At 31.1% G+C, this 230,686-nt stretch carries 201 protein-coding genes, 4 tRNA genes, 2 other RNA genes, 2 pseudogenes and 3 riboswitches (1 of these 212 cut by a window edge); of the genes and pseudogenes, 31 read left to right on the plus strand and 178 right to left on the minus strand.

From position 1 onward, the window contains the following. From fliY to ACZ5N4_RS21710, 18 genes are all read right to left on the minus strand, one after another. Positions 1-1,035: the 5' portion of a flagellar motor switch phosphatase FliY gene (gene fliY / locus ACZ5N4_RS21625; RefSeq protein WP_464204557.1), read on the minus strand. 156 nt of this gene lie to the left of the window's left edge; only the first 1,035 of its 1,191 coding nucleotides appear in the window; its start codon is at positions 1,033-1,035; the stop codon falls past the left edge of the window. Continuing rightward, positions 1,028-2,023: a flagellar motor switch protein FliM gene (gene fliM, locus ACZ5N4_RS21630; protein WP_464204558.1), complete on the minus strand. Its 996-nt coding sequence runs from the start codon at positions 2,021-2,023 to the stop codon at positions 1,028-1,030. Before fliM ends, fliY begins: the two co-directional genes overlap by 8 nt. 34 nt (positions 2,024-2,057) lie before the next feature. Next, positions 2,058-2,456 (minus strand): chemotaxis protein CheW, encoded by a 399-nt coding sequence (locus tag ACZ5N4_RS21635; protein WP_178906379.1) that lies wholly within the window; start codon positions 2,454-2,456, stop codon positions 2,058-2,060. Positions 2,457-2,777: 321 nt separating this feature from the next. After that, on the minus strand, positions 2,778-3,137 hold the full coding sequence (locus tag ACZ5N4_RS21640) for a response regulator (protein WP_464204559.1): 360 nt from the start codon (positions 3,135-3,137) through the stop codon (positions 2,778-2,780). Positions 3,138-3,172: 35 nt separating this feature from the next. Beyond that, the gene (locus tag ACZ5N4_RS21645; RefSeq protein ID WP_464204560.1) at positions 3,173-3,772 is read right to left on the minus strand and encodes a chemotaxis protein CheC; all 600 of its coding nucleotides are present in this window, start codon (positions 3,770-3,772) and stop codon (positions 3,173-3,175) included. 13 nt (positions 3,773-3,785) lie between these two features. Continuing rightward, complete coding sequence (locus ACZ5N4_RS21650) at positions 3,786-5,846, minus strand: chemotaxis protein CheW (RefSeq protein ID WP_464204561.1); 2,061 nt, start codon at positions 5,844-5,846, stop codon at positions 3,786-3,788. Between the two features lie 15 nt (positions 5,847-5,861). Then, complete coding sequence (locus tag ACZ5N4_RS21655) at positions 5,862-6,629, minus strand: CheR family methyltransferase (RefSeq protein ID WP_464204562.1); 768 nt, start codon at positions 6,627-6,629, stop codon at positions 5,862-5,864. Positions 6,630-6,634: 5 nt separating this feature from the next. Beyond that, positions 6,635-7,705 (minus strand): protein-glutamate methylesterase/protein-glutamine glutaminase, encoded by a 1,071-nt coding sequence (locus ACZ5N4_RS21660; protein WP_464204563.1) that lies wholly within the window; start codon positions 7,703-7,705, stop codon positions 6,635-6,637. A 130-nt stretch (positions 7,706-7,835) separates the two neighbouring features. After that, positions 7,836-8,324 (minus strand): chemotaxis protein CheD, encoded by a 489-nt coding sequence (locus ACZ5N4_RS21665; RefSeq protein WP_464204564.1) that lies wholly within the window; start codon positions 8,322-8,324, stop codon positions 7,836-7,838. Between the two features lie 22 nt (positions 8,325-8,346). Continuing rightward, positions 8,347-8,793: a chemotaxis protein CheW gene (locus tag ACZ5N4_RS21670; RefSeq protein WP_464204565.1), complete on the minus strand. Its 447-nt coding sequence runs from the start codon at positions 8,791-8,793 to the stop codon at positions 8,347-8,349. A gap of 36 nt (positions 8,794-8,829) precedes the next feature. Next, a complete protein-coding gene (locus tag ACZ5N4_RS21675; RefSeq protein ID WP_464204566.1) occupies positions 8,830-10,857 on the minus strand; it encodes a DUF342 domain-containing protein in 2,028 nt (675 codons plus the stop codon). A gap of 311 nt (positions 10,858-11,168) precedes the next feature. After that, entirely contained in the window at positions 11,169-13,082 is a 1,914-nt protein-coding gene (locus ACZ5N4_RS21680; RefSeq protein ID WP_464204567.1) for a glucose PTS transporter subunit IIA, read from the minus strand. Positions 13,083-13,107: 25 nt separating this feature from the next. After that, the gene (locus tag ACZ5N4_RS21685) at positions 13,108-13,932 is read right to left on the minus strand and encodes a PRD domain-containing protein (protein WP_464204568.1); all 825 of its coding nucleotides are present in this window, start codon (positions 13,930-13,932) and stop codon (positions 13,108-13,110) included. Positions 13,933-13,955: 23 nt separating this feature from the next. Next, positions 13,956-14,777 (minus strand): aminotransferase class IV, encoded by an 822-nt coding sequence (locus ACZ5N4_RS21690; RefSeq protein WP_464204570.1) that lies wholly within the window; start codon positions 14,775-14,777, stop codon positions 13,956-13,958. Positions 14,778-14,810: 33 nt separating this feature from the next. Further along, positions 14,811-15,452 (minus strand): HAD-IB family hydrolase, encoded by a 642-nt coding sequence (locus ACZ5N4_RS21695; RefSeq protein ID WP_464204571.1) that lies wholly within the window; start codon positions 15,450-15,452, stop codon positions 14,811-14,813. A gap of 166 nt (positions 15,453-15,618) precedes the next feature. Then, positions 15,619-15,978, minus strand: a complete 360-nt coding sequence (locus ACZ5N4_RS21700) for a DUF1292 domain-containing protein (protein WP_464204572.1) — start codon at positions 15,976-15,978, stop codon at positions 15,619-15,621. Between the two features lie 224 nt (positions 15,979-16,202). After that, positions 16,203-19,706, minus strand: a complete 3,504-nt coding sequence (nifJ, locus tag ACZ5N4_RS21705; protein ID WP_464204573.1) for a pyruvate:ferredoxin (flavodoxin) oxidoreductase — start codon at positions 19,704-19,706, stop codon at positions 16,203-16,205. A 784-nt stretch (positions 19,707-20,490) separates the two neighbouring features. Beyond that, positions 20,491-21,540 (minus strand): undecaprenyldiphospho-muramoylpentapeptide beta-N-acetylglucosaminyltransferase, encoded by a 1,050-nt coding sequence (locus tag ACZ5N4_RS21710; protein WP_464211026.1) that lies wholly within the window; start codon positions 21,538-21,540, stop codon positions 20,491-20,493. A 355-nt stretch (positions 21,541-21,895) separates the two neighbouring features. Between ACZ5N4_RS21710 and ACZ5N4_RS21715 the strand changes: the two genes are divergently transcribed. Next, the gene (locus tag ACZ5N4_RS21715; RefSeq protein WP_464204574.1) at positions 21,896-22,075 is read left to right on the plus strand and encodes a small, acid-soluble spore protein, alpha/beta type; all 180 of its coding nucleotides are present in this window, start codon (positions 21,896-21,898) and stop codon (positions 22,073-22,075) included. Positions 22,076-22,096: 21 nt separating this feature from the next. Here the strand turns inward: ACZ5N4_RS21715 and ACZ5N4_RS21720 are convergent, their stop codons facing one another. Next, positions 22,097-24,163 (minus strand): sensor histidine kinase, encoded by a 2,067-nt coding sequence (locus ACZ5N4_RS21720; RefSeq protein ID WP_464204576.1) that lies wholly within the window; start codon positions 24,161-24,163, stop codon positions 22,097-22,099. 232 nt (positions 24,164-24,395) lie between these two features. Further along, positions 24,396-26,159, minus strand: coding sequence for a single-stranded-DNA-specific exonuclease RecJ (gene recJ / locus ACZ5N4_RS21725; RefSeq protein ID WP_464211027.1), 1,764 nt, complete (start codon positions 26,157-26,159; stop codon positions 24,396-24,398). Between the two features lie 231 nt (positions 26,160-26,390). Here recJ and ACZ5N4_RS21730 point away from each other — a divergent pair, with 231 nt between their 5' ends. Further along, complete coding sequence (locus tag ACZ5N4_RS21730) at positions 26,391-27,146, plus strand: SagB/ThcOx family dehydrogenase (RefSeq protein ID WP_464204577.1); 756 nt, start codon at positions 26,391-26,393, stop codon at positions 27,144-27,146. A 7-nt stretch (positions 27,147-27,153) separates the two neighbouring features. Here the strand turns inward: ACZ5N4_RS21730 and ACZ5N4_RS21735 are convergent, their stop codons facing one another. The 12 genes from ACZ5N4_RS21735 to ACZ5N4_RS21790 form a co-directional block, all read right to left on the minus strand. Next, positions 27,154-27,369 carry a heavy-metal-associated domain-containing protein gene (locus tag ACZ5N4_RS21735; protein WP_464204579.1) on the minus strand — a complete coding sequence of 72 codons (216 nt, stop codon included), beginning with the start codon at positions 27,367-27,369 and terminating at the stop codon, positions 27,154-27,156. A 141-nt stretch (positions 27,370-27,510) separates the two neighbouring features. Continuing rightward, entirely contained in the window at positions 27,511-28,737 is a 1,227-nt protein-coding gene (locus ACZ5N4_RS21740) for a M16 family metallopeptidase (RefSeq protein ID WP_464204580.1), read from the minus strand. Between the two features lie 527 nt (positions 28,738-29,264). Beyond that, positions 29,265-31,106, minus strand: a complete 1,842-nt coding sequence (locus ACZ5N4_RS21745) for an APC family permease (protein ID WP_464204581.1) — start codon at positions 31,104-31,106, stop codon at positions 29,265-29,267. Positions 31,107-31,494: 388 nt separating this feature from the next. Then, complete coding sequence (locus ACZ5N4_RS21750) at positions 31,495-32,064, minus strand: DJ-1 family glyoxalase III (protein ID WP_464204582.1); 570 nt, start codon at positions 32,062-32,064, stop codon at positions 31,495-31,497. Between the two features lie 94 nt (positions 32,065-32,158). Further along, positions 32,159-33,649 carry a glycerol kinase GlpK gene (gene glpK, locus ACZ5N4_RS21755; protein WP_464204583.1) on the minus strand — a complete coding sequence of 497 codons (1,491 nt, stop codon included), beginning with the start codon at positions 33,647-33,649 and terminating at the stop codon, positions 32,159-32,161. A gap of 231 nt (positions 33,650-33,880) precedes the next feature. Continuing rightward, positions 33,881-34,441 (minus strand): glycerol-3-phosphate responsive antiterminator, encoded by a 561-nt coding sequence (locus tag ACZ5N4_RS21760; RefSeq protein ID WP_464211028.1) that lies wholly within the window; start codon positions 34,439-34,441, stop codon positions 33,881-33,883. 122 nt (positions 34,442-34,563) lie between these two features. Continuing rightward, the gene (locus ACZ5N4_RS21765; protein WP_464204585.1) at positions 34,564-35,265 is read right to left on the minus strand and encodes an MIP/aquaporin family protein; all 702 of its coding nucleotides are present in this window, start codon (positions 35,263-35,265) and stop codon (positions 34,564-34,566) included. A 283-nt stretch (positions 35,266-35,548) separates the two neighbouring features. Continuing rightward, the gene (locus ACZ5N4_RS21770) at positions 35,549-38,431 is read right to left on the minus strand and encodes a DNA topoisomerase IV subunit A (protein WP_464204586.1); all 2,883 of its coding nucleotides are present in this window, start codon (positions 38,429-38,431) and stop codon (positions 35,549-35,551) included. A 17-nt stretch (positions 38,432-38,448) separates the two neighbouring features. Next, positions 38,449-40,404, minus strand: a complete 1,956-nt coding sequence (locus ACZ5N4_RS21775; RefSeq protein WP_464204587.1) for a DNA gyrase/topoisomerase IV subunit B — start codon at positions 40,402-40,404, stop codon at positions 38,449-38,451. Positions 40,405-40,657: 253 nt separating this feature from the next. Then, the gene (mnmH, locus tag ACZ5N4_RS21780; RefSeq protein WP_464204588.1) at positions 40,658-41,692 is read right to left on the minus strand and encodes a tRNA 2-selenouridine(34) synthase MnmH; all 1,035 of its coding nucleotides are present in this window, start codon (positions 41,690-41,692) and stop codon (positions 40,658-40,660) included. A 636-nt stretch (positions 41,693-42,328) separates the two neighbouring features. Beyond that, positions 42,329-43,678, minus strand: coding sequence for an APC family permease (locus ACZ5N4_RS21785; protein ID WP_464204590.1), 1,350 nt, complete (start codon positions 43,676-43,678; stop codon positions 42,329-42,331). A 152-nt stretch (positions 43,679-43,830) separates the two neighbouring features. Next, positions 43,831-45,192 (minus strand): sigma-54-dependent transcriptional regulator, encoded by a 1,362-nt coding sequence (locus ACZ5N4_RS21790; RefSeq protein ID WP_464204591.1) that lies wholly within the window; start codon positions 45,190-45,192, stop codon positions 43,831-43,833. A gap of 256 nt (positions 45,193-45,448) precedes the next feature. Here ACZ5N4_RS21790 and ACZ5N4_RS21795 point away from each other — a divergent pair, with 256 nt between their 5' ends. Continuing rightward, a complete protein-coding gene (locus ACZ5N4_RS21795; protein ID WP_464204592.1) occupies positions 45,449-45,769 on the plus strand; it encodes a DUF1540 domain-containing protein in 321 nt (106 codons plus the stop codon). A gap of 53 nt (positions 45,770-45,822) precedes the next feature. Here ACZ5N4_RS21795 and ACZ5N4_RS21800 read toward each other — a convergent pair whose 3' ends face one another. From ACZ5N4_RS21800 to ACZ5N4_RS21850, 11 genes are all read right to left on the minus strand, one after another. Further along, positions 45,823-46,371: an NADH peroxidase gene (locus ACZ5N4_RS21800; protein WP_178908145.1), complete on the minus strand. Its 549-nt coding sequence runs from the start codon at positions 46,369-46,371 to the stop codon at positions 45,823-45,825. A gap of 218 nt (positions 46,372-46,589) precedes the next feature. Further along, on the minus strand, positions 46,590-48,584 hold the full coding sequence (locus ACZ5N4_RS21805) for a methyl-accepting chemotaxis protein (protein ID WP_464204593.1): 1,995 nt from the start codon (positions 48,582-48,584) through the stop codon (positions 46,590-46,592). A 179-nt stretch (positions 48,585-48,763) separates the two neighbouring features. Continuing rightward, positions 48,764-50,197, minus strand: coding sequence for a sensor histidine kinase (locus ACZ5N4_RS21810; RefSeq protein WP_464204594.1), 1,434 nt, complete (start codon positions 50,195-50,197; stop codon positions 48,764-48,766). Between the two features lie 57 nt (positions 50,198-50,254). Then, positions 50,255-50,950, minus strand: coding sequence for a response regulator transcription factor (locus ACZ5N4_RS21815; RefSeq protein ID WP_464204595.1), 696 nt, complete (start codon positions 50,948-50,950; stop codon positions 50,255-50,257). A gap of 149 nt (positions 50,951-51,099) precedes the next feature. After that, the gene (locus ACZ5N4_RS21820; protein ID WP_464204596.1) at positions 51,100-51,333 is read right to left on the minus strand and encodes an SHOCT domain-containing protein; all 234 of its coding nucleotides are present in this window, start codon (positions 51,331-51,333) and stop codon (positions 51,100-51,102) included. Between the two features lie 135 nt (positions 51,334-51,468). Continuing rightward, positions 51,469-52,515, minus strand: a complete 1,047-nt coding sequence (locus ACZ5N4_RS21825; RefSeq protein WP_464204597.1) for a C40 family peptidase — start codon at positions 52,513-52,515, stop codon at positions 51,469-51,471. 250 nt (positions 52,516-52,765) lie between these two features. Next, positions 52,766-52,936 (minus strand): hypothetical protein, encoded by a 171-nt coding sequence (locus ACZ5N4_RS21830; RefSeq protein WP_464204599.1) that lies wholly within the window; start codon positions 52,934-52,936, stop codon positions 52,766-52,768. A gap of 325 nt (positions 52,937-53,261) precedes the next feature. Continuing rightward, positions 53,262-54,716, minus strand: a complete 1,455-nt coding sequence (locus tag ACZ5N4_RS21835) for a PH domain-containing protein (RefSeq protein ID WP_464204600.1) — start codon at positions 54,714-54,716, stop codon at positions 53,262-53,264. Continuing rightward, entirely contained in the window at positions 54,706-55,200 is a 495-nt protein-coding gene (locus ACZ5N4_RS21840) for a PH domain-containing protein (protein ID WP_464204601.1), read from the minus strand. The genes ACZ5N4_RS21835 and ACZ5N4_RS21840 overlap by 11 nt, the downstream gene beginning before the upstream one ends. Before the next feature lie 263 nt (positions 55,201-55,463). Next, the gene (gene rlmD / locus ACZ5N4_RS21845) at positions 55,464-56,816 is read right to left on the minus strand and encodes a 23S rRNA (uracil(1939)-C(5))-methyltransferase RlmD (RefSeq protein ID WP_464204602.1); all 1,353 of its coding nucleotides are present in this window, start codon (positions 56,814-56,816) and stop codon (positions 55,464-55,466) included. 24 nt (positions 56,817-56,840) lie between these two features. After that, complete coding sequence (locus tag ACZ5N4_RS21850) at positions 56,841-57,569, minus strand: hypothetical protein (RefSeq protein ID WP_464204603.1); 729 nt, start codon at positions 57,567-57,569, stop codon at positions 56,841-56,843. A 371-nt stretch (positions 57,570-57,940) separates the two neighbouring features. Between ACZ5N4_RS21850 and ACZ5N4_RS21855 the strand changes: the two genes are divergently transcribed. Both ACZ5N4_RS21855 and ACZ5N4_RS21860 read left to right on the plus strand, forming a co-directional pair. Next, a complete protein-coding gene (locus ACZ5N4_RS21855; protein ID WP_464204604.1) occupies positions 57,941-59,800 on the plus strand; it encodes an LTA synthase family protein in 1,860 nt (619 codons plus the stop codon). Between the two features lie 124 nt (positions 59,801-59,924). After that, a complete protein-coding gene (locus tag ACZ5N4_RS21860) occupies positions 59,925-60,446 on the plus strand; it encodes a TDE2712 family protein (RefSeq protein WP_464204605.1) in 522 nt (173 codons plus the stop codon). Between the two features lie 34 nt (positions 60,447-60,480). On the opposite strand, the gene ACZ5N4_RS21865 is transcribed toward ACZ5N4_RS21860, so the two are convergent. The 5 genes from ACZ5N4_RS21865 to ribD all read right to left on the minus strand — a co-directional run bounded on the left by ACZ5N4_RS21865 (position 60,481) and on the right by ribD (position 64,440). Further along, positions 60,481-60,621, minus strand: coding sequence for a hypothetical protein (locus tag ACZ5N4_RS21865; RefSeq protein WP_464204606.1), 141 nt, complete (start codon positions 60,619-60,621; stop codon positions 60,481-60,483). A 62-nt stretch (positions 60,622-60,683) separates the two neighbouring features. Further along, complete coding sequence (gene ribH, locus ACZ5N4_RS21870; RefSeq protein ID WP_178908129.1) at positions 60,684-61,148, minus strand: 6,7-dimethyl-8-ribityllumazine synthase; 465 nt, start codon at positions 61,146-61,148, stop codon at positions 60,684-60,686. Positions 61,149-61,287: 139 nt separating this feature from the next. Next, positions 61,288-62,487 (minus strand): bifunctional 3,4-dihydroxy-2-butanone-4-phosphate synthase/GTP cyclohydrolase II, encoded by a 1,200-nt coding sequence (locus ACZ5N4_RS21875; protein WP_464204607.1) that lies wholly within the window; start codon positions 62,485-62,487, stop codon positions 61,288-61,290. A gap of 165 nt (positions 62,488-62,652) precedes the next feature. Then, entirely contained in the window at positions 62,653-63,306 is a 654-nt protein-coding gene (locus ACZ5N4_RS21880) for a riboflavin synthase (RefSeq protein ID WP_464204608.1), read from the minus strand. 15 nt (positions 63,307-63,321) lie between these two features. After that, the gene (ribD, locus tag ACZ5N4_RS21885; protein ID WP_464204609.1) at positions 63,322-64,440 is read right to left on the minus strand and encodes a bifunctional diaminohydroxyphosphoribosylaminopyrimidine deaminase/5-amino-6-(5-phosphoribosylamino)uracil reductase RibD; all 1,119 of its coding nucleotides are present in this window, start codon (positions 64,438-64,440) and stop codon (positions 63,322-63,324) included. Between the two features lie 317 nt (positions 64,441-64,757). Beyond that, a riboswitch (FMN riboswitch) is annotated at positions 64,758-64,876 on the minus strand. Between the two features lie 224 nt (positions 64,877-65,100). On the opposite strand from ribD, the gene ACZ5N4_RS21890 reads away from it, so the two are divergent. The 3 genes from ACZ5N4_RS21890 to ACZ5N4_RS21900 all read left to right on the plus strand — a co-directional run bounded on the left by ACZ5N4_RS21890 (position 65,101) and on the right by ACZ5N4_RS21900 (position 66,707). Then, the gene (locus ACZ5N4_RS21890; RefSeq protein ID WP_464204610.1) at positions 65,101-65,733 is read left to right on the plus strand and encodes a 5-methyltetrahydrofolate--homocysteine methyltransferase; all 633 of its coding nucleotides are present in this window, start codon (positions 65,101-65,103) and stop codon (positions 65,731-65,733) included. 93 nt (positions 65,734-65,826) lie between these two features. Next, positions 65,827-66,105, plus strand: coding sequence for a LysO family transporter (locus ACZ5N4_RS21895; protein WP_464204612.1), 279 nt, complete (start codon positions 65,827-65,829; stop codon positions 66,103-66,105). After that, positions 66,105-66,707: a LysO family transporter gene (locus ACZ5N4_RS21900; RefSeq protein WP_464204613.1), complete on the plus strand. Its 603-nt coding sequence runs from the start codon at positions 66,105-66,107 to the stop codon at positions 66,705-66,707. Before ACZ5N4_RS21895 ends, ACZ5N4_RS21900 begins: the two co-directional genes overlap by 1 nt. A 123-nt stretch (positions 66,708-66,830) precedes the next feature. Here the strand turns inward: ACZ5N4_RS21900 and ACZ5N4_RS21905 are convergent, their stop codons facing one another. Beyond that, positions 66,831-67,148, minus strand: coding sequence for a hypothetical protein (locus tag ACZ5N4_RS21905; protein ID WP_464204614.1), 318 nt, complete (start codon positions 67,146-67,148; stop codon positions 66,831-66,833). Positions 67,149-67,317: 169 nt separating this feature from the next. Between ACZ5N4_RS21905 and ACZ5N4_RS21910 the strand changes: the two genes are divergently transcribed. Further along, entirely contained in the window at positions 67,318-68,214 is an 897-nt protein-coding gene (locus ACZ5N4_RS21910) for an MBL fold metallo-hydrolase (RefSeq protein ID WP_464204615.1), read from the plus strand. A gap of 75 nt (positions 68,215-68,289) precedes the next feature. Here the strand turns inward: ACZ5N4_RS21910 and ACZ5N4_RS21915 are convergent, their stop codons facing one another. The 11 genes from ACZ5N4_RS21915 to purE form a co-directional block, all read right to left on the minus strand. Further along, positions 68,290-69,702: an amino acid permease gene (locus ACZ5N4_RS21915; protein ID WP_464204616.1), complete on the minus strand. Its 1,413-nt coding sequence runs from the start codon at positions 69,700-69,702 to the stop codon at positions 68,290-68,292. Positions 69,703-70,350: 648 nt separating this feature from the next. Beyond that, positions 70,351-71,760 carry an amino acid permease gene (locus ACZ5N4_RS21920; RefSeq protein ID WP_464204617.1) on the minus strand — a complete coding sequence of 470 codons (1,410 nt, stop codon included), beginning with the start codon at positions 71,758-71,760 and terminating at the stop codon, positions 70,351-70,353. A 428-nt stretch (positions 71,761-72,188) separates the two neighbouring features. Then, positions 72,189-73,241, minus strand: coding sequence for a hypothetical protein (locus tag ACZ5N4_RS21925; protein ID WP_464204618.1), 1,053 nt, complete (start codon positions 73,239-73,241; stop codon positions 72,189-72,191). Positions 73,242-73,252: 11 nt separating this feature from the next. Next, complete coding sequence (locus ACZ5N4_RS21930; RefSeq protein WP_464204619.1) at positions 73,253-74,266, minus strand: phosphodiester glycosidase family protein; 1,014 nt, start codon at positions 74,264-74,266, stop codon at positions 73,253-73,255. Between the two features lie 269 nt (positions 74,267-74,535). After that, positions 74,536-75,780: a phosphoribosylamine--glycine ligase gene (gene purD / locus ACZ5N4_RS21935; RefSeq protein ID WP_464204620.1), complete on the minus strand. Its 1,245-nt coding sequence runs from the start codon at positions 75,778-75,780 to the stop codon at positions 74,536-74,538. Between the two features lie 21 nt (positions 75,781-75,801). Beyond that, a complete protein-coding gene (gene purH, locus ACZ5N4_RS21940) occupies positions 75,802-77,301 on the minus strand; it encodes a bifunctional phosphoribosylaminoimidazolecarboxamide formyltransferase/IMP cyclohydrolase (RefSeq protein ID WP_464204621.1) in 1,500 nt (499 codons plus the stop codon). Between the two features lie 15 nt (positions 77,302-77,316). Then, positions 77,317-77,928, minus strand: coding sequence for a phosphoribosylglycinamide formyltransferase (gene purN / locus ACZ5N4_RS21945; protein WP_464204622.1), 612 nt, complete (start codon positions 77,926-77,928; stop codon positions 77,317-77,319). Further along, positions 77,916-78,911, minus strand: a complete 996-nt coding sequence (gene purM, locus ACZ5N4_RS21950; RefSeq protein ID WP_464204623.1) for a phosphoribosylformylglycinamidine cyclo-ligase — start codon at positions 78,909-78,911, stop codon at positions 77,916-77,918. The genes purN and purM overlap by 13 nt, the downstream gene beginning before the upstream one ends. 18 nt (positions 78,912-78,929) lie before the next feature. Next, on the minus strand, positions 78,930-80,369 hold the full coding sequence (purF, locus tag ACZ5N4_RS21955; protein ID WP_464204624.1) for an amidophosphoribosyltransferase: 1,440 nt from the start codon (positions 80,367-80,369) through the stop codon (positions 78,930-78,932). A gap of 49 nt (positions 80,370-80,418) precedes the next feature. Further along, the gene (gene purC / locus ACZ5N4_RS21960) at positions 80,419-81,126 is read right to left on the minus strand and encodes a phosphoribosylaminoimidazolesuccinocarboxamide synthase (protein ID WP_211142296.1); all 708 of its coding nucleotides are present in this window, start codon (positions 81,124-81,126) and stop codon (positions 80,419-80,421) included. A 1-nt stretch (position 81,127) separates the two neighbouring features. After that, positions 81,128-81,607, minus strand: a complete 480-nt coding sequence (purE, locus tag ACZ5N4_RS21965; RefSeq protein ID WP_464204625.1) for a 5-(carboxyamino)imidazole ribonucleotide mutase — start codon at positions 81,605-81,607, stop codon at positions 81,128-81,130. Positions 81,608-81,729: 122 nt separating this feature from the next. Then, positions 81,730-81,833, minus strand: a riboswitch (purine riboswitch). Between the two features lie 274 nt (positions 81,834-82,107). Between purE and ACZ5N4_RS21970 the strand changes: the two genes are divergently transcribed. Together ACZ5N4_RS21970 and ACZ5N4_RS21975 are read left to right on the plus strand one after the other, a co-directional pair. Further along, positions 82,108-82,422 (plus strand): hypothetical protein, encoded by a 315-nt coding sequence (locus tag ACZ5N4_RS21970; RefSeq protein WP_464204626.1) that lies wholly within the window; start codon positions 82,108-82,110, stop codon positions 82,420-82,422. 15 nt (positions 82,423-82,437) lie between these two features. Continuing rightward, complete coding sequence (locus tag ACZ5N4_RS21975) at positions 82,438-83,019, plus strand: SGNH/GDSL hydrolase family protein (RefSeq protein WP_464204627.1); 582 nt, start codon at positions 82,438-82,440, stop codon at positions 83,017-83,019. Between the two features lie 10 nt (positions 83,020-83,029). On the opposite strand, the gene ACZ5N4_RS21980 is transcribed toward ACZ5N4_RS21975, so the two are convergent. The 5 genes from ACZ5N4_RS21980 to ACZ5N4_RS22000 form a co-directional block, all read right to left on the minus strand. Continuing rightward, positions 83,030-83,275 (minus strand): hypothetical protein, encoded by a 246-nt coding sequence (locus ACZ5N4_RS21980; RefSeq protein WP_178908109.1) that lies wholly within the window; start codon positions 83,273-83,275, stop codon positions 83,030-83,032. A gap of 143 nt (positions 83,276-83,418) precedes the next feature. Then, positions 83,419-84,012 (minus strand): YdcF family protein, encoded by a 594-nt coding sequence (locus ACZ5N4_RS21985; RefSeq protein ID WP_464204628.1) that lies wholly within the window; start codon positions 84,010-84,012, stop codon positions 83,419-83,421. Between the two features lie 127 nt (positions 84,013-84,139). Further along, positions 84,140-85,576 (minus strand): NCS2 family permease, encoded by a 1,437-nt coding sequence (locus ACZ5N4_RS21990; RefSeq protein WP_464204629.1) that lies wholly within the window; start codon positions 85,574-85,576, stop codon positions 84,140-84,142. A gap of 80 nt (positions 85,577-85,656) precedes the next feature. Then, a riboswitch (purine riboswitch) is annotated at positions 85,657-85,757 on the minus strand. Between the two features lie 1,075 nt (positions 85,758-86,832). Then, the gene (locus tag ACZ5N4_RS21995; protein ID WP_464204630.1) at positions 86,833-88,599 is read right to left on the minus strand and encodes a TaqI-like C-terminal specificity domain-containing protein; all 1,767 of its coding nucleotides are present in this window, start codon (positions 88,597-88,599) and stop codon (positions 86,833-86,835) included. Positions 88,600-88,639: 40 nt separating this feature from the next. Further along, a complete protein-coding gene (locus ACZ5N4_RS22000; RefSeq protein WP_464204631.1) occupies positions 88,640-89,791 on the minus strand; it encodes a metallophosphoesterase in 1,152 nt (383 codons plus the stop codon). 114 nt (positions 89,792-89,905) lie between these two features. Here ACZ5N4_RS22000 and ACZ5N4_RS22005 point away from each other — a divergent pair, with 114 nt between their 5' ends. Then, positions 89,906-90,043 carry a hypothetical protein gene (locus tag ACZ5N4_RS22005; protein WP_211142306.1) on the plus strand — a complete coding sequence of 46 codons (138 nt, stop codon included), beginning with the start codon at positions 89,906-89,908 and terminating at the stop codon, positions 90,041-90,043. A gap of 117 nt (positions 90,044-90,160) precedes the next feature. Here ACZ5N4_RS22005 and ACZ5N4_RS22010 read toward each other — a convergent pair whose 3' ends face one another. Both ACZ5N4_RS22010 and ACZ5N4_RS22015 read right to left on the minus strand, forming a co-directional pair. Beyond that, positions 90,161-91,546 carry an MATE family efflux transporter gene (locus ACZ5N4_RS22010; protein ID WP_464204632.1) on the minus strand — a complete coding sequence of 462 codons (1,386 nt, stop codon included), beginning with the start codon at positions 91,544-91,546 and terminating at the stop codon, positions 90,161-90,163. Between the two features lie 116 nt (positions 91,547-91,662). Next, on the minus strand, positions 91,663-92,100 hold the full coding sequence (locus ACZ5N4_RS22015) for a MarR family winged helix-turn-helix transcriptional regulator (protein ID WP_464204633.1): 438 nt from the start codon (positions 92,098-92,100) through the stop codon (positions 91,663-91,665). A gap of 213 nt (positions 92,101-92,313) precedes the next feature. Here ACZ5N4_RS22015 and ACZ5N4_RS22020 point away from each other — a divergent pair, with 213 nt between their 5' ends. Then, positions 92,314-93,543: a S1C family serine protease gene (locus ACZ5N4_RS22020; RefSeq protein ID WP_464204634.1), complete on the plus strand. Its 1,230-nt coding sequence runs from the start codon at positions 92,314-92,316 to the stop codon at positions 93,541-93,543. 188 nt (positions 93,544-93,731) lie between these two features. Here ACZ5N4_RS22020 and ACZ5N4_RS22025 read toward each other — a convergent pair whose 3' ends face one another. From ACZ5N4_RS22025 to ACZ5N4_RS22075, 11 genes are all read right to left on the minus strand, one after another. Continuing rightward, the gene (locus tag ACZ5N4_RS22025; protein WP_464204635.1) at positions 93,732-96,044 is read right to left on the minus strand and encodes an Eco57I restriction-modification methylase domain-containing protein; all 2,313 of its coding nucleotides are present in this window, start codon (positions 96,042-96,044) and stop codon (positions 93,732-93,734) included. Between the two features lie 225 nt (positions 96,045-96,269). Continuing rightward, the gene (lgt, locus tag ACZ5N4_RS22030) at positions 96,270-97,040 is read right to left on the minus strand and encodes a prolipoprotein diacylglyceryl transferase (RefSeq protein WP_464204636.1); all 771 of its coding nucleotides are present in this window, start codon (positions 97,038-97,040) and stop codon (positions 96,270-96,272) included. 117 nt (positions 97,041-97,157) lie between these two features. Beyond that, positions 97,158-98,084 carry a sulfite exporter TauE/SafE family protein gene (locus tag ACZ5N4_RS22035; protein ID WP_464204637.1) on the minus strand — a complete coding sequence of 309 codons (927 nt, stop codon included), beginning with the start codon at positions 98,082-98,084 and terminating at the stop codon, positions 97,158-97,160. Between the two features lie 168 nt (positions 98,085-98,252). After that, an RNA gene (rnpB, locus tag ACZ5N4_RS22040) (RNase P RNA component class A) lies at positions 98,253-98,599 on the minus strand. 55 nt (positions 98,600-98,654) lie between these two features. After that, positions 98,655-99,371: a zinc ribbon domain-containing protein gene (locus tag ACZ5N4_RS22045; RefSeq protein WP_464204638.1), complete on the minus strand. Its 717-nt coding sequence runs from the start codon at positions 99,369-99,371 to the stop codon at positions 98,655-98,657. 87 nt (positions 99,372-99,458) lie between these two features. After that, the gene (locus ACZ5N4_RS22050) at positions 99,459-100,274 is read right to left on the minus strand and encodes a Nif3-like dinuclear metal center hexameric protein (protein ID WP_464204639.1); all 816 of its coding nucleotides are present in this window, start codon (positions 100,272-100,274) and stop codon (positions 99,459-99,461) included. Further along, a complete protein-coding gene (locus ACZ5N4_RS22055) occupies positions 100,265-100,954 on the minus strand; it encodes a tRNA (adenine(22)-N(1))-methyltransferase (protein WP_464204640.1) in 690 nt (229 codons plus the stop codon). Before ACZ5N4_RS22055 ends, ACZ5N4_RS22050 begins: the two co-directional genes overlap by 10 nt. Before the next feature lie 20 nt (positions 100,955-100,974). Then, the gene (locus tag ACZ5N4_RS22060; protein WP_464204641.1) at positions 100,975-101,862 is read right to left on the minus strand and encodes a PH domain-containing protein; all 888 of its coding nucleotides are present in this window, start codon (positions 101,860-101,862) and stop codon (positions 100,975-100,977) included. Positions 101,863-102,110: 248 nt separating this feature from the next. Beyond that, positions 102,111-103,196, minus strand: a complete 1,086-nt coding sequence (rpoD, locus tag ACZ5N4_RS22065; protein WP_178906063.1) for an RNA polymerase sigma factor RpoD — start codon at positions 103,194-103,196, stop codon at positions 102,111-102,113. Next, a complete protein-coding gene (gene dnaG, locus ACZ5N4_RS22070) occupies positions 103,196-104,965 on the minus strand; it encodes a DNA primase (RefSeq protein WP_464204643.1) in 1,770 nt (589 codons plus the stop codon). The genes rpoD and dnaG overlap by 1 nt, the downstream gene beginning before the upstream one ends. A gap of 469 nt (positions 104,966-105,434) precedes the next feature. Then, positions 105,435-106,463, minus strand: coding sequence for a deoxyguanosinetriphosphate triphosphohydrolase (locus ACZ5N4_RS22075; RefSeq protein WP_464204644.1), 1,029 nt, complete (start codon positions 106,461-106,463; stop codon positions 105,435-105,437). A 123-nt stretch (positions 106,464-106,586) separates the two neighbouring features. Here ACZ5N4_RS22075 and ACZ5N4_RS22080 point away from each other — a divergent pair, with 123 nt between their 5' ends. After that, on the plus strand, positions 106,587-107,654 hold the full coding sequence (locus tag ACZ5N4_RS22080; RefSeq protein ID WP_464204645.1) for a CotS family spore coat protein: 1,068 nt from the start codon (positions 106,587-106,589) through the stop codon (positions 107,652-107,654). Between the two features lie 128 nt (positions 107,655-107,782). On the opposite strand, the gene ppdK is transcribed toward ACZ5N4_RS22080, so the two are convergent. The 26 genes and pseudogenes from ppdK to gpr form a co-directional block, all read right to left on the minus strand. After that, positions 107,783-110,416: a pyruvate, phosphate dikinase gene (gene ppdK, locus ACZ5N4_RS22085; protein WP_464204646.1), complete on the minus strand. Its 2,634-nt coding sequence runs from the start codon at positions 110,414-110,416 to the stop codon at positions 107,783-107,785. 73 nt (positions 110,417-110,489) lie between these two features. Next, a complete protein-coding gene (locus ACZ5N4_RS22090) occupies positions 110,490-111,131 on the minus strand; it encodes a helix-turn-helix transcriptional regulator (RefSeq protein WP_464204647.1) in 642 nt (213 codons plus the stop codon). A gap of 464 nt (positions 111,132-111,595) precedes the next feature. Further along, a complete protein-coding gene (locus ACZ5N4_RS22095; RefSeq protein ID WP_464204648.1) occupies positions 111,596-112,255 on the minus strand; it encodes a DUF4342 domain-containing protein in 660 nt (219 codons plus the stop codon). Between the two features lie 34 nt (positions 112,256-112,289). Further along, positions 112,290-113,063, minus strand: coding sequence for a DNA repair protein RecO (recO, locus tag ACZ5N4_RS22100; protein ID WP_464204649.1), 774 nt, complete (start codon positions 113,061-113,063; stop codon positions 112,290-112,292). 66 nt (positions 113,064-113,129) lie between these two features. Continuing rightward, complete coding sequence (gene era / locus ACZ5N4_RS22105) at positions 113,130-114,011, minus strand: GTPase Era (RefSeq protein ID WP_464204650.1); 882 nt, start codon at positions 114,009-114,011, stop codon at positions 113,130-113,132. 11 nt (positions 114,012-114,022) lie between these two features. Beyond that, the gene (locus tag ACZ5N4_RS22110; protein WP_464204651.1) at positions 114,023-114,421 is read right to left on the minus strand and encodes a cytidine deaminase; all 399 of its coding nucleotides are present in this window, start codon (positions 114,419-114,421) and stop codon (positions 114,023-114,025) included. A 149-nt stretch (positions 114,422-114,570) separates the two neighbouring features. Beyond that, entirely contained in the window at positions 114,571-115,269 is a 699-nt protein-coding gene (locus ACZ5N4_RS22115) for a diacylglycerol kinase (RefSeq protein WP_464204652.1), read from the minus strand. Positions 115,270-115,324: 55 nt separating this feature from the next. Continuing rightward, positions 115,325-115,825, minus strand: coding sequence for an rRNA maturation RNase YbeY (gene ybeY / locus ACZ5N4_RS22120; protein ID WP_464204653.1), 501 nt, complete (start codon positions 115,823-115,825; stop codon positions 115,325-115,327). A 15-nt stretch (positions 115,826-115,840) separates the two neighbouring features. Next, on the minus strand, positions 115,841-117,922 hold the full coding sequence (locus ACZ5N4_RS22125; RefSeq protein ID WP_464204654.1) for an HD family phosphohydrolase: 2,082 nt from the start codon (positions 117,920-117,922) through the stop codon (positions 115,841-115,843). A gap of 31 nt (positions 117,923-117,953) precedes the next feature. Further along, positions 117,954-119,138 carry a sporulation protein YqfD gene (gene yqfD, locus ACZ5N4_RS22130; protein ID WP_464204656.1) on the minus strand — a complete coding sequence of 395 codons (1,185 nt, stop codon included), beginning with the start codon at positions 119,136-119,138 and terminating at the stop codon, positions 117,954-117,956. Further along, a complete protein-coding gene (gene yqfC / locus ACZ5N4_RS22135; RefSeq protein WP_178906050.1) occupies positions 119,131-119,415 on the minus strand; it encodes a sporulation protein YqfC in 285 nt (94 codons plus the stop codon). Before yqfC ends, yqfD begins: the two co-directional genes overlap by 8 nt. Before the next feature lie 91 nt (positions 119,416-119,506). Further along, positions 119,507-119,952 (minus strand): annotated as a pseudogene (locus ACZ5N4_RS22140) (GatB/YqeY domain-containing protein). A 27-nt stretch (positions 119,953-119,979) separates the two neighbouring features. Further along, positions 119,980-120,156 carry a 30S ribosomal protein S21 gene (gene rpsU / locus ACZ5N4_RS22145; RefSeq protein WP_066618478.1) on the minus strand — a complete coding sequence of 59 codons (177 nt, stop codon included), beginning with the start codon at positions 120,154-120,156 and terminating at the stop codon, positions 119,980-119,982. 271 nt (positions 120,157-120,427) lie between these two features. After that, complete coding sequence (locus tag ACZ5N4_RS22150; RefSeq protein ID WP_464204657.1) at positions 120,428-120,772, minus strand: histidine triad nucleotide-binding protein; 345 nt, start codon at positions 120,770-120,772, stop codon at positions 120,428-120,430. A 114-nt stretch (positions 120,773-120,886) separates the two neighbouring features. Beyond that, positions 120,887-122,188, minus strand: a complete 1,302-nt coding sequence (gene mtaB, locus ACZ5N4_RS22155; protein WP_464204658.1) for a tRNA (N(6)-L-threonylcarbamoyladenosine(37)-C(2))-methylthiotransferase MtaB — start codon at positions 122,186-122,188, stop codon at positions 120,887-120,889. A 77-nt stretch (positions 122,189-122,265) separates the two neighbouring features. Beyond that, positions 122,266-123,024: a 16S rRNA (uracil(1498)-N(3))-methyltransferase gene (locus tag ACZ5N4_RS22160; RefSeq protein ID WP_464204659.1), complete on the minus strand. Its 759-nt coding sequence runs from the start codon at positions 123,022-123,024 to the stop codon at positions 122,266-122,268. 21 nt (positions 123,025-123,045) lie between these two features. After that, positions 123,046-123,981, minus strand: coding sequence for a 50S ribosomal protein L11 methyltransferase (prmA, locus tag ACZ5N4_RS22165; protein WP_464204660.1), 936 nt, complete (start codon positions 123,979-123,981; stop codon positions 123,046-123,048). A gap of 202 nt (positions 123,982-124,183) precedes the next feature. Then, positions 124,184-125,314 carry a molecular chaperone DnaJ gene (gene dnaJ / locus ACZ5N4_RS22170; RefSeq protein ID WP_464204661.1) on the minus strand — a complete coding sequence of 377 codons (1,131 nt, stop codon included), beginning with the start codon at positions 125,312-125,314 and terminating at the stop codon, positions 124,184-124,186. 297 nt (positions 125,315-125,611) lie between these two features. Beyond that, positions 125,612-127,468 carry a molecular chaperone DnaK gene (gene dnaK / locus ACZ5N4_RS22175; RefSeq protein ID WP_464204662.1) on the minus strand — a complete coding sequence of 619 codons (1,857 nt, stop codon included), beginning with the start codon at positions 127,466-127,468 and terminating at the stop codon, positions 125,612-125,614. A 123-nt stretch (positions 127,469-127,591) separates the two neighbouring features. Continuing rightward, positions 127,592-128,206, minus strand: coding sequence for a nucleotide exchange factor GrpE (gene grpE / locus ACZ5N4_RS22180; protein ID WP_464204663.1), 615 nt, complete (start codon positions 128,204-128,206; stop codon positions 127,592-127,594). 45 nt (positions 128,207-128,251) lie between these two features. Next, on the minus strand, positions 128,252-129,289 hold the full coding sequence (gene hrcA, locus ACZ5N4_RS22185) for a heat-inducible transcriptional repressor HrcA (RefSeq protein WP_464204664.1): 1,038 nt from the start codon (positions 129,287-129,289) through the stop codon (positions 128,252-128,254). A gap of 255 nt (positions 129,290-129,544) precedes the next feature. Next, positions 129,545-130,675 carry a radical SAM family heme chaperone HemW gene (gene hemW / locus ACZ5N4_RS22190; RefSeq protein WP_464204665.1) on the minus strand — a complete coding sequence of 377 codons (1,131 nt, stop codon included), beginning with the start codon at positions 130,673-130,675 and terminating at the stop codon, positions 129,545-129,547. Between the two features lie 19 nt (positions 130,676-130,694). Continuing rightward, the gene (lepA, locus tag ACZ5N4_RS22195; RefSeq protein WP_211141152.1) at positions 130,695-132,503 is read right to left on the minus strand and encodes a translation elongation factor 4; all 1,809 of its coding nucleotides are present in this window, start codon (positions 132,501-132,503) and stop codon (positions 130,695-130,697) included. A gap of 130 nt (positions 132,504-132,633) precedes the next feature. Beyond that, complete coding sequence (locus ACZ5N4_RS22200; RefSeq protein WP_464204666.1) at positions 132,634-132,984, minus strand: hypothetical protein; 351 nt, start codon at positions 132,982-132,984, stop codon at positions 132,634-132,636. Between the two features lie 105 nt (positions 132,985-133,089). Further along, positions 133,090-134,172 (minus strand): stage II sporulation protein P, encoded by a 1,083-nt coding sequence (locus ACZ5N4_RS22205; protein ID WP_464204667.1) that lies wholly within the window; start codon positions 134,170-134,172, stop codon positions 133,090-133,092. Between the two features lie 271 nt (positions 134,173-134,443). Then, a complete protein-coding gene (gene gpr, locus ACZ5N4_RS22210; RefSeq protein ID WP_464204668.1) occupies positions 134,444-135,418 on the minus strand; it encodes a GPR endopeptidase in 975 nt (324 codons plus the stop codon). 392 nt (positions 135,419-135,810) lie between these two features. Between gpr and rpsT the strand changes: the two genes are divergently transcribed. Beyond that, the gene (gene rpsT, locus ACZ5N4_RS22215; protein ID WP_464204670.1) at positions 135,811-136,077 is read left to right on the plus strand and encodes a 30S ribosomal protein S20; all 267 of its coding nucleotides are present in this window, start codon (positions 135,811-135,813) and stop codon (positions 136,075-136,077) included. A 62-nt stretch (positions 136,078-136,139) separates the two neighbouring features. On the opposite strand, the gene holA is transcribed toward rpsT, so the two are convergent. The 3 genes from holA to ACZ5N4_RS22230 are packed head-to-tail and all read right to left on the minus strand — an operon-like array spanning position 136,140 to position 141,623. Next, a complete protein-coding gene (gene holA / locus ACZ5N4_RS22220) occupies positions 136,140-137,183 on the minus strand; it encodes a DNA polymerase III subunit delta (RefSeq protein WP_464204672.1) in 1,044 nt (347 codons plus the stop codon). A gap of 17 nt (positions 137,184-137,200) precedes the next feature. Continuing rightward, positions 137,201-138,982, minus strand: coding sequence for a ComEC/Rec2 family competence protein (locus ACZ5N4_RS22225; RefSeq protein WP_464204673.1), 1,782 nt, complete (start codon positions 138,980-138,982; stop codon positions 137,201-137,203). A gap of 43 nt (positions 138,983-139,025) precedes the next feature. Further along, complete coding sequence (locus tag ACZ5N4_RS22230) at positions 139,026-141,623, minus strand: cation-translocating P-type ATPase (protein ID WP_464204674.1); 2,598 nt, start codon at positions 141,621-141,623, stop codon at positions 139,026-139,028. Positions 141,624-142,277: 654 nt separating this feature from the next. Here ACZ5N4_RS22230 and ACZ5N4_RS22235 point away from each other — a divergent pair. The 6 genes from ACZ5N4_RS22235 (at position 142,278) to ACZ5N4_RS22260 (ending at position 148,326) form a co-directional block, all read left to right on the plus strand. Beyond that, positions 142,278-143,201, plus strand: a complete 924-nt coding sequence (locus ACZ5N4_RS22235; protein WP_464204675.1) for an ABC transporter permease — start codon at positions 142,278-142,280, stop codon at positions 143,199-143,201. Between the two features lie 12 nt (positions 143,202-143,213). Next, positions 143,214-144,176: an ABC transporter permease gene (locus ACZ5N4_RS22240; protein ID WP_464204676.1), complete on the plus strand. Its 963-nt coding sequence runs from the start codon at positions 143,214-143,216 to the stop codon at positions 144,174-144,176. Between the two features lie 15 nt (positions 144,177-144,191). Beyond that, a complete protein-coding gene (locus ACZ5N4_RS22245; protein WP_464204677.1) occupies positions 144,192-145,202 on the plus strand; it encodes an ABC transporter ATP-binding protein in 1,011 nt (336 codons plus the stop codon). After that, positions 145,202-146,179, plus strand: a complete 978-nt coding sequence (locus ACZ5N4_RS22250) for an ABC transporter ATP-binding protein (protein WP_464204678.1) — start codon at positions 145,202-145,204, stop codon at positions 146,177-146,179. The genes ACZ5N4_RS22245 and ACZ5N4_RS22250 overlap by 1 nt, the downstream gene beginning before the upstream one ends. A 95-nt stretch (positions 146,180-146,274) precedes the next feature. Next, the gene (locus tag ACZ5N4_RS22255) at positions 146,275-147,927 is read left to right on the plus strand and encodes a peptide ABC transporter substrate-binding protein (RefSeq protein ID WP_464204679.1); all 1,653 of its coding nucleotides are present in this window, start codon (positions 146,275-146,277) and stop codon (positions 147,925-147,927) included. A gap of 207 nt (positions 147,928-148,134) precedes the next feature. Continuing rightward, complete coding sequence (locus tag ACZ5N4_RS22260; protein WP_464204680.1) at positions 148,135-148,326, plus strand: hypothetical protein; 192 nt, start codon at positions 148,135-148,137, stop codon at positions 148,324-148,326. A 107-nt stretch (positions 148,327-148,433) separates the two neighbouring features. Here ACZ5N4_RS22260 and ACZ5N4_RS22265 read toward each other — a convergent pair whose 3' ends face one another. The 9 genes from ACZ5N4_RS22265 to ACZ5N4_RS22305 all read right to left on the minus strand — a co-directional run bounded on the left by ACZ5N4_RS22265 (position 148,434) and on the right by ACZ5N4_RS22305 (position 157,527). Next, positions 148,434-149,792 (minus strand): peptide MFS transporter, encoded by a 1,359-nt coding sequence (locus ACZ5N4_RS22265; RefSeq protein WP_464211030.1) that lies wholly within the window; start codon positions 149,790-149,792, stop codon positions 148,434-148,436. 600 nt (positions 149,793-150,392) lie between these two features. After that, positions 150,393-151,742 carry a peptide MFS transporter gene (locus ACZ5N4_RS22270; RefSeq protein ID WP_464204681.1) on the minus strand — a complete coding sequence of 450 codons (1,350 nt, stop codon included), beginning with the start codon at positions 151,740-151,742 and terminating at the stop codon, positions 150,393-150,395. Between the two features lie 419 nt (positions 151,743-152,161). Continuing rightward, positions 152,162-153,229, minus strand: coding sequence for a M24 family metallopeptidase (locus ACZ5N4_RS22275; RefSeq protein WP_464204682.1), 1,068 nt, complete (start codon positions 153,227-153,229; stop codon positions 152,162-152,164). A gap of 290 nt (positions 153,230-153,519) precedes the next feature. Then, a tRNA-OTHER gene (locus ACZ5N4_RS22280) sits at positions 153,520-153,596 on the minus strand. A gap of 391 nt (positions 153,597-153,987) precedes the next feature. Next, a complete protein-coding gene (locus ACZ5N4_RS22285) occupies positions 153,988-155,004 on the minus strand; it encodes a hypothetical protein (protein ID WP_464204683.1) in 1,017 nt (338 codons plus the stop codon). Positions 155,005-155,108: 104 nt separating this feature from the next. Next, on the minus strand, positions 155,109-155,297 hold the full coding sequence (locus ACZ5N4_RS22290) for a hypothetical protein (protein ID WP_464204684.1): 189 nt from the start codon (positions 155,295-155,297) through the stop codon (positions 155,109-155,111). A gap of 183 nt (positions 155,298-155,480) precedes the next feature. Beyond that, positions 155,481-155,987 carry a hypothetical protein gene (locus ACZ5N4_RS22295; RefSeq protein ID WP_464204685.1) on the minus strand — a complete coding sequence of 169 codons (507 nt, stop codon included), beginning with the start codon at positions 155,985-155,987 and terminating at the stop codon, positions 155,481-155,483. 937 nt (positions 155,988-156,924) lie between these two features. Then, complete coding sequence (locus tag ACZ5N4_RS22300) at positions 156,925-157,185, minus strand: hypothetical protein (protein ID WP_464204686.1); 261 nt, start codon at positions 157,183-157,185, stop codon at positions 156,925-156,927. Positions 157,186-157,323: 138 nt separating this feature from the next. Next, a complete protein-coding gene (locus ACZ5N4_RS22305) occupies positions 157,324-157,527 on the minus strand; it encodes a hypothetical protein (protein WP_464204687.1) in 204 nt (67 codons plus the stop codon). An 848-nt stretch (positions 157,528-158,375) separates the two neighbouring features. Between ACZ5N4_RS22305 and ACZ5N4_RS22310 the strand changes: the two genes are divergently transcribed. The 4 genes and pseudogenes from ACZ5N4_RS22310 to ACZ5N4_RS22325 all read left to right on the plus strand — a co-directional run. Then, a complete protein-coding gene (locus tag ACZ5N4_RS22310; RefSeq protein WP_464204688.1) occupies positions 158,376-159,509 on the plus strand; it encodes an amidase domain-containing protein in 1,134 nt (377 codons plus the stop codon). A gap of 251 nt (positions 159,510-159,760) precedes the next feature. Then, positions 159,761-160,249, plus strand: a complete 489-nt coding sequence (locus ACZ5N4_RS22315) for a DUF4829 domain-containing protein (protein ID WP_464204689.1) — start codon at positions 159,761-159,763, stop codon at positions 160,247-160,249. 672 nt (positions 160,250-160,921) lie between these two features. Further along, on the plus strand, positions 160,922-161,434 hold the full coding sequence (locus tag ACZ5N4_RS22320; RefSeq protein WP_464204690.1) for a tyrosine-type recombinase/integrase: 513 nt from the start codon (positions 160,922-160,924) through the stop codon (positions 161,432-161,434). A gap of 95 nt (positions 161,435-161,529) precedes the next feature. Continuing rightward, positions 161,530-161,991: pseudogene (locus ACZ5N4_RS22325) on the plus strand (site-specific integrase); the annotation flags it as partial. 218 nt (positions 161,992-162,209) lie between these two features. On the opposite strand, the gene ACZ5N4_RS22330 reads toward ACZ5N4_RS22325, so the two are convergent. From ACZ5N4_RS22330 to ACZ5N4_RS22350, 5 genes are all read right to left on the minus strand, one after another. Then, positions 162,210-162,306 (minus strand) — tRNA-Sec (locus ACZ5N4_RS22330). Between the two features lie 134 nt (positions 162,307-162,440). Next, on the minus strand, positions 162,441-164,348 hold the full coding sequence (selB, locus tag ACZ5N4_RS22335) for a selenocysteine-specific translation elongation factor (protein ID WP_464204691.1): 1,908 nt from the start codon (positions 164,346-164,348) through the stop codon (positions 162,441-162,443). Between the two features lie 27 nt (positions 164,349-164,375). Then, positions 164,376-165,761 carry an L-seryl-tRNA(Sec) selenium transferase gene (gene selA, locus ACZ5N4_RS22340; RefSeq protein WP_464204692.1) on the minus strand — a complete coding sequence of 462 codons (1,386 nt, stop codon included), beginning with the start codon at positions 165,759-165,761 and terminating at the stop codon, positions 164,376-164,378. 19 nt (positions 165,762-165,780) lie between these two features. Further along, the gene (gene selD, locus ACZ5N4_RS22345; RefSeq protein ID WP_464204693.1) at positions 165,781-166,815 is read right to left on the minus strand and encodes a selenide, water dikinase SelD; all 1,035 of its coding nucleotides are present in this window, start codon (positions 166,813-166,815) and stop codon (positions 165,781-165,783) included. 158 nt (positions 166,816-166,973) lie between these two features. Continuing rightward, entirely contained in the window at positions 166,974-167,573 is a 600-nt protein-coding gene (locus ACZ5N4_RS22350; RefSeq protein ID WP_464204694.1) for a helix-hairpin-helix domain-containing protein, read from the minus strand. Between the two features lie 124 nt (positions 167,574-167,697). Between ACZ5N4_RS22350 and ACZ5N4_RS22355 the strand changes: the two genes are divergently transcribed. After that, the gene (locus tag ACZ5N4_RS22355; protein WP_464204695.1) at positions 167,698-168,921 is read left to right on the plus strand and encodes a serine hydrolase; all 1,224 of its coding nucleotides are present in this window, start codon (positions 167,698-167,700) and stop codon (positions 168,919-168,921) included. 39 nt (positions 168,922-168,960) lie between these two features. Here ACZ5N4_RS22355 and ACZ5N4_RS22360 read toward each other — a convergent pair whose 3' ends face one another. The 16 genes from ACZ5N4_RS22360 to rodA form a co-directional block, all read right to left on the minus strand. Further along, positions 168,961-169,863: an RluA family pseudouridine synthase gene (locus tag ACZ5N4_RS22360; protein ID WP_464204696.1), complete on the minus strand. Its 903-nt coding sequence runs from the start codon at positions 169,861-169,863 to the stop codon at positions 168,961-168,963. Positions 169,864-170,063: 200 nt separating this feature from the next. Beyond that, entirely contained in the window at positions 170,064-170,444 is a 381-nt protein-coding gene (locus ACZ5N4_RS22365; RefSeq protein WP_464204697.1) for a RidA family protein, read from the minus strand. A 124-nt stretch (positions 170,445-170,568) separates the two neighbouring features. Beyond that, positions 170,569-171,135 carry a bis(5'-nucleosyl)-tetraphosphatase (symmetrical) YqeK gene (yqeK, locus tag ACZ5N4_RS22370; protein WP_464204698.1) on the minus strand — a complete coding sequence of 189 codons (567 nt, stop codon included), beginning with the start codon at positions 171,133-171,135 and terminating at the stop codon, positions 170,569-170,571. A 46-nt stretch (positions 171,136-171,181) separates the two neighbouring features. Beyond that, entirely contained in the window at positions 171,182-171,790 is a 609-nt protein-coding gene (gene nadD, locus ACZ5N4_RS22375) for a nicotinate-nucleotide adenylyltransferase (RefSeq protein ID WP_464204699.1), read from the minus strand. Between the two features lie 15 nt (positions 171,791-171,805). Beyond that, positions 171,806-172,096 carry a ribosome assembly RNA-binding protein YhbY gene (gene yhbY, locus ACZ5N4_RS22380; RefSeq protein WP_464204700.1) on the minus strand — a complete coding sequence of 97 codons (291 nt, stop codon included), beginning with the start codon at positions 172,094-172,096 and terminating at the stop codon, positions 171,806-171,808. Positions 172,097-172,253: 157 nt separating this feature from the next. Further along, positions 172,254-173,531 (minus strand): GTPase ObgE, encoded by a 1,278-nt coding sequence (obgE, locus tag ACZ5N4_RS22385; protein WP_464204701.1) that lies wholly within the window; start codon positions 173,529-173,531, stop codon positions 172,254-172,256. Between the two features lie 376 nt (positions 173,532-173,907). Continuing rightward, entirely contained in the window at positions 173,908-174,210 is a 303-nt protein-coding gene (gene rpmA, locus ACZ5N4_RS22390; RefSeq protein WP_178906014.1) for a 50S ribosomal protein L27, read from the minus strand. 3 nt (positions 174,211-174,213) lie between these two features. After that, positions 174,214-174,540 (minus strand): ribosomal-processing cysteine protease Prp, encoded by a 327-nt coding sequence (locus tag ACZ5N4_RS22395; protein ID WP_464204702.1) that lies wholly within the window; start codon positions 174,538-174,540, stop codon positions 174,214-174,216. A gap of 2 nt (positions 174,541-174,542) precedes the next feature. Next, complete coding sequence (gene rplU, locus ACZ5N4_RS22400; RefSeq protein WP_464204703.1) at positions 174,543-174,857, minus strand: 50S ribosomal protein L21; 315 nt, start codon at positions 174,855-174,857, stop codon at positions 174,543-174,545. Positions 174,858-175,002: 145 nt separating this feature from the next. Further along, entirely contained in the window at positions 175,003-176,442 is a 1,440-nt protein-coding gene (locus ACZ5N4_RS22405) for an Rne/Rng family ribonuclease (protein WP_464211032.1), read from the minus strand. 125 nt (positions 176,443-176,567) lie between these two features. Next, positions 176,568-177,281, minus strand: a complete 714-nt coding sequence (locus tag ACZ5N4_RS22410) for a TIGR03936 family radical SAM-associated protein (protein ID WP_464204704.1) — start codon at positions 177,279-177,281, stop codon at positions 176,568-176,570. After that, complete coding sequence (locus tag ACZ5N4_RS22415) at positions 177,250-179,106, minus strand: TIGR03960 family B12-binding radical SAM protein (RefSeq protein WP_464204705.1); 1,857 nt, start codon at positions 179,104-179,106, stop codon at positions 177,250-177,252. The genes ACZ5N4_RS22410 and ACZ5N4_RS22415 overlap by 32 nt, the downstream gene beginning before the upstream one ends. 73 nt (positions 179,107-179,179) lie before the next feature. Continuing rightward, complete coding sequence (locus ACZ5N4_RS22420) at positions 179,180-180,034, minus strand: M50 family metallopeptidase (protein ID WP_464204706.1); 855 nt, start codon at positions 180,032-180,034, stop codon at positions 179,180-179,182. Between the two features lie 17 nt (positions 180,035-180,051). Next, positions 180,052-180,840, minus strand: coding sequence for a M23 family metallopeptidase (locus ACZ5N4_RS22425; RefSeq protein ID WP_464204707.1), 789 nt, complete (start codon positions 180,838-180,840; stop codon positions 180,052-180,054). Positions 180,841-181,177: 337 nt separating this feature from the next. Further along, the gene (gene mgsA, locus ACZ5N4_RS22430; protein WP_464204708.1) at positions 181,178-181,558 is read right to left on the minus strand and encodes a methylglyoxal synthase; all 381 of its coding nucleotides are present in this window, start codon (positions 181,556-181,558) and stop codon (positions 181,178-181,180) included. A 13-nt stretch (positions 181,559-181,571) separates the two neighbouring features. Further along, positions 181,572-182,690 (minus strand): rod shape-determining protein RodA, encoded by a 1,119-nt coding sequence (gene rodA / locus ACZ5N4_RS22435; RefSeq protein WP_464204709.1) that lies wholly within the window; start codon positions 182,688-182,690, stop codon positions 181,572-181,574. A 670-nt stretch (positions 182,691-183,360) separates the two neighbouring features. On the opposite strand from rodA, the gene ACZ5N4_RS22440 reads away from it, so the two are divergent. Both ACZ5N4_RS22440 and ACZ5N4_RS22445 read left to right on the plus strand, forming a co-directional pair. Beyond that, complete coding sequence (locus tag ACZ5N4_RS22440) at positions 183,361-183,573, plus strand: hypothetical protein (RefSeq protein ID WP_464204710.1); 213 nt, start codon at positions 183,361-183,363, stop codon at positions 183,571-183,573. 934 nt (positions 183,574-184,507) lie between these two features. Continuing rightward, positions 184,508-184,933, plus strand: coding sequence for an SH3 domain-containing protein (locus tag ACZ5N4_RS22445; protein ID WP_464204711.1), 426 nt, complete (start codon positions 184,508-184,510; stop codon positions 184,931-184,933). A 587-nt stretch (positions 184,934-185,520) separates the two neighbouring features. On the opposite strand, the gene minE is transcribed toward ACZ5N4_RS22445, so the two are convergent. The 14 genes from minE to ACZ5N4_RS22515 form a co-directional block, all read right to left on the minus strand. After that, positions 185,521-185,790, minus strand: a complete 270-nt coding sequence (gene minE / locus ACZ5N4_RS22450; protein ID WP_464204712.1) for a cell division topological specificity factor MinE — start codon at positions 185,788-185,790, stop codon at positions 185,521-185,523. Between the two features lie 12 nt (positions 185,791-185,802). Next, the gene (gene minD / locus ACZ5N4_RS22455; protein ID WP_464204713.1) at positions 185,803-186,600 is read right to left on the minus strand and encodes a septum site-determining protein MinD; all 798 of its coding nucleotides are present in this window, start codon (positions 186,598-186,600) and stop codon (positions 185,803-185,805) included. Positions 186,601-186,614: 14 nt separating this feature from the next. Further along, the gene (gene minC, locus ACZ5N4_RS22460; protein ID WP_464204714.1) at positions 186,615-187,247 is read right to left on the minus strand and encodes a septum site-determining protein MinC; all 633 of its coding nucleotides are present in this window, start codon (positions 187,245-187,247) and stop codon (positions 186,615-186,617) included. Between the two features lie 176 nt (positions 187,248-187,423). Next, positions 187,424-190,126, minus strand: coding sequence for a penicillin-binding transpeptidase domain-containing protein (locus ACZ5N4_RS22465; RefSeq protein WP_464204715.1), 2,703 nt, complete (start codon positions 190,124-190,126; stop codon positions 187,424-187,426). A 15-nt stretch (positions 190,127-190,141) separates the two neighbouring features. Beyond that, on the minus strand, positions 190,142-190,633 hold the full coding sequence (gene mreD / locus ACZ5N4_RS22470) for a rod shape-determining protein MreD (protein ID WP_464204716.1): 492 nt from the start codon (positions 190,631-190,633) through the stop codon (positions 190,142-190,144). Positions 190,634-190,644: 11 nt separating this feature from the next. Then, on the minus strand, positions 190,645-191,514 hold the full coding sequence (gene mreC / locus ACZ5N4_RS22475; RefSeq protein WP_464204717.1) for a rod shape-determining protein MreC: 870 nt from the start codon (positions 191,512-191,514) through the stop codon (positions 190,645-190,647). A 9-nt stretch (positions 191,515-191,523) separates the two neighbouring features. Then, positions 191,524-192,534: a rod shape-determining protein gene (locus ACZ5N4_RS22480; RefSeq protein ID WP_464204718.1), complete on the minus strand. Its 1,011-nt coding sequence runs from the start codon at positions 192,532-192,534 to the stop codon at positions 191,524-191,526. A 20-nt stretch (positions 192,535-192,554) separates the two neighbouring features. Continuing rightward, positions 192,555-193,241: a RadC family protein gene (gene radC / locus ACZ5N4_RS22485; protein WP_464204719.1), complete on the minus strand. Its 687-nt coding sequence runs from the start codon at positions 193,239-193,241 to the stop codon at positions 192,555-192,557. Between the two features lie 14 nt (positions 193,242-193,255). Then, positions 193,256-193,831 carry a Maf-like protein gene (locus ACZ5N4_RS22490; RefSeq protein ID WP_464204720.1) on the minus strand — a complete coding sequence of 192 codons (576 nt, stop codon included), beginning with the start codon at positions 193,829-193,831 and terminating at the stop codon, positions 193,256-193,258. A gap of 82 nt (positions 193,832-193,913) precedes the next feature. Next, complete coding sequence (locus ACZ5N4_RS22495) at positions 193,914-194,174, minus strand: DUF4321 domain-containing protein (protein WP_178905996.1); 261 nt, start codon at positions 194,172-194,174, stop codon at positions 193,914-193,916. 217 nt (positions 194,175-194,391) lie between these two features. Then, a complete protein-coding gene (locus tag ACZ5N4_RS22500; protein WP_464204721.1) occupies positions 194,392-195,111 on the minus strand; it encodes an SPOR domain-containing protein in 720 nt (239 codons plus the stop codon). Positions 195,112-195,209: 98 nt separating this feature from the next. Further along, positions 195,210-195,716 carry a GNAT family N-acetyltransferase gene (locus ACZ5N4_RS22505; RefSeq protein WP_464204722.1) on the minus strand — a complete coding sequence of 169 codons (507 nt, stop codon included), beginning with the start codon at positions 195,714-195,716 and terminating at the stop codon, positions 195,210-195,212. Positions 195,717-195,867: 151 nt separating this feature from the next. After that, positions 195,868-196,305 (minus strand): ACT domain-containing protein, encoded by a 438-nt coding sequence (locus ACZ5N4_RS22510; RefSeq protein ID WP_308039928.1) that lies wholly within the window; start codon positions 196,303-196,305, stop codon positions 195,868-195,870. Between the two features lie 507 nt (positions 196,306-196,812). After that, positions 196,813-197,280, minus strand: a complete 468-nt coding sequence (locus ACZ5N4_RS22515) for a chemotaxis protein CheX (RefSeq protein ID WP_464204723.1) — start codon at positions 197,278-197,280, stop codon at positions 196,813-196,815. Positions 197,281-197,686: 406 nt separating this feature from the next. Here ACZ5N4_RS22515 and ACZ5N4_RS22520 point away from each other — a divergent pair, with 406 nt between their 5' ends. Beyond that, positions 197,687-199,051, plus strand: coding sequence for a sigma-54 interaction domain-containing protein (locus ACZ5N4_RS22520; RefSeq protein ID WP_464211033.1), 1,365 nt, complete (start codon positions 197,687-197,689; stop codon positions 199,049-199,051). Positions 199,052-199,185: 134 nt separating this feature from the next. Here ACZ5N4_RS22520 and ACZ5N4_RS22525 read toward each other — a convergent pair whose 3' ends face one another. From ACZ5N4_RS22525 to fdhF, 10 genes are all read right to left on the minus strand, one after another. Next, complete coding sequence (locus tag ACZ5N4_RS22525) at positions 199,186-199,710, minus strand: 4Fe-4S dicluster domain-containing protein (protein ID WP_464204724.1); 525 nt, start codon at positions 199,708-199,710, stop codon at positions 199,186-199,188. A gap of 3 nt (positions 199,711-199,713) precedes the next feature. Continuing rightward, positions 199,714-201,099: a [FeFe] hydrogenase, group A gene (locus ACZ5N4_RS22530; RefSeq protein ID WP_464204725.1), complete on the minus strand. Its 1,386-nt coding sequence runs from the start codon at positions 201,097-201,099 to the stop codon at positions 199,714-199,716. A 35-nt stretch (positions 201,100-201,134) separates the two neighbouring features. Continuing rightward, on the minus strand, positions 201,135-201,689 hold the full coding sequence (locus tag ACZ5N4_RS22535; protein WP_464204726.1) for a 4Fe-4S dicluster domain-containing protein: 555 nt from the start codon (positions 201,687-201,689) through the stop codon (positions 201,135-201,137). Positions 201,690-201,742: 53 nt separating this feature from the next. Continuing rightward, positions 201,743-202,501: a 2Fe-2S iron-sulfur cluster-binding protein gene (locus ACZ5N4_RS22540; protein ID WP_464204727.1), complete on the minus strand. Its 759-nt coding sequence runs from the start codon at positions 202,499-202,501 to the stop codon at positions 201,743-201,745. Between the two features lie 11 nt (positions 202,502-202,512). Further along, on the minus strand, positions 202,513-204,318 hold the full coding sequence (locus ACZ5N4_RS22545) for an NADH-ubiquinone oxidoreductase-F iron-sulfur binding region domain-containing protein (RefSeq protein WP_464204728.1): 1,806 nt from the start codon (positions 204,316-204,318) through the stop codon (positions 202,513-202,515). Positions 204,319-204,320: 2 nt separating this feature from the next. Further along, positions 204,321-204,809, minus strand: a complete 489-nt coding sequence (gene nuoE, locus ACZ5N4_RS22550) for an NADH-quinone oxidoreductase subunit NuoE (RefSeq protein WP_464204729.1) — start codon at positions 204,807-204,809, stop codon at positions 204,321-204,323. 147 nt (positions 204,810-204,956) lie between these two features. Beyond that, entirely contained in the window at positions 204,957-205,736 is a 780-nt protein-coding gene (gene fdhD / locus ACZ5N4_RS22555; protein ID WP_464204730.1) for a formate dehydrogenase accessory sulfurtransferase FdhD, read from the minus strand. Beyond that, on the minus strand, positions 205,729-206,268 hold the full coding sequence (gene mobB, locus ACZ5N4_RS22560) for a molybdopterin-guanine dinucleotide biosynthesis protein B (protein ID WP_464204731.1): 540 nt from the start codon (positions 206,266-206,268) through the stop codon (positions 205,729-205,731). Before mobB ends, fdhD begins: the two co-directional genes overlap by 8 nt. Then, positions 206,246-207,451 (minus strand): molybdopterin molybdotransferase MoeA, encoded by a 1,206-nt coding sequence (locus tag ACZ5N4_RS22565; protein ID WP_464204732.1) that lies wholly within the window; start codon positions 207,449-207,451, stop codon positions 206,246-206,248. The genes mobB and ACZ5N4_RS22565 overlap by 23 nt, the downstream gene beginning before the upstream one ends. Before the next feature lie 74 nt (positions 207,452-207,525). Further along, on the minus strand, positions 207,526-209,676 hold the full coding sequence (gene fdhF, locus ACZ5N4_RS22570; RefSeq protein WP_464204733.1) for a formate dehydrogenase subunit alpha: 2,151 nt from the start codon (positions 209,674-209,676) through the stop codon (positions 207,526-207,528). Between the two features lie 808 nt (positions 209,677-210,484). Here fdhF and ACZ5N4_RS22575 point away from each other — a divergent pair. Then, positions 210,485-210,826, plus strand: a complete 342-nt coding sequence (locus tag ACZ5N4_RS22575; protein ID WP_464204734.1) for a hypothetical protein — start codon at positions 210,485-210,487, stop codon at positions 210,824-210,826. Positions 210,827-210,917: 91 nt separating this feature from the next. Here the strand turns inward: ACZ5N4_RS22575 and ssrS are convergent. From ssrS to ACZ5N4_RS22625, 10 genes are all read right to left on the minus strand, one after another. Then, positions 210,918-211,112, minus strand: a non-coding RNA gene (gene ssrS / locus ACZ5N4_RS22580) — 6S RNA. 11 nt (positions 211,113-211,123) lie between these two features. Further along, positions 211,124-211,206: transfer RNA gene (locus ACZ5N4_RS22585), tRNA-Leu, on the minus strand. 56 nt (positions 211,207-211,262) lie between these two features. After that, positions 211,263-211,871 (minus strand): lytic transglycosylase domain-containing protein, encoded by a 609-nt coding sequence (locus tag ACZ5N4_RS22590; RefSeq protein ID WP_464204735.1) that lies wholly within the window; start codon positions 211,869-211,871, stop codon positions 211,263-211,265. 22 nt (positions 211,872-211,893) lie between these two features. Continuing rightward, the gene (gene coaE / locus ACZ5N4_RS22595; RefSeq protein ID WP_464204736.1) at positions 211,894-212,517 is read right to left on the minus strand and encodes a dephospho-CoA kinase; all 624 of its coding nucleotides are present in this window, start codon (positions 212,515-212,517) and stop codon (positions 211,894-211,896) included. 31 nt (positions 212,518-212,548) lie between these two features. Next, a complete protein-coding gene (polA, locus tag ACZ5N4_RS22600) occupies positions 212,549-215,215 on the minus strand; it encodes a DNA polymerase I (RefSeq protein ID WP_464204737.1) in 2,667 nt (888 codons plus the stop codon). 32 nt (positions 215,216-215,247) lie between these two features. After that, positions 215,248-216,393 carry a chorismate synthase gene (gene aroC, locus ACZ5N4_RS22605; RefSeq protein ID WP_464204738.1) on the minus strand — a complete coding sequence of 382 codons (1,146 nt, stop codon included), beginning with the start codon at positions 216,391-216,393 and terminating at the stop codon, positions 215,248-215,250. A gap of 296 nt (positions 216,394-216,689) precedes the next feature. Further along, complete coding sequence (glsA, locus tag ACZ5N4_RS22610; protein WP_464204739.1) at positions 216,690-217,607, minus strand: glutaminase A; 918 nt, start codon at positions 217,605-217,607, stop codon at positions 216,690-216,692. Positions 217,608-218,011: 404 nt separating this feature from the next. Beyond that, positions 218,012-218,146, minus strand: a complete 135-nt coding sequence (locus ACZ5N4_RS22615; protein ID WP_464204740.1) for a hypothetical protein — start codon at positions 218,144-218,146, stop codon at positions 218,012-218,014. Between the two features lie 205 nt (positions 218,147-218,351). Then, positions 218,352-219,353 carry a GGGtGRT protein gene (locus ACZ5N4_RS22620; protein ID WP_211141095.1) on the minus strand — a complete coding sequence of 334 codons (1,002 nt, stop codon included), beginning with the start codon at positions 219,351-219,353 and terminating at the stop codon, positions 218,352-218,354. A 20-nt stretch (positions 219,354-219,373) separates the two neighbouring features. Continuing rightward, on the minus strand, positions 219,374-220,066 hold the full coding sequence (locus ACZ5N4_RS22625) for an iron-sulfur cluster assembly scaffold protein (protein WP_464204741.1): 693 nt from the start codon (positions 220,064-220,066) through the stop codon (positions 219,374-219,376). A gap of 360 nt (positions 220,067-220,426) precedes the next feature. On the opposite strand from ACZ5N4_RS22625, the gene ACZ5N4_RS22630 reads away from it, so the two are divergent. Next, positions 220,427-220,513, plus strand: a tRNA-Leu gene (locus ACZ5N4_RS22630). Between the two features lie 1,656 nt (positions 220,514-222,169). Here the strand turns inward: ACZ5N4_RS22630 and cas6 are convergent. From cas6 to ACZ5N4_RS22665, 7 genes are all read right to left on the minus strand, one after another. Then, the gene (gene cas6 / locus ACZ5N4_RS22635; RefSeq protein WP_464204742.1) at positions 222,170-222,946 is read right to left on the minus strand and encodes a CRISPR-associated endoribonuclease Cas6; all 777 of its coding nucleotides are present in this window, start codon (positions 222,944-222,946) and stop codon (positions 222,170-222,172) included. A 1-nt stretch (position 222,947) separates the two neighbouring features. Next, positions 222,948-224,162, minus strand: a complete 1,215-nt coding sequence (locus tag ACZ5N4_RS22640) for a hypothetical protein (RefSeq protein WP_464204743.1) — start codon at positions 224,160-224,162, stop codon at positions 222,948-222,950. Next, positions 224,149-225,090, minus strand: a complete 942-nt coding sequence (locus ACZ5N4_RS22645) for a hypothetical protein (RefSeq protein WP_464204744.1) — start codon at positions 225,088-225,090, stop codon at positions 224,149-224,151. Before ACZ5N4_RS22645 ends, ACZ5N4_RS22640 begins: the two co-directional genes overlap by 14 nt. Before the next feature lie 4 nt (positions 225,091-225,094). Further along, a complete protein-coding gene (gene csm3 / locus ACZ5N4_RS22650) occupies positions 225,095-225,799 on the minus strand; it encodes a type III-A CRISPR-associated RAMP protein Csm3 (RefSeq protein WP_464204745.1) in 705 nt (234 codons plus the stop codon). Continuing rightward, a complete protein-coding gene (csm2, locus tag ACZ5N4_RS22655; RefSeq protein WP_464204746.1) occupies positions 225,799-226,362 on the minus strand; it encodes a type III-A CRISPR-associated protein Csm2 in 564 nt (187 codons plus the stop codon). The genes csm3 and csm2 overlap by 1 nt, the downstream gene beginning before the upstream one ends. Then, positions 226,355-228,916: a type III-A CRISPR-associated protein Cas10/Csm1 gene (gene cas10 / locus ACZ5N4_RS22660; RefSeq protein ID WP_464204747.1), complete on the minus strand. Its 2,562-nt coding sequence runs from the start codon at positions 228,914-228,916 to the stop codon at positions 226,355-226,357. The genes csm2 and cas10 overlap by 8 nt, the downstream gene beginning before the upstream one ends. Positions 228,917-229,320: 404 nt before the next feature. Continuing rightward, the gene (locus ACZ5N4_RS22665; protein WP_464204748.1) at positions 229,321-229,503 is read right to left on the minus strand and encodes a hypothetical protein; all 183 of its coding nucleotides are present in this window, start codon (positions 229,501-229,503) and stop codon (positions 229,321-229,323) included. Positions 229,504-230,686: the final 1,183 nt, after the last annotated feature.

The following is a 230,686-nucleotide window of genomic DNA, read 5'->3' on the forward strand; positions in this document are numbered from 1 at the left end:
GAGAGACCCTGTTCCAAGATTTAATATATCCTTTATATTCTTTTTTGTACGTCCAAGAACAACAGATATTTCTAGAGGTACATCTAATATTAAATCTATATTTTTAGGCATACCTGCATTTGCTGGCGCCTGTGCTAGAGGCTGGAATGTTGCTTTATGTACTTCCACAGCTGGTTGCTTAGGTACATCTGCAGGTTTTTCAGATATATCATAAGACCCACCATACGCCGCTTGTGGTTCAGGCTGCATATACTGTATCTCAGGCTCAGAATGCTGCGGTTTAGATTGTACACTTTGTGGCTGATTCACATTTTGTGGTTCAGATTGCTGTACAGTAGTTTGTGCCTCAGATTCTTCCTGTCCCATCATTATTGAAACTATCTTTTTAGCCGTAGCTACTGGCAACAGCTGCATTATATGGCTATCTACAAGATCACCTATAGTTAGAGAAAATGATACTTTTACGATTACTTCATCTTCTGAAATATTCTGCGATAAAGGAGAGGTTAAATCATTCCAAATTGTTGATAATGGCGGTGATATATTTACCTCTCTCATGAACATAGTTGCCATAGATGTAGCTGCTGATCCTATCATCTGATTCATTGCTTCTGATACTGCACTCAACTCTATCTCTGAAAGATCTGATATACCATCAGAAATTATTCCATCTCCACCCATCATTAGATTGGCAATGACAGCAGCATCATTTAACTTCATTACAAGAAGATTTTCTCCAACTATACCACTAGTGTATTTAACCTCTAAAGCAATATTAGGAACTTCAAATCCATCCTTTAAATCCTTTAATCTTGTTAAAGTTACTACTGGTGTAGTTATATTTACCTGTTGACCTATAATTGTAGAAAGTGCAGTGGAGGCTGATCCCATAGATATATTTCCTATCTCTCCAAGCAAATCCTTTTCCACATCCGATAGTTCAGGCATTGACTGCTCTTCTGATGGGCTGGATTGCGTATCTCCTCCATTTAAAAGTGCATCTATTTCTTCTTGTGAAAGAAACCCATTACCCATAATTTTCCACATCCTTATCTATAATATCTAGTATCTGAACACCCATATTTTTGCCCAATATTCCTGGCTTTCCGTAGTAATATGGTTCATCTTCCACCACTAATTTAATAGGACTGCTAGTTTTTTCATTAAGCGTTACTACATCACCTACACCAAGCCTTAAAAATTCATTTACAGTAATTTGTGCCCTTCCAAGAACAGCAGTTAGTTTTATATTTACTATATTAAGTCTTTCTCTTAATTTATCTCTTGATTCTTGCAATACATCTTCATCATTTTCCTGGAACCAGTATTGAACAACTAATTTATCAAGCACTTTTTCAATGCTTAAATATGGTATACAAATGTTTATAAAAGTACTACTTTTGCCCATTTCAACTGAGAAGGTAATTAATGCTACCGGCTCATTTGGTGCTAAAGTTTGGTTAAGAGCAGGATTTGTTTCAAGACCTTCTATCTCTGGATGAACTTCTAATACATCCTCCCAGGCAAGTCTTAGATTAGATATGAGCCCTGCATTTACAACTTTTATAATGTTTTTATCAATGTCTGTGAATTCCCTATTTTTGAACTTTCCAATTCCATTTCCTCCAAGTAGTACATCTATTACTTGAAAAACAAATTGAGGATTTGTTTCAAACAATACAGATCCATTTAAAGGAGGCATTTTAAATACCGTCAATATAGTTGGATTTGGTACTGAATGAATAAATTCTTCATAGGTTATTTGCTGTACAGACTCTATCTTGACTTTTACATTATTTCTAACTTGGGCAGTTAAATAGTTTGAAATTATTCTAGCGTAGTTGTCATGAATAAGTTCTAAAGTCCTTATATGATCCTTGGAAAACTTTTGAGGACTTCTAAAATCATATGGTTTTACTTTTTGCTTATCTTCTTCCTTGGGCATTTCATCTGGAGAAAGCTCTCCAGCTGATAAGGCAGCTAAAAGGGCATCAATCTCACTCTGTGACAATACGTCTGCCATAGTTTCCCCTCATTTCTAAATGTTAGTGCAAATTCTAATTGGAAAGAAGTTTATCTATATCTATTAGTGTTACTATTCTATCCTTAAAATTTATAACCCCTTCAATATATGCTTTCTTTCCATCATTAACTTTTTCTATTAATTCTTCTTCAACATCTAAAACTTCATCTACTTGATCTACTGTTATACCAACTAATTCATCTTCCATTTCAAGTATAATAATATTATTTTGCTTTTCATCTTGTTTTGGAGTACCTAGCAAAAGGTTTATATCTAAAAGTGAAATTACATTTCCTCTTAAATTTATAAGACCTTTTATATGGGCTGGTGCCTTTGGAACTTTTGTTATTTCCATAGCATCATTTATACTCTGAACTTTTCCAGTTTCCACTGCAAACTGTTCTTCATTTAGTTTAAATATAACAACCTGCATGGTTGCACCTCCAACTATTTTCGTAAGAATTTTTGATATCTTTAGCAAAATTTCATAAAAGTTTAATATTTATTTTTTTTACATTAAAAAACATATTAAACTTTTATTCAGAGGACAGAGGACAATTGACAGAGGACAGTGAAGGAGGATTTTTCTCCGCTGTACTACGAAAAATCTTTAATTAGCGATGTTTTGCATTAGCCAAACAAGCCTGAAAAAATAAATTAGTTTTCTGACGTAAGGAAGAAAACTCACCTTCACTGTCAATTGTCCTCTGTCAACTGTCCTCTAATAAAAATTTTGCCCCGCAAAATTTTTATTTTATCCTGTAATCTTTTTTATTGCTTCTAATACTCTGTCTGGTTGGAATGGTTTTACTATGAAATCTTTAGCTCCAGCTTTTATTGCATCCATAACCATTGTCTGTTGTCCCATAGCTGAACACATTATTATTTTTGCAGCTGGGTCAAAAGCTTTTATTTCCTTTACCGCCTCTATACCATCCATATCTGGCATAGTTATGTCCATAGTTACAACATCTGGTTTTTCCTTTTTATATAATTCTACAGCTTTTAGTCCATTATTTGCTTCTCCAACTACTTGGAAACCATTCTTTTCTAATATATCCTTTATCATCATTCTCATAAAAGCAGCATCGTCAACAATTAATATTTTTGCCATTTTATTCCCTCCAAATTTATTTACTCCTAATGTTATTAAAATACACCTAGTGTGCTTAATATTTTTTCTAGCGAACCAGGCATTGGTACATAATAAAAATGTCCTTTAATTTGTTCATTATCTTGTACAAACATAGTTTCTATGTCAAGTACATAGTCATCAAATTGTCCTGATTCAATAAATGTTGTAGAAAGTATAGCTCCAAGCATATCATATGTTACTGCTGGAACAGAAGGTGTTATAGATAGTCCAGTAAACTTTGCAATTGCGTTCATGTATGAACTTGAAACTATATTTCCTATTTCTTGTACAACGGAGTTACCCATTTCACTTAGGTACTCTTCTTTTTGGCCTGTTAAGGTTTCAACCAACTTCAAGGCAGTTTCTTTGTCAAAGACAAATAATATATTTCCAGGAGTGTCTCCTAGTACTCTCACAATAACGCCTACAACTATTTCATCTCCTCCTATACTGGAGAAAATGTCATCAAAAGGTACTATATTTATTGCAGGCACTGTCATATCTATCTTATTGTTTACTAACTGTGATAGAGATGTAGCTGCATTACCTGTGCCTATATTTCCTACTTCTCTTAACGCATCAAGCTGCATCGGAGTAAGATCCTGATAGGTCATTATTTTTACCTCCTTATATTAGAGCAGCAACATCTAATATTAATGTTACAAGCCCATCTCCCAATATTGTTGCTCCTATATATTCTTTTAACCCTTGTAATGTCTTTCCAAGTGGTTTTATAACAATTTCTTTTTGTCCAAATAATCCATCAACCATAAGTCCTACAGTCTTTTCTCCAACTTTAACTATAACTATATAATTTTTCTGAGCAGAGGATTTTTCGAGATCCAATCTTTTATGAAGTCTTATTAAAGGTATTACATTTCCATTATGAATTATAACTTCTTTATTATTAGTTCTCTTTACTAAATCATCACTATAATCAATAACTCTGTCAATGTATCCTAAGGATATAGCCATAGTTTCTTCTCCTACTTTTACAAGTAGTGCTTGAATAATTTGAAGCGTTAATGGAAGCCTTATTATAAAAGTTGATCCCTTATCTTTTTCGCTTATTACATCTACAGTTCCGCCAAGAGCTGATATTTTTGTCTTTACAACATCCATTCCAACTCCCCTACCGGAGATATCTGTTACCTGCTCATTCGTACTAAATCCCTGCATAAATATCAGATTTCTTATGTCGTTATCGGACATACCATCTGTACTTATTCCTAATCTTTCTGCTTTTGCTCTTACTTTCTCTACTGGTATTCCAGCTCCATCATCTTCAACCTTAATTACAGCTTTTGTACCTTCTTGGTAAGCTATTAATTTTATTTTTCCTATAGAGTCCTTTCCCTTTGACATTCTCTCTTCTTTTGACTCTATTCCATGGTCTGCAGCATTTCTTATTAAATGAATAAGAGGTTCTCCTATTTCATCTATTACAGTTCTATCAAGTTCTGTATCTGCACCTTGAATTATAAGCTCCATTTCTTTCCCAAGCTCTACGGATAAATCCCTTATCATTCTTGGGAATCTATTAAATACTGTATCCAATGGAAGCATTCTTATTTTCATAACTAAATCTTGAAGATCAGAAGTAGTTCTTGCAACCTGTTCTAAAGTTTCATTTAGTTCATTAAGTCTATAGCTGCTACTTATCTGTTCTAATCTTGTTCTATGGATAACTAGTTCAGATACCATGTTCATAAACTTATCTAATCTATCTAAATCCACTCTTACAGATTGATGTGTTTTTTTATGTACTTCTTTTTGAGCAGTCTTTGTATTATTAGTTTTTGGCTTTGCTGTCTCCACAGCTGGTTTTGGCTCTATAATCTCAGCTTCCTTTGCCACAGCCTTAATTTTTATATCTTCTACTTTTAACTGATCTTCTACAAGCTTCTTCGCTTTTTCTGCCTTTACATCTACATTATCGACTATAACTTTTTCTACTTCAGATATATTCATTAAAATGTCATATATTTCTTCTTTTTTCTTCGTTGAAAGAAATACTAAATCTATTTCAAAATCAAAGTTTTCATTTTCTATATCTTCTGCACCAGGAATAGATTTTATTATTTCACCACATTCTTCAAGGCTCTTAAATATTAAAAATGCTCTTGCAGATTTTAATATGGTATCTTTACTTAATAGTATTTTTATTTGATATGAGTTATACCCTCTATCTTCTGCCTGCTTGACTATATTTATATCATATTCATTTAATTCTATAGGAGAATCTAAATTAGAATCTTCTTCATTTTGTTCTTCTTGAAGAATCTCTTTAGTTTCTACATCTTCTATTTTCCCCTCTGTTATAGATTCAAGCTCTTTTATTATTTCCTCAATTTGAATCTGTTCATTAACTCCATCAGATATATTGTTTACCATTTGTTCAAGAGTGTCAAGGCATTTAAATAGCACGGTAACAACCTTTTGAGTAACTTTTAGATGTCCTTCTCTAAACTCTGATAAAACATCTTCCATTTTATGAGTTAGCTCTGCCATCTCATTGAATCCCATTGTAGCTGCCATTCCTTTGATAGTGTGAGCTACTCTAAATATTTCGTTTAACTTATCTATATCATTTGGTTCCTGTTCCAGTTGAAGCAATGAATCATTTAATGTTTGTAGGTTGTCCATAGATTCTTCTAAAAACATAGATAAATACTGTGATGTATCCATTTATATATTCCCTCCTTATAGTTTCCTGTATATAAATGTAGAAGCTTTTTCAAATCCATAGTCCCTGTAATTATATATGCTTTCGGTAGCTCCCACAAATAGTAATCCACCTTTTTTTAATGACTGACTGAATTTTTTATATATTACATCTTTTACATCCTGATTAAAATATATTACCACATTTCTACATACAATTAAATCAAAATCTTTTTCATAACTTTCAAGTATTAGGTCATGTTTTTTAAAAGTTACCATGCTTTTTATTTTAGGACTTATACTATATTTGTCGTCCATTATAGTAAAATATTTACTTATATAATCCTTCTTTACATTTTTAATTTCAGAGGCAACATATTCGCCTTTTTTTGCTCTTTCAAGTATAGTGCTGTCTAAATCTGTAGCAATTATTTTATGCCTTACATTTGGTGAAAGATCGTCTAAATACATTGCTATGGAGTAAGGTTCTGCACCGATAGAACATGCTGCACTCCATATTTTAAGTGAGCTGCTGCTTTTTAAAAGTTCCCCTTTAAGTTTGTTTTTTAGTTCTTCAAATATTTCAGGATTTCTAAAGAATTCAGAAACATTTATAGTTATAAAGTCTAAAAATTTCTGTCTTTGAACTGGATCCTTTTTTAAAAGTACAATATATTCATCTACAGTTCGTACCCCTACTCTTGACATTAAGCTATTTATTCTTCTGTGGAGCTGATTTGATTTGTATGCGGATAAGTTAATATTAAACTCTTTGAGTACCCACTGCTCAAATTGCACCATATCCATAAGATTTACCCCCTATTTAGCTGACACTGTTTTATTATTTCGTTTGCTACACTATCTATTGGCAATACTATATCAACCATACCTGTCTCATAAGCTGCTTTAGGCATACCGTATATGGTGCATGTAGACTTGTCTTCTGCTATAGTAATACCTCCGCTTTTTTTAATCTCTACTGTTCCCTGCGCTCCATCTTTACCCATACCTGTAAGCACTGCACTTATAACACGTGGTCCATATAACTTTGCTGCTGATACAAATAATTTATCTACCGCTGGACGCACCCCCCATAAAGTGGGCTCACTATTTAGATGAATTCTTGAATCTGAGCCTACTTCCATATGGAAGCCTCCTTGTGCAATATATACTGTATCTTTTTCTATAGCCATGCCATCTGCTGCCTCTACTACCTTTATTCTGCTGTTTGAATTTAATCTTTCAGCAAAAGCCTTTGTAAATCCCACCGGCATATGCTGCACCACAAAAACTGGTACACCTAATCTTTCGGGCATAGCTGTTATAACTGCATATAATGCTTTTGGCCCCCCTGTTGATGCACCTATTACTACCGCTTCTATTTTATCAGAACCTAATCTTTTAATACTTTTAGTTTCAACTTTTGGTCCTTCAGGCATAACAACTTTAGGTACAACTTTGTGCTGATGCAAAGATACCTTTTTCTCATTAGCTAACCTTATTTTTTGAACTAAGTCAGCTTTAACCTTATTTATATCTAGTGATATAGCTCCTGATGGCTTTGGCAGAAGATCAAAAGCCCCTGCTTCTAAGCACTCCATAGTTAGTTCTGGGCCTCTTTGCGAAATACTGCTTAAGACTATTACAGGTATATTTACATTTAGTTTCTTCATTTCCTTAAGAGCAGTAATTCCATCCATTTTAGGCATTTCTACATCTAAGGTTATTATATCCGGCATAATTTTAGGCAGTTTTGTTAGCAAATCTTCTCCATTTCTTGCTGTGTATACTACTTCCATATCTGTTTCTTCATTTATCATATCAGAAATAATTTTTCTCATTAAGGCTGAATCATCTACTACTAAAACTTTTATTTTTCCCAAACTATTATCACTCCATCTTTTAGAATTGACAATTGACAATGAATTATAATTTTTTAATTAATTGTTTTGACTCTGGCAAAGCATCGAAAATTGTCCATTGTCCTTTGTCCTTTGTCCATTGTCAATTGATTTAAAGTTCTTTGATTCCCATTCCTACAGTTTTAATCTGAACTAAACCATCTGTGGTGTCAAAAATCATAGTTCTCCCCTTATTGCCTCCAACATCTTCAGCAATTATAGGTATAGAATGTTTATTTAAAGTATTTTTGACTGCTATTCCATTTCTGTTTCCTATATCCATAATCATACTTTTATCAGAAAAATTGAACATGGATGCGCCTCCTGCTATTTTAGCTTTTAAATTTCTTTTGGAGGCTCCTAATTTTTCTAGCTCTTCTATTAATAATGGAATCGCTAAGTCCGCAAATTTAAGCGGATTTGTTACATTATTAAATTGAGTACTGTCTGGCAGCATTATATGTGCCAGGCCGCCTAAAGCTCTTGTTCTGTCGTATAACACTATGCCTATGCAAGAACCTAATCCCACAGTTATAATTTTGTCTGGAGAAGAGCCAGTATTCATATCTGCTATTCCCACTTTTATTTCTCGTTTTTCCATAGTATGCACCCTTTACTCCACGCTATATAAGCTTTTTTTCTTCTTCAGTAAGTATAGTGCCAAGATTTAAGAATATAATTATCTTGCCATCTATTTTGATTAACCCTTTTATATATCTCTGTGATATTCCTGCTACTATATCTGGTGCTGCCTCTATATTTTTGTCGCTTACATCCCTTACTTCTGATACTATATCAACTATTATACCTATCTTATTCCCATCTTGTTTGGCAACAATTATTTTTGCATCATTTTTAATTTCATCTTTTTCTAATCCAAATCTTTTTGTAAGAGATAGTACAGGTAAAATGTTTCCCTCATAATTAATTACGCCTTGTACAAAATCCGGTGAATCTGGAAGGGTCGTTGGCTCCTCATATCCTAAGATTCTTTCAACTTCCATGATATCCGTTGCATAATGTTCTCCATTTATACTAAATATTAATACTTTAACGTCCTTATTCTCCATTATAATTCCTCCTCCTTAACTCTATAACACCGTACTCTATAGGTTAAGCTTATCTACAACTATATCTCCTGAATCATCTAAGTAAGCATGTACATTTTTGCTCGGCATATCTAATATAAACTCCCTTGCTCCAACCATAAATATTGTGTTCTGATAAGCTACATCTACCCATATATGACCTTCTTTTTCCACTTCTATTCTTGTAGATACCCCTGCAGTGCTGCCGACAACTTTGCATTTGATTTCATCCTTAGCCTTTAACCGTCCTCCTCTTGCTACACTTTTATCCTGTATAAAATATATATTGCCATTTGCTGTTATATCCGATATGTATTCCCCTTTTCCAAGTATAACTACATCACCAGAGCTTTGTATAATAGAATCCTGGCTGTAAGCTATCTTAACACTCACTGGAAGAGCCAAGGTATCCTTCAATGATTGAAGTTTGTCTTTTATACAGCTAATTATCTCATCCAACTCTACATAATGTTTTATGTTAATTGGTCCCATCCCTAAGAGTTTAGACTTTACAAGAACAACTAATTTCTCTTCAGCATAATCTTCTTTCTGCATATTTAAACTAGCGATTACACAGAAGCATATCTTAGGCAACATTTTAAATTTATTTTCAATGAGAATTTTTATTATTTCCCCATCTTTTCTATCTTTCCCTAAGAGATTATATTTCTTTATTTCCTCTACTGCCAATACTAAATTGCTCAATAGTTCCCTAAGTTGTTCAAGATTGTTCAAAGTTTTTAGTTTTTCTACATCATCTCCTCCTCCGTATATTTTCCCAGCAATTACATTCCCTTTTATAATGATATCTCCTCTTGCTCTTATTACCGCTCTTTCTACATCTTTTGCAATGTCCACAAGGTTGCCGCTTTCAATCTCCATACCTTCTTTTACACTTCCATATACTATTACATCGCCAATAAACCTTATATTCCCCGTCTTTAAATCTACGTCTCCCTTAATATCATGAACTGGGTAAACGTAAAAAACATTACTTTTTACACAAGGCTTTCCGTCTATATCTGCTACTACTACATCTCCATCTTTTATTGCAGCGCCATTCCCAACCTTTATTTTTATTTTCTTACCTATTTTAGATTTCATTATTTTTCCTGTAACGTCACGGCCATCCTGTCCATCATTTCCCGGATGCCTTATTGCAAGTATATCCCCTTTATGTACTGCTTCTACAGCTCCTATGCTTTTAAAGTCAACATTGCCGACTTTATCTTCCTGCAATTCTTTATATGCTTCCTCAAGTTTAAATTTTATCTCTATAAAGTCATCTTCTCCGTCAGTTACCGGTTGTCCTTTTGCAATTAATATCTTTTCTCTACAACCTTCAACAGATTTTTTCAAGTTTTCTTCTATTATACCATAAACTACATTATTATTTGCTAATTCTTGCTTAACTTCTGCCTCATTAAATTTAGGGGGATGAATTTCAGATTCCAATTCTGCCTCTAATGTTAACCTTTTACTTTTATTCTTATCTTTAAGCTTATATATGTTTTGTGGTGTGTAAATTATCCTAGCATAAGCTTCCATTTTATTATTAACTAAAGAGATGTTTAACTCTCTTGTAGCCTTGGTTTCCTCAAAAATAACTGCTATATTACTTTCTTCAAATACAGATTTCTGTCCATTTATCTCCGCACCATCAACAATAACCTTTATATTTTTGTCTCTTACCATAATGCATGCAGGCTCTCCACCATCTTTAGGATTTGTAACTACTATTTTCCCTTGTACTATACTTACAGTTCCCTCATTTTCATTTATCTCTACATACTCTTCGGCTTTCTCACTATTTTGTGAATCCTGCTCTATTATTTCTAATTCTTCTAAATCATAATTTTCTTCATCTTTTTTTCTTTCAATTACCATCTCATCTTCTAACTCTATTTGTATAGTTACTCTTTTTCTAAATAGTGATTTTTTCTGCTCCACAATTTCATATTTTAAGCTTTCTTTGGATATGCCAAGCTCCCCACTGGCAGTTTCAATACATTTTTCCAATGAAGATTCCGTGTACAACTTTTTCACAATTAGCCCCCCCATAGTTTTTAATGTAGATATTATTAACACTTGATTAATATAGGTACATTAAAATAAATAACAAGTGAAATATGCTATCCTACCGGCTTGTTATTTATTTTCATGTGCCTTGCATATGACAAGTTATATTTGAACCCTGAAAATTGTTTAACTATTATATTATTATCGTTAGCTTTTTCTTCCTCTTTACAGCACAATTTTCCGGCTCATTGGTAATTAGTGGATTTCAGATTTATTATAACATGTATAACTATTATTGTGAACTTACAGATAAAAAAATAGACACTTGCTCCAAGTGCCTATTTTTTTACTATAGCTTTAGCTACCTTATTGCAGACCTCTGCATATCCAAAACTTACATCTATGTCAGATATTTTATCCATACTCGTTATGATTATTGGTGAAACCAAAGTTTTTACTTTGCCTTCAATTAATTCTTTATCGAAAGATATCATTAAATCACCTTTTTTAATTTTATCTCCTTGCTTTATGTACGCAGTGAAGCCTTCACCGTTTAATTTTACAGTGTCCACTCCAATATGAACTAAGATCTCAATATCATCTTCAGTTTTTATTGCCACTGCATGCTTTGTAGGAAATAGAACTCTTACAGTTCCATCAACAGGAGCATACACTCTGTTATCTTGAGGTTTAACTGCAAATCCATCTCCAAGTATTTTTTCTGAAAACACAACATCTGGCACTTCTTCTAGTTTTATTATTTCTCCTTTTATAGGATTTGTAATTATAAGTTCCAAGTTAGTATTATATGTATCCTCAGTATATTCTTCTATGGATTTTATGTTCATTAATAATTCACTAATATCCTTTTGATGATATCCACCATTTGAAATTATTGCCTTAATATCATCTTTAATGCTCTCAGCTTCCGTTCCATATATTATCTGCAGATTGTCTCCTACATCAAATATGCCGGATGCGCCAGTTGCCTTTAACAATGCTTTATCTATGATTTTAGGATTTTTCAAAGTAAGCCTTAATCTTGTGATACAAGAATCAAGCATATCTATATTATCTGCCCCACCTACAGCCTGCAGTATTAAAGCAGCTTTATTTGAAAAAGCTTCATTAATTTGTGGAAGCTTTATTTCTTCTTCATCTTCTCTGCCTGGAGTCTTAACGTTTCTGGCTTTAATTACAGTATAAAACACAATAAAATATAACAAGAAATATGCTAATCCTACTGGCAATAAGAGTAATGGATGCTGTGCGAAATTAAATCCAATCATATAATCGATGGCTGATGCAGAAAATGTGTATCCTAATCTTATATGCAGAATACTAGTAACAATACCTGATGAAAAAGCAGCAATTACATGAAATGCAAATAGAACAGGGGCTACAAAAATGAAGGAAAATTCTATAGGCTCCGTTATCCCTGTTAAAAAGGATACAAAAGCTGCTGATAACATTATTCCCGCAACTTTTTTTCTATTTTCAGGCTTTGCAGCTGCTATCATAGCAAAAGCAGCACCTGGAAGACCAAACATAAGTATTGGAAACTCTGATGCCATAAATATGCCAGCTGTAGGGTCTCCATGAAAATATCTAGCTGCATCTCCAAAATATTTTACACCATCTGGCCCTATATATGATCCAAATTGGTATAAAAATACTGGATAGTATATATGATGTAATCCTACAGGGATCAATAGCCTTTTTCCTGATGCATAAAATGCTGGTCCTAAATAAGAGGAGGATGCCCACCTTGCAAACACATCTATACCATGTTGTATAGGCGGCCATACAATTATTCCTAATATCGAAAAAATAAGAACTGCAATAGAGGTAATTATAGGAACAAATCTTTTTCCTCCAAAAAAACCCAGCACTTGTGGAAGCCTAATATTATGATATCTATTGTACAAAACTGCAGCAATAATACCTACTATGATACCTCCAAATACACCCATGTTTACATGTGCAATATTTACAACTCCTTCAAGAATTAGCTGACCAACTACGGCAGCTAGTGCTGCAACACCTTCTCCACCTGAAAATCCAATAGCTACACCAACTGCAAATATCATCGGAAGGTTGCTGAATATAACGTCTCCAGCTTTCGCTATATAGGGTATGTTAAGTAAGTCTGGCTGACCAAACCTTAACAGAAGTCCTGCAGCAGGTAGCACCGACACTGGAAGCATAAGCGATTTACCTATCTTTTGAAGTACAGCAAATAGCTTTTTCATATACTTTTCTCCTTAGTATTTTTTATCATTCTGAAAGTCTCTTTAAATGCAGCGCTATGTATCCTATTTCATCTTCTGTTATTTTTACTGAAAATAAATCTTCTATTTTTAGGGCCACTTTAACGGCAACACTATATTCTCTGTACATCTCTCTTTTTATTATATCAAGCAAGTCATTTTTTATAGGTTTATTCTTCTCAGCTCTTTCTATCATGAAGTTTATATGGGTTACTGTTCTTACATAACCTAAAGAATTTTTTTCTAGCCTTCTTCCTGTAAGCTTCTCCATCAAATCTAATACCTGACCTAATTTTTTAGTATAGGCTAAAGATTCTGACACATCCTTTTGTGTAAGAGCAGCCCTTATATGCAGGCATATAAATCCAGCTTCATCTTCTGGAAGATTTGTATTACATCTTTTATTTATAAATAATACAGCTCTAAGAGCTAATTTATATTCTGTAGGATATAATATGCTTAATTCGTTTTTAAAAGGATTTTCTATATTTAATCCCTTTTGTATCCTTTTTAACGCAAAACTTATATGATCTGGCAAAGATACATGTATTGCTTCATTTAGCTTAGTGTTAAGTTCTCTCTCTAGAAAATGTATTATTTCTTCAGAAAGACCAACAATACTGCTATCTATACTTTGAAGCACTTTTTGATAATTTGCTCCTATAGCCGCTGTCTTCTTTATGAAGACATTTTCCACTCTGTCTTCTGGAATGTCTTTGCCTTTTGGAAAATCAAATCCTATGCCTTTTCCAACTAATATAACTTCATCCCTATCCTTTTGCGCTATAACAACATTGTTATTCAATATTTTTTTTATTTTAAAGGACTCCATTCACTTCACTCCAACAAAAATTATTAATCGAAACTTTTAGTGTCTTCTTGCACTACTTCATTATATTTTTTCATAATTTCTAAAATAGCTTTGTTATTTACTGAATCATACTCTATATTATCAATTCTGCTTATTGGTAAAACCTTAGGTGATGTACCAGAAATAAACAATCCATCTAAGTCCTTTACGTCTTCATAATGGACATTCTTCTCTAAAACCTCAAGTCCTATTTCACTACATAGTTCCATTATAACAGCTCTTGTTATACCTGGAAGCACATCTACTAGCGGTGCAGTTACCACACTATTTCCTTTAATCATAAATATATTTGATTTACTGCCCTCAGTTATATACCCCTTTTTATTTACAAGTATGGCTTCATATGCATTTTTTTCTTTTATTTCTTTATCAACAGCAGCTCTAAAATTCACATTTATAATTTTAGCATTTGGATTTTCTCTTTCTCCATGATATAGTATTGTATTTACACCATTTTTATAGTCTTCATCACTAGGATAATGATGTTTTACAAAGTAAGCAAAAAATGAGTTGACACTATCAAACTTAAATACAATTTTTACATTACCTATACTTGTATTATTTGATTCTATTAGTTCACATATTTTATTCTTTATTTCGTCCTTTGAAAGCCAGATTTGTAAATTAGTTATATTACAGGAATTCTCAAGCCTGTTTAAATGTCTGTGTAGAAATAAAGGTTTTCCATCTATTATTCTTATAACTTCATATAGTGACTTTCCACCTGCTAAAAGGTTATCATCAAATTGCTCACAAACTTTTATTTCATTATTATATATATAATATTTATTTACGCATTCACTCACACGATCACGCCCTTTTTACTTTAATTTTCACATCTATTTCCAATTAAGTATTTTTATCTTATCATGATTTTTCTTATAATTTATAAGGTAGGGATTGCCTACCAAATTAAATAAAGGTAGATCTGCCAAAGAGTCTGAGAACATATATGAATTTTTAAAGTCCACTTCTATATTCTCTTCCTTCAGTACTTCCATAAGTCTTCTTACTTTTTCTTCACCTTTACAGTTTTCTCCTGCCATTTTTCTGCTATACTTACCGCCTACACTTGTAAATCGAGTGCCAATTATTTTATCTACTTCTTTTATTTTATATAATTCATTTAAATAAAATTCTGCTGAAGCAGATATGAGATATACTTTATAACCTTCTGCTTTTAACTTTCTCATAGTATCAATGGCATCACTATATATTATTTTACTTAATCTTTTTTCGTAAAATTCTTCTACTAACTCTTGCATTTTTTCTTCTTTTATTCCATCTATAAAAGCTATGAAGTTTTCCTTAGCAATTTTTGAGTCCAACACCCTTACTGCATATAAAAACGCTGATATAACAGCTCTTGGTGCATGAATTATAAGCCTTGGGCTCTTTTTTATCATAAATGCATAAAACTCCATAAGGGTTTCTCTTTTAGTTAAAGTATAATCTACATCGAATATTGCTAGCTTTTCCAACTTGACACCTCTTTCAATATAAGTTAAGAATTAAGAGTCAAGAGTTATAATTGATCTTTCTTACTTGATTAGAACACTCTTAACTCTTCACCCTTAACTCTTAACTGAAATAAATCATTACGTCATAAAGAAAGCCGATGCATTCCTGCAACGGCTTTCAATTTTTTTATTCTTCTTCAGCCATTAACTGTTCATAATAAGCTGATACTTCTTCGAACTCTTCATCCTCTGGAATTACAAGTTCACCTTCTTCACCTTCTCCTACCACTTTGAATAGGAATATTGATCCGTTTTCTGGATGTTGAACTATAGCATATTCATTTTCTTTATATTCAAATCCGTCGATTACTTCGCATGGAACAACGTTTCCGTCTTCATCCTCTAAATCAACTATTAGAGTTTCATGTTCGCCACAACCGCAGCCGCAATCTTCATGATCATGTTCGTGATTATGTTCGCCACATCCACAACCTTTATTTTCTTCTCCGCAGCCACAGCCACACTCATGTAAATTTTCTTTATCCATAGGATATTACCTCCTTTTACTGTTATGTTCTAATTTTAACCTTAATTCCATAATTTTAAAAGCCTTTTTTAAAATTTAAGTAAATATTTTTCAAAGTTAAGAATTACATGGTCGAAAGTTAACTTACAAACTAGTTCGTAGAAAAATCCTACTTCACTGTAAACTGTCAATTCTCAACTCTTAACTAAAAAAGATGAAGTGCCAAGCACTTCACCTTTTTTATATTATTGAGCTGCTAATTTCTTGTATCCTTCAAGTCTTTCCATAGCATCTCTTTGAGTCTTTTCAAATAATGCATCTGCTGCTTCTGGGAATTGTTTAGCAAGTGAAGCATATCTTACTTCGCCCATTAAGAATTCTCTGAAGTCTGCAGTTGGCTCTTTTGAATCTAAGACGAATGGATTCTTTCCTTCTTCTTTTAATGCTGGGTTGTATCTGTACATTGCCCAATATCCGCACTCAACAGCTCTCTTACCTTCTTGTTGGCTCTTACCCATACCATTTCTTAATCCATGGTTAATACATGGTGAGTAGCCAATGATTAATGATGGTCCTGGATATGCTTCAGCTTCAGCTATAGCTTTTAATGTTTGGTTCTTGTCAGCACCCATAGAAACTTGTGCTACATAAACATAACCATAGCTCATAGCCATCATTCCAAGGTCTTTCTTCTTAGTGTTTTTACCACTAGCTGCGAATTTAGCTATAGCAGCTGTTGGAGTTGCTTTTGAAGATTGTCCACCAGTATTTGAGTAAACTTCTGTATCAAATACAAATACATTTACGTCTTCTCCTGATGCAAGAACGTGGTCTAATCCGCCGTATCCGATGTCATAAGCCCATCCGTCTCCACCGAAGATCCAGTTTGATCTCTTAACTAAAAAGTCTTTGTTTTCATATATTTCTTTTAATGTAGGACAGTCACAATTTGCAGCTTCGATTGCAGCTACTACTCTGTCAGCTCTTTCTCTTGATCCTTCTCCAGCATTCATGTTATCTAACCAATCTTGAAGAGCTGCTTTTACTTCACCCTCTGGAGCATTAGCTATAGCTTCTGTTACAGTCATAGCTAATTTTTCTCTTAACTGTTTAACACCAAGATACATTCCAATACCAAACTCAGCATTATCTTCGAATAATGAGTTAGCCCATGATGGTCCGTGTCCTCTGTGATTAACAGTATATGGAGTAGCTGGCGCAGATGCTCCCCAGATTGATGAACATCCAGTAGCATTAGCTATCATCATTCTATCTCCAAATAATTGAGTTACAAGTTTAGCATATGAAGTTTCCATACAACCAGCACATGCTCCTGAGAATTCAAGTAAAGGCTTTTCAAATTGGCTTCCTTTTACATTGAATTTGCTCATTGGGTTTGCTTTAGGTGATACTGCCATAACATAATCCCATGTAGGAGCCTTTTCTAATTGAGTATCAAGTGGCTTCATAACTAAAGCTTTTTCTTTAGCTGGACAGATGTCAGCACAGTTTCCACAACCTGAACAATCAAGTGGTGATACAGCTATATGGAATTTAAGTCCTTTAGCTCCATTAGCATCTTTTGATTGTAATGTAGCTGGTGCTTTAGCTGCTTCCTCTTCAGTTAAAAGTATTGGTCTTATTGCAGCATGTGGACATACGAATGAACATTGGTTACATTGTATACACTTGTCCATTTGCCATTCTGGAACATTTATAGCTATTCCTCTCTTTTCATAAGCTGCAGTTCCGTGTGGGAATGTACCATCTTCCATTCCTATGAATGCACTTACAGGAAGTTTGTCTCCTTCTTGTCTGTTCATTGGGTTAACAATCTTGCTTATGAATTCTGGAACTTCAGTAGTTGCAGCAGCTTCTTCTACAGCACTAGCCCAATTAGCTGGAACTTCTATTCTAACTATTGATTCAACACCTTTGTCGATAGCAGCATTGTTCATATCAACAACTTTTTGTCCCTTCTTACCATAGGAAGTTACAACTGCATCTTTTAAGTATTTTATAGCATCTTCAACTGGTATAACATTAGCAATCTTGAAGAATGCTGATTGCATTATCATGTTAATTCTTCCGCCAAGGCCTATTTCTTGAGCTATTTTAACAGCATTTAATGTATAGAATTCAATGTTGTTTTCAGCTATAAATTTCTTATAGGAAGCTGGTAAGTTTGCTTCTACTTCTTCTGGAGTCCAGATAGTATTTAATAAGAATTTACCGCCCTTCTTTAATCCTTCTAATACGTTATATTTATAAACGTATGATTGATTATGACAAGCTATGAAATCAGCTTTATTTATTAAATATGGGGATTTGATTGGTGTCTTACCAAATCTTAAGTGAGAAACTGTTATACCACCAGATTTCTTTGAGTCATATGCAAAGTATCCTTGTGCATACATGTCTGTGTGGTCTCCTATGATCTTTATAGCACTCTTGTTTGCTCCAACAGTACCGTCTGATCCAAGACCCCAGAACTTACAAGCTTTAGTTCCTGCTGGTGTTGTATCTATATCTTCTCCAACTGGTAATGAAGTATTAGTTACATCATCAACTATAGATATTGTAAATCCATCTTTTGGCGCATCAGCTTTTAAGTTTTCAAATACTGGAAGAATGTGTGATGGAACAGTGTCTTTTGAGCCTAATCCATATCTTCCTCCAACTATAACTGGCTGCCATTCTTTTCCGTAGAATGCATTCTTAACATCTAGATATAATGGTTCACCAATTGATCCTGGTTCCTTAGTTCTGTCAAGAACAGCAATCTTCTTAACAGTCTTTGGTATATATTTAAAGAAATGCTCTAATGAGAATGGTCTATATAAATGAACATTTAATAAACCAACTTTTTCTCCTTTAGCCATTAAGTAGTCAATTGTTTCTTCTATAGCATCACATACTGAACCCATAGCTATTATTATTCTTTCAGCATCTTTTGCTCCGTAATAGTTGAATAGGTGATATTCTCTTCCAGTTAACTTAGTTATTTCTTGCATATAGCCTTCTACAATTTCTGGAATCGCTTCATAATACTTGTTTGAAACTTCTCTTTCTTGGAAGTATATATCTGGGTTTTGAGCTGTACCACGAGTTACTGGATGATCTGGGTTTAATGCACTTCTTCTAAATGCTTTTACAGCATCCATGTCAACTAAACCTTTTAACTCATCATACTCTAAAACTTCGATTTTTTGTACTTCGTGTGAAGTTCTGAATCCATCGAAGAAGTTCATAAAAGGAACTTTTGATTTTATTGCTGCTAGGTGAGCTACTGCTGATAAATCCATAACTTGTTGTACTGAACTTTCTGCAAGTAATGCAAATCCAGTTTGTCTTGCAGCCATAACGTCTTGGTGATCACCAAAGATGCTAAGTGAGTTTGCAGCAAGAGCTCTTGCTGATACGTGGAATACTCCTGGTAAAAGTTCTCCAGCAATTTTGTACATGTTAGGTATCATCAGTAAAAGACCCTGTGATGCAGTATATGTAGTAGTTAAGGCACCTGCTTGTAATGAACCGTGAACAGCACCAGCTGCTCCTCCTTCAGACTGCATTTCCATAACCTTTACAGTTTGTCCAAAAATATTTTTTCTTCCTTGAGCTACCCATTCATCAACATGTTCAGCCATTGGTGATGATGGAGTTATAGGGAATATAGCTGCTACGTCAGTAAATGCGTAGGAAATGTGAGCTGCAGCTGTATTTCCATCCATAGTCTTCATTTTTCTCATAGAAAATTTCCCTTCCTTCTCGATTATATTTCTATAAATTTAAGATTAAGCAGTCGCTACTACTTAATCATATATAGACATGTTAAATCAATTTAATAATATTATCTTTTCCAAACTGGTCATACCACTATACCATAAATAGCCTGTCCAATTCACTTTAAACACAAAACTTTAAAATTAAATGAACCTATAATTGATTATAAAATCAAACTGCAAATCAATTTTCTAAATTTATAGTAAATAATAGTAACTAGTTAACAGTAAGTCCTTTCTTTTTAAATTTACACCAATTCTTTTTATTTTGCAAGTAATTTTCCGAGTTATTTAAACTTGCTTACTTGTTTAGCACAAAACAAACCTTAAAATGTTTTGATTTACTCTCTTTTATGTCATATATTCAAAATAATTTTTTAACAATTTTAAGTTTAATTTAAAATATTAAGAAAATTCACCTAATTACTTTGATATTTTTTACAAAAATTATAGTATATTAATTCAGAGTAAGGGACTATCTCAAAACCAGCACGCTGTGTAAGTGATCATCTCAAAATCAGAGATTTTGGATGTCTGCTTAAGATTTGGAATATCTACTTAAGATTTTGGATGTTTGAGCAAAATTTGGGATACCTACTTAAGTAATAATTATATTTAATTATCTATAAAAGCTATATTCTACATTTGCTTCTCATATTCCTTCTATTTTTTAAACATTAATACTTTTTTAACAATAATTTAAAAGCCATATAGGGCTAGAAGTCCAAAATTAACTTTCGGACTTCTAACCCTATATAGCATGCTCTTGAATGAGCCTGATTATATTATCTACTCCATTTTTTATAGAGCTTGAACTCATTTTATTTATAAATTTATCTTTATTTTTATAAAGCTCTTCTAACTTTTCTAAAAGTATTCTCTCATTTAAATTATCTTCCTGAATTACTAAACTATATCCACTTCTTTCAAAGGAAGCTGCATTTAAAATTTGGTCTCCTCTGCTTGACTTCTTTGATAGTGGTATTAAAAGATTTGGCTTCCTTAGAGCAAGTAGTTCAAATATGGCATTAGCTCCAGCTCTAGAAATAACTATATCTGCTGCATTCATTACATGCGGCAGTTCTTCGCTTATGTATTCAAATTGTTTATAGGCTTTTCTACTCTCTAAACTTTTGTCTATGTTTCCTTTTCCACATATGTGTACGATATTATAACTTTCAATAAGTTTATCTATAACTTTTCTTATAGTATCATTAATAAATTTTGAACCAAGGCTTCCTCCTATTATAAGCAATACTGGTTTTTTATCTTCAAAGCCGCATATTTGTCTTCCTAATATTCTACTGCCTTTTAATAATTCTTCTCTTATTGGCGTACCAGTAAGTACTCCTTTGTTATCTTTTATATTTTTTACTGATTCAGGAAATGTAACACAAACTCTTGTGCAATATGGGGCTGATAACCTGTTTGCAAGCCCAGGCGTTAAATCTGATTCATGGGCAATAACAGGAATCTTGCTCAAATGAGCAGCAATAACTACAGGCACAGCTACAAATCCGCCCTTAGAGAATACTATATTGGGCTTTTCCTTTTTCAAGATAACTATTGCTTGCAATATTCCCTTAAGTACTTTAAATGGGTCTGTAAAGTTTTTTATATCAAAATATCTTCTTAGTTTTCCGCTAGATATTGCATGGTATTTTATATTTTCATCTTCAATTATCTTTCTTTCTATACCATCTTTTGTTCCAATGTATTCTATTTCGTATCCTAGTTCTTTTAGCTTCGGTACTAGCGCAAGATTTGGGGTAACATGTCCTGCTGAACCTCCACCAGTCATTATTATTTTTTTCAAGTAAGTTTCCTCCCAATCTTTTAAGTGGTTTAAAAGCTCAAATTAAAGACAAAATTCAGCTTAAAATAATTTTCACCTTATCCTCACATTATATAATACTATATTTTTTTACTATAAACAATTAAGAGTTCTAAGCTTTTAATTCTATATTTTTATTAAACAATATTAAGGCATAATCAAAGAAATAATAGACCAGTATTCTCGCATATTTGATCTCTTATTTCTTTTCATATGCCTAAAATAAATTTTATATTTTTAAGCAAACTATTAAATATTAGAGTAATATATCAAAATATTTTAATCTTGTTAAAATATAAACGTAATGTAAGAGGTGATAAAAATGTCTGACAAAAAAATATCACAAGCTAGGGAAGGATTAAATAAAGCTAAAATAGAAGCAGCTTTAGAACTGCATGGCAAAGGAGAATATAAATACAGGGGAAATCTAAGCTCTAAAGAAAATGGTTCACTAGTTAAAAAGATGGTAGAAGAATATGAAAGGAATTTGATAGGAAAGTAAGTATAGGGTTAAAACCCTATACTAATTTATATCTGAGAACTCTATATTTATTCTATCGTCTAAATTTTCGGTGAGAATGGCGTAATTATTTAGATGGTTGGTTTTAACACTTATTTTTTTAAATTTCACTATAAATTCTGTTCCTTTTCCCGGTTCACTTACTACTTTTATTTCTCCTCCCATAAGCTCCACAAATTTTTTCACAAGGGCAAGTCCTATTCCTGTTCCTTCAGCCCTTCTTGATAATGAGCTGTTTACCTGTGCAAATCTGTCAAATATTAAATCTATCTTATCTACTGGTATACCAACTCCAAAATCCCTTACACTTAAACAGAAGTTATCTTCTTCCATGTTTAGTGAAACAATAATTTGTTTGCCTTCTGGTGTAAATTTAACTGCATTTGATAATAAATTTAACAATATTTTCTCATATTTATCCTTATCAAGCCTCACATTACATTCTTCTTCATTGGTATCAAATATTAATTCTATACCTTTGCTTGTAGCATATGAATTAGTAGAGTTCACTACTGTTTCACTTACATATACTATATCAAAGTCAGTATTGTTTAAAGTTAAAAATCCAGCCTCAGCTTTTGATATATCAAGTATGTTGTTAATTAATTTTAATAATCTACTGCAATTTTGATTAATTCTTGCAAGAGTTTTATCTATATTTGGAGTTATTTCATTACTATATACGTCATTAGCAAGTTGTAGAGAGGAATACATTATTGTTAAAGGAGTTCTTAATTCATGAGAAATAATAGTAAAAAATTCATCTTTCAGCTTTGTCAATTTTTCAAGTTCAATGTTTCTATTTACTTCTTCTGTTATATCTGACCCATGGATATGTATTCTTGTAGTATTGTCCTTGTTTTTACAGGGTATAAATTTAATTTTGTAGAACCGCTCTTCACCTTTAGTTGATTTTACTCTGTAGGGACTTATAGTATAAGGCCTAAATTTTTCTCCTACATTTACTAATATTTTATATAAGTCGTTATTTATGTATTTAAGGATACTATCCTCTTCGATTTTAGATACTAAATTAGTATCACCATAGGTCATAATCTCATCATATTTTTTATTGTTAAGCCTGTATGTTATATTAGGATAATCTACCACTGCTATGGGAACTTCTACAGTATTGACCACATCTTTTACAAAATCAGCTTGCTCCTCTGCATTTATCTGATGAAGTTTGGTTTCTGTCACATCTTTAATTGTCAATATAGTATAAATCAATTCTTCATTTTTATTTGTAATTGGAGCACTACTTACCTCTAAATACTTTATTTCCGAAGTCTTCTTTTCTCTAAGTCTAAACACCAGGTTCTTTGCTGGTTTTTTATTTTTAATATAATAATAATATAACTCTGTAATATCTCGGCTCTCATTCTCAAGTATTGTAGTTTCATATTTTTCAAAGAATCTTTTTGTATTTACCAGTTCTATAGCACTTAAATTTAAAATGTTAAAAACCGCTTTATTGCATAGACTTAACTTTTCATTTAAATCCAAAACCATTATACCTTCCGATATATTGTTTATAACATCTTTCAGATGCATAAGATGTTCTTTTTCTCTACTTCTTAGTATTTCTATAATATCACATTTCGTTTTTAACTCTGTTGATAACTCTAGGAACTTTTCTCTTTCATTCTTAATTTTTAGTTCTCTTAAATACTCATCTGTTATATCTCTTAAATTTACAATAGATCCTATAACTTCATTATCTTTAAATATAGGAAAACTAGACATGGAAATGTACAAATCTCTTTCTTCAATTTTATATTTTAATGTTAAATTCTTAACTTCTTCTCCATTCTTTAAAGATTTATATAACGGAAAGCTACTTAACTCCAGTTTGGTTTCATTTTCTAAAAACACTTCATAATTATAAAAAAAGTTATATGCATTTTTAAAATTCGCAAAACCATTGTTGATTAGTTTATCTTCCCCTTTTTTATTAATATAAAGCACTTCTCCCTCATTGTCGGTTATATATACAAGATATGGTAATGCCTCTATTATATTTTCCGCAAAATTGCTAATCTTAAATAAGTTATCTATAAAATTTTTCATTAACAACCTTCTCCCCCAAATAATAACGTTTATTCTATGGCTATTGCTTCTAGATTTCTTCAAGCAAGTTTTACTTTATTTCAATTTATATTAAATTCTATGCTAAATATGAAAATTCCTTCTAAATTTTATAATTTACTGCAAAGCTGTATGTAATAATTAAGCACTATTGTGTTAAACTTTGTCATACAAAATAATAAGCCCCTTTACCTGGGGCTTATGGGCATATAACCTAGTTTGCCAATCTAAAGTCCTTTACAATTAGCTGTAGATTTGTATTTCCGTTATACTCATTAATTGATGGTGAAAATATTAAATCCATTTTTATATTAGCAGGGTTATTATTTAAAATATCTAGGAGCTTTTCTTCTCCATATGTATCCTCTATAAGTGTTTTAAATTTTTCTGCTCCATCAAAACATATGGCATCAATCTTTTCAAAGCTTCCCTGAGGTCTACAGTAAAGTTTAAGTATATTCTTCTCTTTTCCTATAAAATAGGCTCTGAATATGCTTACATTTTTTTCTGCAAAAATAGGCCCAGAGTTTCCCTTTCCAAAAGGTTCTAGCTTCTCTATATCCTCAATTAATTTAAAAGTTATTTCATTTAAATTCAACTGTTTATCTATTCTTATTTTAGGTGTTGTATCTTCATATGTGAGAATACAGCTATCATTTAAAGCCTGTCTTAACTTATCTATATTTTCTTCTTTTATTGATAATCCAGCCGCTAAAGGATGTCCTCCAAACTTCTCAATTAGATCTTTACATTTTATAAGTTCTTCGAACATATTATATTCCTCGATAGACCTGCCAGAGCCCTTAGGCATTTTTTCACCTTGCGTTAGCACAATAGATGGAACATTATATTTTTCCTTAAGCCTTCCTGCTACTATTCCAGCTATACTTTCATGAACATCTGGCTTATATACAACTAAAACTTTATCATCTTTCATTTTAGAATTTTCTATTATGTCTATAATTTCATTTACACTTTCAACAGTCATGTTCTGTCTTTCTATATTCAAAGCATGAAGCTTTGTTGCAAGCTCTGATGCTCCTTTTTCATCTTTATGTAGTAAAAGTTGCAGCGCTAAATTAGCACTGTCCAATCTTCCTGTAGCATTAATACAAGGTCCTAAAACAAAACCTATATGATAAGAACTTATTCTTTTGCCTTCTAGTGATGTTGCTTTTATTAATGCTTTTATTCCTATATTTTGAGTCTGGTTTATCATTTTCAATCCATTTTTAGCAATTATTCTATTTTCATCAACTAGATCTACAACATCGCATATTGTTCCTATAGCCGCATACTGCATAAAGTCATAAGCTTCTTCTTTATTTATACCCATTTTTTCATAAAGTATCTGAGAAAACTTAAATGCAACTCCTGCTCCACACAGAGACTTGAAGGGATAACTGCAATCCTTTTGTTTTGGATTTATTACAGCATCCGCTTGAGGAACTACAAATTCTCTTTGATTATTTTCAAGTTCTATAAAAGGTATATCATGATGGTCTGTAACTATAACGCTCATACCAAGCTCTTTGGCAAGTTTAATTTGCTCAATAGCTGAAATACCATTATCACAAGTTATTAAAACTTCATATCCCTCTTCTTTTAACTGCTTTAAGCTTTCACTATTTATGCCATATCCTTCAGTAATTCTGTTTGGTATATGATATTTTACGTTGGCTCCACATCTTAATAATGATGAATACAAAATATATGTGCTGATTATTCCATCAGCATCGTAATCTCCGTAAACTACAATTTTTTTGTTATTTTTTAAAGCATTTACCATTATATCTGTGCCTTTGTCCATGTCCTTCATTAGCAGCGGATTATGTAAGTAGCCTATATCAGGATTCATAAATTTTCTTATATCTTCTTCTGTGTTTATATTTCTATTTACTAATATGGAAGCTATGATTTCGCTTACTCCAGTGTTTTGTGATAATTTTTTAATGTCAATTTTACTCCGTCTTAACATCCATTTACTATTTTTCAAACACTTCACCTCTCTCTTTATATATTATACTATAATAATTTTGCGACACAAAATTTTTCAGAGGACAATGAAAGAAGAAAACTCACCTTAATTGTCCTCTGTCCTCTGTCAATTGTCCTCTAAAAAAATTACGTCGTAATTTTTTATTATGTTATAATATTAATATAATTAGAAAAATATTGTAAAACAAAAATAGAAAGGTGGATGGTTTTTATGACTAAAGAAATATCAAAAAATTTTTTAAAGGCTTATTTGTTTAAGGAATTGGATAATATTGAAACAGATCAAGAAAAAGAATTGCCTCAACCTCCTGTTCAAAAAAGTTGTTCACCTTCTTCAACTTTAATTGATCTAGTTTCTGTAGAAAATTTTAATTGTGGTCAAATGAGCGTTTTAGATGTGTTAAAATGTAGGAAAACTAGACGTCTTTTTACAGATGAACAATTATCTTTAGAAGAGCTTTCATTTCTACTTTGGAGTGTTCAAGGTGTAAAAAAGATAGTTAATAAAGGATATGCTACATTAAGAACTGTACCTTCTGCAGGAGCTAGGCACCCCTTTGAGACTTACTTAGCTATTTTAAAGGTAGAAGGTCTTAAAAGTGGCTTATATAGATATTTACCATTGGAGCATAAGCTTTTATTTATAAATTCTATAGATGACCTTGATAAAAAACTTAGTTCTGCTACTTTTAATCAAAGATTTGTAGCTAAATCCGCAGTAACCTTCATATGGACTGCAATACCTTATAGAACGGAATGGCGCTATGATATAGCTGCACCTAAACTTATAGCTCTCGATGCTGGCCATATGTGTGAAAATTTATATATATCAGCAGAATCAATAAGCGCTGGTGTTTGTGCTATAGCTGCTTATGATCAGGATAAAATAGATGAACTTTTAAATATAGACGGGGAAAATGAGTTTACAGTTTATTTAGCCTCAGTTGGAAAAATAGAAAAGGTATAGTGCTTAGCTATACCTTTTCTATTTCAATTACTTTATATCCTGCATCATCTACCGCTTCTTTAATTTCATCATTCTTTAGGTTTGGGTTACTTTCTAAAAATGCTGTTTTAGTTCTTACGTCTACAGCTACTGATTTTACTCCGGGCAATTCCATTAAAGCATTGTGAATTTGCTTTACACAATTCTTACAGCTTATACCTTCAACCGTTAATATTCTTCTCATGTATATCACCCCTTATATCTTTAGATTTAATATATTTTACCCAATTTACCATATTATATAACTATAACTTAATGTATTTAATTATATTTTATCTATTTCTTAACACTTTGTAAAATAATTCTAAATATTTTTAACAAAAATTCAATTCCCAGGAATCAATATCTGTATAGTTGGCTTATTAAGAACCTTATTAATAACCTTTAATATTTTTTCTTCATTAATACAATGAAACTCTGCTGCCTCATCATATACTTTTTTGGCCTCTCCATACATCAGCTCATAGGTAGTCAACTCTTTGCAAAGCTGAATCGATTTTTCAAGTTTCAGTTGTCTTTTAAGTTTTATGCCTCTGCACAATGAATTTATTTTCTTCTCATTAAAATATCCTGTGCTATTTTTAATCTTATATATACTATCATCAACAATAGATAAAATTTTATCTAAGTTTTTCTCTGAAGTTGCTATATTAATAGCAAAAAACTTTATACCTCTTTCATTTTTAATAAAGCTTCCTACATCATAAGCAAGACCGTTTTTTGTTCTTATCTCGTCGAACAATATACTGCTTGTACCTTCTCCAAAAGCTGCATTAAATACACTTAATGTTTTTATTTCCTCTTCATCTAGATAATCAATATTAAAAAGGTATTGTAATTTAGCACCTTTTATGCTGGGGATTTTCTCAGTAAATGTTCCATATTGATTAAATTCTCTTTCATCCTCTTCAATGCCGCAAAAGCTTTTTTCCCAATCTTTGAAATATTTTTCTACTACAAGAATTACATCTTCAATAGTTAATGAAGAACATACACTTATAACACAATTTTCAGGTGCATAGTATCTATCATAAAAATTTTTCATATCTTCTAAAGTAATAGCTTTTACACTTTCTTCTGTGCCAATTATTAAATCTTTAATTCTCTTTTTATTAAAAGCATTACTTAATAAACTGTCTTCACAATGTTGGTATACATCATCTTTCCATTCCTTAAGCTCTTCTAATATAATATTCATCTCTTCTTTAAATCCCTGCTCTGGAAAGGTAGCATTCAAAATCATATCAGAATAAAGCTCAAAGCCTCTCTCAAAATCCTGTGGAAGTGAGGTTCCATAATAAACTACGTAGGGAAAGTTTGTCATTGCATTTTCAAATCCAAAAATCTCATCACAAAGTTCATTTATCTCTTTTTCAGTTCTGTTCTTTGTCCCCTTTGATAGCATGTGTTCTACAGCATGAGCAGTACCAAGCTTAAACTCTCCTGTTTCTTGTAAGGCCCCTGCATTAAAACCGATACAAAAGGATGTGATATCTGCTGCTCTATATTCATATATTAATTTAATTCCATTTTTTAATGTGTATTTTTCCATAATTACCTCCAAAATTCAATATATATAGATATCCAACTTCGATAATTGACTTAACTAAGGTATTCATAGGGGTACATCTGGCAGCACATTTAATGATTTTATGTTAGCTCTTGGCGAAGTTGCTTTAGAACATCTACAATCTTAAATACTGTTTGAGCGTAGCGAGTTTATTTAAGGTTGTTGAAGTTCTTAGCAGCAAGCCCTAGAGATAACTAAAATTATTAACAGTACAGAAGAGGTACCCCTATGAATGCCGCTAATAAGTCAAGCACTCAAGTTAGATATCTATATATATAATCAAATTTCATATCTAGCTCAATTATACTTTTCTTCCAAAGTAAAATAAAGAGGGCCTTCAGCCCTCTTTATTATATTTATATACCCTTTATCTATACCATATATGCTTAAGCAGACATCTAAAATCTCTGATTTTCAGATGGTCGGTTAAGCAGCGAACTCAAGTCTATGATTTAGAGTGAGTCGCTTACTCAGCGAGTACTCCTGCGAAGCATTGAGCAGGAGTTTCCTTAATCATCCTCAAGTATATATGGTATAGTTACCATAGCAATATTTCTTCTTCTTAAAAGCATTGTTCTAATAACTAATGATGTTTGATTATGAAGTATATTTCCCCACCATGTAGTAGTTATAAACTGAGGCATTACCACAGTTACAGTATCCATAGGTCCTGCTGCATATTCTTCCGATTCAATAAATTTAACCAATGGACTTACAATGTTTCTATATGGCGATTTTTTTACAACTATAGGAATACCTACACCATATTCATCCCATTTTTTCAGAAGTTTTGCGGTAGCTACATCATCAACGGATACATGGAAAAGTATTATATTGTCAGACATAGTTCTCGCATAATTTAATGCTTTCAAGAATGATTTATTTAAAGTATCAATTGGAACTATAACGTATCTTTTTTGTTCTGCAAGATCTACATGCTTTGGTCTTTCACATATATCTAATTTTAATTGTTCTGCAACTTTTTCATAGTGATGTCTTATTTTTAACATTATTGTAACAAATATAGGCATCAATATACAAACAATCCAAGCGCCATGTAAAAACTTAGTTACACCAATTATTATAACAGTTACAAATGTTACTAATGCGCCCATACCATTAATTACAGCTTTATGTCTCCAGCCCTTTTCTTTTGTTCTAAACCATCTTGTTAACATACCAGTCTGAGACAACGTAAAAGATATAAATACTCCAACAGCATATAGAGGCATTAAAAGGTGAGTTTCTCCTCTAAATAATATAACTAAAAGTGACGCCATGAAAGCTAAAACTATAATTCCATTAGAAAAACCTAATCTTTTACCTCTTTTAGTAAACTGTCTTGGTACATATCCATCCTTAGCCATAAGTGCTAAAAGCAGTGGAAGCCCTGCAAAAGCAGTATTCGCAGCCATTATCAATATAATTGCCGTAGTTGCTTGAATTACATAGAACATAAAGCCTGAACCAAAAACCTGCGAAGATATCTGCGCTATTACTGTAAACTCTGTATTAGGTACTGCATGGTATAAAGTTGCCAGATATGATAATCCGCCAAATATAAGCAGTACTATAAGTGCAAGCAGTCCTAAAACTGTTTTTGCATTTTTTTGTGCTGGCTCTTTAAAGCTTGGAATACCATTACTAACTGCTTCAATTCCTGTTAAGGCTGTACACCCTGAAGCAAAAGCCCTAAGGAATAAAAATAGAGTTATATCTCCCGTGGCATTTGGTATTGAATACATTGCATGAGGAGTGTATCCCAATATATATACCTTAACTATTCCTATTACTATCATAGATAAAACAGATATCATAAATAAGTAAGTAGGAATACCAAATATCTTAGAAGATTCTCTTATTCCCCTAAGATTTCCTATAGTTAATAATATTATAAAACCAATTGTTATAGATATCTTATGCGGTAAAAGTGACGGAAATGCCGATGTTATAGCTGCTGTTCCCGCACTAGTACTTACTGCAACAGTTAGAATATAATCTATAGTAAGTGATGCTCCTGCCGTAAGCCCCGGTATAGTTCCAAGGTTGTCCTTTGCAACTATATAAGCTCCACCACCATTAGGATAGTTATCAATTGTTTGTCTGTAAGAAAATACTAATAAAAACATCAAAAACACTATACATAGTGCCGCATAAAACATATATTTGTAGGACATCAATCCTAATATAGGAACGAGTACCCACAATATTTCCTCACCTGCATATGCTACAGATGATATAGCATCACTAGATAAAATAGGTAATCCCCAAAACACATTAAACTTTTCATCTTTAAGCTCGTCTGTTTTAAGAGTTCTACCTATAAGCCATCTTCCTAATTTTAATTCCATTTTTTCCACACCTCAAAAGTAAATTTTTTATAAATTTTATAGGCATGGAATGATTATATATTATCTTACAATTTTATCATAACTTTATATCCATATATTTTTCATGATTTTTAGTTGATATTTCGCATTTTTTAGATATAGGATTTATCTTTCGGTACTTTTTCTTTAAGATTCTTCTTTTAGATTCATAGTAAGCATTTTGAAAATTATCACATTATTCTAAATAAATAGTATAATGAATGATTAATTATACACTTATTCTAATTATACATTCAGTATTACAAACGAACTAAACACCATCAAACTCATAATGAATTACGATGGTGTCTTTTTATATTTTATGAATAAATTTACATTATTTTATTCTTTTTTCAAAGTTATTTTGAATTTATAGGAATTTACTCTCTACAAAATTAACTAGCATAGCTTCTTTCAAATTTTTAACTGTTTCTTCGCTAGCAAGGTTTTCTAATATTTTAAAAGCAAAGTATATAGCTGTAGCTGGCCCCCTGCTTGTGATAATATTTTTATCCTGCACAACTATTTCCTCACAATATAGTTCTGTACCTAATTCATTTTCAAAGCCTGGATAACAGGTAGCTTTCTTATCAGTGAGTATACTTGCTTTTCCCAAAACAATTGGACCTGCACAAATAGCAGCTATTAATTTATTTTCATTATTAAACTTTTTAACAAGATTGATAACTTCTTCACTATCTCTCAGATTGGCAGCGCCAGGCATTCCACCAGGAATAACTAATGCATCGTATTTATCTACATCAGTTTTCTCTAATAGACTATTTGCTTTTACATGAATACTATGAGAGCCCAATACCTCTTCTTCTCCATTTATAGAGCAGGTAATACAATGTACTCCTCCTCTTCTTAGTACATCAACTACCATAAGGGCCTCAACTTCCTCAAACCCCTTTGCAAGTAAAACTATCGCCTTCTTCATTGTTAACCACCTTTCTTCACCAATTGTTATTCTTTTTTATTATAGCATATAAAGAAAAAGTTGAGAGCTGATACTCTCAACTCTCAACTAAAAACTATTTCGCCCATCCCATAGATCTGTTTACTGCTTCATGCCAGCCTTTTAATAATTCAGTTCTTCTTTCATCTTCCATATTTGGTTCGAAGTTCTTAGAAATAGCCCAATTTGTAGCTACATCATCTTTATCTTTCCAATATCCTACTGCGATACCTGCAAGGTATGCTGCTCCTAATGCAGTTGTTTCTATAACCTCTGGTCTATCTACTTGTACACCTAATATATCTGATTGGAACTGCATCAAGAAGTTATTTGCGCAAGCTCCTCCATCTACTTTTAATGCTTTTAATTCTATGCCTGAATCCTCCTGCATAGCTTTTAACACATCATAAGTTTGATATGCTAATGATTCTACTGTAGCTCTTATAAAATGTTCTTTCTTTGTTCCTCTTGTCAAGCCTACGATAGTTCCTCTTGCATATTGATCCCAATATGGAGCTCCAAGTCCAACAAAGGCTGGTACTAAATAAACTCCATTTGTATCCTCTACTGCTGTACAATATTTTTCTGATTCTGGAGCTGATTTTATCATTCTAAGCTCATCTCTAAGCCATTGTATTGAAGCTCCACCTATAAATATACTTCCTTCAAGAGCATATTCTACTTTTCCATCTATGCCGACAGCTATGGTTGTTAAAAGACCATTTTTAGATTCAACAGCTTTTTCTCCTGTATTCATAAGAAGGAAGCAGCCTGTACCATAAGTATTTTTAGCAGTACCTGGTTTAAAACAAGTTTGTCCAAATAATGCTGCTTGTTGATCTCCTGCATCTCCTGCTATTGGAATTGATGCATTAAATAATGCCTTATCAGTCTCACCATACACACAACTTGATGGCTTTACCTCTGGAAGCATTGACTCTGGTATATCAAGTTCTGCTAATAATTCCTTATCCCACTTTAACTCATGTATATTATAAAGCATTGTTCTTGATGCATTTGTGTAATCAGTTACATGTACTTTTCCCTTTGTTAAGTTCCATATAAGCCAAGTATCTATATTACCAAAAACTAAGTTTCCTGCTTCAGCTTCTTTTCTTGCTCCTGGTACATTATCAAGTATCCACTTTACTTTTGTTCCTGAGAAATATGCATCTAAAACTAAGCCTGTTTTTTCCTTAACTATTTTATCAAAACCTTTTGCTCTTAATTCATCACATACGTTAGCTGTTCTTCTGCACTGCCATACTATTGCATTATAAACTGGAAGACCAGTTCTTCTATCCCACACTACAGTTGTTTCTCTTTGATTAGTAATACCTATAGCTTCTATATCAGTTGCTTCTATATTTGCCTTTAATAATGCCTCTGATGCAACACTAAATTGAGTAGCCCATATTTCCATTGGGTCATGTTCAACCCAACCTGCTTCTGGATATATTTGTTTAAATTCTTTTTGAGCCACACTTACAACTAGTCCTTTTTTATTGAATATAATACATCTTGAACTTGTAGTTCCTTGATCCAATGCCATTATATATTTTGCCATAATAATTATCCTCCCTTTAATCAACTAACCAAAATTTAACAAACGTTTACACTTCATTGATAGCTACCACCTCTTATCTCCATTTAAATAATATTGGGATAAGAGGCAGCATTCCTCTGAATTCGTTCAACTAAGAACTAGATATGTTTAAAACTCAATCTGATTTAAGTTTTACTTTACTCTAAACTCTCCCCCGCCAGAGAGCTTCATTGATTAAATTTTAAATGAAGTTTATAATTCCCATAATTTTTTTTCAGTAGTAGATATAGCTAACGCTCCTGCTGCTAATGAATCCATAACATCTTTTTTTTCTTTTATAAGACCACCTGCTATAATAAATGAGTTAACTTCCTTTTCTAAAAAACTTATTATTTTCGTTGCAATACCGGGCATAACTTCTACAGCAGTTGGTTTTGTCTCTCGAATATTTTTTATCCCTGTTTTTAAAGATAATGAATCTATTATAAAAATTCTTTGAATAGTATATAATCCAAGGTGATTTCCACACTTGATGTTCGAAGCTTTAGTGCTTATTATACCATCTGGATTAGCATATTCTTTAATATATTTAACTCCTGCCGAATCTCCTCTTAATCCCTCAATAAGGTCTATGTGTACAAAAACAATTTTCCCCTTTTCCTTAAGTCTTGCACATACTTTAGAAATATTGATGATATCGCCATATAGTATAAATACAATAGCAGCATTACTGTACAAAACCTTCTCTAAATCCTCATCACTGCTTATAGCTGCTATTACTGGATTTTCTACTAAACTTTCTTTTAAATTAATCATAGTCAAGACTCCTTTAAGTTGTTATATTTTTGGTAACATGTTTATTTTACCATTTTTTAGTATTTCATTCAAGGAGAATAGTGCCTCTTTTGTCCATAGCTTTTTAGAGGATTATATTATTAGAATACAGCTACAAATAGAAATGCACCAACTAATGCACCAACTATTGGACCTAAAACCGGAACCCAAGAATATCCCCAGTCAGAATCGCCTTTACCAGCTATAGGTAATATTGCATGCGCTATTCTTGGTGCCAAATCTCTAGCTGGATTTAAAGCATATCCTGTAGGTCCGCCTAATGAAAGACCTAGAACCCAGATTAAGCCAGCGACAAAAATTGGTCCAAGACCATCAACAGCTTTTATATTTCCTAAGCCAAGAATTCCAAATACTAAAGTAGCTGTAGCAAGAAGTTCTGTTAAGAAGTTTGAAGGTAAACTTCTTATAGCTGGGCCTGTACTAAATACCCCAAGCTTAGTGCGCTTATCTTCAGTTTCTGCCCAATGTGGTAAGTAAGTTAACCAAACTAGTGCAGCTCCTACAATTCCGCCTGCCATTTGTGCAACTATATATCCTGGTACCTCAGCACCTGGGAACTTACCAATAGCAGCTAGTGCTATTGTTAGTGCTGGATTGAAATGAGCACTAACTCCACCAAATATTGCTGCAGGAATCCCAACTGCAAATGCCCAAGCAGTAGTAACAACTATCAAGCCTGCGTTATTTCCTTTAGTTTTAGTAAGAGAAACGTTTGCAACAACACTATCTCCTAAATAAACTAACATTGCTGTGCCTAAAAATTCAGCCATTAAATGTGACATGTTATTACCTCCCAAACATAATTTTGTTTTGTAACATCGATTTGTAACCGGTTACACTGAGTTTTGCAAAAACTTAAGTATAGCCACAAGACGTAAAAAAGCCACGTCAAAAAAAGTTATTTAAACCCTTCTAAACGCGGCTCTCTAATCTCTGCCTACTTAATATTTTCTTTGTAGTTTTATTATACAGCAAGATTTTATTAATTACAATTAGTAAATAAAAGTTAAATAATTAACTTAGTTTATAGTCATATTATGACTTTGATGCTTATATAATATTAAGTTATTTCATTTCTATCTTCTTTACATAATCATCCATAACAATCAACATCATAGGCTTTCCTCTTCCAGCTCTGTTTTGTGATTTTATATCACTAACGTTTATTTTTTCTTCGTTATTCTTTAATGATTTTACTATGATATTTTTATTTAAATCTTTTTTATCCTTTAATAATGATGCATATACTACTTCATCATCTTCCTTAAGGCTTATACCTGTAACACCTGATGCTATTTTACCCATATAATTTACACTATCTCCATCAAACCTTATGCACATTGCCTTCTTAGTTATCAAAATTACCTCTTCACTACAATCTTTATTAAATTGAACATTTATTAAAATATCTTTTTCATTTTTAAATTTATACCCAATAGTTGAAAGATATTCCCCTTCAAATTCGCTCAATGGCGTTTTCTTTACCATACCCTTCTTAGTAAAGAAATATATACTTGCTTCTTCTTCAAAGCTTTCTACTGAAATAATGTTAATTATGTTATTTTTATTTATATCGTCCCAAAGTTCAGTTATATTTATTCCGGTTTGCCCTATATTCTGCAGCATTACTGCAGACATCGAATATACAACTCCATCATTTGAAAAAACTAAAATTTTTGATGAAGAATTGGTTAGAGTACTTATTCCTCTGCCGCCTTTTGACTCATCTAGAGCTTTAATTGTTCCCATTTTATCAATACATATATTAAAGCTTTTGTGTGAGAACTCCTCTGTAAATTCTACACTCATTACTTTATCCTTTGAACATAGATTAAAAACTTGAGTACTCATTATATTTCTATCCGCAGCCTCTAATTTAGGCTCTTTTAGAGTAAAGCATAAACCTAACTCTGTTTTGATGTTTATAGATTTCTCTTCTCTATCTTTTTCTACGTATTTAGCATCTATAAGCTCTTCTGTATTTTTTAATTTTAAGGCCATGATTTTAGTGTAGTTTGTATTAAATTTACTTATCTCTGTCTTTTTCATAGCTCCATTACTTGTAAATAACATAAAATCCTTCTGCGCATTTAGGTTATCAATGCTGTGGACTGCTATGATTTTTTCTTCATTAAGATCAAGACCTCGTATTATACTATCCAGTCTTTCGCCTTTTTCTTTCCACTTAAATTCAGGAATATTAATTCCCTTAGTTTGATACATATTTCCTTTATTAGTAAAGAACATTAAAATATCTTTTGTATTTGAATTAATAATATACTTATTAAAGTCTCCTTCTCTATACTCTATATCACTTATCTCAGCATTGGAGCGATTATAAGTTTTGAGAGGCACTCTTTTAATAAAACCTTCATTTGACATTGTTATAACAATGTCCTCTTCTATTATAAGTTCCTCCACATCTATTTTTGCCTCTTCATCATTTTCTACTACGGCAGTTTTTCTTGCACCTGCATACTTTTCCTTTATTTCTAGAAGCTCTTTCTTTATTACTTTAAAAAGCTCTTTTTCGCTTCCTAGTATTTTATTAAGCCTTTTTATTTCTTTTTCCAGCTCTTTATATTCCTTTTCAAAGGCTACAATCTCAAGTCCAGTAAGTCTATAAAGCATAAGCTCTAATATAGCTTCTGTCTGAGTTTCCGTGAATCCAAACTTATCCATAAGATTTTTACTAGCATCTTTTTTTGACTTTGAAGCCCTTATGGTTTCTATAATTTCATCCATTATGCCTATTGCTTTAATGAATCCCTCAACAATGTGAAATCTTTTTGAGGCTATCATAAGTTCTCTTTCTGTTCTTTTTGTAACAACTTCTTTCTGATAGTTTACATAATGATGAAGTATAGATTTTAATCCTAATGTTTGAGGTTTTCCATCAGCTAGTGCAACCATATTAAAAGAAATATTGCACTGCAGGTCAGTTCTCTTAAATAAGTACTTAAGAACCTTATCTACCATATCCTCTTCTACAGACTTTTTAAACTCTATTACTGCTCTAACTCCAGTTCTATCAGATTCATCTCTAATATCCGAAATTGCTTCTAAGGCTTTAGAATGCTTTTTATCTGCAGTCATTTCAGAAATAGTTTGAAGCAGCTTTGCTTTACTTCTTCTATATGGAAACTCGGTAATTACTATTCCTAGTCTGCCATTCTCCAGTCTTTCAATAGAAGTTTTCGCTCTTAATGTAACTCTACCTTCTCCAGTTTCATAGGCAGATATAAGAGAATTCTTTCCTATTATAATACCACCTGTTGGAAGGTCTGGTCCCTTAACATAATTCATGATTTCTTTAGTAGTTATTTCTGGATTGTCGATGTAAGCAATAGATGCATCTATTGTTTCTCCTAAGTTATGTGGTGGTATATTAGTGGCAAGACCTACAGCTATACCAAAAGCTCCATTAACAAGCAGATTTGGATATCTTGCTGGTAATACTTCTGGTTCTTTTTCAGATCCAGAGTAGTTATCCACCATGTTAACTACTCCTTTTTCTATGTCTCTTATCATTTCCATAGCAATAGGCGTAAGTCTTGCCTCTGTGTAACGCATAGCCGCTGCATTGTCTCCATCTTGAGAACCCCAATTCCCTTGGCCATCAATTAAAGGTTCTCTTGTTGTAAAATCTTGAGCTAGTATCACCATAGCGTCATAAACTGATGTATCTCCATGTGGGTGATACTTACCTAATATATCCCCTACAATTCTTGCTGATTTGTAGTATGGTCTATCAGGAAATGCTTTAAGCATATATGAGCCATAGACTATTCTTCTGTGTACAGGCTTTAACCCATCACGTACATCTGGAAGTGCTCTATCTTTTGCTACTTCTACCGCATAGGGTAAATAGTTATCTGGCATAGCTTCTTCAATAGATATTTTAATTATATTTTTATCACTTGGAATCGTTGTATGTTTTTTAGCCATTACCTAACTCCCTCTCCCTAGAATTCCGCATACTTATACATATAATTTTTTCTTGGTGCTACTACGTCTCCCATAAGCAGCGATACCATTTTCTCTGCCTTAGCTGCATCTTCTATTGTAATCTGATGCAGAGTTCTTGTTTCTGGATTTAGTGTAGTTTCCCAAAGCTGCTGAGGGTTCATTTCTCCAAGACCTTTATATCTTTGGAGCAGTGCGCCTTTTCCTACTTCTTTTTTTACTTTTTCTAGCTCATCGTCACTGTAAGCATATTTCACAATTTCTCCACCTTTTCCCTGCTTATATACTTTATACAAAGGTGGCTGCGCTAAATAAAGATGTCCATTAGCTATTATTGATCTCATATACCTATAGATGTATGTCATCCATAACGTTCTAATATGGTACCCGTCCACATCAGCATCTGACATTATTATTATCTTGTCATACTTTAAATCATCTTCTTTATAATTATCTAAAACTCCAGTACCTATAGCTGTATTGAATATCTTAAGCTCCTCACTTCCAAGCACGTTTTCAAGCTTCTGCTTTTCGGTATTCATTATTTTACCTTTAGAAGGCATTATAGTCTGGAATCTTCTGTCTCTAGCCTGCTTTGCAGAGCCTCCTGCAGAATCCCCCTCAACTACAATAAATTCACAAACAGTAGGATCTTTCATAGTACATACCGCTATTTTTCCTGCTAGCGGTGCAGTACCTTTTCCTATTTTCTTTTTTTCCGCTTCATTTATCTTTTTAATCTTTTCACGTCTTGCAGCTGCATCTAGGGCATTATTTATCATAGATGCTGCAGTGTCCTTGTTATCCTCTATCCACTCAGAAAATTTAGTATAAGCTAAATCGTTCATCATGGTATAAGCTTCTGTATTTCCAAGCTTAGTTTTAGTCTGACCTTCAAATATAGGATTACTTATTTTGATTCTGACTATAGCAGTCATTCCTTCTCTTAAGTCATCCCCCTCAAATTCCTTATCTTTCTCCTTTATAAGGTTAAGCTTTTTAGCCCATTCCTTAAAGGCCCTAGTCATGCCAGTTTTAAAACCGCTTTCATGAGTTCCTGATTCCGTAGTTGGAATATTATTCACGTAACTTGCTATATATTCCGTAGTAGAATCAGTGAACTGAACACATACCTCACCATACATGTTTAAACCATTTACTTCTCTTTCTCCATCGAATAAAATAGGTGGGTTATGAAGCGGTGTTTTGCTTTCATTTAGATAATCTATAAAATCCAGTAGTCCTCTTTCAGAATGATACTCTTTTTCCACTACTTCATCTCTTCTATTGTCAACTAATTTTAACGTTATTCCTTTATTCTGAAATGCTAATTCTTGAAGTCTTTCATCTATAACTTCAAACTTAAACTCTGTAACAGAAAAAACATCTTTGTCTGGCATAAAAGTTACTCTTGTACCTGTCTCTTTAGTATTTCCTACAGCTTCTAATGATGTCACAGGAGTTCCTGGCATTTCTCTTTTCACAGTTCTATCATACGCATTCTCAAATCGCTGTTTATAGATACGTCCATTCTGTTTTACTTCTACCTCAAGCCATTTTGATAGTGCATTAACTACAGCAGCTCCAACACCGTGTAATCCTCCAGAAGTCTTATATACATCGTTGTTAAATTTTCCTCCTGTATGAAGTTCAGTAAACACCATTTCAACACCAGACTTTTTCTTAGTAGGGTGCATTCCAGTAGGTATTCCTCTTCCATTATCTACAATAGTTACAGTCTTATCTTTATTTAAAATAACAGCAGCACTATCTCCGAATCCATTTGATATTTCATCTATAGAATTGTCCAAAATTTCCCATATACAATGATGAAGTCCCTTAATTCCCGTAGAACCTATATACATTCCTGGTCTTACTCGAACCGGTTCTAGTTTTTCTAAGGAAGTTAAGGCTGTTACATCATAGACCTGTACTCTTTCCTCTTTTTGTTCCATCTGCTTCCTCCAAATTTTATTTATCCTTATCCGTAGTATTCTTTGTTACCATGCTTACGATTATAACAAAAAACAAAAACAAAAACAAATGTTCTCATTCAAAGTTCAATATCTAACCTTAAAATCTTTCTAGGTTATCAATTATGAATTATACAATAATAAATCCCCTAATTCAAATGAACTAGAGGATCTAGGCATCTGAAAGAAAATAACTATCCAGTATGCTAATTTATTTTCTTTCAGATGCCTTACATTAAAATTCTAAATTAGATTTTGCCCAATCAAATATTATATTACAAGTTTCATCTATGTCTTTATGCTCTAAAGTTAATCGAAAGTCATACTTATTATTTTCATACATAGGATCATAATATTTAATCATTAACTCTCTAATTACATATTCGTAATTTTTCTTACTTACTTCATCAATATACTTATCAATATTTTTTTCACTAATATATTTTCTCAGTTTATTTAATGATTCTATAAGTTCTGAATCATCATTTTGAACATAATCAGCTAGTATATTTTTTACTCTTAAATCTATATTTGCAGTTACTTTTATATGCTCTCCACTTTTCATTGAGTTAAATATATAGTCTGGTATCATGATCTTTCCTATTCTTCGGCTTTCCCCTTCAACAAAAACAAGGTTGCTTTTTCTATTTTTTAATTTGTCATATACTAAACTTTCAAATTGCTTTTGACTATTTTGTTCACCTAACCCTACACTTCCTAAAAGAGAACCTCTATGATTAGCATATCCCTCCAAGTCTAGTATATCATGCCCCTGTTCTTCTAATCTTTTTAGAATATTTGTCTTGCCAACCCCTGTATTTCCATGAATTACAACAAATTTAATATCCCTTACAGTACATGGGAGTTGCTCATTTATATAGGCTCTATAACCCTTATAACCCTTATCTAACTTAAATGCGCGTACACCAAGCGCTTCAACAAAGCCTACCACTGAGCTACTTCTCATGCCACCTCTCGCACAGAAAAATACTAATCCTTTGTAATTCTTATTTAACTCGTTTATTTTATCATAAATGCCTGGCAAATTTTTAGAAGCAGCCTCTACTCCTATTTTCTTTGCCTTTTCAATGCTTTCCCTTACATAAACAGTTCCTATAAGCTCTCTCTGTTCATTTGTAAAAAGTGGAACATTAACTGCTCCTGGAATTGTTGAGTCTGAAAACTCTTTAGGGCTTCTTACATCAACAAGAACATACTTATTTTCTATATCATTTTTTTCAACTTGTGAGTATTCTATAGTTTTTATCATAATCATTACCTCTATCTAATTTAGACTTTAAGATTAATTCACCGTTACTATAAGCTTATTCAACGACTAAAGAACACCTTAATTTTAAAAAGGTGTCCTTCTATAAAATAAACTTATTCATAAAACTTTATCTATAAGAAAATTTTATTCTTCTATATTATATCACAGCAATATCTATTTTCAATCCTTTCATATAGTAATATATAGATATCCAACTTCTATAATTGCCTTAATCAAGGTACTCCTATGGATACCGCTAATAAGTCAAGCACTTAAATTAGATATCTAGCGCAAAAAATTCCAAACTATGATTTCTCTCTGTTATCATAGTTTGGAAATAAAATTATTAGGAGTGTCTTTAAAAATTCAATTATATTTTATTATTTTTAATTCAATCTTATTTTTTAATTGTAGGGAAAAAGTTCATTTAATATTCAATCCGTTTTAATTCAATCAAATTTTAATATCAGGAAAAAATTTCTTATAGCTTATTTTATTCACTTTTATCCGATGACTACACGCTCAATTTTACTAAATTATATTACCAACCTATAAGACTCGAATAACCTTTTCTAAAGAAGAAGTTTGTCCCCCATTTTGCCCCCTATTTTTTTATGTAAGGATATTAATTTATCTTTACACAGCCGCCTTTTTTTCAGTTGAGTCGGTTTTTTTGATATACATATATATAGGTAACCCTACTAATGTAAGTCCGATTCCAAATAATGCATTCATAGTGTCAGTAATAAGAGTACTTATTACAACATATAGTGCTCCAACCACACCTACTATAGGTATCACAGGGTACAATGGAACCTTATATGAATTTTCTGGTATTAAGTGTTTGAAATTTCTTCTTAATCTAAATACACCAGCTATACCAAGTATAAAGAATAACCACATAGCGAATGTAGCTAAATTAGTTAAAGTTTCAAAAGATCCTGATAAAGCATATACAGCCGCAAGCACACTTTGGAAAATAACCGCATTAGCAGGCGTTGATGATTTTTCGCTTAGTTTTCCAAAGAATCCTTTGAATATAAATAAGTTGTCCACAGCCATAGCGTATGGCATTCTACCACCTGTCATTATAAATGCGCTTAGACATCCGGTAATTGAAATTAATATTCCAGCTGCAATAAGCTTTGCACCTATCGGTCCAAATAAAATTACTGAAGCATCAGAAGCTGCTTTTTTAGATGCTGCAACTTGCTCTACTGGCATAGTATTTATTATAGCTAAGTTAACACCTAAGTAAGCTATAGTTATAATAACCATTCCAAGTATTATAGCTTTAGGTAAATCCTTTGCAGGATTCTTCATTTCCTCTGCCATATTAGCTACCGCAATCCATCCTTCATAGGCAAATAAAACTCCTAAAAGTGCAGTACCAAAACCTGCTCCAGTACTTGCTGATGTTACAAATGGAGTAAACTCGTGAACTTTACCCATAGTAAGACCACAAATAATGATTACAGCTATAGGTACGAGTTTTCCTATAGTAAATAAAGATGCAAACTTAGCTCCAAACTTTGTTGATACAATATTTACAATAGTAAGAAATATAATTAGTCCTACAGATACTGCCTTTTGTGCTGTTGGTGACAAGTCGATAAAGGTTGTACATTGTGTAGCAAATACTACCGCTAAAGCAGCACTCATTCCTGGATAATATATAACGGTCTGCATCCATCCAAGTAAAAATGCCCACTTTTCTCCATACAATTCCTTTAAATAAACGAACAATCCACCTGCCTTTGGAATAGCTGAACCTATTTCTGCAATTGTAAGCGCTCCAGCTACAGTAATTACACACCCAACTACCCAAGCAAGTATTCCAAGTCCTGGTGCCCCTGCATTTTTAAATACCGCTGCAGGCTTGAAAAATACCCCACTACCTATTACTATACCAACCACAAGCAGTGTTGCCTGCGTAAGGCTGATTTCTTTTTTTAAGGTAGTTGCTTCTTCTTTTGTTCCTTGCATAGTACATTCCCCCTTTTTTATTTATGCATTATTATATAAAGCAAATTACGTGCCAATATATTTGCATCTCTTAAATGCGATAGATATGTGCATATAATAAAAAAGTTCATAATAAAAGTGAAATTTTCTTCACTTTTATTATGAAAAAAATTTCACCTGATGTTATGTTCTGCAATTTTATTAAATAGCTGTCTTTTACTTATTTGAAGACATTCTGCTGCCTTATTTAAACTTCCATCACACTCTTTCAGCACTTTGCTTATATAATCTTTTTCTGTATACTTTCTAAACTCTCTCAAAGGTATTATCTCTTCTAAATTATCTGTATTTGCTATAGATATCTTTCTTCTCTCCGGCAAATCTTCAAATCTTACAACACCATTTTCTGATAGAACAACTAGCCTTTCAATTATATTTCTAAGTTCTCTTATATTTCCCGGGTAACTATAGGAAAGTAAAAAATCCATTACTCCCTGCTCTACATTATCAATTTTTTTCTTTTGTTCCTTTGCACATTTTTTAAGAAAAAACTCGATAAGCATATTTAAATCTTCTTTTCTTTCTCTTAAAGGAGGCACCTCTAATATTATAGTGTTAATTCTATAAAATAAATCCTCCCTAAAATTGCCTTCTTGAATAGCTTTTTCTATATTTTTATTAGTGGCAGACACAAGCCTTAAATCTACATTTATACTCTTATTACTTCCTATCATTTCAATAGTTCTTGTTTCTAAGACTCTTAAAAGTTTTATCTGAACGCTTACAGGCATTTCTCCAATTTCATCTAAAAATAGTGTTCCTCCATTAGCCTGCTGAAATCTTCCGATTCTTCTCTCAATAGCCCCAGTAAAAGATCCTTTCTCGTGGCCAAAAAGTTCTGATTCTAACAAATTTTCAGATAATGCCTGGCAATTTACAGCAACAAAATGGCCTTCTTGCCTATCACTAGTTTGGTGTATGTACCTGGCTAATACTTCTTTTCCTACTCCAGATTCACCGGTTATCAATATATTTACATTACTTTTGGAGGCTTTACGAATTATATTAAGAATATTTCTGTACTTTTCATTATAAGTCTGCACTATATAACTATTATCATTTTGCTGATCTCTAAAAAAGTCATTATCACTTTTAAGTCTCCAGAACTTTCTTATCTTTTCAATTTCCAATAATAGTTCTTCTGGCTTATTGTTTCTTACAAAGTAACTAAAGGCTCCCTTTTTCATTGCTTGTACAGCATTTTCAATAGAGCCATAATTAGTTACTATTATAACCTCAATATCTGGATACTCTTTTTTTATTCTATCCATTAATTCAATACCATCCATGCCAGGCATTTTTAATCCAGTTATAACTAAGTTGAAATTTTCTTCTTTTAGCTTCTTTACTGCCTCCATGCCAGATAAAGCTTGTTGTGAATTATAACCTTTTTCATCTAGCAATTCTTTCATAATGTTTAAATAATCTACTTCATCATCTACATGCAATATTTTAAAGTTGTCTTCCCAGTTCAAAATATCATCCCCTATATGTCTAATAATTCATCTATTTATTATATTATGTCATATTTTTGAGATAATTGCATTTACTTCTCGCTTACTTTAACACTTTTTTATTTCTATTAAGGCATAGATTATATTGTATGTTTATGTCGATAACTTTACATTCAACTAATGTTAATAACATACTCTACCTGCTGTATATTATGAAAACTTTAGCTAAAACTAATATTGGTTTATTAAAATCATAAAGATTTAAGGAGGTAATTTTATGCCTAAAATAGTTTGTGATGTTACTAAATGTTCTCATAATAAAAGTAACGTCTGCTATGCCAATCGTATAAATGTAGCTGGAGGAAATGCAGAAAACTCTGAACAAACTAATTGTGCTTCTTTTCTAGATAGAAATCATTATAGCACACTAACTAACAACACTAATTATGATAGTGATGAATGTATTGCTATAGTATGCAATGTACATAGCTGTACATATAATCACAACAAATGCTGTTATGCTGACAGTATACAGGTAACTGGGGATGGCGCTAATTTATACGAAGAAACAAATTGTCATACTTTTAAACCAGAATAATGCCTTGCTAATGATAAAAAGGGATGCTTGCTAAAAAAGCATCCCTTTTTTTATTATTGAAAGTATCTTTCTAATAGGCCTTTAAAAGCTCTACCATGTCTAGCTTCATCCTTACACATTTCGTGTACTGTATCATGTATAGCATCTAAGTTTTTTTGTTTTGCTAGAGTTGCTAGCTTCTTCTTGCCCTCACAAGCTCCATACTCAGCTTCAACACGAGCACTTAAATTTGACTTAGTATCAGCCTTAACGACCTCACCTAAGAGCTCAGCAAATCTTGCTGCATGGTCTGCTTCCTCAAAAGCAATTCTTTTGTATGCCTCTGCTACTTCCGGATAGCCTTCTCTATCAGCTTGCCTTGACATTGCTAAATACATTCCAACTTCAGTACATTCTCCTGTAAAATTAGCTCTTAATCCCTCAAGTATTTCTGCATCTGCATCTGAGTCTGAAGCAACTCCTATTCTATGTTCATCTGCCCAATCTAACCCGTCAGTCACTTCCTTGAACTTTTCTGCAGGTGCTTTACATATAGGGCATACTTCTGGTGGTTCATTTCCTTCATGTATGTAACCACAAATTGTACAAACAAATTTTTTCATAACTTCATTCTCCTTTTCATTGTGTATTAGATCTTTGTTATGTATCCTATATTAGTTTATCTATAAACTGCATTATTAATTCCCTTAATTTCACAAAAATATTATTTTTAAAAAATCTTTATTCTTTATATTTTTTAGGTTAAGAACACTAAAAGCTTAGCATGCAATTCTGTTGTCACATACTAAGCTTTTATAGGAAAACTAACTAAAAATTTAGCCTACAGTTTAAATTTACCTATTTCTCTTTCTAACTCTGCCGAAAGACTTTTTAGCTGCTCTGCATATCTTGTAAAATCCTCCATAGTAGCATTAATCTCCTCTGCAGATGCAGATACTTCTTCTGTAGCAGAAGCTGTTTCTTCGGATATAGATGAAATATTTTCAATTTGTCCAACAACTTTTTCCTTCTTATTATTAATATCTGTTGTATGCGTCTTAATTTCATCAACCTTTTCAGTTAAAGTTCCAATAGAATTTATTATTTCCCTAAATATCTTTTGCGTTTTTACAACTGCCTCTTCCTGATCTTTTACAACAACCTCTGTTTCATCCATAGCCCTTACAGCAGTAGTTGATTTTGACTTAATGTCTTCTATTATTTTTTTAATTTCTTCAGTAGAATTTTTAGATTGCTCTGCTAATTTTCTTATTTCATCTGCTACCACCGCAAAGCCTCTACCAGCTTCTCCTGCTCTTGCAGCTTCAATAGATGCATTTAAAGATAGAAGATTTGTTTGTTCAGTTATATCTGAAATTGTACCTGAAATAGCATCAATTTGATCTGTACTGCTGTTCATTTCTTTAACTATGCTGCTAACCTGCAATGCTGCCAGCTTAGTTTTATCAGACTTCTCTCCAAGAACCTCTACCATTTCTAATCCTTGTGATCCAAGTTGTCTTGCACTAGTAGATATTTCTCCCATTTTTTCTGTGGATATCTCTATTTTATCTAATCCCTCAGATAAATTTTGTATATCCTCAGCTCCCTCTTGAGCACTTTGTGCTGTATGTGTAGCTCCTGAAGCTATTTCTTCTATAGCATGTGATACTTGTCCTATTGAAGATGTAGTCTCCTCTGCCATAATTGCAAGATTTGAGGAAGTTTCTAACACAGTCTTTGAGGAAGCTTCTACACTCTTCATTAAGTTTGATATATTATCAATCATAATATTGAAGTCTTTTCCTAAATCCCCAAACTCATCTTTGGATTTAATGTCTACTTCTGCAGTTAAATCCCCATTAGAAGCCAAGTTAAAAGCATGCTTTATTTTATTTAAATTATTTGCAATTCCCTTACTTATAACTGTAGCTATAAATATAGCAATGACAGCTACAATTAGCACCACTATTAATATTGAAGATCTGATGCTATTTAAATCTTTACTAAGCTCACTTTCATTCATAGAAGCTACCATTTTCCATCCAGTTACTGCATTGGTTTTATATGTAGCAAATTTGTTTTCTCCTCCGTAATTGTACTTTGTAAAGCCATCTTTATTATTTTTCACATCATTCCAGAAACCCAGCTTCGTAGGAGTATCTGTACCTATCATCTCTTTTTTAGGATGTGAAATAGTTACACCGTTATTATCAGCTATGAATACATATCCTGTATCACCTATTTTTGATTTAGATAATGTATTGGATAATGTATCTAATGACATATCTATGCCCACTACGCCAACAACTTTACCATCTTTCTCCACAGTTTTCAATAAAGATATTACCAATTTTCCTGTTTGAACATCTTTATAAGGTTTTGTAATAGCTATTTGTCCCTTTTTTTCTAGTGCTAAGGTATACCATAACCTATCTTTATGATTAAAATCCTTTGGTAATTCAAGTTTAGGATAAGCAGTAAACTTTCCCGATTCTGTACCATAAAATGTATTTAATATATCAGGATTACTTTCTTTTACATCACCTAGTAAAAATTCAGCATACTTAAGCCTTTCTTCATTATCACCCTCTACAAAATTAATGTTAGTTGAGAGCATTTTTATTGGTGCTGATATAGCAGTAAAATAATTGTTTAAACCGTTGTCTATTTCCGTTAAAGTCTGCTTACTCGTTACTTCTAGCTTTTTAGATAAAATACTTTTAGATTGGAAGTAAGTTGCTAATCCTAAAATAAGCAGCGGAACTAAACAAATACTGATAAGGTTTATTATTAGTTTTGTACGAATACTTTTAAAGTTGACACTTAATTTCATGATTAATCCTCCTTTTGTAATGTTGTCGAAATATATTTCTGCATAATATTACGTATATTATCGTATATTTTCACCTTCTCAATAGTGGTTTCCCATTGTAAAAATAAATATTTTGCAAGATTTTTTATTAACACTAAATAAACTTCAGTATACTTTTACATAAATATAAGGAGAAGTAATTACCACTCCTCCTTACTAATTTCACAAATTGTCTGTTTAGGAAATTGTACTATAAATGTACTTCCCTCTTCTTCTTTACTTTCCACACTTATTTTTCCGTCATGAGACTCTACTAAACTTTTAGTAATAGTCAGCCCTATTCCAGACCCTCCCGTATTTTTGCTTCGGGATAAATCAGTTCTATAAAACCTCTCAAATATATAAGGTATATCTTTTTCTGGAATACCTATTCCATTATCGTGAACTTTAATGCAAATACCTTCTTTTTCTTTTTTAAGTTCTACTACTACTTTCCCCTGTGATTTTAAATATTTATAACCATTTGATAATAAGTTATGCATTATCTGCTTCAACTTATCTCTATCCATATACACCCATATATTTTTATCAATATTAGATATAATAACATGATTGTTTTTTGAATATAAAGGCTCAAAGTTTAATATAACTTTTTCTACTTCACTTGATAAGTTAAATTTTGTCTTATTTAATTTTGAATCTGCTTGCTCCAATTTTGCTAAATTACGAAGATTATCTACTAAGCTTGTTAATCTTTCTATTTCATCATAAAAGCCCTTAAGTCTTTCTTCTGTTGGTTCCCATATACCATCTAGCAATGCTTCTACATGAGTTTTAAGTGTAGTGAGAGGTGTCCTAATTTCATGTGCCATATCAGAAGTCAATCTTTTTCTAAGCATTTCTTGGTTTTGTAAGGTTTCCGCTAAATAATTTATTGAAGCTGAAAGTTCTTCTATTTCCTTAGTTTTAGTTTTAACTTTTGAACGAATAGTTAAATCCCCTCTTCTCATTTCATTAGCAGTTTTAGTTATCTTAACTAATGGGTTCGTAAGCTGCTTAGCTAAAATAAAACTTACTCCAAGTCCAAATAGTAGAGCTATAAACCCTGAGAGTATAAAGGAATGATTTAATGTCATTTTAAAAGTCAAAGCTCCTTGACTTAGATATGAGGTTCCAAAATATCCAACAACTATTGTACCGATATTTTTTTTATCTTTTACTAAGGAATGTATCTCTTCCTTATATTCTCCTACATTCATACTAGAGTGGTTGCCCATACCATTTTTCATCATAGTTCCCATCATTGATTCCATCATGCTTCTATGCTGAAGGTGAGAATTACCTGAATCAAATACTACATTTCCACTGGAATCCTTTACTTGTATATAAAATTCTTCTAATACTGCATATCGCAATAGTTCATCTTTATTAAAATTCGAAAATCCAGTTTTATCATTGTATAAATCCTGGGCAGTAATTATGATTTTATTTACTTTATCTTTGTGTTCATCTATTAAATAGTTGTTAAACTTTTTTCCAACCATATAATTTGAAATAAAACTTACTATTAATATCGCTCCTATTACTGCAAGAAGAAAGCCTGCAGATAACTTTTTCATCAAGGACATTTTCATTTCAGCCCACTCCTACTCTTTATAAACCTGAAATATATTTAGTTAATACACCTGTTATTAACCTACAAACTTATATCCCATACCGTAAACTGTGATAATATATTTAGGCTCTTTATGATTATCTTCTATCTTTTGCCTTATATTTTTTATATGACTATCAATAGTCCTATCAAAACCCTCATAATCTAATCCAAAAGCTCTTTCCACTAATTGTTCCCTTGAAAATACCTGCCCTGGATTAGTTAATAGCGCTAATAATATCTTAAATTCATTAGTAGTTAAATTTACGTACTGACCGCCTTTTTTCACTTTCATCTTATTTATGTCTATCTCTAAATCTCCATTATTAAAAATTAAGTAATCTGCAAGAGGACTAGAATCTCTATAAGCCCTTCTAATTAGCGCCTTGACTCTTCCTACTAATTCACGAGCACTAAAAGGCTTAGTTAAGTAGTCATCTGCTCCAATAGCTAATCCTTCAATCTTATCATCTTCTTCTGATTTTGCTGTTAACATAATTATAGGGACATCTGACGTTGCTCTTATTCTATTACAGACTTCTTCTCCAGATATTTTTGGAAGCATTAAGTCCAAAACAACTAGATGAATTAATTCATTTTTAAATAATTTTAACGCTTTTTCACCATCTTCAGCAGTTAACACATTAAAGCCTTCCTTTTTTAAATAAGCTTCTACTACTTCAACAATCTTAGGTTCATCATCAACTACTAATATTGTCTTTATATCACTCATTATTAACACCTCTTTATCGTAACATCCCATTTTTAAACTTTATTATATTTTATCATATCTCAAACCATCATTATTAATAAATATAAATCAACCCCCTAGTTCTAAAAACTAGAGGGCATACAGTTAGCTTTTTCTAGAAATTAAGCTTTCTATTTCTTCTGTGTCATAACAGTTCTTCTTTTAATATATTCTTCTTCACTAATTTCTCCACTAGCAAACTTTTCATCAAGTATTTTTAAAGCACCGTTAGATTTTGATGTATAATTTTTTATAAGCTTAACTCCAAATACTATTAAAACTATGAATACTAATATTCTAATGCCCATCATCATAAACATCCATGGGCTAAATCCAAAACCTGAACCTCCAAATCCACAAAACATATTGATTTCCTCCTAAAATATTAATTTTTCAACTATCTCAACCTGTTGTTTGAGTTAATTATAAATTATAACTATGGAGAAAATATGGAGAAACTCATTTTTTAAAATATAGTTATACACTTATAAATCTTTATATTATTTAACCCTACGAGCTGTTATATAGTCGCTTCTATCAACTGGTGAAATCTTAATTACATCTCCAGTACGAGGAGCGTGTATATATGCACCATTACCTACATACATTCCCATGTGAGTAGGATCGCCACCTTTGCCAAAGAAAACTAAATCTCCTGGCTGTAATTGATCTCTTGATACACCTACTCCATCATTTATCTGATCATATGTAGTTCTTCCTACAGAAATTCCAAAGTGTTTATACACATACTGAGTAAAACCTGAACAATCAAACCCGCTTGGTGTAGTTCCACCCCATAAATACGGTGTTCCTAGAAAATTTGAAGCATATGCTACAACATTATCATTGCTTATAGATGATGCTCCTCTAGATAGAGTTACTTTAGGTGCTGCAGCTCTTATATTAGCAACTTGGTTCACAGCTGTACTCACTGATGCTTGTTCAGCTGCTGCATATTGTCTTTGCTGCTGCTTAGCTTGTTCTATTAATTTTTTTTGATCACTTTTATTTTTATTAAGTTCGCTTAGTTTCTTTTCGTTTTCTGTTTTTAACACCAATAGTTTTTTGTTTTCTGTTTTTAGCTTATCCACTTTATCGGTAATATTCTTTTGTTTTATCTTATAATTTGAAATAACCTTATTATCAAAACTTATTATTTTTCCAACCATGTCAGCTCTTGAAATTAAATCTCCAAGTCCGTTAGAACCTAAAATCATACCTAAATATCCACTAGATCCATTTATGTAAAGTGCTCTCATTCTCCTGTTAAACAATTCTTTTTCTTTTTTTATGTCACTTTCAGCTGTTTTCAATTCATTTTCTGAATTCTTAATTTCCTTTTCTTTTGTCAGTATCTGCTTTTTATTATCACTGATTTTATCCATTATACCTTCTATTTGGTTGTCCAAGTTTTCTATATTTCTTTCAAGTTCTTGAACCTTTGAATATGAATTATTGCTATTTGATGCTGGTTGTGCAAAAACTACACTGTTAGCTGTTACCGTAAATGCCAATACCATTAAAAGTTGCTTTAATCTCTTATTCAATGTTATCTCTCCTTAACCTAATGCCTGTTGTTAATTATTAGAGCATATATTTTTTATATTATACAGAAATTATATGTAGATTTTATGAAGATTTTTGGAGAACTTTAACTAATTCAAATTACAATTTCATAGGTAAACTAACTAGAAAATTAACTTAAATGATAAAAGTACAAAGGAGTAAATTTCTCCAAATCTACTCCTTTGTACTTTATAGTTTTAATTTATTAATATAAATTCTTTTTCTAATTCTCTATTCCATTTGATTGAGTTCTTCATCTGATGATTTTTTTTCTTTAGAAGTGAAGCCAAATCTTTGTATATTAGGATAGTCACAACTTCCAGATTCATTAGCTCCTAATTTTAATCTATTTAATGTTTCATTGTCTTTAGATACTAATTCGTCTTTATCTTTGCTTGGCATTTACTTATTCCTCCTTTTAATTAATTCTTACTCGCATTTCATGTTCTATCATAAGTTTGTACAATTACACAATAATTACTATATAAAATTAAAGTAAAAATACACATTTATTACGATAATAAAAATAATATTATATTTTTGTTATAATTATCCTTAAATACTATTCATGCTCCCAATGGCAATGCGTATGTAAACTTAAAAAACACAGGAGAAGCCTAAATAAAAACAACAGGCTTCTCCTTCTTCATAATATTCGCTAGCTAGCTTTACAGAAGTTTTTCCATCATAGTAATGTTAATAAATTTATAATCAAGCATTCCCTGATTTATAAAATTAAATTTTTTTGCAATTGTGTATATATCTCTTCCCTCATATGCCTTATGTGAAGAATATCTCCAAGTTTATTAGAATATATATCTATCTTATAATCACAAACCTTACCCATTTTTTGAAATATTCCTTGATTTTTAGTTATTGATTGAAGGTTATCTTGTCCTATTATTGTTGTTACCTTTGAAAAGGCTCCTGTGCTTGCTATTAAAGATTTCTTTGAAACTCCTAATGATGTATTTTTGTAATTTAGATATCCTGAAATTAAACAATAGCTTAATATAAGTATAACAATTAATAATTTAATATTTTGTGGTGCAATTCTTATAAATATATATGCTGGTATTAATATAATAAACCATATTATAAAATTTTTTAACACAAATCTTATTAAACTACTCTTAGGAGGTTTATTCACTTCTCCTTCAAAAGATATATTAGGTAATAGTTTCTTTATGAATTTGTTTTTAAAATTATCATCTGCTATAGGATATAATAATGCTTTTTCATCTTTCTCATCACCATATCCTATGGTTATAATTTCTACTGTATAAATATTTAAAATTTGTTGTAATATGCTTTGTTTGTATCTCACTCCATATATCTTATCTATATTAAAAGAATATTCCTTCTTACTTAGAATTCCATAGGATATGCTTATTTTTTCTTCATTAGACATTACTGTGAAATTGTATAAACGTATTGATTCAAATACTATTGATAATATTGTTATTAAAATATATATTAATACTACAAATCCTATTAAAATTGCAATACTAATAGCAATTGATTTAACCTTAATAAAATCTATATTCATATTGCTGCTTATAAACTTAGAAAAGGATATATCTAAAAATTTTCCTATATCATCTAATACATTATTTAATAAAAAGAAACCTCCTACTGCCCAGCCAAGCTTAGATTTAGTCAATGCATATTTTAATATTTCACCATTAGTTATAACTTTTTTAACTGTAATATTTACTATGTTACTTTCTGCGGCTTCATTATTTTCACCTGTATCTATTTTTTTTGAACTTAAAATTATATCCTTAAGCTCTTCTATACATTCCTTATCTGCCATTATTTTTAATTCAGATTTTGCAGCCACAGCGCTTCCAGTATCTATCTTCATGGTCAATACATTAAACATTCTATCTAATAAAGTTTGTCCAACATCTATTGTATTTATCTTACTGAAAGGAATTTCTTCCTTTGATTTTGAAATAACACCTTTTTCATATACTAATAAATCATCATCAATATAGAATATTGTCTTTCTCCATTCTAGTATTGATATAACAATTATTGCAACTAATAAAAGTCCAATATAATAAATCCCTCTTTTATTTACTGCTAATAAGATAAATATAAAAATGCTATTTTTAATAAGATTAATTAAATTTTTTATTATATATATCCAGTGGTTTCTATTAATATTATTTATCATAGCCTTCCACCTTTTCTCTTATTTTATCTTTTAAAAACTCACCTATCTCTTCTGCCTTTTTCATATCTATATTAGGTATTTTATGACTTCCTCCTGCTGTATGTATGCTTATATCTGCTAAATTAAAAATTTTATTTATAGGCCCTTGATTTACCTTTATATGTTGAACTCTAACTATAGGAATTATAGTTGTAGTTATAGAGTAAATTCCTTCTGAAAACTCTATCTTGTCCTTAGTTATGGCATATTTCCACTTAGCATATTCTATAGCTGGATATATAAATGTATTTAATAACAATAATCCTATTATCACAATAATTGTTACACTAATGTGTATATCTAATTTTATAAAAAAGTTAGCTTTCAGTTTATAAGTAAAAAACCATTTACCTATCCCTAATAATGCTGATATTATAACCGTTGTTATAAATCTTGCTAACATCCATGACGTTTTTGCTTTTTCATTAAGTTTATTATATTCCATAATGTTCAACTCCCGTAATATAATTTTAGCATGAATATAATTATAACATAAAAAATATAGAATATTATCCAGTGTTGGAAATAACAATATAAATACTAAGGTATTAGGAAACCTCAATTTTACAAAAATGCCTTTAAACCTTTTTTCCAAAACAAATACCCGTATTTCTCTCCTTATTAGGTAAAAAATCCCCCCAAACCTTAGTCTGGGGGGAACGGAAAACACAATTTAATATTTGCTTAAAAGCTTTCTAGCCCTTGATATTACTTACTTAACTTCACCACAGTTTCGATATGCGGTGTATGCGGGAACATATCCATGAGTTTAACCTTATCAACCTTGTATCCAGCATTTTGTAATACCTGAAGGTCTGTCACTAGAGTTTTCGGATTACATGATACATAGATTATATCCGGTGCATTAAATTGTATAACATAATTTAATGCAGTAGGATGAACTCCAGGTCTTGGTGGATCTAAAATTATCACGTCTGGTTTATCTTTAATAGTTTTTATAACTTCTGCTACATCTCCAGCTATAAAGTTACAATTAGACAAACCATTAAGCTTTGCATTCTCATTGGCAGCCTTTACAGCCTCTTCTATAAGTTCAACACCTATAACTTTTGCTGCCTTAGAAGCCACAATTTGCCCTATAGTTCCAGTTCCACAGTATAAATCAAAAACTACCTTAGAAGAAGCATCTCCTAAGAAATCTTTTACGATACTATAAAGACTTTCAGCTCCCTTTGAATTTGTTTGGAAAAAGGATTCTGGGGCTATTTTAAATTTAAGACCTAAAATCTCTTCTATTATATAGTCTCTTCCATATAAAATTTCAACGCTATCAGCTTGAACTACATCAGAAAAACTATCATTTATAGTATGTAATATGCCCTTTACTTCTCCATTATAATTTAAGTTTAGCAGTATATTGGTTAGTTCGTTAAAATCAAAATCTATTTGTGAAGTGGTAACAATATTCACTAAAACTTCACCAGTATTTTTTCCTTTTCTTACTACGAGATTTCTTAAATAACCTTCCCTTTTCATTATTCTATAATAAGGAAGTTTTTTCTCTCTAAAATACTTTACTACAGTATCTAAAAGCACTCTAAAATCTTCATCTACTATCTGACAACCGTGAACATTTACAATTCCAAAGCTTTTTCCTGTTATATGCATGCCTAATGTGAGTTCTCCACCTTTTTCTTCGTCACCAAAGGAGAACTCCATTTTATTTCTATACTCAAATTCCTCTGGACTTTTTTCTATGCCAAGGAATTCAAAGTCTTTAATACCTGTATTGCTTAAAAGCTCCAGTACTTGATTTTTTTTAAATTCTAATTGATTTTCATAAGGAAGAAATTGAGAATTACATCCGCCACAAAGATTAAAATGAGAACAAGCTACTTCTTTTGCATAATCTATATTCTCTAGTACTTCTGTTATCTTAGCTTCCGCATATTCTCTTCTTTTTTTTGAAACTCTAGCCTTTACTTTTTGTCCTGGAAAAGCATTTTTTATATACACCTTAAGTCCATCATAATTTGCTACACCTGTAGCTGGGAATTCCGTTTTTTCTATATAAAATTCATATTCATTGCCTTTTTTCAATTATTACTCTTCCCTTTCTTGTGTCTATATTTTACTGAATTTTTGCCCTAAAGTTTTTCCACACTTCGATTTCTGCATGATAACTGGATACAAAACTAGTATTATTAAAAATATAATTATATATACTCCTTTAAAGTCTGCTACATAGTATCCAAATATTAGCCTTAAAATCACATCAAATAAGTAAACACCAACAAGGGATGTTAATGCCGTTACTGCTGTATCTATTAAAGAGACTTTAAGTGCACTGTTTAAAAATGATTTTCTTTCTTTTGAAGGAGTATCACTATCTTCTGAGACTAAAGCTGTACTTTCTGATTTCTCATCCTTATTTGTTTCTTCATCTTTAGACTCTTCCAGCTCTACTGTATCTTCCTTATTTACTATCTCTTCACTTACTACTTCTTCATTCTTAGGCTCTTCACTTACTACTTCTTCATTCTTAGGATCTTCATTTATTATTTCTTCTTCGTCTACTGTTTCCTTCTTGCTTTCTGTATCCTTACTGCTTGCTATTTGCTCTTTGCTTATTACCTCTTCATCTGCTATTTCATCAACAACTGTTTCTTTAATACTTGATTCTTCATTACTTACTGCTTCGCTATTTTTATCATTGGCATTATCAGCAGTATTATTGTCTTCCTTTTTCTTATTTTCTTCCATATTTTTATTTCTTAACTCTTCTAAGAATTGTCTTTTAGCTTCTTTTTCATCTATAATAAGTCCTTCATGTTTTAATTCATCATCTAACATTTCCAATTCCTCCTAGATTTTTTCTTTATAACAAATATATTATGCTACACTATTTCTATTATGTAAATAGCCCCTTTAAAATCCCCTAATATATTTCCTCAAATAAATAGGATTGAGAAAAAATTTTTATATATAAACTTTATTGCAAAATTAGTTGTTTTTTGATAAATTATACTTTAATTAAGCGTAATTTCAACATTATTATCGTTAAAAATAACCTTAAATTACACTTTTACTTAAAACAGTTAATATTTTTATTATATAATTAAATCATACTCGTAAACAATTTATTAACATATTGTTTTACAATTATACATATATTAGTTTTATAATTTATAATGGTGAATAGTTTATTGTCTGGAGGATTAAAGATGGAAAAACTAAATTCATATATCCGTACATATTTAGATGTATTATTATTTGTACTTTTAGTAGTAACAAAAGTTCTCATTTATGGAAAACAAATGGAAAACGGTTATTTTTCATATTTTTCATTATTTCCATCTGTATTTGCCTCTGTTTTACTCCTTGCAGCAATATCACTACTTTTAAATAGTCAGAGAAGGGTTAGATTTTTATATATATGCAATATAGTTATAACAATCTTTATTATAGCAGATCTCACATATTTTAGATATTTTAAGGATGTAATATCTATACCGGTTTTAATAAATGGACTTCAGTTAGGTGCAGTAAAATCTAGCGTCAGCAATCTTATAAAGTTTTCAGATTTTCTGTACGCTATAGATATAATTTTTATATTTCCGAAAATAAATAAATTTAGATATATAAATAGGATAGAAATATCCCGATCATTAAAATTATCACTTTTTTTCATTCTAATGATTATAGGTTCCGTTATCAATATAAATAGTTTTTATGATTTATCTAAGGAACAACCAAGACTTTTGAGTACAATGTATAATAAGGTTTATATAGTAAAGAATCTTGGTTCAGTTAACTATCATTATTTAGATTTCTACAATTCACTTTATACTAGCATAAGTAGAAGAACTCCTGTTTCAAAGGAAAAAGAAAGTGAAATAAAAACCTTTTTACAAACCAATTCTCAAGATACATCTTCTCTTAAGGGAATTGCAAAGGGTAAAAATCTAATCATGATTCAAGTGGAAGCTCTACAAGGTTTTGTAATAAATAATAAAATAGAAGGACAGTATATAACTCCAAATTTAAATAAATGGGCTAAGAGTAGTGTTTATTTTGATAATTTTTATTATCAAATTGCCGCTGGAGGAACCTCAGATGCTGAATTTATGTCTAATAATTCCCTCTATCCCGCAGCTTCTGGTGCAGCCTATTTTTTATATTGTGGTAATGAGTTTAATTCTATGCCTAAGAATTTTAGAGACTTAGGTTATGACACTGCTGCTTTACATGGGTACAGGGAGAGCTTCTGGAATAGAAATATAATTTATAAGAGATTCGGCTTCAATAATTTTTATAGTGAAAAAAATTATGATATAGATGAAACTATAGGTCTTGGATTGAGTGATAGATCATTTCTTTCTCAATCTGTAGATAAGATCAAAGAGCTTAACAAACCTTACTATTCATTTTTAATAACCTTAAGTAGTCATTTTCCTTATGACGATGTTGATAATTATGGTAACTTTGACGTCGGACCATACGAAGGAACTCTTTTAGGAAATTACTTAAAAAGTATCCATTATACTGATGAGCAGCTTGGCATGTTTTTTGATAAGCTTGATAAGGAAGGGATTTTAAAGGATTCGGTAGTGGTATTGTACGGAGATCATTATGCTATTCCGAAGGATCATATATCTGAGCTTGCTAAATTTTTAAACAAAGATTCATTATCTGATCTTCAGTGGATTAAACTTCAAAAAGTACCTATGATGATTCACTTTCCTGATGAATCTAACAAAGGTGTGAACAGTATTTATGGTGGTCAAATGGATATATACCCAACGATATGCAGCTTATTTGATATTCCAAATAATAATTTAATGGGTAAAGACTTATTTAATTCTAAAGAAGGCAATGTCATTTTTAGAGATGGTTCCTTTATTGACAGCAAGTATTATTATATGGCCCAAACTAATACTTATTTCGATATGATTACTGAAGAAAAAGTAGATGAAAATGAAGACCTTAAAAATAGAAAGGAAAATGCTTTAAATCAATTAGAGTATTCTGATGAAATCTTAAAACATAATTTATTAAAAAAATTTGAAAGTGAAAATCAATAAATTTAAAAGGTTGTTTCAGTAATATGAAATAACCTTTTTTGTATATTTTTTCTTTTGAAAAGGATTTACAAGGATTAATGAAGAATATTTATAAAAGATCGAACTTTTGAAAGGAGTATATTTTATGTTAAAAAGAATAAAATTAAACATGGATTTAATCGAAGCTATGCTTTATTTTTGGCAGGCTACAAATGACAGAGAAAAGGTTTCTGAAAAATATCTTAATGATGTATCGAATATGACTGGTTTAACTCTTATATATGATAATGAGTTTAATGCTGAATCTGTTCGTAAGGTACTCAGTGCTATAACTAACAGAGAGCCACTTTCAGCTAACAATAAAAAAGAGGGAAGATTTTGGAACAATAATATGTGGATGATGGAGGATTTAGAATATACTAATCTAATGATTCAGCCTCTAAAAAAACTTAACTTAGATGATCTTATGGAAAAACTCCAAAATGAAAAATATGAAGAATTAGAAGTTATAATTTCTCCTATGCATTTAGATGAGTATAAAATTGTAGATAATAAATTAGTTATAAATTTCTTTAGAGTAAAACCTGGTGATATAGATGATAATCTATACATCAATGATAAAGAAATAAAAACTTACATAGAAGAAAAACTTAAAGAACTTATATAAAAAGTACTATTAGGACTGCTTAATTTATGCAGTCCTAATAGTACTTGCTTGTTAATCCCCTATATGGTATTTCAACACCCATTATAATAGGATAATAATCCTTTGAATCTTCTTCTTTGTTTTCCTTACTTTCTGTCTTTTCTTCATATAATTCTTCATCTGGTTTATTTTCCATTAAACTCACCTCTGAGTTTATCTTTCCCAAGGTAAAGTCATTATATTAATATGTTTATAAAATTATTTTAGATCCTTAATAAGATTTGACATTTCTATTGCTGTCATTGCCGCATCATATCCCTTATTTCCAGCCTTAGTTCCTGCTCTTTCAATTGCCTGTTCTATACTTTCAGTTGTTAGCACCCCAAAGATCACTGGCATGTCAGAATGTAGTGATACATGTGCTACTCCCTTTGATACTTCGCTGCAAACATAATCAAAATGAGGAGTTGAACCTCTAATTACTGCACCTAAACATATTATTGCATCATACTTTTTCATTGCTGCCATTTTTTGCGCTATCAATGGAATCTCAAATGCTCCTGGCACCCAACTTACTTCTATATTTTCTTCTGGTGCTCCATGTCTCTTTAAACAATCTATAGCTCCACCAAGAAGTTTTGAACCTATAAACTCATTAAACCTTCCAACTACTATTCCAAACTTTAATCCTTCCGCTGTTAACTTTCCTTCGTATACTTTCATCCTTTATTCCTCCTATAACTATTCAGCTTATTTTATATTAGTTTACTGATACTTAATATAGATATCCAACTTCGATAATTGACTTAACCAAGGTACCCCTATGAATACCGCTAATAAGTTAAGCACTCAGATTGGATATCTATAATTTAAGAATATGCCCCATTTTTTCTTTTTTGGTTCTCATGTAATGTTCACACTCTTTTGCGTGTTCAATTTGTATTGGTACCCTATCTACTATTTCAATACCATAGCCGGAAAGTCCAGCTATTTTTTTAGGATTATTAGTCAAAAGTCTAACTTTTTTTATACCTAGATCTTGAAGTATCTGTGCTCCTATTCCATAATCTCTTAAATCTGCTGGAAAACCTAGTGCAATATTTGCTTCCACTGTATCCATACCCTTTTCCTGAAGGGCGTAAGCCTTAAGCTTATTTATAAGTCCTATGCCTCTTCCCTCCTGTCTCATATATAAGAGTACACCTTTCCCCTCTTCCTCTATTTGTGTCATTGCTGCTGCTAATTGATCTCCACAGTCACACCTTAAAGAATGAAATACATCACCTGTTAAACATTCAGAATGTACTCTTACTAGAACTGGCTCATCTCCAAAATTTTCGCCTTTAACAAAAGCCACATGATGTTCTCCTGTCAATGTATTTTCATATCCTACTGCTCTAAATTCACCGAATTTAGTTGGTATGTTTGCTTCTGCTGCTGCCTTTATAAATATCTCATTCTTTCTTCTATAAGCTATTAAATCAGCTATAGTTATAATCTTTAAATTATGCTTTTCAACAAATTCCATAAGCTGAGGAACTCTAGCCATTGTTCCATCTTCATTCATTATTTCGCAAATTACTCCTGCTGGATAAAGTCCAGACATACGAGCTAAGTCCACTGCAGCTTCAGTATGTCCTGCTCTTGTAAGTACTCCACCTTCCTTTGCTTCTAATGGAAATATGTGTCCTGGTCTTTTAAAGTCATCACCATTAGAACTCGATATTAATTTTTGTATAGTCAATGCTCTGTCATAAGCAGAAATACCAGTAGAAGTACCTACCGCATCGACAGATATTGTAAAAGCCGTATAAAATTTATCAGTATTATCCTTAACCATATGATCAATATTAAGTTCTTTAAGTCTTTCTCCTGTCATAGGTGTGCATATAAGCCCTCTTCCATACTTAGCCATAAAATTTACATTTTCATGAGTAGCCTTTTCTGCAGCCATTAGAAGATCCCCTTCATTTTCACGGTTCTCATCATCTACTACAACAATCATTTTTCCTTCTCGTATATCCACTAATGCCTCTTCTATAGTGTTAAATTTGTATCCCATACTATGCATCTCCCTTTCGATAAATTAGGTATATTTAATTATTATATGAAACTCCTTCTCCTACCGTCGAATGAGTACTCACTGAGTAAGCGATTCACTTCAAATCATAGATTTGAGTTCTCTGCTTAAGCGACCATATCAAAATCATAGATTTTGTATGTCTGCTTACATGAATCCATATTCTTTAAGCAAATTTTCTGTAACTCCATTTTGCTTGCTTTCTTCCCTATCTTTCATAAATAAAAGTCTTTCAACATATTTTCCTACTATATCACATTCAATATTTACTTCATCTCCAACTTTTTTTCCATGAAGAGTAGCTTCTTCTTTCGTGTGTGGTATAAGTGAAACTTTAAAAAAATTATCTCCTAAATCAGCAACTGTAAGACTAATACCATCTATAGTTACAGAACCTTTTAAAACTATGTATCTTAAAAGATTAGAATCACTTTCTACTGTAATCCATGTAGCTATATCTTCATTTTTTGTACTTACAATTTTCCCTGTGCCATCTATGTGTCCACTTACTATATGACCTCCAAATCTTGCACCAAGAGCCATAGCTCTTTCAAGATTAACCTTACTTTTTTTACCTAAGTTTCCCAAATTGCTTTTCCTCAAAGTTTCTGCCATAACATCTACGGTAAAACAATTTTCATTAAAACTAGTTACAGTTAAACACACACCATTAACTGCAATACTATCGCCTAATTTCACATCTTCCAGTACTTTTTTTGATTTTATTGTAAGCCTGGCAGATTTCTCTCCACTAAAAATATTAGTTATTTCTCCAATCTCCTCTACTAAACCCGTAAACATTTAATCACCACCATGCTAAGAATATAAGTATCCTTGTAACAACAAGTCACTTCCAAATACTTTATATGTAATATTTTGAACCTTTATTGCTTCATCTATTTTTTCTATTCCCTGTCCCTCAATTGGAGTTTTAGAGCCTTTGCCTCCAACGATTTTTGGGGCTATAAAGCACATGATTTTATCCACTATTTTAGAGCTTACTGCAGCAAAATTTAATTCGCCTCCTCCTTCTAGTAATATGCTATCTATACCTAGCTTACCTAGCTCCTTGATCAGATAATTTAAATCCACTTTATTATTTTTATCCTTAGGAGTAACTATAACTCTTACTCCTTTTTCTTCTAAAATGTCTTTTCTTTCATTATCGAAGTTCTCTGTACAAGCAATTATTACTTCTCTTTCATTCAAAGTTTCTAAGATTTTGGACTCCATAGGTATCCTCAATTTAGAATCTATTATTATAGCTTTAGGACTTTTACCACTGCCCTCTTTTAATCTTGTAGTAAGTAACGGATCATCTGCTATTACTGTACCTATACCTACCATTATCCCCATAACCTTGTTTCTTATCTTATGAACATATTCCCTTGACTCTTCTCCACTTATCCACTTTGATTCTCCTGTATAAGTGGAAATTTTGCCATCAATAGTCATTGCAGTTTTTAAAATTACAAAAGGTATTTTTTTTGTTATGTACTTAATAAACATTTCATTTAATTCCTTTGCTTGGCTCTCTAAAACTCCAGTTATAACTTCAACACCCTTTTCTCTTAAAAAATTAATACCTCTTCCTGCTACTAATGGATTTGGATCTTGCATGGAAATAATCACTCTTTTTATACCTGCTTTTATAATAGCTTCTACACAAGGAGGTGTTTTACCATAGTGACTACAGGGTTCTAAACTTACATAAATGTCAGCACCTACAGCTTTTTCTGCTGCCTCTTCTAGTGCATAAACTTCCGCATGTGGTCCTCCATAAAACTTATGATAACCTTTTCCAACTATTTCTCCATTATTCACAACTACTGCACCTACTAAAGGATTTGGATTTACTGCTCCTTCTCCTTTTTTAGCCAAGCCTAGTGCAATACTCATATAGTATTCATAAGAGTTATTATATCCTCTGTCCATTTTCTCACCTCTTTAATCTATAATTATTAAATATACAATTATCACTTTTGTTATTTTTTACATATTTTATATAAATTTACATCAGAAAAAAGTAAAGATATACACATACCGATATTTCTTTGTCTACATTTTAGTATTCCATAAACTCGGTACATAATGCTTATATTATGTATTTTAAAATTAATAAAGGTCCTGATAACGCAGTATGACTCAAAATCGATTAGCATACTGACTAGTTATTTTTTGAAGATGCCTAAAAAGCCCCTGAAAAAACTTTCAGGGGCTCATATGTCAAATATAAATACTGACAATTAATAATAATCTTTCTTTCATCCAGACTTTACTGTCGGTACTGGAGTTTCACCAGTTCATGCTGATTACTCAGCTCGCGGACTTTACCGCCGGTCGGGAATTACACCCTGCCCTGAAAGCTTAATATATTTAATTTTTAATCACAAATTTAATATATATTATTCTAATAATTTTGTCAATTAATTTTATAAATTTTCTTCTATGTTTAATAAAAATGCATAACTCTATTCTGTTATTTACATTTTATTGTATAATAGTTATAGGATTCAAAGATTGAAAGTTTAATTATTGATCGGTACATAGTACCAATTCGAAAGTAAATTTTTAAATTTTTTAGGGGGAAAATTTATGGAGGTTGTATTAGATTTTAATTTTAAACTAGATAAAAAAATAGTAATTAATACTCTAAAATCTTACTGCGAAGCAATAACTGATGAAGAAATCAGTTCAATATACGAAACTTTGCTGCCTGTTCTGTATGAATCTGTACAGCCAGCTGGAATATTCAACATAGATATAAAAGATAAAGACTTTACTTTTGATGTAATTAATGATTTCAGCCACATTGTATACTGTGTTGTTACCATAGGAGATAAAATTAGCGAAAAGGTAAATGAGTTTTTTTCCTACGCTAAGCTGAAAGAAGGTATGATTCTTGATGCAATGGCTACATCCTATCTTTTTGAAATAAGCTCTCAACTATTTGATCACATATACAAAAAAGTTAAGATACTAGGATTAGGACTTAGCCACAGAATAGCTCCTGGTGATGGAGAAATTCCCCTTTGGTATCAAAAAAATATTTTAGATGCACTGGATTCGAAAAATTTTCTTGGAATATATGTAAATGAAGACTTCATGCTTACATCTCTTCGATCACTAGCATATATTTATGGGGCAGATGAGCATAAACCTCTAAGCGACGTAGACCACGATTGCGGTAGATGCTCAAACAAGGGATTTTGCAGCATGAAAAAATAGTAGCTAAGCATAAACAGGATTCTTGCTTTCAGAGTAAAATTTTTTGTAAGTCATCGGATAAAACAAATTCTAACTACGGAGGTGGAATGGAAAGTGTGGACTATTTTGATTTCTTTACTGATTGGTATTCTTATAGGCTATTTTTTTAACCTAAGTGACAAGCAAAAGAGTTATAACGGACGTATACAGCAAATAGGTGTTATTTTTCTTTTGTTCTGTATGGGAGCATCAGCTGGAGGCAATAAGTCTATTATGGTCAACTTAAAAAATATAGGTAAAATATCTTTGACCTTTGCCTTATTAACTTCTATATGTAGTATAATTTTAGTTTTCTTTGTAACTTCCTATTTTATGAGAGGGGGAGAGGAGTAATGACAGGCTCAATAATTATTGCAGTTATTGCTGGAATGTTGTGTGGATACTTTGTAATGCCTCAAAATATAATAGATAATCTCAATACTTTATCTACTATAGCTCTGAACTTTTTAATATTATCTGTTGGAATTGACGTAGGATCAAATAAAAGTCTAATTAAGAATTTAAAAAAGAGCGGTTTTAAAATTATATTAATTCCTGCTTGTATTATTCTCGGGAGTTTCGCTGGTGGTATTTTGACTGCATTAATTTATAATCTTTCCTTTAAATCTAGCTTATCTATAGCCTCTGGTTTCGGCTGGTATAGTCTTTCAGGAATACTGCTTACAAATCTAGATGGCGCACAGGTAGGAACCACGGCTTTCCTTACAAATGTATTTAGAGAACTTATTGCCGTTGTACTAATACCTGTAGTAGCTGTAAAACTAAACCACTACACAGCTATAGCACCTGCTGGTGCTACTTCAATGGACACAACTTTACCTTTAATAGCAAAAGCTACAACTCCAGAAATTACTGTAATTTCTTTCTTAAATGGAGTTATATTAAGCTCTTTAGTGCCAATATTTATATCATTTTTTTATACATTAAATTGGTAGTATAGGAATGCTATCTAGAAACTTAGCTTGTATATAATGACATCACCAAACTTCAGTACATAAAAAATTAGGCTATTCCATAATTTTTAATTATAGGAACAACCTAACTTATATGTTACTAGCTTAGCTTTGACGTTTTCTGTTTCTAATCTTTTTATATATCATATCAGATGTTATTGCAAGAAGTAAAAAAGCTGAAAGTAATATTTGAAGTTTTTCTCCAGTTGAAGGATTAAAGCGGGCAACTAACTGGATTAAAAGTATAAATGTTCCTGTAAAAATAAGAAAGTTTATTTTAAAGTTAATATACTTTTTATCTATTCCTTCTGCGTCAATCATAAGCTTTTTTCTAATAGCTTTGTTATACTTCATTCCTAACCCCTGCAGGATACCTGTTATTCCAAAAAGTGTTAATAGCGGTCCCCATGCAACACTATCCATATTTAAAAACCTCCAATTTCTATATACTACAGCATAATTGTCTTACAATAGCTTATTAAAGATTATATCATGTATAGAGCCAAATTTCAAAATTTTTTGCAACTTCAAATCTCAGCAAATTTTACCACACTACAAGTGGGATTAACTTAAATTAAGGATGTGATTATATATGACACTAACTAAGATAAAGGGGAATACTTATTACATACACTCAGTTACAAACTCAGGAGTATTTGCATTTAAAAATAAAAACTGTCTAATAATTGATACTGGAAGTAATAATTCAGATGCTAAAAAAATTGAAGAGATACTTATAGAAAATAACCTTCATCCCAAGTATATAATAAATACTCATAATCACCTTGATCATAACGGTGGTAATACGTATTTTCAAAAGAGTTATCCAGGATGTTTAGTATATACCTCATTAAAAGAAAAGTTATTTATGGAGAACCCAGAGATTCAAGCTTCTATATTATTTTCTTCTACACCTATTAAAGGAATAGATAAAAGCAATAAACCTCTCCATGTAGATTTTGTACTTGATTATGGAGTAAATAAAATTAATGATGAAAAATTTGAGATAGTTCCTCTAAAAGGACATTCCATTGAACAAATAGGTATAATAACTCCTGAAAAAGTATGCTTTCTTGGAGATTCTATATTTAGTAGTGAAATACTAGAAAAATATTCTTTTCCCTATCTTTATGATATAGAAGAAAGTATTAATACCTTAAATAGAATTAAAACCATAGATGCAGATTATTTTGTAATAAGTCATGCTAATGAAGTATTAGATAAAGATGAAATTGAAAAATTGGTTGATAAAAACCTGGAAAATATAGAAAACTATAAGAATCAAATTTTAGACTTGTTAGATCAGCCACTAACCCGAGAAGATATACTAGAAAACTTATCGGTTTTAAATGATTTATCTCTTAGTTTTTATCAATACCATCTAAATTTCGGTGGTGTCTCTGCATTTATATCATATTTATTTTCTAAGGGACTTGTTCAACATTCTATAGAAGATGGAAAGCTTTATTACTTCAAAAAACCTGAATAAAACAAAAAAATCTTCCCATGTACTTATATACATGGGAAGCTATAATAACGATTACACTCCTGTAGATACTTATATTTAAGAAGCTTTCTTTTCTTGATTCATTACGCTATGACTTCTTCCATATGCAAAGTATACTACGAAGCCTATAAGAAGCCATATTACAAATACCATTTTTGTGAAATTTGGTAATTTAAAAATTAAGAATACACAGAAAGCCACGGATATAAATGGAGTAACTGGAACTCCTGGGCATTTAAATTCTCTCTTAATATCAGGTCTTTTCTTTCTAAGAACTACAACTGATATTGAAACTATAGCAAATGCACTTAGTGTACCTATGTTTGTCATCTCTGCTAATTTTCCTATTTGTAAGAATCCTGATAAAACCATTGTTAATACACCAATTAATATTGTACTCTTTACAGGTGTACCAAACTTTGGATGAACATCTGAGAATACTTGTGGTAATAATCCATCTCTTGATAATGAAAATAGTATACGAGTTGCTCCGAATGTCATAACAAGTAATACGGATGTAATACCTGCAACTGCTCCAACAGCAACAAGAGCTGAACCCCAGTTTACTCCTATTTGGGCAAGTGCATAAGCAACTGGTGCAGCATTATTTTTATATGACATATAAGGAAGAACTCCTGTTAATATTGCTGAAACTGCAATATATAATACTGTACAAACTAAAAGTGATGCAACTATACCTATTGGTAAGTCTCTTTGAGGATTTTTAACTTCTTCTGCAGCTGTAGCAACAGCATCAAATCCTACGTACGCAAAGAATATAATTGCCGCTCCTGTAAATACACCGTTAACTCCATATGGGAAAAATGGATGCCAGTTAGATGGTTTAACGTGACCTACTGCTACAACTATAAATAGAATAACACAGGCTAACTTAACTATAACAAGTATGTTATTTAACTTAGCACTTTCACTAACACCTTTAACAAGTAAAGCCATTATTACTGCTAGTATAAGTATAGCTGGAAGATTTACTATTCCACCATTTTGTCCTGGAGGATTAGCTAAAGCCGCTGGTACATGAATACCTGCTGCTGCTAAAAGCTCTACAATATATCCTGACCATCCTACTGCAACAGCAGCAACGGCAACAGTATATTCTAGAATTAAATCCCATCCTATAATCCATGCCCAAATTTCACCTAATCCAACATATCCATAGGTGTAGGCACTACCTGCAATTGGAATCATAGCTGCAAGTTCTGCGTAACATAAAGCTGCAAATGTACAAGTGATACCTGAAACAATAAATGAAAGAATAAGTGCTGGCCCTGCATAATCTGCTGCAGCAACTCCTGTAAGCACAAAGATACCTGTTCCTATAATTGCACCTATACCTAACATTGTAAGTTCGAATGCACCAAGTACCTTTTTAAGAGATCCTTTTCCCGAAGCTTGAGCTAACAATTCCTCAATAGGCTTCGTTCTAAAAATTGACTTTGAGTTTGACATTAAAGCCACTCCTTCCCCTTATTATTAATAAAATAAGTGTAAAATATTGAGATATAATGTAATAAAATTGATAAAATAGTGTAAAAATTTAAAAGAATTTGATTGAATTGAATTACTAATATAATAGCATATATTTTTTTAAAACCTTTAAAAGTTAAATTATTTTTTATTTTCCCAATATTCTCGACACTATCGAGTCATAAGTAACTTAAAACCAGTCATATCAACGTATATATAAAACTATTAAAATGCAAGAATACAATTACTTCTTTAAAATTTTTTTTCAATTAGCCAAATGACAAAAAAAATTTAATCACAAATTAACTTTTTCAATTAAGCATTGATATGATTTTAAAGTTTTACATTCTTATATCTAAATAATTTGTATTTTCAAAAAATTATATTCTTTTTTATTATTTTATTTTTCTACAAAGAATACATATATCATATCCATAAGCGTAAGCACTACCTGCAACAGAAATCACAGCAGCAAATTCTGCTTAATACAGTGTTACAAATATACAAGTAATATCAGAAACAATAAAGCGCAAATGTCACCCCTTCATAATTAAAGTATTTTAGTACAAAATAAAAGGATACCTTGCGATTTATTGCAAGGTATCCCTTTATTATTAAAATATTATTTTTTTATTTTGCTTGTTCTTCAAAGTTCATAGTACTATGAGCTTTACCATATGTGAAGTATATTACAAAACCTACAGCAAGCCAGATTAAAAATACCAATTTTGTAAAGTTAGGCAATGAGTATATTAAGTATAGGCAGAATATTATTCCCATTATTGGAACAACTGGAACTGCCGGACAGCTAAATGGTCTTTCAACATCTGGTCTCTTCTTTCTAAGAACCATAACTGAAGCACAAACTACAATGAATGCTGCAAGTGTGCCTATGTTTGTCATTTCTGCAAGTCTTCCTATTTGAACAAATCCTGAAAGTATCATAGTCATAATACCAACAAGTATAGTACTCTTTACAGGTGTTCCAAACTTAGGGTGAACTTCTGCAAATACTTGTGGTAACAATCCATCTCTTGATAGTGAGAATAGTATACGAGTTGCTCCAAAGGTCATAACAAGTAATACGGAAGATATACCTGCAACTGCACCTACCGATACTAGCGCTGAACCCCATTCTATTCCTACAGAAGATAGCGCATAAGCAACTGGAGCTGCATTACCATGGAACTGTGCATAAGGAACGATACCTGTTAATATACCTGATACTACAATATATAAAACTGTACATATTGCTAATGATGCAAGTATACCTATTGGTAAATCTCTTTGAGGGTTTTTAACTTCTTCTGCTGCAGTTGTAACTGCGTCAAATCCAAGGTAAGCAAAGAATATTATAGCTGCACCTTTAAATACACCATTGACACCAAATGGGAAGAATGGATTCCAGTTAGCTGGCTGAACATGTCCAACGCCAACAACTATGAATAGTATAACAACCGCTAATTTAATTACAACAAGTATATTGTTTAGCTTAGCACTTTCACTAACACCTTTCATGAGTAAAAGAGTTATTACAAATAGAACTAATACAGCTGGTAAGTTTACTATACCACCGTTTTGTCCTGGAGCATTAGCAAATGCTGCAGGGATATTTATTCCACCTGCTTTAAGTAATGAAACAATGTATCCTGACCAACCAACGGCAACAGCTGCAACCGCAACTACATATTCTAGAATTAAGTCCCAACCTATAATCCATGCCCAAATCTCACCTAGCCCGACATACCCGAAGGTGTAAGCACTACCTGCAACAGGAATCATAGCAGCAAGTTCAGCGTAACACAATGCAACGAAAGCACAGGTAATACCACAGAATATAAATGATAACATAAGTGCTGGTCCTGCATAATCTGCTGCAGCAACCCCTGTAAGAACGAAAATACCTGTTCCTATGATTGCACCAATACCTAGCATTGTGAGCTCAAATGCTCCTAGAACCTTTTTAAGCCCCTTTCCTTTCGTTTGAGCCAACATGGCCTCAAGTGACTTCGTTCTAAAAATAGACTTGTTACTCGCCATTTTAAAGACACTCCTTTCGAATAAAAAAATATAATAAATATAATGAATTTTTTAACTATTGTAATTATAGCATATATTTTGGACAACTATTTATTTTTCGTAATATTTTGAATATTCTAATTTTAACAATTGTTTATACACCGAACTGCTTAAAAATCAATACTTTAAGGATTGTATTGGTTTTTTTTGCAAAAAATTTTTTAAAATTTTATTAATTTTATATTAACCCTCAATTTTATTTGAACAATTATTGTTAGCAATAATTTAATTTTATTCATTTTATCTAATAATCTTTATTTTCTAAATATTTTAATTATTCTTTAAAGTAATGTTAATTTTTTATTTAATAAGAAAAATAAGGAGTAGCTGCATGTATTTCTGCATTTCTACTCCTATGTTCCTTATTTATATATATGCTACTAAATCATTTAAAATGTACTTCCTAGCAATTTATTATTTTCTATAGATATAACACCCAAATTATATATTTGTACTAATTTTCCCTTATATTCAGTTTCTTTTCCTGTACCAAGCTCTGTGACTACACCTTTTGAAGGATTGTTAACAAATATTCTTCCATCTCTAGCTATATATATGTTACTTTTATCTACTGATTCAGGTAAAGTCATGGTTTTCATATTATCCTTGGATTTTTTCAAGCTAATGATAAATATTTTTTTAACTTTTCCATTCTGGCCGTTTCCAATATAAATTTGATCTTCAGCATCTGTATTTAAAAGATAATGAGTAGCATTTTCTCCTGTAGCAATAGGATTTTTTAAACCTATTCCTCTTATTCTATTATAGGTTGTATCCTCGTAAATTAGCCTATCTTCTTTATTTTGTGCAGCTATTTTACCTAGCTTACAATTAGGATATTTAGTTTCTTCAACCTGAGCCATTACATTTATACGATATAATCTGCTTCTTACTCCTTCTTTTCCAACTTTAACATATGTTACATTTGTAGCACTAGATATAGCCATATCTAATACTTCATATTTATCATCAGTCAAGGATATTTTCATTTGTTTATTATTTTCATCACTTAGAAAGCTTTTTGCATCTTTTTTTGCATTGTAAGATTCAAATTTTAAATGATTTGCATCAAATCCCCCCGTGTACTTCTCTGCTATTAACATTATATCCCTATCTGGAAGCCATTTACATGAAGAAAACTTTGCACCATTTTCAAATTTCAGTTCTTTCTTCTTATTGTTTGATGTATCAACTACATATAATACATCATTATCATAGTAAGAAATGTAATTGCCATTATAAGAAACTCCAACATTTTTAGCGCTTTCTGGAATTTTTACATTAATTTTATTTGGGCCTTTCTTTGAAGTAATATCAACTTTTTTAGCATTAAAATTAGTTTCATCACTTAAATAAAATTTATCAACATATAGGAGACCAATCAATTCTAATGTTATAGGAATTAAACTCCATATAATTAATCTTTTTAGTACCTTCATCATTGCACTCTCCTCTAAGGTTTTACATATATTGCCGTAGCAACAGTTCTTTCGCCATTCCAGTCACATGGATCATTTATAACCTCTCCATCTAAATACATAGTTGACGAGGAACCTCCATCAAGGTTGCTAGCGTTAACTGCACCTTGTTGTATGAGTATGTTTTGCACCTCTTTTAAAGAAGCACCAGGTTTTAACCCTTTTCTACCATCAATAACTAGCATTATTATAGTTCCATCCTGTTTTTGACCTATAGATGTTCTAGGATTTAAACCTTCGTCATCAACAGCCACAGGTTTACTATTTATTACAAGAGTATTTCTAAAAGAAACAGCCTCTACTACACCTTCTTTTCTCAAATCACTTACAGTGTGGTCTCCAACAATTAACTTCCCATCCTTTGTAAATGCAGTTACATTTACTCTCTCATTATCCTTAATATCACTATAAACTACTTTTCCGTCGGATATAACAATCCCTTCAGGGTAAGCTCCTGTACCACTCCACAACTTACCATTATTAGGAGATCGATCAGTAAATCCTCCGCCGTTTACAGCAGCTACAGCATTATTCGCCGCTGCTATTTCGCTAGTTCTCTGGCCTACTTCTCCAATTCCATTTGTATACCCTATCTTCATTCTTGTAGGATCTTTAATCTCAAGTATATATCCATCAAACTTTTTAGTATGAATGTCATATCTTTCTATACCCTTATCCCTTGCATGACTAACTTGAATCGTATTCAAATTTTCCGACTCGCTTCCACTTACTCCCCCAGCTTGATTGCTCTTTATTAGTTTACTTATTTCATCCTTTGATAAAAAAGTAGTAGCAATATATTGATGGCTAAAGGTTGCCATAGCCGTACCTACTATAGTCTTTTTAACATTTTGAAAAGGCCCGTAAAAAACCAGCAATGGTGTTGTAACAGCTGCTACTATAAATTCATAAATTATAAATGTTATAAGTACTTTAGCAGAAAACTTCTTCCTTTTTTTAGCCCTGGTACTTTTTCCTTCTTTTTTCATATTTACCTCCAAATATAATAGGTATTTTTTGCATATAGAAAGTTACACATTAAATATTCTCAAATTAATAAAACATACATAACACATTTTACTATTATCTTAGTTTTTTTTCTACCACATAGTTTTGAACAAGATTTGAATTTTACTATTTCATTATACGTAAAATTACTTAAATTTACAATATTGTGATATTAAACATAAATAATAGAACGTATACCGCTTTCACAGTATACGTTCTACAAACATACTTCTAAATTTAGATTTAAACGCTATAGTTTACCTATATCATTTCTATAATAAATTCCTTCAAAACTTATATTCTTTAAATCTTTATATGCTTTATCTATAGCTTCATCTACAGTATCTCCTAATGCTTCAGTACATAGAACCCTGCCGCCATTAGTTTTTAAAATACCATCTTCATATTTAACCCCAGCTGCAAAAACTCTATTTGCTTTGCTTATACCTGTAATCTCTAGCCCAGTGTTATATTTTCCTGGATATCCCTGAGATGCTGCAACAACACAACAGGATGCCCCATTATTCCAGCATAATTCAAACTGTGATAATTTTTTATTAATAGAAGCATATATAAGCTCTACTAAATCACTATTCATAAGAGGCAAAACAGCTTGAGTTTCAGGATCTCCGAACCTCATATTATATTCAAGTAAATATGGGCCTTTTTTAGTTATCATAATTCCAAAGAATATTATACCTGCAAAGTCTAAACCTTCTTCTTTAAGGCCTTTTAAAGTAGGCTCCATTACATCCTTTTTAAATGCTTCTAATATCTCTTCTGTACAATATGGGTTTGGGCATATAGCTCCCATTCCTCCTGTGTTAGGTCCCTTTCCACCATCATAAATTTGCTTATGATCCTTTGCGGAAACAAAAGGAATTATTGTTTCTCCATCTGTTATGGAAAGAATAGAAGCTTCTGGTCCTTCCAAAAACTCTTCAACAACTAGTTTTTTCCCTGAACCTTTAAAAATATCTTTAACCATAAACTCTATTACAGTATTTTCTGCTTGTTCATAGTCTTCACATATAACTACACCTTTACCAGCTGCTAAGCCATCTGCTTTTATTACTATAGGATACTCGCAAGCCTTGAGAAACTTTAAAGCATCATCCTTATCTTCAAAAACCTCATATGCAGCTGTTTTTACATTATATTTTTTCATAAAAGCTTTAGCATATGCCTTGCTGCCTTCAAGGAGAGCCGCATCAGCCGATGGTCCAAAAATCTTTAAATCTAAAGCTTTAAATTTATCTACAATTCCTTCCATAAGAGGAACTTCAGGTCCTACAATAGTAAGCTCGATATTATTTTCCTTTGCAAAGATTGCAAGTTTATTTATATCCTCTATATTTACATTTTCACATTTTTCTTCTACAGCTGTTCCGCCATTTCCTGGTACACAATAAACTTTCTTTACAGAATTGTTTTGAGCTACCTTCCATGCAATAGCATGCTCACGTCCACCAGAACCAACTATTAGTATATTCATACATTACACCTCTTATCTCTTTTAATGTTTAAAGTGTCTCATGTCAGTGAATACCATAGATATTCCATTTTTGTTACATTCCTCTATGGATTGAGCATCTCTTATGGAACCACCTGGCTGAATTATAGACTTTATACCGTACTTAGCTGCTTCTTGTACTACATCTTCAAACGGGAAGAAAGCATCTGATGCAAGTACTACACCGTCACCAGCTCTATCAAGAGCTTGACAAGCTGCCCATATTCTATTAACCTGTCCGCCACCAATTCCTTTAGCCATTCCATCTCTTACAACAACTATAGCGTTGGATTTTACATATTTGCATACTTTCATCCCGAATAACAAGTCATGCATCTCCTGATCTGTTGGAGCCTTTTCTGTTACTACTTTTGTTTCGCTAACTAATTTATCGTCAGCTGATTGTACAAGTATTCCTCCATCAACTTTAGTAATTTCTGCTTTATTTTCAGGTTTTACATCACATTTAATAACCCTTAAATTCTTCTTAGATCTTAAAACTTCTAAAGCCTCTTCCTCGAAGTCTGGAGCAATCACTATTTCTAGAAAAATTTTAACCATTTCTTCTGCTGTCTTTTTATCAACCTTTTTGTTTATAGCTACAATACCACCAAAAATCGAAGTAGTATCGCACTGATAAGCTTTAATATATGAATCATAAACACTATTTCCAACTGCTACTCCGCATGGTGTATTATGTTTTACTGCACAACAAGTAGTTTCTTCAAACTCGCTTACTACCTTCCAAGCAACATCCATATCTTTTATATTGTTGTAGGAAAGCTCTTTTCCATTTAGCTGTTCAAAATCTTTCATAGAGCCTTTTTCTACAGTAGCTGTATAGTAAGCTGCACTTTGGTGTGGATTCTCTCCATATCTTAAATTCATAGACTTTTTATAGGAAAGAGTTAAATACTCTGGATATTCTTCTTCTAGTAAGAAATTACTTATAGCTCCATCATAAGCTGACATGAGATTAAATACTTTTCCCGCTAGTTTTCTTCTTGTTTTAAAATCTACATCTCCATTTTCTTCTATTTGTCCTATAACATCGCTGTAATCATTGACATCCGTAAGTACAATAACATCTTGAAAATTTTTAGCAGCTGCTCTTATCATCGTAGGACCGCCAATATCTATAAACTCAACTTTTTCTTCAAAGTTTAAGTCTTCTTTAACTTTATCGAAGAAAGGATATAAATTTACTACGACAACATCAATTGGTTTTATACCTTTTCTCTCTATAGTTTCCATATGTTTTACGTTATCTCTTATAGCTAAAATCCCTCCATGAATAAAAGGATGAAGTGTTTTAACTCTTCCATCTAGTATCTCCTCAAAATCAGTTACATCTGAAACCTCTGTAACTTCTATACCATTATCCTTTAAGTATTTAAAGGTTCCACCAGTGGAAAGTATCTCTACACCTTTCTTTATTAAAAAGTTAGCTAACTCTAATACGCCATCTTTATTAAAAACACTTATAAGAGCACGATTTAACATTTTGCATACCTCCAACTATTTTATAATTACTTTTCTTCCATTGACCTTCACTTTTCCATCAAATATAAGTTTTATAGCTTCTGGAAGAGCTTTATGTTCCTGTTCTAATACTCTTTTCTGTAAAAGTTCAGCAGTATCTTCTCCATATACTGGCACAGTTTTTTGTAGTATAATCGGACCAGTATCTGTTCCATTATCTACAAAATGTACAGTGCATCCCGAAACCTTAACTCCATGCTCTACAGCACTCTCATGTACTTTAATACCATACATACCATCACCACAAAATGCAGGTATTAAAGATGGATGAATATTAATTATTTTATTTTCAAATTTTGAAATTAAGTCACCTTTAAGTATAGATAACCATCCTGCACAAACTATAAGATCTACTTTATCACAAAGAAGCTTAAGTATTTCATCAGAAACTTTGCCTTTGTGTATTTTTCTATCAATAACATAGGCTTTTATATCATTTGTCACAGCTCTTTCAAGTGCGTACACTTCTTTTCTATCACTTATAACAGCTTCAATACTACAGTTTGATAAATATCCGCTTTTAATAGCATCTATAATCGATTGAAGGTTTGTTCCCCCACCAGATACAAGGACAGCTATTTTAAACATACTTCTTTTTCCCCTTTTTTAACATATCCTATTTTATACGCCTTCTCGCCCATTTTGCCAAGCTCTTCAATAACATTATTTGAATCTTCTTCTTTAACACATAAAACAAACCCTATTCCCATATTATATGTGTTAAACATGTGATTTTCATCTACACCTTTGCTAATAATATACTTAAATATTTCTGGAACTTCAAAACTATCTCTATTTATAACTGCAGTAAAATCTTTATTAAACATTCTTGGTATATTTTCAAAGAATCCGCCGCCAGTAATATGTGCCATTCCTCTTATTTCGAACTTTTCTATAAGCTTAAATACAGGTTTAACATAGATTTTCGTCGGAGTTAATAACTCTTCACCTATCTTCTTTCCACCAAAATCCTCTTCTAGATTTGTAATAAGCTTTCTTATAAGTGAGTAACCATTGCTATGAGGTCCACTAGAAGCTATCCCTATAAGTACATCATTTTCTTCAATTTTACTGCCATCGATAATATTTTCTTTTTCTACTATTCCAACTGAAAATCCTGCTATATCATATTCTCCTTCAGGATAGAAACCAGGCATTTCCGCGGTTTCGCCTCCAATTAAAGCACATCCAGCTTGAACGCACCCATCAGAAACTCCTTTAACCAAGTCTGCAGCAACCTTTGCATCAAGCTTTCCACAAGCTATATAATCAAGAAAGAATATTGGTTTAGCACCATGACACAAAATATCATTTACACACATAGCTACACAATCTATACCAACCGTATCATATTTTTTTGTTTTAAAAGCTATTTCAAGCTTTGTTCCAACTCCATCAGTTCCTGAAACAAGCACAGGATTTTTATATTGACCAAGCTCAAACATGCCTGCAAAGCTTCCTAAGTTATTTAAAACCCCAGGAATAAATGTTTTTTCTGCATGTTTTTTTATAAGCTTTACTGATTCATAACCCTCTTCTATATTAACTCCTGAATCCTTATAGGTTATCATAGTTCCACCCCTATTCTATTATTCTAAACGTTCTTTTGCCGCTTCCATCGGTGCTGATACAGGATATACACCACTAAAACACCCTAAGCAAAATCCTTTGTTTTCTTCTAAGGATTGTATTAGACCTTCCATACTTATATATCCTAGACTTTCTGCTCCAATTTCCTGCCTTATTTCTTCTACTGTAGAATTTGCTCCTATAAGCTCACTCCTATAAGGAGTATCTATTCCAAAATAGCATGGATATTTTACTATAGGAGAAGAAACTCTAAAATGAACCTCTTTTGCTCCAGCTTTTCTTAAGGTTTCCACTAGTCTTCTACTAGTAGTTCCTCTAACTATAGAATCATCTACAATTACTACTCTCTTACCTTTAACATTTACTTTTAGAGGATTAAGCTTTACAGAAACAGCTCTTTCTCTCATTTCTTGTGAAGGGGTTATAAAAGTTCTTCCAACATACTTATTCTTTATAAATCCAATTCCGTATGGAATACCAGATGCCGCTGCATATCCTACTGCAGCTGCTACACCTGAATCTGGAACACCTATAACTATATCTGCTTCTGCTGGACTTTCTTCAAATAACTTCTTCCCAGTTCTTACTCTTGATTCATACACATTTATACCGTCTATTGTGCTATCTGGTCTTGCAAAATATATATATTCAAAAGCACAGGTTTCACATTTTGTTCTTTCTGCAAAATTTATAGATCTAATTCCTTCTTCGTCTATTATAACAATTTCTCCCGGCTCTACATCTCTTACAAAGTCTGCACCAACAGAATCTAATGCACAGCTTTCTGAAGATAATATATAACTATCGTTTATTTTTCCTATGCATAATGGTCTTATTCCATTTGGATCACGAACACCAATAAGTTTATCTTGAGTTAAAATCACTATAGCATAAGAACCCTTTATAGCCTGAATAGCATCAACTGCTGCTTTTTCTATTCCTTTTTTACCGCCTCTTGCTATAAGATTTAAAATTACTTCGGTGTCTATAGATGTTTGAAAAACACATCCACAGTCCTCTAAAAGTTCTCTTATAATATCTGCATTTACAAGATTTCCATTATGAGCAATAGCAATGGATCCTAATTTATACTTTCCAATTATAGGCTGTGCATTATTAACATTACTAGCTCCTGTAGTTGAATATCTTACATGTCCTATAGCTGATATTCCCTTTAGTTCTTCTAGTACTTTCTGGTTAAAAATATCAGATACTAATCCCATGTTCTTGTGTCCATTTAATTCTTTTCCATCAGATACTACAATACCTGCACTCTCCTGCCCTCTATGCTGTAGAGCATATAAGCCATAGTAGGTAATAGATGATACATCTAGATTTTCCTTAGAAAAAATACCAAATACTCCACATTCATCTTTAAACTTGTCCTCTTCAAAATTTAAGGATAAAGGAGCATTAAAATTTTCTGTTAGGTTGCTCATATAACCTTTTCCCCTTCTCTTTCTAAATTATTATTTAATATGCCACTTATTAATTTCCACTTATTCTATTAAGTATTTCTATATATGCCTCTTTTACATTTCCTAAGTCTCTTCTAAATCTATCTTTATCAAGCTTTTCGTTAGTATTTACATCCCAAAATCTACATGTATCTGGTGAAATCTCATCTGCTAAAAGAATTTCTCCATTATATCTTCCAACTTCAATTTTAAAGTCTATTAATTTTATTCCTTGCTTTAAGAAGAACTCCTTTAAGGTATCATTAACCTTTTCTGCTATTTTATATATAAGTTCTAATTCCTCAAAAGTTGCGAGCCCTATTCCAACAGCATGATAGTCATTTATTAAAGGATCTCCTAAATCATCGTTTTTATAGCTTAATTCAAAAACTGTAGTTTTAAGTTCTGTACCTTCTGCTATGCCATATCTTTTAGCCATACTTCCTGCTGCCACATTTCTAACTATAACTTCTAAAGGAATGATTTCAACTTTCTTACAAAGTTGCTCTCTTTCATTTAATTTTCTTTCAAAGTGACTCTTTACACCATTTTTCTCTAATAACTCAAATAACATTGAAGTTATTGCATTATTTAATGTTCCTTTATCTTCTATCTGCCCTTTCTTTTCTCCGTTAAAAGCAGTAGCATCATCCTTATAGTAAACTATTACTTTATTTGCATCATCTGTAGCATAAATTTTTTTTGCTTTTCCTTCATATAACATTTCTCTTTTTTCCATTTTAAAATTCAACTCCTTCTTCATTTTCTTTAATAAACTTTTCTTTCATGTTCTTTCTATATTCTTTTAATTTATTTTTAATTTCTGGATATTTTAATGATAAAATTTGAACCGCAAGCATACCAGCATTATAGCTATTGTTTATACCTACAGTAGCCACCGGAATAGATTTCGGCATTTGAACTATTGATAAGAGAGAATCCATGCCATTAACCGCAGCATTAATTGGAACCCCTATAACAGGAAGAACGGTGTGGGAAGCTATAACTCCTGGAAGGTGAGCTGCAAGTCCTGCCCCAGCTATTATACATTCACATCCAACCTCTTCAGCTTTTTCTATTGTCTCCATAAGCTTTTCAGGTACTCTGTGAGCTGATAGTATGTAAGCCTTATATTCTATATTAAACTCCTTTAATGCATTAGCTGCACCCTTCATTTTTTCAGTATCAGATTTACTACCAAAAATAATAGCAACTTTCATGAAAAATCCTCCTTATAATTTAAATAAAATAAAAGTTTCGCTAGAATTCCTCGGGGAATCCAGTAGCGAAACTTTACGCTTGCTAAATATTAATCCAAATCACTAAGATTAATAAATATCACTGCAATACTAGATTCACCCATAGAGACAGGAAATTTAAGGTTTCCTCGTAGAGACTCCTGAACCATATTATCAGGATTATACGGATGACTTTTTATTATCTTGTATACTCATGTTAACATAGCATTTTTAAAAAATCAATATGTTTATATTTATTTTTAATTAAATATTCGTCATTAACGAAGATTTATTACAATTTTAGCGCATCATTATTCGTATCATTACGAACTTTATATATTAACCATTTTGCACGAATACATTCTTATAGTATGTAATTCTTTCTTTTAGTTCATTTATATATTTAAAACATAATTGTTTTAGGTAGATTTTAGAATATGTTATAATAATTAATAATTAATTAATGGAAAGGTAATTATAAAATGTTTGAAGTCTTAGTTATCATATTATTATTTGCTATAACTATTTTTATGTCAAAAAATAATTTTAAGTCAAGATCAGATGAATTGAAGGCAAACCTTAAAGAATTTAATTTAGAAATAAAAAATAAATTTTATTCTATGTCAGAGGATAAACAAAAGGAATTTTTATCTTTGCTAAATCCTGAGTGGAAAGCTAATTTCGAGAGCATACTCAGCAACAGCTTCAATTACGCTGCAAACGCTTGGGCATTACAACAACAAATAGCTAAGCAGCAAGAATTATTTATAGAGCTTGATAAGTATGCAAACAAGTAATAGGAGGAATGGTTTATGAAGCTTGTATGTATAGGCGACAGTCTAACTTACGGATATGCAATTTTTAGAAAGGATTGTTGGGTGGAGCTCATCAGAAATAAACTAAATATTGATGTTATCAACAGAGGAGTAAATGGAGATACTACCGCAGGTATGCTTTCAAGATCCTATCAAGATGTTATACAAAGCACCCCTACACATGTAATTATAATGGGAGGATCAAATGACTTTATTGCTAACCGCTCTCTGTACTTGGTTCAAGAAAATATAGAGCAACTAGTAAATGAAGCTACTCTGAATAATATCATTCCAATACTAGGTATTGAGCCTCCTATAGACAAAGTATTAGCACAAAGAAAATGGACCGATGCCGTAGACTACGACAAAATAAATTCTACATTAAGTAACTATAGAAATTGGATTATTAAATTTGCAGAAGAAAATGGTATAAATTATATAGATTTTCACGGCTACTTCTTAGAAATGCTTAAGGACAAAGATCCGAGAGAAATGTATGTCGATGGATTACATCCAACCCCATATGGGCACACAATTATGGCAAACTGTGCTCTGGAATTATTAGAAAAGGTATTATAGGGTTAATCCCCTATAATACCTTTCTTAATTGTTCTGCGTTATATTCTTTAAGTAATTTATTGTTGGCTTCATCTCTAATAATAAGATCTACTTTACCTTCCTTAATTTTAAGTACTTTCCCTTTAGTTTTTGTTCCTATAACATTTACTGGAGTTTTTAACATAAGCTCTTTTACGTCACTAGAATCACAGTATGCACACTTACCTTCATTTGTTATAACCCTTTTACATTCTGAACAATAATAGAGTCTTTCCATACATTTACCTCCTAGCATGTCATTTAAATTAACAACCATTAAAGCTCATCAGCAGAGCTGAAAATCCTGTTTATAATGTCTGCTTATTGCTTTTATCGGTACTTAATATATTCTATATTTTACTCAAATTTCCTTCCAGAAAATTAAAATAATTCAAAATATATTAACTGGAGATAAAACTTTATCGTAGCTGGAACCTCCCTTAAATAGCCTGCTATTTCATGAGATTTGTATTCTGTAACAAAAACCCCTGAATAAGAAGCCTTAATATCACAGTATTTTGCTATTAAAGAAGCTCTTTTTAAATGATATTTATTTGATACCACAACAGCTGTTTTTAGATCTCTTTCTTTCATCATTTCCTTTGAGTTTTGTAGATTCTCCATAGTTGTCATAGACTTATCTTCTTCTATAATATTAGTCTTATTTACTCCTTTGGACATTAAGTATCTTTTCATAGCCTCAGCTTCAGATATATCTTCCCCGCTTCCACGGCCTCCTGAGACAATAATGTACTCCCCATATCCTTCGCTGTATAATTTAGCAGCACGATCTAGCCTATATGCTAGAAAAGGACTTGGTACCGTTCCATATACCTTGCAGCCTAAAACTATTATACAATCTGATTTTTGAGGCTTAGCAATTTGTCCAAAATAAATTACCGTGGACAATGAAATTAAAATAAAAACAACTCCACATATTAATAGAACTTGTAAAAACTTAAGTATCTTATTCATATTGTAACCACCCCCACCCCTAATTAAGCAGTCTATATAAACCATTCTATGGCTTATATACAAAAGTTGTCAATGTTGAAATAAAAAAACTGCCTGCGGTATATCCCCACAGCCAGTTTTTATATAACTATTCCGGTAATAGTACAAATCTAATTATAAATAAAAGTGCTAATATATAAACTATTGGATTAACTTCTTTTCGTTTTCCTGTTACTAATTTTACTATTGGATAAAAAATTATTCCTGCTGCAATACCATTTGCTATACTGTAGCTAAATGGCATAATAGCTATTGTAAAGAATGCAGGAAGTGCTTCTGTAAAGTCTTCGAAGTTTATCTTCGTAACAGCACCCATCATTAGTACTCCAACAATTACAAGTGCCGGTGCCGTAGCTTCTGCTGGAACTACTCCTACTAACCCTCCAAAGAATAATGCTAGTATAAATAGAATTCCTGTTGTAAAAGATGTAAGTCCTGTTCTTCCGCCTTCTGATATACCTGATGTAGATTCTACGTAAGTAACCACTGTACTTGTTCCCATTATAGAACCAAATGTAGTAGCTAAAGCATCTGATAAAAGAGCCTTATTCATGTTCTTAACTCTTCCATCTTTGTCTAGCATTTTTGCTTTTTGCGCTGTTCCAACTAATGTTCCTATAGTATCAAATAAATCTACTAAACTGAAAGTTAATACAACCATAACTAAACTTGTGAAAGCTCCCACCATACCTGCTTCACCAAGCTTTAAGAGTCCTTTAAAATCAAAGGCAAAGAAAGTAGGTGCTAATGATGGTGGTGCACTTATTACTTTTATACCAGCAAGATGAGTTATTCCAAAAGGTATTCCTACAATAGTAGTTAATATTATTCCTATAAGTATAGATCCTTTAACCCCTCTTGACATTAATATTCCTGTTATAACAATTCCTATAAGTGTTACAATTGCGTGAGGATCTGTGAACTTTCCAAATCCAACTAAGGTTGCTGGATTAGCAACTATTATACCTCCACTTTTAAGTCCTATAAGAGCTATAAAAAGTCCTATACCGCCTGAGATAGCAAGTTTCAGATTATGTGGAAGCGCATCTACTATTTTTTCTCTGATTGACGTTACTGTTATTATTATAAAAAGTATTCCTGATACAAATACTGCAGCTAGTGCTTGCTGCCATGTATAACCTAATGTTAAACATACGCTATAAGTGAAGAATGCGTTAAGCCCCATTCCTGGCGCCTGTGCAAATGGCAGATTAGCATAAAGTGCCATTACTAAAGTACCTATTGCAGCCGCTATGCATGTTGCACCAAAAACCGAAGCAACAACGGGGTCATTTATTGCTGAAATTCCAGCTTTAACAGCAGCATCTCCCATAAGTCCCTGTGAGTTCATTCCTGCTTGCATCAATATACTTGGATTAACAAAAATAATATAAGCCATTGTAATAAATGTAGTTATTCCAGCAACTATTTCTGTTTTTACATTAGTATTATTTTCTGATAGTTTAAAAAATGAGTCTAAAAATGATTTTTTTTCGTCTCCTTGTTTAGGCTTTTCCATATACATTGTTTTTCCCTCCAATAAAAAAAGCTCCCAATTCGAATCTTGAGTAAATCCGAATTAGAAACTCTAATAATTAGTATAATAGTTTAAACGGATCCACCCATAGTCAGAGATTTACGGTACTCTGGTAGAGACTCTTGAACCATATTATCAAGATTATACGGACGAATTAACTTATTTCATTTTTATACTTCATATATTAACATCACATAAATATAAAGTCAATATGTTTTATAGTTTTTTAAATCATAATGTTCTTAACTGTATTTATCATACAAATATTTTTCCAGTTAATATTCGTTACAATTCGAACATTCAATAATTGTTTCTAAGTAAATTGTTCAATTTATTAAACCTATTTGAAATTTAATTGAACAAATCCAGGAACGCAGCCACTTCTTACTCCCTGTGAGTATTAGGGCTGGTAGCCATCGGATAAATATTAGCTGTAATATAAATTTGCTACTTTATTTTAAAATAATAAATATAGCAGTATATTTTTTTGCATTTCTCAAAAATACTATGAAAAATTTTCAGAAAATAACAATTTGTCACTTAAAATAATTCATTTTTTCATTTTAAAATCCTACTAATTATTATTACCTTTGTCGATTTATGTTATTTTTTTCATTAACTTTGTATACTTATACATTTATTTTTTTATTCTTTAGTGATAATATTATTTTTTTATTGACTTGTAATAATTTTTTTGCTATTATTTTAATAATAAATAACTTCACTGTCAATTTTTAGTTAATTTTAATCCTAATATAACCTTTTATTAAATTGACTAAAAATATTTCGAAAATTGAATTTTAAAACGTTAAAATTTCTCAATTTTGATATATGAGGAAGCTACATATAAGATATAAATTTGTTTCCTCTAATGATACCCCTTTCACTTCCCCTCCACATGTAAAACATGTGGAATTTTTTTTATCCGATGACTACCCGCTCTAATACTCCCTCTTTAAGAAAAGCGATTCGCATCAAATCGGAGACTTGGGCTCTCTGCTTTTCTTAAAGAGAGAGTAAAGAGCGGCTACATCCCTGGATTCGTTCAAGTAAAAATCAGGTGGGGGTTAAGGCGGAATCGCCCCGGAGTCGTAGACAACCCCCATATGATTTAAGTTTCACTTTATTAACTTAATGTTAAAAAGAGCTGTAGAATATTGTTTTTAATATTCTATAGCTCTTTTTATTTTGCAACAGTGCTTAAAGTTATATATAGAAGCATAAAGCTTCATCAAATATAGATTTTATGCTCTGATTTTATTAATAATTTTTCTCTCATGTGAATCAATCTTATATAAATTAAATATTTCTGTATTTAGTTTTTCCTCAATTTTACAAATATATTCTGAATCATCATCTTTGATTGCACCTAATAAGTTATCAACCATTTTTTCTATATCTTTCTGTTTATCTATATTGCACTTTTTAATTGGCATTTTATCTAAATTATACTTTTTAATTTGAGGAGTAGAGTTTAAATTAGTTACTAAAAAGTTTAAGTAGTACCACTCCGCTAATTTGGAATTTAATATAGCTAAAATATATTTGTATAAATACTTGTTATCTAATTTTATCAATCCATAAAGGGACTGCTCTATTATATATCCTTTAGTGTCCAAAGCAGCTATTATCTTGTTTCCGGTTTTTCTGATGATTATCTTTGATGTTGAAGATAACTTTGACAAATCCTTTGTTCCACCCTTTATATTTTCCGGCAAAAACTCATAATAGTATGTTTTTAATATATTATATCTAGCTATATTTTCTCCTTTTAATATTTCTACCTGGGATTCACTTACCCGCTCTTTAGTTATTTTTTTTGAATCTCCAATGAAACCAGTAAATGTTGAACTTATATCTCCTAAATATTCACTTTCTTTTTCAATCTTATTTTTTATAGACCTGTAATTATTGCTATCTTCATATGAAAACTCGTAATTTATACTTTTTAGGTACTCCTTTTGATTAATACAATAGTTCCTTTTATTAAATACATCTATCCTTATCTTATTGTCTTGACCGTACTTCTTTTCAACTACAAAAACCATTGTATCAGTAGTTATATTAGGAAACTTTATTTCAAAAGTTAAATTTAAAAGATTATAATTACTTAATATCTCTTTTCTTAATGATCTATATTGTAAGTTCTTCGCGAATCTATCTGGTATGATAAATCCGATTACCCCTCCATCTTTAATCAATTGGAATGATCTCTTAATAAAATACTCATATAGGTTAGGTAAATAAAAGTTACCATTATATTTATTTATATAATAGCTCACTAATTTATCTTCTATATCTCCCTTATGCTTTCTACTTAAGGAAACCCAAGGAGGATTTCCAATAATATAATCATACTTATTACTCCAAAACTCGCATATACTGGTTAACTCTTTTACTTCATTAAAATTTAACCCTTTCTTTTTCAAGTTTCCTTCTATATCTATATATTCACACAAAAATGCTTTATCATTTGTTTCTGCTATGCTATCTAAATTGTAATCTTCTTCCCATTTTATTAAGCTATCACAACAAATTATATTAGGCTCAATATAAATGCTGCTCTTAGACTTTGAAGATAAGTTTATTTTAGCTAGTTTAACTGCATCGATATCTATATCTGACCCAAATATACAGTTTTTAATTATATGATAATGAATATTTTTACTACACCAATAATCTTTACCTTTAATTTTTAGTTCATCATTATTTGTATACATTACAAATTCATCGTAATAATACTTTTTATTTAACATAGAGAGATTTTTTAAAAATTTATCCATTAATATATCATATGCCTTGATTAAAAAATAACCGCTGCCGCAAGAAGGGTCTAATATTTTTACAAAAGGATTTTCAATTATATCAATGTTATTCATAGTATTTTCTATAATATAAGTAACAATGAATTCTGGAGTGTAGAATCTTCCATAATCTTTACGAATCTTTAAATCTATGTGCTTTTCGTATTCTTCGCCCATTACAACTGTGTTATCATGTTTGCCATCCATATGCATACCTTCCTGTAATTAAACCTTATTTTTGATATATCTACTGTTCGAAAGTAACTTCAGTTTTAACAATTTCCGAGCTACTTCCTATCCTTATAGGAGGCCCCCAGGTTCCAAATCCTGAGGTTACAATAATATTAAAGTTATTCTCTTTCAGATATCCCCAGTCTATTTTAAAAATCCTCTTTGTAATTAAACCAGTGGGAAAAAATTGCCCTTTATGAGTGTGACCTGAAAATTGAAGATCTACTCCTGCTTTTTCTGCATCTTCAATTTTTACCGGCTGATGATCTAAAACTACTATTGGTAACGATTTATCGCAATCTTTAATTAACTGGGAAATATCACTTCTACTTTTACCACTAAACCTCTGGGCTGAAACATCGTCTCTACCAACAATATAAAAACTATCCTGTATCTTTTCTACATTATCTTTCAAAAGCTTAATATCAGCGTCTTTATATGCTTTTTCTATTTTCTCAATATTTCTGCTCATATACTCATGATTGCCAAGCACTGCATAAACACCATATTCAGATTTTATCTTTTTAAATGATTCTTCCATATGTTCCTCTATAAAAGGATTTATATCATCATCTATAATGTCGCCACAAAATAAAACTATATCAGGATTTAGCTTATTAACTTCCTCTATCATTTTATTCAACCTATTTTTCCCTATTATACTTCCTAAATGAACATCAGATATCGTTATAATATTGAGCTTCTTTAAATTTCCTGCCTTTTTATTTATCGTTATGTCATATCCAACTACCTTCGAATGATTTGCATTATAAGTTCCATATATTAAAATTATAGAAATTATAAAAATTGCTGCTGCATCCAAAATTAATTCTATATCATAAGCTCCTCTATAATAGGTACCTGTACCTATTACCTTAAGTATTAACCTTATTATTATAAGAAAAACTGTCATGATTAAAAAATAAAACAATATTGCAATCCAATAAGAACCAACTAAATTAAATGCTTTATCAATGGATGTAGGTAGAAACCTTCTTCCAATTCTTCCTATGAAGAATGATAAAACTATTAAAGCGAACAAAATCCAATATAAATAAATATTAACAAAAGGCATTAATTCTTTAATGATTCCCCATCCTCTTAATCCAACAAATATATTAGCTGCCGCAAAAATGGACAGAAATAAAATTCCTATTAAATATACCATTTTCATCATCCTCAATTAATAATGCTATAATTATTATATTTTAACATAAATTATGGAAAAGTATAAAAACTTTTTTAAAGGTTAATCTATAAAATATAGGAAGGAGGACTAACTATGACTCATACCGAAAGCAAAAAAGCTACAAAACCACAAAACAAAAAACTTTCAAAACCAGATATAAAATATGAAGAAGAAATGGAAAAAAGACAACCGAAAAGTGCTTTGGATATTGATAGAATCAGTAATTCTTAAAAGAAAAACCCCAGGAATCTCTGGGGTTTTTCATATGTTTAACACTTTATGGCATATATTAAATCACTTCTTATAATAAAGTAAAGCTTAGTTTAAAATAAAATTTCTTCATCTCAATTATTCTATGCATTCTTTAGGTGATTGTGAACTTAATTCTGATGTATCTTCTAACTTTAATTTCTTTACCTCTAACATTAGAAATATTAAAGTCAAAATTGATGATATAAAGTCTGATATCGGACCTGCCATCCACACACCATTTAATTTAAATATTCCTGGGAGAATTAGCAGCATAGGAATTAAAATTATTACCTGCCTTGAAAGAGCTAAGAACATCGATACTTTTGCTTTTCCTATAGCTTGAAAAAAGTTTGAACTAACAATTTGGAAACCTACTACAGGAAACATTATCATAAATATTTTCATTCCATGTACTGTTATCTGTGTTAACGAAACATCTGACTTATTAAACATTTGAACTAAAAATTCTGGAAAAATATGAACTAGCAGTGTACCAACTGTTGAGATTATCGTAGCAGAAATGGCAGCTAATTTTAACGCCTTCTTCACACGTTCATATTTTTTAGCACCGTAATTAAAACCTATTATAGGCTGAGATCCTTGATTAATACCAAAAATAGGCATCAAAATTATTGTAGCTATACTATTTATTATTCCAAAGGCACCTATTGCTAAATCTCCACCATATATTCCTAATTTTTTATTTAAGATAACATTAACCAAACTTGCAGCAATCTGCATTGCAAAGGGCGACATTCCTATAGCAAATATACTTATAACTACTTCTTTTTCTAACTTAAAATTCTTCGCTTTAAGCTTTAATAAACTATTTTTTCCTCTAAAATATGAAATTACCCAAATAGTATTAACAGCCTGTGATATAACGGTTGCAGTAGCAGCTCCTTTTATTCCAAAATTAAATATATATATAAATATAAAGTCTAAAACTATATTTAAAATACATCCAATTAACATAGTTGTCATCGCTTTTTTAGGATTTCCCTCTGAGCGAATTATATTATTCAATCCAAACCCTAAATTTTGAAGAACAGCACCAGCTAATATTATAGTTATAAATTCTTTTGCATAAACAATAGTATTACTACTTGCTCCAAAAGCCCTTAGCATAGGGTCCATAAATATCATACCAAAGAATGTAACTAACAATGAAACTATTATAAGCAAGGTAAAAGCATTTCCTAATATCTTTTCCGCCTCATCTTTTTTGTGTTGTCCTAATTTTATTGATATACGAGAAGCTGCTCCAATCCCTACAAGCATTCCAAAACCCATAATTATAATTCCGATAGGAAATGTAAGGCTTACACCAGAAATTGCCATGGCTCCTACTACTCTTCCTATAAACATTCTATCAATTATAATATATAAAGAATTTACTAGCATTCCAACTATCGCTGGAATAGAAAACTCAAAAAGTAACTTTCCTACACCTTCATATGCCAGTTTTTTTGAACGATCCATATACTACCTCCTTTTCTTTCTCTAAAACTATCTATCTTATTATAGTAGTATTTTTTAAATAATTAGGCTCCTAAACATCCTCTATGATTCCAATTCAATGCTTATTTAAACTTTATTTAATCCAAATTAGTATACATCTTTTTTATCCAACAAAATAGCAGTTGTTTCTCTTCAACTGTAAAGTCCTTACATAATATATCTTCCATTTCTTTCGCAACTTCTAGACTTTTAAACCTAAGCTCTCTTCCTTCCTCTGTAACATAAAGCCTTTTAATTCTTGCGTCTTTTTCATCCTCTTTCCTAAGTACCCATCCCCTAGAAACTAAAGTATCTACTAATCCTGTAAGAGATGGAGGTTTTATTTGAAGTCTTTCCGCAATTTCCTTTTGAGTTAGACCATCCTCTCTCCAGAGTTGAGCCAGCACACTCACCTGTGATACGGTAAAACCATATTTCTCAAGTTTATGATTATGTAGATTTATCATATTTCTATATACTCTTTTCAGCCAATACCCTATTAATTTATCTACTTCACAGGTTGAATTTTCCTTCATTTATTTAGCCTCCTAATTAATTACTCAAATTATTTTACATATATAAATCTCATTTGTCAAGAGTTTTTTCAAGTTAACAATTATTAAACAAAATTGTTATATTCATTTAACATTTTTGTCACTTAGCTGTCACAAATTAAATTTAATATAAATTTATCATCACAAAACAAACTTATATGCTCATATTTTAAATGTCTAAAGGAGGAATATTTTATGGATAATTTAAATAATGAACTTACAAAAATAGAAGATATGAAAACTGAGGAAATCTCTCCAGAGTCTAAAAGCAGCGAATTTTATGATTATAAGACACCTAAAGGTTTTAAAACCAAATATAAACGCAAGGGAAAGATTTTTTCTTATATAGTAGTAGGCTTAATTTGTAGTGTAGTAGGAGGGGCTGCCTCTACTGCCGCTTCATTATACCTTTTACCTAAATCAAACTTTTTTAAGAATACTCCCTTATATCAAAGTGTAGCGCAAAATACTAATGCTCAAAATTTTAACGCTTCTCCTATGTCTACATTTAAAGGTTCTCTTTCAGTCGCAGATATTGCTAAGAAAGTTGGACCTGCAGTAGTTGGTGTATCAGTTAAAAGTTCTTCTCAAAGAAATATGTTTTCTGCTCCTAAGGAAGAGGAAGGCATGGGTTCTGGTATCATCATTAATGAAGATGGATATATTCTAACTAACTATCATGTTATAAACGGTGCCGATGTAGTAAGCGTAATTTTTAATAATAATGAAGAAGTACCTGCAAAAATAATAAACTATGATTCAAGCCTCGATTTAGCTGTAATACAGGTCACAAAGAAGGTAAAAATGCCTGCTGTAGCAGAGCTTGGTAGCTCTAAAGATATGCAAGTTGGAGATCCAGTAGTGGCTATAGGAAACCCATTAGGAAAAGAGTTATTAGGTTCTGTAACAACAGGAGTAATAAGCTCATTAAATAGAGAAATTAGTGTAGGGGATTCAAAACAAACTCTTCTTCAAACAGACGCTGCAATAAACCCTGGAAATAGCGGCGGTGCTCTTGTTAACTCCTTAGGTCAGGTTATAGGAATTAATAGTGCTAAAATTGGCGGAGATGGTGTTGAAGGCATTGGGTTTGCTATACCTATAGATGTAGTTAAGCCGAAGATAGATAGCTTGCTAAAACCAATATTAAAGCTTGGTATTTCAGCTAGAGAAATAACTTCAGATATGGCTAAGCAATATCAAATACCTCAAGGGGTTTATGTAGTTGGAGTCCAAGAATTTAGCGCCGCTGAAAAATCCGGGCTACAAGTTGGAGACACTATTCTAAAATTTGATGGAAGATCTGTTAAATCTGTAGATGATATTAATAAAATTAAATCTGAGCACAAAGCTGGTGATGAAATTAAACTAGATATCTATAGAGATGGAAAAAATTCGACTTTAAAGTTAAAATTAACAGATTAAATTTTAACATCTTAGCAGCTTTGCTAAGGTGTTTTCCTGTTATCTCTAGGCATAATCAAATAAATAATAGACCAGTATTCTCGCCTATTTGCCACGAATACTTCGTCGCCAAAATCCAGGCATAGCCCCACTATGACTGGATTTTACCTCCTTGTCTCGTGACAAATATGCTTCGAATCTTTGGTCTCTTATTTCTTTTCATATGCCTTAAACCAAATTTCGTGAATATATTCTGGCCATGAAGATAACCCGTATTCATGGCTATTATATTTTACTAAATCTTTTTTATTCATAGTAACTTTCCTGTTTCTCATATACTTATTCCATGTATCAGAATAAGTATTCAACATTTCCTTTATTATACATAAATTTCCTTTCTTATAATTAAAATCTTTAATTATTGTAATTATGTCATAAAAATTTTCTATTCTGTTTTCTAAACCCTTTTCTATTTCTTCAACAGATAGATATCTTTTATTTTCTTTTAAAAGTTCCATTGCTTCAGATTTTAAGACATTAAATAACTCATCTATTAACTCATTATAATATGTATAATCATTTTTATCTAATTCAAAATCTTTATTAAATTGAAAAACTCTACTAGAGTCTCCATTTTTCCCACTTAATTTATCTTGTATTAAGATTATATCTTTTTTGGTAAACTTATAGGCCTCATATAAAACCCTATTGCTTTCTGTAATGCTATCTTTAAGTTTTTGCTTAAAATCGAGTTGATGTTCTTTGAATAGATCATAATGATAAATAATTTTATAGTAATCCTTATTTTCAGTTATAAAGTTAAACTTTAAGTTTTTAATTTCATTTTTTATACCTATTATTTTTTTTATAAGTTCTCCATATTTCTTATCATACATTAAATCCAAATTTATAGGTAATCTCTCTGCATCATAGTGCTGTATATATGGATAAGCTTTTGGGTTAGTTATCAAAGCTTCTTTAAAATAAAAATTACATAATTCAGATTGAATTTGCCCAAGTAAATTAAAAACATTATAGTTTTCGTAAGGTATAATCAAATATACTGATTGCTCAGCAAAAGTTCCACATTCATCAATAGCTCCAACTATATTATCTCCGGTTTTTCTTAATAAAATTTTAGGACAATATTTATGCTTTTCTATGCTTTTAGTTCCACCAAATATTTTAACATCATTTGCATTAAAAAACCTGTTTTCATTGCCTATGATATATTTATCTAAGTCTTTTCCTACTACTACTCTATCTCTTTTGTTATCATAAGAATGATTTTCAAAATGATGATTTTTATCTTTAATCATCATCCCTACATGTACACTACTAAAATCTTCTAAGGTTTTTGAATTATCTTTTACTTTTTTGATTAAACCTTGACATTCATATTTTGTAAGTATATTTACTGTAAATTTATTATTTCCATTTATGTCTTTCTGATTAATACTGCTGCTATAAAAGTTATTATCATCAATATAATCTAATTTTATTGGTATACTATAACTCTTTTCACAGCTCCCTTTCTCTACAATATATACAACAGTACCAACAATGGCATCTTCAAATACTTTGTTTGAAAAACCAGTTATATTTATTATTTTAGAATTTCTGAATAAACTCTTCCTTGATTCCTCATAGCTGTTTGTAAGAAAATATCTATCAGGTATTATAAAACTGTGCCTTCCTCCATGCTTTAATACATCTATGACTCTTTCCATAAGCAGATAAAATGTATTTTTCTTATAACCAATGGTTTTGTAATTATTTATAATGTAGTTCCAGTAATCTTTTTCTATTTCGGATTGCAACAATACTATATATGGTGGATTACCAATTATATAATCAAATTTATTGTTCCAGAATTTTCTCAAACCACTAATTGTTCTGTCAATTTCATTTGTAACTAAATATTCTTCTCTACTGTTCTGACACTTGTAGTTTTTATATATAATTGATTTTACTATGTCAACTTCGTTATTTGAATTTATTTTTTCCCATCTTATTAAACTATCTCCTTGAACTATATTCATATCAACTTCTACTTTACTTTGACATCTGCTTAGAAGGTTTCTTTTAGCAAGTTGTACTGCTACCGGGTCTAAATCCATTCCATATAGACAATTTTTTATAATATGATAATCTATATTTTCTTCTCTCCAATATTCCCTTCCCTTAACCGCCTGCATATCGTCACGTGCGGACTCCTTATTCTCCATATGATAGATGTGATTCCCATATTTCTTTTGTAAAACACCTAGACTAGAGATAAACTTCTCTTTCAGTATGTCATAAGATTTAGCTAAAAAATATCCAACTCCACAGGTTGGATCAAGAATTTTTATGAAGGGGTTACTTACTATATCTGCTTCTAAAACTGTATACTTTAATATATAATCTACTATGTAGTCTGGAGTGTAGTAAATCCCTTTAGATTTTCTGGTATTTTTATCTGTTAATTTTTCATATATGGCCCCAATAGATTTTTTATCCTCATTAAAAACCTTAGTCATAAGCCTACTTCCTCCAAAATAGTATAATACATTTAGGCATCTTCAAGAAATAACTAGTCAGCATGCTAGTCTATTTTACGTCATACTGCAACCGCAGAATCCATAGATAGGGTCTCAAGTCTCTTCGGAACCTATCTCCTTGTCTGACACAAAATGCCTGTGGCATCTTTGACTTGTTATTTTCTTTCAGATAACCTACTTCCCAAAGAACACAGATAGAGTTTATTATGACTTTCTATTTTCACTTCTTCTGTAAGCAAATATATAAAATCCTATGCAGAGTATAATTCCTGATAAACTTACTAATTGAGCGACCCTTATAGGGCCAAACATTAAGCTGTCAGTCCTCATTCCTTCTATAAAAAATCTTCCTAGAGAATATAATCCTATATATAAGAAAATTACTGTGCCGGTTTTTAGTTTCTTTCTTAATAGATAAATTAATATTAAGCAAACACAAAAATTCCAAATAGATTCATATAAAAAAGTAGGATGATAGTATACGCCATCTATGTACATTCCCTTTTGTATAAACGCAGGAAACTTTTGTATAAACTCATAAGTTACAGGACCACCATGTGCTTCTCCATTAAAAAAGTTTCCCCATCTTCCTATTGCCTGGCCTAGTATTATTGACGGAGCTGCTATATCTGCCATTTCAAGAAAATCTAAATTTTTACGCTTAGTGTATATATAAGCTGAAGCTAGTGCAAATATTATTCCTCCGTGAATTGCAAGTCCTCCCTGTCTTATATTAAAAATATCTATTAAATTATCTCTGTACTCATTGAACTGAAATATTACATAATATGCTCTAGCACCTATAATAGCAAAAGGAAATGCTATTAAAAATGTATCTATGAGTTTTTCGTAATCATACTCTCTCATCTTGCAGTTAAAGCTTGCCAGCAGTAATGCTGCTGTAATTCCAAGGGCTATAATTATTCCATACCATCTAATTTCAAATCCATTTATTGAAAATGCTACTGGATTCATAAAATTTTCATCCTTTCTATTTCTATTATTACAAAAATTATATTACTATATATAATACTACAAAGATTAAAAGACTTCCAGCTCATAAATTTAAGCTGAAAGTCTTTGAACTGTATATTAAACTATTTCTTCTATGCTTGATTTAAAATCTTTGTTTGCTTTCGCAGATTTAAACATTATAGCTGATGTGTATATTATTACACAAACAACTACCCATTTTAATATATTTAATGGCAGAGATTTTACTATATATGCAGCTATTAAAACACCTATTGAACCTAATATAGCTATAGCCATAGATGCCTTAGTAGAATAAGCACCATTTTTAATAAACTTATAAGAAGCAAAAGGCATTAAAATTGCACAGGAACCCATCATTATCGGGAATGCAACCTTAGGTCCCATTCCTAGTGCAAATACAAGAGCCATACAAGGTGCATATAACCCTATACCCACAGTCATCAATGCTCCAAAAACAAAATTACCTATAATTCCTATTATTAATTTTATTCCTGTAAGACCTACTGCATCTCCTCCAACTGGGAAAAGTTTCAACTGACCTGCAACCATGAGTCCAGCTACCGCAATTAATGCTATTCCCATACAAATTTGAATAGTTCTTTCTTCAAACTTGGATACAATCTCAGCTCCAACAACCGCACCAATTACCGCAGCCACGAGCATACAAATAAGTGTAATAGGGTCAACTTCAATAACTGTCATAAAAATAATAGCCTCAAGAATTGTTGGAATTGTATTAGCTACATTTAACGTTCCTGGCAATTTTACGTCATCAACAATTTTTAAGTTTTTAAAAAATGGAGTTTCGATGGCAAAGCTTCCTATACCTAAAGTATCAAAAAAGTTTGCTAACATACCGATAAGTCCTAACTTTATGAAACTTCCCTTTTCTAAGGTTCCCTCTCTTTTCTTCCTTAGATAATCCTTAGTCAAAATAACCATAAGCCAGATACTACTTGCGATCATAAAACCTAAAATAAATTTCAGCATATGTTTCCTCCTATTTGGGATTATTTTTGACATATAGCTTTAATATTTCGTATTTTTCTACTTTTTCATATTATTTTATAATATTTTTGACAATTTTTCAATATATCTTATACTATTTTATTAAACTTTAAATATCTATACATTACTAATTAAAACCACAACAAAAAACTCAAGGTCAAAGACCTTGAGTTATCTGCGGTATATGCGACCAAACCTATAAGCCGAGTTCTGTATTAGACAATCATCTATCTAGGCCCATTGTTACCAATAGGCTCAAGCGATACTACCCGGAAGCGGAGCGGACCACCCCTTTAATGCTTCCCTATTCGATCTTGCTCCAGATGGGGTTTACATAGCCGCAAAGTCGCCAATGCGCTGGTGAGCTCTTACCTCGCCTTTCCACCCTTACCGAAACAAAGTTTCGGCGGTATATCTCTGTTGCACTTTCCTTCAAGTCACCCTGACTGGGTATTACCCAGCACCCTGTCCTATGGAGCTCGGACTTTCCTCTCCTGTGTTACCACAGCAGCGATTGTCTGGCTTACTCGCAGATATTATAATATCATATACTATCACAAAATGCAAATAGTATTTATATGTAAATTATAACCTATCGTTGTAATATAGTATTCTTCCGCAATGCTCACAATAAACTATCTTTTTACTTTTTTTTATGTCATCCAAAACAACGGAAGACAAATACATTTTGCAGCCAGAGCATACATTGTTTTGTACTTTAGCTGCTCCTGTTCCCATCCTTTTCTTTATATTATTAAAATCAAGCAATAGCTTAGGAGGGATTAACTTTTCTAGATTTTGAATGTTTATTTCTACTTTCTTCATATCTTCTTTAGCTTTATTGATTTTTTTATCTGTATCTTCTTTACAACTGTAGAAGCTGTTTTTTAGTTTTGCAAGTTTTATTCTTGAGTTCTCCTTATCCTTTAGAAGCTTTTCTTGGCTCTTTAGTAAAACTGCTTTCTTATATTCTAAGTCTTTTATTATATTTTTTCTATATTCCATAGAATCTTGTAATGCTTCTAACACGTGATAATTACTTACATTGTTATTGTATAATTTATAATCTTCTCTATTTTGCTCTTCCTTAACACTAGAAAGCTCTATATTTAATTCACTAATCTTGTTGTCTAAACTAGTTAATTCTTTTTCCTTTTTTCTAAAATTTATCTTTTCATCTTCAAATTCTTCTTTAAGCTTTTTCAGTACGTTGATATGTGATCCGTCTTTTAATACTTTGATACTTTCTTTTGCAATCTTCTGATTCTTTTGGATTTCTAAAAGTAAATCTAATGAATTCATTCTGTGATCCTCCTCATAATCTTTAGTATTAATACTGGCATTCTATATTAAAATAAAAAAATAGAAATAGGTATATGAAACCCATTTCTATTTATATTTATACGGACTTCTATTAAATTCAGATATGTATACAAAATTACTGAATCCCATAAATTCCAACTTATCTTTTAACCATTTAGCAAACACCTTCATAGCAGGCCATTCAGTTCCAAAATGCCCAGCATCGATAACAGCAATACCTTCCTCATTTAAATCGCTAACATAATGATAAGTTGTATCTCCTGTGATTATACAATCTGCACCTAATCTTTTAGCAGCGTTAAAATAGTCTTGACCACTGCCATTTATAACAGCAATCTTTTTAATTTTCATTTCATCATTTCCACTATATCTAAGCATAGAAATATTTAAATCTTTCTTGATTTTATCACATAGTTCTAATACTGTTATAGGCTCATCTAAAACAGCAATTCTTCCTATTCCTGTACCATAATCATCATCTTTTCTTTTATCTGAGAGGCTTATGGTATCATATTTTTTAAGACCTAACAATTGCATAACAATATCATTTATGCCACCTTTAATTGAGTCTAAATTAGTATGACTTGAATAAACATTAAGGCCACTTCTTATAATTTCGATTATTTTCTTTCCTAATAATGTGTCTGTGGTTATGTTTAAAGGCTTTCTAAATAATAGTGGATGATGAGTCAATATAAGGTTGCATTTTTTTCCCTTTGCTTCCTCAATTACATCCAATGTACAATCTAAAGCTACAAGTATTGATGTTACCTCTGCACTTCTTTCACCAATCATAAGTCCTACATTATCATAGCTTTCTTTAAATTTTGATGGGGCATGTTCTTCCATTATTTTATCAATATCTTTAACTTTTAAAGACATTTTAACAGCTCCTCAAGTTTTGTTATTTTATTTTTTACTTCGACCTTTCTTCTATTAGATGACTCCGACTCTTCTACTATATTATTTAGTATTTTTATATAGCGATCAATTTTTATCTTAATATATTGCTTTGCAAGTGGGTGTTTTTTTTCTATTAATATCTTCCCTACTTCATAGTAAATGCTATCTATATCTTCAATTTTATTATCATAAGTTACTTTAATGATTTCATAAAGTTTATTATCATCTATACATAACTCTTCATCAATTATTTTATATCCTTTTTTATAAATATATTCCCTTAGCACTTCAGGATTTTGAACAGGTTGAAGCACTGCAAATTCCGCTTTTTTAAACTTATCTACGCCTTCTTCCATAATATCTCTTATTAAGTTTCCACCCATTCCAGCAATAACTATTCCTTGTACCTCTCCTGGCTGAATTGTAGTAAGCCCTCCCCCTAGCCTGCACTGTATTCTATCCTGCATATTTTCAAGTTTAATATTAAACCTTGCTTTTTCTACAGGACCTTTATTTATATCTGATGCTATAGCTTTTTTGCATACTTTATTCTTTACTAAATATATAGGTATATATCCATGGTCAGTTCCTATATCAGCTACAGCTTCACATTCATCAACCATTCCAGCAATAGTTTTAAGTCTTAAACTAATTTCCATTGAATTCTACTCCATTCCAATTATCTAAAAGTTAATAATATTCTTACCTGCATAATAAAAAACATCATAGACAAAATTAATGGTATATAAATAAACTTATATGCAGATTTTCTATCGTATTTTGCACAAAAGTAGGCAGCATAATACATACAGAATAAAATAGCCATATTAAGTATTCCATAAAACATATGTTTAAATGCAAACTGCTTTGCCGTTCCAAACTTAATAGCTACAAATTGAGAATTAAAATTTAAAGGCATCATGCTTGGGAGCTTATTATAAAGATACAGTATTATAGGTGTTACTGTTATTATAGTTACAATTATAGCTACTATAACAAAAGGAACAAAGAATTTTTTATCCTTATAAAGATTAACATTCTTATTTATTTTATAATCCCAAATTAAATGATTAATGCATTTCTCATTTAATTGTTCTTCGAATCTATCGAAGTCTTCAGGAGACAAACCATAGTTTATTTCCTCTGTTCTTAAGTAAAGTATGTTTTTTGTAGAGGTTACAAACATGTAAGTGCTTCCTATCTTATCTATTATAGATCTTCCTATAGCAAACTTGCTATTTCCATATCCAGATAGTCTTACACCTCTTATATATCCATGCGCTTTTTGATATCCTTGTATTTCACTAAAAGGTATAACTATGTTCTTTAGCCCTAAAGCACTGTTAACATATACATTTTGATTATCTATAGAATATGTTAAAGAACAGCTGATGATCATATAATAAAGTTGGTATATATTAAAAACAACCATAGTTATTTTAATCAGTGTTGAAATTTCATAGTAACTTACCATATATAAGATTATAGCTAAAAGAATATCATATGCTGCAGTTATTCCTAGTATAGAATATACACCTGAACCTTTAACTGATTTATAAGTTTTCACATCATCACCTTCCTTTATACATTATAACATAACTGCTATTTAATATTAAGGCATCTTCAAAAATAACTAATCAGTATGATAGTATATTTTGTGTCATACTTTGTCGTTAGAACCTGTTAATTGAACAACTACCTACTGAACCTATCTGCTCGTTTGACGCAAAATATCCGTGGCATCTTTGGCTTATTATTTTATTTCAGATTCTTAAATTAATTTTTATAAAAAAAAAGCACCATAATCTGGTGCTTTTAGTCTAAATAATCCTTTAATTTTTTACTTCTACTTGGATGTCTAAGCTTCCTTAAAGCTTTAGCTTCTATCTGTCTTATTCTTTCTCTTGTAACATTAAACTCTTTACCTACTTCTTCAAGAGTTCTAGCTCTTCCATCATCTAATCCGAATCTTAATCTTAGTACTTTTTCTTCTCTTGGTGTTAATGTATCTAAAACGTTTATAAGTTGCTCTTTGAGCATAGTGAAGGCTGCTGCTTCTGCTGGTGCTGGTGCTTCATCATCTGGGATAAAGTCTCCTAAATGACTATCTTCTTCTTCTCCTATTGGTGTCTCTAAAGATACAGGTTCTTGAGCTATTTTCATTATTTCTCTTACTTTATCAACTGGCATTTCCATAATTTTTGCTACTTCTTCAGGTTGTGGCTCTCTTCCAAGTTCTTGTAAAAGCTGTCTTGATACTCTTATTAATTTATTAATAGTTTCAACCATATGAACAGGTATTCTTATAGTTCTTGCCTGATCTGCTATTGCTCTAGTGATTGCCTGTCTAATCCACCATGTAGCATAAGTACTGAACTTGAATCCTTTTCTATAATCAAACTTCTCAACAGCTTTTATAAGGCCTAGGTTTCCTTCTTGAATAAGATCAAGGAAGAGCATCCCCCTACCTACATATCTTTTAGCTATGCTTACAACAAGTCTTAGATTTGCTTCAGCTAGTTTCTTTTTAGCAGCTTGATCTCCAGCTTCTATTCTATTTGCTAGCTCAATTTCTTCCTCTGAAGAAAGTAGAGGTACTTTACCTATTTCCTTTAAGTACATTCTAACAGGGTCATCAATTGCAATACCTTCAGGAATTGATAAATCTAGATCTTTTTCATCTACTTCTGCACCCTGCATATCTCCTATAACTTCAATTCCCATTGATTCAAGCACTTCATATATCTTTTCTATTTGTTCAGGACTTAAATCAACTTCATCTAATTCATCCATTATTTCTTTATAAGTTAAAGTGCCAGTTTTTTTACCTTTTTCTATTAGTTTTTTAACTATCTGCATCTTTGCACTTTTATCTTTCATGATTTTGCCTCCTTCAGCCATTACTGTATCCCACCAATCTTTTTTTGTATTTCAATTAGTTCGTGTGCCAACTTTAGCGATTCCTCAAGCTTTCCCTCTGATTCGTAGCGTTTTATTTTATTAATTAGCTCTTTTTTTGCTTCTTCAAGTTTATATTTTTGGATTCCCTTTATAAAATCTTTTATCATATTTTCATAATCATATTCGTCATATACTAAATTAGTTTCTAAAATATTTACCCATTCTTTCGAAGTATCTATATCATCACATCTTGACTCTATGCGTTTTTCTCTTTCATTTTCATCAAATTGCATGTTTTCAACAATATAGTCAAATATTTTTCTGTGACTATCCATTATTAATTCATCTTTTTTTATAGTGCTTAATGCATATTCTAAAGCATTATTGTCATTTACCATGAGCTTTAATAGACCTCTCTCAGCCTTTAGATATGCCGGCTCTAAATATAATTTTTGTCCAAAAATGTTATCTGTATTCATATTTTCAGAATCTTTTACATTTTTTTGAATTTTATTGTTCATTATGTCATATAAAGCCTGATCTCTAATTTTAGTTTCTTCGGATAATCTTTTTATATAGACCTCTTTTTCTAAAGGATCCAACTCTTCTAGCATTTCTAATGTTTTGTCCGCATATTTTACAATATCATCAGAATCACTTAAATTCAGTTCATTTTTAAGTACGTTTATTCTATAGTCAATAAGCGGGAGAGCCTCCTGTATAAGTTTTAAGAATGCTTCCTTTCCATTATTTCTTATAAATTCATCTGGATCTTTACCCTGTGGAACAATTAAAACTCTCACATCTAATCCCGCTTTTTTTAATATTTCTAATCCCCTCAAAGTGGCCATCTGACCTGCACTATCTGCATCATAGGAAATTATAACTTTATCTGCATATTTTTTCATAAGCTTAGCTTGGTTCATAGTTAAAGCTGTACCAAGAGAAGCTACAGCATTGGTTATACCATACTGGTGAAGAGATATACAATCCATGTATCCCTCTACTATTATAAACATCCTTGAATTATTGTTTTTAATTGCAAAGTTTAGTCCATAAAGATTTATACCCTTTTTAAATAATGATGTTTCAGGTGAGTTTAGATATTTAGGCTTAGAATCGTCTAAAACTCTTCCACCAAAACCAATAACCTTACCTTTGTAATTAAAGACAGGAAATATAATTCTATTTCTAAACCTATCGTAGTAGGAACCTTTTTGGCTTTTGATTACAAGCCCTGCAGTTAGCATATCTAATTCAGTATATCTCTTAGCTTTCAAATGTCTTATTAATCCATCCCATCTATCAATTGAATATCCTAACCCAAATTTTCTTATTGTAGCCTCAGTTATTCCCCTATTGATTAAATATTTTTTTGCAGTGTCGTTTTTCTGTAGACAATTAAAAAAATATCTAGCAGATTCTACATTTAGTGTATATAACTTTTCAAAGTTATTGTTCTTGTTATCATTATCATGATCTAACTCTAAATCTATATTTACTCTATCAGCCAGCAATTTAACTGCTTCTGGAAAATTTAAATTCTTAGTTTTCATAACAAATGTTATAACATTTCCAGCTTCACCACATCCAAAACATTTGTAAATCTGTTTATCTACTGAAACACTAAAAGATGGTGTTTTTTCGTGATGGAATGGGCATAGTCCGGAATAATTTCTTCCTGCCCTTTTTAACTTTACAGTTTCTGATATAACATCTACTATATCATTTTCTTCTTTAACTCTTTGAATGACATCTTCCGATATCAATAAATACTCCCACCTATCTTAATAATTTAAATGAAACTCCCTCTCCTTCCGTCGAGTGAGTAAGCGATCATCACAAAATCATAGATTTTGGATGCCTGTTAAATGAAACTCCTTCTCCTTTCGTCGAATGAGTACTCGCTGAGTAATCGATTCACTTCAAATCAGAGATTTGAGTTCTCTGCTTAATTGTACTCGGATTAATTATATTCGACACAAATCACGACATTCCTCCTAATAATATTAAATTTTTTTCTTCTAATCTAATATATATATTCTTTATATATAGTAAATATCCTTCAAAAACAATATTATTAATAAACAAATTTTGCAATAGCGTCTATATCCATTAAAGTTTATAGTAGACAACTTATTATACTATTTCATTATTAGACTAATCAAATGGATAATTTTATATAATTAACTTCTTTTGACTTTTGTTATTTTACCCATTTAATACTAGAAATTATTCCTAATACACAACAATTTTAGGAACATATATGTTATTAAATAAAAGTAAACAGTAATCATCACTCATACCAGATATATAATCTGCGACACCTCTATATAATCCTTCTTTTTCAACAATATCTATGTAAAATTCAGGCATCTTATCTGGATTCTTTAGAAAATAATTAAAAACTTGCTCTAACACAAATTTTGCCTTATCCCTCTCTGTTTTAAGAACAGTTCCCATATAAACTTTTTGAAACATAAAAGTTCTTAGCTCTGCTAGAATTTTCCCCATTTCATCACTTAGAGAAACCTTGATTACACCTTTTCTTATATTGTCTATAGTTGTATATATACAATCTTTAACCAGTGTATCTATCCTTTGTCCATGCGTATTTCCTAATACTTTTATTAAATTTAATGGAAGTTCTTCTTCACTTAAGAGCCCCGCTCTTATAGAATCATCTATGTCATGATTCACATAGGCTATTTTATCACTATATCTAACCACTTGTCCTTCTAATGTATGTGACTTTGAATCAGAATTAGAAAAACCGCTATGATGTAGTATTCCATCCAATACTTCTTCAGTAAGATTTAACCCTTTTCCCTGCCTCTCTATTCTTGTTAAAACTCTTATACTATTTTCATTATGTCTAAAACCATCTGGTAAAAGTTTGTCCAAAACTTCTTCTCCGTTATGAGCAAAAGCTACATGCCCAATATCATGACCTAAAGCAATAGCTTCAATTAAATCCTCATTTAAACCAATTCCTTTTCCTATAGTTTTAGCTATTTGAGATACTTCAAGGGTATGGGTAAGTCTTGTTCTATAGTGGTCTCCCCAGGTTTTTATATATACTTGTGTTTTATGTTTAAGTCTCCTAAAAGATTTACTATGTATAATTCTATCTCTGTCAACCATAAATGAGGTTCTAAGCTCATCCTTGTTTTCTTCAAATTTTCTTCTCTTTGAATTAGAAGAGAATGCTGCTTCTGGAATTAATATAAGTTTTTCATTTTTTTCTATTCTCTCTCTTAAAATCATATAAATCACCTAAATAAATTATTCTATATATATATTTAAAACTCCTTTTTTTTAATGAAAATGTATATTGTAAGGATTTTCTTAATATTATTATAAAGAAATAGCTTTTAAGGAGTGTTAATAATGCCTTATGCGGCTAAAAAATATAATTTAGATTTATTATCTGAAGAAAATGTGAAGAAATACGTACTTCCACACTATAGCCTTAATGAAGCAGAAATATCTAGAATCAAGTTCAAGGATACAGACAAGCAAAGGGCAGTATACAAAATAAGCTATAATAATAAAAGTTACTGCTTGAAAAAGGTTTACTTTTCAAAAGAGGAGCTACTTTTTGTTTATTCTGCAATAGAGTGGCTATTTAGAAATAATATTAAAGTACCTAAGATACTTGCTACAAATACAAATGACAGATTTGTTAACTATAATAATATGTTATTTATACTCACTCCATGGATAGAAGGTGAAAAATGTAATTATGACATTAGGGAACATATTCTCTTATCCATAAATAATCTTGCTCACATGCATAAGTCATGTAGAAAATTTACGCCTATAGAAGGAAGCACTATGAGAAGAAGCTTTGACAGTATAAATATTTCAATAAGCAAGCATTTTCATCAGCTGCTATCTTGCTCTAATTTAGCATTTAAGTATGGAGACAAGTTTTCAAAACTATTTTTACAAAACTTTGAAAGTAATCTATTTTTAGCAGAAATAGCTACGCAAGTGTCATCAACTATAAATAATAATAATCTAAGTAAATCATTATGCCACTTAGATTATGTAAATAAAAATATAATATTTGATGATAAAAAAAATACCTGGGTAATTGATTTCGATAAATGCAGCACTGATTATTGCACCCACGATATATCTTATTTTTTAAGAAGGCTTTTAAAAAGAGATAGTACTAACTGGGATTTAGATCTTACTTTAAACTGCATAAATATTTACGAAAAAACTTGTCCTCTAACTTTAGATGAATACAAATATATTTTAGCATACTTGTCCTTCCCTCAAAAGTTTTGGAAAATATCAAAAGACTACTACAATAATATAAAAAAGTGTAATCATAGCTCTTTCTTCTACTTATTAAAAAAGACAGTACAAAGAGATAAAGAACACTTAAATTTTGTTATAGATTTTGGTAAACATATAGAAAATAAATTTAATACAAGAATAACATAAACAGGCTTCTAAGCTTCAGGTGGAGTTTAAATGTCTAAATAGCATTTAATTTCCACCTAAACCTTAGAAGCCGTTATCCAGATAGGGTAAATTAAAACCCCTGAAAATTCAGGGGTTTTTTCATTGTACTACTTTCTTGGACTCTTAACTTGAGCTTGTGCTGCTGCAAGTCTTGCTACTGGAACTCTAAATGGCGAACATGATACATAGTCTAATCCTACATTATGGCAGAATTCAACTGAAGATGGATCTCCACCATGCTCTCCACATATTCCAAGATGGATATCTGGTCTTGTTTTTCTTCCAAGCTCTGCAGCCATTTTAACAAGTTTACCTACTCCAACTTGGTCTAGTTTAGCAAATGGGTCAGATTCATATATTTTCTTATCATAATAATCCTTTAGGAATTTGCCAGCATCATCCCTTGAGAATCCAAATGTCATTTGAGTTAAGTCATTTGTTCCAAAAGAGAAGAATTCTGCTTCCTTTGCAATTTCATCTGCAGTAAGAGCTGCTCTTGGTATTTCTATCATAGTGCCTACTAGATACTTCATATTAATGCCTGATTTAGCTATAATCTCATCAGCTATTCTTACAACTATATCTTTTACAAATTTTAATTCCTTTAATTCGCCAACAAGTGGTATCATTATTTCTGGAACAATATCATAATCTTTTCTCTTATTAACATCTATAGCAGCCTCTATTATAGCTGTAGTCTGCATTTCTGCCATTTCAGGATAAGATACTGGTAAACGACATCCTCTATGTCCCATCATTGGATTAAATTCATGTAATGACTCTACAGTTGATTTCAAATCTTCAAAGCTTATACCCATCTCTTTCGCTAAGTCCCTTATATCTTCATCTTCCTGAGGTAGGAATTCATGAAGTGGTGGGTCCAAAAGTCTAATAGTCACTGGTCTATCTTCCATAGCCTCATATATACCAATAAAGTCCTCTCTTTGCATTGGCAACAGTTTATCTAAAGCTTTTCTTCTTTGCTCTTCTGTTTTAGATAATATCATTTCTCTAACTGCTGGTATTCTATCTTCATCAAAGAACATATGCTCGGTTCTACAAAGACCTATTCCCTGTGCACCAAATTTAATTGCCTGACTGGCATCTCTTGGCGTATCAGCGTTGGTTCTAACTTTTAATGCTCTAATTTCATCAGCCCATGCCATATATATTCCAAAATATCCACTTATTTCAGGTTCAACAGTTTTAATTGCTTGACCATATACATTTCCTGTACTGCCATCAAGTGATATATAGTCTCCTTCGTGATATACTTTCCCAGCAACTTCAAATATTTTTGCATCTTCATTAATTTTTACATCTCCGCAGCCGGCTACACAACATGTTCCCATTCCTCTAGCAACAACCGCCGCATGTGATGTCATTCCACCTCTTGCAGTAAGTATACCTTCAGCAGCTACCATGCCTTCTATATCTTCTGGTGAAGTCTCTAATCTTACCAATACTACTTTTTCTCCCTGTTCATGATGCATCTTTGCATCTTCAGCAGTGAAATAAACCTTACCACAAGCAGCTCCTGGTGAAGCTGGTAAACCTTTTGCTATCACTTGAGCATTCTTCATCTCATCTTGGTCAAAATTTGGGTGCAAAAGTGAATCTAATTGTTTAGGATCTACCTTTAACATAGCCTCTTCTTTTGTTATAAGCCCTTCTTCAACCATTTCAACAGCTATTTTTAATGCAGCTTGAGCTGTTCTTTTACCATTTCTCGTTTGTAAGAAATATAATTTACCTTGTTCTATTGTAAACTCCATGTCTTGCATGTCTTTATAATGATTTTCTAAGTTATTTGCTATATCCATAAACTGTTTATAACAATCTGGTAAATCTTCATGTAATTTTGTTATTGGTTGAGGAGTTCTGATTCCAGCAACTACATCTTCCCCCTGAGCATTTATTAGATACTCTCCAAATATTAGTTTTTCTCCTGTAGCAGGATTTCTTGTAAATGCAACTCCAGTTCCTGATGTTTCTCCCATATTACCAAATACCATCGATTGAACATTTACAGCTGTCCCCCAATCACCTGGTATGTCATTTAACCTTCTGTAAACTATAGCTCTTGGATTATCCCAAGATCTAAAAACAGCTGTTACAGCTTCTAATAATTGTTCTTTTGGTTCCTGTGGGAATTCTTTTCCCATTTCTTTTTCATACAAAGCCTTATATTTTTTAACTACATCTTTTAAATCTGATGCACTTAAATCTGTATCAAATTTTGCTCCTTTTGATTCCTTTACTTCATCTAATATGTCTTCAAATCTTCTTTTTTCGATTCCCATAACAACATCTGAGAACATTTGTATAAATCTCCTGTAAGAATCATATGCGAATCTTTCATTGTTAGTAAGTCTTAGTAATCCTTCTACAGTTTCGTCATTTAATCCTAAATTTAATATTGTATCCATCATGCCAGGCATAGAAGCTCTTGCTCCTGATCTTACGGATACAAGTAAAGGATTTTCTATACTACCAAATTTCTTTCCAGTTAAATTTTCTATATTAGACAGTGAAGCATAAATTTGCTCTACAATATCATTAGATAATTTTTTACCATCTTCATAATATTTAGTACATGCTTCTGTGGATACTGTAAATCCTTGCGGAACAGGTATCCCTAAATTTGTCATTTCTGCAAGGTTAGCCCCTTTTCCTCCAAGCAAGTTCTTCATGCTTGCATTCCCTTCGTTAAAAAGGTATACATATTTTCTACTAGCCATAAAGTAACATCCCCTCTTTAAAATATTTTTCAGTGTTTTGTATATAGTAACGGATTTTTATCCGTTATTTGAATTAGCTATTTTCTCCCATTTTTACGAATAACCTTGTAATATTAGTTTTAGAAACTTTTCCTACAATTTTTATAGATTCCTTTGCACCTATATAGGTTTTTTCTACAACTGGAAGACTATCTACTTCATGCTCCATAATTTTTAGAGCAGCTAAGTATGCAGCATCTTCTTTCTCAACAAAGACTATGTTAGGCATTCTTGTCATTATTATACCTACCGGTACCTTATGAATATCTGTACCACCCATAGCTATCTTTAAAAAGTCCTTTCTAGATACGGCTCCAATAAGTAATCCATTATTTTCAATAAACAATGTACCCACATCATTTAAAAATAAATGTACTATAGCGTCATATACAGTTGTATTTTCATCAACTACTACTGGCTTTGACATTATATCCTTTACTTTAATAGTTCGAATATAATCGTAGATCAAGCTATGAGAGGGCCTTTGGGAATATACATAACCTACCTTTGGCTTTGCTTCTAAAATACCTGTCATAGTGAGAATTGCCAAATCTGGTCTTAACGCAGCCCTTGTTACACTAAGTTTAGATGCAAGCTGTTCGCTTGTAATAGGCTCTGTTTCTTTAACTAACTTTATTATTTGTTCTTGCCTCGGTGATAATTTAATAATACTCACCCTCCCTCTTAATAAATAGCCTAAGGGATTTTTCCAAAGTAAAATAGTCTCCCTTAATCAGCTACACGTTTTGTTGATATACTATATATTCGCTTAAGGCTAATTATAACACACATTTAAGCAAATAGTATAGCACTTTTAAAAAATTAGTTCTTTTTTTGAAATTTTTTTAAATGAATTATGTAATTTTCTGAAAAATATTTTATAGTGGCTAACCCCTGTAATTAATAATTATATATTAATTATATATTATAACATTATCACTAAATAGTATGTTTATTTATAAAATTTTAATTTTTTTAACACTATAAAAAGTCAGCAATAGAAATATTGTTAGCTGACTTTTTAATATGTTTTCTTCATTAGTATATTATTTATTTTTATTTAAATTTTCTTAGATTTATTCATGATTAATTTACATTTTTTTGTTGAAATTATCATTAAACTTAAAATTAGCAGCTATCCTATATTTCATCATTTGTATTTTTTGCATTTTCAGTATTTGTATCTTCATTACTCATAGTTCCATAGGTTACAGTTCCATAGGTTTTGCTTCCATCTTCTATATCTTCAAATTTTACTGTGTATTGATAAGTGTTTTCCTCTTTATTCTTATCTTTATTTTCATCTTTATGTGTGAATTTCTCTTTCACTGAGGATGCTGCATCAACTACTTTTTCTTTTACATCTTTCATTGTGTCTTTCACACTGGTTTTTATAATTTTATTTACAACCTCTACAGTTCCATCATCTTTAGTTATTTCTATTGTTACCTTTGTAACTACAGCTGTCAAAATTCCAATAGCTATAAGTGGTGGCCAAACTAAAACTGTTAAAGTTGCAGCGATTCCCGCATTTACTGGTATATCAACAATAACTTTATCATCTTTTTTAATTTTTACTCTATTAACATTACCCTTTTTAACTAAGTCTTTTAACCAATCTAAGAATTCATCTTTCGTAGTATAAATATTGTCCATAGTTGTTTTTTTGCTTTGTTCAATATATATTAACGCATCAACTACGTTGCCTTGAGAAGCTTCCAAAGCCTCTTTAGCTTCTGTATAGCTAACTCCAGTTCTTTCTCTTATAATATCAATTTTCTCCAAAGTAATTTCATTCATTTTCTTCACTCCTTTTTATTTAGTTTACTTAAACCTACTCTTGGTTATTCTGAAAGTTTAATAGATAGTTAAGAGTCTCCAAACTTTTTGGTTTTCTAAAATAGTTTTGAGATATAACTAAAGATAGTATATTGTACATTTCTTGCTTTATCTCTTTTGATAATGAAACTCTATAAACATTTTCTAATGATATTCTAGACAAATATTTTAGTGCATTATAGGTGCCTTGCTTCACGTATATACCATTAAATCTTTCGCACTCTGAACAAACTCCTCCAGAATACTGCAAGCTTATATAATTGCAGTGATTTAATTTTTTTCTACACATACAACAACTTTCTAAATTAAATCCATATCCAGTAGCCTCTAAAACTTTTAGTTCATAGGCTCTTGCTAAAGTTTCTATATCTACTGCTTTGTTTTTTATAAGGTAAAAAGCCGTAACTAAATGTCTGAATAACTCTCTATTACTTTCTTCATCTTGCATACATATATCTATAAGCTCACAAAAATATGAAGCATATGTTAAAGTATCTAAATCATTAAGCAAATCTTGAAAAGAGTCTATTATTATACTTTCATTTATTGTATAAAGGCTTTTTCCTTTATAAACCACGTAATCACCATAACAGAATTGCAAAGTAGTTGTAAATAAATTATTTCTACTTTTTTTTGATCCTTTTGCAACGGTGGATATTTTCCCTAATTTTTCACTGAAAAGCCAAACTAGTTTATCTGACTCTTTTATATCTTGTGTTTTAATAACTACAGCTCTAGTTTTAAATATAGACAGAAAATCATCCCCCAAATGCTTTATAATTACTTATCTTAAATTATTATTACCAAAAGATAAAATAAACTTTCATGCTTTTCACTACTTATACCCTAGTTCTTTCAGTATGTTCATACTGTCTCTCCATTCCTTCTTTACCTTGACCCATAGTTCTAAATAAACCTTACTTCCAAGAAACTTTTCAATATCTTGTCTAGCATAGGTAGATATTTTCTTTAGCATTGCCCCATTTTTGCCTATAATTATTCCTTTATGAGAGTCTTTTTCACATAATATAGTTGCCTCAATATGATAGATTCCCTTTTCATCCTTTTTCATTGTCATAACATCTACAGCTATACCATGAGGAACCTCCTGCGAAAGAAGTCTTAATGCCTTTTCTCTAATGGTTTCTGCTACAATAAATCTTTCCTGCTGATCTGTAATCATATCTTCAGGATAATATTTGGGACCTTCTGGAATATACTCTACCATCAGTTTTTTTAACTTATCAACATTTTTTCCGTTTAATGCTGATATAGGTATAATCTCTTTAAAATCAAAGACATCAGAATAGTTTTTTAACGTCTCTGCAACTTTTTCCGCAGGGTTTTCATCAATTTTATTTAGAACTAAAAATACAGGTACATTACAGTCTTTTAACTGCTCAAGTATATATAGATCTCCTTTACCAACCTCTTTTTCAGGGTTGGTCAAGAAAAGTATTAAATCAACTTCCTTAATAGAATCCTGAGCAATTTTAACCATGTATTCTCCAAGTTTATGTTTAGGCTTATGGATTCCTGGTGTATCTACAAACACTACCTGAAAATCCTCTTCTGTTAATATTGTTTGTATATTATTTCTAGTAGTCTGTGGTTTACAGGATACTATTGATAATTTTTCTCCCATTATTGTATTCAATAATGTTGATTTTCCTACATTAGGTCTTCCTATAATTGTTACAAATCCAGATTTAAACATATATTCTCTCCTTACTTACCTAAGTCACCTTTAGTAAAAGCTCCTGGCAATACTTCTTCTAATTCTTTTACTATATATTCATCTTTGTTTTTAGCAATTATTATTTTTATATCTTCTGACGCAAACTCAGCTATTACCTGTCTACAAATACCACATGGATAAGTATATTCATTTTCTACACCAACAATTGCAATTGCTTTTATTTGTTTATAGCCTTCTGATATTGCTTTAAATATAGCAGTTCTTTCCGCACAGTTAGTCGCTCCATAAGATACGTTTTCTATATTACATCCTGTGTATATATTGTTATCTTCGGTAAGTATTGCTGCTCCCACCTTAAAATTTGAATATGGAACATATGCATTTTCTCTCGCTTCTAAAGCTTTAGATACTAATAATCTATAGTCCATCTTCATTCCTCCAATTATTATTTTTACCTGCTATAAATAATTATATCCTAAGTGGTGTAAATAAATTATAACATTATTTTCATCTATTGCAATATTTTTATTTAACACAATTATACCTGCTTTAAAGCCGTAATCATACTAATAATATCTTATCCAAACACCCTAAATAGCAGCACTGTAATTAGAGTTCCAAAGATTCCACCAGCAATAACTTCTATAATAGAATGAATTTCAGAATCTACTCTGCTTTGCGCTACTATTAATGCAAGCAAGTAACTCAAAATTACTACTGTTAACTGTCCTGTTGTAAGTGCTATAGTAGTAGCAATAGAGAAAGCTATTGCACTATGTCCGCTAGGCATTCCTCCCTTTAGAGGCGTTCCTTCACCAAAAATTGCCTTTATTACTATAGTAGTAATGCATACAATAGCAAGTATAATAAATATTGTATATGGATTTGAACTTTTTATTTTTCTAATTAATATAAAATTTATATATTTTAACTTATCCCAAAATACAATATATCCAACAACTATTGCATTTACAGCAGTTACTAATACACCTCCTGCCGCCACATTTTTAGCAAGTTTGGCAAGAGGATGATAATAATTAGTGGTGGCATCTACAGCAAATTCTATTGCAGTATTTAAAAGCTCTGCCATAATAACCATTGTTATCGTTATGGTTATAGCCAAAAGTTCCATTTTAGTTAAATCATAAAAAAAGCAGGCAGTTAGAACAACCAGCGCTGCGATCATATGTATCCTCATATTTCTCTGGGTTCTAACTGCATATATTATTCCTTCTATGGCATAATTAAAACTATCTAATAGTTTTCTAACTTTCATTATCATCACCATCTTAAACTAAATTTATTGGCTAAATATTATAAACTAAAACTTGTTATCTAGTTAGATGAAATTTATTCAATATCTCCTCTTCTCTTTTTCTCATAATATCTTTCTCTTCTTCTTCCATATGGTCATATCCAAGTAAGTGTAAAACAGAGTGCACTGTAAGATATGCTGCTTCTCTTAAAAATGAATGCCCAAATTCCGTTCTCTGTTCTTCCGCTTTTTCTAGCGACAAAACTATATCTCCTAATATTAAATTTCCATCATCTAAATCGCTTAGGTGAAATTTGTGACTTAAATACACATCTTTAAACACAGAGCCTTTAGAATATTCTAACATGGGGAAAGAAAGAACATCTGTAGGTTTATCAATATTTCTATTTTCTCTATTTATTTCTCTAATCTCTTCATTATCCACAAATACAACACTTACCTCACAGGGTATGTTAACTTCTTCTTCTCTTAATGTATATTTGATTATTGACTCTATAGTTCCTTCTAATTCTTCATCAACACAAATTTTATCTTGTCTATTATCTATAAAAATCATTTTTCCGCTCCTCTGTTATATATTACTGCTTTTGGCTTTGTCCTCTGGATATTCTATTCTCTGGTGATATATTCCTGTTAGAACTTTTAAAAAAGCACATTTAATTATGTTGATATCTTTTAAGGTTAAGTCACAGTTATCAAGCTGCCCCTCATTTAGCCTATCTTTTATAATGTTACTTACCATTTCTTCAATTTTAGACTTAGTAGGTTCACTTATGGACCTCACAGCAGCTTCTACGCTATCTGCAAGCATTATAATTCCTGCTTCTTTTGTTTCAGGTGTAGGTCCTAGATATCTAAATTCCTCTTCATTTACATCCTCTGGCTTTTCACTGGAGTTTTTTGCTGTAACATAGAAATACTTAACCAGTGTTGTACCATGATGCTGCTCTATTATATCTCTTATAACTTTAGGAATTTTATATTCTCGAGATAGTTCTACTCCATCTTTAACATGGGATGTTATTATAAGAGTGCTTAAATTAGGAGTAATTTTATCATGTGGATTATCATTTCCCAGTTGATTTTCTTTAAAAAAATAAGGTCTCTTTATTTTACCAACATCATGATAATAAGCTGAAACTCTTGCAAGCACTGGATTTCCACCAACTTCTTCTGCTGCAACCTCCGCAAGATTACCAACTAAAATACTGTGGTGATAACTTCCTGGCGCCTCAATTAGCAGCCTCTTTAGCAGTGGGCTATTAGGATTAGATAGCTCCAATAGCTTTATAGTAGTTACTATATCAAAGGTACTTTCTAAAAATGGTAGGAAACCTATAGTTAATACACCAGATAATATACTGGCTATACATGAATACATAGCTCTTTTGGTTACATCTACAACATTATTGCTAAGTAATAATCCTAATGAAAAAGTAAAGATAACATTAATCACTGCTATATATAGACAAGAATATAATATATCATTTCTCTGCTGCATTTTCTTTAAAATTATCGCACCTATCACTGCATTTACTACAGCTAAAGCAGTAATTTCTATATTAAAATTTACTGCTCCACTTATCAGAATACAGTTCAACATATTTATTGTTAAAGAAATTTTATGATTTACTAAAAGAGTAAAAAGCATTGGTATACAGGCAAGTGGAATCAAAAATGGTGATACCACTGAAAAGGTTCTTGCCAAAAGTATAGATATACAGCTTAATACATTTATCATTATGAGTTTATTTGTATTATTATATATACTACTATGATATCTTGATAAATAAAACCATTCTAATCCTATTACTAAAAGTATTACTATACTTAAACTAATATATACATACCATTGAAAATGAGAGTTATCATTTAAAAGTCCTAAGTCTTTAAGCAATTCTATCTGATACTTTGTTATTGGTTCTCCTTCTTTTATTATTGTTTGATCTTTCTTTATCATAACTGGCGGAACTTTTTTTCGGGCTTCTTCTTTTAGTTCCTCTGTTTTGTCTTTGTCATAGAAAAAATTAGGAGATATCTGGGAATAAGCTATGGTTATCACCATATCTCTAAGTGATTTTGAAAGCTTTGAAGAATTTACTGTAAATAATATATTTTCCTTAGCTTTTTTTATATCCTCAAGGTTGTCCTTCTGACTATTATCACTTATATTATTATTTTCATAAAGCTCAGCCATAGTTGTATTCAGGAAATTTTGCATTGCTTTTAGATCTTCCTTACTTAATTTTACTAAAGTTAAATAGTCTTCATCCGATAAACTGATCTCAGAACTGCTTTTTAATGTTTGTACTTTGTCTCGCTCTTCTCCTGCCGAATCTTTTATTTGAAGTAATTTAGTAAAGAAAGTGTTTATCCTATTTATTACTTCTGTTTTCACTTCTGTTTTTTTGCTATACTGAATTGGTACGGAATCAACAGCTTGCTTAATTCTTGCTTCAGTAGATACCTGATCCTTCACCTCTCTTGGAGCCTTAATATCCAATCTAGCAATATCGCCTTCTGCTAGATTGTATCGTTTAGTAACTAAGGTAGTAAACAATACTGAGTATATAAAAATAAATGTTAACATAAAAGTCAAAATTCTGTTAGTTTTTTCCCTACCAAAAAGTCTCTTTAGTGATATTTTTTTCATTTCAACCACCTTTTATCCTAGTAAATTAGCTCTACTGCTGATTTTGTTCCTGCTGTACATCTTGATTCTGCTGTTCAGGAATTTTCTCTTCCAAAACCACGTTTTCTTCTGCCACAACTAAAACTCTTACAACATAAGTATCTCCAGCTTCGTAGTTTACTATTTTATCTATAATTTTAACAGACTTATCTAGATTTGCACATATTTTTGAGTAAAGTTCATTTGCAGTATCATCCACAATTTTTTTAGCATCTCCATGTATTGTAGTTTCCTTTATTTCATAATAGGTCTCTTTTTTAATAAAAAGTTTGTTATCTTCTATTCTATCATACTTATTAAATTTATTTACAGATTTTTTTAGATATATATTTTTCCCTTTTATGTTTAAATATATATTCTCAATTTTATTTCCTGTTCTCTCTCTTTTAACAGTATCAATTTTTACCTGCTTGACTTCTTCATAAAAAGTTCTACATATTACATCGCCAACAGCATGAACTTGATAAGTTGCTCCTTCCTTTCCTTGTTCTCCTTTAACTAATACTTGACCTTTTCTTATCATGTCACCTTTTTTTACTACGGGCGTACCTGCTTTAGTGTAAACTCTTACAACCTCACCATCCTTTCTTGCTACTAAATTACATGGACTGCCTTCTGCAATAATATTAGGTGGCGATTGTCTTTCTGCTGCAGAAATTTTCAATTGAGCTCCCTCTACTCTTGCTCTAACCCACATTATATTCTCATTATTTTTTATGAGCTTTTCCTCTATATCATAAACATTTACATTTCTTTTATTTATTCCTGGCTTTATTCCAAAAGAACTTAGCTGCTGTCTTATTTCATAAGGAGATAAATTATGATCTACACTTATCTCAATATTCCAAATAAAAGTAGATAGATAATATAATATCCCCATAAATAGTAGTATACCTAAAACTAGTGCTATTCTTCTTTTTATTTTAATAAGAAAGAATGCAAATCCTCTTCTTTTGATTATTTTAATTTTTGTCTTTGTCTTTTTAGCTATCTCTTCAATTTTATCATAATCTCTTAAATTAACATCCATAATCATAGTAGTAATATTTTCTTTTTTTAAGTTTTTTATATGAACACCATTCTTCCACATCAGGTTAACAAATTTTTCAGGTATTAGGGATTGAATCTCTATAGTAATTATACCACTTTTATATTTTTTAAAGCTAAATTTACTCATTTCCTTCATAAACAATAGATTTGAATTTTCCTCCTATTGTTATGGTACTTCCACCCATAAACAATATTTCAAATCTCTCTCCATATATTGATATTAACCCTACCCCTGAATTAATTTTAACCTGATTTTCACCAAAGAGTACAACACCCTTATGATTCTCTATAACTATTTCATTACCACCGGTAACCGTGATTTTAGGCATATTAAGTATTATATCTCTAGGCAAATCTAATTTCTCTGCAATATTTTGCTTTGTCCTATATACTTTGTCCTCCACTTTACCACCCCTAAAAATTCTTTCATATTAATTTATGAGGCATAAATTTAATAAATGACAAAATAAAAAAGGTTGAGAACATCTCAACCTTTTATTTATTCAAATATTGCTTTACAATTTGACTTACAAGTTTACCATCAGCTCTGCCTTTAGTATCAGGCTTAACTGCAGCCATAACTTTACCTATGTCTTTTATGCTATTAGCTCCCACTTCACTAACTGCCTGTCGAACAATTTCGCAAATTTTCTCTTCGCTTAACTGCTGAGGAAGGTAACTTAACAAGATCTCTATTTCAGCATTTGCCTTATAAATTAAATCCTGCTTATTTCCCTTTTCAAACTCCAGTATAGCTTCGCGTCTTTGCTTAACTTCTTTTGATATTAGTTCATATATCTCTTCATAGTCAAGCTTTCTATCATCAGTTTTTCAACTAATAAAATTGCAGCCTTAGCTATACTTATTGTATCAGCTTTTAATTTATTCCTGGATTTCAAAGCTTGCTTCCAGTCTTCCTGCAGCTCTTCTTTAAGAGACATTATTTAGTACTTTTTTTCAAAAGAATTCTATTTAAATTTTCTCTTTCTTGCAGCTTCTGATTTCTTTTTTCTCTTTACGCTTGGCTTCTCATAGTGTTCTCTTTTTCTAACTTCAGAAAGAACACCAGCTCTAGCACATTTTCTCTTGAATCTTCTTAATGCACTTTCTATTGTTTCGTTTTCTCCAACTCTTATTTCTGACATATCTTATCCCTCCCTCCGCTAGCTCAATTTAATTTTAAAAATTAAATGCAGCCTGTGGGTCACATAGCACATTGTTTATTATACAACATTAGCTTAGAAGCTGTCAACAATTTCATTGCATATTTACAATATAACAAACTTGGTATTATTAATGAAACTCCTTCTCCTATTGTCAAATGAGTACTCGCTGAGTAAGCGACTCACTCCAAATCAGAGATTTGGGTTCGCTGCTTAACCGATCATCTCAAAATCAAAGATTTTGGATGCCTGCTTAACCTGGAGGCCATTGAAGTGATCTGCCACCTAAAATATGAAAATGAATATGAGGTACTGTTTGCCCTCCATCTTCTCCACAATTAGAAACAATTCTATATCCTGTTTCATCAACACCTAACTTTTTAACAATTTCTTTAGCAGTTACAAATATATGTGCTATAACTTTTGAATCTTCTTCACTAACTTCATTTAAACTACTTATATGTTTTTTAGGTATTATAAGAACATGAACTGGAGCTCCTGGATTTATATCTTTAAAGCTTAAAACCATATCATCTTCATAAATTTTTTCACATGGTATTTCACCTTTTACTATCTTACAGAAAATGCAATCTTCCATAATTTCACCTCCTTTGACTTTATAGTATTCAATATAAATCTAAAATATCCTCCTAAAATTAACCAACAATTTTAAAAAATATGCCTTGTAATGTAATTTAATCAGATATTTCCTTTAAATTAGCTCTCCTATTATAAATTCTTTTTTAACTTCAGCTAACTTAGTTTTTACAATCTTTCCTTCTATATCATAACTATTTTTTGATACTACCTTAATATAATTAGGTGTATACCCTTCATAGGAGGATTCTTCCCCATTGTGTTTTTGTTCATACAGAACATCCATAGTCTTCCCAATTAACTTATTCATAAATTGTTCTTCCAGTTTCGCGTCTAATTCAATAAGCTTACTGCTTCGTTCATCTTTTATGTTTCCATTTACCTGTTCTTGCATTACAGCAGCTTTTGTCCCTTTTCTTGGGCTATATTTAAACACATGCATTTTTGAAAGCTCTATACTCTTTAAAAATTCATATGTTGTATTAAACTCCTCTTCAGTTTCTCCAGGAAAACCAACTATTATATCTGTAGTTATAGAAACATCTTTTATATTTTTTCTTAGGCCTTCAACTATATCTTTATATTCCTTTGTTGTATAACGCCTATTCATCCTCTTAAGAGTCTCATCACAGCCACTTTGTAATGATAAATGAAAATGTGGACAAAGTTTCTTTAACTCACTAAGATTATCTATAGTTCCTTCTGTAAAGAATTGTGGGTCAATAGATCCTATTCTTATTCTTTCAATGCCTTCAATGTTATCTAGTTCTTGAAGTATTTTCACTAAGCTCCAATCTCCTTCTAGGTCTGCACCATATGAAGCTATATGTATACCTGAAAGAATTATTTCTTTAAATCCGTGTTCCGCCAGCTCTTTCGCCTCACTAATAACCTTATCTGGTTCTTTACTGCATACTGCTCCTCTAGCGAATGGAATTAAGCAATAGGAGCAAAATCTATTACAACCATCTTGGATTTTTAAAAATGCTCTCGTTTTGTCTTGATATTCGCTTATATTTAAATCCTCAAAAACATTATTTTTAAGTACATCGTTAACCTCAATTATCTTTTCTCGTTCTTCCCTTGCTCTATTTACCCAATATACTATATCACCTTTGTTTCTAGTACCAAGTACTACATCAACACCTTCTATTTTGGATACTTCCTCTGGAGCAATCTGTGAATAACATCCAACAACTGCTATTACCGCTTCCTCATTTTTTCTTCTTGCTCTGTTTGCCATTTGTCTAGATTTTTTATCACCAATATTTGTCACAGTACAGGTGTTTATAACATATACATCAGCATACTCTTCGAAAGGTACTAGTTCGTACCCTTCCTTTTTAAATCTTTCAGTCATAGCTTCAGTCTCATACTGATTTACTCTACAACCTAAAGTGGTAAAAGCGACCTTCATTAAATTCTTCCTCCTTTTAGTCGGAACACTGGGTAACTTAAGATTTTCGCTTCCGCTCACAAGTTACCCGTAAAAGTTCATTTGGAACTTTTACCTCCTAAATCTCCTAGCTCATACATTATTAAGGATGTACATACAAAACCTGCAGTTTCTGTTCTAAGTATTCTAGGTCCAAGAGTAATTATATAGGCACCTAATTCTTTTAGAACATTTATCTCCTCTTCTTCAAATCCACCTTCTGGTCCAATTATTATACCAATTTTATTTATACTATTTTGAGCTATGTCTCTCACAACTTTTTTTATTCCATATCCTTCTTCATTTTCATAAGGAACTAAAATTAAATCCAATTCTTTAAGTTTTTTTAAAAGCTGTTGAAATTCTAAGGGACCATTTATTTTTGGTATTATACTTCTTTTACTCTGTTTACAGGCTTCAAGTGCGATCCTTACCCATCTATCTAGCTTTTTAAATTCTCCTATTTCATTCTTAACTATAACTCTCTCAGTTATTATTGGAGTTATTTCTTGCACCCCAAGTTCTGTAGCCTTTTGCACAATTAAATCCATTTTACTTGATTTAGGAAGTCCTTGAAACAGGTAGATCTCTACTGGACTTTCATTATTTAAATCTAATTTTTCTGTTAGGCTTACAATAACTTCTTTTTTATCTATTTTCTCTATAATCCCCAAAAATTCTTCGCCTTCATAGTTATTTATACTAACTTTTTCACCTTCATGAAGTCGTAAAACCTTATATATATGTTTTACATCATCACCTTCAATATATGCTCTATCGCCAGTTATGTTATTCTTTTCAACAAAGAACTTATGCATAACATTACCAACCTCTTTCCACTAGTTTTTAGCTACAATACAAACCCATTCTCCATCTACATTTACTTCTTCTATTTTAAATCCACATTCTTCAAGCTTATTTACTACGTCATCTTTTCTTTCTCTTATAATACCTGAAGATATAAATAAACCTTCTGGAACTATGAATTTTTTAACTTCTTCAGTTAGGAATATTATTACATCTGCGATTATATTAGCTATAACTATATCTGCTTTTCCATCAACTACTTCCATTAAATTTCCGTGCATTATTTTTATATTGTCTATATTGTTATATTTAACATTTTCCCCTGCAGATTTTACAGCTACTGGATCTAAATCAACCCCTATTGCTTCCTTTGCTTTAAGCTTTGCTGCTGTAATGGCTAGAATTCCTGATCCGGTTCCTATATCAAAAACTACTGACTCAGGTTTAACATGTTTCTCTAAGGCTTTAATACACATTCTTGTAGTTTCATGAGTTCCTGTACCAAAAGCCATTCCTGGATCAAGTTCTACAATAATCTCATCATCCTTAACTTCATAGTTTTCCCAAATAGGTTTTACTACTACTTTTTCTCCTATCTTAGCTGGCTTATAATACTTCTTCCAATTATTTTCCCAATCTTCTTCATTTACTTTACATACTGTAATTAGTCCTTTACCTTTATCTATTCCAAACTGCTCTAAGTTATTAATACTGTCTTTTATGTATCTCAAGTATTCATCCAGATGTTCATCCTGCTTATAATATCCTTTAACTATTGCACCATCCTTTACAAGTAGTAAAGTTTCATCAAAGTAATCCCAGTCTCCAGGGTTTTTCTTCTTAAATTCTATGTCCTCTGGGTCCTCTATAGATACCCCTTTTACTCCAGTATTGTAAAGTATACCTGAAACAGCTTCTACAGCCTCGCTGCTCGTAACTATCGCAACCTCTATCCATTCTTTATCCATAAGTTACCTCCACAAATTTTAATAATTTACAATTCACGCATAAGGATTTTTTCCGTAAGAAAATAAAATCCTTCCTCATTATCTATTTATAATTACTAACAAATCTACTTTATAATTATAACCTGTCTCTGTCAATATATAATATTATCATAAAAAAACTTTGTTTCTTCTAAAATAGAATTAAGAAGAAACAAAGTTCATGCTATTTAAAACTATCTTTTATTTTATCTACGAAAGATTTTTTATTTCCTTCACCAGTTGGAGTTTCTCCACTAGCTTCCATGAACATTTCTAGAGCTTCTCTTTGCTTTTGATTTAGATTTTTAGGTATATCTACTATTACATTAACATATTGATCTCCTCTACCATGTCCGTTAACCCTTGGAACACCTTTACTCTTTAATCTAAATATAGTTCCTGGTTGAGTACCAGCTGGTATCTCATATTTAACATCTCCATCTACTGTAGGGACTTTTATCTCAGTACCTAGTGAAGCTTTAGCAAAGCTTATGTGAGTATCAATATAGATATCAGTACCCTTTCTTTTAAAGGTTGCATGAGGAGCAACTCTAATATTTACATATAAATCTCCTGCTGGACCGCCATTCGTACCATGTTCTCCCTGACCTCTCATAGGCATTACATTTCCTGTATCTACACCAGCTGGAACATTTATTTTTATCTTTCTTTGTTTTCTTACTTTTCCTTTGCCCTTACATTCATTACAAGGATCTGTTATTATAGTTCCTTTACCTGCACACTTATCACAAGTACTCATACTTACGAAGCTTCCAAGCGGTGTATTTCTTTGAGTTCTTACTTGGCCAGTTCCACCACATTTATCACAAGTTTTCGGATTACTTCCTGATTTTGCTCCAGTACCACCGCACTTATCACAACTCTCACTTCTCGTAATATTTATTTGCTTTTCTACTCCAAAAATTGCTTCTTCAAAAGTTAAATTTAGAGTATACTCAAGGTCAGATCCTTTCTCAGGACCATTTCTTCTTCTTCCTCCACCTGAGAATCCACCACCAAAGAAAGAATCGAATATATCTCCAAATCCTCCAAAATCTGAGAAGTCAAATCCGCCTTCAAATCCGCCTCCATTGAAATCAGTTGTTCCAAACTGATCATACTGAGCCTTCTTCTGAGGATCTGATAGTACCTGATAAGCTTCATTTAGTTCCTTAAATTTTTCCTCTGCTTCTTTGTTATCAGGATTTCTATCTGGATGGTATTTTAGTGCTAGTTTTCTAAATGCCTTTTTAATTTCATCGTCACTTGCGCCTTTTTCCAGCCCAAGTATCTCATAATAATCCTTTTTTGCCATCCCTTATTTTTCACCACCTAATTAATAGATTAAATAAAATTATTACTTAAATTTCACTAAAGATTGTACCCTTATTACCACAATTGAAATATAAAATCCCATAAGGCATCTGAAAGAAAATAATAACTCAAAATAGACCATCATACTGGCTAGTTATTTTTTTGAAGATACCTAAACTACTGATGTATATCTGCAAATTGTTTATTACTTAAATTAAGGGAGGAGTATGAACTCTTCCCTTAATCATTGCCAATTTACATTATACACACATATTATTAAAGAGTGAAGAGGAAATAATTATTTATCATCTTCTACTTTGAAATCAGCATCTACTACATTATCATCTTGCTTTGTTCCAGCATTAGTTCCACCCATGTTGTTTGGATCAAAGCCTGCGCCTGCTCCTGCACCCTGTGCATTAGCATCTTGATATAGTTTTGATGAAATTCCGTAGAATGTCTGAGTTAACTCTTCAGTAGCTTTCTTTATAGCTTCTAAATCATTTCCATCTTTAACTGCGTTAACAGCCTTTACTTGATCTTCTATTTTAGCTTTATCTTCTGCTGACACTTTGTCTCCAAGCTCTTTTAATGTCTTTTCAGTTTGATATACAATTTGATCAGCATTGTTCTTAACTTCTATTGATTCTTTTCTCTTCTTGTCTTCTTCTGCATGCTTTTCTGCTTCTTTAACAGCCTTTTCTATTTCGTCATCGTTTAAGTTAGTTGAGGCAGTAATTGTTATATTAGCTTCTTTTCCTGTTCCTTTATCTTTAGCAGATACGTTAACTATACCATTAGCATCAATATCAAATGTAACTTCTATTTGTGGAATTCCTCTTGGAGCTGGAGCTATGCCTGAAAGTGTAAATCTTCCAAGAGTCTTATTGTCAGCAGCCATTTGTCTTTCACCTTGAACAACATGTATTTCAACAGATGTTTGACCGTCTGCTGCAGTTGAGAAAACTTGACTCTTTCTTGTTGGTATAGTTGTATTTCTTTCTATTAATGAAGTAGAAACTCCTCCTAAAGTCTCAATTCCAAGTGTTAGAGGCGTAACATCAAGAAGTAATACATCTTTAACATCTCCAGTTAAAACTCCTGCTTGAATAGCAGCTCCTACTGCAACACATTCATCTGGGTTAACTCCCTTTGAAGGATCTTTTCCTGTAAATTCTTTAACAGCATCTTGAACTGCTGGTATTCTTGTAGAACCTCCAACAAGTATAATCTTATCTATTTGGTCTATTGTAAGTCCAGCGTCATTTAATGCCTTTCTCATTGGTTCGATAGTTCTTTGTACTAAATCATGAGTTATTTCATTAAATTTAGCTCTAGTTAAATTCATATCAATGTGTTTTGGACCAGTTGCATCTGCTGTTATAAATGGAAGATTAATGTTTGTTTGCATTGAAGCAGATAGCTCTATTTTAGCTTTTTCAGCAGCTTCTTTTAATCTTTGAAGTGCCATTTTATCGTTTCTTAAATCTATTCCATTTTCAGCTTTAAAAGTGTCAGCTATATAGTCCATAACTTTTTGGTCAAAATCATCTCCACCAAGTTTTGTATCACCATTTGTAGCCTTAACTTCAAATACTCCATCACCAAGTTCTAGTATTGATACATCGAAAGTACCACCACCAAGGTCGTATACAAATATTTTTTGGTTAGTATCCATCTTATCCATACCATAAGCAAGTGATGCTGCTGTTGGCTCATTTATTATTCTTAATACTTCAAGACCTGCAATTTTACCAGCATCTTTTGTTGCCTGTCTTTGGCTGTCATTAAAGTAAGCTGGAACTGTTATTACTGCTTGAGTAACAGTCTCGCCAAGATAAGCTTCAGCATCAGCCTTTATTTTTTGAAGTACCATAGCTGATATTTCTTGTGGTGTATATTCTTTTCCATCTATATTTACCTTATGATTTGTTCCCATATGTCTTTTTATTGATATTATTGTTTTGTCTGGATTAGTAATTGATTGTCTTTTTGCAACCTGCCCTACTAATCTTTCTCCACTTGCTTGAAATGATACTACAGATGGGGTTGTTCTTGCCCCTTCAGCGTTTGGTATAACTACTGGATCTCCACCCTCCATAACAGCTACACATGAGTTAGTTGTTCCTAAATCAATACCTATTACTTTTGCCATACTAATTTACCTCCTAGTATTAAATGTACTTATGTTTATAAATTTATATTTTTAAGAAATTTTCATTTTTATTGAATATGTTAATATTACTTAAACACATTGCTTGCGAAATAAGATTTGCTCTTAGTTAGCAACCTTAACCATACTATATCTTAAAACCTTATCTCCTCTTTTATATCCTTTTTGGAAAACCTCAACTACTTGATTCTTTCCATATTGGTCATCCTCTATGTGCATAACAGCATTGTGGAAATTTGGATCAAATTCACCTTCATTTGAAATTTCTTCAACACTTAGTTTTTCTAAGGCACTTCCAAACTGCTTTATTGTAATTTCTATACCTTTTTTAATATCTTCTGCGCTGCCTTCTACAGATATAGCTCTCTCTAAGTTGTCAAGAACAGGCAGCATTTCCTTTAATACATCTTCACATGCATCTGTATATATTCCTTCTTTTTCTTTTGAAGTTCTCTTTCTAAAATTATCATATTCTGCATTTAATCTTGCTAATCTATCCTTAAGAGCTTCATTTTCATTTTTTATTTTATTATTTTCATCTAGCAGTTTTTGATTTTCTTCTTTTACCCCATTTAGCAAATCATCAAAGTTGGTTTCAACATCTTCGACTTTTTCGCTATTAACCTCTTCTGCATTATCAACCTCTTGTAAATCTTCTTCTTTTTCTAATGAGTCAATACACTCATTTTCTTCTATTTTTTTATCCTCTTCCTTAATCATTCACACGCCTCCTCCAATCTAGCATTTTCTTGATTGATATTATCTCTATTTATCATCATAATAAATGTTTGTTAGAATAAAATTTAATTCTCTAACAACATTAGCCAACACTGAAATCACCTTTGAATAAGGCATTCTTGTAGGACCAATTACCCCTATTTCTCCAACTGGTCTGTCTTTTACATTATATACTGCGGATACAACACTGCATTCTTCTGCACCTTCTATAAAGCTTTCTGTCCCAATTTTAATTGAGATGTTTGAAGAACTGTTAAGTAAGCCGCTAATTTTATCTTTATTATCCAATAATGACAGAAATCCACGTGCCTTTTCTATATCTTTGTATTCAGGGTAATTAAAAATATTAGTTGCACCTTCCATGTATATTTCGCCATTATCATCACTGCTTAAACTTTCATATAAAACTGGAATTATAGCATTAAATATATCTTCATATCCTTCTAGATCTTTTTTCAAGTTATTTATAACTTCTAGATTTATTTGTTCGCAATTTAAGTTTTTTAGTCTTGCATTTAATATATTACTTAATGCTGCTAATATATCAGAACTTACGTTTTTTCCTGCTCTTACAACATTATTTTTTATTATGCCACTATCCGTTATTATTACGAATAATATGTTGTTAGAGTCTATATTTAAAAGTTGAACATATTTAATATAGCTCTTACTTACAGAGGGCGTTTTTACAATGGATGTCAGGTTAGTAAGTCCAGATAGAAGTGCTGTAGCTTGTTTAATTATAGTATTTACCTCGAATAATGCATTAGCTAAAATTTGATTTTTTATAATGTATTCTTCTTCTGGAGTTAACTTAGGAATTTTCATTAACTTATCCACATATAATCTATAGCCTTTATTTGATGGTCTTCTTCCCGCTGAACTATGAGGCTGTTCAAGGTACCCCATGTCTTCAAGATCTGCCATTTCATTTCTTATTGTGGCTGAACTTATCCCTAAGTCATACTTTTTAGCTATGGTTCTGGATCCCACAGGCTCAGCAGTCATTATATAATCATTAATAATAGCCTGAAGTATTTTTATTTTTCTTTCATCCATTTCCATAATATCACCTCTTTGTTAGCACTCATTAATGTTGAGTGCTAATCACTATGATTAAAAAATATCACTCATAATTTTATTTGTCAATGTTGCATAAATTGCATTATATAATCAAATAAAATGATTTATCGAATTTTAAATAAATAATTATATAATTTCTCCATTTTGCTCGTGATTTCTAGTCATATTTATATATTTTGTTGATATATCACGATTTTAGCCTTATTTCTTTAAAATTAAGGTATCCTAATACGTTAATTACTGAATAAAGTCACACATTATGCTATTAGAAAGCTCAAGACCTTTTTCACTTAAAAATAATCTGTCATCTTTCTTAATGAGCATGTGATTATTTATATATTTCTTTATTATTTCTCCATATACAGAATAAATATCTTTTTGAAATCTTTCAGAAAAGTCAATTATACAAATTCCATCTATTTTTCTGAGGCCCATAAACATAAATTCCTCCATTTCGTCCTTTAAGGAGTTTTTATGCATATCAAGTTTCAAATTTCTATTCATGCGGACATCTCTAATATATTCTTCTATATTTTCAGTTTTTCTATACCTTAAACCATCTACATATGAATGGGAAGCTACACCACAGCCTATGTATTCTTCTAAATTCCAATAAACTAGATTATGAGCACATTCTCTCTTTGGCTTTGATAAATTAGAAATTTCATACTGATGATATCCTTCTTGTCTTAAGAAGCTTACTATATGCCCATACATTTCCCTTTCTAATTCTTCATTTGGAAGATTAAGTTTATCTTCCTCGTACATTTTATAAAAAGGAGTACTTTCTTCGATAATAAGACTATAACAAGAAATATGTTCTGGATTTAGTTTCACGACATTTTTCAAAGTATCTTGTAAGTCATTCATATTCTGATCTGGAAGACCAAACATTAAATCCACATTTATATTATTAAAACCTATTTTCCTTGCAAGTTCATATGCTTCTATAAATTCATCATTACTATGTATTCTTCCAATTTTTTTTAATATTCTATTTTGCCATGCCTGTAACCCTATGCTTAATCTATTAACTCCCATTTCCCTTAAAAATTTAAGTTTCTCCTCTGTAAAAGTACCTGGATTACCCTCCACAGTAAATTCCAAATTCTCAGCTTTATCAAGCTTATCAATAGCCTTCTTTATATTAGTCCATGCATCTAAAGACAAATAGGTGGGAGTTCCCCCACCTATAAATATTGTCTTTATAACTCTATCACTTATGCTATCTATGTCCTTCTCTAAAGCTTTAGAATATTCAATCATAGATTCTTCTTTACCGCAAAAAGAGGGGAAATCACAATATAAACATTTTTGTTTACAGAAGGGAATGTGAATATATAATGCTATTTCTTTATTCTTTAACATTATTAAGTCCCTCCAATATTTATTCTTCTGTCTTAAGAACCGCCATAAATGCTTCTTGTGGAACTTCTACACTTCCAACCTGTCTCATTCTCTTCTTTCCTTCTTTTTGTTTCTCAAGAAGCTTTTTCTTTCTTGATATATCTCCACCATAGCATTTTGCTAGAACGTCTTTTCTCATTGCTTTAACAGTTTCTCTTGCGATAACCTTTCCGCCAACTGCAGCCTGAATAGGTATTTCAAACATTTGTCTTGGAATAATTTCCTTTAACTTTTCCGCTATAGCTCTTCCTCTTGCATAGGCTCTTTCATCTGGAACTATCATAGATAAAGCATCTACTACATCTCCATTTAAAAGTATATCAAGCTTTACAAGTTTAGCTGGTTTATATCCTGCTAATTCATAGTCTAAAGAAGCATATCCTCTTGACCTTGACTTTAAAGCATCAAAAAAATCATATATTATTTCATTTAATGGAATTTCATAGTTCAAGCTTACTCTGGTAGTATCTATATACTGCATATCCTTGAATATTCCACGTCTATTTTGAGCTAAATCCATAACTGGTCCAACATAATCCGATGGCGTAATTATAGATGCTTTAACAATTGGCTCCTCCATGTATTTTATTTCTGTAGTATCTGGAAGATTTGTTGGATTGGTAAGTTCTATAACAGTACCATCAGTTTTTCCTATCTTGTATATAACAGATGGGGCTGTAGTTATAATATCTAAATTAAATTCTCTTTCTATTCTCTCTTGAATTACATCCATGTGTAATAGACCTAAAAATCCGCATCTAAATCCAAAACCTAATGCTATAGAAGTTTCTGGCTCGAAGGATAGAGCTGCATCATTTACTTGAAGCTTTTCAAGCGCTTCTTTTAATTCACCATATTTTGCTCCGTCTACTGGATAAATACCACTGTATACCATAGGTATTGCTGGTCTATATCCTGCTAATGCTTCCTTTGCTGGTCTTTTAGCTTCTGTTACTGTATCACCAACACGAGCATCTCTAACATTTTTTATAGAAGCAGTGAAATATCCAACATCACCTGCTTTTAACTCTGGAACAGACATATATCTTGGTACAAATATCCCTGTTTCTGTAACCTCATACACTTTACCCGATGCCATTAGTTTTATTTCTGTTCCTGGTTTTATCGTTCCCTCTTTAACTCTTACATGACATACTACACCCTTATAACTGTCATAGTATGAGTCAAAAATAAGAGCTCTTAATGGTGCTTCTTCATCACCCTCTGGTGCAGGAACTTTCAATACCACAGCCTCAAGTACATCTTCAATATTAATTCCAGTTTTAGCTGAAACTAATGGTGCATCATGTGCTTCTAAACCTATTATATCCTCTATTTCCTGTTTTACCTCTTCCGGTCTTGCACTAGGTAGATCTATTTTATTTATTACTGGCACTACTTCCAAATCATGATCCAATGCTAAATAACAGTTTGCTAAAGTTTGAGCCTGTATCCCCTGAGTAGCATCTACTACCAATATCGCACCTTCACAAGCAGCTAAGCTTCTTGAAACTTCATAGTTAAAATCTACATGTCCTGGGGTATCTATTAGGTTTAGAATATACTCTTCACCATTAGGTCTTTTATAAACAAGTCTTACTGCCTGTGATTTTATTGTTATTCCTCTTTCTTTTTCAAGATCCATATTATCAAGTACCTGCTCATCCATCTCTCTTTCAGTAAGGGTACCTGTTTTCTGTATTAATCTATCTGCAAGTGTTGATTTACCGTGATCTATGTGAGCAACAATAGAAAAATTTCTTATACGCTTTTGTCTTTCGCTCTGCATACTGTTTTACCCTCCATTACTAGTTAACAATTTAAAAGATTTGCACTTTTATGCAAATCTTTCTCATACTTTTAATAGTATAAATAATCATAGTAAATTATAACACAAGGTTAGTATGGAGAAAAGTATATTACCTGACTTTATTTTGTAAAACGCCATTTATTTTTTCCTCTACACTTTTAAATGCCTCAGAAGTTTTATTTATGATACCAGAGGTGCTATTATAAACCTTGTTCTCTACATTATTTAATAATTTTGCAGAGTTATTTTTTATATTATCAGCCACTTTATTATTTATGTAAAAAGAGTATTCACTAATATCCATTCTAAAATCAAAAGGAGATATATTATAACTTATTTTAAAAGCAGATCTATCTTTTATAAACTTAGGCAGACTATCACTTATTACTATGAAGCCATAAAGTACTATAATTAGACATATTGATAATACTAATATAATATTTCTAATTCTAGTTCTCATAAAAAAATACACCCCTATTCTAACAACTTGTAGTTAATTTCTACCTTGTTATCTTTAAGGATGTACTTTTTTCATATTTTTATTCAACTTTACCATGAATTTATACTATTTATTAAGAGCTTCAGCTATTGCTCTAGCTAAGTACTTTGCGGAAGCCTTTGCTTCATCCGTAGTATTTATATCCGCTCCTACCTCTATTAAAATAGCGTTATTACTTCTATCTTGATTAAAATATCTAGTTCCATTGTTGTAATAAACCGTATCTTTGTAAAAACCAGGAAAATTTTTTTTGCAACTTTCTATTATTTTATTAGCTAGTACCATATTTTTATCAAAGTGAGGATTCTTTTTTGCCATTACAATACTTATTTTAGCCACATTTTCTCCATTCATTCTAGTGGTAACAGCCTTCTTATTATCACCTACAGAATCTCTATGTAAATCTATTATTAATTTAAAATCATTATATTGTTTTAAATACTTATCTAAAGTTACTACTGATCTCGCATAACTTTGTGTGTAAGCTTCTCTATCATGTACAGTTTTATCATTAATTGCTGATATCCCGTAATTTGACTGAAGTTCATTTACTAAAGCATCACCTACAGCACAAACGTTCTGACTATTATCAGAACTAATAGCATCTCCCGGTTTATAACCTTCAGTGGTATGTGTATGATATATTAAAACTTCAGGTTTGCTAGTATTTAAAGTCTTCTTAAGCTTTGGATCATATACACTCACTGATTTGTTTTCTAAATTTAAATCATTATTTGCATCTGAATTTGTTTTTTCACTATCCCTTGCAATTTGTTTATCATCTAACTTGAAGTGATTAAAATCTACATTAAGATTATCTTTTCCTCCAGAGTTGTTTATATTTATAAATGACAACTCTCTACCTAGTACTGACATAGGATTATTTAAATCTAGCCCAACCATTCCAAGTGCTACTTGTCCAATTGTAAAATTACTTTCAGCCATATCTTCTTCACTAAAAGAGGTAGCCTTAACAACAGGCATAGTGTAGTTTAGTATTTGAACAAAAAACATATTTCTATTGATACTGCTGCCATAGGAATTTGCTTTTACCACACAGGGCAAAACAATAACTATAAGTGCAGCCACCATTAATATAAATGCCCTAAGTCTGAAATCCTTTTTTCCACTTATCCTTCTGTAATTCACTTCTTCACTGCTATGAAAAAACTCAAAGCAGTTCCCCCCTCTCATGTAATCTAATTTTTTCACACTTTAGTGATATTAAATTATATGAGAAGGGACTATAATTTATAACTTAGGCATATGAAAAGAAATAAGAGACCAAAGATTCGAAGCATATTTGTCACGAGACAAGGAGGTAAAATTCAGTCATAGTGGGGCTATGCCTGGATTTTGCCGACGAAGTATTCGTGACAAATAGGCGAGAATACTGGTCTATTATTTATTTGATTATGCCTTAAGTTAAAAATCTGTTTATATCTTCTAAATCTAAAGCTGGCTGAAGAGCTATGTTTATCCCATTAGCTATTACCTTTGAAACAGAATCTATAACCAAATCAACTTCTTTTGGAGTAACCATAAGATTTCCAACATAAGGATCTAGTATCTCCTTGATCATTGCATACTTTTCTTCTTTGCCTAAAGACTTTAACATATTGTAGAATTCTCCACCCTTTTCCGCTTGCTTTGCCATTTGATCCAAAACCATATCTATCGTATCATTAGCCATAGTGGCTGCATCTACAACAGTTGGCACTCCTATAGCTATAACTGGTATACCTAAAGTCTGTTCACTTAATTCCATTCTTCTATTTCCTACTCCTGACCCAGGCGATATTCCGGTATTTCCGACCTGTATAGTTGAATTCACCCTTTCTATTTTTCTTGATGCTAAGGCATCAATGCATATTATTAAATTAGGTTTTATTTTATCTACAACCCCTTTTATAATCTCTCCTGTTTCAATTCCTGTAAGTCCTAAAACTCCTGGTGCTATAGCACACACTGGTCTTATATCTTCGTCTATTTGATCTGGTATAAGCTGTTTTAAATGCCTTGTTACCATAAGTTTTGATATAACTTTAGGACCTAAGGCATCAGGGGTTATATTCCAATTTCCTAGTCCCACCACAAGTGCAGTCATACTATCATCAAGTTTAACCATATTGGATAGGCTCTCTCCAAGAACTCTACTTACTTCGTCCATTGTATCAGCATCATAATGAGTAAATCTAGGCATATCGATAGTTATGTATGTACCTTTAGGTTTCCTCATCATTTTTTCACCAATATCATTTACTATCTTCACACTGGTTATTTTTATTTCCCCTTCTGTACGCTCATCTACCTCCACTCCTGATATATCTTCACTATTTTGTTTTTCATATATCTCCTTTGCTTCAACAGCTAAATCTGTCCTAATACTAAACATAATTTCACATCCTTTCAACTGAATCTTTAATTCTCCATTATTAGTTTTTCCTTATTTTTCGTTCATATTCTTATTTCTGAATTCAGGCATATGAAAAGAAATAAGAGATCAAAGATTCGAAGCATATTTGTCACGAGACAAGGAGGTGAAATCCAGTTATAGTGGGGCTATGCCTGGATTTTGCCGACGAAGTATTCGTGGCAAATAGACGAGAATACTGGTCTATTATTTCTTTGATTATGCCTCATAGTGAATGTTGTCAATTATGCTCTAAAAAATACTTGAAGTGCTGAAAAATTAATGATATAATATCATTTGTTGAATAAACGAGACTCACTAGCAAATTTCCCCAAAGCTGTTGAGGCCCTATAAAATTATAAGGGGGTGAAAATATGGCAAATATAAAATCAGCAAAAAAGAGAATAAGAGTTACAGAAACTAAAACTCTTAGAAACAAAATGATTAAATCAGCATTAAAAACTGCTATAAAGAAATACTTAGCTGCTGTAGAAAGTGGAAACGCTGAGCAAGCAAAAACTACTTTTGTAGCTGCTGTTAAATCTCTAGATATGGCTGCATCAAAAGGAATCATACATAAGAATAAGGCAGCAAGAAGTAAGTCAAGATTAGCAGCAAAATTAAATAGCATAACTGCTTAATAAATAAACCGGTTTTTACAACCGGTTATTTATTTTTGCTTTTTATTATTTAATTATATAAATTATCCCGCTATAGCATTTATGATTAATAATTCCAGCTCTGTTTTTTCATCAACTGTGGAAGTCTTCATCTTCTGCTCCGCATTTATACAAAGCTCAATAGCATGCTGAAGCTGTCTTAAAGTGAACTTTTTCCCTTGAGATAAAAGCATATCAAAAGCATAATCCGATCTTACATTAACCTCTTTCATAATAACTTCTTTGTTTTTTTTAGCATTAACTCCCAGTTTCACTTTAAATAACAAAGTAAATTGTCTCTCAATCATATTTAATATGTGATTTGTTTTTTCACCTCTATATATAAGCTCATTTAGTACCTCAAGAGCTTCCTTCAACCTTTTATTTGAAATTGGATTAACTAAATCAAAAATGTCATCATCACTACTTTTTAAAAATAAAGCCTTGATATCTTCCTTAGTTATATCTCTCCCATCTGTAAAGCAGCAGAGTTTTTCAACTTCATTTTCAACTACACTCAAATTATTTTCGTCCATTATGCTGCAGAAAGCTTTTAATTCAATACGCCCTATTTGTTTATCTCTATTCTCAAAAAAAACTTTTATCTTATTCTCTAACTGTTGACCCTTTAGTTTATCAACTTTTACTACACAAGCACTCTTACTAAGTTTATTTATTCGCTTTCCCGGCTTATCTCTTTTGCCCTTAAACACATCATAAATTATAAGTATGCAATGATCTGGTATTGTGCCAATATACTCACAAAAATTGTTAAAGGCTTTATCTGCAGAAATCTTACTATTTTCTCCCTTATCATCCTCTATAAAAGAGGACCTATATACTAAAACAACCTTTTTGTCGCTCATGAAAGGAAGTGTCTGACATGCATTTATCACAGGATCAAAACTTTCTAAAGAATTACCATCAAACTCCATGTAGTTTAAATCCATAAAATCTTTATCTACAAACTTACTTACTAGAGACTTAACACATTCTTTTATAGTCTGTTCATCATTACCACATAATACATAACAATTATTTATAATATTTTTCTTTATATTTTGATGAAAAGTAGCTACATCTATCACTTAAATACACCTCATTATTAATACACTCTAACTATTCTATTAAATATTATAACATATAAAGATATGTTGTCTTCACTAATGTACACTTTATTATTTTGGGCATTATTTTCCAGTGACCTTTGGGGGAATTTTACAGCATCATAGCTTCTAAATACACTTAAAGCTTCTTTTTTCATATTATTGTTGATAAAGGCGAACTTTTTATTTTTATTACTTATAATCGTATTAAAAATGTTACCTTCACCATAGCACATAATCCCTAGTTGAAAACTTTCATCAATGTCAATTTTAAAATTTTGCTTAGGGTTAGTAAAAATTTTCTCTATATTCATTTTTTCCTTTATATTAATTACCTCTTTAGCTGAAGATTGACTGTAACTACATACCATAACTTTATTAGTTTTGTACTTTATAACTACTCCTTCCCCTTCAGAAAAGTTGATGTAGTATACTTGGGGTACAAAACTGTAACTTTGAAATAATATTAATATCAATATAAATGAGGGCAAATATTTAAATTTCCTATAACCATGTTTATATAATATAAAACTTAAATAAATTAAGATTAAAGCAAAACCATCTAAATATGTTAAGTAAGTTATAGGAGGGCAAAATTTTAAAATTAAATAATTCGCACCTTCTATAGCAGTTAACACAAAGTTTAATCCACTGCTTAAAAGTCTAAACATTACAGGAATAGAGCAAAACAATAATGCGGAGTTTCCTAATATAACTATTACAGAGTACATCGGAAGTAAAAAAATATTTCCTAATATAAATCCACTACTAAAATTTTGAATATTGAACGCTGTATATGGTACAGAAAATATTTGAGAACTCAATGTTATACTTAAACTCTCATTTAACTTTTGAGGTAGTCTATATAATGTTCTTAGAATTTTTTTATAGTATATGATAATCCCAAGGGTAGCTAAGAAAGACAGCATAAAGCCAACATCTATGATATAGTAGGGTTTAATTATAAGCAGTATAAGAGCTGCCAACGCTAAAGATGATAGAGTATCATAATTTTTAAAAAACATTTTCGAAAATTTAAATATAATTATCATTATAAAAGCTCTCACAGTTGAAGCTTGCATTCCTGTGAAAAGTATATAAATAAAAGATACTAAAATTGCAAATTTTAACCCAATAACAATCTCTAATACCTTGTATATGATTGCCATATGAAATCCAGATACGCTGACGGCGTGAAACACTCCCATTTTTAAAAACTCACTTTTCTGGCTCTTAGTCAAATATCCTGTGTCACCATAACAGAGAGCCATCACTAAAGCGGATCTCTCATCCCCTAATATTTCTTTATACTGCGCATAAATATTTCTTTTTATTTCATACAAATAATACACATAATCCTTTTTACAAGTATCATATTTATCTACTTTATAGTTTCCTATAACTCCTCTAGAGAAATCCTTATCATTTTTAAAAGTTCCATAAATCTTTATTCTTTCGCCTTCTTTAATTTTACTTATCTTTCCACTTAATAATATCTTTCTCCCTTTATAGCTACTTACATAGTAATAGCCCTTATTTTCAGTCAACCTAACTTCTATAGTATCAGGAATCTTTATATTAAAGTACATAGTAAAACTAAAAATCCCTATGGCAAAGAAAAGTATATTTATAATAAAAAATTTTTCATCTAAAGTAAAGAAAAGAATAGCAAAAAAAGATGCAGCGATTACTGCACCTATGAGAGCATTTTCATACAACATCATTGAAGAAACACATCCAATAAAGACTGAGATAGAATAATAAATAAGAGGTCTCTTCATATATATCACCACCTATTATAATATTTACCAAATAATAGGTGACTTAATCATAATATTGCTCTTTGCCTAATTTATTAAATAGCGAAATTGCAATACATACAATTAAAATAGCTAATGTAATTTTCCAATAATCTACACTTAAAATTACATGTAGTCCTCCCATTAACACCATTATTCCAAACTGCAAAAGTAAATTTAAACCTAAAATTAAATTTGAGAATTTATTTTGGAACAACTTCGTCTTAGAAAAGCTAAGAGTAAAAAATACAGCACTCAAATTTAATGCAGTAAAAGATGCTACTTGAGCAAATGCTATCCCCCTGCTGTATGTTAACATAAGCACTATAAATGCTCCTATTCCCATTATTGACCCATTAAAAATTATAAAAGCTTTATTCTCTTTTATAATATCTTTATCTAATTTATAATCAGTACATTTAACATCCTCATATTTATACTGAATCGCTAAAGCCATGCTGGATATGATCATTAATATATTGTTAAACCAAAAACTCTCAATATACATTAATGGAACATTATATTTCCGCAAAAACATTAATGATGTAAATATAAGCATAGCAGTTGCACAACTTATAATATATATAATAATTTTTTTTATTAGATTAATTATTCTTCTAGAATCTTCAAGCATATCTAAAATGTGCATGAATCCAATATCCTTCAAAATAATATCTGATAACTTTTTAACCATTTTACTAGTTGAGGTTGTAATTCCTATGTCAGATACTCTTAAAGCAGGTAAATCAATTAATTTAGAACCAATTATAGCAGTGGCATGTCCATAACTTTTTAATGCTTTTATTATCTTAACCTTATGTTTGGAATTTATCTTTGAAAAGATTCCTATTTTATCTCCTATTCTGTCAAATTCATCATTTGACATATTGTCAATCTCTACTCCCGATATTATCTCATTCACCTTTGATACTAACTTCATCTTTTTACCTACAGCGAAAGCAGTAAGCTTATTATCATCAGTAATAATAACAGGCTTGATATTTAATCTCTCACTTCTGTCAATAGAGTCTATCGCCTCACTCTTCAACATGTTTTCAAATCCAACCAATCCTACAAACACCAAATTGCTTTCAATATTTTCTTTAACACTAGGCTCATAATTAAAATTCCTATAGGCAAATCCTACAACTGACAAACATTCAGCAGACATGCTAACCCCTGCGCTTCTTATTGCATTTATTTCATCTTCTGTTATATCTAATTCCACACCATTCTTCATTATATGTGTGCATTTATTTATTATAGAATCTACAGAACCTTTAATATTAGCTCTATAATTTTCGTCTACAGAATTTATTGTAGTTAATATCTTTCTATCATTATCAAAAGGAATATATAAAACTCTTTCATGCTGTCTATCTAGATTCCTTTTATCTAACCCATTCATCATAGCAAATTTAATAATTGCCGCTTCCATTAAATCTTCTTTGGGATTTATTAATTTTCCAGTACTTACTTGTGTATCATTACAAAGTAATCCTATATGCAACATTCTTTGTAAATTTTCAATATCCCCTTCATTTGAGCTGCCATTTACTACATCGCTGATAACATCTATAAAATTTCCATTAGTAAATATCTTTGCAACCTCCATCTTATTTTTAGAAAAGGACCCTACCTTGTCAGTACAAATAACTGATATTGAAGATAATTTCTCTATAACAGATAAATCTTTGAATTCAATAGAGTTTTTCTTCATCTTCTTTAATAGGAATAATGAGACTACACTTAAAATAATCACAATACCTTGTGGTATAGAATTCAGAACAAACTCAGCAGAAATATAAACCATTTGTTTTATATTTTCTTTACTAATTATTCTTAGAGATATATTTATCATTAGAGCTGATATTATGAATATGCAGAAATAATTAATAATTTCGTGCACCTTTTTTCCGACTTCCGTGCTCTTATCCTCTTCTGAAAAGAAAAGCTTTACCATATTAGCTATTTGAGTATTCATACCCGTAGCAATTACTATACCAGTACCACTTCCCCCAACAACAAAAGAGGACTTAAAAAGTATATTTTTCATATCAGATAGTGTTATTTCTTTATCTTCTATTTTAGTTTCATATTTTTCTACTACATATTTCTCTCCAGTGACTGACGTTTCATTTACTTTTAAATCCTCACTTTCAATCACCCGTAGGTCAGCTGGCACACCTTCTCCTTGACCTACAATAACAATATCACCTATTACTAACTCTTCAAGCGGTATCTTAAAGGTTCTACCATCCCTCACTACCCTTGCATAGCCAATATTTAAATTTTCTAGTTCTTTAATACTTTTTTCGTTATTATATTTATCTAAGGAAATAGGTAGTATACTCATCATTATAACTAGCAGCATTATACCTGCTAATATAAACTGAGTAAAGTATAGAAAAACAATTAAGCATACACTCAACATAATTACCCAGGGTTCTTTTATCTGATTGATAATTATCGAGTATAAACTTTTAGTCTTTGGTATAAGAATTTTATTTGCACCATACTTTTCTCTCTTAATATTTATATCATCTCCGTCTAATCCGGAATAGATATTACTCTCTAGAAGCTTTACTATTTCATTCCAAGAGGATTTATACCATTGAATCATATATTTTCACCTTTCTATTCTATTAATAAGAGGTATTAATTAGAATTTTTAAGTAATATAAAGTTTGGATACAGACATAAACTTATATAACTAACCAATAGCTATATTGGATTTATATCCCTTTTAATAGTCGTTCTAATATTATCATACTTTAAAATAAAATATCAATTTTACTCATTCCTATCTTAGACTATAAAAAACATAATTTGCATAATACATTAGGTTTTAAATTTTTAGTATAAAAATTATAGTAATTTTTATACATTTTGTCCGCTTGTTAAAAACACTTATTAAATATTGTCATTAAAATTTCGACATTTTTATTTTAAGCAAAATCTTTTTTCTAAAAAATTCATTGACGAATAATTATTTTGACTATTTTTGGCAACCATCAAATCCAGTAGTATCAATTGACACAGCTTTCACACTATGATAACATTATGTAAAACATACTACTTCTAAAGAATTGTTCATTGATAATTGAATATTATATAATTAAAAATTTCTTTTTTCTAAATAATCCATCAAAGACGATATGTCATATTTATGCATATCTTGTTTTAAATTTCAATAAAATTCCAACAAATAATGAATAAATATTTATTTTATTATTTAAAATTTCACAACTAAATCATAAAAATTGGGGGTTAAAATATGATCAATTATATTCTAAAAAGATTATTCTACAGTATCGTTACTATTTGGGTGGTTATCACTCTAACCTTCTTTTTAATGCACAAAATACCTGGCGGGCCTTTTGATGCAGAAAAAAAATTACCTGCTCAAGTTCAAGCAAATCTCGAAGCAAAATTTGGGCTTAATAAACCTCTTGGAGAACAATATACAACTTATCTAAAAAATGTTGTTTTACATGGAGATTTTGGTCCTTCAATGAGGTATGAAGGAAAAAGCGTAAATGAAGTTATAGAATACTCTTTTCCTGCAACAGCAAAACTTGGACTGTGTTCAGTAGGCTTTGCACTTATAGTAGGATTATACATGGGAATAACTGCTGCACTTCATCAGGGAAAATGGCAGGACAACCTCTGTATGGTTGTTGCTACTTTAGGAGTAACAGTTCCAAGCTTTGTTATGGCAACCTTCTTCATTTATTTTTTTGCGGTTAAATTAGGGTGGCTTCCTGCCGTCGGCTTTGATGGACCAGAAAACTTAGTATTGCCAGCAGTCGCTCTCGGCGGATATGCTACTGCATTTATCGCTAGACTTTCTAGATCAAGCCTTTTAGAAGTTATAAGACAAGACTATATAAAAGTTGCTAAAGCTAAGGGATTAGCAAAGGCAAAAATAATTTATAAACATGCCCTTAAGAATTCATTAATACCTATAATAACATACCTAGGACCTCTTCTTGCTGGTGTACTTACCGGAAGCTTTGTAATAGAAACATTATTTGGAATACCTGGGCTAGGAAGAGAATTTGTACAAAGCATAGGTAACAGAGATTACACCACTACTCTAGGAGTAACTATCTTCTACAGTACCTTATTGGTAGGATGTAATCTATTAGTAGACTTATTATATGTAACAATAGACCCAAGAATAAAACTAGAGAGTTAAGGAGGTCACAAAATGCAAGCAACTAAAAATTTAGATGAAAATTTAAACATAACAGTATCTAATTCTATAACAAAAGATATGTTTGAAAAAGTTCCTTCTGCAGATAAAAATTCTGAAGCTATAGTAAGGCCAAGTCTCACATACTGGCAAGACGTTTGGAGAAGATTAAAAGAAAATAAACTGGCTATGATAGGACTAACATTTGTTATATTAATTACAATTATTGCAATTATAGGTCCTTTACTTTCAAAATACAACTACTACTCACAGGATCTAGATATGGCCAACCAACCTCCAAGTGCAGCTCACTGGTTTGGTACAGATAAATTCGGAAGAGACATTTTTGTTAGAATACTTTATGGAGCAAGAATATCTTTGGCAGTTGGATATGCAGCAAGTATTCTTAACATAGTTATAGGTATTTTATATGGAGGTATAGCAGGATATTTCGGTGGAAAGATAGACAACTTCATGATGAGAATAGTAGATATCCTATACTCCATCCCTATGATGATATACGTAATACTTTTAATGGTTATTTTCGGTGCTGGATTAAAAAGTATCATAATAGCCCTTTCAATAGCATATTGGTTAACTATGGCAAGAATAGTAAGAGGACAGATTATGTCTTTAAAGCAGCAAGAATTCGTTCTTGCCGCTAAAACATTGGGAGCTTCTTCTATGAGAATACTTTTAAGACATCTTATTCCTAATTGTATGGGCCCAATAATCGTAACTCTCACACTGTCAGTACCAGAAGCTATATTTACAGAATCCTTTTTAAGTTTTATAGGCCTTGGTGTTTCCGCACCACAAGCATCTTGGGGAACACTTGCATCAGAAGCATTAGAAGGATTTCAACTGTATCCAACACAGTTGTTTTTCCCAGCCTTAGCAATCTGTTTAACAATACTGGCATTTAACCTACTGGGTGATGGTTTGAGAGATGCTTTAGACCCTAAGATGAGAAAGTAATAGGAGGCTTTTATTATGGAGAAATTACTTGAAATTAAAAATTTACACACATCATTTTATACTCATGTCGGAGAAGTAAAAGCCGTAAGAGGAGTTTCTCTAGATTTAGATAAAGGAGAAGCTATCGGAATAGTTGGAGAGTCAGGCAGTGGTAAAAGTATTACTATGATGTCTACCATGAAACTTTTAACTGATAATGGAAAAATAACAGAAGGTCAAGTATTATTTGACGAAAAAGATTTATCTAAATTACGAGAAAAAGAAATGGAAAAAATAAGAGGAAACGAAATAGGGATGATATTCCAAGACCCTATGACTTCACTAAACCCAGTTTTCACTATAGGTGAACAATTGATGGAACCTCTTATAAAACATAAAAAGATGAGCAAAACTGATGCTTTCAACAAAGCGGTAGAAATGCTTAAATTAGTTGGAATCCCTAGTCCCGAAAAAAGAATGAAGCAGTATCCGCATGAATTTTCCGGCGGTATGAGACAAAGGGCTATGATTGCCATGTCTCTTGTATGTGCTCCAAAACTTTTAATAGCAGACGAGCCTACTACCGCACTAGACGTTACAATTCAAGCACAAATTCTTGAACTTATGAAAGACTTAAAAACTAAGATAGATATGTCTATAATTCTGATAACCCATGATCTTGGTGTAGTGGCAGACGTATGTAACAGAATCTATGTAATGTATGGTGGAACCATTGTAGAAAGCGGAACCTCAAGAGACATATTCTATAATCCTAAACATCCTTATACCTGGGGACTTCTAAGAAGTGTACCAAATCCTAAGGAGGATATAAAAGAAAGATTAAAACCAATTGAAGGCACACCACCGGATCTTTTAAAGCCACCTGCTGGATGTCCCTTTGCTCCAAGATGTGAATACACATTAAAAATATGTTTAACCGAAAGACCTCCCCATTTTGAAATCAACGAGGGCCATTGTTCTGCCTGCTGGTTAAATCACCCTGATGCACCAAAGGTTGAAGCTAACATCGAAAGGGGGAATTCATAATGGAAGATAAAAAAGTACTATTAGAAGTAAAAGGATTAAAAAAGTATTTTGAAATAAGAAAAGGGCTTTTAGCTAACAAAAAAACATATGTGAAAGCTGTAGATGATGTTTCCTTTGCTATAAATAAAGGTGAAACTTTAGGCCTTGTTGGTGAATCTGGCTGCGGAAAAACAACCACAGGTAGAACTGTTATAAAACTCTATGAACCAACAGCTGGTCAAATAATTTACAACGGACAAGACATTGCTAAGTTGTCACCTAGTCAAATTCTTCCCTACAGAAGAAAAATGCAAATGATATTTCAAGACCCTTATGCTTCACTAGATGCAAGAATGACTGTAGGAGATATAATAGGCGAGTCTCTTGATATACATGGGTTAATGAGAGGTAAAGAAAGAGAAGAAAGAATTCACTACCTTTTGAGTAAGGTTGGATTAAATAGAGATCATGCTAGCAGATATCCACATGAGTTTTCTGGAGGGCAAAGACAAAGAATCGGAATAGCTAGAGCATTAGCCGTTGAGCCTGAATTTATAGTATGCGATGAACCAATCTCCGCTTTAGACGTATCTATCCAGGCTCAAGTAGTTAATATGCTTGAGGATTTGCAAGATGATTTAGGTCTTACTTATTTATTTATAGCTCACGACCTTTCAATGGTTAAACATATATCAACAAGAATCGGAGTTATGTATCTAGGAAAAATGGTAGAACTAGCTTCCAGTAATGAATTATATAAGAAACCATTGCATCCATATACTCAAGCTCTTTTATCTGCTATCCCTGTGCCAGACCCTGATATGTCTGCAGCAAATAAAAGAATTATGCTTGAAGGGGAAACTCCATCTCCTATTGATCCACCACCTGGATGCAGATTTAAAGGTAGATGTAGATATGCAAAACCAATATGTTCAAAGACAGAGCCCGAATTGAAAGATTTAGGCGGCGGTCATTGTGTAGCATGTCACCTCTTTTAAAAATGCACATTTATTTTAATCTCTAATCAAGTGAATACAGATACTAAATTCTGTATCTATAAAATATATGAATATATTTAATAAGGAGGGCTATTATGTTAAAGAGTAAAAAGTCTAAAATGCTTGCATTGCTTGTTACTATAGCAGTAGCAGGTTCGGTATTTGCAGGCTGCGGCAGTAAATCAACTCAAGGTACTGCCAGCGGGAAAAAAGTAATTAAAGTTAATATTGGTGCTGACCCAAAAACCATTGACCCAGGTTTAAACAATTCTGTGGAAGGTGCTAAAGTTATATGTAACGCCTTTGAAGGGTTAACAAACTTAGATAAAGATGATAAACCAATCCCAGGTGTAGCAGAGAAATGGGAAGTCTCCAAGGATGGCTTAACCTATACATTCCATTTAAGAAAAGATGCAAAATGGTCTGATGGAAAACCTGTTACTGCAAAAGACTTTGAATATGCTTGGAAGAGAGCTGCAGATCCAAATACTGCATCTGAATATGCTTATCAAATTTATTATGTAAAGAATGCTGAAAATTATAATAAGAAGAAAGCTACTGCTGATGAGGTAGGAGTTAAGGCCACAGATGACCAAACTCTTGTAGTTACTCTTGAAGGTCCTACACTTTACTTCTTATCACTCACTGCTTTCCCTACTTATGCTCCTGTAAGAAAGGATATAGTAGAGAAAAACCCTAAGGATTGGGCTAATAAAGCCGAAACATATATCTCTAACGGCCCATTTGTTATGAAAGAATATAAACCAAAAGATAGTTTAAACTTTGAAAAAAATCCTAACTACTGGAATGCTAAGGATGTAAAGCTTGATAGAATAGAATTTAAAACTTTAGAAAATGAAAGCAGTTACTTTGCTGCATTTAAATCCGGACAATTAGATATGCTTGATAAACCACCTGCACAAGAAACTCCTAATTTATTAAAGGATGGTACTGCAGTAGCTTATCCTTATCTAGGAACATACTACTATAATCTTAATGTATCACCAAATGCAGAAAACGTTAATGCAGAAGCTGCTAAAGTATTAAAAGATGTTAGAGTAAGAAAAGCTCTTACTTACGCTATAGATAGAACTGCTTTAGTTGAAAAAGTAACAAAATCTGGTGAGAAGCCAGCTACTAGTTTTGTACCAAGTGCAGCAAGTGACTCTAACGGTGGTAAATTCAAAAATAAAGAATACTACCCAGCAACTGCCGATGTTGCCCAAGCTAAAAAACTCTTAGCTGAAGCTGGATATCCTGATGGACAGGGATTCCCTAAGTTAGAAATATTATATAACACAATGCAAGGACACCAAAATGTGGCTCAAGCTGTTCAAGATATGTGGAAGAAGAATTTAGGTATAGACGTTCAATTAAGAAACGTTGAAAGAAAAGTTCACTTAACTGAGCTAAATAAACGTAATTATCAAATTGCTAGAGATGGATGGATAGCAGATTACAACGACCCAATGACATTCATTGATCAGTTTACTATTGGCAATGAACAAAACCACCCTGGATATGCTAATGCAGAATTTGATAAATTAATTAAAGCTGCTAAAGCTGAAGCGGATGCAACAAAACGAGTAGCTTTAATGCATCAAGCAGAAGATACAATCATGAATGATATGCCATTCATACCTTTATATGAGTATACTGAAGTTGTTTGTATGAATAAAAAACTTAAAAATGTTCATGTATCACCACTTGGATTCTTCTACTTTAGAGATGCTGATTTAGAAAAATAATAATATAAAAAAGGACTAGTTTTAATGCTAGTCCTTTTTATATAGGGATAATAGACCAAAAGTTAACTTTCTAATTAATTCCTCCATGTAGGGTTTCACAATCAAAACTTATCTCCATAATATTATGATAAATTCAGTACATTAAAATCTTTTACTTTATATAAATTTTATATTTTAATGCATACTATACAATGGAGGTGTTTAACCATGAAAAAAAATTCTTCAAACGATGTAGCTTTATCTACACCTGCTATAAAAGAATCTTTAGGAGAAAGTACAGCAGCAGGCCTTACTAGTGATTTTGGACCTGGATATGATGGTTTAGCAGGTGATACTCCTCTCCTACCTAATTATAGTAATCCAAAAAAGCATAAAGAAATTCACTCAAAAATAAAGTAATCAAATGTAAAAAAAGGATGACTCCAGTACAAAACAGAAGTCATCTTTTTCTATTTTAGAAAACAAAACTGTTATAATCAGCACCAGCTGTTTACCACTTATGTGATTTACACAGCCTCAGCTTTAGCTGGTTCTTTATCTTCAAGCAGGCCTACAAGCTTCTTATCAAAGAAGAACAACAATACTGAGGATACAAACAAAATAATCGGAATAATAACATATGACTGCATAATTGGGAATTTTGAAGCAAACTCATATAAATATCCATAGGATTTACCTGCTATGAATGAAGCCAAAATCCAAACCCCCATTAATACAGAGTAAATCTTGTTCGGTGCATATTTAGTAACAAATGAATTACCAAGTGGTGAGAATAACATTTCACCTATACTAAGTAGAATACCAAATGCCACGATCCAAATAATGTTTGCCTTAGCTGTAGCAACTCCACCTCTTGAAAGTTCTGCAAATACAAGCATCAAGAAGGATAACCCTAAGAATCCAAGACCTAGAGCTAACTTTTTAAACAAACTTAAATCTCCTTTAGGACCCTTGGACATCTTAAACCATAATGCAGCTAAAACTGGTCCAAGAGCAATACATACTAAAGCGTTTAAAGAGTCGAACCATGAAAGTGGCACTTCAAATCCGCTCACATTCATATTAACAAATTGACCACCGTAATCATAAACAGCAAGATAAGTCAAGTACCAGAACACCCAGAACACAACTGAGAATAAGGATACTAAAACAATAGCAAATACTTTTCTTTTTTCCACCTTTGTCAATGGTTTAACTTCTTCTTCTACTTTCTTTTCTACATGCTTACCCGCTTTGAACGGTTTTTTACCTGCTTCTCCAAGGAATTTCATACCGAACAAAAACCATAGAGCATCAATAGCACAAATAATACCACATAATTGAAACGCAGGTCTGAAACCTTGAACACCGCCATGAGCAAAAGTAGTTGCCACAAGAATACCTACAAAGGTTGTTCCGATAAATGAACCAATATTTACGAAAGAATACTGAACCGAAAATGCTGAATCCAGCTGTCTTTCGTCATCAAATAAAGAACCATTTATTGCAGAAACGTTACCTTTGAAAAGGCCTGTCCCAATAGCTACAAGGGTAACCATTAAATTCATGGTTGTCACAGTTGTTGCAGTTCCACCTAGAAAATACCCTACACCCATCAAAGCTAATCCAACCGGAACACAGTATCTAGCTCCGATGTATCTGTCAGAAATATATCCGCCAACAATAGGTGCAAGATAGGTAAAGGCAACAAGATTTGATTGAATAAGTGCAGCTTCAACTTTTGTAAGACCCAATCCACCTGTTACTACTGTAGCAGCAACGAAAACAAATATCAGGTACTTAGCAGAATAATACGCCATTCTTTCGAGCATAAACGCGATGGAACAAACGTAGAAACCAAAAGGGCGTTTGTTTTTTACTACCATTTCACTCATAATTTTTCCTCCAATCTTATTTTTAACTTTTCCTGTATAGGATTTCAGCCACGCCCATTCTTCATCGCCTAGGTGCTCAGCTAATCTCTCGTACACAAGTTTATGATAACTGTTTAAACACAGTTTCTCATCATTATTAAAGTCTCTTCTGTGGCTATGGCATCTAAATGGATCTATCGATGGCACCTTTGCTGCCAGTCTCGAAGAATTCTCCAGCATACTCGCTTTATAACTTCTTCTTATTTTTAATTTATTCTATTAAGACTTACACCCTTTAGAAAACGCTTACATAGAACCTATAATTTACCATAATCCGAAATGTTAAATAATATCAAAAATACTTATATTTTAAGTATTTTTATAATTTTATGTCTTTTTTTGCTCACAACTAATTATTGCACATATGCTAGAAAAAATCAAGCTATACTAAAATAATTTTACTTATACTAAATTTAATTTTTACTATTTTATCAATATAAAAATAAAAATAAACATATTCGTATTATAATCCCAAATACAAAAGGAACTGTCTCATAATAGGAATCGATTCCTATTATGAGGCAGTTCCGCCCTACATACTTATTTATTAAATTACTCAGTAAGTTCTGTAATCTTCTTATTACAAGCAAACAGTATAACTGCACCAACAAGAAGAATACTTGGTATAGCTATAAATACCTCCATAGTTCCTAGTTTTGCTATAAATGTTTCTATATATCCTGATCCCTTTTGAGCTACGAAGGTAGCGAAGAACCATACACCCATTAGTAATGATAAATATTTAGCTGGTGCAGTTCTACTTACTACTGATGTTCCTAGTGGTGAGAAACATAGTTCTCCTATAGTTTGGAACCATGTAAACATTAATATCCATAAGATACTTGAGTTAGCGCCTTCTCTTCCACCTCTTACAAATTCAGCTCCTACCATAACTAAAAATCCTATAGCTAAGAATATATATGCCAAAGCTATCTTTTGTGTCATAGTAAGATCTCCATTTTTTCTTTTCTTAGAAAGTTTCATCCAAATTGCAGCCATTGGTGCTGCTAAGACAACACAAAGTAATCCATTAAAGGAAGTTGTAGTCCATGTAGCTGGTACTTTAAAGCCTCCTACATTAAAGTTTGTATACTCATTGATATATAACAATAAGGAAGCTTCTGCTTGATTATAGAACAACCAGAAGAATATTGAGAATACTGCTAAAATAAGAATAACAACAGTTTGATTTCTCTCCTTTTTAGTTAGAGGCTTGCTATGATCTACTTTCTCTGCTCCTTTATTACCCTCATTAGCAAAGCAATTAGGTTTCTTTCCTGCATCACCTAAATGTTTACAACTTAAAACAAATATAATTCCTGAAAATAAACAAACTAATGCTGCTAATAAATAACATCTTCTAAATTCGCCTAAATACAGATACATACCACCCATTATAAAAGATCCAAAGAAAGCTCCTCCATTAACAAAGGAATAAGTAATTGAAAATGCCATATCCTTACGCGGATCATCCTTTTCATATAATTCACCAACCATAGTATTTATGTTTCCTTTAAATAAACCTGTACCAATAGATACCACTATGATAAGTGCATTGATCCATGCTGCACTAGTAGCAAAATAACCGAAAGACCAACCTATACTCATAATAATTGAGCCTAATATTACGCAATATCTTGGTCCTAACCACCTGTCCGCAACAATACCTCCAAATATTGGAGCCAGGTAAGTGAAAGCTCCTAGGTTTGCTGCTATAATTGTTGCTTCTGTTTTAGAAATGCCTAGTCCTCCTTTTGCTATTGCAAATGTTAGGAAAAGAACTAAGATCGGCTTACCTCCATAGTAAGCAAACCTCTCAAAGGTAAAGGTTAATCCTAACCCATAAAGTGCCGCAGGATGCTTTTGCTTTACCTCTACCGGAGTAGATGTTTGTCCATTCATAAAAAACCCTCCATTCTAGATAATAAATATATGACTGAGTTAAAAACTCATATCATGTCCCCCCAAATACTATTATTGAATATAGCTTCATATGAACTACTTTGACTTTTATTAAAATATAATGCTTCAATTATTTTTACATTTATGTATTATTTAATACAAAATTACATTTATTACAACTAATATTAATTATTACACAAATTTCATATTTTTGCAAGATATTTTTTCAAAAATTTTATTTATACTTAAATTTTCTTATATTAATTTTGAATTATTACACATATACTTAAATAATTTTCATATTTATACAATTATATGCAAGATTATCATTTTAAAATTTCATTATATTTATGAAATATAAAGCAAGGATTTCCATTTTCCGAAAGTCCTTGTTTAATCGATAGTAACTCTAAGTATTTTTATACACAAATTAAATCTTTAGAAGACTTAGTTAGTCTTTCATTTCCTGTCTCAGTTACAATAATTGTATCTTCTATTCTTACTCCACCCCAATTAGGAATATAAATTCCTGGCTCTACAGTAATAATACAATTCTTTTCTATTATCCTATCTCCATTTTTGCCAAGAAAAGGCTGTTCATGTAGCTCTCTCCCTACACCATGTCCTATACCAGGATAATAATATTCGATATAATCCTTCACAATTTCTCTTATTTTATCATCAGGTGCTTTTGATGTAACTCCTGCCTTTATTGTATCTAACCCAACCTGTTGTGCTTTTTTAACAACATTATATATTTCTATCTGTTTTTCATTCGCAGTACCAACTACTATAGTTCTTGTCATGTCAGATGTATATTCCTTATACAATGCTCCAAAGTCTAAAGTAACAAAATCACCTTTTTCTATAACTTTATCATTTGGCTTTCCATGAGGCAGAGATGTTTTTTTGCCGGAAATTAATATTGTTTCGAAACCAACTCCACTTGCTCCATTTGATTTTATTATGTATTCTAGCTTGGCAGCTACTTCATTTTCTGTCATTCCAGGTTTTATAAAGTTTAATATATCTTCAAAGGATTTATCTGTGATTCTAGAAGCTTCCTTTAGTATTTCTATTTCTTCTTCATCTTTTACATATCTTAAATCTTCTATTACATTATTAGTAGAAATAAGCTCAACATCAGGCATACTATTTTGAAGTTTATCATATAAGTCATAAGAGGTTGCAGCTCTTTCAAATCCAAGTTTCTTTATACCATTGTTTTTGCATATTTCCTTAACTGCATCTACAACACTTGTCCCAATCTTCTGCCAATTTACTATTTGAAAACCTTTACATTTCTCTTGTGCAAGTTCAAAGAACCTTCCATCAGTTATAAAAAACTGCTTATTTGTACCTATTAACGCATATGCAGCTTCATCAGAAAATCTACTTATATAATTCACATTAGCTCTTTTTAATAAAAACAAAGCATCCCATTCATTATCTTTTAATATCTTTTGTGTTTTATTTAACCTTTCCATTTTACATCCTCCTTTTATTAAATGTTTTGTAAATATCGTCCAATTAAATTATATCATAATTTCCATGTATCAGAAACATAAAAATAAAATTTTGTCTTATTTTTTGTTTTTATATTTAAAAAAATTTAGTTATAGTAAAATTTTATAACTTTTATTAATGAATATTTTATAAATATGAATTTTAAATATAGAAAAATTACCAATATAGCATTAAATATATTTTTCAGCAAAATAAAAAAAGCTTTCAAAAAATCTTAAAAATTCTTTCAAAGCTTAGCTTATAACAATATTGGCGGGAATATGTGGGAATCGAACCCACCCAACGAAACTCATGTTTTTCGTTTTTTACATTCAACTAATAAAACCCTTTGTTTTTAATACTTTAAACACATTTTATGATTGAAATAAATTATTTGTTTTCACATAAATTTTAACATTACTGCACATCTATTGCACGAAAATTTTTGTATTTTTAATTGCATGTAAAGCCTGTATTTTCAGTATCTATCGTTATATAGAAGAATCAAATTATTTTATAAATTATATACTAAAAATTCATAGAAAAATATCTTCATTAAATTAATATAAGAACAACTCTCTCAAAAGCCACGTAATCAATTTTAATAGTATAAGCCATATATATTTATACCTCTTAAAATTACATTGTTTATATAAGTCTTTAATCAACCATAAATGCCGAAACTATTTTTTTATATGCAACATGCTAGGTTCAACTAATCTTCTAATGTAAATTTAAACTACTGTTTAGAGAAAATCTCATACATATTCTTTCTATTTGGATCGTTAAATAGATTATATTGTACAAAGTCAAAACTGCTTTGTATTTTACTTGAATCAGAATACAATACAATTCTAGGAATATAGTCAAATTCTAAATCCAATTCAACAGACATGCAGTTATAATCTAAATCATAATACTGCTTATATCCTTTATGTCTGTCGCATGGAAAATTTTCTACAAAATTAGTATTATAAATTGGTTTAAAGTAATTTATTAGTGCTGCTTCTGTTATATTAATAACTTGATTATATAATGGTAAATTTAAAAGACCATTTTTAAAGTGTTCACTTTCTTCTTTCTCGTTAGCTGAGTATTCCTTAGTTATTCCATCAAAAGTAGTATTTAACATAGGGGTCATTTCTAAAAGCAGTATAAATATCCTTTTATCTGGATATTTACTATGGCAGTCAGTTAATATTTTCTGTAGAGTTTCATGTGATGTAAGCCTATCTTGTGCAAGTCTTTCACCATGTTTTCCATATGCCTGCCCTATATATAATACCTTCATTTCTAAAGGATCACCTTTTGCATATAAATACTGATTTAAAAATACTTGTGCATCTATTGGGGTATTGCAGAGATTTATAAACTCTTCTTCACTACAGCCTAACGCACGTCTATTATTTTCATAATAACTTTTTAAAAAGCTATTTTCAATCTTACAATTTAATTGAGTGTATGGATACCTAACATTAAATTGTATATTATTATGATCAAGACCATCTATTAAAGATACTTTTTCAATTTTATATTCTATTTCTTCTCCTCTATTTATTTGTTTTATAGAAAAATCTATGCTATCTTCCTGAGTAACAATGCTATCTTTTTCAATGATAATTCTCGGGACACCTAATATCATATATATGTGATATTTTGCATCATCCTGTACTTTATCTAGGTGTTCTACTGGAATTAATGTCTTATATGATGTATATACATTCAGACCGAATTCTGTGAAATACTTCCTCAACACTTTCGCCTCTCTATCTTATCATTTTTAACAAATAAAATGTTATAATTAACTTTAATTCTTACTATTCTCTCTATAACAATAAAAAAGAACCATTCGGTTCTTTTTTAGAATGGCAATATCTCATCCATACCTGCATCTTTAAATTCTCCTTCTGTTGGCTGTCTCATCACATAAGATGTTGAAGATAATATAATATTTTTGTACTCTTCATAAGCAGACTTGGTAATTTTCCTTCCATCATATATATTGTTCATTACAGCCATCCAATGCTTTAAAAATAAAACTGGATTCATAAAATCCGTTAAGTCTTTCCATCCATCAGAACCATTTTTACCAACTCTAGTTCTTTGTAATATCTGATCACATCCCCCCTTTTTTCTAATATAATTATTTCTGCATCTTCCGATAAATTCCTTTATAATTCGTTCGTCTTATTCCCTCTATTTTCGCCATTTATAAGCTGCACTATAAGAGTGTTATATATAATCAAATTGTACTTTAATACATTCCTCTGGAATATCGTACTCCAATAACTTAGGCATTTTATTAAAGTTCTTGTTTATAACAAGCTCTAACATCTGCATATACAAATCCTCATTATTTTTTATTTTTATTTCATACCTATCTTCATCAATTACACTGATTATTTCTATAGTTGATGAAGGTATTTCGTTAAGTAAAAAATACATGTCATATGTTCGTGTTTCTTTATCAATATTATTTATACAGAAAGTATATGGAAAGTCATACCTTATTTTATAATCACTAGCATTAATAAAGAATTCTGCTAGCTCAAGAATTTCCACTGCCTCTTCTTCAGATATCTTCTTATGTTCATGCTCTAGCTTGTTTCTAATAAACCTATATTTTGATATTAGTATTTTGGGTGATAAACCTAATAAATTTATAAATTCAATTTTTCTATTTTCACCATTTATTTGACTATTTGAATCGCTTCTTTTATTAATAAAATCTTGGATCACTTTACATTTATCAAAATTCCTAAAATCATATCCTAACGTGGTTATTAACCAGTCAATTTGACAATCAATTGCTCTTTTAGCGTTTGTAGTTACATTAATAGAATTATGTACAATATCACTAGTTTTTTTTAAGTCTTCTTTTGCATATGCAAGAAAATCTCTTGGTGATATTTCAAATGTACAATCTTTATGTATTCCAAATTGATCAGGTTCTACAAAAAAATTATTCCACTTTATATTATTTTCAATTAGTTTTTTTCCCCATAAAACATACCCTCTTTACTAAATGATTCTATTTCATTAACATTCTATTCTTGTAAAACAATATATTAGTTTATTCTACATTATAATAGATAATCCTCTAATCTAATCACTATTCATTTGTTACCTTATAAATATAACTATTAATAATAAATTCATGATATACTACTAAACTTATAATCACACATTTAAGCCAAATATTGTCGTTGATACATAATTATGCTAAAATATTTATGTACAATTCAATATAGTTGCATGTGGGCGACTGGTATCGCTATCCCTTTAAGAAGGGGGGTGATACATATGTACGAAATGTTTATAGTGGTTTTTGCTGCTCTATCATTTTTGATAGCTTTGATAAATTTAATTGTCGTGCTTATAGATAAAATAAAAAAGTAGCCCACCGGTGCGAATGGTAATGGCTACTTTTTTATAATCTTAGCTTTGCCAGCTGCCTAAGCAACTAGAATTGTATACTACAGGGTGTTGGCGCACCCTGTTTTTATTATGCTCATTTACTAATTCTATTATACCTATTGGTAACGAATATATTCAAACTCAATTAAATTAAATTACGTTCTATATATTCACGATATCGTGAATACTCTTTAATTTTCAACATAATTGATATGTCTCAAAATGTATAGATGACTTTTGAGACATATCAATGCAAATACTATAATGAGTTTTCTAACAACTTAACGATAAGTGTATTACTAATGAATTCATCTTTAAATCCCCCTAATCTTCTCCTATAGGTTTTCTTATACTTTTTATATAGCTCCTTAGCTTCTTCAATATCAGCTATATAGTAAATCTTCTTTACTTCATTATCTCTATTTAATATCAAAGCTTCATTTAATTTAATTCTTATATCCTCTTTATCAAAGCTTGATCCTGTCGCTAATAGCCATGCTTCATTCTTACTTAAAATCATCTTTATTCACACTCCAACTCTAATATTAATTTTTTTATTAAAGAAACCTTATATTCTATCTTTTGAGAGATAGTATTAAATTCTTCAGCTATAAACTTACTGGTTTTTCTTTCAATATATTTTAAAATGACTATTCTTCTATACTGCTTCAGTTAAACTATTTAAGAATGAATCTATTATATTCACTTTTTTAACATAATTTTGCTTTAATTGTTCTAATCTTTTAACATCCTCAATAGAATCAGAGCACTCTTCTATATCTAAATCTATGTTTTTGACTGCAGCCTTAAAAAACTTATACTCACCTATAAAATTTTCTTGATCTGTTCTAAATTTATTCATGCTATAAATTCTTCTTTTTAGCTTAATGGATTTCTCATTTCACAAAACTATAAACCCACTTTCTATAGCATTTCTGCGCTCTTTTTAGGGAGTTTGCAAAGTTCGCATGCCTCTTTTTTAAGGACTCTATTATCTCTACATTACTGTCAATTCCTTTTTAGAGAGTCAAAAAAGTAAAGTTGCTTCATAATATCGGGGAGTACTTTATCGCTTCTACAGAATTCCGTGAAAATGATTTACTGCTATAAACTTTCGCAAATCAAAATGGCCACCCAATATAGCGGATTGTCCGAATTATAAAATAAGAATCGCATAACCATGGGAATCTACCACCTCGGACGGCGACACTTCAAAAAAATTTTTTTATGCCTAGCGGAGTTTTGAGGCTCGCAAGTACCGCAGGTCTGACACTTGCTGACAGTACCTTTTGAGATTATGACCCCATGGCCATTAAAATATGAATAGCTCCTGGATCTTCTATATCTTTACCGAATTAACAATATACTTAAAGTGTTTCATCAATTTACAAAAGATATCAAAGGAATTTGAAAATTTTCAGTGTGTGTATAAACTGAGTACCTCATGCGGTCTTTCTGATCATACTTTTAATGATTTATAGGGGAATATACTATATAATGGCGCAACCAACATTTTCAATAAAACCCACACTAAGGAATTTAGTTCCATAAACCTTTATTATATAGATCACGACTTAAAAATGGCACTTCACGACATTAATCTTACATTTTTTTGTGTTTATGGTATATTTATAAATAACAAGCTTGTTATATTTTGCATATATTTAGCATCATGTTCTAAAAATGAAAATAAAGAAAGGCGTGACGTATATGTACAAACATTTATTAAAAACATTATTATTAGGCTGTACCTTGACTGCTTTGACATTTAGCAATGTCCAAGCTGCTAGTAGTAATGATATTGTAGAAAGGAACATAGATAATACTATTCATTCTTATTTTAACAATCAATTAGAATCAATAAAAAATTTTAAGGCAAGTGACTCTAAGAATTTAATATGTAATGATGACTTGAAAGAATATGAACAAACAAAAAATAATTATTATTCAGAATGGTATAAAGGAATTAACTACAAACTTAATAATTATGATACTCAAATTACATATGATAACTTAAATATTAATAATGATACCGCAAGTGTAATTGCAAAAAATGATTTAACAATGGTGTTTGACAATGCTCCTAATACAAAACAACAACAATTACTAAAATATAAATTTGTTTTAAAAAATATAAATGGTCAATGGAAAATACAAGATGTTGTAGAGTTAAATGATGAGCATAATTCTAATATAGAAAGACTAAGTTTAGCTGCTAATTATGATACTAAAACCAATTATAAAAAATTAAAAGAACAATTTTCAAATGTACAAGCAGATTTAAATGCGAAAAAAAACCAAGACAAAATAGATGAAGAAAAATCTCAAGAATTATTAAACAAATCTAAAAATAATATGAAAAATCTATCTTCATCTTTATATGCAGAAACAAGAGGTGGAATTTCAGCAGCTGCATATGCTCAAGATTGGACTCGTCAAGGACATGATAAAAATCCTAATTTCTACGATTATGAATACGAGGGTGGAGATTGTACAAACTTTGTTTCACAATGTTTAAATTATGGAGGTGTTTCACAAACTGGTTACTGGTGGGGTAATAAAAATGGTGCTAGTGAGTATTGGCGTTGTGTTATCCCTCTTTACAATTGGTTGATGAATGGTGGAGTAGGATTTGAAAGCAATAAGAATATATGCAGCCGTGGAGATGTATTGCAATTTTATAATTCTAATTTAGGTACGTGGTCTCATAGTGCAATAGTAACTACTAAGGATTATACAGGAGTTTATTATTCAGCACATAGCGCCAATGCACATGATGTAAATTTAAATAATGTATATCCTGGCAAGTATTCTAATTGCAGAGTAATTGGAATACGTTACTAAAGTAATAAAAAATAATATAAAAAAATCTATCTAATAAATAAAGGGAATACCTAATATTTAAGATAGGTTTTTTTATTAGAACATAAAAAGCTATCTTAAATAAACAATATTTTAATGGGTATAAATAAAGTTTAATATATAGTATTGGAATCTAAATGAAGAATAGTTATAATTATATATAATATTAGTTTTATTTCAAAAATAAGTAAAAGGTGGAGAATAAAGTGAAATTAAAATTTATATGCATATGTATGAGCTTAAGTTTATTACTTATACTAAGTGGTTGTACTAAAAAAGCTTCAACTGTTAGCACTGATGCTACAAATCAAACAAATTCTAAACAAGTATCTAGCAATACAAATTTATCAGACCCTAAACAAGTAGTAGAAAATTATTATAAATATGAAAATGAAAAAAATAAAGAAGGTATGTTATCAACATTAACAAAAGACTATGGTAAGTCTAATCTTGAATCATTATTTAAAAAATTAGATTACATTAAAGTTACTAATATAAGCGAAGAAACTAATTCTCAAGTTAAAGAAGGTTATTTATCTGCTGGTAAGGGAAAAACTAATGGAGTTAAGGCCGAAAATGTAAAAGTATATAAAGTTTTTTATGATGTGAAATATAAGGAAGGAGCGCAGACAGCTGAGGAAAGTGGAAAAAATCAATGCTGGATGTATGTTATTAGGAAAGATAATAATTCACCTTGGCTTATAGATGATATTGGATATTAATATTATTATAGAATTGTTTGATATAATAGGGGTAGTTGGAGCATCCGTGTCATATACTTCTTAATTATATGAATATAAAAAATAGGTAATATCAAGAAAGAGTATGGTTCAAACTATACTCTTTCTTATAATTTAAAATCTAAAGTATACTTTTATTATAAGCACTTTGCAGTTCACCAATTTTAACATCATTCTGCTGCATCAATTTCAATATAATATCAACTGCCAATTTCTTTTTAAAATTACACTCTTGAGTCTCCCAACCTTTAGCACAGTCTTCATTATATTTTTTAATTAAAAAAGGTATAACATTAAAATAAATATTGATTAATACTTCTTCTAATGGAGCAACTTTCGGCGACTTAGTTCCATTAATGGTTATGTTAATAGTAAAAATACAAAAATACTAGAAATTATTTACGATTTATACAGAAATATATAGGAGACACATGTTACACATAAAAACAATCATTTCTTTAATGTATTAGGTATACCAGAACTCGACGGAAACCCAAATACTTTTGAATATTTTAAAGAAAAACATAATGTACTTTTAGATAGATTATTTGAAGTTCTTCAAAATAAAAAATAAATGATAAATTATTACTGTGATTTGATACTATACTTCAATACTACCAAATCTGAGATATAATCTTAAAGAGGTGATTAACTATGCCTAAATCTAGATCAAAAGCCAATGGTGAAGGTACTATATACAAGTATGAAAAAAACGGAAAAGCCTATTATAGAGGTATGCTTACTATTGGATATGATGAAAATGGAAAACTTATAAGAAAGTCATTTAATGGTTCTAAGAAGCAAGAAGTTGTTAATAAAATGGCTGAATATAAAGCAAAAAGTAATGCAGGACTATTACCTTCTAATGATAAAATTACCCTACAACAATGGTTTTACACATGGCTATTTGATTTTAGAATTAATGATTTAAAGCCTTCTTCTCTTGAACGTTATGAGGGTATATATAGAAATTATATTAAAGATACTCAGATAGGTAAAAAGAAATTAGCTGACTTAAGAGCTGCAGACATTCAAATGTATTATAATAGTTTATTTAAATCTAACAAAACAGCAGATACAATTAAGATGATAAATAAAAACCTTAAAACTTGCCTTAATGAAGCCTTAAAACAAGGTTATGTTGCTAAGAACTATGTGATCTTATAACATTACCTAAAGTAGAGAAAAAAGACGAAATAACAGTGTTTTCAGTTGAGGAACAAAAGGCCCTTATAAACTTTCTCGAAGGTCACAGGCTAAAAATGTTGTTTGTAATGGCTTTAGGAACTGGTATGCGGCAAGGTGAGCTCTTAGGGTTAAAATGGAGTGATATTGATTTTATCAATAATACAGTTTCGATTAGTAAATCAATAAAATTAGTTTATATTGTATCTTAAGATGGTAGTAGAGAAAGTAAAATTATTGAGCAAACACCAAAGACCAAGAATAGTATAAGGACTATTCCTGTCCCCTCTAAAGTTATTGATGAATTAAAGCAATATAAAGAATTTATAAATACTGAAAAAGCTAAAAATAAGGACCTATACCAGGATAACGATGTAGTATTTGCTACAGAACTTGGAGATTATCTTGATAGCAGATATTTAACCAAGCGATATAAAAGTATATTAAAAAAAGCCAATATTCTTTATAAAAAGTTTCATTCACTAAGGCATACATATTGTACCAGATTATTTGAGGCTGGTATTCCAATAAAAACAGTTCAAACCTTAATGGGTCATGGTGATATAAAAACCACTATGAATATATACACTCATGTCATGCCAGATGAAAAAATAAAAGCTGTTGAAAAAATAAATAATCTCTTTTAAATTTTACTGCACAACTACTGCACGATTTTTAGTGGATTTTCGTAAAACATTAAAACCTCTAAACTATGTAACACATTGATATTACTAGCTTAGAGGTTATCTTTTTATATTGGCGGGAATATGTGGGAATCGAACCCACCCGTCGTGGTCTTAGCACGGCAGAACGGTTTTGAAGACCGGCAGGCACACCAGCACCTATCTACTCCCAAATCTAATTACATAAAGTATTATAATTTATAAAAATTATTATGTCAACATTTTTCAGCATTATATAACATCACATTATGTAATTAATTGTATTACTTTTAATAATACCACAATAAGTATGGGAAAATATGATTTTAATAAAGTACTCTCTTGTCTTCTAATCTCTTAGTTAACTTTATGCTGTCAAAGTGTTCTATAAGTGACATAGCATATTTTCTACTTGTATCTAGTTCGTCTCTTAGTTGTGCTAAAGTTATACTTCCGTTATCTGTTATAAATCTTATGATTAAGTCCTTTACTTTATTATAATCTTCCAAAAGGAAAAAACAATCTTCAGATACCTTAATCAAAGCACCTTCATCCATTATAGATTGAAAAACCATTTTAAAGTTTTTACTGTCATTTTGTGCAGACTCAAGTTCATTGTATTTTGGTGGTGAAAATTTAGCGGCTTTAAATGCTTTTATAATATTTTCTCTTATCAACTTTTGATCTTTAGTATAATTTATTGTAAAATCAGGTAATGAAATAAAGCTGCCATGCATGTTTATAATCTGAGAATTTATAAGCATTTCGATCATCTGATCATAAATTTTCTGTTTTATTGCTTTTCCAAATATCTTATTTTTTATTTCTTCTTTCGATATTCCCCACTTAAGCGGATTTTCTTTGTGATATTTACTTAATATATTCTCTAGTTCTGCTACTTTTCCACTAATAAATTCACTGTGAAGATATATTGCTTTATTACCATTATCAAATTTTACTATCTTTTTATCATTAATTAACTGTTCTAGATTATTCTCAATGTTTTCTTCATTTTTTCCTAAAGCTTTTAATATATCTACAGCCCTCGGATATCCTTCACTTAAATTTTTAATATTATTTTCTAATATGCTTTCTGTTTTTCCACTTTCTTTTATCTTTAGCTCTTCTATATATTCTTTGTTAAATCTTTTGGCTTTTTTGGCAAGAGGTTCAATAATAGAGCCTCCACCTATAGTATCCATAGGAGAATAGCTTCTAATTACATATCTATCATTTCTCTGAGCAGTTAGAGGATTTTCTAATCTTAATTGCACATATGCTTCTTCTCCAGGTTCTACTTGCTCTTTATCTAGTATTACTACTCTACATATAATCTCGCTAGTTCCATGATAAAGTCTTACTCTCTGCCTATTTTCTAAAGGCCTTGATGCACTCTTTAGATAATATAACTTGCAATCAACCATTAGAGATGGTTCCATTAAGTCCTCAACAGATATGACATCTCCTCTTTTAACGTCACTAACCTTTACGTTTGCTATGTTTATTGCGCATCTTTGACCTGCTTCCGCAATTTTGGCAGACTGATCATGTATTTGAATTCCTCTTACTTTAGATACAACCTTTGCCGGATAAACTTCTATAGTTTGACCTTCCTTAATAGAACCGCTTATTACAGTTCCTGTTACTACTGTACCAAAGCCGCTTACAGAAAAAACTCTGTCTACAGGAAGTCTAAAATGTCCCTGTGTATCTTTAGCTTCTACTTCCTCTGTAAATTCATCTATATTTCTTATCAATGCTTCTAAACCAGCCCCAGTTTTAGAAGATACTGAATGCATAGGAGCATCCTCGAGAAATGTTCCCTTAAATTCATTTTTGATGTCTTCTTTTATCATCGACAGCCACTCTTCATCAACTAAATCTGCCTTAGTAAGAACAACTATGCCTTTCTTAACATTTAATAATTGAAGAATTTCAAAATGCTCTCTTGTTTGAGGCATTATTCCCTCATCTGCTGCTATTACTAATAAAACTATGTCAATGCTGCTTATACCAGCTAACATATTCTTTATAAACTTTTCATGTCCAGGTACATCTATGATTCCTGCTCTTTTTCCTGAAGGTAGATCAAAGAATGTGAATCCAAGATTTATAGATATTCCTCTTTCTCTTTCTTCTCTCAAAGTGTCTGTTTCTCTGCCAGTCAAAGCCTTAATAAGAGTAGTCTTTCCATGATCTATATGTCCAGCTGTGCCAACTATAATATGCTTCATAATTTACCACCCGCTCTCCCTATCCTTTTAATCTAGTGCATCAAAAGCATCAACGATTGTGTCAAAATCCTTATCAAAAATAGTTCTTAAGTCTAAAACTACCTCATTATTTGATACTCTAATTATTATAGGTGTCTTATTTTCTCTCAGCTTTCTTTCTAATTCCTGTGGAGAAAACTTATCACTTTTAACTTTTATCACATAAGTCTCGATTCTCTCCGCTGGCATCGATCCCCCACCTACCATGGAATAATCCTCTTCTAAAGCAAATTTAAAATTATTTGCTCTATTTTGAAGTCTTCTCTTGAGTCTTTGTGCTCTCTTCTTATGTTCCTCTTTAGAACTTAGTATCATATATAGTGTAGGTATGTTTTTTACTGCTTCTGTCTCATCTAAATAATATTTAAGAGTTCCTTCCAGTGCTGCAAGCGTCATTTTATCTATCCTTAGCGCTCTCGTAAGCTGATTTTTTTTCATTTTATCTATGTACTTCTTCTTACCTACAATTATTCCTGCTTGTGGTCCTCCAAGCATTTTATCTCCACTAAAAGTTACTACATCAGCTCCTTTTTTAATACTTTCTTGTACAGTTGGTTCATAGGTAAATCCGTATTTAGAAAAGTCTACTAGCGTACCACTTCCTATGTCCTCAATTACCGGTATATCCCTTTTATTCCCAATTTCAACCAATTCTTCTACAGATACATCTTCTGTAAATCCAAGAATTTTAAAGTTAGATGTATGTACCTTTAATAAAACACCTGTATTTTCATTTATATTATTTTCATAATCATATAAATGAGTTCTATTTGTTGTTCCAACTTCTACAAGCTTTGCTCCACTAAAAGTCATAACATCAGGTACTCTAAAAGAACCTCCTATTTCAACTAACTGGCCACGAGAAACAATTGCTTCTTTATCCTTGCATAAAGTATTTAACGCCAGCATAACTGCTGCTGCATTATTGTTTACAACTACCGCTGCCTCCGCACCAGTTACTTTTTTAATAAGTTCCTCTACATGACTGTATCTTGAGCCTCTTTGACCTTTCTTCAAATCATATTCAAGGTTATTGAAATTGTCAGCTACATTAATAACGTTTTCTAAAGCCTTTTTAGCGAGTAGTGATCTTCCTAAGTTTGTATGTATAACTACACCTGCTGCATTTATAACTTTTTTGAAATTTGAACCTTTTTTATCACTTAAAAGCTCTAAAAAACTTTTTAGAATATCTTCCTTTGAATATTCCTTTATATCACCCTTTAATATAAGATCTCTGTAGCTATCTATAGTTTCTCTTAAAGACTCAACAACGATAGTCCTCATTGTAGAGCTTAATTCATTAATTACGATTTCTTCTTTTAAGAGTTCATCTATTTTAGGTAGATTTCTCAATAATTGATTTTTTTCCACTTTCTCCCCACCTTTTAAGCTATTCTATTATTATGTAATTTTCACCTTGCTGCGGTATCACTTCTCCTATAACTGCCGATGGTATTTCTAATTGTGAAAGTTCCTTCATCATTTTATTACTTTCTTTTTTTGAACAGGTTATCAAAAGCCCTCCTGATGTCTGAGGATCAAACAATATATCCTTCATCCACTCTGGAGTATCATTAAATTCAAATTTACCTTCTATATATCTTCTATTGTTGTAAGAACCTGCTGGCACAAGACCCATCTCTGCATATTCTTTTGCCTCTTTAATATACGGTATTTTATCTTTATATAATTTTAATGTAACTCCTGAAGCTGATGCCATTTCATATCCATGCCCCATTAGTCCAAAACCAGTTACATCTGTACATGCCGAAACATTATAATTTACTATTATTTCTCCTGCATATTTATTTAATGTAGACATAACTTTTACTGCCATATCATATGCTTCTTTAGATGCTATTTCTCCTTTTATAGCAGTATTTATTATTCCAGTACCTAATGGTTTAGTTATAATAACATCCTCTCCAACTTTTGAACCAAAGTTTTTCAAAATTTTATCTGGATGAACCATTCCCATTACAGATAACCCATACTTTGGTTCGTCATCTTCTACTGTATGACCACCAATAACTACTGCACCTGCTTCAATTACTTTATCTGCTCCACCTCTTAATATTTCACCTAAAATATCTATGGATAAACAATTAGGAAAACACACTATATTTAAAGCTACTGTAGGTTTACCACCCATTGCATAAACATCACTTATAGAATTTGCTGCAGCTATTTGACCAAAAGTATAAGGATCATCTACTACTGGCGTAAAGAAATCTAATGTTTGTATAACAGCCATTTCGTCATTTAATTTATAAACTGCAGCATCATCAGAAGTTTCTATTCCAACTATCAAGTTTTTATCTTCCATCTTAGGTAATTTACCTAGTATTTTTGATAGGGTCTCCGGCCCTATTTTAGCCGCTCATCCTGATGTTTTCGTTAACTCTGTAAGCCTTTTCTCTGTCATATTGACACCTCCCGTCAAAATTTTTCAAGTTTTACTTTATTATATAATACTTTACTTATTTTTTAAACAATTTACCCATATTGTTTTATTAGAAATGTAATTACATATACAAAAAGTAAGAAATTCAAAGAATCGCTTACTAAATTTTATTTTAGATATTACCTAACGTCAATTTTGTCTTTTATTTTATCCAACGTTTTTTCTCCCATTCTGTCAATTTTCTTTAAATCTTCAACGGTTGAAAAACTACCATTTTTCTCTCTATAATCAATAATTTTTTGTGCTGTAACATCTCCTATGCCTGGAATGGTTTTTAATTGCTCCTTTGAAGCAGAATTTATATTTATTTTACCGCCTTGCGTCGAACTAGTCCCTGCTGATGATTGTGTAGAATTACTAACAGCATTAGCTTGACCTTCAACTTTTTTATCTACATATATGTAGTCCTCATCTCTTAATTTTTTTGCTAAATTTAGTTTAAACTTATCCGCACTCTCGGTAAATCCTCCTGACATCTTTACTAATTCCTCTATTCTACTATCATTTTTTATTTTGTAAACTCCAGGATTCTTTACTTCTCCATTTATGTATACTGTTATTTCTTTATTATCTTTACTTTCTATAGAAGTTGTTTCATTAAATACTTCTTTACTATTAAATTCTTTAGACGGTTTTGATATATAATATCCAACACCTAAAAATATGGCGAATATAATTAGTATAATAACTGAACCAATAATTTTTTTCTTATTTCGCATTTTACCCTCCTACACGTGATATTTTACTTATATATTTAGATTATTGACAGGTTTATAAAAATTCTGTCGCATAAGCCGTTCTTTTTTGATATAATTATGATTAACAATGTTTTAGGAGGCTAAAATGCGAAAATTAATAACCTTTATAATATCGTTTATACTTATTTTTTCAAATATTAACTATATAACCTTTGCTAAAGATAATCCACCGGCTGTATCTGCAGATGGTGTTGTTTTAATGGATGCTCAAAGCGGTGAAGTACTGTATGCAAAAAATGCGTATGGAGCTTATCCTCCTGCCTCTACAACCAAACTAATGACTGCACTTTTGACTTTAGAAAAAACTAAACTAGATGATGTAGTTAAGGTTGGTAAAAATCCTCCATTGGCTGAAGGAAGTAAGATATATTTATTTGAAGGTGAAGAATTAAAGGTTCAGGATTTATTATATGGTTTGCTCCTTGTTTCTGGTAATGATTGTGCAGAAGCCCTTGCTGAACATATAAGCGGATCTACTGATAAATTCGCAGAAGAAATGAATAAAAGAGCTTTAGAACTAGGATGTAAAAATACTAACTTTGTTAACCCTAGTGGTTTATATAATGATAAACATAAAACTTCTGCTATGGATTTAGCTCTTATAATGAAAGAGCTGTCAAAGCATCCAGAGTACACCAAAATTGCTACTACAAGTTTTTATAAAATACCAACCACTAATAAGAGTTCATCCGAGCGTCCTCTATGGAATGAAAATAAGTTAATACAAAAATCTTCTACCCTTTATTATGAAGGTTGCCAAGGTGGTAAAACAGGATATACTGTTCAATCTCAACATTCTTATGTATCCTGTGCAACAAGAAATGGTCAAACCCTTATAGTAGCTTTAATTCATGATAAGGAAAAGACATTTTTCCCAAATGCCGCCGCTTTATTTAATTATGGGTTCAATAATTTTGAACTTGTTCGTTTATTTTCTAAAGGAGACTTAGTAACAACTTATACTAAAAATGATGATAGTATACCTTTGCTTGCTTCCACTGACTTTTATTATGTTAAGGAGAAGGGTAGCAATCCTAATGCTAAATTTGATGTAAATAATAAAAACTTATCTGATAAAAATTTCAAACAAGGTGATGTAGTTAGTGAAGCAACTATCACCTTAGATAATAAAAATATTGGTACTTTAAAACTATCAAGTGGAAATAATCATCAATTAAAACAAGTATTTCAATCTAAATTACTTGAAAGTAACTTTTTAAAACTTCAATATATAATACCTGCTATAATTGTAATTTTTGCAGTGCTTATATTGATCTTAAAAAAACTTAAATTAATTGGTAAAAATTAATAAAATAAGGAGCTGATGATTTTAGCCTTTTGCTTATCATCAGCTCTTAATTTTATCCAGTAGTTCTTTCATATCTTCTGGTATATCTGTCTCTAAACTTAAGATATCTCCAGTCCTTGGATGTGGAAATTTTAATTTATAGGCATGAAGGGCCTGTCTTTCTATATAATCACTATCATCTTCTGTTCCATATAAGCTGTCTCCATATAACGGATGTCCAAGATGAGTTAAATGTACTCTTATTTGGTGCGTTCGGCCTGTTTCTAAAGTAAGCTCTACCAAATCACCTTTATTAAAGCTTCCTACTACTTTAAAATGCGTTACACTTTCCTGGCCTCTCTCATCTACAATTCTTTTTATAGTATCTCCGCCAGTTCTATATATAGGAAGATTAATAGTTCCCTGTTTTTCTTTCATATTGCCATGCACAATTGCCAAATAACTCTTTTCAAAATTTTCATTGCTCATGTCTCGTGCCAGAGCCATATGTGAGAATTGATTCTTAGCTATTATGATTAATCCTGATGTATCCATGTCAAGTCTGCTTACTAGTCTCACAATACAGTTCTCGCCTTTTTCTTTAAAGTAGTATAATAGACCATTAGCTAATGTTCCATTAGGGTAACTCTTTGTAGGATGAACTACTATTCCTGGTCGTTTATTTACTACAATGATATCACTGTCCTCGTAAACCACTTCAATATCCATTTTTTCTGGATCTATATTTTGACTTTCTTCTTTAACTACATTAAACCCTATCTCATCATTATGCTTAACTACATAGTTTAACTTAGTTATTTTCTCATTTACAGTTATCCTTCCTTCTATAGCTGCACCTTTTATAAGCCTGCTGGATAACTTTTGTTTAGATTTTAGATATTCTCTAAGTTTTAATCCTTCATCTTCAGCTTCAACCTTAAATATAAGCTTATTTTCCTTCATGTTATTTCCTCACAATTAAGACACATTAAATTAAATAGCGAGACAAAACATACTTTTCCACTGGCTTGCTATTTATTTGAACGTGACTAATATCAAATATAAGATTATTTTTAATATATACAGAATTTCAAAGATTTCCAGGCTTTGAGTCCTATATAAAAGAGTGAACTTTAAAAGTTCACTCTCATATGTAAGTTAGATTACTCAGCTAATGCAATTACTTCTATTTCAACTAAAGCATCCTTTGGAAGTACTACTTGCACACATGATCTTGCAGGCATATCTTTTTGGAAATACTTTGCGTAAATTTCGTTAACAGCAGTAAAATCACTCATATTCTTTACGAATACAGTTGTTTTAATAACTTTGTCTAATGATGTTCCAGCTGCTTCAAGAATAGCTTTTACGTTTTCTAATGATCTTTCAGTAGCTTTTTGTACATCTCCACCAACTAAGTCTCCAGTTGCTGGATCTAGTGGAATTTGTCCTGATGTAAATACTAAGTTTCCAACTTTAACAGCTTGTGAGTAAGGTCCTACTGCTCCTGGAGCATTTGTTGTGCTTATTATTTTCTTTTCCATAATTATGAATCCTCCTAATATTTTAATAACATAAGTAAGTTAATACTTATTATCTCTTTATTATAAATTTCTCCAAACACTACTATTATATCAAAATCTTTGGTTTTGTATATAAATTTTTCAATTATTTTATAGAAAGTACATAATTCCTAGCTTCTATAGTATCAAAATGCAGAAGTTGCCCTCTATCAATGACAAATTTTATAGTATTATCAAAAGACTTCAGTAGTGCTTTATCTATATCTTTAAAAGCTATGTTTCTCAATTCTTCAACCCCCGGAAAGTTCCTCAAGGGTTCTATATAATCAGCTATATATACTATTTTATCAAGCATACTCATATTTTTTCTTCCAGTAGTATGATAAGCAATAGCATTAAGTGTTTCTTCATCGCTTATACCCATTATTTCATCAGCGAGTATTGATCCAACTGCTCCATGAATTAACTGGGGACTTTCTTTACATACTTCATCTATTCTTATTTCATGATTTAATGCTATGTTCAATAGCTGATCATCATTCATATTTTTAGCACAATCATGTACTAATCCAGCTATTTTTGCTTTTTCAATATCTACATTATAAATTTTAGCTAGTTTAACTGCTGTATCTCTTACACTTAAACTATGTTCATATCTTTTATATTTAAGATTTTGTTTTAAATAATCTTGAATTCTATCCTCGCTCCACATCCCTTAATCACTCCAAAATAGTTAATTACAAATAATACAACTTGCCTTATATATCAAAATAAAGATTTAATTGTTTAATAGTATTATACACGCTTTCCGGCAAAAGATAACTTACATTCTTTTCTTTCATTACAGCATTTCTTATATTAGTTGATGAAATATCTAAAGGAGGTACATCTAAGAATATTATCCCATTAGAGTATTTTTTTTCAACCTTATTTTTTTGCTCTTGTATATTTTCCATACTATATCCCGGTCTGTTAAATACTATAAATTTACAAAGTTTAAAAATCTCCTCAGAGTTTTTCCAATTATCAATATCCATTAGACAGTCCACACCGGTAAGAAAATGCCATACTGTGTCCGGCTCAATATTATTAAAGTATTTTAGTGTCTCATAAGTATAGCTTAGATTAGATTTTCTTATTTCATAGTCACTTATATCAAATCGTTCTTCCCCTCTTGTCGCCATTTTTACCATTTCATATCTTAAAAATCCATCAGTTATGTTTTTTCCAAGTTTATGTGGAGGATTACCAGAGGGCATAAATATTATTTTATCTAATCCAAGCTTATACAATGCTTCGTAAGCTATATAAAGGTGTCCATTATGAATAGGATCAAAGGTTCCGCCAAAAATAGCTTTCTTAATCATATATTCGCTCCTGCTTTATGGCAACTCTATTCTTGGGTTCTTTTTGGATCTTCTATAAAGCACAATTTTATTTCCTATACTTTGAACTCCCTCACACCCTAATTCACTGCAGATTTCATCTGAAGCCTCTCTAGCACTATACTCACTATTATTTAATATAGATACTTTTATAAGTTCTCTAGCCTCTAAAGCATCATCTATTTGTTTTAAAAAATTCGTCTCTATGCCATCCTTGCCAACTTGAAATATAGGATTTAGCGTATTTGCTAAAGATCTTAAATAACTTCTTTGCTTGCTTGTAATCATATTTTTCCTCCTTTTGTGGTCACACTGAGCAATAAATCACTGGGTTGCCTAGCCAGTTTCCTCGGCTAGGCAGCCCGTTAAAGTCCATTTAGGACTTTAACCTCGCTCCCGCTCGCTAATTGCTCGTTAAAGCCCATTTAGGGCTTTAACCTCCAAATTATAATAAAAATTCAAATTCAAAATCATTAAGTCTAACAAGATCTCCATCTTGAATTCCCATTTCTATAAGCTCTTGAATAACACCTTTATTGGCTAAAACTTTATGGAAATATCTTAATGCATCTGGATCATTTACATTTACACTAGCTAATAATCTATCTACAAAGCTTCCTTCAACAACAAATATGCCTTCTTCTTCCTCTTTTATAGTGTAAGTAAATTTCTTTTCTTCAGGTACAAATTTATCTTCTTCACTTATCTCTATATCTTCTATAGGAATAGTGCTTAGTATTCTCGCAGCTTCCTTCATTAAATCCTCTACTCCATTTTTAGTTGCTGCGGATATTTTAAATATTTTGTCGTATCCTAATTCTCCAACTTTTTTCTTAAAATCTTCAAATATTTCTTCATCATAAAGCATATCACTCTTATTTGCTGCAATTATTTGAGGTCTATCCCAAAGTTTTATACTATATTTTTTAAGCTCTTCATTTATCTTTAAGAAGTCTTCAAAAGGATCTCTTCCTTCTACTCCTGATATGTCAACAACATGTATTAAAAGTCTTGTTCTCTCTATGTGTCTCAAAAACTTTATTCCAAGTCCTACTCCTTCTGAAGCTCCTTCTATTATTCCTGGAATATCAGCAATTACAAAGCTTGGAACTCCTGGCATATCTACAACTCCAAGGTTAGGATTTAAAGTAGTAAAATGATAATTAGCTATCTTAGGTTTAGCCTTTGTTACTACTGAAAGTAAAGTCGATTTCCCTACGTTTGGGAATCCCAGTAAACCAACATCTGCAAGAACTTTAAGTTCTAAGGATACCCATCTCTCTTCACCAGGCATACCTGGTTCTGCAAAATCTGGCGCCTGTCTAGTAGCTGTTTTAAACCTTACGTTTCCTCTTCCTTTTCTTCCTCCTTTTGCTATTACGTACTCATCTCCTGAATGAGATAAATCAACCATTATTTTATCAGTAGCAATGTCCCTTACTACCGTTCCCATAGGAACCTTTATATATAAATTTTCTCCATCCTTACCAAAACATTTAGAGCCTTCTCCATTGCCACCTCTTTCTGCTACATATTTCTTTTTATATGTAAAGTCTAAAAGAGTAGTCATATTTGGATCTGCTACTAGAATAACATTTCCTCCATCTCCTCCATCTCCTCCATCGGGTCCACCTAAAGGTATATATTTTTCTCTTCTAAAAGAAATAGATCCATTTCCTCCATCTCCGGATTTAACAAATATCTTGGCTGTATCTACGAACATAAGTATTCACTCCTTTTTTTATAGTTAACTACTAAAATTTTTGTGCATCTATGCATTTAAATATTATTATTCCCATAAACTGAATCCATAAAAATATATATGAATGCTTTACGCGATTTCTTTCAAATTTATATGTTTCTATCTTAAAAGTTAATTGAATATATTGTTAGCTAAACATTATTTTTTAATATAGCATTTTAAAAAATACCTATAAGGACTATGTTAATTTTATTAATAAACCCAAACTTATTCTTCTCTAATATCCTGCTTATATAATACCACAAAATTTGCTAAAATTATTGTTCTTTTGTGGAATTTTGTTCAACTCTTTAAAGCTTTAAAAAAGCACCCTATTTAAGGGTGCTTTATGTTAAAACTATTCTGCTATTGCTTCTTCAACAACTACAGGGTATACGCTAGCTCTTTTCTTATCTTTTCCAACTCTTTCGTATTTAACTACTCCGTCGATTTTAGCGAAAAGAGTATCGTCACTACCTTTGCCTACGTTATTTCCTGGATGAATTCTTGTTCCTCTTTGTCTAACAAGTATGTTTCCAGCTAAAACGAATTGTCCATCAGCACATTTAGTACCAAGTCTTTTGGATTCACTGTCTCTACCGTTTCTTGAGCTACCTACTCCTTTTTTATGAGCAAATAACTGAAGGTTCATAAGTAACATGTACTACACCTCCTCTACTTTAACTTTTATATATTCACCGTAATTTAATTCTACACTTTTCAAACCAAGTAACATAGTTTCCATAAGTACTTGACACTCTTTTATCTCATCAATAGATAAGTCTTCTAATGAAAAGCTTAGAAAGCCATCATCTATAGAGTAATCAATCTTTAACTTTAAAACCTCAACTATTCCTAATAAGATAGTTTGAGATATACTAGAAACAGCACAGCATACTAAATCGTATCCTTCATCTACTGATTCTGCATGACCTTTTAAAGCAACTGAAACCAAATTACAAGATTTTTTCTTAAACTCTACAGTAACCATAATTAAGCATTAATTGCTTCTATTTGAAGTTTTGTATATGGTTGTCTGTGTCCTTGTTTCTTTCTGTAGTCTTTCTTTCTCTTATACTTGAAAACAAGTATTTTTTTGCCTTTTCCTTGAGCTAAAACCTTAGCAGTAACTTTAGCTCCTTCAACTACAGGTTTTCCAACAACTAACTCTCCACTTTCCTTGCTTACTACAAGAACATTGTCAAGTTCAACTGTTGTATCAACTTCAGCGTTTAACTTTTCAACGTATATAACGTCTCCTTGTGCAACTCTGTATTGCTTTCCTCCAGTAACTACAACTGCGTACATCAAAACACCTCCTCTATCCAGTCTCGCCAATTAAGGTACATAAACAGTATGTATCTATGAAACTCCTCTTTATGATTTACATAACCTTCTCTGTGCGGTCTACAAATGCCATTCTAACACATATATAGTGCCTTGTAAAGTTTTTTTATCCATAAACTTTAAAAATCTGCAGGTTTTCTATTTGATTCATAAATATTAGTGGTTCAACTTTAAAATGTTCTCCTTTAACATAGTTAATATACACTTTTTTATCTAACGCACTTATATTTTTAATAAAGCTTAATATATCCCCTTCTATGTCCTTTTTGTAGTTTTCATCTAACTCAATATATAAATCTTTTATTTCTCTTTGTTCATCAATTCTAAAAATTTCATTTTTTATAAGCATGCACATATAAGATAGCTTTATTCTTTTACCTTTTCCACTGCATAAGCCACAATCTTCTTCTATGTATTCATATATAGATTTTCCTGATCTTCTTCTTGCGATCTGAACTAGATTTAATTCAGTAAAAGGATATATTATGGTTTTATTCTTATCTCCAAGAAATCCTTCTTTTAATAAATTTAATATCTTTTGTTTATTATTTTCATCATCCATATCTATGAAATCTACAACTATAATTCCGCTTAGATTTCTGAGTCTTATCTGCCTTGCAACCTCTTGTGCTGCTTGGTAATTAGTAATATATGCTGTTTTTCGTATTGAGCTTCCCTTAACATTCTTACCAGAGTTAACATCTATAACATACATTGCTTCCGTTTTATCAATAACTATGTACCCTCCACATTGAAGCATAATTTTATTATTTCTTAAGCTCAATATTTCCCTTTCGATACCATAATAAGCAAATAGAGTTCTACTTTCTTTGTGAAGTTTTATGTTAATCTTTGAATCAATTATACTACGGGAAAATTCACTTACATAATTATAATCTTCTTCATTGTCAACATATATCTTTAAATTAGTCCCGCTTAGCTTATCTCTTAATACTCTTCCTAAAATACCACCATCATCGAACAATAGCCCAACATCAGTAGAATATTTAGCCTTATTGCACATATTCAAATATAAATCATAAAGCTTATTTAGTTCTTCATTTATTGCATCTATTGAAACGTCTACTCCATTAGTTCTTATTTTTACGCCTATACCTCTAGGCTTTTTTAAATTTTGTGCAATATAATTTTTTATATCATTATCAGTTATTTTTTTTGAAAAACTTATATCTTTATTAATAGTTTCTAAAACACAATATGTTCCTGGCAAGCTTAGTACATTGCTAACTTTAGCTCCTTTGCTCCCCAAGTCTTCCTTGATTACCTGTACTAATATTTCCTCGCCTTTTTTTAATTTCGTATTTTTGAACTTTTCATCTAAATACATATATACATTTTTTTTATGGCCTATATCTATAAAAGCGCATTTTATAGCAGGCACAATATTCTTAACTATACCTTTATAAATCTCTCCAGGATAGGGTTCACCAGTTTCTTCTTCAATTAAGCACTCCTTTAATTCGTCCTTTTCTTTTATTGCAATTCTTAAAAGTTCCTTTTGTCTTTCTATAAATATTTCTTTCAACATACCCACCTTCTTTTCTGTAAAACAAGGCTTATAATTTAACCAAAGCTAAACTATAAGCCAAAATTTGGACTAGAAATTCTATATAAGGAAAATAACTAGAAAGTTAACTTTCGACCTTTGAACTATAGCATTTTTGCATATTTGTATAGCGGAACTAATTTCCTTTTCACCAATGCATACATTTCTTCTCTTTTTATATCCACAAACGCATCAACCTTTGCTTCTCTGGTATTTTCTTGAATGAATTTTGCTAAAAGCTCTGATGATAAATTCTCTCTACTTCCGCAAGAAACAGTTGTGTGTATAATTAAAATATTATCAACTATTTCATACTTAATTTCTTTAATCATGGATCTTATATTAACTTTGCTTTCTCCGCTTTTACTTTTCTTTATAGTTTCCCATTGTTGAGTATTTAGCAACTTTTCCATGTCTTGATTCAAAAATTCTACACTATTATATTTTATCTTTATAGTGTACTTTGCTGCATCAATTGCCGCCATAGACTTAAAAACTTTTTTATTTTGCTCTTCTTTTATTTTTACAGCTTCAAATACTTTTATACCCATAGGTGCACTTGAATTTAATTTTTCCACTATTGTACTTTCATCTAGCTCTTCATCAAAGGCTGCATCAAGATAATCTCCTGAGGAATAAACTCCTACTGCCAACGGTTGTGCTAGTGACATATTTATATGAGGATTAAATCCTTTAGAATATTGAACTGGAAGTCCTGATCTTTTCATCATTCTTTGGATTGTTCTCATTAAATCTAAGTGAGCTACAAATTTTATACTATCTTCTTTACTGAATTTTATTAAATATCGCACCGTCAAAGCACTTCCCTTCCAACTTAGTGTTTACTCCACAATTTGTGCAACCCATTCTGCAATCAGGTGTTAGTTCTGCTTTTTTTGCCATTTCATTTTCTCTTATTAAGAATTCTTTGGAAACCCCTATATCTAAGAAATCCCATGGAAGTATCTCATCATAACTTCTTTCTCTATATGCATAAAAATCTCCGTCTACTTCACATTCTTTAAAAGCTTCCATCCATGCATCATAGTTGAAATACTCTGACCAACCATCAAATTTAGCTCCTTTTTCAAAAGCCTTTACTAAAACATCACAAACTCTTCTGTCTCCCCTTGCAAATATAGCTTCTAAATAGCTCACAGGAGTTTCATGCCAGTTGTAAGAAATACTTCTGCTTTTTATAGCTCCTCTTAATGCTTTTATTTCTTCCTTCACATCTTCCATTCTTATTTGCGGTACCCATTGGAAGGGAGTAAAGGCCTTAGGAACAAATATAGAAGTGCTTACAGTAACCTTTAACCCTTTCTTTCTCTTATCTTTCGGAACTTTAAAGTACTGATCTGTTACTTTTTCAGCTAAATCTGCTATACCTATTACATCTTCAATAGTTTCATATGGTAATCCTATCATAAAATATAGTTTTATTGTGGACCAACCAGATTCAAAAGCATTTTTTACTGAATCCATTAAATTCTGCTCAGTTACCCCTTTATTTATAACATCTCTCATTCTTTGTGAACCCGCTTCTGGCGCAAAGGTTAACCCTGTTTTTCTAACCTTTTGTATTTCATTTATTAGGTCCACAGAGAAAGAATCTATTCTTAATGACGGTAGAGATACCCCTACTTTTTCTTTTTCATACTTCTCTATAAATTTATGAATTAAATTTTGTAAATCTGAGTAATCACAGATGCTTAGTGATGTTAATGATACTTCTGGATATCCTGTATTCTTTAAAAGCTCTTCTACTGTTTCTAAAAGTTTATCTGTGCTCTTTTCTCTCACAGGTCTATATATCATTCCTGCTTGGCAGAATCTACATCCCCTAGTACATCCTCTAAAAGTTTCTAAAGTTATTCGATCATGTACTATCTCAGTGTAAGGAACAATTAAATTCTTAGGATAGACTACATCATTAAAGTTCTTTATTATTCTCTTTTTAACTACTGCTGGTACATCATCATATAGAGGCTTAAATTCTTTTATTGTTCCATCTTCTTTATATTCCACTGAATAAAGTGATGGAACATAAATACCCTGTATATGTGATATTTCTCTTAAAAATTCTTTTTTACTCTTACCCTTATATTTTCTGTAAAGGTCCATAATCTCTTCCATTTGCTCCTCTCCTTCGCCTATAGCAAAGAAGTCAGCTATATCATAAAGTGGCTCAGGATTATAAGCACAAGGACCACCACAAAATACAATAGGGTCATCCTCACCTCTTTCTGAGGCCCTTATAGGTACACCAGCTAAATCTAACATATTTAATATATTAGTGTAACTCATTTCATATTGAAGGGTAAAAGCAATAAAATCAAAGTTATTTATAGGATCCTTACTTTCTAATCCATAAAGAGGAATGTTATTTTCCCTCATCTGTTTTTCCATATCAGGCCATGGAGCAAAAACTCTTTCGCAATAAGTATCCTTTCTTTCATTTAAAATATGGTAAAGAATCTTCATCCCCAAATGTGACATTCCTACCTCATAAACATCTGGAAAACAAAATGCAAAACGAATATCTACTTTATTTTTATCTTTATTATAAGAATTTAACTCTCCACCTATATAACGCGCAGGCTTTTCTACTCTAAACAATATATCATCAGTAACCTTATTCATTGAAAATCCTCCTCTTGTGTATATCACATTTTTATATTCTAACATAATAAATTATAAATTTAAAATATAATTTTCATCTTTCGTTATTTTCTATTTTCATAAATTCCTTTATGGTAATATTCCCATAGGTTTTTAAAGCACTAATTATCTCTTCCTCATAAATTATGTCCATAACTTTCATCTCTTCATCTAGAACTGTGAAAACATTATATTTATTTTTATCAAATAGAGCCATTATACTTAATAAATCTTTTTTATAATATATAGAAGTATTTTTATTTTCAATATACCCTCTATATATAAATTTATATTTCTTTTTTATAATATCTCCCATAATTATATATGATATCCTTTCCTTCTCTCTAAGCGATGATATTATAATAAATATACCTATTATTCCTATACTAAAAATATTATTACCCTTTAAAAATAACAATATATAAATAAGCATAATTACTGATCCAATAATTATACTCGTAGTAATCATTATTTTATTAGACTTTTTATACATAAGTTTAAAATTCAATATATCTCTTAATATTCTTCCACCATCCAAAGGAAATGCAGGAATAAGGTTAAATAATCCTATAGCCAAATTTCCTTCAAATAACATATAGAATTCCTTACAGGGAAATTCCTTATGTAAAAGAAAAAAAACAATACATAGAACTAGATTTGCCATAGGACCAGATATAGATATAATTAAATCTTCTTTTGGAGATGCCTCATCAAGTTCTCTAAATCTTAATGCCGCTCCAACAATCATAAGTTCTATATCAAAACCGCAAAAATTATAATATCTAGCAACCAGATAATGAACAAATTCATGAATAATAACAATTAAAAAAGAATAAACTAGTTGTCCTTTGTATCCTATAGCAATTAAAAATATTATATAAGGAACAAAATATCTACTTACCCTAACCACAGAATTACCTCTATACATTACTTTTTGACTATCTCAAAATACTCATCTGGATTTTTATTTTCTCCCATGTATAAAAGCTCAAAATGAAGATGCGGTCCAGTAGATTTGCCTGTATTGCCACTTTTGGCTATAATCTGACTCTTTTTAACCGCATCTTCTTTTCCTACAAGTATTTCATTTAAATGTCCATATTTAGTTTCTATGCCATTTCCATGATCTATCAGAATATACTTACCTAACTGTTTATCCTCACCACAAATTTTTATTCTTCCATCATATGAGGCTTTTACCTCTGTATTTTCCTTGACGTCAATGTCTACTCCCTCGTGGAACTTTTTTTCTTTTGTTATAGGATCCTCCCTATATCCAAAGGGAGATGTTTCTATTCCTGCAACCGGAAGTACAAATTCATTTTTAATCTTGTTATCAACAGTTTCAGTTCCAGTAACTTTACTTCTTATTTCTTCAATTATATTAGTAATCTTATCTTGAAATTTTCTAATATCTATATTTTTATACTTCTCTTTTAAATTAGTATATTCATAGTTTTGATTTAGAATTTGTTTAGAATAATTGTATACTACCTGAGTTTTAGGCGTTACTATTAGCTTACAGCTTAAGACAATGATAAACAGAATAAGTACACCTACTAAGTCTCTCGTTATTCTTGATAGCCAATAATTTTTTTTAGATTTTCCTGTCTCATTATAGTTAAAGCTTTTATTATAAGATGGAAAATGCCTTGTCTTGCTGCTCTTTTTTAAAGAATTATAATAACTTTCGTACTCTGAGTTATAGTTTCCCATAGATAAAATTGCCCCCCAATTTTTTATTAACAGTTGGTATAATGTAACCTCCCATAGTTACTGATATATTATATATATTTTAAAATCTATGGTTTTATGACTTTAAGATACCTAAACACTCTTAGCTATCTATACAATAGGGCAATACTATAGGACTTCAAACTAGAAAATTGACTTACACAAGGGGCTATGTTTCCAAGCTTTAAACTGACTAAAAGTTTTTAACGGACTGAAGCTTGGAAACATAGCCCGGCGTATAAGTTAGCTTTCAGCCTAGTACCTCTATAGCTCCATAAAAATAAGCTCTAGCAAATTAATTGCTAGAGCTTGTACAAAATTACTTAGATTCTTCACGATTTTTTAATGCCTTTACAAAAACTTCTGCTGATCCCAAGTTGGTTGCAAGAGGCACACAATGAACATCACATATTCGGAGTAATGCATTAACATCTGGCTCATGGGGCTGAGATGTAAGGGGATCTCTTAAAAAAATGATAAAATCCATCTCTCCTTGTGCTACTTTTGCACCTATTTGCTGGTCTCCCCCAAGAGGACCTGAAAGAAATCTATGAACTTTTAATCCAATAATTTCAGTTATAAGACTTCCTGTTGTTCCCGTACCAAATAACTCATGTGCTTCAAAAATGTCTTTGTATCTTTTTACAAATTCTATCATATCATCTTTCTTTTTATCATGTGCAATAAAAGCAATTCTCATAACATTTATCCCCCTAAAAATTGATTTTCTTTTTTCTCATTCCTATATTTAAAACAAGTCCTAAGCTCATAAAACCTGTTAGCATAGAGCTGCCTCCATAACTCATAAAGGGTAATGTAATACCAGTAATAGGCGCTATACCAATAGTCATTCCTATATTTTGTAATATAGAAAACATCATAGTAGAAATTACACCTACACAGATTATAGATCCAAATCTATCCTTTGAATTCCTTGCAATGTTTATAAACTTATAGATAATTATTCCATAGAGCACTAATAAAATTATTGCTCCAACCAAGCCCCATTCTTCACCTACAACAGAAAAAATAAAGTCTGTATGTGCTTCTGGAATAAATCCTCCTGCTATCTGGGTGCCTTTTAAAAATCCTTTACCTAGGATTCCACCGGACCCTATCCCTATTTGAGACTGTATGAGTTGAAGTCCAGTCCCTAGTTCATCAGCCTCTGGATTTAGAAAGGAAAGCAATCTACTCTTCCAATAGGCCTGCATTAAAGGCGAATTCCAGACTATAGCAATAAGTGCAATTAAGCCCATAATCCCGCCGCCCATTATTTTTAAATCTAAACCAGCTGCAAAAAATATTCCTAGCACAATAAAAAAACAAACCATAGTCATCCCCATATCAGGCTGAATTACTATTAAAAGCATGGGAAGTGCAGCATAAGCAGCTAATTTGAAGAAATTTCTCACATTATTAATTTTACCCTCCATGCTGTCCAATTGCTTTGCAAGCATTATTATCATACCTAGCTTGGCAAACTCGGAAGGCTGCATAGAAAATCCCCCTATTTTCATCCAAGATGAAGCTCCATTGACAGTAGATTTAAATATCGTATCATTTAATATAAGTAAAAAAATTCCAAACCAATATATTATATTAGCATAGCCCTGAATTATCGAGTAATCAAATACTAAAATAAAGTACGTAAGAATTAACCCTATAACTAACCAAATAAGTTGAGTTCTCATAACGCTATTTCCATACCTCAAATGTGTAGCACTATATATATTCATGGCTCCAAATACTACTATAAGTATAACCGCTATTATAACAGTAAAATCTAATTCTCTTAAAAGCTTTTTACTGATAGTTATTTTACTAAGCATACTAATTTATCCCTCCAATACAAATATGATTATACCATATAAAAAAAAAAAATCTATGAACAATTTTATCCGATAACTACCCGCTCTAATACTCCCCGCACTCTGTGAAAGCGATTCCCACTAAATCAGCACTCTGTGTAAGTGACTATCACCAAATCATAGATTTAGTATATCTACTTAAGATTTGGACTCTCTACTTTTCTCCAAGTGTAAGCAAAGAGCGGGCTACGTCTCTCGTATAATATACTTACAATACATTCACTTCTTAAAAATCTATACTAAAGCTGAAATAGGATTTCATCCTAGTCCAAAAGCTTTAACTGTATGTTATAATTACTGAGATTAAATTCTCGCATGATAGTGTGGTTATCTTCTACATCCCTCGTATAAAAAGAATTGCAAGAGGAAAGTATAAGAAAAATAAAAAACGTAGTTTATAGAATTTAAAAGATATATATTTTTAACAATAATCCTGCCTAAAGTTTATTCATAAAAATCTTAATAACTTGTAGAATTTATTTGTCATACAAAAAATAAAGTTTAAAGTGAATAATTTTAAAAATATACTTTCGTTCTTAGCGATATAACTAATTATCCAATTTATTGAATATTAACTTGATGACATTGGGCGGTAGCCCTGAGATGTCACATCCATTACGGTATTTGCGCTATGGCTATTGAACTTATTAATCTACAAACTAGAATTTATGCTATTGATAGTACAGCCTTAAGAAGCTTAAAATATGATAGCAAAGCTAAGTACGACAAAGGTACTCGTCTTGAAAAATACAGCGGATACAAATTACATTGTCTAACATTTATAACAGGCACTATAGTACCTTTATCATTCTATCTAACTACTACAAATGTATATGACAATTAAGTTTCAGGATTACTCTATAAAGTGAAAATTTGTAATACATTTATTATACTTGCTGATATAACATATGATGACATCACCTAGTTTCAAATAGCTAAAGATTTATCTTTAAACTTGTTAACAAATGTAGATATGCATAGAGCCAAAAGCATTGAATCATTCATTTATGAATTTAGATATAAAAGTGCTTTATTTATTAAATTTCCAATAGGTAGAAACATGTATAAACAAATGATAAAAATAAAACAACTATTTTCTATGTTTAAGAACTTACATAATTTAGCCTCCCTTAGACTTTATAGCAAGAAATGTTACGAGTATCATATTAAGCAAATAGATGAATTTAATGAAAAGAGGCAAGGAGTAAGAAGTAATATCGAAAAAATATCTATGGAATATTTAAATATCATAGTGCTGACGCATATATTGTATCTATTTTATAAAATAAAGTGGGAAATTCATAAAATTATCAAGATACTCTCATATGCTATCGTATAAATTTTTAATTGAATAACTATACAATATTAATTTATATAAAAATTGATAATATGAAAAGTATAAAATAAGTGTTTTGCGGTAATAGTTTAATTTTTATAAATATGCTAAAATTTTTCAAAAATCTATGCTATAACTGTTACCATAAACCAATATTGCTGAGCAAGTTTATGGAATTTAAATGCGATTGAGCCTCGTAATAAGTATAAATTTCAAAAGTCAAGTGAATATCGTAAAATGCCTTTTTGGGGTCATGAAATAAAAAAATTATAGTTTGTACATGATTCATGACGTAAAACTGGTATTTTACGACAATTCACTTTACAAAGTTTCCATATTTAATTTAGAATTATTTCATAAAGCTTTATATTATTTTACTATTTTCATGAAAATACGAGTATTATTCTATCTATTTACAGAAATATTTTCTTGGAGGTTTATTATGAAAAAGGGATTAAAAACATCTATAGCCACATTATTACTAGGAGGTAGTTTATTAACTTCAGTCTCAGTAAACGCAGCCCCAGTGAATGGAACTGATAAAAATAATTCAACTTCAGTGTCAGTAAATGCAGCCTCATTGAACAAAACTGACAAAAACAATTCAACTTCAGCTCCAATCAACGGAGATAATATGAAAACAAAAAACTTACAATCTTATCCAGGAACATATTTTTATATAACTATGAAGTACTCTGATGTGAATCTTAGAAGATATCCAAGTATGGATAGTCCAGTTCTCGAAATTCTTAATCAAGGCGATCTTCTTAGAGTATATCCGGATCAAAGTACACCTGATTGGGCTTATGTTGGTTATGAAAGCCCAAATGGTTATATTTTTGGTTATGTTTCTATTAGGTACATATAAAATTTTATTGTACAAGCTATTTAATATACAGTTTAAAATATTAAATTAATTATTTTAAACTGTATAAAAAGACTGTGTACCTTCTTAGATATGTATTTTAAAACATATATTTAAGAAAGTATACAGTCTTTTTATTAGCAACTTAAATTTCCACTTTGCAATAGTATACAAGTTTTTTACATTTACATAACTTCTGTCCAATTATTTCAAAACTTCAATAAAAAATAAATAATCTACTAGTGTATTCTCTGCAGTGTCACTTTTTTTCTATTTTGATTATTTTAACACACTAATTCGCCAATATTTATTCTTTAATTTCAAATACAATTGAGAGTATATATATCTTAGATTTTATATCCCAAACTTTTAATTATAGTTAGAGCCCTCACTATTTGATAACAGTTTCATTGTATAGTCACTTTATAATCAATTCTTCTCTTTTAAAATATATTTCTACTCTGTATTTGTGTAATCAAATAAGGTAGAGAAAATTTATAAAAATATTTTTCAATGATAAAATATTAATAAATTTATAGGATATACTTAAACACACAAACACTTCCTCCTATAAGTTTAGCTGCTTATTTTTATATATTTTCCTTAATTTTCTTAATTGGTATACTTGCAATTAAAGCTGGTGACTCTCCTTGAAGTTCCTCCATTTTAGTCATCTTTACATCGATTTCTTCATCGTCAATTTCAAAATACTTAGAAATAACCCTTAATATATCCTCTCTTATAGACTCTAGTATTTCTGGAGAAACATGAGCTCTATCATGTATTAAAATTAATTTCAGTCTTTCTTTTGCCATATCCTTAGGGGAAGGTTTTTGAGAAAATATTTTAAATAAATCCATTTTGCACCCTCCCTACTTAATACCAAATAATTTTTTTATTGATGAAAATATGCCCTCATTTCCCTCGCTCAGTTCAATAAAAGGAACTGTTTCACCAGTTATTCTTTTTGCTATATTTCTAAAAGCTTGCCCTGAAACTGCTTTATTATCTAAAACTACAGGCTCCCCTTTATTTGTAGAAATAGTAATACTTCTATCATCTGGAACTACTCCAATTAGCTTTATTGCTAAGCTATCAAGAATATCATTCACATCTAACATATCTCCATTTTTAGTCATTTGATAATTTATTCTGTTTACAATTAATTGATGGTCTTCTAATCCTTTAGCATCTAATTTTCCAATAACTCTATCTGAATCTCTAACAGATGTTACTTCAGGATTAACTACAATCAAGGCTCTATCTGCACCTATTACTGCATTCTCAAAGCCCTGTTCAATACCTGCAGGGCAGTCTATTATAATATAATCAAATTCTTTCTTTAATTCGTTTACTAAATTAAGCATTTGCTCTGGTGTTATATCATCTTTATCTCTAGTTTGTGCTGTAGGAAGTAAATATAGATTTGGAAATCTCTTATCCTTTATTAGCGCCTGTTTTAATCTGCATTTATTTTCTACTACATCTAAAAGTGTAAAAACGATTCTATTTTCAAGTCCCATTAAAACATCTAAGTTTCTTAGTCCAGTATCACCATCTACAACAACAACACTCTTCCCAATGGCTGCCAGTGCCGTTCCTATATTAGCTGTAGTGGTAGTTTTACCTACCCCGCCTTTGCCTGATGTTACTACAATAGCTTCTCCCATTTACATTACCTCCATTAAATAAATTTATTAGGCAAATATGGTTCTACAATTATTGTATCACCTTTAACTCTAGCAACTTCCGGATAAGGAGGCTTAACGTTATCCTCTGGTGACCTTGTCATTATATCTGCAATCTGTAATATCTCAGGTTGTAAATAAAATGCTGCTACAATAGCCTTAGGATTCCCCCCATAACCTGCATGTGCATATCCTCTTAAAGCTCCAAGAACGATTATATTACCGCCGACATATATTTCTGCGCCAGCATTAACATCTCCAATAATAACTACATTTCCAGGGTAATTTATAACTTGACCGCTTCTTATAGTCCTGCGCAAAAACTTTGTACGCCCTTCATAAATTCCGTTGAAAACTTTGTTATCTTTATCATCTTTATCTTCAAATATACAGTCCTTTATTAAGAATTGCTCAAACAAAATATCTTTAAGTTTGCGAAATTCTTTTTCATTTATATATTTGAGTTGAGTGGTTATTTTAAGGGTACATCCCTTATAAAACATTTTTCCTGCCGAGAGCTTTACAATTAAAGTTTCGAGCATTTCTTCAAAGTCTTTAAACTTATTCATGTTTATAATTGCATTTATACCATCTCTATTGCCTTTAATAATTATATTATCGTTCAACATACCAGACCTCCAACAAGTCACCTTATGTAATATTTCAACATAACAAGTTCAAATCCTTCTAAATTCCTATTTAATTTTAAAAAAAAGATATATACAAGCGTTTTTTTGTATGTATATATCAAATTTAAAATTAAAAATAAAAATTGAAGGCCGAAATAGCCCTCAATTTTCAATTTCTATTGACCATTGTTGTTTTGAGTAGATTGATTTTGATTATTGTTTTGCGTATTATTTTGATTGTTATGATTAAAATAAGCATCATATATAGCTCTAGCAACTGGTGCTACAGATCCACCATGACCACCATCAAATATCATAACGCATACAGCTATTTGGGGATTTTCTAAAGGTGCAAATCCAACATATACAGCAGTATCTGTTCTTCCAAAGCTTTCTTGAGCATTAGATATAGTAGCTGTACCAGTTTTTCCTGCTGTTTGTATTGAAAAGTCTTTAAAGGCCTGTGATGCAGTACCTTTTTCGTTAACAGCAGCCATTCCCGCTTTAACTGCTTCTATATTTTCAGGTTTAACTCCTGTTTTTTCTGCAATTTCAGGCTTAACCTCTTCAATTGTTTTTCCATTAGCATCTAAAAATTTATCTACAAGATGCACACTATATCTTGTTCCACCATTGGCAATAGTTGCAATATAATTTGCCAACTGAACAGGAGTAAATTCATTTATACCTTGACCTATAGAAGCATCCTCTATATTAAAAGGAGCTCTAATCTGACTGTTTGCATCAGAAACTGTTATATAATAAATAGTATTCAACATAGCACTTATTTCTTTGTCACTTATATTTTTCCCGCTATACTGAGGATCTAATTGTATTAAATTATTAATCAAATTTTTATAGTTAGCTTTATCAAAGGCTTTATCTCCTTCCTTTATGGAATCTTGTATTGCCTTTTTTAAATCACTTTTCGCTGTTTTTACCTTATCTGAATCTTTATCATTGTCATACAAGTCTATAGGAGTATATTTATTTCCCCTATCATCTCCACCAGCCTTTAAACTCTCCATAGTATTCCACAAATACGTTTGAGAATATCTGTTTTTCAGAGACCAGTTATTGAATACCTGTCCAAATGCCTCTGGTATTTCTATACCTGTAGCTGGTTTTGCCTTTGAATTAGGCTCAACACCTAATCCAAATTTCCATGCATATTTAGCTAATATATCATCACCAAAGGAATTCCTTAGCATTTCTCCTACTTTCATAAAGTAAGGGTTACTTGATCTTTCTAATGCCTTCGATAAGTTAACCCATCCATTAGGGCCATCAGTAGTAAACCACACTCTTCCGCCTGGTCCAGTCCCCTTATCAAAATACGCTTGATCATCTACTCCAAAATCTGGAGTTATTACTCCGCTTTCAAGGGCCGCAATAGCTGTCATTGGTTTAAATGTAGATCCTGGAATGCTTTTTGATTGTGTAGCATAATTAAATAATGGTTTAGGTATTATATCATGAATATCCTGTCTCACAGTTTTATCTTTTATGCTTTTATCCACAGGAAATAGTTTATTTAGCACATCCTCTTCACTTTGTCCTGGATAATAACTTGTAAGTCCTCTTTGTTCAATAAATTTTCTTCCAATTTCATCTACATTAGGATATAATTGCTTATATTGTTCTGTGGTTAATCCTCCTGGCGCTGCAAACCAATTAGGGTCATAACCTGGTCTGCTGGCTAAAGCTATTACAGCTCCAGTATTTACATCTATAGCTACAGCTGCTCCTCTAGTAGCATTTGCGGTATTGGAACCAATTTGAGCATAAGGATTTGCCCTTAATTCTGCCATTTTATCATCTAAAGCTTTCTCCACAGCAGCTTGAACGTCTTTATCAATGGTAAGCTGAACAGTTTGCCCTGGGTAAGGGTCTCTTCTTCCAAGCTCTTCGATAATTCTTCCATTTTTATTTAACTTAACAATTTTTCCACCCTTTGATCCTTTAAGTCTATCTTCAAATACACTTTCTATACCAGCAGTACCTACATAATCACTGCTGACGTCATACCCTTTTTCCTGATACTTATCCTGATCCGATGCTATTTTAGATATATAACCTAAAAAGGCAGAGCCTAATTCTCCATTAGGATAACTTCTTATAGGTTGAGTGGTAACATCTATTCCTGGAAGATCATTTAACATTTGCTTAAACTTAAATGCAGTCTCTTTCTTTATATTGCTTGCTACAACTACATGTTTATAACCTGAAAAACTCTGCATTTTCATTTTATCTTTTATTATCATAAATCTTCTTTGCTCTTCTAGTGAATACTTCTTGTCATCTATTCCATATTGTTTTATCAATTTTTTAAAAGTTTCTTCCGGTGTTATCTTTAGTAGTTCTTCATCTACAATTTTATCTTGTTCTTCTTTAGTTAACTTTTTTTTCTTATCTTTAGATAAATTTTTTTCTAATTCTTCGTTCAAACCTCTATCTCTTTTAAATCTTATTTCAAGCATTCTTTGTGTTTTGGCATCATTACTTCTAAAGACAAAGCTAAAGGGATCTATTTTAAGCTCAAAATCGTCTTGTTTCGTTTCGCCATTTTCATCTAGAATTTTAAACACCTTGTCCATAGTATCAAAGAATGTTTTGTCACTTTCATCTGTCTGATTATAAACCAAAACATAGCTTTGTTCGCTTTTAGCGAGTACCGCTCCATTTCTATCTACAATATTTCCTCTTGGTGCAGCATCCGGTATCTCTCTTATTGACCTAGTATTTGCCTTTTCTTTATACTCTTCTCCTTTTACCACTTGAAGCACAAACAGTTGTGAGGTAATAGCAGTAAATATAAGACACATAATTACTATTAATGCCGTGTACCTAGTAAACTCTCTTTTTTTATCACCTTTCATAAAATCACCATTCCTCTAAAACTTCCATCTTTTCTGCATGTACTCTTTTTGACATAATTTGTATACTTTCTTGTATATTATTGCACTAATAACCATATTATAAAGAGCAATAAAAAATACATCTTTAAAATCAACATTTATTTTTAAGAAATACAATACTATTAGCAGTACGGTGCCTTTTAAAAAACTCAAGGAAAAGCATGATGCTACAGGAATAAGGCTTTTTTCCTTAAAAATGTTATCACCTATTACACCTGCAATTATACATATAATCATGTTTATTAGGGCATTTAATCCAAATCCACTAGTAAAATATATATCTTGAAGTAATCCACAAAAAACTCCAAGCCACAATCCTTCCCATTTCCCATTAACCATAGAATAACAAATCATAAAAACTAAAAGTAAACTTGGATATATAGTTTTTATGGCAAGAAATGGCATTAGTACATTATCCAGCATAAAAAATAGAATAGACAAAAGAAATAAAATTAATATTTTTCTCATTTTATATCACCTTAGTATTTTATATCTATTTTTTCCTTAGGAACAACTATAAATAGTTCTTCAAGCTTATTGAAGTCAACATATGGCTTAATTATGGCATTTTTCATTACTTTTCCCTTGTCTTCTTCTATATCTATTACTGATCCAATTCTAATTCCTTTTGGATAAAGTCCTGGGTACGGGGTTGCAATATCTGAAGTACAAACTACATCGCCCTTTTTTATATCCGCATCCAAAGGCAAATAGCTTAACTCAGCAAGTAATTCATTACTACTATTTTTATATCCCTGTACTATGCCATTGTCTTTTGTTCTTTCTATATATCCACTAACTGCAATATTTACATTAGTGTTTACATTTGCTAAGGTTTGAACCATAGACCAGTTATTACCTACTGAAGTTACCTGACCTACTACCTCCCCTTGAGAACTTATAGCTAACATATATTTTTCAATGCCGTCTTTGCTTCCTTTGTTTACTACAAATTGATCTAAAAGCCCACTTGAACCTTTTCCTCTTATATCACAGCCTATATAATTATACTCAGAATTTTGACTTTTAAAATTAAGCATATTTCTTAACCTATCATTTTCACTTTTAAGAGATTCATAATCAATTGCTTTGCTTTCAAGCTTATTATTTTTCTTTTTTAATTCTTCATTTTCTTTTTTTACATTAGAAAAGTTAAAAACAAAACCAAACCAATCTTTTACGCCACTATTGAACCTAAATATTCCACCCTGCACAGAATTAAAAGTTACGCCTATGCCATTCTTCATAAAAGACATGTTATCTCCCTTGACACTACGTGAAATTAAAATTAAAAATGTAACTGACAGTACCACTATAGTTACCGCCAGTTTGTTTCTAAAAAATTTCATTGTTATTTACTATTTTCTACTAGCTACTATCTTATCAATAGTATCTAATGCTTTTCCAGCACCAAGGGCAACGCAATCAAGCGGAGATTCAGCTATATGAACAGGCATATGTGTTTCTTTATTTATTAATTGGTCTATTCCTCTAAGCATTGCTCCCCCACCAGCAAGCATGATTCCTTTGTCCATAATGTCTGATGCAAGTTCTGGTGGTGTCTTTTCAAGTGTTGTTTTAATAGCATCAATTATTGCTGCTACAGGTTCTTTTAGGGCGTCTCTTATTTCACTTTCTGTGATATTTATAACTTTAGGAAGACCTGATATTAGGTCTCTTCCTCTAATTTCCATAGAATTATCTTCTCCAGTATCAAATGCTGAACCTAATTGTATTTTTACATTCTCTGCAGTTCTTTCTCCAATTGCAAGATTATATTCTTTCTTTATATAGCTGATAATTGCATGATCAAGTTCATCGCCAGCAACTCTTAAGGATTTGCTTGTAACAATACCACCAAGTGATATTACTGCTACTTCAGTTGTACCGCCTCCAATATCTACAATCATGCTTCCAGTTGGCTCATTTACAGGAAGTCCAGCCCCAATAGCTGCAGCCATAGGCTCTTCCATAAGTAAAACATCTCTAGCGCCAGCCTGCTTTGTAGCCTCATCTATAGCTCTCTTTTCAACTTCAGTAATACCGGCTGGAAAACATACAACAATTCTCGGACTAGTAAATGCAGATTTAGGGCTTATTTTTTCAATAAATTTCTTAAGCATTGCTTGTGTTACATCAAAATCAGCTATTACCCCATCCTTAAGAGGTCTTATAGCTACAATGTTTCCTGGTGTTCTACCTATCATCTGTTTTGCTTCGTCACCAACAGCAAGTACTTTTTTAACATCACTATTTATAGCCACAACTGAAGGCTCTCTAAGTAAAATTCCTTTTCCTTTAACATATATTAATGTATTAGCTGTACCTAAATCAATTCCCATATCACGAGATATACCAAAAAATCCCATTTTATTTTCTCCTTTCGATTTTACAATATTCCTTTTTGTTTTAAACTTATATAAGTCCCATTTCCAATTATTATATGATCAAGTAAATCTATCCCCAAAAGCTTTCCACATTCTTTTAACCTATGGGTTACATTTATATCTTCATTGCTTGGTGTAGGATCACCAGATGGATGATTATGACATATTATTATAGATGCACTGCTTTTTCTAATAGCATCACAAAACACTTCCCTTGGATGAACTATAGAAGAATTGAGACTTCCAACGGAAACGTCTTTTATGCATATCACAATATTTTTTGTATTTAACATAACTACTCTTAAATATTCTTGTCTAAGATATCTCATCTCTTTCATTACAAGTTCTGCTGCATCATTTGGATTAACAATTTTATATTCATTCCCATCCTTGTAAGATTTAATTCTTTTTGAAATTTCTGCTATAGCTATAAGCTGAGCAGCTTTGGCTTTTCCAATTCCATGCAAATTTATAAAATCATCAGCTGTACAATTTAAAAGTCCATTTAATCCACCATTTTCTTTAATAATTCTACTGCTTAGATTTAATATATTTTCCTTCTTACTTCCTGATCTTAAAATAATTGCTAAAAGCTCAGAATTAGATAGGTTTTCTACGCCATATCTTAAAAGTCTTTCTCTTGGTCTTTCATTTGTAGGTAAATCCATAATTTTTAATGTTTCTTTCATGAATCATACTCCTTTTATGAACTTACCCCCATCTCCCTTAACATTTTCGATAATTTATTTAATGGAAGCCCTACGACATTATAATAGCATCCGTGAATTTCTTCAACAAAAACTCCACCGTATCCTTGTATTCCATAGGCTCCCGCTTTATCCTTATATTCTCCTCTTTCTATGTATTTTCTTATTACATCATCAGATAGATCAGAAAACTTAACATTAGTACAAACATAGTCCGTTATTATTTTACCTGATGCACTATTTACCACAGCTATACCTGAGTATACTTGATGAGAAGTCCCACTTAAAAACTTTAACATATTAAATGCTTCTTCTTCATTCTCTGGCTTTCCTAATATTTTGTTTCCAAAGGACACAATAGTATCACAACCTATTATAATCGATTCATTATGTACATTTTTACATACGTTTAATGCTTTTCCTTCAGCAAGCTTCATTACATAAGAACCACAATCGCTATCAAATTCAACTGCATTTTCATCAAAATCGCTTACTATTATTTCAAATTTATCTGTAAGTCTTTTTAGAAGTTCATGTCTTCTAATTGAAGCTGATGCTAACACAATATTCATTAAACCACATCCTATTTAATTATCAAAACATCTAAGGCATCTAAAAGAAAATAACAAGTCAAAGATGCGACGGATATTCTGTCTAATATCTTCTGTATAGTATTATAGCCATAATTACACCAATTATAGTCATAATATTAATATTAAAGTTTAAACCCAATGTTAAAACCATAATTTTCAAGTTTAACACAATCGGCGTTGACATACCTACAGAATAAGAATTTTTCAAAAAACTTAAAATACTTAAACTATCCCCCAGTATATCACCTATAAGGCTTCCACATACTGCTCCTAGGAATATTACAAACCATAAGAAACTTATGCTTTTTTCAGCCCCTCTCACATACATCCCCTACCTTAATAATATATCTTATATAGTTTAACATTTAATAAAATTATACACAAGTATATAACAATATAGTTTAAAAAAATTTTAAATTAATTCATATGTATTTATTTTTCTCATAAGGTTAAACTTAGATTTTATGTGAATTCATTAATAATTATAAAAACAAAAGCAGACAAACAGTTTTTTATTTACCGCCGTCTGCTTAATTCCATTATTTTGAACCTATTTTTTTTATGATGCTATATAAATAGGTATAGTTTTCTGCAACATTTTCTTTTGTTAACTCCTTAGGCATCTTGCTTATATGATCTTGTATATCCTTTAGTATCAATATATTCTTACTATCTTTGTCCACCTTTTTTAAAGCTATGCACCATTTCTTTAAGTCTTCAGTTTGTATCGCTTTGACATTTTTCTCAGCAAGCTTATTTAATATTTGTATATTTGCATTTATTATTTCTGCTATTTCTACATCGCATAAGTCATTATTATTTAATGTAAATGTCATTTTTGAATTATCAACTTTTTGTTCTGTAAGAGATTTCATGATTCTCTCAGCTTGTTCTTCTGTATATATGCCTAAGAATACTCTTGTTTTGTTATCTTCAGTTACAGTAAAAGGAGTCCCATACTGTGTTAAGAGATTTCTCTCTGCATCAGCATTTTCTTTGCTTTGATATATACCTCCCTGTATCGCCACAAACTTAGTAATCTTACTATTATTTAAGTTAACCGAAGATTTAGTATCAGCTTTCTGGCTAGACCTGTTCGAAACACTGTCGGTCTTTATATTTGAACTAATAGGACTTTTTATAAATAACTTAAAAATAACAGTTCCGAATACAAATGCCAATACTAATATTAAAAATATAACAGCAATAAAGGCTTTATTATCATTATCTCTTTTTAAGTCATACCGTGTGTATTTCAATTTTTTCCCCTCACCTTCACAATAGTAAATTTAATTTGTAAAAGTTACGTTTTACTATATATTAATATTTACTTGAAGGCCAATTTATTACTTTTATTCTAAACTTCTACTCTCTTCATAATCAACATATCCATACATTTTCCATTTATACTATAAAAATCCTTGACCATTCTTACAGATTTAAAACCAATGTTTTTCCAAAACTCTAAACTTTCTCTATCATTTTTTATTATTCTCGTACAAAAAATATCTACATCATACTCACATAAGAAATAATTCAATAGTTCTTCCATGATTTGATTGTTTAAATTGTCAGTTCTATACTTGTCATCAATATAAAAATACCAAATCCAAGCCTCATTAGGATTTTTGAACTCTAATCTTCCTTTAATAATTCCCAATAGCTCTTGTTCTCTATTTATTTTTAAGAAAAATTCGCATTCACTTATATAGCTCTCTAAAAATCGTTCTTTTAATTCTTGCAAATTTGTTTCATCATGTACAAATTGTTTTTGCAACTTCATCCAAGTTTGTATTTGCGGCAAATCACTTTTTTCAATATTTGAAATATTAATATCGTTAAACCTTAGTTCAACACCTAACATAACCTCACCTCTAAAAGTACGTTAACTCTTAAATTCTACACTAAATTATAAATTCCTTTTATTTTTAATTAAATCTACAGATATTACTTTAATAATGCGGTTTCATTGAGGATTTAGGATATGCTATAGAATTATTTTTATTTCGGGAGTATTACTCGACTGCTACCAAATCAACTTTAATTACATTCTTAGTAGCTCTAAATTCTTCTACTAATGTATTAATTTCCATTTCAAGTTTAGATGCATCAAAGGTTATAGTAACACTAGCTGCATTATTTATAGGGATATCCTGATTAATTGTAAGTATATTACCTTTTTCCAATGCTATTTTATCTAATATTTTAGAGAGAGTACCAGCCTCATGGACTAATACTAAACCTAATGTAACTTTATGCCCTACTATCCCCTCGGACAATGTAAATACAAAATCTTTATATTTATAATAAGTGCTCCTGCTTATTTCTACTAATCTTACACCTTCTGATATGTCCTTTACTTTCCCAGTTCTAATCAATTCTTTAACTTTAACAACCTTAGTAAATACTTCTGGAAGTATTGCTGTATCAATTATTAAATATTTATTATTCATATTGTTTTCCTCCTTTTAGTCGGAACACTGGGTAATTTTGCTTGTTTCCCTTCGGGCACTGGGTAACTTAAAATTTTCGCTTCCACTCACAAGTTACCCGTAAAAGTTCATTTAGAACTTTTACCTAGCAAAATTACCCGTTAAAGTCCATTTAGGACTTTAACCTCCATTAGTTCTCAATCAGCGGCTTTCACTTAAAACACAACTACATTTACAAATATATCAAGTTAATGTTAGCATGATTTACTATAAACTTCAAGTTTTCAAGCAATACGCCCAATTTTATGACATATTAATATTCAATATATATTAGGCATTTAAAATAAAATAATAAGTTAAAGATGTAAGAGATATTTCGCGTCATACTGACTAGTTGTTTTTTGAAGATGCCTTATATAGTAATAAAAAATTAGTCTAAAGCAGGCTTAATCTTTTGCTACTTTAGACTAATTCTGAAAACTCTTATTTAATCGAGGAGTTCTCACCTATATTAAATATATATTTAATTTAGCTTTCTGATAAGGAAACATTTATCTCAAAAGAAAAATTATCTTGCATAAGCAATGGCGCACAAATAGATTGTGATTTAGTAGTAGATATCTCAATGTTATCTCCTATCATTATAGTTGGTGGCGTTATATCTAAATTAATTTTCTGTTCTGAAAATAACATAGCTGCATTTCCTGATATCATATTGGCAAGTTCACCTATAGCAGACTTTGCCATATCATCTAGACTTGATACTGGCATTCCACACATCATCTTTGAAACTACATTACATGCTGATTTCTGAGATAAATTAAAGATAACTTGTCCTCTTATATCTCCTGCAATGCCTATTATTATTATAACATTATCTCCATGAAAAGTTGAATCTTTTAGGAATAGTTTTCCTAAAACTGCTTCTTCATTAACTATCTGCAATAATATATTCTGGCTTGCTTTTATAAATGGCTCTATATATTCTAACTTCATCAATGTTTCCTCCTAAAAATGTCTAACAGATTATATAACTAAATTGAAAAAATAACATAATTTATTATATTGAGTTTATCAAAATAACCATAAACTTTAAAAATAATTAAATATGTGTAATGTTAATAAAAATAACAAGGAAACCGTCTATATGTTTAATATTCAACAAAAACTGTTCAAATCCTTTTATTTTTAAAAATATTTGTTATCAGATTGTAAAATATTCTATATTTAATTTTTATCATAATGAGAAGTGTAATGTTTCAAAATGATAAATTTATCCATTATTATCATTTTGAAACATTTTGCTATTTAATTTATTTTTTAAAAGTGATATACTAAACTATAGATAGCAAGAGGGGGATAAATTATGGAGTTAACAGATTATTTTGAAGACGTCAGTGATATGTGCAGAATTGACATGGACAGCATATTAGAGTACGACATATCTTCTTTTATATTGCAAGCTATTTTTGAATCTATTTATGAGGGATTAATTGTTACAGATGAGAATCTTTTAATTAAAAAGGTTAATATTACTGCTGTTAAAATATTAGGTATAAAAGAAGAATTTCTATACGAAACTCATCTGAACGACATACTAAAAGAAGATATTTTACATACAATTTTATTAACTGGCGAAAAACAATTTAGCGAGGATTGTATTTTTGATATAAATGGCAGCAGAATAAGATGTGTAACAAATATAATACCAGTAAGATTAAGAGGAAAAATTATTGGTTTAGTCTTATCCTTGAGAGATACAAAAAATCTTCATAAAATGGTAAACAATGTTGTGGGATATAAGGCCTCTTTTACTTTTGATGATATACTCACAAAAAACGAAAAAATGAAGGGAATAGTAGAGCTTGCTAAAAAAGCAGCAAAAACTAACTGTAATATATTAATAGAAGGGAATAGTGGAACTGGAAAAGAAGTATTTGCTCAGTCCATCCATAACTTTAGCTCAAGAAGAAATGGCCCTTTTGTAGCAGTTAACTGCGCAGCAATTCCTAGAGAACTTGTTGAAAGCGAGCTTTTTGGATATGAAAAAGGAGCCTTTACAGGTGCCTCTAAAGGTGGATACCCTGGAAAATTCGAGCTAGCGGAAGGTGGAACTATATTTTTGGATGAAATTGGCGAACTTCCATTGGATATACAATCCAAACTCCTTAGAGTATTAGATAATCTTAAAATTACTAGAGTTGGTGGAACATATGAAAAATCTGTAGATGTTAGAGTTATAGCTGCTACTAATAGAACTTTGACAGATGAAATAGAAAATAAAAATTTTAGAGGTGATCTATACTATAGGCTAAATGTAATGAGTCTTCAACTAATTCCTTTAGAAGAACGTAAAGAAGATATAGAACTTCTAGCTCAATATTATATAAATAAGTTAAATTCTAAAAATCCTTGCGATCCAAAATACATTGACCCATCCTATATAGAGAAACTAAAAACTTATAACTTTTGCGGAAATATAAGAGAATTAAGAAATGTGGTTGAGCGATCATATTATCTTTGTGAAGATACTATGATAACTTCCAAACACCTACAGACAAAAGCTCCAATAAATAAGCCAGCTGATACTACTCCATCCAGAAAAGAAATTATTCCATTAGAATCTGTTGAAGAACAATGTATAAAAGATGCTCTCATCTATTGTAATGGTAATGCCATAAAGGCAGCTGAGTTATTAAAAATAGGAAAAGCTACAATATATAGAAAAATAGCTAAATTCAATATAGATTTAGATAGCTTTAGCTAAAAATATAGATATCCAACCTGGATGCTTGAGTTATTAGCGGTATTCATAGGGGTACCTCTTCTGTACTGTCAGATATACCCCTATGAATACCTTAGTTAAGTCAATTATCGAAGTTGGATATCTATACAATTCTACTATTCTTCTATATCTTCATGATTAATAATTCTTAAAGCGGATGTAGGACAAACATCTATACAAGCTGGTCCTTTTTCTCTATTGCTGCAAAGATCGCATTTAATTGCTATAATTTTTTCTTTACCTGTATGAACTTCTCCTTCATCTGAATATCTGAATCTTTCTTGTAATATCTTTTCGCCATCTTTATACTGGCTAACTAAATCAATAACACCATAAGGACATGCCACCATACATGTTTTACATCCTATACAAACTGTTTCATCCACATCCATATATCCATCCTTACTGCTTATGCAATTTACTGGACACACGCTAGCACATGGGGCGTCCTTGCACTGTCTGCATTGAACAGGTGCACTTACTTTAGCAGTCTTTATTACTGTTAAACGAGGTTGAAATTGAATATCTTCAGTCTTAGCGGTGAAAATATCTTGCTCTGAATGCGCTACAGCACATGCTATTTCACAAGTTCTGCAACCAATACACTTATTTGGATCAGCTGCTACAAAACGATTAGACATTAATTAATTCTCCTTTCTAGATTTATAATGTGTATGCAAGAGCTCATGTGACTTATGTCCTAGAGGCTCTCCTAAAAATTCATCATATATCTCCTTTATAGCAGGATTTTCATGTGACTTTCTAACCTCTAAATTTGCATCATGGTTATAAAGTCCAGCTTTTCTATTACTATATGCTGTGCTCCTATCCTCATCGAAAATTAACTTTGGCTGTCCGCCTCCACTTATACATCCTTCTGGGCAGGTCATTACTTCTACAAAATGCAAATCACATTCACCAGTCTTTATTTTTTCCATTAAAGGCTCAACATGCTTTAATCCTGAAACCACTCCAACCTTTAATTTTAAGTCACCAACCTCTACTTCTGCTGTTCTAAAGCCTTCTCCGCCTCTTACAGCAGTAAGATCTACACTTGGAATTGACTGCTTAGTTATAAGTTCATATCCCGTTCTAAGAGCCGCTTCCATAACTCCTCCAGTTAAACCAAATATAGTACCTGCACCAGAATAGTTTCCTAGCGGATTGTCAAATTCTTCTTCTGGTAAGCTGTGGAAGTCGATAGATTTATCTTTTATCAATTGAGCTAGTTCCCTTGTAGTTATAGCAACATCTACGTCCCTGTATCCACTATCATTCATTTCCTCTCTGTTTGCTTCAAAAGGTTTACATGTACATGGCATAACAGATACACTATACATTTCAGCTGGGTTTACATTGTTAATTCTTGCACCATAAGTTTTAAACATCGCTCCAGCCATCTGCTGTGGGGATTTACAAGTTGAAAGATGATTGGTAAGCTCTGGATATGTCTGTTCTACATATTTAACCCATGCAGGACAACAGGATGTAAACATTGGTAAAGTTCCACCTTCTGTTACCCTTTTTATAAGCTCAGTACCTTCTTCCATTATAGTTAAATCTGCAGCAAAGTTTGTATCATACACTCTTTCAAATCCCAACTTACGAAGTGCTGCTGCCAACTTTCCTGGCGTAAGTGTTCCAAGTTCTAATCCAAAATCTTCAGCTAAGCCCACTCTTACTGCTGGCGCACATTGTACAACTTTAAACACATCTTTATTTTGTAATAAATCACTAACTTCTATTACATGTCCTTTATTGTAGGCTGCAAATATAGGTTCCTTTACACTTTTTAACATTCCTCTGTCATAAAGCTTTTTGCTTCTAGGTGTCGGAATTTCTTCATACATAGGAGCATAACCTTTACAAATCTGTACACACTGTCCACACATGACGCATTTATCTACATTTATTTGCTGAGGCTCCCCTTCCTTGCCTTCTATTGCGTCAACAGGGCAAACTTCTGAACAACGTCTGCAACCTGTACATAATTCTTTATCTATATTTATCATGGCAGTATTTGTTGACATCTCTAACATCCCTTTCTTTCATGGATTTTTATAACCTAAAGATTTTTGTTAATGTTAAGCAATTCTAAAACCGCTTTAACATTACGATCTGTCTTATCTTCTTTAGGAGTAGCTACTTTTAAAGCATCTTTTGGACATGCTTTAATGCAATTTGGTGTGCCACCAACCTCTTTACACATGTCACACTTATACGCCATTATAGTTAACTTTCTATCAATTCCACCACTTACTACTGCCCCTACATATTTAGGCAATAGATCAATTGCACCAACCGGACATACTAAGCTACAGGTCTTACAGCCTATACAAACTTTATCATCTATAGTTATAGCTCCGCCCACTTGAGTTATTGCACCAGAAGGACATGAATTTGCACAAGGGGCATCCTCACAATGCCTGCACTGAACTTCCATAGCTGCATTTTTATTTTTTATAAAAAATAATCTTGGTATTATAGGAGTATCTATAGTACCTATTGTTGCACCTGTATTATTTTCTCTATGAGCTGCCGCACAAGCTACTTCACAGGATCTACATCCAATACACTTATTTGGGTCTCCTATTACAAAAGAGTTAAGATCTGGTTTCATTTAACTTACCACCCTTCCTTAATTTCCAATTCTCAATTCTAAAAAGCTTTATGCTACAGCTCTAAACCTTCGAAAACATTTTTTATATTCTCAAGACTTGCCTTTCTCCTACATTCTTCGCAAAGCGCCTTTTCTAATTTTCTGCCTGACTTTGCAAATGCAAACTTCATATGATCTACAGTAGCAAATTCTTTACCACACTCTTCACATGCTTGTAATTTTAATTTTTTACCCCATATTTCTCTTTCACCATCTTTGTCTACCATCTTTATTGCATTAGTTGGGCACACATTTACGCAAGCAGCACAACCTATACATTCTGGTGATGGATCATCAAAAGGTGTAGATACCTTTTTAAAAATACCTCTATCAACTGTAGCTATAGCGCCTGTCCCCATTTCTTCACAAGCTCTTGCACAGAGTCCACAAAGTACACAGTTTTCGCTTCTATCTAATTCAAATCTGTTTACTCTCTCTTCTTCAACTCCAAATTCCGCTGCCATTTTCTTAAGTTCTTCATTCTCAGGGCATCTAGCTTGAAGAAGCATAACTAAATCTTTTCTTATATCTCTTATTTTTTTAGAATTAGTTACAACTTCAACTTCCTTTGTAATAGGGAATATGCAAGAAGTTACAACCTTGGACCATCCCCTGTCTATTACCTCAACTACACATAGTCTGCAGCTTCCAAGTCCTGAAAGAGCATCACTATGACATAATGTAGGTATATATATATTATTTCTTCTTGCTACTTGTAGTATATATTCACCACGTTCTGCTTCACATACTTTTCCATCAATTATAATTCTCATAGCAACACCCCCTATTTAACTTTAACTGCATTAAACTTACAAATGTTCATACAGTTACCGCATCTTACACACTTTTCAATATCAATTGCATGAGGTTTCTTAACATCTCCTGTAATAACATCTACAGGACAGTTCTTTTTACATATATCACAACCAACGCACTTCTCTTCATCTATAATAAATGTTGTAAGTTCCTTACATACTCCTGCACGACATCTCTTATTTTTTATATGCTCTTCAAATTCATCCCTAAAATATCTGATAGATGCTCTTACTGGATTTGGCGCACTCTTTCCAAGTCCGCATAAAGCTGCACTACCTACAGTTTTACAAATTTTTTCAAGTTCTTCTATATCTCCTTCTCTACCTCTTCCTTCACAAATATCAGTTAATATCTCAAGCATTCTCTTTACGCCTTCTCTACATGGAACGCATTTTCCGCAGGATTCTTCAGCAAGGAAGTTGAGGTAATATCTTACCACATCTACCATACAGGTTCTATCATCCATAACAATCATACCACCAGAACCCATCATAGAGTCAGCTTTTACTAGAGTATCATAGTCTACTTGTAGGTCCAAGTATTCTTCAGGTAGACATCCACCAGAAGGCCCTCCTATTTGAACAGCTTTAAACTCTCTGTCATTTAATACTCCGCCGCCTATATCATATATTATTTCTCTAAGAGTAGTTCCCATAGGAACTTCTACCAATCCAGTATTTTTAACCTTACCAACTAGTGAGAAGGCTTTTGTACCTTTACTATCTTTCATAGTTCCTATTGAACTATACCATTCTCCACCTTTAGTAATTATTATTGGAATATTAGTCCAAGTTTCTACATTGTTTAATACAGTCGGTTGTCCCCATAAACCTTTTTCAGTAGTATGGATATACTTAGCTTTTGGTTCTCCAACTTTTCCTTCAATTGAGGCTAATAGTGCTGTAGATTCTCCACATACGAAGGCTCCACCGCCTCTTACTATATCAATATCAAAGTCAAAACCACTATTCATTATATTTTTGCCAAGATATCCTCTTTCTCTTGCTTGCTTTATTGCTAACTTCATATTTTCAATAGCTAGTCCATATTCATCTCTTATATATGCAAAGCCTTGGTTTGCTCCAATAGCATAAGCACATATGGCCATACCTTCTATAACACTATGAGGGTCACCTTCCATTATACTTCTATCCATAAAAGCACCGGGGTCACCTTCATCACCATTGCATACTACATATTTAGGAGCAGTATCTATACCATAAGCAGTTTTCCACTTACGTCCTGTTGGGAAGCCTGCGCCTCCTCTTCCTCTAAGGCCTGACTTAGTTACTTCTTCTATTACATCGCCCTTTTTCATATCAAATATTACTTTGTGAAGAGCCTTATATCCATCTTTTTCTAGATAATCTTCAAAAACAACAGGATCTATTTCTCCTACATTTCTAAGTGCTATTTTTATCTGTCTTTTGCAGAATTCACTTTCCTTATGGTGTCTTAATCTTTGCTTTGTTGATGTTTCAAAATAAAGAAGCCTATCGATAATCTCACCATTCATTATTGTCTTTTCTACAATTTCTTGTGCATCTTCAATTTTTACTTTAAAGTAAGCAATATCATCAGGCTGAACCTTTACTACTGGCCCCTTTTCACAAAGTCCATCACAACCTGTAGCTTTAAATTCATATTCTGTTTTTACAGAAGCTCCTGCTCCTAATTCAGCTACTTTCTTCTTAAGCTCTTCATATAGCTCCATACTATTTCTAGCTAAGCAACCTGTCCCACAACATACATAAATAGTTTTCTTTACACTCATCACTATTCACCTCTATATTCATCAAGAATTTCTTTTACCATTTTAGGTGTTAAGTTACCATAGTATCTTTCATTAATCATCATTACAGGTGCTATAGCGCAACATCCTATGCAGTTAACAGTGTTTATTGAGAACTTAAGATCTTCTGTAGTTTGTCCTGCTTTAATACCTAAACATTTTTCAATCTCGTCAAGCGCAACCATTGAGCCTGCAACGTGACAAGCAGTTCCATCACATACAGTTATAATATACTTTCCTTTTGGTGTTAAACTTAAAGCTTTATAGAAAGTTGCCATACCGTATAATTTACTTACAGGTATTTCTAAGTATTCTGCGAGAGTTTCTAATGCTTCTCTTGGTATATACTTATACTTTCTTTGTATATCCTGAAGTATTGCCAGAGTAAATCTCTGTTCCTTAGGATACTTTTCTATTACGTCTCTCGCACACAAGCTGTCTTCGTGTAATTCTTGTTTTTGTGCCGCTTGCATAAATAAATCCCCCTCTTATTGCAAATTTATATAAACAGAATAACAATAATTATCCCGCCTATCCCTAAAACCTAAAACCTTTAAACCCAAAACCTTTAAATCCCAAACCTATATCATTAATAAAACCCTATTTTTAAACTTTAATAATTATTTTATCCTATAAGGACATGTATAAATTTTCATTTTTTCTCCTCTTACAAAACCTGCTAATGTTATATTTAATTTTTGTGCAAGCTCTATTGAAAGGCTAGTTGGTGCAGACTTTGAAATGACTATTGGCAATCCAAACCTAGCAACTTTTAATATCATTTCAAAAGACACTCTACCACTTATGAAAATAATCTTATCATTTAGCGGTATATTTCGCATAAGCGCCTCTCCAATTGCTTTGTCCATAGCATTATGGCGAGCTACATCTTCGCAAATCACAACTATTTTTTCCCCATCTGATAAAGCTACGCAATGTGCTCCTCCTGTTTGCTTGAAAGCCTCAGAGTATGACAAATTCTCATCCATTAATTCATAAACTTTTGAAGCATCAATAGAAAGACATTGATCTTCTGCAACTTTACAATTTAATGATTCAACTAACTTAGAAAAAAAATCTGCTCTATCTTCTTCATTAAACCCTACCGGCAATAGTTGCCTTGATTGTTTATCACTATTCGCATTTAATCTTATCTTAGCTACACCATTTTTTTCATCTAATTCAAAGCTTTCTACTTCATTTATATTAGAAATTATTCCTTGAGTTCTTAAAAATCCCCAAACCAAAGCGTCTAATTTTTCAGGTGTACATAGCAGTGTGGCTATATGTTTTTCATTTACGAATAAACTTAAAGGGTACTCATAAATCATACTTTCACAGCTACTTTCTTTTTCATACTTGTCGTATTTAACTACAGGGTATTTTTTTATTTTAATCAACTACAGTTCCTCCCAAAATGTTTCTTTCAATAAAATTACACACTTCTTCTGGGTTGTTTATATCTAGAACTGGAATATTTATATTTAATGGTTCATTACTTGCAACAGCAATGAAGCTTGAGCTATCAAATTTAGGATTTTGACACAACAAATTACTGTCAACTTCCTTTCTATGAATCTCTATTTTAGGAAACTTGTTATCTTTAAATCCTTCGATTATGATGATATCCATATCTTTAAATAGCCATAGTAATTCATCTATTGTTCTTTTAGTTTCAACTCTTTGAATCATAGCTAATTTTGAATCTGATGAAACTACAACCTTATCTGCTCCAGCCTCTGTGAGCTTATAGCTATCTTTTCCTGGGTAATCTATCTCAAATTTATGGACATCGTGTTTTATTGCTCCTACTTTATATTTCTTATTCTTTAATATTTTTATGATGTTCTCAATTAAAGTTGTTTTCCCAGTATCAGACTTTGTTGATACAATCGAAATTATTGGTACTTTATTTAAATATAAATCTTCCATTGACTTCCTCTCCTGCTTTTACGATTTCCTTATCTATTATAATAATTCCATTTGCCTTACTTATTGTTAGGAGTTGATTTGAACTTTGAGAACCTACTTTATATGCATAGTGGATTCTATCTTTCTCTTCAATATTTACGTAAACATAGTTTGTTCTCCCCTTCACAGAGCTAAAGTCTTCTCCTAAAACAACTTTAAATTCCTTATTATGTATATCACTTTTGCCCATCATCTTTTTAACTGCAGGTCTTACAAACTGTTCAAATGTATTTATTACTGCTAAAGGATTTCCTGGAAGCCCAAAGAATATCTTATCCTTGCATTTTGCAAATGTGAATGGCTTGCCAGGTTTTATAGCTACTGACGAAAATTTAATATCAGCACCTAATTCTTTTAAACAGTTCTCAACAAAATCATAATCTCCAGCAGATACACCTCCAGAAGTTATAATAATATCACCTTCTTCAAAGGCATCTTTCATCTTTTTAAATAATAAACTCATATCATCTCTTACAATGCCATAAAACTTTACATCAGCTTGAAGATTCCTTCCAAGCGCCATAAGTGAATATCCATTACAGTCTCTTATCTTACCTGAAGTTAACTCTTCATTGACATCTATAAGTTCATCTCCAGTAGTAATTATAATTATTTTAGGTACTTTAACAACTTTTACAGAATTAAATCCCAGTGAAGCCATAAGTCCGATTTCTGATGGTCTTATAGTCATACCTGATAATAGAGCAATATCTCCTTTTCTAATTTCTTCACCAAGATTTAATATATTTCTATTCTTTTTTACCGGATTGAATATAGCTACCTCTTCGTTGTCGGCTTCAACATTTTCAATCTGAATTACTGCATCGGCCCTATTAGGTATAGGAGCTCCTGTCATTATTTTTAGTGCTTCTCCACACTTTAGCTGACCTTCATAAAAATCGCCTGCTTTAATTGTCCCTTTTATTTTAAGTTTTACAGGATTTTCTTCTGAGGCATTTTCTGTATCGTCACTTATAACGGCATACCCATCCATAGCAGATTTATCAAAAGGAGGTAAGTTATCTTTTGAATAAATATCCTCTGCTAAAACCTTATTTAATGAATTTAATATATTTACTGTTTCAAACCCTAGTACTTTTGTTTCTTTTAATACTATTTCTAAAGCTTCTTCGATTGTTATCAATTTAATTTCCTCCTATGTTAGCTAAATAGTTTCTCAAAAGACCTATCTTTTCCAAGATAGGCCTTTATATTATTTTATACTTCCACTTTTTCAGTTTGAACATTCATTGCTTTTCTTACTTTATTGTATTCCTCCTTAACAAACTGCTCTGCTTTTTCTTGGTCTTCTATTGTTTCAATTTTTACAGCACAGTATTTATATTCAGGAGTCTTTGATATAGGATCTAAGTTATCTATAGTCAATTCGTTGCATGCACCTATCCACCATTGATATGTCATGTAAACTGCCCCTCTGTTAACTCTATCTGTAACTAGCGCCCTAGCTACTACAGAACCTCTTCGAGAGCTTATTCTTACTAGCTCCTGATCGCTAACTCTAAGCTTTTCTGCATCCTTCGGGTTCATTTGTATGTAGCCTGGTTCATCAGCAAGCTGCTGAAGGGCACGGCAATTTCCTGTCATTGTTCTTACGGAATAATGACCTACTTCTCTAACTGTAGATAGAACTAAAGGATACTCTTCATCTGGAGTTTCCATTGGCGGTCTCCATTCTGAAGCAGATAACTTTGCTTTTCCACTTGGAGTTGAAAATTTATTTCCTGCATACAGGTATGAAGTTCCTGGATGTTTCTCGTCAGGGCATGGCCACTGAATACCCCCAAGTTTCTCTAATCTTTCATAGCTAGCTCCTGTAAAGTTTGGACATAAATCTCTCATCTCATCCCATATTTCTTTTGTATTATTATAGTGCATATTATAGCCCATTGCAGTAGCAACCTCTGAAAGTATTTGCCAATCTGGCTTAACATCACCACTTGGCTCTATTGCTTTTCTAAATCTTTGGAAGCCACGGTCAGCACAACTATAAACACCTTCATGTTCCCCCCAAGATGTTGCTGGTAATATTACATCAGCATGCAATGCTGTCTTATTCATAAATATGTCCTGTACAATTACAAGTTCCATTTTTTCTAATGCTTCTCTAACCTCTGATGAATTCGGATCACTTTGAACAGGGTCTTCTCCCATAATATAATAAGCTTTAATCTTGTTTTCTTCTAATGTAATTCTTGGAACTTCAGTTAAATGATATCCCATCTTATTGGAAAGCTTTACACCCCATGCTTCTTCAAATTTTCTTCTAACATTATCATCATCCACTTTTTGGTATCCAGGATATACATTTGGTAAAGCCCCCATATCGCAGGCTCCCTGAACGTTATTTTGACCTCTTACTGGTCCAATGCCTACGCTTGGCCTTCCAAAATTGCCAGTTAATATAGCAAGAGAAGCTAGTCCTTTAACAACATCAACTGCCTGTCCAAATTGACATACTCCCATTCCATATAATATCATAGGATTCTTAGCTGAGGAATACATTCTCATTGCTTTTCTTATATCTTCTTCCTGAACATCTGTTATTTCACTCGCATATTCAGGAGTATATTTGCTAACTAAATCTTTATACTCTTCAAAGCCTTCTGTATGTTTTTCAACAAACGCCTTATTATAAAGACCTTCATTTATTAATACATTTCCTAGAGCATTGACTAACGCCATATTAGTTCCATTTTTTATTGGAAGCCATAAATCTGCTATTCTAGCGGATTCTGTTATACGGGGATCGACAACTATAACTTTAGCTCCATTTTCTTTTGCCTTAACTATTCTTCTAGCAACTATAGGATGAGAGTCTGCTCCATTATAACCAAAAATAAATATTAAATCAGCATTATCTAGTTCATGAATGCCATTAGACATTGCTCCATTTCCTAATGTGTAAGCCAAACCGGCTACTGAAGGAGCATGTCAAACTCTTGCACAGTGATCTATGTTATTACTCCCAATAACTGCACGGATAAATTTTTGCATTATATAATTTGCTTCATTTCCTGATCCTCTTGCACATCCTGTTCCCATAATTGACTCAGGACCATGCTTTTCCTTTATTTCACTTAATTTTGAAGCAGTAAAACTTATTGCCTCATCCCATGATACTTCTTGAAGCTCTCCATCTTTTCTAATCATAGGTCTCTTAAGTCTAGAAGTTAAAATTTGTGGATCATTTAAAAAGTCCCACCCATAATAACCTTTCAAGCATAAAGTTCCTTCATTAGTTCTACCATTTGCCGGCTCAGCTCTAACTATCTTATCATCCTCTACAATCAGATTAAGGTTACAACCAGCACCACAATAAGGGCACACTGTCAGCACCTTATTTTCCATTGTAATTCCCCCCTCTTTATCTATCTCTTAATTTTTCTCATTGATACAAATTTATTTATAAACATTGTTTAATATATTAGAATACCACAATGTCTCTCACGAGTCATTGATAGCATACCTATCAGTTCTTGTGATTTAGAAATAAACATGAAATTAATTAAATTTTATAATTGCATTACCAAATAATTAATTATTTTTAAAAATATAGCGGGAATTTATTCAAAGTATACTGGAGGTTAACGAAAAGAATGATTACTGAGTAACTTAGTATAACTATTTCAATGAATATATAATTTGGTAGATTAGTATGTTTGATCAACCTTTAATTCATTTACAATTTCATTTGTGATTAATTAGATTAGTTCTACTTATAATAATATATTAAAATATTAGGAAATTCATGTCAAGTTCTACTAATAAAGCAAAAATAACTATAATTTTTTTAAAATAACATTAAAATAAGTTAATTCTTAATTTTCTAACATTTCATTTAATCACATTAAACTCACATAAAAAAACATAAATTCGCGGCAATTTTTTTATCATCTATTGTATATTATTGTATTACTGTTATTTTTTTATCAATAACTTATTATTGTAATTCATTCAATTTTCATTAAGCCGTACTTCTTAAATTAAAATTACTGTAAAATATTTCAATTAGAAATGAGTAAACCAAATTTCATAATTTCACTATTAATGTTAATAAGATAATAGAATACTATTATCTCATATGGGAATTCTACTTAATGGGTTCAAAACATATGAACCTATTTTATTAATTTGCATTTTGAAAGGAGATTTTCTCATGGATAACAAAAAAGCTTTAGAAGAAGCAAAACAACTTAACCAACAGTCTAGACAAAGTATGCCTAATACAGGAATGGCTGGTGGTATGACTAGCAGCACAAATAGTTCAGACTTACAAGAGGCTGTGCAACTTAATCAGCAATCAAGACAAGGCATGCCTAATACAGGAATGGCTGGTGGTATGACTAGCAGCACAAATAGTTCAGACTTACAAGAAGCTGTGCAACTTAATCAGCAATCAAGACAAGGCAGCACTTCAGCAATGACTAGTGGAGTTGGCAATTCTGGCTTAGAAGAGGCTAAAAAACTTAATCAACAATCAAGACAAAGCAAAAAATAGTTATTAACTATATAAGTTATACAGAATATAAACTATAATCTGTATAAAATAAAAGAGAGGTAAATTTACCTCTCTCAATTACTGTTCAAAAGTATAATCCAAAATACCGCCGCTCTAATTTTGACACCTATCTCTCCGATAGGTGGGTGTCCTCACAGATGTTTCTATCGCCCTCAAAGCCGTCAAAAGGTCTCACAAGAAAGTACATATCTACGCCTAAATGTTGAACTCCCGTTTTAGTAATGTAGGTTCAAAATATAGAGCTTCTCAAATATTCCAGAAATTATACAATTTTAATGGTGCGAAAGACGGGACTTGAACCCGTACGGTCTCCCACACGCCCCTCAAACGTGCGCGTCTGCCGATTCCGCCACTCTCGCGTCTCTACCTATATTATAGTATATTTTATTTAATTGTCAACTGTAAAATAAATCTTCTAGTTTTTAAGCTTTATATATTGTAGGAATATATCTATAGCTGTACTTAATGATTTGCTTTTGCTTTTATCATATAAATACTTATAGATGTTATAGTTTACTTTGACTTTTTTTACATACTTGTCAGTCTCTTTAAAAGGTATGTAGTGAAGATTCTTTCCATCTGCTGAATGGTTTGAACTCTTTAACCATTTTTGTACATTCCCTCTACCACCATTATATGCAGCTAATGCTACATCTATATTTCCGTCAAATTCTTCTCTTAAATTATTTAAATACCAGCATCCCATTTTTATATTGAATTCAGGATCATTTAACATTGAAACATTAAAATCCTTTATATTCATTTTCTCTGCAGCCCATTCTGCTGTATCAGGGGTTATTTGCATTAGACCATAAGCATTCTTATGTGATCTTGCTTCTTCCTTAAAATTACTTTCTGTCTTTATTACTGCAGAAACCAAATAAGGATCCAATGCGTATGTCTGAGAATATTTAACTATGTAGTTAGAATATTTTAACGGAAAAAACAACTTTATTATATTTACAATGTTCATTACAAAAACAATAAATACTATAAGCAATAACGCACGTTTAATAGTTTTCAATATACTTTATGTCTTAAAATATCTATAATTTAAGACACTCCACCCCCCTATGCTTTTTGCCAATTTCTCTTAGTGCTTTATATAGTTCCTCTTCAGTATACTCTAAAGTTTTTGAGTTATCTATTATAAAATCGCATACCTTTTTTTTATCTTCTAAAGACATTTGAGAACTAATTCTATCAATTACCTGTTCCTCTGTTAAATGATCTCTACTTTTTACTCTTTCTATTTGAGTTTTTGAATCAACCCATACAAGTATATTTACATTCATATGCTTATGAAGATTATTTTCTATTAACGTAGCTGCATCAACGAAACATACTTGTTTTCCTTCTTCTTTAAACTTATCTAGATTGATAAATATATATTCTATTATAAATGGCATTATTATATTTTCGTATTTTTTTCTTCTTTCTTCCACAGCAAATATATAATTACCAAACTCTTTTCTTTTAAGCTCTCCCTTTTCATTGAAAAACTCTTTTCCAAACTGTTCTTTTACTTTTTGAAGTATCTCAGGATAAATTCTTAATACCTCTCTTGCAGCAATATCTGCATCTATAATACTGAATCCTTTTTTCCTAAGCATATCAGATATAGTACTTTTCCCGCTTCCTATACCACCTGTAATGCCTATTTTTAGCACAGATCAACACCTCTTCAATTACAGTTTTATATTATTTAGCTTCGTACCAATTTCTACCTATATTTATATCAACCTCTAGAGGCACCCTTAAATCCAAAACCTCTTCCATCTCTTTTTTTACTATGGCTTTTACTTCTTCTAATTCTTCTTTGTCTACATTTAAAATAAGTTCATCATGAACTTGTAGTATTAGTTTACTATTAAGGTTTCTTTTTCTTAATTCATCATATACATTGACCATAGCTAATTTTATAATATCTGCGGCACTTCCTTGAATAGGAGTATTCATAGCAAGTCTCTCTCCAAAAGATCTTACCATCTTATTTGATGCCTTTATCTCTGGAATAAATCTTCTTCTATTCATGACAGTAGTTACATATAGGTTTTCCTTCGCTTGCTCAATTGCATCATCTAAATATTTCTTTACACCTGGATATCTCTCAAAATATGTGTCTATGTAATTTTTAGCCTCTTTTCTAGATATCTTTAGATCCTTTGCTAAACTGAAGTCTCCTATGCCATAAACTATTCCAAAATTTACTGCCTTAGCGTTACTTCTTTGCAGCGGAGTAACTTCATCTATAGGCACTCTAAATACTTCTGATGCAGTTTTAGTATGAATGTCACTATGGTTTACAAAAGCATCTATCAGATTTTCATCATTAGCTATATGTGCAAGCACTCTAAGCTCTATCTGTGAATAATCTGCTGAAAGTATAACACAATTATCATTCTCTGGCACAAAAACTTTTCTTATTTCTCTTCCCATTTCATATTTGATTGGTATATTTTGAAGATTAGGTTCTGTACTTGAAAGTCTTCCTGTGGTTGTAACAGTTTGATTAAAGCTTGAATGAATTTTTCCATCCTCATCTACTACAGCTTTTAATCCTTCAATATATGTTGAGTAAAGCTTTGTAAGTTGTCTATAGTAAGTTATCTTTTCTATTATTGGATGCTTATCTGAAAGTTCATCTAAAACTTCAGCATTAGTTGAATATCCTGTTTTAGTTTTCTTAATCACCGGCAAATCAAGTTTTTCAAATAATATTTTTCCTAATTGCTTAGGAGAATTTATATTAAATTCTTCTTCTGCAAGATCATATATTTCTTTTTGTATAGCACTTATTTCAACTTTGAATTTTTCACCAAGCTCTGTTAATTTTTCCCTATCTACCTTAAATCCCTCATATTCCATATATGCTAATACTTCAGTAAGTGGTTGTTCTACTCTATATAAGAGTTCATCCATATTTGCTTCTTTTATGCTAGCTTCCAAAGACTCAAATATCTTACTTAAAAGAGCTGTATGCTTTACTTGCTTTGTGAGATCATCTCCAGTAGGCCTAATTAATAAATAATTTCCTATAATATCTTCAAGTTCATATTCTCCTTTTGTAGAATCAATTAAATATGCAGCTATTTTGGTATCAAGCTTTATTCCTTCAAAGCTTATGCCCATTTTACGTAATATAGTATATGGTATCTTAACATCATGACTTACCTTCTGTATGTTTTTATCTTCTAATATAGATTTAAGTAAGTTTATTGTCTGCTGCTCGTCAGTATCCATAAATTGTTTTATTTCTATAATATAATTATTTTCTTTTAGATTTACAAATATTTTTTCTATATAGCTTTTAGAGTAAACACTAGCATCTATTATTTTAAAGGTCATATACAAAAGTTCATTCTTATTCTTGCAAACTTTAAGTATCTGCTCTGCAACATCTTTAAATCTATCAATTTTGTCAATATTTTCAAATGTAACTTCTTGCTCTTCATCACTTTTCTCTGATTCTATATCTATGTTTTCACTACCCTTTTCTATTCCTGGAATCTTATCAACTAGTGTTTTAAATTGAAGCTTCATAAATAGCTTTCTTAAGCCTTCAGCATTATAATTTTCCTTTGACTTTATAGAATCTAAATCTATATCAATAGGCACATCCTTCATAATTGTGGCTAACTTTTTACTAAATATGGCCTGCTCACTGTACTGCTGTAAATTTTCTTTTATTTTCTTACCACTTATATTGTCTATATTACTAAGTACATTTTCTATGCTCCCATATTCTTTTATAAGTTTAAAAGCAGTTTTTTCTCCTATTCCAGGAACTCCAGGTATGTTGTCTGATGAATCTCCCATAAGCCCCTTTACATCAATAAATTGGTTTGAAGTAACACCATACTCTTCAACCATTCTTTTTCCATCGTAAATTTCCTTTTCTGTAATTCCCTTTTTAGTTATTATAACTTTGATATTATCTGAAGCTAATTGAAGGGCATCTCTATCTCCCGTAACTATGTATACTTCTATATCTTTATTCTCTGCAAAAGTAGAAAGTGTTCCAATTAAATCGTCTGCCTCAAATCCGTCTATTTCAAAAATATTAATTGAAAGCAATTCCAATAACTCCTTAACTACTGGAAACTGCTCAGCTAATTCCTCAGGCATTTTTTTCCTTCCAGCTTTATACTCCTTGTATTCACTATGTCTAAAGGTAGGCGCACTTCTATCAAAAGTGGATACAATATAATTAGGACTTATTTCTTCCTTCATTTTTAAAAGCATAGTAATAAACCCATATACAGCATTAGTGTGTAAACCTTCCGAATTTGTTAAAGGTGGAAGTGCATAAAATGCTCTATTCATTAAACTATTACCATCTAGTATCAATAATCTTTCTTTTGTCATATAAAATTACCTCCATTATAGTTTATATATCCTTATCTCTCATATACTTCTCGTCTGTATTCTACAACATATTGTTTTAGTTCTTGAAAGCTATCACAGGGAAACTTACTCATAATCTCTTTCAATATCTCAAAGGCACAAACATTTTCCAATACTACTGAAGCTGGAATAACTCCACATACATCAGATCTCTCATATCTATTTACTACATTTGTTCTATTAACTAAATCTATAGAATCTAAACTCTTTTTCACTGTAGGAATAGGTTTCATATAGACTTTCATATCTATATTTTCTCCATTAGAGACTCCTGCTTCTATTCCCCCACAATTATTCGAAGTTCTTATTATTTTTTCATCTACATAATATATAGGATCGTTAAAGCTACTTCCTAGCTTACTTAAATCAAGCCCATTGCCAAATTCAATTGCCTTTATTCCTTGTACCGACATCAAGGCTCTACTTAAGTTTGCATCCAGTTTTCTATCCCATTGAGTATAGCTTCCTATACCAATCGGCATGCCTTTTACAGAAATAGAAATACATCCTCCTATAGTATCTCCCTGCTCTTTACACATATCTATTTTCTCTATTATCTTTTCTTCAACTATACTATTATAACATCTTATTGAACTACTCTGGATTTTTTTAAATATTTTATCGTCATATAGGTCTATTGTATCATCAAAAATATTACCCACACTATTAACTTTACTTCTTATCTCTATATTTAGCTCTCTTAATATATTTCTGCACAAAGCCCCTACAGCGGTTCTTATGGCTGTCTCTCTAGCTGAAGTTCTTTCTATTACATCTCTAATGTCTCCTGTACCATACTTAAAGAACCCAACCATATCCCCGTGCCCAGGACGCGCTACCTTAATCTTTTCCTCATCTTTTGGTTCTCTACCCATTAATTCTTTCCAATTTTCATAATCCTTATTAAATATTACCATAGTAATAGGATTTCCCGTCGTTTTTATTCCCCTAACACCGGACCAAAGTTCAACCTTATCTTGTTCAATTTTCATCCGATCCCCACGGCCATATCCTGTCTGTCTTCTTTTCAGCTCATTATTTATAAAATCTATATCTATATTAAAATTAGATGGTATACCTTCTATTATTGCAACTAATGCCTTTCCATGTGATTCACCAGCATCTAAGAATCTAAGCATATTTTAGCTCACCTTTCATGATTTAAAATTAAAAAATATAAGTGCATAATACACTACTATTTTCTTTTACTATTATAAATTAGAAAAAGCTTATTGTAAAAATTTAAATAAACTATACCCTTTTTCATATGATATATCAATAGAAATACTGGTAAACATTATATGAATTATATGAAAGTAAAAAAGATTATATCTGATACATATTTAATAGCTATCTACAAAATACGTCTATTAAATAATTATTTCAGATATAATCTTTTGCAAATATTCTATAGCCTGTCCAAAATAAACTTTAACTAAAATATGCTTAAATCTAATTCTTTTGATAACTCTTCTAGAATTTTTACTCCAGCAATACTGTTACCTTTAACATCAAGTGCCGGTCCAAATACTCCAATTCCCATTCTCATTGGAACTGCTGCAAGTATACCTCCGCCTACTCCACTTTTACATGGTATTCCTATCTTTACTGCAGTATCTCCTGATGCATCATACATTCCACATGTAACCATTATTGTTTTAACAATCCTAGCAACATAGGCTGGTACTACCCTTTCACCATTCCAAGGTAAAACTCCATTATTAGCTAACACAGCTCCAACTCTTGCTATATCCTTGCAAGTTGCTTCTATAGAACACTGCTTAAAATATACATCTAGTACTTCTTCTACCTCTCCCTCTATTACTCCAGTACTCTTCATGAAATAAGCCAAGGATCTATTTCGATGTCCTGTATTTTTCTCTGATTTATATACATCTTCATTGATATTTATATCTGGGTTTCCTGTTATTTTTCTAGTAAACTTTAAAATTCTTTCAAAGATCTTGTCCCCATCACCACCTGCAATTAAAGAAACCGTTGCAATAGCTCCTGAATTTATCATAGGATTTAAAGGTCTTTGCGGACTCTTAGTTTCTAGATTTATTATAGAATTAAATGCATCTGCAGTTGGTTCCATTCCAACTTTTTTAAACACATTTTCTTTCCCATTATCTAAAATAGCTAACATTAGAGTTATAACTTTGGAAATACTTTGAATTGTAAACTTCTCATCGCAGTCTCCAGAACAATACTCTTCTCCATCTAAAGTGGTTATACATATTCCTAATGCTTCTGATTTAGCCTTAGTTAATTCCGGTATATAGGACGCTACTTTTCCATTTTTCGTATAAGCTTTATTATTTTCAATTAAACTATCTAATAACTTTTCCATATATTCTCCCACCTATCTAATACTTTAGATTATATATAATTTTAGTATTTCATTAAATTCATATATTTAAATGAAACTCCTTCTCCTTTCGTCGAATGAGTAAGCGATTCACTACAAATCAAAGATTTGAGTTCTCTGCTTAAATGAAACTCCTTCTCCTTTCGTCGAATGAGTAAGCGATTCACTACAAATTAAAGATTTGAGTTCTCTGCTTAAATGAAAATTTTTCATAATTTGTTTGAAACTTAATTTATATCTTTTAAACTTTGATGAATTTTGTATTAATACCTGCATATATCATTATATATCGTTTTCAACTGTTTGTAATCACTTTTTTTGTTATCATTGTATAAAAAAAAGCAGCAGAATTTTATTAAATCTGCTGCTGGTATATTCAAAAATTATTAACCTCGTGGAAGGATTCTACCTATCATATCAAACAAAAATCTACATGATTCCTTCTTTTTAGTTTTTACCTTTTTATTGTCATCACTTTTTTTGTCATCTCCGAAATTCATATCCTTTGGCATTTCTTTCATACAAACCACTCCCTTTTCCTATTTTTATTTGCAGTTTGTATAGCATTAAGCTATTCAAATCTCATATTTCTACTATTATAATATGTTTATATTGAAATGTCACTATAGAAATAAAAAATTTTTAGAATTTTTTTAATTTTGAAAATTTATGCCTCTATGATTGACATAGAGGCATTTTAACAAAGTTTTTACTATGAATTTTTTACTATTTTCTCATTGCTTCTTCGATAGCAACAGCTACTGCAACGGAAGCACCTACCATAGGGTTGTTACCCATTCCAATTAGTCCCATCATTTCAACGTGAGCTGGAACTGATGAAGAACCTGCGAATTGAGCATCTGAGTGCATTCTTCCCATAGTATCTGTCATACCATAAGAAGCTGGACCTGCTGCCATGTTGTCTGGGTGAAGAGTTCTTCCAGTACCGCCACCAGATGCAACGGAGAAGTATTTCTTGCCCATTTCAACACATTCTTTTTTATATGTTCCTGCAACTGGATGTTGGAATCTTGTAGGGTTAGTTGAGTTACCAGTTATTGATACGTCAACTCCTTCATGGTGCATTATAGCAACACCTTCTCTAACATCATCTGATCCATAACACTTAACCTTAGCTCTTGGTCCATTTGAGTAAGCCTTTTCTTTAACTATTTCTAACTTACCTGTATAATAATCGAATTTAGTTTGAACATATGTAAATCCATTTATTCTTGAGATTATATAAGCAGCATCTTTTCCAAGACCATTTAATATAACTCTTAATGGTTCTTTTCTAACTCTGTTAGCTTTTTCAGCTATTTTTATAGCACCTTCAGCAGCTGCAAATGATTCGTGTCCTGCTAAGAATGCAAAACATTTAGTTTCTTCTCTTAAAAGCATAGCCGCTAAGTTTCCGTGTCCAAAACCAACTTTTCTGTCATCAGCAACTGATCCTGGGATACAGAAAGATTGTAATCCTTCTCCTAAAGCTTCAGCAGCTTCAGCAGCTTTTACACATCCTTTTTTTATAGCTATTGCAGCACCTACTATATAAGCCCAGCAAGCATTTTCAAAGCATATTGGTTGAGTTGATTTAACTATGTTATAAACATCTATTCCTTTTTCATCACATACAGCTTTAGCGTCTTCTAAAGTCTTCATACCATACTTTTCGAGCACTGGTGTGATTTGATTAATTCTTCTTTCATAACTTTCAAATAATGCCATTTTCGTGTCCTCCTTATATATTATTCATGTCTTGGATCGATAACTTTTACAGCTTCATCAAATCTACCATATTGACCAGTAGCTTTTTCCATAGCTTCGTTAGCATCCATTCCTTTTCCTATAAACTCCATCATTTTTCCAAGGTGAACAAATTTATATCCTATAACCTCATTATCTGCATCTAAAGCTACCTTTGTAACATATCCTTCAGCCATTTCTAGGTATCTTGTTCCTTTAGCCTTTGTTCCGTACATAGTACCAACTTGGCTTCTTAATCCTTTTCCTAAGTCTTCAAGTCCTGCTCCTATTGGTAATCCACCTTCTGAGAAAGCAGTTTGGCTTCTTCCATATACTATTTGCAAGAATAATTCTCTCATAGCTGTATTTATAGCATCACAAACTAAATCTGTGTTTAATGCTTCAAGTATAGTTTTTCCTGGAAGTATTTCTGATGCCATAGCAGCAGAGTGAGTCATTCCTGAACATCCTATTGTTTCAACTAAAGCTTCTTCAATTATACCGTCTTTAACATTTAAAGTAAGTTTGCAAGCACCTTGCTGTGGAGCACACCAACCTACACCATGCGTTAAACCTGATATGTCTTTTACCTCTTTAGCTTGTACCCATTTTCCCTCTTGTGGAATTGGAGCTGCTCCATGATTTGGTCCTTTAGTTACACAACACATTCTGTCAACTTCTGTTGAATAAATCATTTTTTATTCTCCTTCCTGCATATATAATTATTATTTATATAGAACATAGTTATACTTATGTTCTAATAGTGCTATTTTTAACCCACAGGGACTTTTTTGTTCCCACAAATGCATGAAAAAATACATTTTTTCAACAATTATATTTTAGCAAATAAAAACTACTATCACAATAGATTTTATACAAAAATTGAAATCAAAACTATATACATAACATTTTGACAATTTAAATGAAACATTATATATATTATAGTTTAAGAAAATAAATTAATTTTTTAGTTTTCTAAACTTTAGTATATCTATAAAGATTTTAAACATCTATTGACTATGTTTATTATATGTGATATTATTGTTTTGTTACTTGCCGAAGTGGTGGAATTGGCAGACGCAACGGACTCAAAATCCGTCGGGGTAACACCCGTGCGGGTTCGACTCCCGCCTCCGGCACCAAGTTATATCAATGCTTAAAGGCTCTTTGGATGAATAATCCAAAGAGCCTTTTTCGTGCATTTGCTAACATTTTGCTAACATACAAATTAGGATTTTTAAAACTAAATCAACATAATTAAGGTTAGCAAATTATATATCTATTTTATTCTCCATAAAAATAAAATTTTCCAGCTTACAATTCTTACATCAACTCCTAAATTTGTATTTTTTAACTTTCGACTATTTTAGTTTCGATATTCGGTGTTTGTTTAACCTAATTATCAAGATATATTTTTTTATATTGTAATATATCTTTATAAGCATTGAAAATACTTACTTATAAGAGTAAAAAAATCTTATAGTAATATCTTTTAATAAGTCATATTTTATTTAATCTTATATATAGGTGGCAGAATTGAATTTGCCACCCATCTATAATAGCTTTATTTTCAGTTCATTTATTAAACCAAATTAAACTTTCACTTCCTCATAGGAACTATAAACAAAATAGAAAACTTACAATTGATGCATCATATAGTGAGTTTTTCTTCCTCATAGGAACAATATAAACGAATAAGCAGGATTGATGATAAAACTTACGCTTGTTTATCTCACTTCCTCATAGGAGCTATATAACGCTAGTCTTTGGGAAGCACATTGTAAATTCAATGGAGTCTTTCTTCCTCATAGGAACTATATAAACATATGACCGATGAGGTTAATCTTATTAATTTAAAAGTATTTCACTTCCTCATAAGAACAATATAAACGTTAGCAAGAAACAAAGTAACACAAGAATATCAATAATTTTACTTCCTTATAGGAACTATAAAACTAACTGATGAGCGCTATGAGTTTTTGGAAGTAAGCTCATTTTTCTTCCTCATAGGAACTGTATAAACTGATTTTTTAAATATAAAATATATAAGCACATTTATATTTCACTTCCTTATAGGAACAATATAAACTGTACATAGGTGGCTTATCTAAACTAACATTGACCAAATTTCACTTCCTTATAGGAACAATCTAAACAAAGACAGTATATGCAAAGGTAGTAGACACATTTCTATTTCACTTCCTTATAGGAACAATCTAAACAAGTGTAACATGGATGCGTGATATAGTTGCTAAAACATTTCGCTTCCTTAATAGGAACAATATAAACTTCAATGGATTGGTAATTACATTTTAAAATATTGTGAATTTCACTTCCTTATAGGAACAATATAAACGCTTAAATGGCATAGCAGATATACAGGACACTAAAAAATTTCACTTCCTTATAGGAACAATATAAACAAAAATAAAAGATATTGTTACGAGATTTCTCAAATTGAATTTCACTTCCTTATAGGAACAATATAAACAGGTATATGTCCTATATGCTATAAACCTTTAGATAAAATTTCACTTCCTTATAGGAACAATATAAACGTTTAATAACCCACTTGCAAGACTAAAACAATCGAAATTTCACTTCCTTATAGGAACAATATAAACCCATTTTTTTAACCTTGCTAAAGCCAGTATCTATCTTACTTTTAGCATATTTCAATTGTATGTAAATTACTATGTTTTGCAGCAAACCGCCAGTAGTGTATTTAAAAACTATATTTTAATATTAATAAATATTGTAAATTCAACTTATTACATAGACTTTATAAAAAATTAGGTTTACTGCAAAATATTATTTGCAAATATTTTCTTGTAATTTTTCATATTATTATGATCAATAAATGTCTCAATACATCCAAATCCTTGAGAATTTTTACTACCTAATCCACAGCTATAGGCAAGTTCTACTATTTTGGTATCTCCCTCTATTATAAATCCACCTAAATATCCTTCATATATCCAATTTTTATATTTATCTATTTTCTTTCTTATATTGTTTTCATCTAATATTTCTATGTTTAAAACTCCTTTATATTCTTCATTATAAAATGAAATATATTTTGCTATTATATTATTTTTTATACTGCTTAAGAATTCCTTGTCTTTAGGACTATAGAACTCTGTTCTTGATTCTCTTGTTGGTTTTACAACAACAACTGGTGATACAGTTAATACTACAGCTCTTTCTCTATTCAATTGTTTTTTTGAATAAACCTCGTTTACTTTTAATATTCCTTCTTTAAATTTCAAACACTTATGCTCAATAAATCCACTTATTATTTTAAATATAAACTCTTCATCTATGCTTGAAATTATAAGTTCTACCTTACCACTTTGTATGGTTATTTTGTTATTTTTTATAATTTTATTTTGTATTTCAAGTTTAGAAAAATTAAATAATTTAAATATCTTATTTTTATATTTATATCCCAAATCATGGAGCTTAGAAGCATATTCACTATCTAATATATTATAAATAGACTTTTGAATTATATGATTGTATGCAATAGGTAATGTTATATCCTCTTCTGCTGACATACATACTTTAATCCTCATGTTAAATCTCCTCTACCCTCACCTTTACCCATCCAAATGGTAAATTTGTTTGTTGCATATATTTTAAGGTATATGGTAAAAGCTTGTCTTTATCATTTATATTGTCATAACATAATAAAGTTTTACTTATAGCCCCACTATATCCTAATTTACAAACAAATTGATTATCCTTTTTATTTTCTTCTCTTAAACATTTATAAAATCCTTTAAGATTCTCAGAATACATAGGTATTGTGTAATATTGTTCTTCTAAATCTATTACTTTAAAATAAAATTGTTTTAATGACTCTATAGCTATCTCTATAGGAGTTTTATCTTTGTACATTAAAGATATTGTAGCTAAATTATTTTTTTCATTTTCTATGTTTTTATATGATATTTTTCCTTCAAAGAAACTACCTCTTTGTGCCATTTCATAATATTGTGGAATTACTTCTTTTTCACTATTTCTATTCCATCCATATATTTTTTCTATTACAAAATCAGCTTTATTCTCTTTACAATCTGAAAAAGTAACATTTCTAAAAATTATATCACTGGCCTTATCTCTAATATTCTTTTTTAAATAATTATCTTCTATATCTTTAACATCATTATAATTTGTAATTTGCTTTTTATTAAATTTTATATTGTATCTGTAATTTATTAATTTTCCTTTTGGAAATCCTTTTATTAATTTCTTTTTTTCTTTTTCTTCGTATTTTACATAATAATAATTTGAATAATCTTTATCATTTATTGTATTTACTCCATATAAATTAAGTCTCTTATTTCTTTTGTATTTATAATTAACTGATTTGACATTAAAAAGTTCAAATCCATGTCTAAATAATCCTTTTATTGTACTTCCTGCAATTATTTTTATTTCAGATATTTCATTTTCTGAAACTTCTTTTACGCTTCCAAATTTATAAATATCAGTTTTATTATCATATCTTGTTAATAATTTCAAGCTTTTTAAATGTTTCTTTAACTTATCTGATATAAAATTTTTTTCACAAATATTATTATATACATACTCCAGCTCTGAGTCGTCTAATATTCCTTTTTCTCTTAATCCAAGAATATCATTAAAATTTATAAAATAAACTTTTCCATCTTCTATTATATATTCATCACTAGAATAATAGCTTGTATCATTACTCCCTGTACATAAACCTGAAATTGCTTCTATAGTTATCCTATATTCTTTTAAAGCAACATCAATTTTTTTCATTATAATCACCTTCTTTAAACTTTACAGGGAATATACAAGTATATGTCTTAATTTCTTCATTAGGATTACTTACTATATATGCTTTACATTCTTCTGCATTATTAACAATACTTCCACATTCTATATAGTAGTAACAAGGCTTTATTTTTTCAGGTGTTCTTGAATCATATCTTTTTACATTATAATCTTTAAATTCATACGTTTTTAAAATGGTATCCGTAATAATTGTTGATGCTATATTAAAATATTGTGCTTTTTCATCATGAGTTTTTAATAATTCCACATCATTAGCTTTAACAAATATACGATCATTATATCTTGTAAACTTTATAACTCCATTACCAATAGTAGTATCTGTTCCAATTCCTACTTTTTCAATTATTTTAAAAACCAATTCCATAAGCTCTATAACATATCTATCATTAGTTGATACATATATACTAAAAATACTTTTACTATTGTATTTAAATTCATTATGTAAAAAAAGTGCTTTATCGATAGTAGTTCCATTAAATCTACTTATACTGTTTCTTAGCCTTGGTGAAGGTATCCCACTCTCAAGTTCTAATTTTTTTACTGCCTTTTTATATTCTCTAAACTCCTCACGTTTTTGAAATAAATTTTGTATAAAATCATTTCTATCTTTAGGTTTTATATTTATTATTTGTCTTTTAGACTTGCCATAAAAATCTTCACCTAAAATTAAAGCTCTTTTTTCTTCTTTAACCTGTGATATTTTAAATGGTAAATCCTCTTTTAATATCATATCGCTAATTAATGTATTTGAATCTATTAATCTTTGTATTTCTTTGTTAGCTTTCTCTTCACTAAATATATCAAAATAAATTTTAGATATATTTCCAAATATAACAGGAGATATAAGTCTACCTTTAAGATTGTTAACAGTAAAATCTGCTCTACTAATCATTCTTTTACTGCTCCTCTGAATACTTATTTTCTAGTTTTCTTAATTCTTTTATAATATCTAAACATTCCTGTTCTTCACAATCCTTAAATTCAACTTTACCATACCCCCTAGTGCCGGAACTACCTATATAATTATGTTTAAGAAGTTCAAATGCCATATTAATATAATTCTTTAGATCTTCTTTATTATCCCCTTCAAAAATTTTTAATTGTATCTCTATATTAAACTCAACACCTGCCGGTATTCTTTCAAAAGTTCTTGGCTTCGCTTCTGCTGTCATTCTATTTATAGTGTTTTCCTTTTTAACCTCAACCATTGAAGGATTCAATTTTCTCAATATCAATTTACTTTTATCTGTTAACTCTGCATCTCTAAAAATTAATCTTGAAGGCTCTCTAGTTGCTTTATTTTTATTACCATCGTCAGGATGTACTCCAAAGAGTTTACAAACTAGACAACTTCCACATGTGCAAATACCACCTTTTTCATCACTGACCCCTTTAACAATTTCAAGGATACTTCTTAGTGATCCTTTTAAACTTGATCCCGGTATATAAGGTTCTTTAGTTATAGGATTCCTTACAATAGGGTTGTCCACTCCTCCTATATTTAATTCTTCATTACTTCCACCTATTTTAGTTCCACTTTTAAGCATCATTAATTTTCTTATTGTTATAATGTTAATTAACTTTAACTTATTCATACTCATTAATTGCCACTTCCTTTTTCAAGATATCCATACATACATTCAAAAACTTTTAAAAATGCTTCAAATTCCTTAGCTTCGTTTATAACAGTTATTGATTGCTCAAAAAATCTTTGTAAGTGCTCATATGCCCTTCTTTCTGAGTTTGCATTTTTATTTAGTCCTTCTATCTTTCTGCTAATCAAATAATGAATTTTTCCTTTCATAAGCTTAATTATAGGTTTAATTTCATTAAAAACCTCTTCTTTTTGTTTATCCATTTTAATTTCAAGTTCGTCAACAGACTCATCTTCTTCAAATGTATTTATATTAATTTTATTTATATACTTTTGATTAAGCTGCATTTCAATATCTTTAAATGCATTATAAATATTTCTAACACTTGTCCTTGTTACTTGTTTTCCAAAACTTTTAGCTGCTTTTTCTATCTTATCAATAATACCTATATTTATTTTATTTTCATAATAAAATGAGTTTTCTTCTTTTAATATTTGTATAATATCATCTAAATTTTGATTTTTGTATTCTTCATATCCTTTTTTATTATTATTTTCAAATTTACTCATTGCTATTAATCCTTTCCCTAGACTTTCTTATGGCAAATTCTATTATTGCCTTTTCTCTAGCATATTTATATTCTTCCTTATGTTTTTGTTTATCTTTAATAATTATAGATTCTAATATCTGTAACACTTCTTTTTTTATTTCACTGTTTTTCTTTATATCTTCATCAAACTTTTTCTCTTTTATATCACTATTTATCAAATAATTATATATAGCATAGGCTCTCATTTTTTCTATATCATTATTGCTTGAAATCATTTCAATAAGTTCATTCATTTTGAATAATAGTGACCTATTGATAATATTTTTTCTCAATTTGTCATTTACTAAATCATTGCTAATATTTGAAACCTCTTCAAGATCTTTAAAAGTTAATATATTTCCATTTAAATTAACACAATTTTTACCCAAATCTTTCCCACTCTCAAGAAGATTCCCTACTTCTTTAACAACTAAATTAAATGGTCTTTGAGAGCTATGAAATAATATTCCTGATGTAATTGTTATATTGTCATTCTCTTCATTTTTATCAGCACCAATTATCTTTTTCATTTCTTCTTTTATACTTAATACTGCCTCAACAACTTTCTCCCAATTCCCTGTTATCATTATGTCATCTCCACCTGCATAAAGTACCATTACCGAATCTTTATACTTCTCTTCTAATACTCTCCTCAAATACATAGAGAAAAATAAATTAAAAAATGAAGAGGTATTTGCAAGTCTTGAAATAGAAAAATTATATACCTCATCCATGATCTTCCTAGGATATACATGATAAAGTAAAAATTGAAAATCATCTACATCTACCTTAGCTGTTGCAATTATAGTATCATTTTCACTCATGTGTGAAAAACAATCCAAACTAGCTAACTGAGTATGATCTTGTTCATTATTTTTCAGTGGACCATCACATATATCTTTTCCATAACATCTCTCGCATTTATCATAAGTCTTTTTAATATATGTTTTTCCTATATCATAAACATCAATAATTGGATACTTTTCTTTAATTCTTTCTGCTTCATCATAACTAAAACAAATTATAGGTGTACCTTCTTTTATTTCATTTTTAGTAAACTTATTAGGATCTTTAATATCATCTAAATTTACATTATTATAATCTATGTAAAAATTTTGAATATCATTAAGCTTAGAAACCTCTATCCATGTATTCTCTAAACTACATGTTGAACATTTCTCTTTATTATCATATTTAGCATAGTTTATTCCACAGTTTTTACACTTAGCATATTCTTTAGAATCATCATATATTAAATTTTCACTTGTTCTATTATATTTTTTCTCATAAAGATTCATTGAAACAATTTTAAACCCTTTTTCATATCCTGTTCTATCATCCTCATCAATCTTGAATGCTATTTTTTCAATCTCATATTCTAAATAAATTTTATTATTAAATATGTTTCCTAGTTGTTTTTTTATATCATCCATTATTTTTATTGACTTATTTTTTATAATATCTTCATCTGGGATAAGTATAGTAAATGTTCCTCCTCCACAGAACAATATGTTAAATGTATATAATCCTATTTTTTTTACTAATATGTTTGGAATTAATATATTGATTAATGAAATAATAAACGATCTTGTAAAGATTCTTTGCATTGGTTTTCCTATGTTAGAGTTTATACCGTCATATATATAATTTTGTATATTATATATTCGTCCATGAACTATTAAATATTCTCCACAATTATTTTTTAAGTGATCTTCTTTATAAACTGAAACTGCTGTTGCAGCTGTAGTTTGAATATGATTATATAATGAAATATCTTTTATATGTTCCCATTTACTTGAACAAATTAACGAAGTATACTTTTTGAATAAAAAGTTCCACGAGTTTATACAATCCTCAAACGTACAATTTCTAAATGTTTTTAAATAATTAATCTCTTTTTCAAAAAGATTTAAATTCTCTTTTATTTTTTCGGGCATCCTTTTTGAAAAAACTTCTAATTCTATATTATTATTTTTAAAATTATCTAAAGAATTTGGCTCAAAGTAAACATATTTTTTGTATTTTATTTTACTACTCTGTTCACTTAATATATTATTTAATGTACAAAATGAACCTATCAATGGACTGTATTCACTTTGAGCATTTTTTATTTCTAATTCCTTTTTAGTTTTTTGACTATCTTCATCTCTAAAAATCTTTCTTTCACTACAAGAGTCTAAGTCCCCTGTAATAATTTTTTCTATAATTTTATATTCTATTTTATCTTCTTTATTTTTCAAATCATCTAGCATATTTTTTATTTCGTTTAATTGGTTAAGTCTTGTTTTATCTTTTGTTTTGCTTATTGTTTTATTTAACTCAGCTTTATGATGAAGAGCTGCTATTCCAGCTATTAAATCAATTTGTTCATCACTTATACATTTAAAACCTTTGAAATATTTTCTTATATATTTATATGAAAGCTCCCAATGTTTATTTTTTTCTATCTTTGTTCTTCTAATAAATTTTCCCAGATCATGAAGCAATGCCGCAGCAGCTGTTACGTTTCTATAATATTTATTTTTGTTATTCAAAATTTCACCACTTTCTTTCAAGCTATATATATCTATATTTTGAATATAAAGGTATATATTATATATGTTAACTTATACAAAAGTAAATTGGAATATTTAATATATTTTTATACTTTATTTATGTAAAATATCAAACTATTTTTATAATGGTATTCTTCTATAATTTCACCAAATTAATAGTTACTATCTTCTTCATTTTAAAAAATTATAGTGCATTAGTGAAGCTACGGACAAGCTTTAACTCTTCCTCTCCTCAGAATAAAAGCTAGTCCATAGCCTCTAAATATAATGGGCTGCTCTGCCCCAAACCCAGGCAGCAAAACTCTGCGGGTCTTATAATAAGCTCCCTCTGGTCGCAAGGAAACTTTGTACAAGCTATTATTTTTCTCTCCACTCGCTGCAGCTCAATAAGCTTCTGGTATTCCTTTAGAGCCAAAAGCTGCACTCCTTACGTTCAAAAAAATAGCTAGTCCAAAGTAAAAGAATAGTGAGTTTCTCACCTCTCCAAGAATTTCTCCACACATATTTTGCTTATTTATTTTTACCCCTAAGATATAGGCATCATTATGATATTCTGTAATAATCATACTGCTACTACATATATAATAGCTGCTTAACATCTCCATATTTTTTATGTTTATAGTTGAAAGTTCCTATCTAATCTAAATCCAGCACTTTTTTGGTCCTCGTCAGCTTGACATAATAATCCTGTAAATTCCTAAAAACAGCAAGCCTCCTGCGGATAAAGTGCTTCTGTATTAAATCTAAAAAAGTGCCTGTTTGCATAAAACTCCGTGGTATTCCTCTTGGGTCCCATTTCTACGCTCAAAGTTTATGTTATTAATAAAATTTTCCCAAACGTCCACCGCAGCCCTTTAGGGTGGACAACCCCAGGGGAGTCCACTTTGTTCAAGCCCTTATCAGGGCATGAACAAAGCTGCTAGAAATTACTATATTAACCTCATTTCAAAGTTCATCACTACATAAACCGCATCCTTTTTTAATGTCAATGAAGCAAGACTACGAAGAATGAACACTTTGACATTAAAAATTTTGTACTGTGTCTACTTTATATGATGGGGTGATAGGAAGAACTTAAAATACTGCACCTATCCCCATAGTTTACAATTATACAGCACAAAATCAGTCTGCTGCTCAGGCAGCTTCCACAGTTTAAGAAGGGCTCCAGGAAGGTACTTGGCAAGTTTTTATTTTTACAGCTTTATTCCAAATTTAAAAGGCTCTTAAGTAATAATAGAATTAAAGCTTCTATTATTACTCAAAAACCTCCAGTGCCTTTTTTCTAAAATACTCCGCTAAACTATATTTCTTTTCATATACAGCCTTTTCTACCTTCAAGTATGTTTCAAGCTCCATATCAATCTGAATAATAATCATCTACTGATTTTTGTATATATACCATAAACAGTGCATGGAGATGAAACACCTATAACAAGACTTACAGATAAAAAAATTGCAGTTATAATTTTCTTCATAATTCTCACCTCTACAAATAAATTTTCAAGTAATATTCCTCTAATTAGCAAGAATATTACTTGAAACCACTTTTAGCATAAATAATATTATCTATATTGGACTATTCTGCAACAGTTACACTATAAAATTAAACGTGGAGAATAAGATCCTTTTCAAGTTTTAGAATCTCTTTTAGATTCAATGTCAAAAGCTGATCACAGCGAAGATGAAGACGAAGAAGAAGCGTCTAAAAAGAAAAAAAAAGACCTACTAATGATGGTGAAACACCTAAAA

It is taken from the genome of Clostridium nitrophenolicum (assembly GCF_055391695.1).

Bases quoted from the DNA above. Each gene is read 5' to 3' on its own strand.
- ACZ5N4_RS22270 (WP_464204681.1), bottom strand. From the start codon at position 151,742: ATGAATGGACAAACATCTACTCCGGTAGAGGTAAAGCAAAAGCATCCT.
- recJ (WP_464211027.1), bottom strand. From the start codon at position 26,159: ATGTTAAGACGGAGTAAAATTGACATTAAAAAATTATCACAAAACACT.
- ACZ5N4_RS22000 (WP_464204631.1), bottom strand. From the start codon at position 89,791: ATGGTATATTTAATAGGAATTTTATTTCTGTCCATTTTTGCGGCAGCT.
- dnaJ (WP_464204661.1), bottom strand. From the start codon at position 125,314: ATGGCAAAAAAGGATTATTATGAGATACTTGGGCTGGAAAAAGGCGCA.
- ACZ5N4_RS22230 (WP_464204674.1), bottom strand. From the start codon at position 141,623: ATGATTCAATGGTATAAATCCTCTTGGAATGAAATAGTAAAGCTTCTA.
- minC (WP_464204714.1), bottom strand. From the start codon at position 187,247: ATGTTGAACGATAATATAATTATTAAAGGCAATAGAGATGGTATAAAT.
- ACZ5N4_RS21835 (WP_464204600.1), bottom strand. From the start codon at position 54,716: ATGATAAATAATATTAATAGAAACCACTGGATATATATAATAAAAAAT.
- minD (WP_464204713.1), bottom strand. From the start codon at position 186,600: ATGGGAGAAGCTATTGTAGTAACATCAGGCAAAGGCGGGGTAGGTAAA.
- ACZ5N4_RS22625 (WP_464204741.1), bottom strand. From the start codon at position 220,066: ATGATTTATTCAACAGAAGTTGACAGAATGTGTTGTGTAACTAAAGGA.
- ACZ5N4_RS21730 (WP_464204577.1), top strand. From the start codon at position 26,391: ATGACTAAAGAAATATCAAAAAATTTTTTAAAGGCTTATTTGTTTAAG.
- ACZ5N4_RS21645 (WP_464204560.1), bottom strand. From the start codon at position 3,772: ATGACCTATCAGGATCTTACTCCGATGCAGCTTGATGCGTTAAGAGAA.
- ACZ5N4_RS21785 (WP_464204590.1), bottom strand. From the start codon at position 43,678: ATGCAAGGAACAAAAGAAGAAGCAACTACCTTAAAAAAAGAAATCAGC.
- ACZ5N4_RS21655 (WP_464204562.1), bottom strand. From the start codon at position 6,629: ATGGATATGGTGCAATTTGAGCAGTGGGTACTCAAAGAGTTTAATATT.
- ACZ5N4_RS22490 (WP_464204720.1), bottom strand. From the start codon at position 193,831: ATGAATATTGTGTTAGCATCAGCTTCAATTAGAAGACATGAACTTCTA.
- ppdK (WP_464204646.1), bottom strand. From the start codon at position 110,416: ATGGCTAGTAGAAAATATGTATACCTTTTTAACGAAGGGAATGCAAGC.
- ACZ5N4_RS21975 (WP_464204627.1), top strand. From the start codon at position 82,438: ATGAAGCTTGTATGTATAGGCGACAGTCTAACTTACGGATATGCAATT.
- ACZ5N4_RS22640 (WP_464204743.1), bottom strand. From the start codon at position 224,162: ATGAAAAAAATTGATGTTGCTTTAAAAGAATATAGGATAACTATAGAA.
- ACZ5N4_RS22320 (WP_464204690.1), top strand. From the start codon at position 160,922: ATGCCTAAATCTAGATCAAAAGCCAATGGTGAAGGTACTATATACAAG.
- purF (WP_464204624.1), bottom strand. From the start codon at position 80,369: ATGAGCAACCTAACAGAAAATTTTAATGCTCCTTTATCCTTAAATTTT.
- ACZ5N4_RS22535 (WP_464204726.1), bottom strand. From the start codon at position 201,689: ATGAAACCAGATCTTAACTCTTTTGTAATAGGAGACCCAAATAAGTGT.
- ACZ5N4_RS21795 (WP_464204592.1), top strand. From the start codon at position 45,449: ATGCCTAAAATAGTTTGTGATGTTACTAAATGTTCTCATAATAAAAGT.
- ACZ5N4_RS21925 (WP_464204618.1), bottom strand. From the start codon at position 73,241: ATGATGAAGGTACTAAAAAGATTAATTATATGGAGTTTAATTCCTATA.
- ACZ5N4_RS21865 (WP_464204606.1), bottom strand. From the start codon at position 60,621: ATGGAAAATAAACCAGATGAAGAATTATATGAAGAAAAGACAGAAAGT.
- ACZ5N4_RS22315 (WP_464204689.1), top strand. From the start codon at position 159,761: ATGAGCTTAAGTTTATTACTTATACTAAGTGGTTGTACTAAAAAAGCT.
- ACZ5N4_RS21640 (WP_464204559.1), bottom strand. From the start codon at position 3,137: ATGGCAAAAATATTAATTGTTGACGATGCTGCTTTTATGAGAATGATG.
- glsA (WP_464204739.1), bottom strand. From the start codon at position 217,607: ATGGAAAAGTTATTAGATAGTTTAATTGAAAATAATAAAGCTTATACG.
- ACZ5N4_RS22615 (WP_464204740.1), bottom strand. From the start codon at position 218,146: ATGAAAGAAATGCCAAAGGATATGAATTTCGGAGATGACAAAAAAAGT.
- ACZ5N4_RS22275 (WP_464204682.1), bottom strand. From the start codon at position 153,229: ATGGAAAGGTTAAATAAAACACAAAAGATATTAAAAGATAATGAATGG.
- rpsT (WP_464204670.1), top strand. From the start codon at position 135,811: ATGGCAAATATAAAATCAGCAAAAAAGAGAATAAGAGTTACAGAAACT.
- ACZ5N4_RS22440 (WP_464204710.1), top strand. From the start codon at position 183,361: ATGGCTATTGAACTTATTAATCTACAAACTAGAATTTATGCTATTGAT.
- ACZ5N4_RS22160 (WP_464204659.1), bottom strand. From the start codon at position 123,024: ATGCATAAGTTCTTTGTTGAAAAGAATAACATAACTGGCGATAGAGCA.
- ACZ5N4_RS22240 (WP_464204676.1), top strand. From the start codon at position 143,214: ATGCAAGCAACTAAAAATTTAGATGAAAATTTAAACATAACAGTATCT.
- ACZ5N4_RS21900 (WP_464204613.1), top strand. From the start codon at position 66,105: ATGACAGGCTCAATAATTATTGCAGTTATTGCTGGAATGTTGTGTGGA.
- ACZ5N4_RS21985 (WP_464204628.1), bottom strand. From the start codon at position 84,012: ATGAATAAGATACTTAAGTTTTTACAAGTTCTATTAATATGTGGAGTT.
- ACZ5N4_RS21995 (WP_464204630.1), bottom strand. From the start codon at position 88,599: ATGGATGGCAAACATGATAACACAGTTGTAATGGGCGAAGAATACGAA.
- ACZ5N4_RS22360 (WP_464204696.1), bottom strand. From the start codon at position 169,863: ATGAAGGAAAATAAGCTTATATTTAAGGTTGAAGCTGAAGATGAAGGA.
- ACZ5N4_RS21980 (WP_178908109.1), bottom strand. From the start codon at position 83,275: ATGGAAAGACTCTATTATTGTTCAGAATGTAAAAGGGTTATAACAAAT.
- csm3 (WP_464204745.1), bottom strand. From the start codon at position 225,799: ATGAGTATGAATAAGTTAAAGTTAATTAACATTATAACAATAAGAAAA.
- ACZ5N4_RS21670 (WP_464204565.1), bottom strand. From the start codon at position 8,793: ATGGAGAATAAGGACGTTAAAGTATTAATATTTAGTATAAATGGAGAA.
- ACZ5N4_RS21890 (WP_464204610.1), top strand. From the start codon at position 65,101: ATGGAGGTTGTATTAGATTTTAATTTTAAACTAGATAAAAAAATAGTA.
- ACZ5N4_RS21745 (WP_464204581.1), bottom strand. From the start codon at position 31,106: ATGGAATTAAAATTAGGAAGATGGCTTATAGGTAGAACTCTTAAAACA.
- lgt (WP_464204636.1), bottom strand. From the start codon at position 97,040: ATGAATCCAGTAGCATTTTCAATAAATGGATTTGAAATTAGATGGTAT.
- ACZ5N4_RS22025 (WP_464204635.1), bottom strand. From the start codon at position 96,044: ATGACTAAGGTTTTTAATGAGGATAAAAAATCTATTGGGGCCATATAT.
- ACZ5N4_RS22355 (WP_464204695.1), top strand. From the start codon at position 167,698: ATGCGAAAATTAATAACCTTTATAATATCGTTTATACTTATTTTTTCA.
- mreC (WP_464204717.1), bottom strand. From the start codon at position 191,514: ATGAAATTTTTTAGAAACAAACTGGCGGTAACTATAGTGGTACTGTCA.
- ACZ5N4_RS21810 (WP_464204594.1), bottom strand. From the start codon at position 50,197: ATGAAAATGTCCTTGATGAAAAAGTTATCTGCAGGCTTTCTTCTTGCA.
- mnmH (WP_464204588.1), bottom strand. From the start codon at position 41,692: ATGATAAAAACTATAGAATACTCACAAGTTGAAAAAAATGATATAGAA.
- purE (WP_464204625.1), bottom strand. From the start codon at position 81,607: ATGAAAGTTGCTATTATTTTTGGTAGTAAATCTGATACTGAAAAAATG.
- ACZ5N4_RS22095 (WP_464204648.1), bottom strand. From the start codon at position 112,255: ATGAATGAAATTACTTTGGAGAAAATTGATATTATAAGAGAAAGAACT.
- ACZ5N4_RS22425 (WP_464204707.1), bottom strand. From the start codon at position 180,840: ATGGGAAACTATAACTCAGAGTACGAAAGTTATTATAATTCTTTAAAA.
- rpmA (WP_178906014.1), bottom strand. From the start codon at position 174,210: ATGTTACTTATGAACCTTCAGTTATTTGCTCATAAAAAAGGAGTAGGT.
- ACZ5N4_RS21905 (WP_464204614.1), bottom strand. From the start codon at position 67,148: ATGGATAGTGTTGCATGGGGACCGCTATTAACACTTTTTGGAATAACA.
- ACZ5N4_RS22510 (WP_308039928.1), bottom strand. From the start codon at position 196,305: ATGAATAATAAATATTTAATAATTGATACAGCAATACTTCCAGAAGTA.
- ACZ5N4_RS22305 (WP_464204687.1), bottom strand. From the start codon at position 157,527: ATGAATAAATTTAGAACAGATCAAGAAAATTTTATAGGTGAGTATAAG.
- rplU (WP_464204703.1), bottom strand. From the start codon at position 174,857: ATGTACGCAGTTGTAGTTACTGGAGGAAAGCAATACAGAGTTGCACAA.
- ACZ5N4_RS22515 (WP_464204723.1), bottom strand. From the start codon at position 197,280: ATGAAGTTAGAATATATAGAGCCATTTATAAAAGCAAGCCAGAATATA.
- ACZ5N4_RS22525 (WP_464204724.1), bottom strand. From the start codon at position 199,710: ATGTCTAATCGTTTTGTAGCAGCTGATCCAAATAAGTGTATTGGTTGC.
- ACZ5N4_RS21880 (WP_464204608.1), bottom strand. From the start codon at position 63,306: ATGTTTACGGGTTTAGTAGAGGAGATTGGAGAAATAACTAATATTTTT.
- ACZ5N4_RS22265 (WP_464211030.1), bottom strand. From the start codon at position 149,792: ATGGTAGTAAAAAACAAACGCCCTTTTGGTTTCTACGTTTGTTCCATC.
- ACZ5N4_RS21710 (WP_464211026.1), bottom strand. From the start codon at position 21,540: ATGACTGGTGGAGGTTCAGCAGGACATGTTACCCCAAATCTTGCGCTA.
- ACZ5N4_RS22365 (WP_464204697.1), bottom strand. From the start codon at position 170,444: ATGGAAAAGAAAATAATAAGCACAACAAATGCTCCAGGAGCAGTAGGA.
- ACZ5N4_RS21735 (WP_464204579.1), bottom strand. From the start codon at position 27,369: ATGAGAAGAATATTAACGGTTGAAGGTATAAGCTGTAAGAATTGTGTA.
- ACZ5N4_RS22310 (WP_464204688.1), top strand. From the start codon at position 158,376: ATGTACAAACATTTATTAAAAACATTATTATTAGGCTGTACCTTGACT.
- era (WP_464204650.1), bottom strand. From the start codon at position 114,011: ATGTTTAAATCTGGATTTGTAACAATTATAGGAAGACCTAATGTAGGA.
- ACZ5N4_RS21750 (WP_464204582.1), bottom strand. From the start codon at position 32,064: ATGAAGAAGGCGATAGTTTTACTTGCAAAGGGGTTTGAGGAAGTTGAG.
- yqfD (WP_464204656.1), bottom strand. From the start codon at position 119,138: ATGAGTAAATTTAGCTTTAAAAAATATAAAAGTGGTATAATTACTATA.
- fliM (WP_464204558.1), bottom strand. From the start codon at position 2,023: ATGGCAGACGTATTGTCACAGAGTGAGATTGATGCCCTTTTAGCTGCC.
- yhbY (WP_464204700.1), bottom strand. From the start codon at position 172,096: ATGATTACAAGCAAGCAAAGAAGTTATTTAAGATCTTTAGCAAATACG.
- ACZ5N4_RS21650 (WP_464204561.1), bottom strand. From the start codon at position 5,846: ATGGATACATCACAGTATTTATCTATGTTTTTAGAAGAATCTATGGAC.
- ACZ5N4_RS21860 (WP_464204605.1), top strand. From the start codon at position 59,925: ATGTTAAAAAGAATAAAATTAAACATGGATTTAATCGAAGCTATGCTT.
- ACZ5N4_RS22045 (WP_464204638.1), bottom strand. From the start codon at position 99,371: ATGAATTCATTAGATTTACTTTTAGAAATCCAAAAGAATCAGAAGATT.
- purC (WP_211142296.1), bottom strand. From the start codon at position 81,126: ATGGAAAAAAGAGAAATGTTATATGAAGGAAAAGCAAAAAAAATTTAT.
- ACZ5N4_RS22150 (WP_464204657.1), bottom strand. From the start codon at position 120,772: ATGGAAGATTGCATTTTCTGTAAGATAGTAAAAGGTGAAATACCATGT.
- ACZ5N4_RS21855 (WP_464204604.1), top strand. From the start codon at position 57,941: ATGGAAAAACTAAATTCATATATCCGTACATATTTAGATGTATTATTA.
- ACZ5N4_RS21685 (WP_464204568.1), bottom strand. From the start codon at position 13,932: ATGGAGTCCTTTAAAATAAAAAAAATATTGAATAACAATGTTGTTATA.
- ACZ5N4_RS22540 (WP_464204727.1), bottom strand. From the start codon at position 202,501: ATGAGAATTATAATTGATGGAAAAGTATGTGAAGCAGAACGTGGTGAA.
- ACZ5N4_RS22115 (WP_464204652.1), bottom strand. From the start codon at position 115,269: ATGAAAGTTAGAAAACTATTAGATAGTTTTAATTATGCCATAGAAGGA.
- rpoD (WP_178906063.1), bottom strand. From the start codon at position 103,196: ATGGCTGAAGGAGGCAAAATCATGAAAGATAAAAGTGCAAAGATGCAG.
- ACZ5N4_RS22530 (WP_464204725.1), bottom strand. From the start codon at position 201,099: ATGTCAACAAATACTGCCATGATAAATATAGATAAAGAATTATGTACA.
- cas6 (WP_464204742.1), bottom strand. From the start codon at position 222,946: ATGAGGATTAAAGTATGTATGTCAGCAGAAGAGGATATAACATTACCT.
- dnaK (WP_464204662.1), bottom strand. From the start codon at position 127,468: ATGGCAAAAGTAATAGGTATTGATTTAGGAACAACTAACTCATGTGTA.
- ACZ5N4_RS21815 (WP_464204595.1), bottom strand. From the start codon at position 50,950: ATGAGTGATATAAAGACAATATTAGTAGTTGATGATGAACCTAAGATT.
- ACZ5N4_RS21875 (WP_464204607.1), bottom strand. From the start codon at position 62,487: ATGGGATACAAATTTAACACTATAGAAGAGGCATTAGTGGATATACGA.
- ACZ5N4_RS21665 (WP_464204564.1), bottom strand. From the start codon at position 8,324: ATGGAAAAACGAGAAATAAAAGTGGGAATAGCAGATATGAATACTGGC.
- ACZ5N4_RS21800 (WP_178908145.1), bottom strand. From the start codon at position 46,371: ATGAAAAAATTTGTTTGTACAATTTGTGGTTACATACATGAAGGAAAT.
- glpK (WP_464204583.1), bottom strand. From the start codon at position 33,649: ATGGCAAAATATATAATGGCATTGGATCAAGGAACTACAAGTTCAAGA.
- gpr (WP_464204668.1), bottom strand. From the start codon at position 135,418: ATGTTTAGTATTAGGACAGATTTAGCTGTTGAAGCAAAGGAGATATAT.
- hemW (WP_464204665.1), bottom strand. From the start codon at position 130,675: ATGTTAAAGAATAAAGAAATAGCATTATATATTCACATTCCCTTCTGT.
- ribD (WP_464204609.1), bottom strand. From the start codon at position 64,440: ATGGACAGAGGATATAATAACTCTTATGAATACTATATGAGTATTGCA.
- ACZ5N4_RS21635 (WP_178906379.1), bottom strand. From the start codon at position 2,456: ATGCAGGTTGTTATATTTAAACTAAATGAAGAACAGTTTGCAGTGGAA.
- ACZ5N4_RS22010 (WP_464204632.1), bottom strand. From the start codon at position 91,546: ATGGATCGTTCAAAAAAACTGGCATATGAAGGTGTAGGAAAGTTACTT.
- nadD (WP_464204699.1), bottom strand. From the start codon at position 171,790: ATGATTAAGAAAGCTATTTTTGGCGGAACCTTTGATCCTATTCATAAT.
- polA (WP_464204737.1), bottom strand. From the start codon at position 215,215: ATGACAAAAGAAAGATTATTGATACTAGATGGTAATAGTTTAATGAAT.
- mobB (WP_464204731.1), bottom strand. From the start codon at position 206,268: ATGGAAGATTTATATTTAAATAAAGTACCAATAATTTCGATTGTATCA.
- purM (WP_464204623.1), bottom strand. From the start codon at position 78,911: ATGATAACCTATAAGGATTCAGGAGTTAATATAGAAGAGGGTTATGAA.
- ACZ5N4_RS22545 (WP_464204728.1), bottom strand. From the start codon at position 204,318: ATGAGTGTAAAGAAAACTATTTATGTATGTTGTGGGACAGGTTGCTTA.
- lepA (WP_211141152.1), bottom strand. From the start codon at position 132,503: ATGCAGAGCGAAAGACAAAAGCGTATAAGAAATTTTTCTATTGTTGCT.
- nuoE (WP_464204729.1), bottom strand. From the start codon at position 204,809: ATGCAAGCGGCACAAAAACAAGAATTACACGAAGACAGCTTGTGTGCG.
- ACZ5N4_RS21720 (WP_464204576.1), bottom strand. From the start codon at position 24,163: ATGAAAAATTTTATAGATAACTTATTTAAGATTAGCAATTTTGCGGAA.
- ACZ5N4_RS22300 (WP_464204686.1), bottom strand. From the start codon at position 157,185: ATGATTTTAAGTAAGAATGAAGCATGGCTATTAGCGACAGGATCAAGC.
- ACZ5N4_RS22110 (WP_464204651.1), bottom strand. From the start codon at position 114,421: ATGGACTATAGATTATTAGTATCTAAAGCTTTAGAAGCGAGAGAAAAT.
- ACZ5N4_RS22415 (WP_464204705.1), bottom strand. From the start codon at position 179,106: ATGAATAAGGTTACTGATGATATATTGTTTAGAGTAGAAAAGCCTGCG.
- grpE (WP_464204663.1), bottom strand. From the start codon at position 128,206: ATGATTAAGGAAGAGGATAAAAAAATAGAAGAAAATGAGTGTATTGAC.
- ACZ5N4_RS21700 (WP_464204572.1), bottom strand. From the start codon at position 15,978: ATGGATAAAGAAAATTTACATGAGTGTGGCTGTGGCTGCGGAGAAGAA.
- ACZ5N4_RS22480 (WP_464204718.1), bottom strand. From the start codon at position 192,534: ATGGGATTTTTTGGTATATCTCGTGATATGGGAATTGATTTAGGTACA.
- ACZ5N4_RS21990 (WP_464204629.1), bottom strand. From the start codon at position 85,576: ATGTATATGGAAAAGCCTAAACAAGGAGACGAAAAAAAATCATTTTTA.
- ACZ5N4_RS21930 (WP_464204619.1), bottom strand. From the start codon at position 74,266: ATGAAAAAAGAAGGAAAAAGTACCAGGGCTAAAAAAAGGAAGAAGTTT.
- nifJ (WP_464204573.1), bottom strand. From the start codon at position 19,706: ATGAGAAAAATGAAGACTATGGATGGAAATACAGCTGCAGCTCACATT.
- ACZ5N4_RS22080 (WP_464204645.1), top strand. From the start codon at position 106,587: ATGCCTTATGCGGCTAAAAAATATAATTTAGATTTATTATCTGAAGAA.
- ACZ5N4_RS21915 (WP_464204616.1), bottom strand. From the start codon at position 69,702: ATGTCAAACTCAAAGTCAATTTTTAGAACGAAGCCTATTGAGGAATTG.
- obgE (WP_464204701.1), bottom strand. From the start codon at position 173,531: ATGTTCGTAGATACAGCCAAGATATTTGTTAAATCCGGAGATGGAGGA.
- ACZ5N4_RS21850 (WP_464204603.1), bottom strand. From the start codon at position 57,569: ATGTTAGATGATGAATTAAAACATGAAGGACTTATTATAGATGAAAAA.
- mgsA (WP_464204708.1), bottom strand. From the start codon at position 181,558: ATGAGAATTGCTTTTATTGCACATGATAAAAAGAAAGATGATATGATA.
- ACZ5N4_RS22055 (WP_464204640.1), bottom strand. From the start codon at position 100,954: ATGGAAATTAGTTTAAGACTTAAAACTATTGCTGGAATGGTTGATGAA.
- ACZ5N4_RS22075 (WP_464204644.1), bottom strand. From the start codon at position 106,463: ATGATTTTAAGAGAGAGAATAGAAAAAAATGAAAAACTTATATTAATT.
- ACZ5N4_RS22620 (WP_211141095.1), bottom strand. From the start codon at position 219,353: ATGGCATTATTTGAAAGTTATGAAAGAAGAATTAATCAAATCACACCA.
- ACZ5N4_RS22020 (WP_464204634.1), top strand. From the start codon at position 92,314: ATGGATAATTTAAATAATGAACTTACAAAAATAGAAGATATGAAAACT.
- hrcA (WP_464204664.1), bottom strand. From the start codon at position 129,289: ATGGAAATGGATGAAAGAAAAATAAAAATACTTCAGGCTATTATTAAT.
- ACZ5N4_RS22200 (WP_464204666.1), bottom strand. From the start codon at position 132,984: ATGAGAACTAGAATTAGAAATATTATATTAGTATTATCAATATGTCTA.
- ACZ5N4_RS22125 (WP_464204654.1), bottom strand. From the start codon at position 117,922: ATGAAAAAAATATCACTAAAGAGACTTTTTGGTAGGGAAAAAACTAAC.
- rodA (WP_464204709.1), bottom strand. From the start codon at position 182,690: ATGCTTAGTAAAATAACTATCAGTAAAAAGCTTTTAAGAGAATTAGAT.
- ACZ5N4_RS21820 (WP_464204596.1), bottom strand. From the start codon at position 51,333: ATGTTTTGTGGATTTGGAGGTTCAGGTTTTGGATTTAGCCCATGGATG.
- ACZ5N4_RS21770 (WP_464204586.1), bottom strand. From the start codon at position 38,431: ATGGCTAAAAAACATACAACGATTCCAAGTGATAAAAATATAATTAAA.
- mreD (WP_464204716.1), bottom strand. From the start codon at position 190,633: ATGAGAAAAATATTAATTTTATTTCTTTTGTCTATTCTATTTTTTATG.
- ACZ5N4_RS22575 (WP_464204734.1), top strand. From the start codon at position 210,485: ATGGATAACAAAAAAGCTTTAGAAGAAGCAAAACAACTTAACCAACAG.
- ACZ5N4_RS22035 (WP_464204637.1), bottom strand. From the start codon at position 98,084: ATGTCAAAAATAATCCCAAATAGGAGGAAACATATGCTGAAATTTATT.
- ACZ5N4_RS21840 (WP_464204601.1), bottom strand. From the start codon at position 55,200: ATGGAATATAATAAACTTAATGAAAAAGCAAAAACGTCATGGATGTTA.
- rpsU (WP_066618478.1), bottom strand. From the start codon at position 120,156: ATGTCAGAAATAAGAGTTGGAGAAAACGAAACAATAGAAAGTGCATTA.
- ACZ5N4_RS22250 (WP_464204678.1), top strand. From the start codon at position 145,202: ATGGAAGATAAAAAAGTACTATTAGAAGTAAAAGGATTAAAAAAGTAT.
- purH (WP_464204621.1), bottom strand. From the start codon at position 77,301: ATGTTAAATCGTGCTCTTATAAGTGTTTTTAATAAAGATGGCGTATTA.
- ACZ5N4_RS22290 (WP_464204684.1), bottom strand. From the start codon at position 155,297: ATGAATCCAGTTTTATTTTTAAAGCATTGGATGGCTGTAATGAACAAT.
- ACZ5N4_RS22520 (WP_464211033.1), top strand. From the start codon at position 197,687: ATGTGCAGAATTGACATGGACAGCATATTAGAGTACGACATATCTTCT.
- ACZ5N4_RS22505 (WP_464204722.1), bottom strand. From the start codon at position 195,716: ATGTTAGGTGTTGAACTAAGGTTTAACGATATTAATATTTCAAATATT.
- ACZ5N4_RS21775 (WP_464204587.1), bottom strand. From the start codon at position 40,404: ATGGAACAAAAAGAGGAAAGAGTACAGGTCTATGATGTAACAGCCTTA.
- ACZ5N4_RS21920 (WP_464204617.1), bottom strand. From the start codon at position 71,760: ATGGCGAGTAACAAGTCTATTTTTAGAACGAAGTCACTTGAGGCCATG.
- radC (WP_464204719.1), bottom strand. From the start codon at position 193,241: ATGAAAGAAACATTAAAAATTATGGATTTACCTACAAATGAAAGACCA.
- ACZ5N4_RS22235 (WP_464204675.1), top strand. From the start codon at position 142,278: ATGATCAATTATATTCTAAAAAGATTATTCTACAGTATCGTTACTATT.
- ACZ5N4_RS22465 (WP_464204715.1), bottom strand. From the start codon at position 190,126: ATGAAAGGTGATAAAAAAAGAGAGTTTACTAGGTACACGGCATTAATA.
- ACZ5N4_RS22005 (WP_211142306.1), top strand. From the start codon at position 89,906: ATGACTCATACCGAAAGCAAAAAAGCTACAAAACCACAAAACAAAAAA.
- ACZ5N4_RS22445 (WP_464204711.1), top strand. From the start codon at position 184,508: ATGAAAAAGGGATTAAAAACATCTATAGCCACATTATTACTAGGAGGT.
- ybeY (WP_464204653.1), bottom strand. From the start codon at position 115,825: ATGATTTTTATAGATAATAGACAAGATAAAATTTGTGTTGATGAAGAA.
- ACZ5N4_RS21765 (WP_464204585.1), bottom strand. From the start codon at position 35,265: ATGTCACATTTAATGGCTGAATTTTTAGGCACAGCAATGTTAGTTTAT.
- ACZ5N4_RS21715 (WP_464204574.1), top strand. From the start codon at position 21,896: ATGTCTGACAAAAAAATATCACAAGCTAGGGAAGGATTAAATAAAGCT.
- ACZ5N4_RS21830 (WP_464204599.1), bottom strand. From the start codon at position 52,936: ATGCCAAGCAAAGATAAAGACGAATTAGTATCTAAAGACAATGAAACA.
- yqeK (WP_464204698.1), bottom strand. From the start codon at position 171,135: ATGTGGAGCGAGGATAGAATTCAAGATTATTTAAAACAAAATCTTAAA.
- ACZ5N4_RS21680 (WP_464204567.1), bottom strand. From the start codon at position 13,082: ATGAAAAAGCTATTTGCTGTACTTCAAAAGATAGGTAAATCGCTTATG.
- ACZ5N4_RS21910 (WP_464204615.1), top strand. From the start codon at position 67,318: ATGACACTAACTAAGATAAAGGGGAATACTTATTACATACACTCAGTT.
- mtaB (WP_464204658.1), bottom strand. From the start codon at position 122,188: ATGAAGGTCGCTTTTACCACTTTAGGTTGTAGAGTAAATCAGTATGAG.
- ACZ5N4_RS22255 (WP_464204679.1), top strand. From the start codon at position 146,275: ATGTTAAAGAGTAAAAAGTCTAAAATGCTTGCATTGCTTGTTACTATA.
- ACZ5N4_RS22350 (WP_464204694.1), bottom strand. From the start codon at position 167,573: ATGCGAAATAAGAAAAAAATTATTGGTTCAGTTATTATACTAATTATA.
- ACZ5N4_RS22665 (WP_464204748.1), bottom strand. From the start codon at position 229,503: ATGATTATTACAGAATATCATAATGATGCCTATATCTTAGGGGTAAAA.
- minE (WP_464204712.1), bottom strand. From the start codon at position 185,790: ATGGATTTATTTAAAATATTTTCTCAAAAACCTTCCCCTAAGGATATG.
- ACZ5N4_RS22395 (WP_464204702.1), bottom strand. From the start codon at position 174,540: ATGGTTACTGTAGAGTTTAAGAAAAAATCTTGTAATTTGGTTTCAGTT.
- ACZ5N4_RS22225 (WP_464204673.1), bottom strand. From the start codon at position 138,982: ATGAAGAGACCTCTTATTTATTATTCTATCTCAGTCTTTATTGGATGT.
- ACZ5N4_RS22245 (WP_464204677.1), top strand. From the start codon at position 144,192: ATGGAGAAATTACTTGAAATTAAAAATTTACACACATCATTTTATACT.
- ACZ5N4_RS21740 (WP_464204580.1), bottom strand. From the start codon at position 28,737: ATGGAAAAATACACATTAAAAAATGGAATTAAATTAATATATGAATAT.
- ribH (WP_178908129.1), bottom strand. From the start codon at position 61,148: ATGAAAGTATACGAAGGAAAGTTAACAGCGGAAGGATTAAAGTTTGGA.
- purD (WP_464204620.1), bottom strand. From the start codon at position 75,780: ATGAATATACTAATAGTTGGTTCTGGTGGACGTGAGCATGCTATTGCA.
- prmA (WP_464204660.1), bottom strand. From the start codon at position 123,981: ATGGATAAAGAATGGATAGAGGTTGCGATAGTTACGAGCAGCGAGGCT.
- aroC (WP_464204738.1), bottom strand. From the start codon at position 216,393: ATGCTTAGATTCTTAGATGCTGGTGAATCACATGGAAAGGCATTAGTT.
- ACZ5N4_RS21970 (WP_464204626.1), top strand. From the start codon at position 82,108: ATGTTTGAAGTCTTAGTTATCATATTATTATTTGCTATAACTATTTTT.
- ACZ5N4_RS22015 (WP_464204633.1), bottom strand. From the start codon at position 92,100: ATGAAGGAAAATTCAACCTGTGAAGTAGATAAATTAATAGGGTATTGG.
- ACZ5N4_RS21805 (WP_464204593.1), bottom strand. From the start codon at position 48,584: ATGAAATTAAGTGTCAACTTTAAAAGTATTCGTACAAAACTAATAATA.
- csm2 (WP_464204746.1), bottom strand. From the start codon at position 226,362: ATGAGTAAATTTGAAAATAATAATAAAAAAGGATATGAAGAATACAAA.
- purN (WP_464204622.1), bottom strand. From the start codon at position 77,928: ATGTTTAAAATAGCTGTCCTTGTATCTGGTGGGGGAACAAACCTTCAA.
- ACZ5N4_RS22050 (WP_464204639.1), bottom strand. From the start codon at position 100,274: ATGTCTTTAAAAGTTAAAGATATTGATAAAATAATGGAAGAACATGCC.
- ACZ5N4_RS22645 (WP_464204744.1), bottom strand. From the start codon at position 225,090: ATGATTAGTAGAGCAGATTTTACTGTTAACAATCTTAAAGGTAGACTT.
- selB (WP_464204691.1), bottom strand. From the start codon at position 164,348: ATGAAGCATATTATAGTTGGCACAGCTGGACATATAGATCATGGAAAG.
- ACZ5N4_RS22260 (WP_464204680.1), top strand. From the start codon at position 148,135: ATGAAAAAAAATTCTTCAAACGATGTAGCTTTATCTACACCTGCTATA.